The sequence below is a fragment of the Streptosporangium sp. NPDC000095 genome, assembly GCF_042899335.1.
Lineage (GTDB): Bacteria > Actinomycetota > Actinomycetes > Streptosporangiales > Streptosporangiaceae > Streptosporangium.
This window is the reverse complement of sequence record NZ_JBIAZS010000002.1, coordinates 1-207,935: the sequence shown is the minus strand read 5'-3', so window position 1 is coordinate 207,935 and position 207,935 is coordinate 1. Positions and strand designations below refer to the sequence as shown.

Sequence of the window (207,935 nt, the reverse complement as noted above, 5' to 3'; positions counted from 1 at the left end):
GTGGCGGGGGGTAGTGAGCAGGAGGTGCCGCAGAAGGTGGGGTTGATGATTGTTGTTCCGTCGGGTTTTTTGACGGAGACTTTGGCGTTGTAGAGGCTGCCGAAGGTGCCGTTGGTGAATCCGAAGGAGACGTGTTGGCCTTGGGTGCCGGTGAATTTCCAGGCGCCGTTTTGGCCGGGTGAGACGAGGGTGATCGTGGACTCCGGACCGCCCACCGTCACGTTCTTCGTCACGTCGCCGACATCCAGTTTCGCCGACAGGGAGCCGACCTTGCTCCCCTCCGGATTCAGCACGATCGTGTAGGTGCCGTCAACCGGAAGGCTCGCCGGAGCCAGCGAACACGAGGTGCCGCAGTACGCCGTGTTGACGAGTGTCGCCCCGTCGGGCTTCATGACCGAGACTCTGGCGTCGTACAGGCTGCCGAACGTGCCGCCGGTGAATCCGAACGAGACGCTCTGACCGGCGAGACCCGCGAAGGTCCACACTCCGTTCTGGCCCGGAACCGTTATCGCCAGCGGGACGGCGGGGCCGCCGACCGTCACTGTGGCGGAGGCGTCGGAGGGAATCTCCAGGACGCCTGCCGACAGTGAGCCGGTCAGGCCACCGGCAGGGTCGAAGACGATCGTGTACGTACCGCTGGCCGGGAGTTCCGTCACGTCGATGAAGCAGGAATCGTCGCAGTAGGTCGAATTGACGAGGTTCTTCCCGTCCGGTTTCCTGACCGAGACCTGGGCTTCGAGGATGCCGTCGAGGGTGCCTGCCGTGAACTTGAAAGACATGCGCTGTCCGGCGGTTCCGGCGAAGGTCCAGTTGCCGTTCTGTCCGGCGTCGACGGTGGTGAGCGGAACCGCGGTGCCGTTGGTCGGCACTTGCAGCGACACGTCGGCCGCAACCGTGGTGATCTTCGCGGTGAGCTTTCCGACGTAGGACCCGGTGGGGTTCAGGGCGACCGTGTACGTCCCGCTCACCGGCAGGGTGATCGTGTCGATGAAGCACTCGGCACCGCAGAACATCGAGCTCTTCAGCGTGGATCCGTCCGGCTTCTTGAGAGTGGCGTCCGCGTTGAGGCTGCCGAAGGTTCCGTCGGTGAAGGAGAGGAAGACGCGCTGTCCGGCCGTTCCGGTGAAGGTCCAGGCGCCGTTCTGTCCCGGTGCCGTCAGGTTGAGGTCGACCGGCGGGCCTCCGATGGTGATCGGAACGGACGGGTCGGCCGGGATGGTGGTGACGCCCACGGCGTAGGTGCCGCTCTCGTCACCCTGTGCCTGGATGTTCAACCGGTAGGTGCCAGCCGGCAGGTTGCGGACCTCCTTGTCGGAACAGTAGCCGTACGTGACCGCTGTGCCGCTCTGGTCGAGCAGTGTCCATTTGAAATCGCGGCATTCCCTGACGTCGATGTAGATCGCGCCGGGTTGGTCGAGGGTGAACCGGTACTGATCCGCCGACACGACCGTCTCCAGGTTGCCCGCACCCGCTGCGGGCACACCGTTGGAGACGGAGAACGGCACGGAGGTCTGGAACTCCTGAGGGGGCACCACCGGCATGGTCAACCGTACGTTGTCGATGCCGAACCCCTGGTTCGAGAGCCCCGCGACGCCGGTGGCGTCGACGGTGAACTCGGCCTGGCTCTCCTTGTGGTCGAAGGGGACGTTCAGCCGGTACTTGGCGAAGGGCAGGCCGCCGGCGAGTGTTCCGGTGGCCGTCGGAGTGAGCTGACTGGGAGTGAACGTGACCGGATTTTTCCGGTCTGTTCTGACGGTCACCGTCTCGATGTCGCTGTCGGAAGCCCAGTCACCGATGGTGAGAAGGTCGAGTTCCAGGGTTCCGTTGATATGTGAGGGAAGCTGCTGGACGTAGAAACGGTAGGACTCCGTGCCGCCGAACGGGCCGGCGAAGACGCTTGTCGCCGGGTCCTGCGACACCCTGGCCGGCTGGAGGTTCTTGGCCATGGTGCCCGACTGGAAGTCGACGGACAGGCCACCCTGGGCGTCGAGGGTCGCGGTGAGCGGGTCAATGACGGTGGTCACCTGTTCGGCGGCCATGTCGGCGAAGCTGGCGTCCGAGGTCAGCGCGATGTCGAGGACGCAGGCGTCGAACACCGGACCGGGAGGAACGTCCTTCCCCTGGCAGTAGGCGCTCGCCGCGGAGATCTGTTCCGGTGTCAGATCATGGATGGTGACGATCTCGGAGGGGAAGGTCAGGTCGGTGTAGGTCGCGGTGCTCTTTCCCTGCGCGTAGGTGAACAGCGACTCCTCGTTGGTGATCCGCCAGGAGTCGGCGTACTGACCGTGGATGACCGTCGCGGAGGCGTTCGCCGGTAGCTGGGTGCCGTCGCGGAGTTTCAGGTCGTTTTTGGGGTCGCCGTCGGCGTTGCCCAGCAGTCCGACGAGGTCGCTGGGAGGCTCGTGTCCGAAGGCCAGCCCGGCGTGACAGCAACTGCCGTCCCACTGGAACACGCCCCCGTCCATGCCGCCCCAGAAGACCATGTAGCTGTTCCCGTCGCGCAGGACGCCCGTGGTCTCGCCGAACTGCACCGCGTGGCCGCTCGCGAGTGTGCGTGGCTCGCCGTCGATGACAAGGTTGTCGCCGATCTCGACGACGTGGTCGTCGACCGCCACGGCCACCCGGTCGATGACCGACACGTTGTCGCGCCGCTCGGTGAACCGGGCGTGGATCCTGAGATCGTGGCTGTCGGACTCGGCCAGGACGAACTCACCGACGGACTGCATGTCGTACGCCAGCCGGTCCATGGTGATCAGGTGCGGCTCACCCCAGACCTTGGAGAACCTCAGGCCGCGAAGCCACTCCATGAAGTCGGTGTAGGTCTCCCATATCGTGTGCGCCTGGAGAATGGCCAGTGCGAACGCGGCCTGGGTGACGATGGTGATGACGCTGACGTCGTTGTCGGGCAGCGGGATCGGGTTCGGGACGGGCACCGGCCAGGGCTGCGGGACCGGGACGGGAAGCGGGTCGGGAACCGGGATGGGGAGAGGGTCGGGCAGGGGGTCGACCGGCTCGCCGGGCACCCTCTTCTTGCAGTTCTTCACTTCTTTCGCCAGCGTGATGAGCAGGAGGCCGTCGCGTGGGGAGGTGACCGTGTACGCCTGGATCCGGTAGCCGTACTCGGTCCGGCCGCACCCGAAGTTCACCCAGAACTGGTCGACGTAGTCGCGGAGGACGTTGCCGAGGCCGACGTTGGTCATGCCGCGGCTGGTCATCTCCCTGATCTGCTTCTTGACCTGGGTGTTCCAGTCGTTGGGCTTGTAGTTGGTCGCGACCTTCGCCTCGATGACCTGGACGAAAGGCTGCTGCTGGGGGGTGAGGGTGTGCTTGTAGTAGATGATGTCCGGCCTGGACTGCCCGAACGTCGTCTCCCACTGAAGGTCGGGGTGGATTCCTTCCCCCGAACCACCGGTGATCTTGGTGTTGAGGTAGGAGATGGCTCGCGCCTGACCGATGTACTCGATACCGGAATTCGTTTCCGGGCCGTTCTGGCCGCACTGGTTCTTCGAGTACATCTCCACCGGGCCGTTGAGCCTGCCGAGTAGACAGCCCGGACCCTTTGAAATTCGGGCCCTGGTGTTCGCGACCACTCCGTTCACGCAGCGTCTTTCACCCTGGGTATTCGGTACACTCCAATTCGTGTCGTTCGTGCACGCCGCCCCCGCGGCGTTTGCGGACTGTGCTTCCTTGAAAGGTCCCACGGGCACGAGCAGCCCGGCGACCAGCGATAACGCAACGACAATGACTTGTAAACCCTTGTGTCGCATGAGCTCCCCGTATGCGAGATGTGCGCAAGATGATCAGGCGCGATGCGATGTTAAGCTAAAAATGTCGTAAAAAAATAAGAAGTGTGATCCATGTCACATGGAATGCATTTCAAATTGGCGCACGAAGTTTGCGTGCGAAGAGTTTTCTGGTCACAGCGGAGAGTGATTTGGCGCGTTATCCTGCGGAATTCGCTCTCGATTCGCTGCCCGAGCGGCTTGTTCGCAGGGCGGCACTGCTCATCGAGACGGAGGGCGACCGGTCCGTAGTGCTCGACGCGGACCGGAACGAGTTCGCCCGCCTGCCGGAGTTGGCGGACGGAACGGTCGTCGGTTCCCTGTCGCACGACGGCACTCATCTGATACTGGTGGCGCGCTCCGGCAGCGGCGTGGGGGTGCGGGCTCTCGGCGGCGGCGAACCGCGATGGTTCGACGGCCCCGATCCCGAGTACGAGCACGACCGGCACGCGACGTCATCACCCGACGGCACGACCATCGCGGTTCTCAGCGGCGACGACGGAGACGAGCCGGGCACAGCGGTGGTGAGCCTGCTCGACCCCGCCTCCGGAGCGCGCCGCCGCCTCTGGTCGGCGGTCGGGGCGGCGAGTTGGGAGTGCGGGCTGTGCTGGTCACCGGACGGGCGGCTGCTCGCCGTGACCTACATGATCTGGGACGACGAACGCGACGACGACGCACTGTCGACCGTGGTCCTCGACCCCGCCACCGGACAGGTCCTGGCGTCCTACCCGATCGCCACGATCGCCGCAGCCACCTACGCCACCTGGGCGAATGACCACGAACTCCTTTACCGACACGAATACGACGACGTGAACCGCCGTTTCGTGGCGGACCCGCGCACCGGGACGGTGTGGACCACGCCTGAGCTCACCGGCAGGCTCTGGGGGGTCGTCGGCGGACGTCATCTTCATGAGGTCGCCGCCTACGAGGAGCCGACCGCGTCACACAGCGCGTTCTACACCACGAACCTCGACGGGACGGCCCGGCGTTCGTTTTTCGGTTACCACCCCAAGACGAACGTCGGCCGGGTTCACCTCGCTCCCGGGGCGTTTCCCGACCTCGCGACCCGCTGAATTCGGCCGGTGTCAAAATGGGGCCGCTCGATGGGAAGGTGTGGGGTGGTCTGAACGAGGGATGCGCTCAGCGGCCTTCGCGGGAGAACCAGTCGACGGTCCTGCGCAGCCCCTCCTCCAGGCCGACGGCGGGGCGCCAGCCGAGGATCTCGGCGGCGAGGGCCGGGTCGGCGATCCTGGCGCTGTCCAGCGCCCTGTCGGCGAGCACGCCGTAGCGGGGCCGGGTCCGGCCGCCGACGATCTCGGAGAGGAGTTCCACGGTGTCGCGGATGGAGGTGCCCGTCCCGGTGCCGATGTCGAAGGCGCGGCCCGCCGCCTCCGGGGTCTCGCCCGCGGCGAGGAAGGCGTCGACCACGTCGTCGACGTACACCCAGTCGAGGTGGCGCGTCCCGCTGCCGAGCTCGGGCTCTCGCCCGCGCAGCAGCGCGAGTGCCACGTAGGGGACCAGCTTGTGGGTGTCCTGGCGGCCGGGGCCGTAGACCATGCCGATCCGCAGGTTGCTGACCTGGACGCCCCACAGGTGGTGGAACATCCGCGCGTAGCCGTCGGCGGCCCACTTGGACACCGCGTACGGCGAGGACGGTGCCTTGTCGCCCTCCTCCGGCCGGAGCTCCTCCAGCGAGCCCGCGAGCACCACCCTGGTCTCGGGGACGGCGGCGACCGCCGTCAGCAGGTTGACCACGCCGGTGAGGTTGCTGTGCAGCATCGGCAGCACGAGCTTCGGATCCCTCGCCCCGGCGACCTCGCTGGCGAGGTGGAACACGACGGCGGGGCGGGTCGATTCGACGAGCCACTCGACCTCGCCCGCGTCGGCGACGTCCGCGACGTGCCACGTCTCGCCGTACGCGCTCTCCCGCAGACGGCGGCCGACCGCGTGCACCCGCGCGCCGAGCGTGCACAGGCGTCGCACCAGATGTGCCCCGATGAAGCCGGCGGCACCCGTCACCAGTACGGGCCTCGCCCGCCAGTATTCTTCCGCCACCGGGCCATCCATGCGTTTTTCTCCTGTTTTAGGGGGATTTGCCGCAGGTAAGCGGTAAGGCCCGCTCCGAAGAGCGGGCCTTACCGGGTGATGCCGTGTGTTCGTTTCGGATCAGCTGATGCGCCAGGTGTCCCCGCCGAGCAGCAGGTCGTTCAGGTCACCGGGACCCCGCTCGCCGACGGCCTCCTGGAGCTGCTCGGCCATGAGCTCGTCGTAGGAGGGGCGGTCGACGTTGCGGAAGACGCCGATCGGGACGTGCTCGAAGGCGGGCTCGTCCAGCCGGGAGAGCGCGAAGGCGAGCGAGGGGTCGGCGCGGTGGACGTCGTGCACGAGGATCTCCTCCTCGCTCACCGACGACCTCGGGACGACCTCGATGCCGCCGTCGGCCGCCCTGCGCACCGCCTTGGAGGCCGAGGCGATGGGCTGCCCGTGCTCCAGGCGCAGCGTGATGTCGTCGCGCTGCTCCGGGTCCTTCAGCTGCTCGAAGGCGTTGTCGTTGAAGATGTTGCAGTTCTGGTAGATCTCGACGAGCGAGGTGCCCCGGTGCTCGGCGGCCTCGCGCAGCACCGACTGGAGGTGCTTGCGGTCGGAGTCGATCGTCCTGGCGACGAAGGAGGCCTCGGCGCCGATGGCGAGCGAGATCGGGTTGAACGGCTTGTCCAGCGAACCCATCGGGGTCGACTTCGTGATCTTGCCGATCTCGGAGGTCGGGGAGTACTGGCCCTTGGTCAGACCGTAGATCCTGTTGTTGAACAGCAGGATGTTCAGGTTGACGTTGCGGCGCAGCGCGTGGATGAGGTGGTTGCCGCCGATGGACAGCGCGTCGCCGTCACCGGTGATCACCCACACCGACAGGTCGGGACGCGAGGCGGCCAGACCGGTCGCGATCGCCGGGGCGCGGCCGTGGATCGAGTGGAACCCGTAGGTGTCCATGTAGTAGGGGAACCGGGAGGAGCACCCGATGCCCGAGACGAACACCATGTTCTCGCGCTTGAGCCCGAGCTCGGGCACGAACGACTGGACCGCGGCGAGGATGGCGTAGTCACCGCATCCGGGGCACCAGCGGACCTCCTGGTCGGTCTTGAAGTCCTTCATGCCGAGTTTCACCTCGGACTTCGGGACGAGCGAGAGCGCACCGCCCCTCGAAGGGGTGGAGATCTCGGGCAACTCAGCACTACTCACTGTCGATCACGTCCTGGATCACGCCGGCGAGTTCCTCTGCCTTGAACGGAAGCCCGCGCACTCGGTTGTAGCTGATGATGTCGACCAGGAAGCGGGCGCGGAGCAGCAGCGCGAGCTGGCCGAGGTTGATCTCCGGAAGGAGGACCTTGTCGTACGCGCGCAGGATCTCGCCGGTGTTGGCGGGCAGCGGGTTGAGGTGCCGCAGGTGGGCCTGGGCGACCTTGCCCCCACCCCTCCTGATGCGCCGCACGGCCGCGGCGATCGGCCCGTACGTCGACCCCCAGCCGAGCACCAGCACGCGCGCGTCGCCTTCGGGGTCGTCCACGGTGAGCGGCGGGATGTCGTTCGCGATCCCGTCGATCTTGGCCTGGCGGACCCGGACCATCCGGTCGTGGTTGTCGGGGTCGTAGGAGATGTTGCCGGTGTTCTCGGCCTTCTCGATGCCGCCGATCCGGTGCTCAAGGCCCGCGGTGCCGGGGATCGCCCAGGGGCGGGCGAGGGTCTCGGCGTCGCGCTTGAACGGCAGGAAGGTGACGCCGTCCTCGGCGTTCGGCCCCGTGGCGAACTCGGTGGAGATGTCGGGAAGGTCGGCGGCGTCGGGCAGCTTCCACGGCTCGGAGCCGTTGGCGAGGTAGCCGTCGGAGAGCAGCATGACCGGGGTGCGGTACTTCACCGCGATCCGCACCGCCTCCACCGCCGCGTCGAAGCAGTCGGAGGGGGTCGAGGGCGCCACGATCGGCAGCGGCGACTCGCCGTTGCGGCCGTACATCGCCATCAGCAGGTCGGTCTGCTCGGTCTTGGTGGGCATGCCGGTGCTGGGACCCGCGCGCTGCACGTCGACCACGATGAGCGGCAGCTCGGTGGTCACCGCGAGGCCGACGGTCTCGGCCTTCAGCGCCACACCCGGCCCCGAGGTCGTCGTGACGCCGAGCGCCCCGCCGAAGGCGGCGCCGAGCGCCGCGCCGACGCCCGCGATCTCGTCCTCGGCCTGGAAGGTGCGGATGCCGAACCGCTTGTGCTTGGACAGCTCGTGCAGGATGTCGCTGGCCGGGGTGATCGGGTACGAGCCGAGGAACAACGGCAGCCTCGACTGCACCGAACCGGCGATCAGACCGTAGGCGAGCGCCTGGTTGCCGGAGATGTTGCGGTATACGCCGGGGGCGAGCTTGGCCGGCTTGACCTCGTACGAGACCGAGAAGGACTCGGTGGTCTCGCCGTAGTTCCAGCCCGCCTGGAAGGCGGCGATGTTCGCCTTGGCGATGTCGGGCTTCTTGGCGAACTTGGTCTCCAGGAACTGGATCGTCGCCTCGGTGGGCCGGTGGTAGAGCCAGCTCAGGAGCCCGAGGGCGAACATGTTCTTCGACCGCTCGGCGTCCTTCTTGGACAGCGCGAAACCTTCGAGCGCCTTGACCGTGAGCGAGGTGAGCGGCACCGAGTGGACCCGCCACTCCGAAAGCGAGTCGTCCTCCAGGGGACTGACCGCGTAGCCGACCTTCTGCAGGTTGCGCTTGGTGAACTCGTCGGTGTTGGCGATGATGTCGGCGCCGCGCGGCAGGTCGGAGAGGTTGGCCTTCAGCGCGGCGGGGTTCATCGCGACCAGGACGTTGGGGGCGTCACCCGGCGTGAGGATGTCGTGGTCGGCGAAGTGGAGCTGGAAGCTCGACACACCCGGCAGGGTGCCTGCGGGGGCGCGGATCTCGGCGGGGAAGTTGGGCAGTGTCGACAGGTCGTTGCCGAACTCCGCGGTCCCGGCTGTGAAGCGGTCACCGGTCAGCTGCATGCCGTCGCCGGAGTCGCCCGCGAACCGGATGATCACGCGGTCGAGTTGCTGAACCTGCTTGGTCACAGCTCAGTCCTCCTCGACGCGACAGGGCGCCGTTGCTCGTGGCACATTCTTTTTTCCATGCTAGATCCTCGGGGTCACGCGTAGTCTTTTCGCGTTCCACTCGGCGGAGGAAAGTGACCTTTGTCCCATATCCTTAGTGCCGCTGAGTCGAATCTGAGTCGAAGCCTGGGCACGGACGTCGGTGTCGCGGCCGTCGTACGGTCTGCGTCGTACGGTCTACGGAGAAGTCGCGATCACGGACGGCCGGCCTGACACAGCCCGGCCGCGAGCCGACACAGGTCAACGTGCAGGCGGCCGAAGAGGACAGTTGGGATCACGATGCCCAACTATATGTCCCGTCGCGGAGACGCTCTCATCGCCTCCGGCTATGGCCCCATAGCCACAGGTTATGGCATGGATTGATTTTTCAGCACGTCCGACACGGTCCCGGAGTCGTAGGTCCGGCCCGGTTCCATCGCGTGTTGGTCATACAGTTCCGGAACGGTGACAAAGGTATAACCCTTGGCGGCGATCTCGCGCAGGATCTCGGGGGTCGCGTCCACGGTCGCGTCGTGAACGTCGTGCATGAGGACGATCGATCCCGGCTTGATCCGGTCGACGGTCCGACGGGCGATCGCCCGGGGGTCGGGGTCGCGCCGGTCCTCGGCGTCCACGCTCCAGCGCACCACCGACATGCCCAGCCGGCGCGCGGTGGAGGTCACCCGCGCGTCGGCCGTGTCGTATGGCGGGCGCATCAGCGTGGGGACCTGGCCGATCGCCTGGGTGATCACGTACTGCGCGCGGGTGAGCTGGTCGGCGAGCAGCGCGGGGGGAAGCGCGGTGAGGTCGCGGTGGGACCAGCTGTGGTTGGCCACCAGATGGCCCTCGTCGCGCATCCGCCTGAGCAGCTCGGGACGCGCGGAGGCGTTGGAACCGAGGGCGAAGAAGGTCGCCCGCGCCCCGTGGGCGCCGAGGATGTTGAGCAGCCGCCCGGTCTCGGGGCCAGGCCCGTCCTCGTAGGTCAGCGCCACGCACCTGACCCGCGCGCAGTCCACCCCGCCCGCCTTGGAACTGTGCGCGGCGGGCCTGTCCCCGCGTGCCGCGAGCAGGTCCTCCTGTGAGGTGAGGGTCGCGGTCCCCACGGCCGCGTCCCGCGCCCGCAGCCCGGTCGCCGACAGCAGCGGCGCCGCGGTCGCGGACGGTACGGCGACCGCGACCCGGCCGGTCACGCCGAGGCTCACCTGCTCGTCGTCGAACTCCACGACGAGATCGCCGCGCGGGTTGAAACCGATCGAGTCGAACATCGCGGGGATCGGCTTGAGCGCGCTGGGATTCACCAGCGGACCCCGCAGCGCCAGCTCCTTCCTGACGAGCCCGGCGAGCGTCGCCAGTGTCGTGCCGTTCTTGAGCAGGTCGGGGGAGTCCAGGGCGCGCCTGCTCATCCGGTCGTACCAGACGGTGGTCCTGGACTCCCGCCAGCCGGAGCCCATGGACTGGCCGATGCGCAGCCGTACCCCCAGGACCTCGGGGGACGCGGCGGCGAGCTGCCAGTCCACGTTGAACTCGGGCCTGGGCAGGGCACCCCGGGAGACCTTGCGCCGGGTGAACCGGTCGAGGCTCTCGGCCACCGTCTCGCGGAGCTTCTCGGTGAGGAGGGGGGCATGGGAGATGGCGGGGTAGGTGGCGTGCACGCGCCGGCCCTTGCTCCCTTCCGGGGTCAGGCTTCTCGTGCTCAGGCCCTGGACCATGGAGGGGTCCACGTAATTGATCAGTGTCGGCTCTGAGGGGACGGGGGACTTCGCAGGGGGAGAGGCGGTGGCCACGCCGCAACCGGCCAGCATCGCGGCCATCCAAGCGATTCCTCCGATGAATCGCACTTTAGGCATGAAGCGACGTTATAGGGCCTAATGGGGTGTTTGCTGTTGCTTGATGTGAAGTGGACAGAGGCTTTAGCCGTCGCGCGGCCGGTGGTTCCGCCGCGTGACGGGGAGGGCGAATACTGCTATAGGTAAGCGAAGAACCTCCGTGCGGCGGTGGGTCCCCGACCGGGTTCGTACGATCGGTCTTGGACCGCTCTGTAGCGGTTCCGAGTGGTCGCGCGGCGGTTCCGAGGATTCGTGCGGCGATCCCGAGGAGGAGAGGACATGAGCGGATATTTCGGCTCATATGTGGTTGTCTTCGCCCTGTTCGCGATCGGTCTGCTGATCGTCGCCGGGGCCTTGCTCGTCAACCGAGGACTCCGGCCCAACCGCCCCACCCCGGAGAAACTGCTCACCTACGAGTGCGGCGTCGACCCGGTCGGCGACGGCTGGGCGCAGTCCCAGATCCGCTACTACGTGTTCACCTACCTGTACGTGGTCTTCGCGGTGGACGCGGTCTTCCTGTTCCCGTGGGCGACGATCTTCGCCAAGCCCGGCTTCGGGACGACCACCCTGGCCGAGATGTTCGTCTTCCTCGGCTTCATCGCGCTCGGCATCCTTTACGCCTGGCGCAAGCGCGTGCTCACCTGGACCTGAGGGCCCGTGAGACCGGGCGAGCGCGAGCACCGACTCTGAAGGAGAATGCGTGCCATGGCGGATCTCCCGATGCCCACCGTGGGGCCAGTCTCGCGTCTGGCCCCCAAGCCCATGCGCTTCATCCTCAACTGGGGGCGCCGTTACTCACTGTGGGCGTTCAACTTCGGTCTCGCCTGCTGCGCGATCGAGTTCATCGCGACCTCGATGAGCAGGCACGACTTCATCAGGTTCGGGGTCATCCCGTTCGCGAACGGTCCCCGGCAGGCGGATCTGATGATCGTCTCGGGCACGGTGACCGACAAGATGGCCCCCGCGGTCAAGCGGCTCTACGAGCAGATGCCCGACCCCAAGTACGTGATCTCCTTCGGAGCCTGTTCCAACTCCGGCGGCCCGTACTGGGACTCCTACTGCGTGACCAAGGGGGTCGACCAGATCATCCCGGTCGACGTCTACGTCCCCGGCTGCCCTCCCCGGCCCGAGGCGCTGCTCCACGGCATCATGATGCTCCAGGAGAAGATCGCCGCGGAGAACCTGAGTGATCGCTATGCCTGACCTCCCCGAGTCCCCGAACCCCGCCACCCCCGGCTCCGAGCCCGGTTCCGTGTCCGGCTCCGCGCCCGGTCCGGAGATCGGCTCCGCACCCGTCTCCGGTTCCGCACCGGCGTCCTCACCCGGCTCCGGGCCCGGTTCCAAACCCGCGCCCGGACCCACCCCCGGCTCCGCGCTCGGTTTCGCGTACGGCGAGGGCGCCCGGGTGTCGGAGTCCTTCGGCCAGATCACCGTCGACGTGGATCCCGACGGCTGGCTCGGCCTGCTGGAGTCCGCGAGGGCCGAGGGCTACGAGTTCTTCGACTGGCTCACCGCGGTGGACGAGCCGCCGGACGCCTTCGCGGTCGTCGCCCACCTCTTCGCCCCCGTCTCGCGCGCCCACCTGCTGCTGCGCACCCGGGTGCCGCGCGCCGACCCCCGGCTGCCCAGCGCGGTCGGCGTCTTCCGCGGAGCCGACTGGCACGAGCGCGAGACCTTCGAGATGTTCGGCGTCGTCTTCGAGGGCCACCCGAACCTGGTGCCGCTGCTGCTCCCCGAGGGGTTCGAGGGCTTCCCGCTGCGCAAGGACTTCGTACTGGCCGCCCGGGTCGCCAAGGCGTGGCCGGGTGCCAAGGAGCCGGGAGAGTCCGGCCACGGCTCGCCGAGCCGTCGCAAGACGCTCCCGCCGGGGGTGCCCGCCGACTGGGGGCGCGAGCGTGACGACTGAGACACTCCGCAGGCCGTCTCGCACCCGCGAGACACCGCGCGTGCCGCGCGACGGATCGGCCAGGCTGTTGTCATGCGACGGCCCTGCCCGGCCGTCTCGCGCTCCCGGGATACCGCGCATGCCGCGCGGAGGGTCGGCCGATCCGCTGTCGTGCGACGGGCCCGCCCGGCCGTCTCGCGCCCGCGCGACCCGCGTGATCCGTGGTGGCCGGGGAGTCTCCCCGAGGGACCGGAGGTGCCCGTGATCGCCGAGGTGCTCGACGTCGTGGTACGGCTCGTCGTGATCGTCGCGGTCTTCCTGGTGCTGCCGCTGGTCGCCGGGCAGATGGAGCACAAGGTGATGGCGCACATGCAGGCGCGCCTCGGTCCCATGTACGCCGGGGGCTTCCACGGCTGGGCCCAGCTGATCGCCGACGGGGTCAAGTTCATGCAGAAGGAGCAGGTGATCCCGGTCGCGGCCGACCGCCGGGTCTTCACCCTCGCCCCCGGCGTGGCACTGGTCCCCTATCTCCTCGCGATGGTCGTCATCCCGATCGGACCCGGGCTGGTCGGGGTCGACCTGGACGCCGGGCTGTTCTTCGTCCTCGCCGTCATGGGGGTCGGCGTGCTCGGTTCGATCATGGCGGGATGGTCCTCGGGCAACAAGTACTCCGCCCTGGGCGGGATGCGCTCGGCGGCCCAGCTCATGGCGTACGAGCTGCCGCTGGTCCTCGCGGCCTCCAGCGTCGCGATGGCGGCGGGCACGCTCTCCCTGCCGGGCATCGTGGAGGCCTGGCAGTGGTGGTGGCTGCCCTGGCAGGCGATCGGCGGCGTCGTCTTCTTCGTCGCCGGGCTCGCCGAGCTGCGCCGCCCGCCGTTCGACATGCCGATCGCCGACTCCGAGCTCATCATGGGCCCGATGACCGAGTACACCGGCATGAGGTTCGCCCTCTTCATGCTGTCCGAGTACGCCGGGATCATCGTGGTGTCCGCGCTCACCAGCGTGCTCTTCCTCGGCGGCTGGCACGGCCCCTTCCTGCCGGGGCCGGTGTGGATGCTCCTCAAGGTCTTCCTGCTGGTCTTCGTGATCATCTGGCTCCGGGTGAGCTATCCCCGCCTCCGTGAGGACCAGTTGCAGAAGCTCGCCTGGGTTGTCCTGGTGCCGCTGGCGCTCGTCCAGCTCGCACTGACGGGAATCGTCGCTATCGCCATAGGATGAACCTTTTCGTCCCATTCACCCGAGCTTTTCCGTGCCGTCCGGGGCGTTTTACCGGATGATCTGACGTTCGAAGTCTCCTCACAGGGCAGGGAGTTACACTCTGTGACACCACCTGCCAAGGACGGAATGCATGACCCTCGCGCTCGCCGTGGACAAGGATGAACTGGTCGTCGATGTGCCGGAACATTCGCCGGTGCGGCTGCCGCTCACCGGGGAGGGCCGGGCGAGCACACTGCTGATCTTCGGATATCCCGGCAGGGGCAGGACGAGATACGGCCTGGCGATACTCGACGAGTCCGGCCTGGTCATGCTGGAGGCCCCGGGCTCCCGGTCGAGGAGGGCGGTGGAGACGTTCGCCGCGGACAACGGGCTGGAGTTCGAACTCAGGGCGTTCGACACCCCGCAGCAGGCCAGGGTCGCGCTCGCCCGCCGGTCGCCGAGATGGCGCGCGGTGACCTGGCGCCGGGCGCCCGCGCCCCTGCCGCGCCTGCGCGTGCCCGGCGTGAGAAGCCTCAGACCGCCGCTGAGCTCGCCGAAGGTGTGGTGGCGCGAGCAACTGCTGTACGTGCTCATGTGGGCGGTGCTCGCCTACGGGGCGGTCTTCGTGACGCTCGTGCTCCTCAACCTGACCGAGACCCGGGCCGACGTCACCCGGGGGATGGGGCCGCTCGGGGTCGCCGCCCTCGTGCTGGCCGCGCTGACGGTCGTCGGGGCCGTCGTCGTGGTCGGGGTCGGCCGTCGCAGGTCCCGCAACCAGACCGCCCAGGGACGCGTGCTCAGGCGCGAGGGCCAGCCGCACTGCCGTCTGGTGGCCGTTCACGGCCGCCTGCTGCTGGAGACCGCGCGCAGGACCCGCGAGCTTGAGGCGTCCGAGCTCCTGCTGTACTCGGTGGAGACAGGGGAGACCGGCCTGCTGGTGGGCGGGGATCTGTTCCACCTGCCGGGACGCTGGGACGAGACGCAGGTCGAGCGCTTCGCCACGGGAAACGACCTGGAGCTCACGATCCGCAGGCTGACGCGCGAGGAGTATCTGGACCTGACGGCGCGGGCGAAGGACGCGGTTCCCTAGAACGCCGATCAGGTAAGGAACGGGCGATGTCCGGCCATCGGTGAACCGCTGGTCGCAACGGATCGGTCTGGCCGCATCCGATGTCGATCAATGCTCTGCGCGGTCATCTGACCGGCTCTCCGGAGCCGAGCTCGGCGGGGTTTCCCCGGCACGGTCTCCCGGGGACGGCCTTTCCGGTGGCCACCTCTCCGGCACGGTCCCCGAGAGGCGGCCTTCCCGGTGTCCCGGCACGGTCTCCGAGAGACGGTCGGTGCCCCGGCCCGGTCTTCCGGGGACGGTCCTCCCGGGCGCCACCTTCCCGGCACGACCCTCCGGGCGCGGTTCTCCGCGCCCGGCTCGGTGCGGGCCCCGGTGGTCGCGGTCCACTACTGCACGATCCGCAGCATGATGTCGGAGGCCGTGGGCCGGTTGCCCGGCTCCTTGTCCAGGCAGGCGGCGGCGAGCGGGCGCAGCGACTGGGGCAGGGCTGTCAGGTCCGGATGGTGGTTGATCACCCGGTTCAGGATGGCGGGGATGGTGTCCTCCCCGAAGGCGGCCTTTCCCGAGGCGGCGAAGATCATGGTCGCGGCCCAGCTGAACACGTCGGTCTCCGGGCCGATCGTCCGGCCCGCGAGCTGCTCGGGCGACATGTAGGCGGGGGTGCCCATGATGTTGCCCGACGTCGAGGTGACCTGGTCGAGGGCTCGGGCGATACCGAAGTCGATGACGCGGGGGCCGTCGGCGCCGATCAGCACGTTGGCCGGCTTGAAGTCCCGGTGCACCACGCCGGCCCGGTGGATCGCGGCGAGCGCGCCCGCGGTGGCGAGGGCGAGCCGGGTCAGGCCGTCCTCGTCGCGCGGACCCTTGTCGCGGACCAGCTGCTCCAGGGAGTCGCCCTCCACGTACTCGCTGACGACGTACGCCTGGTCCTCGTTGATGTTCACGTCGAGCACCCGCGCCGTGGAGAACGTCGCCACCCTGCGCGTCGCCTCCACCTCCCGCAGGAACCGCTCCCTCACCACCTGGTTGCCGGTGAAGTGCTCGTGCAGCACCTTGATCGCGACTTTCTGTCCCTGCGGGGTCAGCGCGAGGTGAACCGTTCCCTGGCCGCCCTTCCCCAGGTGGCCGATGAGCCGGTACGGCCCCAGCCAGCCCTGGGGGGTGGGGGTGTTCCGGCTCTGCGCGGGGTAGGTGGGCCCGGCCTGGGCGAAGGGGGTGTGCGGGTTCTGGGAGGTGTGGGTGGGCTGTCCCTGAGCGAAGGGGACGTGTGGGCTCTGGGAGGCGTGGGTGGACTGGCCCTGCGCGAAGCGGTCCCGGGGGGTGTGCGCGGGCCCGCCCTGCGCGAAGCGGTCCTGGGAGGTGTGGGTGGGCTGGCCGTGGACGAAGTGCCCCTGGGCGGGCTGGGGCGGCGCATACCGGGGCGGCCGGTCGTCGTGACGGGGTTGTGGCTGCGGTTGGTACCCGCCGTGGTGCTGCGGCGGCTCGGGAAGTCGCGGCTGCGGCCGTTGCGCGGGCGGGTGCAGCATCGAGACCTCGGTGGGGCCCGTCTGGTACGACGGCGGCCGGGGCGGTCGCTGGACGTGGCCGTACCCGGGAGACGACGGCCCCGGATGGAACGCGGGGGAGGTCCCCTGCGAAAAGACCGACCCCCTGAGGATCAGCGCGTGGCCCAGCCCACCGAGCCAGCTGCCGAAGAGACCGATCGTCGCGACGGTGTCCAGCGCGATCGGAATGTCGTCGGAACTCCCGTAGATGGCCGCGGCGGTCATGAAGATGCCGACGCCGAGGCCGTAGAGGACGGCGGCGAGGGCCAGCAACGGGCTCCGCAGCTTGCGCGCGGCGTGGCCGATGATGAAAGGTGTCCCGACGCCGCAGGTCAGCGCGGGTACCAGCGTCCACACGACGCTCCACGCCGTGTTGGATCGTGCCGGTGGTTGCGACTGCCAGGCCGGCCCGTACTGGTGGGACATGGGGCGAACAATACGATTTTTTCCGGATCTCTGCAGACGCTTCGGTGGCGAGTCGGCGATTGGAGGGCGGTTCTCGAACACACAGTCTGTGGATAACTTCTGTGGATAACCCGGTTCCCTCGCTGATTCCCCCGTCATTACGGTCTCGTGGTTCCACGCATTCCCGAGCGCCCCACTGTGCGTCATGATGTTGAGTTGTGGCACGGATACCAGGAGTGGGATTGGCGAAGGGGCTTTCCGTCACCCTTCGCCACATGCTGAGCAGGTCGGTGACCCAGCAGTACCCCGAAGTCCGGCCGGAGTTGCCCCCGAGGAGCAGGGGGGTGATCGCGCTGGTCGAGGAGAACTGCACGGTGTGCATGCTCTGTGCCCGCGAGTGCCCCGACTGGTGCATCTACATCGACTCCCACAAGGAGACCCTCCCGGCCCCGGAGGGCGGCCGCCCCCGGGCCCGCAACATGCTCGACCGCTTCGCGATCGACTTCTCCCTGTGCATGTACTGCGGGATCTGCATCGAGGTCTGCCCCTTCGACGCGCTGTTCTGGTCGCCGGAGTTCGAGTACGCCGACGGCGACATCCGTAACCTTCTCCATGAGAAGGACAAACTCGCGGCCTGGGCGCAGACCGTCCCGCCGCCCCCGGCGCACGAGCCCAACGCCGATCCGCCGAAGGAACTCGCGGCCGCCCCCCGTCCGGTTCGCCCCCGGCCCACCTCCTCCGGAGCCGCTTCTCCCAGACCCGCTTCGAGCGTCCGGGCGATCCGGCCGCCGGGGGCCCTGCCGAAGAAGAACGATCCGTCCACAGGCGGGTCGTCCGTCGAAAAGTTATCCACAGGCGGGGACGACGCGCCTCCGGCGACGGCCGCGCCGGGGCAGACTCCTCCCACGGATCCGAGTGGAGAGCCCGGGGAGGAGAGGTGACCGAGGTGCCGTCCTACCTGTCGCCGACCGGGCAGGAGATCGTCTTCCTTCTGCTGGGCGCGATGGCCGTCGGGTCGGCGCTGCTCGTCGTGACCACCAGGCAGCTCGTCCACGCGGCCCTGTGGCTGGTCGTCTGCTTCGGCGCGCTGGCCGGGTGTTATCTGGTTCTCACCGCCGAGTTCGTCGCCTGGGTCCAGGTGCTGATCTACGTCGGCGCGATCGTGGTCCTTCTCCTGTTCGGCATCATGCTCACCCGCGCCCCGATCGGCAGGAGCGCCGACCTCGACAGCCCGAACCGTCCGGCCGCGGCGATCGTGGCGATCGCCACCGCGGCCGTGCTGGTCACCGTGGTCGTCGACGGCTTCCGCATGGCGTACATCCAGCTTGAGCCCGGTGGCGGCTCGGCCGCCGAGCTCGGTTCCAGCATCTTCCGCAACTGGGTGCTTCCCTTCGAAGCGCTCTCCGTCCTGCTGCTCGCGGCCCTGATCGGCGCCATCGTCCTGTCACGCACCGACATCCGAGGGAGGGACTGACGTGCACGTCGTCTATCCCGCGGTCGTCTCGGCACTGCTGTTCTCCATCGGCGTGTACGGGGTGCTCGCCCGCCGCAACACGATCCTCGTGCTGATGTCCGTCGAGCTCATGCTCAACGCCGTCAACCTCAACCTGGTCGCCTTCGACGTGTGGTTGCGCGACCGGCTGCACAGCGGGCAGGTCCTCACCCTCTTCGTCATCGTGATCGCCGCCGCCGAGGTCGGCCTCGGCCTCGCGATCATCCTCGCGCTCTACCGCAACCGCCGGACCGTCGACCTGGATCGCCTCCGCTCCCTGTCCGACTCGCCCGACCCGGCCCTGTCCGACTCGCCCGACCCTGTCCTGTCCGGCTCCACCGATCCGGTCCCGGCCGGAAAGACCGCGCCTGTCCCGGCCGGAAAGACCGACTCGGCCCCGGCCGGAGAGCCGGACCCCGGGCAGGGTGACACGCCATGATCACCATCGCCTCGCTCGTGATCCTCCTGCCCTTCCTCGCGGCGGCCGTCGGGCTTCTCGGCTCCCGCTTCCCCCGGCGTCCTCGAAGCGTGACGCCCCCGGACACCGGCGACAGCGCCGCCCCCAAGCCCGCCACCTCCGAGGTCAACCCCGCCCCCGACACCGACGCCAACCGCAGGGCCGCCTGGATCGCCGTGGTGCCCACCGCGATCTCCGCGGCCCTGGCGATCTGGCTCGCCTACGCCACCTGGGCGGCAGGCAGGGGCGGGAGCGGGATCGAGTCGCCCGCACCGGCCGGGGCAGGGGCCCAGGGGGCGATCGACGGTGTCACCGCGACGTTCGCCGTCATCGAGACGGGTTCGGTGCCGATCTCGGTCGGCCTGCTGGTCGACGGCCTCGCCGCGTCGATCGCCGTGCTCGTCGGCGTGGTCGCGCTGGCCGTGCAGGTCTACTCCGTCGGCTACATGCGCGGTGACCGGCGCTACCCGTCCTACAGCTCCTTCATCAGCCTGTTCACCAGCGCCATGCTGCTCGTCGTCTACGCGGCCGACCTCCTGGTCCTCTACGTGGGCTGGGAGATCATGGGGCTGTGCTCCTACCTGCTGGTCGGGCACTGGTGGGAAGACCGGGCCAACTCGCGAGCGGCGATCAAGGCGTTCCTCGTCACCCGGATCGGCGACGTCGGATTCCTGTTCGGCATCTTCGTTCTCGGGACGGCGGCGGGCAGCTTCAGGATCGCCGACGTCATCGCGAAGGTCCCCGAGATGTCGTCGGGCACGCTCATCGCGGCCACCATGCTGCTGCTGGCCGGGGTCGCGGGAAAGAGCGCCCAGGTGCCGCTGCACGTCTGGCTCCCCGACGCGATGGCCGGACCGACACCGATCAGTGCCCTCATCCACGCGGCCACCATGGTCGCCGCGGGCATCTTCGTCGTCGCCCGCCTCTACCCGGCCTTCCTCGGCGCCCAACCCACCCTGGACATCCTCGCGGTCCTGGCCGCCGTCGGAATGCTCGGCGCGGCCCTCGCGGCCCTCGCCCAAGACGACCTCAAGCGCGTCCTCGCCTACTCCACGATCAGCCAGCTCGCCTACATGGCCGGCGCCCTGGCCGCCGGATCCCGGAGCGCCGCGGTCTTCCACCTGATCACCCACGGCGCCTTCAAGGCACTTCTCTTCCTCTGCGCCGGTGCTGTGATCCACGCGGTCGGCTCCAACCTGATGAGCACGATGGGAGGCCTGAGAAAGGATCTTCCCGTCACCTTCGCCGCGACGACGATCGGCTTCGCCGCCCTGGTGGGCCTCCCCCCGGCGAGCGGTTTCTTCAGCAAGGACGAGGTGCTGGTGGCGATCGAGCGTTCCCTGTCCTCGGGGACGCTGACCGGCAGCGCGGCCCTGCTGCTCTACGGCTGCGCGCTCACCACGGTCGCGGTGACCGGCGCCTACGCCACCCGGGCGTGGCTGCGCACCTTCTTCGGACAGCGCGCCCCCCAGCCCCATACCCTCCCCGAGCTCCAGCCCGCGCCGGGCACGCCTCACGCCGCCCATGCCGTTGTCCCCACCGCCGCCCACACTGCCGTTCACGAGGCTCCGGCCACCATGCGCGTGCCCATCCTCGTCCTGGCCGTCCCGGCGCTGCTCCTCGGCCTCGTTCGGGTCGGCGACGTCCACTGGGGCACCGCCGCCCTCGGTCTCGCGGTGGCGCTGCTGGGTGCGGGGGCGGTCTACGCGGCGTGGCGCTCCGACTCCATGCGCGACCCGGCCCGCCTGCTCGGCCCCTTCAGAGCCCCGTGCGAGCGCGCCTTCTACGTCGACTCCCTGTACGCCAGGCTTTTCGTCCGCCCCACGCTGCTCTTCGCGAGCCTCGTCGCCCGCACCGACAGCCGTGTGGTGGACGGTGCCGTGCGCGGCTCGGGCCAGGCGACCCTGGGCCTGGCGAGACTGGTCCGCCTGATGCAGAACGGCAACGCCCAGCTCTACATCACCGGCCTGCTGGCCGGAATCCTCCTGATCGCGGCGTGGGCGGTGATTTTCAGATGATCTCTCTGCTGTTCTGGGGCATCGTCGCTCTCGTGGTGCTGCTCCTCATCCGTCTGGCGGTGATGCGCCGGTGACCCCCTCCCCGCGACCGACCCCGACACCGGTCCCAAAGCCCGTCACGGCGACGGACCCGGTGCCCGGCCCCTGCGAGGTGGTCACGCCATGAGCTGGCTGCTGATCGCGCTCCTCGGCGTGCCGCTCGCCGGGGCCGCCGCGCTGCTCGCACTCCCCGGAGCGGACGTCGCGGCCAGGAGGCGGCTGCTCAGGGTGCACGGCCTGGTCGTCTCCGGGCTCACGTTCGCGCTGTCGGTGCTGCTCGCCGCCACGTTCGACTACGGAAACGCCGCCCGGCCGCAGTTCGTGACCGACCTGGCCTGGATCCCCGGCCTCGACCTCAGGTTCCACCTCGGCGTGGACGGGATCTCGCTGCCGCTGGTCGTGCTGACCACGCTGCTGACCTTCCTGTGCTTCGTCTACCTGTGCCGGGGCAGTGCCGAAGGACCCGGGCAGCTGCTGGCGCCGCGGCCGGGAGGCAACCGGCCACGGGCGCTGGTGTTCACGCTGCTCGTCCTCGAAGTGGGCATGATCGGCACGTTCCTCGCGCTCGACCTGCTGCTGTTCTTCGTCTTCTTCGAGGTCGTCCTCATCCCGATGTACTTCGTGATCGCCGTCTGGGGCGGGCGTGCCCGCCGCGCGGCGGCGATCAAGTTCATCCTCTACACCCTGCTCGGCTCGGTGGTCCTCCTGCTCGGCCTGCTGCTCATCTGGTCGCAGACCGGCACCCTGGACATGACCGCCCTCGCGCAGGCACGGGGGGCGGGCATGTCACCCTCGGTGCAGACCCTCGCCTTCCTCGCCGTCGGCATCGGTTTCGCGGTCAAGGCCCCGATGTGGCCGCTGCACACCTGGCTGCCCGACGCGCACACCGAGGCACCGACCGTCGGTTCGGTGCTCCTGGCGGGTGTGCTGCTCAAGATGGGCACGTACGGCATCGCCCGCGTCGCGATCCCGATCCTGCCCGACGGTGCCGTCGCGGTGGCGCCCTGGCTCGGGGCCTTCGCGGTGGTCGGCATCGTCTACGGCTCGCTGGCCTGTCTCGCCCAACGCGACCTCAAGAGGATGATCGCCTACTCCTCGGTCGGCCACATGGGGTTCGTGCTCCTGGGCTTCGCCACGCTCACCCCGGCCGGAGTCAACGGCGCCCTGTTCGGCAACATCGCCCACGGTCTGATCACCGCCCTGCTGTTCTTCGTCGCAGGAGCGATCAAGGAGCGCTACGGCACCTCCGACATGCCGGCTCTGGGCGGCGGCATGATGACACGCCTGCCCCGGCTCGCCTCCCTGCTCACCTTCGCCTGCGTCGCCTCGCTCGGGTTGCCGGGACTCGCGGGCTTCTGGGGCGAGATGCTCGCCCTCCTCGGTGCCTTCGAACCGGCCGCGGGCCTGTCCCGCCCCCTCTACCTGGTCTTCATGGCCCTCGGAGGTCTCGGTACCGTGCTGACCGCCGCCTACTTCCTGCTCATGCTCTCCCGCGTCACCCACGGCCGGAGCACCGAGACCGTCCACGTCCCGGTCCTGGCCGGAGTCACCACGGGCGGTCTCCCCTCCACGGGCCCGACCGGTGAGGAGACCGATCACAGAGAGAGTGACCGCGAAGAGGGCGCTCCCACCCCCGAGGCCGACGAGAAGGAGGGCATCCCCGTGGCGACAGGCGGTGGGAGAGACGCTTCCTCTCCGGGGGCGATCTCAGCGGCGACTTCGGAAACGGTTGCGGGGACGGTTTCAGAGACGGCCTCGGCGGTGACCTCGGGGACGACGAGCACGGCCAGATCACGCATGCCCGACGTCACGGGCTACGAACTGGCCGCCTGGGTGCCGCTGATCGCGCTGATCCTGCTGTTCGGCCTCTGGCCCAAGGCGCTCCTCCTGCTCACCGATCCGGTGGTCCGGACCCTGGTGGGCGCGCCATGATCCAGTCGATCGACTACTACGCGGTCGCACCGCCCCTCATCCTCGCCCTCACCGCCGGGCTCGTGCTGCTCCTGGACGCCTTCCTGCCCCGCAGGCCGTACGTCCGGACGGCACTCGGCGCGGTCACGCTGGCCGGGGTGATCGGCGCCCTCGCGGTGGTGATCTCGCAGGCCGTACGCGCCGGAGACCCGCTGCGGACCTTCTGCGTGCCCGAGGGCCTGCTCGGCTCCCCCCAGGCGGCGATCGGGGCCATCGTCCCCCCGGTCGCCGGGCCGACGGCGCCCACGGCCGCCGTGGCACCCTGCTCGTTCGTGGTCGACGACTTCACGCTGGTCTTCGCCGGGCTCGCACTGTTCGCCGGGATCGTCGTGGTGCTGCTGTCGGCGACCGAACTCTCCTCGGGAGACATCCCCGTCGGAGAGTGGTACTTCCTGCTGCTCTGCACGCTGGCGGGCGCCGTCGCCCTGCCCGCCTCCCGTGACCTGATCATGCTGGTGGTCGCTCTGGAGCTCGTCTCGCTGCCGGTGTTCGCGCTCACCGCGCTCAGGCGGTACGACGGCCGAAGCTCCGAGGCGGCGGTCAAGCTCTTCCTCGTCTCCGTGGTCTCCACGGCGGTGATGCTCTTCGGGGTCTCCCTGCTGTACGGGACGACCGGCACCGTCTACCTCGACCGCATCGCCCACGTCCTGCGGCAGGGCGTCTCCGCCGCCACCGGTCTCGGACCCGGCTCGGGAGGCGCCGGCACCGCCTACGAGTCCTCGCTGCGGATCGGCTACGACCTGCCCGCCGTGGTCACCGTGGCCGTGGTCCTGGTCATCGCCGGGTTCGCCTTCAAGATCGCGGCGGTGCCGTTCCACGCGTGGGCGGGCGACGTCTACCAGGGTGCCCCCATCCCCGTCGCGGCCCTGCTGTCCGTCGTCTCCAAGGCGACGGGGTTCGCCGGGCTGATCCTCGTCCTGGTCGTCGCCCTGGGCGGCCAGGGGGCCACCTGGGTCCCGCTGATCGCGATCCTCGCCGCGCTGACCATGACCGTGGGCAACCTCCTGGCCATGCGCCAACGCCACGCCGTACGACTGCTCGCCTGGTCCTCCGTCGCCCAGTCGGGCTACATCCTCGCCCCCCTCGGCATCAGGAACGACGAGGCGATGAACGCCTCGGTCGCCTATCTGGTCTTCTACGCGGCGATGAACCTCGGGGCGTTCGCCGTGGTCACGCTGGTGTCGAGGCGGTCGGGCGGGGGAGAGCTGGACGACTACCGGGGCCTGGCGCTCCAGAGGCCGGCCGCCGGGCTGGCGCTCGCCTTCTTCCTCATCTGCCTGGCGGGCCTGCCCCCCGGGTTGGCCGGGCTCTTCGCCAAGATCGTGGTGTTCCGGGAGCTCCTCGGCGGAGGCGGTGGCTGGCTCGCCGTCGTGATGGCGGTGAACACGGTCGTGGGCCTCTACTATTACGTCGCCTGGGTCGTACGGATCTTCACTCCGGTTCCGGTCCTCACTCCGGTTTCGGCGACCGGGAGCGCCATGACGGGAGGCGCCGCGACCGGAAGTGCCGCGACGGGGAGTGCCGCGACCGGGGGTGTCATGACAGGAAGCGCTGTGGCCGGAGATGTCGTGGTGGGTGGCGTGAGAACGGATGGCCGCGGTGCCGGATGGATACCCGCGACCGCGGCGATCGCGGTGGCGGCGATCGTCGCGATCGCGTTCTCGGTCGCCCCGCAGCTCGTCCTCGACCTCGTCCCCTCGGGCCTCATCGCCGTGGGCTGAACCGTCCGGGAACGTTCGACCTGGCCGGGGACGTTGTCACGGGTGAACCAGCATCATCCGAGAGGGGGGTGTAGTGCATCACAACGGTCTGCGTACCGCGGTCCTTCTCGGAGCATTGTCCGCGGTGATCATCGCGGCGGGGGCGTGGCTCGGAGGCAGCGCCGGCGTGCAGATCGCGGTCCTGATCGCGCTGGCGACCAACGGCGTCGCCTATTTCTTCTCCGACCGCATCGCGCTGTCCGCGATGCGTGCCCGGCCCGTGGGCGAGGTCGAGCAACCGGTCCTCTACCGGATCGTGCGCGAGCTCTCCACCGAGGCCCGCCAGCCCATGCCCCGGCTCTACGTCTCGCCGACCATGCAGCCCAACGCCTTCGCGACCGGGCGCAACCCACGCAACGCAGCGGTCTGCGTGACCTACGGGATCACCCAGCTGCTCGACGAGCGCGAGCTGCGCGGGGTCATCGGACACGAGCTCTCCCACGTCTACAACCGCGACATCCTGATCTCGTCGGTGGCCGGCGCGCTCGCCACCATGATCACCTACCTCGGTTACGTCGGGCTGTTCTTCGGCGGCGGTGACGACGACGAGGGGCCCGGGTTCATCGGCGCGCTCCTCATGATCGTGCTCGGCCCGGTCGCGGCCGGAATGATCCAGATGGCCATCTCCCGCTCCCGCGAATACCAGGCGGACGAGTCCGGCGCCCGGTTGACGGGTGATCCGCTCGCCCTCGCCTCGGCACTGAGAAAGATCGAGATGGGCACCCGTCAGCTGCCCCTCCCGGAAAACGGCCGGATCGCCTCCGCCTCCCACCTGATGATCGCCAACCCCTTCCGCTGCACCGGGATCGGCAGACTGTTCTCCACCCACCCGCCCACCGCCGAGCGCGTCGCCCGCCTGGAGCGCATGGCCGGCTACCGCCGCTGACCGCACGCTCGCGCTTGAGCCCCTGCCCACCCCCGTGAAACCTCCACGGTTCGGGGCGGCTCAGGGGGTCAGCCCGGTGACGATCGGATTGTGCACGGATCCGGGCACGACGAAGCCCCCCATTCGCTCCGTACCACCCGACTCCTGATCGACCCGATACCAGGCGTAGCGGGCACCTCCCCCCTTCCTGAGCCTGCGCGGGATCACCGTCTGCAGGTCGAGATTGCCCGCGCCGTTCCAGCGCATCCGGGTCGGGGTCCTGCCGACGGGCACGGCGACGGGGTCGCGCCTGGGGATACCGCCGGTGGACACGTCCCACAGGCGGATCCCCGCGTCACGCGCCGTGAAGTGAGCGACGACCTCGCCGCCCGGGCCGAGCGCCCCTCCCACCGGAACGCGCCCCCGCTCGGCGAAGGGCGAGAGCGAGTAGATCCCCGCCTGGAACATGTCATCCACCACGAGCACGAACCTCGCGTCAGGACTGAAACTCCACGGCCGCAGTCCGGGCGGCAACGGGACACCCTCCCCGCTGTAGGTGTCCAGGATCTGATACTCCCCGCCTATACCCAGCACCGCGTACCGCCCACCGGGGGAGAGCTCGACCCGTGCCGTGCGCATGCCGTTCGACCACATCACCCCCGGCACCACGCGCACCTCGCCGGTGGCCATCTCCCGCACCACCAGAGCCCCGTCCCCCAGCTGGAAGTACGCGACATACCTGCCGTTCGGCGACAGGGCGAGCGGTGCTCGTTGCCCGCGCACGGAGAACACCCGGGCGTCGCGGAGGGCGACCACCTTGCCGCCGCGTACCCAGAGTTTCCACGGCGCGCAGACACACCCGTCGAGCCCCGCGTACCGGACCGGCGGCCTCGCGCTCGCGGCCCCCGCCGGGCCACCCGCTCCCATGACCACGGCGACCGCACCGACGCAAACACTCAAGCGGCGGAACAACCCCACTGACGCCCTCCCGAGTCTTTCCGGACAGCGGGGGACGTCCGTCACGTACGGGCTCACTGTACGCCTCGAGGAAGGCCGGTCGGCGGTGCCGCCGCGAGTGTCATCCGACCTCGCCGCGAAGCGGACACCCTTTCCGATCGGTGGTGTCGCCGTACGGGGGAAGCAGACCGAGGCGTGGAGCGGACATCCCTTCCGGCCGGTGGTGCCGCCGTACGGGGGAAGCCGGCCAAGGCGTGAAGCGGAGACCCCTTCCGTTCGGTGGTGCCGCCGAAAGGGGCGTCCGCTTCCGGTCGGCGGTGCCACTGGAAGGGGCGTCTTCCGGCCGAGGCAGGAGCGGAAACCCCTTCCCGAGCGGGGTGAACGGACCGGCCCTGCGCGGGCCGGTCCCGGCCGGGACGGCCGTCTCAGGAGTGATGCGTGACCGGGTCGGTCTCCTCCGCGGAGAGACCGGGGATGCCGTCGATGCTCTCGCGGTTCTTCTGCGCTCGATGGGCGCGCCGCTGCTGGACGTCCCTGCGCCCCGCCCACTCGTCCAGCAGCGTCCGGTCCTCCTCGAAGGACATGAACGGCACCGAGAAGCCGCAGGAGTCGGAGATCCGGTCACAGTCGACGACGATGATCGACCGCACACCCGGATGCGGGCCGAAATTCTTGATCAGTGTTGCGAAGTCGGGGCTCTCCGGTACGACGACCCGGCCGGTGCCGTACAGGCGGAGGATGTTGGGAGGGCCGGAGAAGGCGCAGAACATGACCGTGATGCGGCCGTTCTGGCGGAGGTGCGCGATCGTCTCCACCCCGCTGCCGTCCAGGTCGAGGTAGGCGACGGTGGTGTCGTCGAGAACGGCGAAGGTGTCGGCGTACCCCTTGGGGGACATGTTGACATGACCCCCCTTCTCGGGAGCCGTGGCCACGAAGTAGACCGGCTGCGCTCCGATGAACTCACGCAGCCGGTCGTTGATCCTGTCGTGAATTTTCCCCATGAACAGGACGATAGTTCTTTGCCGTCCGCCGGTCGGCGTCGCGTCCAACAGCTGTATCCAACCGGTGAGCCCTCTCGCCCGCGGACACCCCTTCCCCCTCGGACTCTCCGCTCCCGGCTCTTCCCGCCTTCCCCGTCTCCTGGTCCCGTCTCCCGCCTTGCCCGCCCTCTCCCTCGCCGAGAGGCCGTACCTCCGCTCACGGACCGGGGAGGTGAAGCGGCCGGGGGCACACGCGAAGGCATGCGCGTGCGCCCCCGGCCGTGTGCCCGGATACGCCTTCTGCGGCGGGCTGGATCCCGGAGCCGGAGGCCGGGGTCGCGACCGCTCATCCGCTAGCGATAGTTCGAGAACTGAAGGGCGATCTCCAGGTCCTTCCCCTTGAGAAGGGCGATGACCTCCTGCAGATCGTCCCTCTTCTTCGAGCTCACCCGAAGCTCCTCGCCCTGGATCTGGGCCTTGACGCCCTTGGGCCCCTCATCGCGAATGATCTTCGAGATCTTCTTGGCGTGCTCCTGGTCGATGCCCTCCTTGAGGGTCACCACCAGGCGGTACTCCTTGCCGGACAGCTTGGGCTCGTCCGCGTCCAGGATCTTGAGAGAGAGCCCCCGCTTGATCAGCTTGTCCTTGAAGACGTCGAGCACCGCGTTGGCGCGCTCCTCGCTGTTGGCCTTGATCTCAACGGCCTTCTGACCGCCCGACCAGGCGATGGCCGCGCCGGTGCCCTTGAAGTCGAATCGGTGCCCGATCTCCTTGATCGTCTGGTTCAGCGCGTTGTCGGCCTCCTGGTGGTCGATCTTGCTAACGATGTCGAACGATGAATCCGCCAAAGCACAATCCCCTCTGACCTGCCAGAACTATGAATCACTCCCCGGCTCCCGCAGACCACGGACCGCGAATCACGGCGACGTCCGCGAGCCGGTTCGGTAGACGCGTACGTAACGGATCAGCCTAGCCAGCATCTCCCGCCGATGCCGAGGCGGCAGCGTGTCCTCACCCGTCCTTCACGGGTCCTTCCCACCTCGGCGCGTCTCATCTCCCCTCTCACCCCTCCCGCCCCTCACTCACCCTGCGCGTCTTCCCTCCTCAGTCCTTCGCGCCCCCTGCCCGTCCCCGGCCTCCACCCCCATCGGGCCACCTCACATCCCGGCACCGCGACGCCTCTCGCGTCACTCCTTCCCCAGAAGGCGCCAATCCGAGCAGCGGTATGGGCACAAAAGTCCTGATAGGAGCGGGTATCCGGAGGTGCCCTCCGTTGATGTCACGTCACCCCCGGAAGTCCGCTATTCTTCTTCCTGTCGCCGCCGCAAGCGGAAGACATGGCAGGTTGCCCGAGTGGTCAAAGGGAGCGGTCTGTAAAACCGTCGGCTCAGCCTACGCAGGTTCAAGTCCTGCACCTGCCACCAGCCAAACTGGCAGCTCAGAGGCCCTCCGGGGCCTCTTTTGCGTTTCCGGGACATGCAGTCGCAGGCAGCTGGAAGCAGCCGCATGTCACCACTCCACCAATACGCACGCAATGACCTTGATCGTGTTTTCCCAGGTCGCGCCGGGCTTTCCGGTGGCTCTGGAACGGGCATCGGCCTTTCGACGGTCTGCTGAGACGTGACAGGATGTGCCGCATGCTGACTCGAAGGAACCGTGCCGCGTAGGCCGCCCGGCACTCTGCGTTCAGGGTGCCCTCGATCATCCGGCCACACCCCGGCCAGGCAGATACCTGGAATCTCTCGTAAGACCCATGCCGCGATACGACGGCTGGAAGCCGAGCGTCTGTGGCTGGACGCCCTGGCCGACGCCTTGGACCAGTACGCAGGGTTTCTCCGGCACTCTGGCCGATACCTCTACCTCCGTCCGGACGGGTTGCCATGTTGCGACCCCTTAGAAGCCCGTGACCTCCTGGAAGAAGCCCTCCACGCCCTGCCTTCGTTCGCTCGATCTGAGCTCCGGCGAATCGTGGAGCCTCTGGACACGAAGTTCCGCGACCGGACCCTTCCCGATCCAAGGGCAGACGAAGGATGCTCGTCGATGTCAGGTACATGGTGGCGACATCGCCTGGCCGAATGGTGATCATGTAACGGCCTAGAGCAATGCTTGAGACCTGTGGATCTGTCGGGAAGGGATGTACCTTCCCGATGATCACGTATCACCTCAAGCATGACCGACGCGCCAACGTCGGTCGGGAAGGCACACCCGATGCTCACCGTAGTTCCTGACACGTCTGACCGCGAGCCGGCCGACGCCGCTGTCGCTGGTTCGGTGTCGTTGATCGATGAGATCGTGCGGGAGGGCGCCCGCCGGATGCTCGCCGAAGCGTTGCAGGCCGAGGTCGACGCCTATATCGCCCGGTTCGCCGACGAACGCGACGAGCGGGGCCGTCGCTTGGTGGTGCGGAACGGCTCCCATCGGCCGCGCGAGGTCCTGACCTCGGCCGGGGCGATCGAGGTGACGGCTCCGCGGGTCAACGACAAGCGGACCGATCCCGAGACGGACGAGCGGCAGCGGTTCTCCTCGGCGATCTTGCCGCCGTGGTGCCGGAAGACCCCGAAGATCAGCGAGGTGCTGCCGCTGCTCTACCTGCACGGCCTGTTGACGGGCGACTTCGTGCCCGCGCTCGGCCAGTTCCTGGGCAGCTCGGCGGGGCTTTCGGCGCCGGTCATCACCAAGCTGACCGAGCAGTGGAAGGGTGAGCAGAGGGCGTTCACCACCCGTGATCTGCGGGACGTCGACTTCGTCTACTTGTGGGCTGATGGCATCCACGTCAACATCCGGCTCGAGGAACACAAGCTCTGCCTGCTGGTCATGATCGGGGTCCGCGCGGACGGCCGTAAAGAGCTCATCGCGCTGACGGATGGCTATCGGGAGTCGACCGAGTCGTGGGCCGACCTGCTCCGCGACTGCAAACGCCGCGGGATGCGCGCGCCCGTCTTGGCGGTCGGGGACGGCGCGCTCGGCTTCTGGGGAGCGCTCGCGGAGGTGTTTCCGCAGGCCAAGACCCAGCGCTGCTGGTTTCACAAGATCGCTAACGTGCTCGGGGCCCCTACCGAAGTCGGCGCATCCCGGGGCGAAGAAGCAGCTCACGGAGATCTGGAACGCCGAAGACAAGACCCACGCGCTGCGGGCGGTGAAGGAGTTCGAGGCCACCTACGGCGTCAAGCACCCCAAAGCCATCGCCAAGATCCGCGACGACATCGACGAACTCTTGGCGTTCTACGACTTCCCGGCCGAACACTGGCAGCACCTGCGGACGACCAACCCGATTGAGTCGACATTCGCGACCGTCCGCCACCGCACCAAAGTCACCAAAGGCCCGGGTTCACGGGCGGCTGGCCTGGCCATGGCATTCAAGCTCATCGAGTCCGCCCAGGCCCGGTGGCGGGCGGTCAACGCACCCCACCTCGTCGCACTCGTCCGCGCCGGAGCCACCTTCAGCAACGGCAAGCTCGTCGAACGCCCCGACGACAAACCAGCAGCCGCCTGAGAGGACGTTCTGCCTGCTTGAGTGATAGTTCATGGATTGTGCCAGGTTATAGTGCTTTCGCCGGTTGCTCGTTTCGCGAGGTTCGCGATCATCGCGAGGCGGATCATGCTCTCGGAGTGTGCGGGCTTGGTCTCGTAATCTCGTGCCAGGCGACAGTGCATCATGATCCATCCGAAGCTCTGTCCAACACCTTCCGGATCTCCAGCACCGGCCCACAGTAGACGCCCTATTGCCCCCCGAGCGCTGTAACTGCGAGCCTTTTGCGATGATTGAGATCCTCGACAACCTGGATGTGCTGGCTCGCCCTGTGCTGGACCTGTCGGAGCTGAAGATGGGTGGCGTTGCCCTGGGGGCGGCAGCGACCAGCATCGCCCCGCAGTTCATCGTCGAGGTCCAGTCGTCGGTCGTCGCTCGCGTTCGGGACGTGTACGACCCCGACCAGGATGACATCGGCCGGGAGTACTACGACGCCGACGGACAGCGGTTGACTCTGGACGAGGTTATCGACCATACGGCCCGGTCAGACGGAGCCCTGTACCGCCTCGACGAGATCAGCTACAAGATCCGCGGCGGCACGGTGGTCGGCTTCGCCATCTACGGCCGGCACCTCGCTCACTTCAGGCACCTGACCTCATACGAGAAGTTCCTGACGGCCTTCGGCAGCCCGGACCAGACCCGAACGGACACGGAAGGCGGCGAATCCATGGGCTACACCGCCTACTACTGGGGCGCACGCAAGCAAGTGCAATGGGACGACCATGACCTTCGGATCATCCTGATCAATCTAGGCGACTTCGAGGGAAACACCGGCCCCTGAGCCAGCTCACACCAGAAGCCAGGTTCCGGACCCGGCGTCACCGTGCTGGCCGCCAGGATCTTAAGAAAATGATCCACAGGTCTTGACTATTGCTCACGGCCCAGTGTGCAGCACAAGCGAAAGGGTCCCGAATGACTTCCGGGACCCTCTTACGTTGAACATCTCAGCCGACCGGCGTGTCACCGATCCGCTGGTTCGCGAGATCCTTTCAGCGCCACAGGCGCAGACGAGTGCAAGGGGCCTGTTCTATGCTCACGGCCCTATGGGCCCCTTGCGCACGCTATCTGCCACGGAGATCCTTTCGGAGCGACTCCTGCTGCGCAGTGTGTTGCACGATGCCGACCGTGAAGGATTCATCGAGCTCTCGACCGACTCCGAGGTTCAGGCATACATCGGTGGTCCTCAGCCTCGGAATGACGTCGAGCAGCGCTTCGATGCAGCAATCGCCAACGCGACATCCAAGCCCGGCAATTACGTCATCGCGGACAACACGACGAACCGACTTATCGGGACGTTGATGCTCGCCCGCCGGTCGACCGATGGCCCCGGGCATGTCACCGAGGATGGCGAGGAACTGGAGCTGGGCTATGTACTGCGGCGCAGTGCATGGGGCGCGGGGTTCGCATTCGAGGCCGCAACCGCCGCGTTGCGCGCAGCGGCCGACGAACTCCCCGACCAGCCGGTCTTGCTCGTGACCCAGACCGCGAACAAGCGATCTCTGAAACTCGCCGCCCGCCTTGGCTTCGGCCCCATCAGCACGTTCGAGGAGTTCGGCGCCGAGCAGACCCTCTGCACGGCACCCTTGTCCATGTTCCGAATCTGATCACAGCATCCAACAGCGGGCCCTCAGGGCAGGAGGCCCAGGGTTTCAGGTACTTCCCAGGCCGTCAGAGGCAGGTCTGATGCGGGAGTGCCGTGCTTTGAACCAGTCGGTGGCGACATCGGTTCCCGTGAAGCGTCCGATCAGCGCCAAGGCCGAGCTGACGCTCTCCTCCCGGTCCACGCGATCCTCGAAGACGTCGTCAGCGCTGATCTGGAAGCGCAGGCCGTCCATTAGGTGATCGAGCGCGTACGGGTCGTCGCCGAAGCGTAACTCCGGTTGGGAGGGGCTGAAGGAGGTCACCAGGCGCCCGTCGCGAGCGTAATGGAGATGGTCCCTGTTGCTGACGTCCATGCTGAGGCCGAAGGCCTCGCGGCCGCCCGCGGTGATGGACAACAGGTGCTCGCGTTCAGCGGTCCCCGGCACGATGCTGATCCAGTCCCCGACCTCGGCGGTCCAGAGGGATCCGTCGTCGATGTTCTGGTCGAGGATCTCCTCCAGGTAGCACGGGGTGCGGGTAGAGAGGTCCAGCTGATAGATCGGGGCGAGGGCGTCCAGGTCCGCGCCCTTGATCCAGATGGCACTGAATCCCAGCGCCCACAGATCCATGTCGCCGTCGAGATCCTCGGTGAAGAGGGTCGAGGCCAGAAGGTCGTGCAGGTAGGTCGGTGACTGCATGGCCGCCTCTCGGAAGGAGTAGGCATCCAGCGGAATGCCCCCTCCTCAAAGGTGGGGCAGGGGTTGCCTTGCTCGATTCTTGCGAGGAAGACGTTGACGGGCCGATCCTGCAGGCCCCCATTAGCTCACCGGGTAGACGTCCTGGAGCTCGTGAAGGTCACCGGGGAGCGCCACACTCATCACCAGGAGCACCGCCCCGGCAGCGTCATGCATGGTGGCCAGCACCCCAAGGAGAGGGTTGGAAGAGCCGAGCAACTCCGCACCAGGTGCTTTTCGACGGCTTCGTCCTGGTCCAGGTCATCCGCTGCCGCTGGGAGTCCTGTTACCTGCCCTGCAAGGGACGCTGAGAAATCGTGATCGAGGAACACGTCGACGGTCCGGCGAACGAACTGATGCGCGAGCTGCGCCGCCCTCCAGGAAATCGATATTCGGCCAGAACCGCTTGCTGGACGCCAGCATGGTCGACTACTTCGTCAGCGCTTCTCGCCGGCTGATGTGCGCAGGCAACTCGCTCAGGTGCTGGAGGCAGGCGGCCGCCTCAGGCCCCGTCTGTCTTCACGCCATTCCCTGTCGTTCCATCTCGCGTAGGCTCCGCCCAGAGGGCCGAACACGATGCGAGGGTCATCGGACTGCACAAGGCAGAACATTCGGTGCCCCATCAACATCGCCGTCCACGAGTTACAGGCAATGATGTCCAGGACCATCTCGGCGACCTCGGAAAAACGCACTGCGAACCTGTCGTAACCGATCAGCACCAGAACCAGGCCGGTCGCCTCCGGCTTAACTCCGTAGTCACAAACCGCGACATCGCCAAGGCAGTCACCGAGCGCCACCAGGCTGCCTCCGTAGTGGGCCGGGAAACCAAGCGCCGAGGCGAAGTCCCGATGCAGATCACCTTCCTCCAGCCAGCCCGAGGCATCCAGGCGGACCACCTGATAGCCGTGAGCAACCAGCCAGTCGATCGCCTCGTTCAAAATCGCCTGATGCCAGAAGAGCGTCACCGGCGAGCCTGCCATCAGGCGGTAGTCCAAGTGATGAGTGGATCGGGCATCCTGGTCGAAGACTGCCATGATAGGTAAGGCTAGTCACCGCTGAAGCAGTACTGCCATCCAATGAAAGACCACGCCTGCGGCGGGGGTAATCCGGCTCTGGGATGATCATCAGAGGCAAGGGCCGGGTTCGGGCCCAGACACCCGACGACACCGGACCGGACGGGCCCGTCCTCATGGCCAGGTAGCCCATCCGATTCACTACGTAGTGCGGCGCCGCCGTCGTGACAGACGCCACATGGTCAGCCGCCCGTAGCGGTACCGCAGGGCCACCTGGTCGCCATCGGGGATCAGCAGCACCTTCCTGATCAGCGGACCGCCGTAATCGGGACGCAAACGCAGGCGCAGCAGCTTCACCCGCACGATCGGCCACAGACTCCCACGACCGTGAATCGCCTCCCACCCCTTCACCAGGATGGGCCGTACCTCCTCGAACTCCGGCAGGGGACGCACCTGGCACCATGTGCGGGGAAAGTCATCCCTCACCACCTGGAGCTCCGCGATCGGGCGGCGCCCTCTCAAGAGCACGAACACCGTCCCGTCGTCATGATCCATCAGCGCCGTCCAAGAAAAGGTGCCTCTCTCCTGGCCAAACGTCCTGTCGTCACTTGGAATGTAGCCCTGGTGGAGCGCTTCTACGAGCCACAACCTCAGGCCGCTGTAATGCAAACTGAGGTTGGGCGGCGGGGCGCCGATGGTCGGAGTGGGGTGGGTACGAGACGGGTGTGGTGTGGCTACGGCCTGGGGCGCCGTCGGTGGACCGGCTGGACTGCCGCCCGCGCCGCACGCTCGCCGGGGGCGGCGGAGGAACGGGTACGGCAGCACGGCGCGCCGCAGCGGTGGAATGCTCGGCGTGGCGGAACCCGGCAACACCAGGACCAGAAGGGGCGACCTCATGCCGATCCAGGGTGTGCTTTTCGACGTGGACGACACCCTGTTCGACTACTCGACCTCGGAAGAAGTCGGCGTGCTCACCCACCTGCGGGCCGAAGGACTGCTTGAGAGGTTCCCCGACTCCACCACGGCGCTCGCGCTCTGGCGGGATGTCATGGAGAGGCAGTACGCCCGCTTTCTGAACGGCGAGCTCACCTTCACCGAACAGCAGCTCGAACGCACCAGGGAATTCCTCTCCCACCTCGGGCAGATCACGCATGCCGGTCTGTCAGACCAGGAAGCCTCCGCGTGGTTCGCCGGATACCAGGCTCACCGCAGGGCCGCCTGGGCGGCGTTCCCCGACGCCGAGCCGGTCCTCAGGAAACTCGCACCCGACTACCGCCTCGGCGTCGTCTCCAACTCATCCGCCGATCACCAGCGTCACAAGCTCGACGTCCTTGGCCTTCTGCCCTACTTCGGCGACACGCTTGTGTGCTCCGAGCAGCACGGCGCGGCCAAGCCCGCGTCGAGCATCTTCGTCGCCGGCTGCGCTTCCCTCGGCCTCCAGCCGCACGAAGTGGCCTACGTCGGTGACAAGTACGCGTTGGACGCGGTGGGAGCCCACGAGGCAGGGCTGCACGCCTACTGGCTCGACCGGGCGAACGTCAGCGCCGGCACGGTCATCGGTAGCGGCATTCGAGTCATCCAGTCCCTCGCCGAACTCCCGGCCGCGCTCACCGGCTGAGCTCTGTCGGCACCATGCCACCCGTGGCGAAACCGGCACCATGCCGCCCATGGTGAAGCGTGGCTCGGCTGGCGGCAGCCGATGGCGATCGACGGGTTCGGGCCGGACCGGGCCCGTACTGGCTGCGTGACCTGGACGACGGGTCCTGGGCTCGAGGTCATCACCAACCCCGTGATCGGCCTGCGCGGATCACAGAAGGACCCGCTGCGCGAGAAGGTGCCGTGGCAGGGCGGGCGGCCCATCCGTGGCTGTGGCGCGGCGTGGCGATCACCGTGGTCTCGTCGGCCTCGGTTTCCCGCCGACTCGCCGGACCTGTTCGAGGATGTGCGGCAGGTGCCGGATCAGTGTCACGCCGACGCCGGAGAGAACCGTCATCGAGACCGAAAAAACGCAAGGGCCATATGGAAAGAAAATTATGAGAACGTAAAAAAGTCTTCCGGGAACGGCCGCGGGATCGAAAGGATATCGACCGCGTACGTTTAGCCGTAAAAATGTGCACGTGGCGATTGAGAAATAAGTTCAGTGCCTGCCTTGACGCCTCTCAGATAGGGGGGTTCATGATGGGAGGGTCAGAGGAACGCGAACCTTGGGAGGAAACGTGCTCAAGGAAGCCTGTGTTGTCGGCGCTCTCGTGGCTGCCGCCCTCGCCCCTTCGATTCCCTCGCAGGCGCAGTCCGGAAGCGTCGGCACCGTCGTCTCGTCCACCAATCACTCCGTCTCGCAGGCCCCGAAATGTAAATGGCTCGACGAGGGAGGGAGGAGGTGCTACTACTGCCGCGACAAGAAAGGCAGTGGATACAAGAAGCAGTACTGTGAGCGAAAGCACGACGAGTCCGAGACGTCGACCGAGGTCGAATGCGTGACCACCAAAGACCCGACCACGACCAGCCCGAACCGCACGTGCAAGACGTGTACGGACGCCAAGACCGGGAAGCGCATTTCCAAGGTGTGCGACAGCTAGCTTCATGAGGTGCTGCTGAATCTCGCCGCGCCCCACCCGCTGTGTGGCGGGTGAACCTGATGACCGTGTCCACCGTCACGAGGACACCGCCGGAGTTTGCCGCCCGTTGCCCATGGCTCCGGAGGAACAAGGAGGTCCCGCCCGATCGAGGTGATCGGACGGGATCTCGTCAACCCTTGAGCACTAAAATCCAGACGTCATCCAGAGGTCATTCTTCACCTGTCGTCGGGAACGGCCTGTAACGTCGTCGGCTCGGCCTGTGTTGATTCAAACCGCACCCGCCACGCAGGTAGAAAGAGCTCCCTCGCCGGCGGAAACGTGGTGAGGAGGCTCTTCTCGTATGTCCGGCCGTTAACGATGCTCTATGACTGATCTTTCCCAATGCGTTTCCATGGGCCTATGCTCCATGAGGGCGTAGGTTCATGGTCCACGGTGTGAACGGCAACGATCCCGACGTTTACCTGCCAGGTCGGTGACCACACGCCCTCCGCGAAGAAACGGATCACCGAAGGGGAATCATGGGGGCCGAGGGCTGGGAATCGATCGAGTCGGCGGACGAGTTGCGGGAGGTGCTTGGCGCACCCAAACCGGCCGCGCTCGCGAAGGAGCGGAGGACCCTGCACGAGCTGGACCGTGCCTGGCTGGCCGCCTCGCCGTTCTGCCTCGTCGCGACCTCGGACGCCGACGGTAACTGCGACGTCTCGCCCAAGGGTGACCCGCCGGGATTCACACTGGTCCTGGACGACTCCACGATTGCGATCCCGGAACGGCCGGGCAATCGCAGGGCGGACGGATTCCACAACATCCTGCGAAACCCGCACGTCGGCCTGATCTACTTCGTCCCCGGCCGCGGCGACACCCTGCGGGTCAACGGCCGGGCGCGCCTGGTGCGCGAGGCCCCCTTCTTCGACCGGATGGTGGTCAAGGGGCACCGGCCGTCGCTCGCGATCGTGGTCGAGATCGAGCAGATCTTCCACCACTGCTCCAAGGCTTTCCTCCGCTCGGAACTGTGGCGCCCGGAGAGCTGGAACCCGCAGGTCGTGCCCTCGCGGGCGCGTATCGCCCAGGCGCTGGAACGACAGGGGGAGCCGATCGAGGAACTGGAGCGTTACTACGGCCCCGCCTACGCGGAGGGGATATATCGCTGAGTGGGCGGGTGGGTCGCGTCCACGTGTACCGCTGAGGGGACGGGCGGGTCGCGTCCGCTGTCCGCAGAGGTGGTGTACGGGTTTCCCCAGGTCGTGCCGGGTGTTATGCGACCTGACCGGCGCGGTGGAAGCACCAGAGGCGGCGGCCGAGCGCGACCGCCCCGAGCACGCAGCAGGTGAGACAGAAGAGCGCCAGCAGTGGCAGCAGCCAGGCGGTGACGATCCAGTAGTGGATGCTGAACGCCCCCCAGATCAGCGTCGGCAGCACCGGGCCCAGCACCGTCACCAGGGCGAGGGGCACGAGCCGCGGGATCAGCCTCGGCCGGCGCGCCGCGCGGCGTCGCGAGGCCCAGCGGCGCGCTCGGACGATCGCGGTGACCAGCAGTGCGGTCATCCCCGCCGTGAGCCCGAGCAGGACCGTGTTCACGACGGTGAGCGGGTTGCTCATCGGCGTTGTCGGCGCCCCGATCCGTTCGGCGAGAAGGTTGGTCGAGAGCAGACCGGGATCGCCGCCGCTGTTGGTGAGGACGATGGCGGCCACACCGGTCTTGGGGGAGAAGACCATGTCTCCGGTCCACGTCGCCAGCGTTCCGCCGTGGCCGATCACCGACGGCGGGGCGTCCGCCGCGAGGGGGCGGGACTGCCAGCCGAGGGCGTAGGCGCCGGCCTTGGGCTGGACGGTGTGCAACTCGGCCAGGGAGCCGGCGCTCAGCAGGTCCGCCCCGAAGGTTCCCTGGTTGAACCGCAGCCACCGCACCATGTCGTCCAGGGTCGAGATCACCCCGCCGTTGCCGACGCAGAACCCCGGCATCTCCGGTGCCGCGACGGCGATCCCGAGAACGACCTCGTACCCGGACGGCAGGCCCTCGGCACGATCGGAACACCCCGAGGTCGAGCCGGTGCCGGTCATGCCCAGCGGCGTGAACAGCTCGCTGCGGAGAAAGGCGTCGAAGGACCTGCCCGACACCACTTCGACGATCCTCGCCGCGATCGAGTAGTTGGTGTTGTGGTACTCCGAGCGGGTGCCCGGATCGGCGGCGAGGGTCTTGTCGGCCAGCCTGGCCACGACCTCCCGCGCGCCGCGCGGAGGCGGGAACACGTACTCGTTGTTCGTGTCGTTCGAGAGCCCCGAGGTGTGGCTGAGGACCTGGCGCACGGTGATCCTGGTGAAGCGCGGATCGGCCATCTCGAAGTCGGGCAGCAGCTTGACGACCGGGTCGTCCAGGGAGACGCGGTCACGGTCGACGAGCAGCATGATCGCCGCAGCCGTCATCGACTTGCTCATCGACGCGATCCGGAAGCGGGTCCGCGCCGTCACCGCGTTGCCGTCCCCGTCCCGGCCGCGGACGATCGTCTCGACCGACGACCCGTCGATCACGGCCGCCGCGACCCCCGGCGCACCGTAGACGGAGCGGTAGTCGTCGACCAGCCGTTCGCCGACGGCATGGGCCGGTGCCGTCCAGCCGAGCAGCACGGCGACGAGCACACCGCCGAGGACGAGGAGGGCGGTCACCCGAGGAAAGAACAGATGGAGGAGATGCACGACGTCGAACGTAGGCCGGGCGTCACCGGCCGACATCACCCCAAGGGGTGAGACGGCACCACTCGGCAGGATGGAATCTCAGCCGGGCAGATCGCCGCGCCCCACAAGCCCGTTCTCGTACGCGTGGATCACCACGTGCACGCGGTCGCGCAGGTTCAGTTTCTGCAGGACGGCCCGGACGTGCGACTTCACCGTGTTCTCGCTCAGCACCAGTTCCGCGCGGATCTCGTTGTTGGACCTGCCGCGGGCGAGCAGGCCGAAGATCTCGACCTCGCGGGGGGTGAGGCCGTCCAGGGCCGTCGTCCTTCGCGTCGGTACCCGTCGTACGAGATCGAGGATCGTCGCGGCCACTCCCGGGGCCAGCGCCGCCGTCCCGGAGGCGACGTCGCACACGGCCTGGGCCAGGGCCGCGGGCCGGACGTCCTTGGTCAGGTAGCCGCTCGCGCCGGCCCGGATGGCGGCCACGACGAGTTCGTCGTCGTCGAACGTCGTCAGCATGAGCACCCGGGTCGCGGGCGCGATCCTGACGATCTCCGCCGTGGCGGCGACCCCGTCCATGCGCGGCATGCGGATGTCCATCAGCACCACGTCGAGACGGTGCCGCCGGACGACCTCGATCGCGTCGCCGCCGTTCGCGACGTCGTGGGTGACCTCGATGCGTTCGTCGGCCGACAGCACCGTACGGAGCGAGGCCCGCAGCAGCTCCTGGTCGTCGACGAGCATGACTCGGATCCCGGTCACCGGGGCACCGTCTTTCTCGTGGGCACCACTACGGTGCTCGGTGAAGGGACTCGGTGGCGGCCGGGTCATGCCCCTCCTTCGTGGGGAGCCGCGCCCGCAGCACCCAACCGTCGTCCCCGTCGTCGACCGACAGGGTGCCGCCCGCGGTGCGCACACGTTCCTCGATCCCCATCAATCCCGTCCCCTGACCGCCGCCGTCGCGAAGCGCCCTGCCGCCGTCGTCGCGTACCTCCACCATCACCTCGGCCGGGGTCCAGCGCAGGCGGACGGTCACCTCGACCGGCGGTTCGAGGTGGCGCAGCGCGTTGGTGATGCCCTCCTGCACGGTCCGGACCGCCGCGACCTCGGCGCTCAGGCTCAGCGGCCGTCGCTCGCCCACCTCCGCGAACGTCACCGCGTGGAGCGGGCTCGCCGCCGAGGCCACGAGGTCGGGGAGGGCGTCGAGCGAGATCGGGACCTCCCCGGGCCGGGAACCGGCGCGCGGCGCCGAGGTGGCCAGCATCGCCCGCAGACCTTGGTGGGCGTCCCGGCCGGCCTCGGCGATGTCGCCGAGTTCGTGGCGGGTCGCCGGATCCGCCGTCGTCACCGCCGCGGCCTCGATCCGCGCGACCATGACGGTGACCGTGTGGGCGATCACGTCGTGCAGGTCGCGGCGGATGCCGGCCCGTTCGTCCGCGACCGCCGCGGCCAGCCGTTCGCTCTCGGCCCGTTGCCGGGTCTCGTACCTGCGACGTACCAGCAGGGCCGCGAGCCACACGCCGCCGACCACGAGCATCAGCAGGCCACCCTCGACGAGGGGGGTCCACCCGGGGGTGTCAGGGGGCAGCCGGGCCCACGCCACCAGCTCGGTGAGCACGATCCCGAGCGCGGCGACGGCCAACGCGACCGCCGAGGACCTGACCGGGACCAGGCCGGTCAGCCGCCACAACATGAGGGGGAAGCACACGGCCGAGGGCAGCATGCTCGGTGACCAGCCCAGCTGGGGCATCGTCACCAGGACGAGCATCGCCAGCGCGCCGATCGCGTACCCCGCCCACGGCCGTCGATCGGCGACGACCACTCCCGCATGGAGCAGGCCGGCGGCACCCGCCGAGGCGAAGATCTGCCACAGGTCCGCGCCGAGGTGCCGGACGCCGACCAAGATGATCACCGTCAGGAGAGCGACGACCAGGTGCGCCGTCACCGCCACCGGCGTCGGCCACGTGCTCCGGCGCTGGGAGGCTGTCACGGTCGTCGCCTTCCGGTGGGCTCGTGGTGGGGGAGCCGTACCCGGCTCGACGCGCCACAGGATAGCCAGCGGCGGGCAGGACGACTCCGGCCCCCCGCCGCGAACCCACCGACGACGCCCGTTCGATGAGCCGCCTCGCCGAACGCCGAGCCGTCGAAGCGTCCGGCGTCCCGGAAGGCCGCGCGCGCGAGCAGAACACCATCCGGTCGTTGACGGTGCTCTGTTAGGAAATCACGAACCACATCCCCTCCTGCGTGGACGCGGAGGGGATGTACCGCTGAGCGGGTGGGCGAGTGGTCAGGGGCTGCCCAGTGCCCGGTATTCCCAGCCCGCCGCCCGCCAGGTGTCCGCGTCGAGCGCGTGCCTGCCGTCCACGATCCGGGGGTGCTTGACCACGCTCGCCAGTGCCGAGGGCTCGATCTCGCGGAACTCGGCCCACTCGGTGAGCAGGACGACCACGTCCGCGTCACGGGCCACGTCCAGCGCGCTCGTGCCGTACCTGAGTTCCGGATAGGTGCGGCGCGCGTTGTCCATCGCGGCCGGGTCGTACACCCGGACGTTGGCGCCCAGGCCGTGCATGGTCCTGGCCACGTCCAGCGCCGGGGCGTCCCTGATGTCGTCGGAGTTGGGTTTGAAGGCCGCGCCCAGGCAGGCGATCCTCTTGCCGTCGAGCCGGCCGTCGAGCAGTTCCCTGACCAGGTCGATGGTCCGGGAACGGCGGCGCCGGTTGATCGCGTCGACCTCGCGGAGGAAGGACACGGCCTGGCCGACGCCGATCTCCTCGGCCCGGTGCGCGAAGGCCCGAATGTCCTTGGGCAGGCAGCCGCCGCCGAAGCCGAGGCCGGGCTGGAGGAACCGGCCGCCGATCCGGTCGTCATAGGCGAGGGCCTTGGCCAGGTCGCGGACGTCGGCCCCGGTGGCCTCGCAGACCTCGGCCATCGCGTTGATGTAGGAGATCTTGGTGGCCAGGAACGAGTTGGCGGCCACCTTGACCAGCTCCGCGGTGGCCAGGTCGGTGACGACCACCGGGGTACCGAGGTCGAGGATCGGCTGGAACGCCGCGGTGAGGCGTTCGCGCGCCCATTCGGAGGTGACGCCGAACACGAGCCGATCGGGCTTGAGGGTGTCGTCGACGGCGAAGCCCTCCCGCAGGAACTCGGGGTTCCAGGCCAGCTCCACCTCCTCTCCCGCGGGGGCCAGCTCGCGCAGCATGCCGGCCAGGCGGGTGGCGGTGTTCACCGGGACGGTCGACTTGCCGACCACCAGGCAGCGCCGGGTCAGGTGGGCGGCCAGGTCGCGTACGGCGGCGTCGACGTAGGTCAGGTCGCAGGCGTCCGAGCCGGGCTGCTGGGGGGTGCCGACGCAAACGAAGTGGACGTCGCCGTGCTCGGCGGCCTCCGCGTAGGAGGTGGTGAACCGGAGACGGCCCGACTCCAGGGCCTTGCCCAGTAACTCGGGCAGGCCGGGCTCGAAGAAGGGTACTTCTCCGGCCTGTAGTTTTTCGATCTTCTTGCTGTCCACGTCGAGGCCGACCACGTCGTACCCCAGCGACGCCATGCAAACCGCGTGCGTCGCGCCGAGATAGCCGGTTCCGATCACGGTCAATCGGGGGAGCTCGGCTTCGCCCATATCCGTCGTCCTATCTACTACTTGTCTTCGGGCTCTTGTTCAGGAACAGTCGTCGGCCTTGGAAAGGGCTCCGCCGGTGACCTTGTTGTCGCAGGTGATCGTGTTTCCGCCGACCGTGTCGTTGATGCCGAAGCCGCCCGAACCACCAAGATCGATGGTGTTGGCCTGGAACACGTTTCCGGTGCCCCAGCCATTTACGATCTTGTGAGTCTGGAATCCGTCCCCGTTGCTCTGGCTACCGGTGTTACCGCGAATGAGATAGCCGTTGCCCTTGACGTCGACCCATGAATCGTTGTGCTTGGAGCCGCCGAGGCGGGAACCGTCGAAGACGTTGTCGAGGATGCGGCCGTCCGAGGTGCCCTCCTTGATGTCGATCGCCTCGGCGGTGGCCCGGATGACGTTGCCGCGCACGGTGTTGCGATCGCTGCGGTCCATCTGCCCGCCGGAGAAGGCCGCCCAGTTGCTCTCCGCGGTGCCGAGGTAGACGCCCTCGCCGAACTTCTCCCGGCGCAGGCCGGTCGCGTAGATCATGCAGTACTGGACGGTGTTGTCGCTGCTGAAGTTGCGCAGGTGGATCGCCTCGTCCCCGATGTGGTGGACGGTCAGCTGCTGGATGATCGTGTTGCCGGTGCGGTCGGCCATCACCCCCTTCTGGCTGTTGCGGACGGTGAAGCCGACCAGCCGCCAGTGATCGACCTCGTTGAGGTGGAAGGCGTAGCCCTTCTTGATCCCGCCGCCGTCGATGATCGCCTCGGGCGGGCCGCAGACGAAGATCGGTTCGGCCTCCGTCCCGGAGACCGCCGCCACGAACCGGCCGCTGTAGACACCGGGCTCCAGCCTGATCACCGCGCCCGGCTCGACCGCCTCAAGGGCCTCGGCGAGTTCGGTGGCGTCCGTGACGGTCACCGTGGCCTCGGGGCACTCGACCAGCCCTTTCCCGAGGGGTACGGCGATGTCAGGCGGCTCCTGCGACGCGACGAACTCCTCGGCGTCCCTGTCCTCGGCGTCCCTGTCCTCGTTCACGTCATCCTCCGCCCGCGCGGTGTCGTCCTCCTGCTGTGCGGCCGGCGCGTCCGCGCTTTTCGGCCGGATGTCCTCGATCGCGGTGCCCGGCTCCTCCGCACCGCCGAACAGCCCGCGCAGCAGCACTACGACGATCACCGTGATGACCGCCCCGGCGAGCATCCCCACCAGGGTCTTCCTGTCAATGTCCAGGCGCATCGCTCAACTTCTCTCGGCTGGAGTATGGGCGGCGGTCCGCAGGAGCTTGGCCGGTCGCTCTTCCAGCAGTGTCTGCTTCTCGTACGGATGGACGAACCGGCGACCGGCCCGCGGGCCGTCGCCGCGTAGTGCCCGGAGCGCCGAGAGCACGATCAGGGAGATGACTCCCAGCCAGATCAGGTTCATCGGCTTGGCGATCCGCTTGACCATCGTCCAGAAGCCGGCGGTGTCCTGCCAGCCGGTGGTGTTGTTCTGCGCGATGGTCGTGGCTCCCTTCGCCCGGCCGGTGTCGAGCGCGCTGCGGCCGGCACCGCCCAGGGTGTTCCCGGTGATCGTGGTGCCCTCGGCCTTGCCGAGCAGCGAGATCGCGTGCAGCGAGGCGGACTCGACCGTGTTGGCGGAGATGGTGGCCTCGGAGTCACGGAGGTAGATCGCGGTCTGGGTGTCCCGCACGATGTTGCCGCTGATCCGGGCCCCCTGAACCCCGCCGCGCAGCGCGATTCCCTGGCTGCGCTGGCCGGTGAGACGGTTGCCGGAGACCCGGACCCCGGTGGCGTCCTCGCTCACCACGATGCCCATCTCCCCGCCGATCACCTCGGTGGTCTGTACGACGAGCTTGACGCCGCCCTGGATCTCCACGCCGTAGCGGCCGTTGTCCCGCGCCGTGCTGCTCGTCACCGAGCTGCCGCCGAAGCTGCGCAGCGACTCCCCGGACGCCGACGGCCCCCGGGCGAGCGGCAGGCCGCTGATGGTGAAGCCGTTGCCGTTGTTGCGCTCGGCTCCCGAACCGGTGATCGTGACGTTCTGCGTGCCCCTGGACAGGACGAACCCGTCACCCCTGCTGCCGGTCACGGTGGTGTTCTCGATGGTGGCGTTGCGCGCGAACCGGTGCAGCAGGATCCCGTGGACCAGGCTCCCGGTGACCGAGACGTTGATGATCCGGGTCTCGTTGGAGGCCGTGATGAAGATCCCGTACGCGTTGCCGGTGACCTTGGTGTCGGTGATGTCGCCGGTGACCAGATTGGCCTCGGGCAGCCGGTAGGCGACCCTGCCCCGGCCGGCTCCGTTGGTGATCTCGACCTCGTTACCGCTGCCCCTGCTCGGCACGAGGAGGCCGTTGGGCAGGAGCGCCCGCTGCTGGGAGGAGGCTCGCTTCGGCCGGGAGGTGGGGTTCGGCGAGGAGGTGGGCGACGCCCCCGGCAGGGAGGCGGGGACGGTCACCAGATCGGCGTTCGTGGTCGGCCGGTCACTGCCGGTCAACGCGAGCCCGCCGGTCGGGCCGCTCCAGAATCCGAGATGCTCCACCGTCGCGTGGCTCATCTTGAGTTCCCCGCCGATCACGCGCAGGTAGGCGCGTCCGTCGGAGACCTTGGTGTCGGCCGTCCTGTCGTGCGCGTTCCAGCTGGTGATCCGCACCGGGTTTCGTGCCGAACCGTTGATTTTGATGTTCGCGCCGAAGCTCACGATCGACACGAAGGCACCCGGGTCGCTGCGCATCCGGATCACCAGGGGGCCGGTCGCGTTCTGGAGCACGACTTTGGCCCCCGGACCGGCGAACAGGTTGATGCCGAGCACGTAGGAGCCGTCCGACTGCTTCTGGAAGTGCTCCTGTCCGAGGCGTTCCAGGTCCGCGACCCGGTACGGCTCGCGGCGCTGCGGTAGCACGAGCGTCTGGCCGTTGGCCGAGCTGGAGATGTGCGGCACGCGGGATCTCGCGGCGGCGGGGCCGCCCCGCGCCATCGCCGAGGTCAGCGTCGCCCGGGTCTGCATGATCCGCAGATCCTCCTGGTCGACCAGGGCAGACTGCTGCTGTGCCTCCACCGCGGGCACCTCGTTCACGCCGGGAGGTGGCACGGGGCGATCGATGTAGGAGAGGTATGTCCAGGTACCGGCCGCGGACAGGCACAGGGCCAGGAAGATGAGGAGGGTACGGCTCCTCTTCCGGGGTGGCGGGCTCATCCCCTGCCTCCCACGGGAGCGCCGCCGACGGAGGGACCGCCGATTGAGGGGCCGCCGATTGAGGGGCCCGTCATGTGGACCGGGTCGAGGTGCGGCGAGGACGGCCGCCGGCGCCATGCAAGATGCCCGTCGGCGGGCACCGGGTGGTCCGGCGCGGGCACGGCGGCGTGGCGCAGCACCTGGAACCGCCCCTCGGCGAGCAGTCGCTGCTGCTCGTAGGGGTTGCGGATCTCCCTGCGGCGTTGCCTGCGTTCCACGACAGCGCGGGATCGGATCGCCGACACGATCACCAGGAGGATGACCGCGGCCCAGATCACGTTCATGGGCTTGACGAAGCGTTTGGCCTTGACCCAGAACGACGACGTGTCGTTCCACTGGTCCTCGTCGTTGTTGTGCTTGTTCACCGTGTCGGCGGCCCGTGCGACGCTGATCGCGCTCGTCCCCGAACCGATGACGGTGTTGCGGGTGATCTCGGAACCTGCCGCGTCGCCGACCACGGTGATCCCGTGGGCCTTGGGGTGCGACAGGGTTGTGATCTTGTTTCCGATGATCATGCCGGCGGAGTCGCGGAGATAGATCCCGGTGATGGTCCCGGCGATCGTGTTGCCGGCCACATGCGCGCCGGTCGCCCTGTCGCGCAGCGCGATCGCCTGTCGGCGCTGGCCGGTCAGCCTGTTGCCGGAGATCTGCACACCGCTGGCGCCCTCGCGCACCACGATTCCCATGTCACCGCCGATGATCTCGCTGGTCTGCACGGCCAGCCGGCTGCCGCCGAGCACCTCGACGCCGTACCTTCCGTTGTCGCGGGCGGTGCTGCCGCTGACCGAACTGTCACCGTAGACGGCGAGCGACTCGCCGCTCGCGGACGGACCGCTCGCGAGCGCCCGTCCGTTGAGCGTGAAGCCGTTGCGCCCGTTCCGCTCGGCCAGGCAGTCGACGACCTTCACCTTCTCGGTCGCTCGCGACAGCACGAAACCGTCGCCGCCGCTACCGATCACCTCGGTCCTCTCGATCGTCGCGTTCTTGGCGAACCGGTGCATGAACACGCCGTGCACCAGGCTGTCGACGATCCTGTTGTCGATGATCTGTGTCTGGTTCGAGCCGGAGACGAAGACGCCGTAGGCGTCGCCGGTGATGACGCTGTTCTTGATCGATCCGGAGACCAGCTCGTCGGCGAGCACGTGTGAGGCGGTGCCGGGGCCGATCGGAATGGTCTCCACGTCGCCGAAGTTGCTGCCGCCCCGCTCGCCCTGCTTGGTGTTCGCCAGCCGTTCCCGCTTGTCCTGGTGACGCTGGTCCTTCGTCCGGTGCCGGTAGACACTGGCCGGTCGCTCGGTGCCGGTGAGCGCGATGCCCCCGGTACGGCCGCTCCAGAATCCCAGCTGGGAGACCTGGGTGTGGGACATCTCGAACTCGCCGCCGACCGCCCGGATGTAGGCGCGGCCGTCGGTCGTGGTCGTGTCCGGCTTCTGGGTCCGCACGTCCCAGCTGGTGATCCGCACCGGCCTCTTGGCGGTGCCCTTGATCTCGATGCCGCCGCCGAACGTGATGATCGAGCTGAACGAACCCGGCAGGCTGCCCATCCGCAGCGTCAGCGGGCCGCGCAACTGCAGGCGCGCCCCGTCGGCCACGAAGACGTGGACGCCGAGCAGGTAGGAGCCGTCCTTCAGCCGCCGCAGGTACCGGCCCTTCTCGACGGCCGCCAGATCCTTGAGGGTGTACGCGGCCTCGGTGTTGCGCGCGGGCAGCACCAGCGTCCTGCCGTGCGCCGACACGAAGACCTGGGGCTGCTTGCGCTGGGCGGCCGCGATGCCACCGCTCTGCAGCATGGCCGTGAGCGCGGCGCGAGTCTGGATGATCCGCTGGTCCTCGACGTCCACCAGGATCGCCTGCGCCTCGGCGTCCTCCGCGGCGAGGGTGCCGGCCTCCAGGATCGCGTCGTCCGCCATGATCGCGTCTTCGACCAGAGCCGGGCTCTCCTCCAGGTCGGGGTCGTCCGTCGCGGAGGTCGGGGCCGGGCCGGAGGTCGGGGCGGGGCGGGTCGGCGAGGTGGGAGCGGACGTCGGCTCCGAGTCTTCTCCCGTGGCCGGGTCGGTTGTCCGGGTTGTGGTGGCCGTCGGCCTCGGTTTGGCGGTGGGGGTCCGGGTGGCCTTCGGGGGGGAGTCGTCCTCCGCGGAGGGCTTGGGCTCGGGCGACGGGTCGGCCAGGAACGGGTTGTCGTCCGAGGGCGCGCTGCCCGTCGGAGACGCGCTGGGCCCCGAGACCGCCTCGGAGTTCCCTCCGGGGGTGGGGGAGGAGAGGGCGACGGCCGGCCCGCCCCCCAGCCCGACCGTCAGCGTCGCCGCGCCGAGCAGCACGGAAATGGAGCGTTTCACCTCAGCTCATTCCCTGCAGGGTGGCGGCGCTCTGGCCCGCCCCGCCCACCTGGTCGGAGGTACGGGTGAGCCAGCCCTGCTTGTTCATCGTGAGGAACGCGTACAGCTTGATCGGCAGCGCGATCATGATGACCACCAGGCAGAGCAGCGGCAGTAGCAGGATCTCGCCGGGGTGACGGCGCAGGTGCGACCAGCCGCGGACGCCCCGGCCGAGGAGCAGCCAGCCGACGGCGAGCCCGATGCCCAGCGGGGTGAGCTCAAGCCTGCTGAAGAACAGGTAGGCGAGCGTGACGCCCATGGTCACCGGGGTGAGCAGAATCTGCAGCACGGTCACCTTGGTGACCAGCGGCGTCTTCCACAGCCATCCCTTCCACAGCGCGGTCAGGTAGCAGCGGTAGGAGTTGCGGCTCCAGCGGACGCGCTGCTTGACGAAGGCGCGGAAGGAGTCGGGGAACATCGAGATGGCGCGGGCCGAGGACTGGTGCACGGTCTTGTACCCGGAGGCGAGGACGAGCCAGGTGAGCCGGCCGTCGTCGCCGGCGATGCACCGGCGGCCGAGGAAGAACTCGTTCTCCAGGTGGGTGAGCACCGGGAGGATGGCCTTGCGCCGGTAGGCGGCGGTGCGGCCGGACAGGCAGGCCACCCCGCCCCTGCTGCCCATCGCGGGCACGTAGTCGTAGTAGCGCAGGTTGACCAGCCAGTCGGCGATGCGCCGCCAGACGCTGCTGGTCCGCTGGTACACGTTCTGCTGGGTGCCGACCCCGCCGACCGACGGGTCCTCGAACGGCATCTGTACGGCGTCCAGCAGGCCGGGCTGCCACCAGGTGTCGGAGTCGGCGAAGACCACGATCTCGCCCTGGGCCGCCCGGATGCCGACCCCGAGCGCGGAGCGCTTGCCCGAGTGCTCGTACACCAGGACACGCAGCCGGGGGTCTGTCACCTCGCGGAGCTTGGCATGGCAGTCGGTGTCCCCGACGTCCACGACGATGATCACTTCCTGGGGGTTCTGGGCCAGCCAGCTGTCCAGGCATCGCACCAGGATCTCGGCATCCTCCCGGTAGGACGGGACGACCACGGAGACCGTGGTCCGGTAGCCGTTCACGACCGGCTTGGCCAGCCGGGACAACACCACCCGATAAACCCACAGGCCCCAGACGAGCAGGCCCGCCAAGCCCAGCGGAATCAGATCCCGCCAGGTTCCGTTGGCACTGGATCGCACGATCCATTCGTAGGCAGCATCAAACCAATTCACGGCGGATTCCACTGATCCTTCTGGGCGTGTTCGCCCCAAGATGCTCGTGCGGCTGCGGGGAGGAAAGGTCCCTTACCTGATAGATCGGGACAGTACTAAAGCACCTTTCCGGCAGCGTATTGGAACGATGCAATTGTTACGGTATCGAGGAGATTTGCACAAGATGTACGTGGGGCTGGTGAAACAACGATTCGATCATCACGAGCCCGGGGTTTTCCGCGGCGTGCGCCTCATATGCGCATGTGCCGCCCTGGATCCCGCCGCATGGTCTCACCCCGTGGGTGAGGGGCGTCAGCGGTACGTCTGGCGGTGGCGGCGCGCCTTCTCGCGGTTTCCGCAGACGCTCATGCTGCACCAGCGGCGACGTCCGCCTCGCGAGGAGTCCAGGAACAACCAGCCGCATCGCCCGCACGTCCTGATCCGACCGGGCGGGAGGGTGAAAACCGCGTGAACGGTCAGCAACGACAGTGTCGTGGGGATGGCTCCGGGTGCCGTCCAGTCGGCGGTGTAGCCGTCGAGCGCGGCGTCGATCCGGACCTGCCCGGCTCGCGTTCCCTTACCCGCTCGTTGCAGGAGTGCGCCGAAGGGTTCGGTCGGCACGGTCTCGCCATCGGCGATCGCGCTGAACACGGCCCACGCCTGCTCGCGAACGGCCCGGACCTCACGTACGAGACCGCTCACGGAGTCCTCCGCCAAGGACGGCACCTCGTCGAACAGGCCGGCGGACGCGCACCAGGTGAGGACGTCCGAGGGGGTGTTCAGCAGTTCGACGTCCTCGGCCGGGAGCGTGCGGTCGAAGACGGTGTTCGTGAGGTCCAGGACCGGATGGCCGCCGACGAAATGGGTGTCCTGCCAGGGCGGCCGGGCCTGGGGGGTCAAAGTAACCATTGTACTGAGTGTATATGGTTTTCCGCCGGTGGCCGGTGGCCGGTGGTGGTGTCGGGGGGTGGGGTTGGTCTGCCGTGCGACTCGGGGCGGCGGGTGGGTCGTCGAGGTGGCGTGCGGCGGTCGTGTGGGAGCCGCGGTCACGCGGCCTACGTGATCTACGCGGCCTACGTGACCCGCACGGCATCTCCCTTGAAACGCCTCCTGAGAAGGACGGTCGTCACGATCGCCACGGCGGCGAACCCGACCGAGCACCAGAGGGACCAGCGCCAGCCCATGAGGACGGCTTCGGGGCCGGCGGATCCGGCGGCGAAGTGGGCGGCCACCGAGGTCACGACCCCCACCCCCACGGCGAGTCCCAGCTGCTGCGAGGCGTTGATCAGCGCGCCGGCCGTCGCCCGTCGCCCTTCCTCGGCGCCGTTCGTGCCGGCGATGCTCGTCGTGATCAGCGCGAGGATGTGACCGGAGGCGTTCACGGAGGTGCCGATCAGGATGAGGGTGAGTCCGTGGTCTTCCGGCAGGCCGACCATGACCACGATGCCGATCGTCTCGACGACGATTCCGTAGAGGAGGACACGGTACAGCCCGAAGCGTTCGACGAGCTTTCCCGCGTAGATTCCGGTGACGACCGCGATCACGCCCGAGAGGGCGAACGCCAGACCGGTCGCGAGCGCGCCCAGACCGAGATGTGTCTGCAGGTAGAGGGTGAGGATGAACAGCATTCCACCGTAGGAGCAGACCAGCAGGACGGTGACGAGGTTGGCCGCGCCGATGGCGGCCGTGCGGAAGATGGAGATCGGCACCAGCGCGTCGTCCTTTCTGGACTGAGTCCAGACGAAGAGGGCGATCGCCGGCACCGCGATCCCCGCGGAGAGCAGGATCGGAGCCGACGACCAGCCGTACTTCTCACCTTCGGTGAGGGCGAACACGAGGGCGACCATGCCCGTGGTCGCGAGGACGACGCCGATGACGTCGAGGTGGCGGGAGGCGCGCGTGTCCCGGCTCTCGTCGAGATGGACCCTCGCGAGGAGGCCGGCGACCACGACGACGGGTATGTTGATCAGGAAGACGGACCGCCATCCGGCGTACTCGGTGAGAACACCCCCGAGCACCATGCCGGAGACGAACCCCGCCGACAGCGCCGCACCGTAGACGCCGAGAGCGCGTTCGCGTTGCGGTCCTTCCGGAGTGGCCGCCTGGAGCAGCCCCAGACCCGCCGGGGCGATGAACGCGGCGGCGACGCCCTGCAGGGCACGGCCCGCGATGAGCGCGGACGGTGACCAGGCGAGGCCCGCGAGGAGCGAGGCGAGGCCGAAGCCGACAAGGCTCCAGATGAACACCCGCTTTCTTCCGAAAAGATCGGCGACCCTTCCGCCCAGGAGGAGGAAGCCACAGAAGGTGAGCGGGTAGGCGGAAAGCACCCAGGCGATGTCACCTCCGGAGCCGAAGTTCAGACCCTCGCGGATGCTCGGGGCGGCGACGTTGATGATCGAATAGTCGACGGCGACCAGGAACTGGGTGCCGCAGATGACGGTGAGCTGCCAGAACCGCCGGGACCCGAACGCGATCTCGGCGCTTCCTGTCGTGTGTGACGATGTCGTCTTCATCTCACCCGCCTTTCGTCTCTGCCGACCATCGGGCCGGAGATTCCAGGAGATGGGGTTGGGCCGGTCCCTGCGCGGTCGTGTCCCGGATCTCGCCCGTTCCCGCTGGAGCCTCGGCGCGGGCGTGCGGGGTTCCGCGTGCCGGTTGACCTGCGTGGGAGTAGGGGGCCGCGTGGGTGTCGCGGGGAGAACGACCCGGGTACGAGGAGAGGTCCGCGTGGGTGCCGCCGGGAGAACGACCCGCGTGGGAGTAGGGATCCGTGTGGGTGTCGGCGGAGAGGAACATCCGGTGAAGCCGTCTTACAGCGTTGAGCACCTCGTACTCGGCGCAGGTGATGGAGATCCGCCGGGTACGGACCGTCATGTCCCGCACCGTGACGCCGTGGGTCGCGAGCTCGCCCGGCAGGAGTCGCACCTGGGGGTGGCGGGCACAGAACCCGTGGCCGACCAGCGACACCTTCCCCACCGGCCCTGACCAGTGGCACTCGCCGAAGGCGCCCGCCGCGCGCAGGTCGGCGAGCACCCCGTCGACCTGGTCCTGGTCGGTGGCCTTCACGACGAACCGCAGGGAGTGACCGGAGCCGTCGGCGGCCAGGTGGTCGAGCATGTCCACGGACAGCGCGGGGTCGGCCAGCATGGCGGCGATCGTGGTGAGGGCGGTGGGGACGACCCCGTCGAGTCGGCAGCGGAGCTGACCCGTCCGGTGGGCGACGCCGACGGCGGTGAACCGCTCGCCGTCCGGCGGGGTGGTCGAGCGGGAGCCGGTCACCCAGGTGCCGGTGGTCTCGGTCGTGCTGGACCGGACGTGGAGGGGAACACGGTGGGTACCTGCGTACTGGACGCTGGAGTGGGCGAGCACCGTGGCGCCGCCCGCGGCCAGCTCGGCCATGTCCTCGTAGGAGAGGTGGCTCAGTTTGCGGGCTTCGGCGACGTATCGGGGATCGGCGGTGAACACGCCCTCGACGTCGGTGAATATCTCGCACACCTCGGCCCGTAGTGCGGCGGCGAGGGCGACGGCGGTGGTGTCGGAGCCGCCACGGCTCAGGGTGGTCAGCTCGCCGCTTTCCGCGGCGATGCCCTGGAAGCCGGTCACCACGGGGACATAGCCGGCCTGGATGCATTCGCGGATCAGTTCGGGGTGAACGTTGACGATGCGCGCGCAGCCGTGCACTCCGTCGGTGATGATGCCGCCGTCGCGGGCGTTGAACGAACGGGCGGGTACGCCCAGCTCGTGCAGCGCCATGGCGAGTGCGGCGGCGGAGGCCTGTTCACCGGTGCTGAGCAGTATGTCCAGTTCCCGGGCGTGCGGATTGTCGGTGAGGTCGCGTGCGAGTTCAAGCATGGCGTCGGTGGTGCCGCCCATCGCGGACACCACGACGGCCACGGATCCATCGGCGGCGGCTATGCGCTGCGCTGCGTGACTGATCTTGCTCACGTCACCCAGTGATGTTCCGCCGTACTTCTGTATCACCAGGCCCATCGTTCACTCCTGCGTCACGTGCTTCCTTGAGAACCATCCGGGCATGCTCGGCCGGGTTTCCGGCTCGACGGCCGGCGCGGCCGGTGCGGTCGAAGTGACCGGCCCCATCGGCGTGGCCGACACGGTCGGCCGGTCGACGCGCGAGGTGTCGTCGCGGCCGGGAGGCCGTTCCGCGGGTGCGGAACGGCCTCCCGGCCGCCGCGGCCTCCGTCATCGTGTTTCCCGGCTTTCGCGCCGCAGCCGGGACGGTGTGCCGAGCCGTACCGATTCGGCCGCCGCCCACCTGTAGTACAGCTGCGCGTCGTTGTCGGACCGCATGCCCGCGGCACCGTGGATCTGCATGGTCCGCGTCGTGACCGTACGGGCCAGGTCCGAGGCCGCCGCGAGGTTGGCCGCCGCGTGCGCGGCCGCGTCGCGGTCGTGCACCAGCAGGCGCGTCGCGTCGATGTGCATCGACAGCTCGCTGAGCCGGAAGGACAGGGCCTGGAACCTGCCGATCGGCCGGCCGAACTGGCGGCGTGTCCTGGCGTGGTCGACGGCGTGGTCGAGCGCCGCCTGGGCGAGGCCCACCAGATACGCCGCCTGGCGCACCCGCGCGTTGGCGAGCGCCGTCTCCCACGCGGCGGAGGAGTCGGCACGGGCCACCGCGGGCGTGCCCTCGAACTCGACCCGGTACGTCTCGCCCCGGCTCGTCTCCTCGTGGCGCCGCATCGTGATGGACGGATGGCCGGCACGCACGAGCGCGAGGCGCGGCCCGGTGGTGTCGGCGCCGCCCGCGTCGGCTCCGTTCATGTCGGCTCGGCCCGCGTCGGTTCCATCCGCGTCGGCTTGGCCGACGTCGGCTCCACCCACGCCGACCTCGCCCACGACGAAGTGGTCGACCTCCGCCGCGAACCCGACGAAGGCCCGTCGCGCGGAGATCGCACCGTCCTGGTCGGACCATGGCTCGGCCGCGACCGCGAGCGCCACCGGTTCTTCGCCGAGGTCGTCGGGGAACAGCTCCCGCGCGGTGAGCGTGTCGAGCAGCGGCCCCTGGTACAGCACCGACCCGAGCAGTTCGGCGAGCCGTACGGTGTCCGAGGTGTGCAGCGCACCGAGCCCGACCAGCCCCTCCCACACCATCGCGCGGGTTTCGCGGTTGTCGTCGTCGGTCTCCCCACCCGCCGGGCGAGGCCGATCGGTCATCCGCCGCACCAGCGGCGCCAGATCTCCGTCGAAGAAGTCGGCGAACGCCGTACTCTCCGCTCTGGTCTCCACTGTGGTCATGACGGCAACCCCAATTTCGATGTGGCGACGAAGAAGAGCATGATCTCCGAGGAGCCCTGGGCGAGCGTGAGTCCCGGAGCCTCGCGGAACGCGGCGTCGAAGACGCCCTCGGCGATGGCCTCGGGGTCGCGTGCGTCCAGCAGCGCCCGTGGTCCGAGCAGTTCGACCGCCGCCAGCGACACCTCCTTGGCCGTCTCCGACGTGTACCACTTGGCGGTCGCCGAGTGGACCTCGTCGGGCCGTCCCTCGTGCAGGTTGGTTATGCACCGCCAGGCCAGCAGGCGGGCCGCGCGCACCCGGGTTTCGAGCTGGACCAGCCGCTCCTCGCAGCCGGGCGGCGCGTGCTCGCGCAGCGCGGACAGGGTGCGCTCGGCCTTGGCCGAGTGGTCCAGCCCGGTGCGCTCCAGCGGGAGCACCTTGCCCAGCACCTGCCACCCGTCGTCGACGTCGCCGAGCACGTCCTCGGGCCCGAGCCGGATCCCGTCGAGCGTCACCAGGTCGAACCGCTCCTCGGACAGGTTCCACACCGGCTCGATGACCGTGCCCACGCTCTGCAGCGGTACCAGGAAGAGCGTGATCCCCGAGAAGTTCACCGGGCCGGTCGACGTACGGGCCGCGCACAGCGCGAACTCGCTGTGCTGCGCCTTCATGTTGTAGATCTTCCGCCCGTACAGGCGCCAGCCGTCGCCGTCCGGCTCGGCGCGCGTGGTCAGCGACGCGAGGTCGGAGCCGACGTCGGGCTCGCTGAACAGCACGTTGGCCGTGATCTCGCCGCGCGCCAGGCCAGGCAGGAACCGGTCCTTCTGCTCCGGCGTGCCGAACAGGTGGATGGCGTTCCCGACGATGTCGACGCCGAGCGAGTGCACGTTCTCGGGGACGCCGTGGCGGATCATCTCCTCGGTGAGGATCGCCTTCTCCACGATCGTGGCGCCCGATCCGCCGTACCGTTCCGGCCAGTTGATCGCGAGCCGGCCGAGCTTGCCCAGCCGCCGATGCACGTCGAGCAGGCCGCTCTCCTGCCCGTACGGCATCCGCCGGGACTGTGCGATCTCCGCGCTCACCGCGTCCTCGCACAACAGCCCGCAGACCTCTTGCCGGAAGCCGTCCTGCTCTGGCGTGAAGGCCGGCATCATCGGACACTCACCTCGCTTAATCTGTCACGCATCACGTCCGCCAGGGCTTCGACGTGTGCTGGTTGGAGCATGGTGTAGTGGTCGCCGCGCACCACCTGGATCTCGTCGGCGTAGGCACGCCAGCCGTCGAGCTTGTCCGGGTCGGCGTCCTCGGCGCACAGCAGCACCACCCGGCCGTCCACCCGGGTGGGACGGAACGTCAGGAGTCCGCGTACGTTCGCGGCGAACACCGGGAATCGTTCGGCCATCTCGGTGGTGTCCGGTTCCGCGCCCATCTCCGCGACGTCGGCGGCGAACCACGCCCGCAGCTCGTCGTCGCAGGGATGGGACGGTTCCTCGGGGAGGGCGGTGTCGAGCGCGAACGTCACCGCGACGTCGCCGTCCTGGCGCGCCATGTCGAGCGCCACCGCTCCGCCGACCGACCAGCCGCCCAGGTGCAGCGGCCCGTCGGGCCGGACCTCGCGGACCGCGGCGAGGTAGGTGGCCGCGAGGTCGGACAGCCGCCGCCCCTCGGTCACGCCGCCGTGCAGGCCCGGGTCCTCCAGCGCGTAGACGGGCCGGTCGTCGCCGAGCAGCGCGGCGAGGGTGACGTAGGGCGCCACCGATCCGCCCGCCGCGTGTACGAGGAACAGCGGTGGTTTCGTGCCCCCGTGACTGAGCGGCACCAGCGGAGACGCGGGCGGCCGCTCCTCCGCCGGGGCGGAGGGGGCCCTCCGCAGGGAGAGGGCCTCCTCCCGTTTGCGCCGGAGCCGGAGCCGGAGCAGCGCGTCTCGTTTCTCCTCCAGGGTGGAGGGACGCGAACCGCCCATCAGCTCGACTCTTTCAGCAGCCGGTCGAGTTCCTCCTCGGACAGATCGGCGACCTGAGCCTCCAGCTGTGCCACCTCGTCGTCGCCGAGCAGCGCGCGCTGCGCGTCGTCGACCTGGGCGGCGAACTGGCTGAGCAGCGGGTAGCTGAACAGCCGTCGCGGGTCGAGCGTCACCTGGAAGGCGTCGCGTACCCGCGAGATCATCTGGGTGACCTGCAGCGAGTTGCCGCCGAGGACGAAGAAGTTGTCCTGCGCGCCGACGCTCCCGGGGTCGAGGCTCAGCAGGCTCTGCCAGATGTCGGCGAGCCGGCGCTGCGTCTCGGTGGTCAGCTCGACCTGGCCCGCGTCACCCTCGGGGCGAGGGTCGGGCAGCTTCGTCTGGTCCACCTTGCCCGTGGAGGTGAGCGGGAGCCGGTCCAGCCGCACGTAGTCGGTGGGCACCATGTGCAGGGGCAGCCGCCCGGCCAGGTGTTCGCGCAGCGCGTCCGGCTCGAACTCGCCGACCACGTAGGCGGCGAGCCACGCCGACGTCGTGCCCGCGTCGCGTACGGTCACGACGCACTGCCGTACGCCGTCGAAGCTCTCGACGGCGTGCTCGATCTCGCCGAGCTCCACGCGCAGCCCGCGCAGTTTCACCTGACGGTCGACCCGGCCCAGGAACTCCAGGTTGCCTTCGCCGTTCCAGCGCGCCAGGTCACCGGTGGCGTACATGCGCTCGCCCGGTGTGGGGGCGAAGGGGTCGGGCAGGAACTTCTCGGCGGTCTGGTCCGGCCGGCCGAGGTAGCCGACGGCGAGACCGGCGCCCGCCATGTAGAGCTCCCCGGGGACGCCGACCGGCACGGGCCGCAACCTCTTGTCCAGGACGTAGGCGCGCTGGTTGTCCATCGCCCGGCCGATCGGCGGCGGCCCGTCCAGCGGCTCCGGCGGGCACAGGTAGTCCACGCACGTCACGGTGACCTCCGTCGGGCCGTATCCGTTGTGGAACTCGCGTCCCGGCTTGCGCCACCTGTTGACCAGGTCGGGGCCGAACGGCTCCATGCCGATGAAGCACACCCGCAGGTCGTCCAGGGCGGACGGATCGAGCAGCCCGAGCACGGCCGGGGGGATGTCGACCATCGTCACCCGCTCGCGGGCGAGCAGCACCTGCAGCGTCTCGGGGTCGAGCAGCTCCGAGCGCGGTGCGCCCACGATGGTCGCGCCGGCGGTGAGCGTCGAGAAGACGTCCGAGACGCTCACGTCGAAGGCGGGGTTGGAGAACTGCAGGATCCGGTCGTCCGGCGTCACCGAGAACATCCGCTGGAAGGTGGTGCAGAAGTTCGCGACCGCCCGGTGGGGGACCATCACTCCCTTGGGGGTGCCGGTCGAGCCCGAGGTGTAGATGACGTAGGCGGTGTCCTCCTGCGCCACGTGCACCGAGGGCGGCGAGGCCTCCCGGCCGTCGAGCGCGTCGGTGTCCAGCGGGATCCGCCCCACGTTCGGGGGCAGCAGGTCCACGAGGTCCGAGGTCGTGACGACCGCGGCCACGTCGGCGTCTTCGAGCTGGTAGGCGAGCCGCTCCGGCGGATACTGCGGGTCGAGCGGCAGCCACGCCCCGCCCGCCTTGAGCACGCCGAGTTCGGCGGCCGGCAGGTCGAAGCCGCGGTCGAGCAGCACCCCGACCACGCTCCCCGGCGCCACCTTGAACTCCTCGACGAGCGCGTGCGCCAGTCGGTTGGCGCGCTCGTCCAGCTGCGCGTAGGTGAGGTCCTCTCCGGCGAAACGCATCGCGACCGCGTCGGGCGCCTCGGCCACGCGCGCCGCGACCAGCTCGTGCAGCAGGCGTTCGTCGCGCTCGCCGGGCTCGGGGTTCCACTCGGTGAGCACGCGCAGGTACTCGCTGTTGGGCATGATGTCCAGCGAGTCGATCCGGGCGTCCGGCCTGGACAGCGCGTCGGTCATCACCGTCGTGAAGTGTTCCACCAGGCGCTCGACCCGCTCGTGGTCGAACAGCTCGGAGGAGTACTCGATCCACACGCCCAGTCCGCCGTCCGGCAGGTCGTTGATCTGGAACGTGAGGTCGAACCTGGTCGTCTCCGGCTGCGGGGTCAGCATCTCGACGTCCACGCCGGGCAGGCTCCAGCGCGCGATCATCGACTCGGGCAGCAGCGTGAACAGGTGCGCGACCAGCGGATTCCGTCCCGGAATCCGCTCCGGGCCGAGCTCCTCGATCATCCGGCCGAACGGCATGTCCTGGCGGGCCATCGCGTCCAGGACGGTGTCGTTGGTGGTGTGCACCAGATCGCGGAACACCGGATCGCCCCCGAGGTTCCCGCGGACCGCCACCGTGTTGGCGAAGAACCCCATCATGGGTTCGGTCTCCGAGCGGGTCCGTCCGGAGAAGACCGATCCGAGCGCGATGTCCTCCTGGCCGGTGTAGCGGTTGATCACGACCTGGTATCCGGCCATCGTGAGGGCGAGCAGGGAGACGTTCTCCGCCTGGGCCAGGTCGCGGATCCCTCGGGCGAGCTCGTCGGGCAGGCGGCCCTCGTAGATGCGGCCGGCCCCGGTGGGCGCCGACGGACGCTCCCGGTCGCCGCGCCACTCCAGCGGCTCCATCCCGTCCAGGGCGGAACGCCAGGAGTCGATCTGCTTGGCCGGCTCCTCGCTGAGCAGCCAGAGCCGCTGCCAGGCCGCGAAGTCGGCGGGCTGGAGGCTCAGCTCGGGGAACTGCGAGCCGCTCGGATCGGTGTAGCGGGCGGTCAGTTCCTCGGCGAACTGGCGCGAGGACCATCCGTCGATGACGATGTGATGCCACACGATGGACAGCACGTGGTCCTCGGGGCCCAGGCGCAGTACGGCGAACCGGTACGGCGGCCTGTTGCGCAGGTCGAACTCCTCGCGCACCTGGGCGTCGATCCATTCCTGGACGGACTCCTCGGTCCCGTCGACGACCGGCAGCTCCCACGTCTCCGGCGGCGGGTCGACCACCTGGAACGGCACGCCGTGCTCGTCGCCGAACCGGGTGCGCAGGCTCTCGTGCCGCGCGACGATTCCGCGCAGCGCCTCGGACAGGGCGTTCACGTCGAGCGGCCCGCGCAGGCGCATCGCGAACGGCACGTTGTAGACCGGTGCGCCCGCGACCATCTGGTGCAGGAACCACAGGAATCGCTGCTGCTCGGCGATCGCCATCTTGCCGGTGCGCGGGACGGCGACGATCCGTTCCCGTTCGGCCTTCTCCGCCACACGCTGGCGGACCTTTCTCTCCAGCAGGGCGCGTCTGATGTCGGCGACGTCACGCTCTTCGGGGTTTGCCATGATCTCCTTCTCCTCCTTCACCGTCGCACGCTCAGCGGTCGCAGATCGGTCCACACCCGCGCGATGTGTTCCAGGCACTCGCCCTTGTCGCCCTCGACCCCGGCCTCGCGCCAGCCGGGCGGGATCTCCCGGCCGGCGGGCCAGATCGAGTACTGCTCCTCGTGGTTGATCACCACGGCGAACTTCTCTTCCACAACGCCTACCTTTCTTGAGGTACGAAGGCGGAAATATCGGTTAGTTGACTGAGGTAGCGGTCGAGCGTCCCGAGCCCGTCCACCGTCGGCCGCGCGAGCGAGGCCGCGTGCCGGTCGAACCGCCGGGTGTCGAAGTGCCGGGAGCAGTCGGTGAACATCCGGTCGAACTCGACCGGCGCCGCGTCACGGCCGGCGGCCGCGGGCGGCAGCAGCAGGTGCAGCCCGGCGAGCCGCTCGTCGGGCTCGGCGATCGCCTCCAGGCGGTCGCGGAACCGCGCGTAGCCGACCCGGTCGAGCCCGCATCGGGCGGTGAGCACGTCGAACGCGTCGGCGAAGCGCAGCCTCGTCGGCCACAGCACGTGCATCGCGCCGTCGGGCACCTCGATGTCGCCGATCGCGGCGCCCGCCACGAACCGGCCGACCACGTCCACCGGCGTCACGTCGGCCTCGGCCTCCGTGGGGAACACGCATCCGGTGCGCGCGCACGCGTACAACAGGTTGTGCGCGAGTGAATCGGGGTTGGCCACGCCTGTCTTCCGGTGCGGCCAGACCTCACCGAGGCGGTACACCACCGAGCTGACGCCCTGGCGGTGCGCGTCGGCGAGCAGGTTCTCCGCGACGTACTTCGATCTGTTGTAGCCGTCCGCGGAGACCTGGTCCAGCACCGGGATCTGGTCCTCGGTGAAGCGGGAGGCGGCCTGCTCGCCGGGGGCGAAGATGCTCAGGGTGGACAGGGTGTGCAGGCGGGCACCACTCGACGCGAGTTTGATGAGCTCCTGCACGCCGAGCACGTTGGCCGGGCGGTGGTCCAGATAGCCGAACAGGAAGTTCACCGCGCCCGCGGCGTTGACGACACCGGAGACGGCCGACGCGATCGCGTCGAAGCGCCACTGCGGCAGGCCGAGCAGCTCGCTGCCCAGGTCGCCGGGAACGACCTCGACCCGTCCGGCCTTGATCGCCGCCGGTAGCTGCTGCCAGGCGGAGGTGAGCCCGTACCGGTCGAGGGCCTCGGTCAGCCGCCGGGCGCCTTCCGAGGGGTCGAGGCTCCGCACCAGGCAGATCAGCTCGACGTCGGAGCGGGTCAGCAACTCGGCGAAGATGTGCGCCCCGATGAACCCGGTCGCGCCGGTGAGCAGCAGCGTCCGAGGCGGGCGCCACGTCAGGTCGTGCTTGATGTAGGCGAGTTCGGCGCTGTCGTCGTCGACGCCCTCGGCCAGCCGCGCGGCCTGTGCGCGTACGGTCGACTCGACGAGCAGGTCCCTGGGCCGCACCGGCCTGCCCAGCCGCTCGCTGACGGCGGTGGTGAGCCGGTAGGCGCTCAGCGAGGTGCCCCCGTAGTCGGAGAAGGGGACGACCACCGAGACCTGTTCCCGCTCAAGCACCTCGCGCCACGCCGAACAGAGCAGTTCCTCCATCGGGTTGGCCGGCGGCTCGATGTGTTCGGCCGGACCTTCCTGCCGTGCCGTCTCGGCCACGATGAGCGCGGCCAGCGCCTTGCGGTCCGCCTTTCCGTTGCGGTTGAGCGGGAGCGCGTCGAGCACCACGATCCGGTGCGGGACCTGTTCGGCCGGTAGTTTCTCCGCCGCGTACGCGCGAAGTTCCTCCACGGAGGGTGTCTCGTCCGGTGAGCGGGGCGTGACGCAACCGACCAGGGTGGCCTCGGGCGCCTCGCCGAGCACGACCGCCATCGCGTCGCCGACGAGCGGATGGCCGGCGAGGGCGGAGGTGACATCGCCGAGTTCCACCCGTACCCCACCGATCTTGACCTGCTCGTCGAGCCGGCCGTTGAAGTGCAGCAGCCCGTCCTCGCCGACCCGCGCCAGGTCGCCCGTCCGGTACAGCCTCTCGCCGGGGATCTCCGGGAACGGGTTGGTCACGAGCACCCGCGCGGTGCGCTCGGGATCGTTGAGGTAGCCCGCTCCGACGCACTCGCCGCCGAGGTACAGCTCGCCGGGGGTGTTCTTCGGGAGGGGCCTGAGATCCTCGTCGAGGACGATCGCGGCGGTGTTGTCGATGGGGCGCCCGAGCGGGATCCGGTCGACGTCGGCGTCCGTGACGTCGTGGAACACCGACCCGATCGAACACTCCGTCGGCCCGAACGTGTTGGTGACCTCGAGGTCGGGCAGCAGCGCGCGCAGTCGGTGCACCACGGCGGGACCGGCCGTCTCCCCGCCGATCAGCATGCGGCGCAGACTCGACGTCGCGGTGCGCAGATCCTCGCGCGTCTCCAGCAGGGAGACGAACGCCGTGAGCACCGAAGGGACGAAGTCGGTCATCGTGACGCCGTAGCGGCCGATGGTCATCGCGGTCTCCTCAAGGTCGAGGATCCCGTCGCGGTCCGGCAGCACGACCTGCCCACCCGATGTCAGCGGCCACAGCACCTGCCACATCGAGGAGTCGAACGTGGACCGGCTGTTCTGCAGCGTCACGTGACCGGCCCCGTCACCGAACCGGCGCGACATCGCGGTCAACCTGTTGACCAGGCCGCGGTGGTGGTTGAGCGCGCACTTGGGCGTGCCCGTCGAACCGGAGGTGTAGAACCCGTAGATCAGGTCTTCCGGCCCGGGTGCACGGTCGGCGGGCGGCGGTTCCAGGTCGGCGGGATCACGCGGCGGTTTCGAGCAGTCGACGATCACCGTCGGAATGGACAATCGCAGTTCGGTGATTGTCTCCACCGTCGCCGGCGACGCCAGGACGGCGGGTGGCGACAGTTCGGCGACGATCGTCCTGAGCCGGTCGATCGGCCAGGAGGGATCCAGCGGAACGAACGCCGAGCCCGTCTTCATCACTCCGAGGAGCGCGGCCGGGAATTCGTGCCCTTCCGCTATCAGTACGGGTATCAAATGTCGTGTCAGTACGCCGTCGCCGATCAGTCGATTGGCCGTTGTATTGGCTGCGGCGTCGAGGGCGGCGTAGCTCATCGTCATGTCCCGATAGCGAATCGCGGGACGGTCCGGTGCGTTCTCCCGCTGTTCGTGGAACAGGTCGAGAACTGTGCTTTGCCGGGGGAACGCATGCTGCGGACCCAGTGATAAGTGAACGGCGGTTCGGGCATCGTCAATTAAGTGCGTCTGCTGATGGCTTGACATCGTGCTTCCATGGTCTCGGCTGGCAACAGGTCCTCTGTCAGGCAGATCGATCACTATTCAGCTAGGCGGGCTTCAGATAGCCGTGGCCGATTCTCGGCGAGCGTCACAAGGGTGGCGAAGGGGTGTTCACCGCGTTTTTCCGGCGCGCCTGGCGACTGCTCGGCTCTCGGTCGAATATGCGAAGTCGATAGGTATTCGTTCCATGACGGCTCGTGCGTGCGGTGACCACGCGTTTCCTCCCAACGCCAGTCGGTTTAGGTGCTGAACAAAATATTAAGTAACCGTCGTTAACTAATTTACGGGTTACTTCCATAGTGGGACACCTGCTCCGGGTTCGCAAGCTCGGGCGTCGCTGCGGTCGGCTGAAAGTAGCTGTGAACTGGTGAAATGGGCGCCAGGCTCGCATGGAGCGGCGACGGGCGTCCGGGCGACTCCTCGTCGTGGCGGCTTCGCGTCCCCATCCGAATCGGTGACAACACAAACGCTGATTCCGGATGTGCGGTCCGACCACCCGGAATGCGGAACAAAAGGCTCCGGTGCCGGTGCGACAGGACGTCGTCGTCCAGAGGGGGTGTGAAAGGCATGTCCGTCCGTACCCAACCCGATGCCCGCTAATCCACCGATCGCGTTTTTCTGTCAGATCCGCTCGAAAATGGACGATGACCAGCGGAGGACCAAAGAATGATCAATGCGACATCGCGGCCGATGAATTATCGGTGGGCAATCCGGGGCACCTCCCGGCGCTCTTGATCGACTTAACCGAATGGCCTGTAAGGGCGTCCGTAAAGATCGCTTCCGGCCGCCGGGATTCGATGCGGAGTTCGTCGGCCCGCAAGGAGTGAGGGATTGTCGTGCATGGGTAGTGTGGGTGAGTGTCGGCTTATTGATCATCGCGTCGCATCTCGCCCGGCGGGATATAGGAGGAGGCTGTGGAGCAGGTCAACGACAACACGCGGGTCGGATTATTCCAATCGGGAGGGCTCTCCTCCCTCGCCGTCGGAGTCTGGCTTCGCGAGACGTCCACTCCGGCGAGGCACTATCTCGCCGATATCGGTCAATCAGATATCGCGAATATGGACGCACTCGTTTCTTCTCTGCGAAGTTTCGGAGACGAGGTCGTCGTTATGGATTTACGATCGTCGATGGCCTCCATGGCGTCTGACCTGCTGCGGTACAGCGCCCGTCACGACGGCGGGTACTGGAACACGACCGGCGCGTCCCGCTTCGTGCTCGTCAACGAGGTCCTGCCGAGGATGCGGGCGGACGGATGCCGGACGTTCGTCCACGGCTGTGTCGGCGGGGGCAACGACCAGCGCCGGTTCGCGCGCTACGGCACCCAGGTCGCCCCGGAGATGTCCGTCGTCGAGCCGTGGACGAGCCCGCGGGCGCTGGAGAGGTTCCCCGATCGCGGCGCGATGCTCGCGGCGGTCACCGAGCACGGGCTGCACCTCGACCACGGCAGCGGCGCCGACCGGTCCACCGACGCCAACCTCGCGGGCATCTCGCACGAGTCGGCCGAGCTGGAAGACCTGGAAACGCCGGTCACCCGCCTTCGGCCGCGGTGGAGCCGATGGCCGGGGGATACCTCCGCCGAGCCCGAGACCGTCACCGTCGTCTTCCACGAAGGACGCGTCGCCGACGTCGACGGCAGCGGGCCGAACCCGGTCGAGTGGATGACGCGGGCCAACGAGATCGGGTCACGGCACGGCGTCTGGCTTCGTGACGTGGTCGAACGGCGCATCATCGGCACGGTCTGCCGGGGCGTCTACGAGGCGCCGGGGCTTGAGCTGCTCGAACGCGCGTGGACCCGCGTCCTGCAGGCCGGCCTCGACGCGGCCGGCCGCGAACTCTACGACCGGCTGGCAGGCGTTCTGGGCGCCGCGCTGTACGAGGCACGGTGGCTCGATCCCGCCGCGTACGCGGCACGGGACGCGATCGACCGGCTCGTCGGCGAGCTCGGCGGCAGCGTGACCCTCTCCGTCCACCGCGGCGTCGTCAGGGTCGAGCGGATGAAGGTGGCCGGTCACGTGGTGCAGCAGACACGGTTCGGCTCGGGCGGCAACCGCTGGAGCGAGGTGGTCGCCGTCTGAAAGGACCGTCCGAAAGAACCGTATGAACGAGCCATCTGAATGAGCTGTCTGAACGAGCCGTCTGGATGAAAGGAGGAGGCGATGCGTGAGCGTCGATTCGGCCGGCTGGGCTGGATGGTCGGCGACGTCGGCTACGGAATGTGGGGCATAGCCGGAGGCGAGGGCGGATGGACCGGCGCCGACGGCGAGACGGGCGACACCGCGTTGGACGAGGCCGTCCGGCTCGGGTGCGACTTCTTCGACACCGCCTGGATCTACGGCCGCGGGGAAAGCGAGAGGATGCTCGGCGAGTTGGTGCGGAGGCACCCGGAGCGTCGCCTGCGCATCGCGACCAAACCCCCGCCGAAGGATCGCGAGTGGCCGTCCACCCGAGACTCCAAGCTGTCCGACGTGTACCCGCCGGACTATCTCTGGGAGTGCCTGCACCGCAGCCTCGAAGGGCTGGGCACCCCGTCCGTCGACCTGTTCCAGTTTCACGTCTGGGAGGACGCCTGGGCACACGACGCGGCCTGGCAGGACGCCGTCATCGAGATGAGGGAACGCGGGCTGATCAAAGGCGTCGGCATCAGCGTCAACCGCTGGGAACCCTGGAACGTACTGGAGACTCTGAAGACCGGGCTGATCGACGCGGTACAGGTCATCTACAACATCTTCGACCAGGCCCCGGAAGACGAACTCTTCCCGGCATGCCGTGAGCTGGACGTGGCGGTGATCGCACGGGTGCCCTTCGACGAGGGCACGCTCACCGGCACCCTCACCCGCGACACCCGCTGGCCGGAAGGCGACTGGCGCAACACCTACTTCGTACCGGAGAACCTCGTCGCGAGCGTGGAGCGCGCCGAACGGCTGGCGCGGATCGTGCCCGAGGGCATGACCATGCCCGAGCTCGCCCTGCGCTTCATCCTGCGGAACCCCGACGTCACCACCGTCATCCCCGGCATGCGCAAGCCCGCCCACGTACGCGCCAACATCGCCGCCAGTGACGCCGAACCCCTGGGTGAGGAGCTGATGGCGCGGTTGCGCGAACACCGCTGGGACCGCCGGCCGACGGCGTGGTCGCAATGAGCGCCGCGTCGAAGCCCATCGTGCTGTGGGCCGTGCCCCGATCCCGGTCCACGGCGTTCCTGCGCATCATGCTCGAACGCGGCGACCTGGAGGTGGCCCACGAGCCGTTCTCGTACCTCCAGACGGACGGTCACTTCGAGTTCGCGGGCAGGCGCGCCACGTCGGCGATCGAGTTGCTCGATGCGATGCTCGAGGTGAACGCCGAAGGGCGGCGGGTGTTCGCCAAGGACACCTCCGACTACACCTACACCCCGCTGTTCGAGGACGAGCGCCTGTTCGGCGACGTGATCAACACCTTCATGATCCGGGAACCGCGGAGCGCGATCTCCTCGCACTACGCCGTCAACCCCGAGGCCACCCTGGAGGAGTACGGATTCGAATACCTGCACGCCATCTTCGACGCCGTGCGGTCGGCGACCGGCGAGATCCCCCTGGTGATCGACGGCGACGACCTGGTGGCCAGTCCGGAGGCGACGGTCCGGGCGTACTGCGAGCGGGTCGGGCTGGAGTTCATGCCCGAGGCGATGCGCTGGGACCCCGGCCAGCAGGCGAACTGGCAGCGTACGAACCGGTGGCACGCGGAGGTGGCCGAGAGCAGCGGGCTCGTCGCCAAGGCGCCCGAGCGGCGTGAGACGCCCGACACCAACGAGCACCTGCGCCGCGTCGCCGAGCATCACCAACCGTTCTACGACGAACTCGCGCGCCACCGCCTCACCTGCGGGTAGGGCCGGGGAGCGGTGACGTGCCGGTGTCGTGACGCGAGCGCGTGCCACCGTCCTACCGGCCGGTGGCAGAGGGCGGTGACGTGCCGGTACGTCGTGACGCGGGCGTGCGTCCCGCTCCGCCGGACGCACGAGAGGGATTCACCGGTCGACCGATCATGCGGGGCATCACCCCAGCTTCCGTCGCATGATCGGCCGATCGTCGCGGGGACGGGCCACCTCGGAGAATCCGGCGTCGAGGAAGGCGCTCGCTATTCCCGTCATCGCCGTGTCCGCACCCGCGCGTTTCCCTTCGCGAGGCTCGACCGGATAGCCCTCGGCGATCTCGTAGCCCGCGGAGGCCGCGTAGTCGCAGACGGCCTCCAGAACGGCCGGCAGCAGCCCGGAGCCGCGATGTCTCTTCTGGACGTAGACGCACGCGATCGCGCAGACCGGCTCGTCGTCGACGCTCGCGAGGAGCGGCGAGCGCTCCAGCCGGGGGAACGACGAACGCGGCCCGAGCGAGCACCATGCCACCGGCGTGTCGTTTTCGTAGACGACCACGCCGGGGGCCGGGTCACGCTGGGCGAGACGACTCATCGCCTTCTTGTTCCCCTCGCCCTTTCCTTCCGTCCACTCCGCGATGGACAGCCGCCAGTGCATGCACCAGCACCCGCGGGCACCTCCGTTGCTCCCGAGAACCGTCTCGAAATCGCTCCAGGTCTTCTTGGACAGCTCTTTGGCGGTGAGGGGGCCGGACGCTTTCCGATCGCTGCGGGTGGTCATCTCGAATCCTCCGACTGGGGTTGAAGGCTTGACGTACGTGAGCGGTTCCTGGCGCGCGCCTCCGAATGCGAATAACTGTTATAGCGTTTTTACAGGTTACTATAAGTGGGGCGTGGGCGTAGGGAGGAGGGCCGTCGGCGCCGACCTCGTGTCGCCCCGGAAATTCGTTCGCGGACGAACGGCCGTCGTCGTCATGATGTGTCGATGCCTCAGCAGACCGCGTACCACGACGCCCTCGGCGACTACTTCGCCGGCCACGCCGACATCAGCCCCTACAACGCCTACACCGATCGGCCCGCGATGCTGGAACTCGCGGGTGACGTCGCCGGTGCGAGGGTCCTCGACGTCGGCTGCGGAGGCGGGCACTACGCCGCCGACCTGCTGGCGCGGGGCGCCGAGGTGGTCGGTGTCGACGGCAGCGCCACGCTGCTGGAGCACGCGCGGGCACGGGTGGGCGAACGGGCCGAGTTGCGGCTGCACGACCTGGAGGAGCCGCTGGACTTCGCCGGCGACGCGTCGTTCGACGGTGCCGTGTGCGCGCTGGTGTTCCACCACCTCACTCGTCGCGCGCAACTGCTGGGCGAGTTGCGCCGCGTGCTGCGGCCCGGCGGGTGGCTGCTGGTCTCGACGACCCATCCGACGGCCGACTGGCGCCACTTTGGTGGCTCGTACTACGCCGACGACTGGGTCGATCTTCCCCTCAAGAGCGGCTCGTTCTCCATCCGCTACCAGCGCATGCCGCTGGAGACGTTCCTCGGTGAGCTGCTGACCGCCGGATTCGTCCTGGAACGGCTCGTCGAGCCGCGACCGGTACCCGGCCTGCGAGAGATCGACGAGGCCAGATACGACAAACTGCACCGGACGCCGTCCTTTCTCTCCGTCAGGCTGACTCGTCCCTGACGTGTGGACGACGGAGCCCCTGTCGAGGGCGCACAGGCGCGGCTTTTTCGGCATGGGGCGGTAAGGCGACGAGCGCCTGTCCGGAAGGTTCAGGGCCCCAGGCTGCCGTCGGCGCCGGAGTGGAAGGATGTCCGCCATGGCTGAATCGGACATGAAGTCGGACCTCCACCACTACCTGCGGACCGCCCGCGAAGCCCTGCTGTGGAAGCTGGACGGGCTCTCGGAGTACGACATCCGCCGCCCGCTGACGTCGACCGGTACGAACCTGCTGGGACTGGTCAAACATGTGGCCAGTGTCGAGCTGGGATACTTCGGCGAGACTTTCGGGCGGCCGTCCGCGGAGCCACTTCCCTGGTTTGAAGACGGAGCAGCACCCAATGCGGACATGTGGGCGACCGCCGATGAATCGCGCGAAGAGATCGTCGGGCTGTATCACCGCGTATGGACGCACTCGGACGCGACGATCGAGGCATTGGCGCTGGACGCGATCGGCCGGGTGCCGTGGTGGCCGGATGACCGGAGTCAGGTGACACTGCACCGGATCCTGATACACATGATCGCCGAGACGAACCGCCACGCCGGACACGCCGACATCGTCAGGGAGATCATCGACGGAGCCGTCGGACTGAGTAAGAACAGAGATGCCATGGCACTGGGTGACCAGGGATGGTGGGAGGGCTACCGAGACCGGTTGGAGCATGTCGCGCGAGAGGTCGGCGGGGAAGCCGAGCCTTCGGTGCGGCCCTAGGGACCCGGGCACCCGGCCACGTCATAGGTCCGCGGTTCGATACCGCCGTCCCCGTGGAGTGCGTTCCCCGATCCCGTGATCGCGACGGCAACGGGGATCCCCGTGAGGGCCGTAGCGCAGCAGCGAGACAGCGAGATCGGGGTGGGCGGCAGCCCAGACGTCCACCTCCGGGGCACCTCAGCCATTTCAGACCGCCATGACCACGGCGACACGCTCGGACGCACCCCGAAGCCACAATCGGGCGGGACCGAACCTTTCGACATGTCACCGGCGTCGGTAACGGTTGAGAGGAGTCGCCTTGGACCGCAATGACAGCTTCCGCAGGTTCGTCGCCGACCATCAGCAGGCGCTGATGCGCACCGCCTACCTGCTCACGGGAGACGCCCACCAGGCCGAGGACCTGCTGCAGAGCGTCCTGCTCAAGGTGCTCGGACGCTGGTCCAGGCTGTCGCGCGTCGAACGCCCCGACGCGTACGCGCGCAAGGCGCTGCTGAACCAGTACATCTCGTGGCGCCGGCGCCCGGTCAGGAGCGAGTTTCCGACCGCCGACCTACCTGACCGGCCCTACTCGGGCGAGGACTCCACCATCGTGCGACTCGTCATGCGTCAGGCTCTCATGCGGCTGCCACCCCGGCAGCGAGCGGTGATCGTACTGCGCTACTACGAGGACAGGACCGAACGTGAGACGGCCGAACTGCTGAACTGCTCGATCGGAACAGTGAAGAGTCAGGCCCACTACGCGCTGGCCCGCTTACGCGAACTCGCGCCCGATCTGGCGCCCAAGCTCGCCGACCTGGAAACCGAGGGGGCATACCGATGACCTGGCTGCGGGACGTGCTCGTCGACCTGGCCGACGAGTCTCCACAGGTGGACCTGGCGGAACGCACGATCGCGACGCGTGAGCGCAGGCGGCGTACGGTGATCTCGCTTCTCGCGGCGGCCATGGTCGTGGGCGTCGCCCTCGGTACGACGGCCACCATCCGGCTGTTGCCCGACGAACCGCAGGAGGTCGTCGCGTCCAAGGGGGACCTGCCCGCGCGCGGGGTGGGGCCGTTGAGTCACGCGTACAAGACCTTCTGCGGACCGGCCACCGGGAAGAAGCCGTCGGATTGCCGGGACGGAGGCTGGCGGGTGGTCACCCGGAGCGGCAGGACCTACCACGTGCCGGAGGCGCTGCCCAGCCTCGCCCCCGGCCGCACCGGCATAAGCGACAGCCCGCTGGCGATCAGCCGGGACGGTCGGAAGATCGCCTACTACAGCGCCGAGGAGGGCACCTTCCAGGTCCGCGACCTGGCCTCGGGCCAGAAGACGACGGCTGCGAGCAAGGTGCCGGCGGCCTGGCTGGGAAGCGTCTCGCGTTTGATGCTGTCGGATGACGGGCGCTTCGTGGCCTTCAGCAAGGTCCCGGACTTCAAGGATCCCGCGCTGCTCATCGATATGCGTGACGGGGTCGTCCGCGAGTTGCCGAACCGCTGGATCCCCATCGGCCTGTCACGGGACGGCGCGACCATCACGCTCGCGGAGTACTCGCCCAGATCACAGCTACGGACGATCTCGAACCTTTGGCCCAGCTCTTCCAAGGGCGACTCCACCTCGGTCATCCTGCCGGTGCACTACATCTTCAGCCCGCTCGCCCCCGACGGGAAGACCGTCGCGGTGATCGAGAACCGCAGCACCGCCGAGAAGCCATGCCGTCATGGCGACCTCACCCTGATGGACACGCTCACCGGCAAGAAGCGGAAGAAGACCGTCATCAGCGGCCTGCCCTCCGATATCACCCAGATCTCGCTGCGTACCTGGCTCAGCGCCGAGGAGGTCACGGTTCTGACCGGGACCGCGCGGTGCAGGCCGGCGTCCGAGGTGCCGGACGACGAGCCTGCGGTGATCGACCCGCCCTATAGGACCATGACCGCCTACGCGGTGAACATCAGGACCGGCAAGGCCAGAAAGCTCGCCACGTACAGAGCGCAGGACTTCTCCGAAATCGTCCTCCCAGGTCCTCCCGGGACGTGGTGACCCCGGATCTCACGTCATGGGCTGGTCCGGGACGGTGAGTCTGGCGGCGCGGGTGGTGAGGTAGTCGCGTTCCGGGGCGCTCGTGGTGCGGCTCGCCGCCGCGCGGTAGTCGGCGAGGGCCGCCCGCCGGTCACCGGCCATCTCCAGCAGGTGGGCACGTGCCGTGTAGAAGCGGTGGTGGTCGGCGAGGCGGTCGTCGGCGCCGAGTGTTCTGAGCATGTCGAGGCCGATTTCCGGACCGTGCGCCATGGCGGCGGCGACCGCGCGGTTGAGGGAGACCATGGGGTTGTCGGACATGCGTTCCAGCAGGCCGTACAGCGCCAGGATCTGCGGCCAGTCGGTCTCCTCGGCCGTCGCCGCCTCGTCGTGGACCGCGGCGATCGCCGCCTGGAGCTGGTAGGGGCCGACCGCGCCCCTGGACAGGGTGGCGGTGACGAGCGCGACGCCCTCGGCGACGGCGGCGCCGTTCCACAGGCTCCTGTCCTGCTCCGCGAGGGGGATCGGGGTGCCGCCGGGGTCGGTACGGGCGGGACGCCGGGCGTCGGTGAGCAGCATCAGCGCGAGGAGCCCGGCCACCTCGCAGTCGTCGGGGAGCAGGTCGTGGGCCATCCTGGTCAGCCGGATCGCCTCGCGGGACAGCTCCACCCGCTGCAGGTCGGGTCCGGCGCTGCTGGCGTAGCCCTCGTTGAAGACGAGGTAGAGGACGTGAAGCACCGAGCCGAGCCGTCGCGCCCTTTCCCGGGGAGCGGGCATGCGGAACGGGATCCCCGAGGCCTTGATGCGCTGCTTGGCCCGGCTGATCCGCTGCGCCATGGTCGGCTCGGGCACCATGAACGCCCTGGCGATCTCGGCCGTGGTCAGGCCGCCCACGGACCGCAGGGTGAGGGCGATCGCCGACGCCGGGGTGAGCGCCGGGTGGCAGCACAGGAACAGGGTGGTGAGCGTGTCGTCCCGGTCCGTCTCGTACGCGTCGTCCGCCGGTGGGGCGGTCCGCCGGTCGGAGGACTCCCGAGTGGCGACCAACTCCTCCCGGCGGCGCCGCGCCTGCTCGTTGCGTACCTGCTCGGTCATCCGGCGGTACGCAACCTGGATGAGCCATCCGCGCGGGTTGGCCGGGACGCCCTCGTCCGGCCACTGGGCCGCGGCGTCGATCAGTGCCTCCTGGACCGCGTCCTCGGCGGCGGCGAAGTCCCCGAACCGTCGGGTGAGCACGCCGACGACCTGCGGCACCAGCGGGCGCAGCAGGTCGTCGACGGCGTCGGCGGCAGGGCTATCCAACGGTCACAGCCCTTTGGGTGCCACGCCGGCCGGTGGTCGCGGTCCTCCGGGGACCGGGCCGTTCAGCGGTCACAGTTCCTCGGAGGGAGCGGCCGACATCACCTGGCGCAGCTCTATCGGCATGTTCAGCGGCCGGCCGCCGGGGCCGGGGGCCGCCGAGATGTGCGCGGCGAGGTCGATCGCCCGCTCGGGGCTCTCGCAGTCGACGATCCAGTAGCCGACCAGGAACTCCTTCGTCTCGGGGAAGGGGCCGTCCGTGACGACGGCCGCGCCGCCCTCCCCGGCCCGTACGATCTTGGCCTGGTCGGGGGCCGCGAGTCCCTGGGCGTCCACGAACTCCCCGGACTCGATGAGCTTGCCGTTCGTGTCGTGCATGAACTGGATGTGGGCCTGGAGGTCCCCGACGGGCCAGGTGTCGATCGGCGGCACCGCGTCCTTCATCTGCCCGCTGAACTGCATCAAAATCATGTACTTCATGCCATCGCTCCTCACGTTCGAGCGTCCTCCTCGACGCTCTCACCCACAGGTAGAAGCAGGCGACCGTGTTCTCGACATTCTGGCCGACATTCGGCGAAAAAAAGTTCCCGCCACGGCGCCGGAGGGTGAAGTGCCAGGTCAGGGGTGGGGTGGGGGGTGCCGGAATTCTCGCCCCGATGCCGTGGTTTCGTCTACTGCCCGTGCCGGTGAGAGCCTTGAGAGGCTGTTGAGAGGCGGTTGGGAAACCGTTGGGAAAGAGGGAGCATGGTCGCACCGCTTGAGTTCGCGATCGACACGTTCGGCGACGTCACCGCCGACGCGGACGGAAACCGGCTGCCGTACGCGCAGGTGATCCGCAACGTCGTCGAGGAGGCGGTGCTCGCCGACAGCGTGGGGATCGACGCCATCGGCGTCGGGGAGCACCACCGGGACGACTTCGCGATCTCGGCACCGGAGATCGTGCTGGCGACGATCGCCGGTCGCACCGAACGCATCCGCCTCGGCACCGCGGTGACCGTGCTCAGCTCGGACGACCCGGTACGGGTCTTCGAGAAGTTCGCGACCCTGGACGCGGTGTCCCAGGGCCGCGCGGAGATCATTCTCGGCCGCGGCTCGTTCACGGAGTCGTTTCCGCTGTTCGGTTTCGACCTGGCCCAGTACGAGGAGTTGTTCGAGGAGAAGCTCGACCTGCTCTCCCATCTCCTGGAGGAGGGCCCCGTCACGTGGCAGGGCCGGCTCCGTGCCGGGCTGAAGGACCAGCACGTGTATCCGAAGACGGAGTCCGGCCGGCTGCGCACCTGGATCGGCGTCGGCGGCAGCCCTCAGTCCGTGGTGCGCGCGGCGAGTTACCGGATGCCGCTCATGCTCGCGATCATCGGCGGTGCGCCGGCGCGTTTCGCGCCGTACGTCGACCTGTACCACCGCGCCCTCGCCCAGTTGGAGGTCGAGCGGTTGCCGGTCGGGGTGCACTCGCCGGGGCACATCGCCGAGACCGACCGGCAGGCCCGCGAAGAACTCTGGCCGCACTATCGGGCGTTGCACGACCGCATCGGCCGTGAGCGCGGCTGGGGTCCCACGTCCCGGGACGGTTTCGAGACGGAGGCCGACGAGGGTTCGCTCTACGTCGGATCACCCGAGACGGTGGCCGCGAAGATCGCGAAGACCGTGAGCACGCTCGGCGTCAACCGCTTCGAGCTCAAGTACAGCTCGGGGACGCTCGGGCACGAGAAGCTGATGAACTCGATCCGCCTCTACGGCGAGGAGGTCGTGCCGCGGGTGAGGGGGCTGCTGGCCAAGACCTCGGCGACGGCCCCGGCCGGGTGAGCCGAGGGGCGTGCGAGGGCTTTCCGGCCGGGATCCTGGTCAGGGTTCCGGCCGGGTGATCCGAGAGGTGTACGAGGGGCTTCCGGCCGGGAACCGGGCGACGGCCCCGGCCGGGTGAGTCGTGCGAGGGGCTTGCCGGCCGAAGACTCGGTCACGCTTCCGGGCGGGTGAGCCGGGTCACCGCGAGGGAACTCCTCCGCCGATCGCGGCCCACAGGGTGTCGAACTCCTGGGAGGTCAGGGCGTTCAGGCCGAAGTCGCCGGGATAGATCGGCCCTTCGGCCAGGAAACCGTGCTCGTCCTCGATGTGGCGCCATGAGTACGTGCGGGCGATGCCGTCCGAGCCGAGCTCGGCGTGTCTCACCGGCCAGTACTCCCCGCCGCTGTCGATGACGGTCTCGAACAGCCACACGTGGCCGTCGCCGTCCACCCCGTGCCAGTACAGGTGTGGCCGGTCGCTCTCGTCGAGCGCCCGGATCGTTTCCCTGCGGCGATCCTGCGACATCGTGCTCCCCGGTGTTCGTCAGAAGTTTGGGTGTTCGTCGAAGGCGAGGAAGGGCTCAGGGCTTGCCAGAAGCAGCCGAAGGGCGCATACCCTGCCTTTTGTTATGTTGCGTGTTCTTGGTCCGCTCCAGGCGGAGATCAACGGCCGTACGGTGGACCTCGGCACCTCCCGGCAGCGGGCCGTGGTGGCCAGGCTCGTCGCGGCGGGCGGGCACGTGGTCTCCACCGATCGTTTCATCGATGACCTGTGGCGCGGGCAACCGCCGCCGAAGGCGCTGGCCGCCCTCCAGGTCTACGTGTCCAACCTGCGGCGGGTGCTCGAACCCGGCCGGTTGCCGCGCACACCCGCCACGGTGCTGGTCAGCGCCGTACCCGGCTACCGTCTGCGGCTGGATCCCGATCAGGTGGACGCCTGGTCCTTCCCCCGGCTGGTCGAGGCCGCCGGGACCGCGCTCGCCGAGAGGGACGGGGCACGGGCACTGGAGACGGTGGACCGGGCACTCGGGTTGTGGCAGGGACCCGCGTACGGGGAGTTCGCCGACGACGAGTGGGCCGAGCCCGAGGCCGCGCGGCTCGAAGAGCTGCGGCTCGTCGCCGTGGAACACAGGGCGGAGGCACTGCTGGCGCTCGGCCGCAACGCGGAGGTCGAGCTTGAGCGGCACGTCCGCGCCCACCCGCTCAGGGAGAACGCGGTACGGCTGCTCGCCCTCGCCTACTACCGGGCAGGGCGGCAGGCCGACGCCCTGGGCGCGATCAGGAGGGCACGCGAGACCCTCGCCGACGAGCTGGGAATCGACCCGGGCCCCGCGCTGCGCGCGCTGGAGGCCGACATCCTGGCCCACGCCGACTCCCTGAACCGGGTGGAGGCGCCCATCCGGGTACGGACGCCGCTCTCGGACGCCGCGGGGAACGGGGGGAGGGCGCCGGATCAGGGAGGTCGGGGACGGCCGGGGCCGGACCGGGCGGGACGTGATCGCGGCCCGAACCACGACCGGGGTCGGGAGCTCGGCCGAGGTCGAAACGGGGACAAGGGCCAGGAGCACGACAGGGACCACGACAGGGACAGGGACACGGGCCGTGACAGGGGAGAAGGTCGTGCTCTCGACGACCCCGGTTCCGGTCTTGTGGGCCGTACCGAGGAACTGGCGGCGTTGGAAACGGTCGCGCGCCAGGGCGGTGTGCGCACGGTGTGGCTGGGCGGTGATCCGGGAGCGGGTAAGAGCACCCTGGCCACCGCGTTCGCCCGGCGGCTCGCGGAGCGCGGCTGGCTGACCGCGACCGGGCAGTGCCCGGAGACCGACGGCGGGGCGCCGCCCGCGTGGGCGTGGAGCGAGGTGCTGCGCGCCCTGGCCGTGGAACGGCCGCCGGAGGGTGATCTGGCGGTCCGGCTGGCACCGCTGCTGGACGACGACGCCCCGCCCGCGGGACCGTTCCTGCTGGCCCGCGCGGTGGGCGACTACCTCTCCCGGGTCGTCGGGCGCGGCACCCGGCTGCTGGTGGTCATGGAGGACGTGCACCGGGCCGACAGCGAGACGCTCCAGCTTCTGCGTCACCTCGCCACGGGGGGCGCGGAGGCGGACATCATGATCGTCGCGACCTACCGGCCCACCGAGGCCGTCGAGCACCTGGGGGCGACCTGGGCGGCCCTGGCCGGGCGTGACACCCACCGGATCGACCTGGGCGGGCTCGGCGACGAGGACGTGGCACTGCTGCTGCGTGAGCGCTCGGGGCGGGAGGTGGACGCGGTGACCGCCCGGACCGTGGCCGAGCGGACCGGCGGCAACCCGCTGTTCGTCTGCGAGACCGCGCGGCTGATCACCACGGACGGTACCTCGGCCGCCCGCGCGTTGCCGCCGGGCGTGCGCGACCTGATCCGTCGCAGGATCGCCAGACTGCCCGCGACGGCCCAGCGGATCCTGCGGGACGCGGCCGTCGTCGGGAGGGACGTCGACGTCGACGTGCTGCTCACCCTGGAGGGCGCCGAGGAGGACGCCGCCCTCGAAGCGCTGGAGGCGGGCGTGGTGACCGGGCTGCTCACCGAACCCGCCCCCGGACGGGTGCGCTTCGCCCATGTGCTCGTCAGGGAGACCCTGTACGAGGACACGCCGGTACTGCGCCGTACCCGGCTGCACGGCAGGGTCGTCGGCGCGCTGGAGCGGGTCAGGCCGGGGGAGGTCACCGCGCTGGGCCACCACGCGCTCGCCGCGGCCACCCCGGGCTCGGCGGGGCGGGCGGTGCCCTACGCCAGGGCGGCGGCCGAGCAGGCGAGGGGGATGCACTCCTATCGGGAGGCGGGGGCGTTCTACCGGGGAGCGCTGGAACACGTCGACGACGACGCGCTCCGGCTCGACCTGCTCTGCTCGCTGGTGGCCGTACAGGCGCACGAGGGCGACGTACTGGCCGCCAGGGAGAACCGCGAGCGGGCCGTCGCCCTCGCGCGGCGGCTGGGCAGCGGCCTGAACCGGGCGTTGACCGCGTACGACGCGCCGGTGACCTGGTCGATCCAGCCGGGCCGTTACGTGGACCGGCCGCTCGTCGACGCGCTGGTGGCGGCGCTGGACGGCGCCGACGACGAGACCCGCTGCCGGCTGCTGGCCACGCTCGTCTTCGAGCTGGAGGGGCACGACGACGAGCGCTGCCGGGCCTACAGCGCCGAGGCGGTCGAGATCGCCAGGCGCCTGGGGCGTACGGACCTCGTCTGCCTGGCGCTCAACGCCCGTTACTTCGTGCTGCTGACCCCCGGCCGCCGCGACGAGCTGGAGGTCGTGGCCCGTGAGCTGGTCGAGCTCGGCGACCGCGCGGGGCTGCCCGGGTACGCGATGCAGGGACACCATGCCCTGTTCATGGTCAGCCTGGGCCGCTGCGACCTCGCCGCCGCCAGGCACCACGCGGACCGCGCCCTGGAGCACTCCACCACCGGCCAGCTCGGTCTCGCGCTGGGCGTGTTGTCCATGCTCGACACGCTGATCCTGCTGATCAAGGGTGACTTCGAGGGCGCGGAGCGGTCCTACCTGGCCATCGCCGAACGCATGAGAGCCGCCGGAGGGGCGAACGCCCACGTCATAGGGCCCATCGGCCGGTTCGCGGCGCGGCTGGCGGGCGGCCTGCCGCAGGACATCCCCGAGCTGCTGGCGTTGCACGAGCTCGTCCCGGAAGGGCTCTCGGACATCCTGGTCAGGGCGCTGATCGCCGAGGGGCGCCTGGCCGAGGCGCGGACGTACTGGCAGGCCGATCAGGAGCCCCGCCTGGACTACTACTGGCTCCTCTGGCAGGGCCTGCGCGGGGAGAACGCGATCGCGCTGGGCGACCGGCGGGCGGCCGAGCACTGCTACGAGGTCCTGCTGCCCTGGGACGGCGAGCCGGCCGGCATGCACTCGGGATCGATCACCCTCGGGCCGGTCGCCCAGATCCTGGGCGACCTGGCCGTCCTCCTCGGCCGGGACGCGACCGCACACTACGAGCGGGCGGTGGCCGTCGCGGAGCGGATCGGATCACCGCACTGGGCGCGCAGGGCCGCCGAGGCGCTTGGGCGGTGAGAACCCGGATCGAGGGGACGCGCTGAAGGGCCGAAACGAGGAGACGCGGCGAGGATCCGTCCCGAGGAGACGCCGAGGAGACGCCGAGGACGCGGTGAGGATCCCGCTCAGGAGACGGCGAGGGGGCCGAAGATCAGCCGCTGCCGCCGCCGGTGGCCCCGCCGGAACAGGGAGAGCATCACCGTCAGCGGGGGACCGGCGAGCTTGCGCAGCCGGGCCATCTCGTCGGGCTCGGCGTACTGCTCCATCCTCGGCAGGTCGATCCTGACGTTCCCGCCCTTGCGGACCTCCGTCTCGACCCGGTGCCAGTCGGCGACGGACACGTACTTCCTGATGATCGGGAAGAGCAGCCGCTCCTCCTCCGTGATGTGCTCGTCGAGCATGTCGGCGAGCCGGGTGAGGGACTTGGCGAGCGCGGAGGCGTCGCCGGTCGAGGCGAACGCGGCGGCCTGGCCGTCGATCTCGGCCAGCAGCGGGTCGAGGTCGGCGTGGTCGTCGCTCAGGTCGCGCAGGTCCACCTCGGCTCCGGCGGACCGTTCGAGGACGGGCCAGAGCACCTTGTCCTCCATCGTGTGGTGGTGGTGGATGCCCCGGTTCAGCGTGGTGATGAAATCGGCGATGGCGCGGGCACGGGTCTGGTCGGCCGACTGCCGGCCCTCGGCCAGCTGGGTGGCGAGCGTGGCCAGGCGGCGGACGTCACCGCGCATCGCGCGGTGGGTGATCTGGAATCCCAGAAGTTCCGGGGTCATGTCGAGGGCTCCTCGGTCGGTGCGGGCTGCTTACCCGACCACGATGCGACGGTCCTCTTATGGGCTACTTGGTGGTCACTTGGTGGCGAACCACGGCCTTCCGGCATGCCCGTTTCCCCCGCGCACCCAGGCGGGATTCGAGGGGGCGGGCCGAAGATCGGGCGGGGTCCGTCGCGGGGAGCGTGTGGTGGTCCGGGCGGACCTCTATTGATTTCGCATCCCGCTGCGGAGCCGTGTATGGTTACACCTGTCCGCAAGCGAGAGCGACACGGACAGGCCCCTTTAGCTCAGTCGGCAGAGCGTCTCCATGGTAAGGAGAAGGTCTACGGTTCGATTCCGTAAAGGGGCTCAACAGCCTAAAGGCCCTAACCTCCCGGTTAGGGCTTTCGGCTTGGTTGGCCTTAAACAAGCAAAGGCGAGCCAGAAAATACTCAAGGTTCCTGACACGCGAGCGGGCATACTGGGGCAACCCAGAAGAGATCGCCCTGACCTGCACAAGTACGCAGGCACTCTGCGGGTCGGGTATCCTTGCGGGGTCGGTCGATTTCGTCGGCCTCAAGGCGGAGTAGCTCAGCCAGGCAGAGCAAACGGCTCATAATCGTTGTGTCGCCGGTTCAAGTCCGGCCTCCGCTACTACCCACAGGGGCTTCTCCCACCAGAGAAGTCCTGTCGTGGGTTGTCCACTGTCCAGAACGTAGAAAGGCACTCCCAAGTGGCTGCCACCGACGTTAGGCCGAAGATCACGCTGGCCTGCCAGGAGTGCAAGCACCGCAACTACATCACGCGGAAGAACCGGCGTAACGACCCGGATCGGCTTGAGCTGAAGAAGTACTGCCCCAACTGCAAGACGCACCAGGCGCACCGCGAGACTCGCTAGTCTGCGCGAAGCCTTCCGCCGTGGGCGGGAGATGAGTGCTTCATCGGCACGCACACACTCCACGAAAACCGGCGTCCTCCAACGAGGCGCCGGTTTGTCGTATCCGTACAGTTTTCTCGCGCGGGCGTTGACCGTGGAAGAGAACCTGCGGGAGGGCGAGCCGGGCTAGGTTTGCTGGTGGCACACTTCCAGATGGCCGGCCGAGGTCCAGGCGGGTCCGGGCGGGGGCCGGGGGCACGCTTTGGAATCTTGTTCTGTTAGTGTCTCGCTTCCACTCCGGTCTACGGACCGGTCTCGTCGCGTCGGTATCCGCAAAGGAGCACGATGGCCCTGAACCGTGACTTCGTCGGGCGGGCGTCCGCGCCCTCCTCGCCGTACGAGGTCAGTCGCGTGAAGATCAAAGAGTTCGCGACGGCGATCGGGGACGACAACCCGATCTACCGGGACAGGGAGGCGGCCCAGGCCGCCGGGCACCCCGACGTGATCGCGCCGCCGACCTTCCCCATCGTGTTCAGCCTGGTCGGAGGGACGATCCTGACCGACCCCGAGCTCGGCCTGAACCTCGCCATGGTGGTCCACGGCGAGCAGCGCTTCGAGTACCGGCGGCCGATCCACGCCGGAGACGAGCTGGTGAGCGTCTCCACCGTGACCGACATCCGCAGCGTCGGCCGCAACGAGCTGATCACCGTCAAGAGCGACGTCAGCACCGTCGACGGTGAGCCCGTGTGCACGACCTACAACACCATCGTCGAGCGTGGAGGGGCGGGCTGACATGGCCGCGACGGTCAAGTACGACGAGGTCGAGACGGGCCAGCAGATCCCGCCCGCCGAATACACGGTGCGCCGCGCCAGCCTGGTGATGTACGCCGGGGCCTCGGGCGACTTCAACCCCATCCACTGGAACGAGCGCTTCGCCAAGACCGTCGGGCTCCCCGACGTCATCGCGCACGGCATGTTCACCATGGCGCAGGGCGGCCGGTTCGTCACCGACTGGGTGGGCGACCCCGGCGCGGTCGTCGACTACGGGGTGCGCTTCTCCTCCATGGTGGTCGTCCCCGACGACGAGCAGGGTGCCGTCATCACGGTGAGCGGGCTCATCGAGGAGAAGCTCGAGGACAAGCGCGTGGTGGTCGCCCTGACCGCGAAGTCCAACGACTCCCGGGTCCTTTCCAAGGCCCGCGCGGTGGTCCAGCTGTCATAGCGCCCCGTCACGGGCGCGGTCCCGCCCTGCACGGCATGGCCAGGCCTGGCCTGGCCGGTCTCATACGGCGTGGCTCCGCCCGGGATTCACCGGATGCGGTCCGCGCCGGTTCGGGACGCGGCTCATCGGCTCGTGACGGTTCGGCTCGTGATCCACGAGCACGGATCGTGTTTCACCGGCAGGGTCCGTGTTTCACCGGCGGAGTCCGTGGTTCACGGGAACGGCCCGTGGTTCACGGCATGCTCCTGGGCAGGGGCCGAATCTTCTTCCTGTCTCGGGGTAGCTCCCCAGCATGAGCGAAGTACCTCCTAACGTGACCGGCCTCGCCGAGCGGCGGGCCAAGGCGCGAGCCGAGCGGGACCACGCCACCGCCGACGCGCTCCGTGACGAGATCAGAAGCGAGGGCTGGCTCGTCCGGGACACCGCTGACGGCTTCGAGCTCATCCCCTCTCCCTCCTTCGAGGTGTGGCCCACGGTGAGTGCCCTGCCCGAGGGGGCGGCGCGGAACGGTTCGGCAGGGAAGCCGGACGCCGCCACGACCGAGGGACGGGTCGACGCCGGGGATGGCGGGGACGCCGCGGGGCGGGAAGACTCCGCGGATCCGGGGCGGGTCGCCGAGGCCGCCGACCCCGGACGCGACCCCGGCCGACTCGGCGACCTGGACGCCGAGCGGGTCGCCGAGACCGAGGCGGCGCCCCAGCAGAGGCCCGAGGGCTCGGAGCTGGTCGGCCGGACCGACGATCTCGACGGCCACCCCGAGCGGATGGTCTCCTCCCAGCTGCTGTGGGACGCCAGCCTGTCGATCTCCCGGCTCGACGAGTCGATCGCTCCGCCGGCCGACGCCGAGGAGCCACCGGAGGCGCGGCCGACGGTGACCGTCGCGCTGCTCGTCGACGGCCACCCCGACGAGCTTCGCGAGTGCGTACGCGCCCTGGTCGCCCGTACGGAGGCGAGGATCCTCGCCCTCGACCTGGGAAACGTGGACGGCGCGGGAGAGGTCCTGGAGGAGCTGGCCGAAGAGTTTCCCCGCAGGGTGGAGTCCTGGCACGTGGCCGAGTCGCCGCACTGGAGGGGAGGCTCCGCGGGATGGGGTGAGAGCAGGGACAAGCTGTTGCGTCTCGACACCTCGGACGTGCACGTCGTGATGGACACCTCCGTGATCCTGGAGGGCGACGCCGTCACCCCGCTGGTCAAGGCGCTGGACGACGATGTGACCGCGGCCGGGTGGAAGGGCGTGAACCCCCGCGAGGACGACAAGGAATGGCTGGAGGCCGAGCCGGGCGAGGTCCGGGGGCTGCTCGGCCACCTGTTCGCGATCAGGCGTGACACCGCGCTCGCCGCCGGGGGGTTCCCCGCCGACGCCCGCTACTACCGCAACGCCGACCTGGAGTTCTCGCTCAGGCTGCCCGGCACGCTCGTCGCCCTGGGAAAGGATCTCCCGGTCCGTCAGGAGCGGCACCGCCGCGACGACGGCGCGGACCCCGAATATCGCGACAGGGAGTCCCGGCGGACCTATGACCGGGTGCTGAAGCTGCTGCGCTCCCCGTAGGCTGGTCGCGGATTTCGGCCGGGTGGCGGGTGGGGAAGCGCATGACGGAGCGGGTGGCGGGGGTACGGCTGGCGCCGTACACGACGCTGGGGCTGGGGGGACCGGCCGGGGCGTTCGTGGAGGCGGGGTCGTCCGAGGAGATCGTCGAGTTGGTGGCGGCGGCCGACCGGGCGGGCGAGCCGGTGCTCGTGCTGGGGGGCGGCAGCAATCTGGTCGTCTCCGACGCGGGCTTCGACGGCCTGGTCGTGCGCGTCGCCTCCCGGGGGGTCGAGATCGAGGGGGACCTGGTCACCGCGCAGGCGGGCGAGGACTGGGACGCCCTGGTCGAGCGCGCGGTGCGGGAGGACCGGTCGGGTGTGGAGTGCCTTTCCGGCATTCCCGGGCTGGTCGGGTCCACGCCGATCCAGAACGTCGGAGCCTACGGGCAGGACGTCTCCCAGACGATCACCGCCGTCCGCGTCTACGACCGCCGGGCCGGTGAGGTGCGGGACCTGACCGCGCGGGAGTGCGGGTTCGCCTATCGGCACAGCGCGTTCAAGGATGATCTGGGGCGATACGTCGTGCTCGCGGTCACCTACGAGCTGGCCGAAGACGCGCTGTCCGGCCCGGTCGCCTACCGGGAGCTGGCCTCCCGGCTCGGCGTCGCCCTGGGCGAGCGGGTGCCGCTCGCCCAGGCCCGTGCGGCGGTGCTGGAGCTGCGCGCGGGCAAGGGCATGGTCCTGGACGCCGCCGACCCCGACACCCGCAGCGCGGGGTCGTTCTTCACCAACCCGGTGCTCGCCGCGGCGCAGGCCGCCGAGCTTGAGTCGCGGGCGCCGGGGTTTCCCCGCTGGGACATGCCGGACGGGGCGGTCAAGGTCCCGGCGGCGTGGTTGATCGAGAACGCCGGGTTCCCGAAGGGCTACCGGCGCGGCCCGGCCCGCATCTCCACCAAGCACACCCTCGCCATGACGAATCCGGAGCTGACGGCCTCGACGGAGGAGCTCCTCGACCTCGCCCGGGAGGTGCGGGACGGCGTCCTGGAGAAGTTCGGCGTCACCCTGGTCAACGAGCCCGTGATGGTCGGCACCCGGCTCTGAGGTGGGAATGGGCATTCGATTTCTGCTGCTATGGTCTGATGGAAAGACCCGAAGGGGAGTAGTCCCAATCGCGTGATCGACATGCTGGCGCCTGAGGCGCCCGGTCGCGCGGGCCTCGGATCCGGCCGGTTCGGCCCGGCTTCGCGGCGGACGAGACCTTCGGCCTGGCAGGCATTAACTGGATGCCGCCGGGCCGAAGACGTGCCCGAAACTCCCCGGGTATCCCCTTCCGCCCGGCTGCGTACGCGGGAAGGGCACCTTCGTTGGAAGCGTTCTGGATCAGTCTTGCTGTGATCTTCGTGGCCGAACTCGGCGACAAGAGCCAGCTCATGGCGATGACCTTCGCCACCCGGTTCAAGCCGTGGCCGGTCCTCGCCGGAATCACCCTGGCCACCGCGGTGGTCCACCTGTTCAGCGTCGCCCTGGGCGGGCTGGTCGGCGACTTTCTCCCCACCACGGCGATCACGATCATCGCGGGCATCGCCTTCCTGGGCTTCGCGCTGTGGACGCTGCGCGGGGACGAGCTGACCGACGAGGAGTCGCAGAAGGCGCAGCGCACCACCCGGTCGGCGATCATCGCCGTGACCGTCGCCTTCTTCCTCGCCGAGTTGGGGGACAAGACGATGCTCGCGACCATCACCCTCGCCACCCAGTACGGCTGGTTCGGCACCTGGATCGGCTCGACGGTGGGCATGGTCGCCGCGGACGCCCTCGCCATCGTGGTCGGCCGGATGCTCGGCAAGCACCTGCCGGAAAAGATCATCCGGTACGGCGCCGCCGCGGCCTTCGCCGTCTTCGGTGTGATCCTGCTGCTCGAACCGCTGTTCGCCTGATCGGAGCCGGTACGACCGCGTGTGGTCGGCGGCGGTGGAGCAGGGGGATCAGGGCGAGGCGACGGGTGAAGCGTCAGCGGCGGCGGGTGAGGGGTCAGCCGATCAGGGCGAGGCGGTGGGCGGCCGCGGCCGCCTCGCCACGGGTGGAGACCCCCAGCTTGCCGAGGATGTTGGAGACGTGGACGCTCACGGTCTTCGCCGAGATGAACAGCTCGGTGGCGACCTCGCGGTTGGACCTGCCCTGGGCGACCAGCCGGAGCACCTCCAGCTCGCGCGGGGTGAGCGGCGGCTCGGAGCCTCTGGCCCGCCCGGTGTCTCCGGCCTGCTCGGTGAGGGAGATCCCGATCCGGTGGGCGAGCGCCTCGATCTCGGTGGCGAGCGGCCGGGTGGAGAGCGCGACGGCGATCGGATGGGCCACGCGCAGCCGGGACGCGGCACCGTCGCGGTCACCGGCGCCGGCCGTCGCCCGCCCGCCGAGGAGCAGCGACTTCGCCCGCAGGAAGGGACGTCCCAGCCGTTCCCAGGCGGCGGCCGCGGCGTCGTGGTCGCGGATGAGACCGAGCCGGTATGCCTCGGCGACGGGACTGTCCACGGTCATCGCCTCCCTCGCCTTCTCGACGTGGGCGTGCAGCGCCGCCACCCGTTCGGGCGCGAGCGCCTCGGCCGTCTCGCAGACCCCGCCGAGCAGACCGAGCACCCGCCAGCCCAGCATGGGCTTGCTGGTGATCTGCGCCTCTAGGGTGACGCGCTCGGCGACCTCCAGCGCGGCCAGCGGCTCCCCGCTGAGCAGGTGCAGGCCGATCATGAGCCGGGCGTTGGCCGTCAGCTCCTGCATGAACTCCTCGGGGGCGTTGCCGAAGGCGCCCACCTCGTCCAGGACGGCTCTGAGCACGTCCGTCTCGCCGCGGGCGATCGCCACGTCCCCGCGGATCCGCCGCAGGTGGTGGCGGGTGCGCAGGGTGGGGTCCGCGCCGAGGAGCTGCTCGACGAGCTGGGCGGCCTCGTCGAACCTGCCCAGCGCCTCCAGCGCCTCGGCCCGGTTGTTGGCGATGAACGTGCCCTGGTCACGGTGGCGGCCGTACTTCCTCGCGAGCCGCTCCCCTTCGAGCGCGAGCTCGATCGCCTCGGTGGAGCGGCCCATGTTGTTCAGCGCGTCCACGTTGTTGGCGATGGCGCGCAGGACGCTGCGGCCGGACTCGACGCGCTCGCCGATCGCCTTCGCGGTCTCGTTGAGTTCGATCGTGACGTCGAGGCGCCCCGCGATCGAGTGGCCCAGCGCGAGGTTGAGCAGCAGCTCCGCCTCCAGGGTCTCCTCGCCGTACTCGCGCGCGATCCGCAGCGCCTCCTCGGTGTGCGCCGTCCCCTCCTCCAGCTCGCCGCTGAATATGAGGTACGAGCCCAGCTTGGACAGCACCTCGGCGCGTTCCAGCCCCGGTTCCGGGACGAGGCGCTCGGCGTAGCGAAGATCGTCGAGCACCCCGGGGCGCCGCTTGGACTTCCTGAACTGCGATCTGCGGACGACCAGGTTCGCCACCCTTGCGGGTTCGGTCCGCTCGTCGAGCTCGTTCAGCGCGGCCTTGACGAACTTGCCGCCCCGCTCGACCTCTCCGCACGCGCTCGCGGCCTCGGCGGCCTGCTCCAGGACGGTGGTGTGGTCCACGCCGATGCGCTCGGCGGCGTCGGGAACCTTGCCCCACAGCGTCAGCACCCGCTCCAGCAGCTGCATCATCTCCTTGTAGGCGAAGGTGTTGGCGGCCTTGCCCGCCGCCTCCCAGGCGGAGATGAGGGCCCAGAGGTCGTCGCGGGCGGCGTGCCAGTGGTGGGCGATCTCGATGGCGGCCCGGCCGGGAGGGACCAGCGTGCGGTCCCTGCCGATCTCCTCGGCGAAGCGGGCGTGCAGCCGTACGTGCTCGCCGGGCAGGAGCTCGTCGTGTACGGCCTCGCGGATCAGCGCGTGCCGGAAGACGTAGGCGCGGCCGTCGGCGACCTGCAGCACGTTGGCCGCGATCGCGGTGCGCAGCGCGTCGTCGAGTTCGACGTCCGACAGCTCGCTGACCGCGACGAGCAGGGCGTGGCTCACCCGGATGCCGCCCGCGGCGGCGACGCGCAGCACCCGCTGGGTCTCCTCGGGGAGCCGCTCCACGGAGCCGATGATCAGGTCGTGCAGGGAGTCGGGGAAGGTGCAGTCGCCGCCGCACTCCATCAGCGCCTCGACGAACAGCGGGATGCCCTCGCTGCGCTGGAAGACCCGGTCGACCTGGGCGAACTCGGGGGCGCTGCCGAGGATGCCGGCCATCTGGGCGGCCACCTCCGACTGGGTGAGCCGGGGCAGGTCCAGCCGGAGGATCCCGTCCAGCCGGCTGAGTTCGGCGAGCACCGGCCTGAGCGGGTGCTGGCGGTGCAGCTCGTCGGAGCGGTAGGTGAGGACCATCAGCACGGGAGCGGTGCGCAGGTTCCGGCTGAGGAAGGCGATCAGGTCGCGGCTGGAGCTGTCGGCCCAGTGGACGTCCTCGATGAGGAGGATCACCGGGTGGCGCTCGGCGAGCCGTTCCAGCAGGGTGAGGATCTGTTCGAAGAGGCGCGCGCGGGCGGTGTCGCTCTCGGTGTCGCCGCTCGGCTCACCGAACTCGGGGAGCAACCTGGCCAGGTCGCGCGTCCCTCCCTCGGGAAGCAGGGCCGCGACCTTCTCGACGCCGCACTCGCGGACGAACTGGCGGATCGCCGCGGTGAACGGCGCGTAGGCGAGGCCCTCGGTCGACAGCTCCACGCAGCCCCCGTTGAGCACGTGGGCGCCGTCGGCCGTGGCCCGCTCCGCGAAACACCCGATCAGGCGTGACTTGCCGACACCCGCCTCGCCGCCGAGCAGCACGGTCACCGCCGCGCCCTTCCGGGCCTGCTCGAACGCCTCGGCCAGGTCCGCGAGTTCCCTCTCCCGCCCCACGAAGATGGGGCTTACCGCCCGACCCACCATGTCTGCCAGCATGTCATGCCTTAAAGGTGCGATCTCCTCATTTTTCGCTCGGTGAAATCGGGGAGTCAGGGAGGCAGGGAGGCCCGGCCGGGCGAGGGGGAGCGGCCGGGCTCTCGGGACGGGGTCATGCCGGAATGATTTTGCTGAAGAGGCCCCCGCGGCGCTTCTCCGAGGAGTGGGCCTTCCTGTCCTCCTCCGCCTCACGGGCGCGGCGGTAGTCGTCGGCCTCCTCGCGGAGCTCGGCGGTCCGGTGGGCGATCATCTCAAGGTGGAACTCGGGACCCATGAGGGTTCCTTTCTGATGGGGCGCCTCGCGGCACGCTTTCCTTACAGACTCAAGATTCGTCCTAAGGCCCCCGGTCCCACATCGGGAGGATGTCCTATCTCCCGGGCACTTCTCGCCGCGGCACTACCTAGGTGGGGCCCGGCCCGTGCCGGTACTACCTAGTGCTGTGATCGGAAGGGTTCAGTCCGTGACTCCAGGCCGGAGCGGCGGCAGCCGGAGTCAGTCTGTGACGTCACGCCCGAGCAGCGGCAGCCGGAGGACGAAGCGCGCGCCTCGCGGACTGTCCTCGATCTCCAGTGTCCCGTGGTGGTCTGCGACGATCGCGCGGGAGATGGCGAGGCCGAGCCCGCTGCCGGTGGGATCCCTGTGCCGCCCGTCGCTCAGTCGTACGAAGGGCTGGAAGACCCGTTCGCGGGCCTCCGGTGCGATGCCGTCCCCGTCGTCGCTCACCGTGACCACCGCCTGGTCGCCCCTGCGCTCGGCACTGACCTCGACGCCGGTTCTGGCATGTCGCTGGGCGTTGACGACCAGGTTGTTGAGAACCCCGCCGAGTTGGACGCGGTTGCCGAGGACCGTCACCTCGTTCCTCACCCGGGTGCGCACCGGCACGGGCCGCGTCGTGGTGATCAACTCCTCGTGCACCAACGTCCCGAGGTCGACCGGCTCGGGAGGGGCGGGAACGGCCGTGCGGATCCGGGCAAAGATCAGAATGTCGTCGATCAGTGCTCGGAGCCGTTCCGTCGTCGCCAGGCCCGCTTGGATCACCTCGCGCTGGTCGACGCGGTCCGGGTACAGCACGGCCTCTTCGAGCTGTATCCGAAGGCCGGCCACCGGGGTTTTGAGCTCATGGGAGACGATGGAGGCGAAGTGCCGCTGCTGTCCCACGGCCTTCTCCAGCCGGGCCAGGGTCTCGTTGACCGTGCGCGCCAGCCGGGCGATCTCGTCGTCGTAGGGCGGTTCCGGCACCCGCATGCTCAGGTCGCCGACGCCGATCTCCGACGTTCTCTCGCGGATCGCCTCCACCGGCCGTAGTGTCCGCCCGACCAGTGCCCAGACCATCCAGGTGGTGAAGGCGGTGGTGAGCAGGGCCGCGGTCAGCGTGCCGATCTCCAGGATGTGCGTGGAGAGGGCGGGAGGTTCGGCCATTCCCGCGTAGACGACGTGAGAGTCGCCGTTCCACACGAAGCGGGCCTCCTGTGGGGAGACCCGGGTGGCGGTGACCAGGACGCAGCCGGTGGGGGAGCACTCGGTGAGGTGCAGGATGCGGTCGTCGTGGGGCGGCCGGACGGTGCTGAGCGGCGGCCTCCCCGCGGCGGCGGGACTGGCCGACACCACCCGGCCACGTGAGTTGACGAGTTGCAGGAGATTGACCTTGGAGGTCGGCGCCGCGGCCGGAGGAAGGCCCGGCTTCATCGACGCGATCCAGTCGATCGCCACCCGCTGCGTCTCGCGGAATATGTCGTCGCGGATCGCATTGCGGATTATGAGGTCGAGACCTACCGCGATCACGGTGAAGACGATCAGGGACACCACCGCTGCAAGGACTGTGAAGCGCGCCCGGATCGAGCAATCGCCCCCAAAGGGCCACATAAACGAATCCCCCGATATGTTCGTCTGTTCACCTGCATACATGCACGAAGATGGAAGTCCAAGATCTATGTCATGACATGGGACGAATTTGGTTAAAGCCACCAGGAGTTCGCGGAACGAGGGGAGGCGGTGGTGCCCGCTCTCGTGCGGGTCTCGTGCGGGCCGGTCGGCGGAAGTTGACGAAAACCGACAAGGCCGCTGGGCAGGGTCCAGTTTGGAAGTAATCACACCAGTAGGCATGCTGGAGAGGTGTCAACTATGACGACCTCGCTCAACGACGTGGCCGCGTCCAACGTCACGCTGCGAAGCTTCCTGCACGGCCTGCCCGGCGTCGACCGCGTGGGTGCCGACCAGCGCGCCGCGATGCTCGGCACCCGATCCATCAAGACCACCGCCAAGGCCCAGGCCATCGACCTCGCCATCGGCATGGTGGACCTGACGACCCTGGAGGGGGCCGACACCCCGGGTAAGGTCCGCGCGATGTGCGCCAAGGCCGTCCACCCCGACCCGGCCGACCCCTCCGTGCCCAAGGTGGCCGCGGTGTGCGTCTACCCCGACATGGTCGCCGGGGCGGTGGCGGCGCTGAAGGGCTCCGGCGTCAAGGTGGCCAGCGTCGCGACCGCCTTCCCCAGCGGGCGTTCCTCGCTCGACGTCAAGATCGCCGACACCACCCTCGCGGTGGCGGCCGGCGCCGACGAGATCGACATGGTCATCGACCGGGGCGCGTTCCTCGCGGGCGACTACCTCAAGGTCTTCGAGGAGATCGTCGCGATCAAGGCCGCGTGCGGCACCGCCCACCTGAAGGTGATCCTGGAGACCGGCGAGCTGTCCACGTACGACAACGTGCGCCGCGCGTCCTGGCTGGCCATGCTGGCCGGTGGCGACTTCATCAAGACCTCCACGGGAAAGGTCCAGCCCGCCGCGACCCTCCCGGTGACGCTGATCATGCTGGAGGCGGTCCGCGACTTCCTCGCCGCGACCGGCCGCAAGGTCGGGGTGAAGCCCGCGGGCGGCATCAAGACCACCAAGGACGCGATCAAGATGCTCGTCCTGGTCAACGAGACCGTCGGCGACGGCTGGCTCAGCCCCGACTGGTTCCGGCTCGGCGCCTCCAGCGTCCTCAACGACCTGTTGATGCAGCGCCAGAAGATGACCACCGGCAGATACGCGGGTCCCGACTACTTCACCCTCGACTAAGGCGTTCACATGTTTGAGTACGCACCGGCGCCCGAGTCGCGTGGCGTCGTCGACATCAGGCCGTCCTACGGCCTGTTCATCGGCGGCGAGTGGGTCGACTCCCAGGGCGAGAACCGCAACAAGACCGTCAATCCCGCCTCCGAGGAGGTCCTCGCGGAGGTCGCCTGGGCCACGGAGGCCGATGTCGACCGGGCGGTCCAGGCCGCGCGCAAGGCGTTCGGCGTCTGGTCGGCGATGCCCGGCTCCGAGCGGGCCAAGTATCTGTTCAGGATCGCGCGGATCATCCAGGAGCGCTCGCGCGAGCTGGCCGTGCTGGAGTCGCTGGACAACGGCAAGCCGATCCGCGAGTCCCGCGACGTGGACCTGCCCCTCGTCGCCGCCCACTTCTTCTACTACGCGGGCTGGGCCGACAAGCTCGACTACGCCGGGTACGGCCCGGGCCCGCGCCCGCTCGGGGTGGCCGGCCAGGTCATCCCGTGGAACTTCCCGCTGCTCATGCTCGCGTGGAAGATCGCCCCCGCGCTCGCCTGCGGCAACACCGTCGTCCTCAAGCCCGCGGAGACCACCCCGCTGACCGCGCTGCTGTTCGCGGAGATCTGCGCGCAGGCCGACCTGCCGCCCGGCGTGGTCAACATCGTGACCGGCGCGGGCGAGACCGGCGCCGCCCTGGTGAACCACCCCGACGTCGACAAGGTGGCCTTCACCGGCTCCACCGAGGTCGGCCGCCAGATCGCGAGGTCGGTCGCGGGCACCGGCAAGAAGGTCACGCTGGAGCTCGGAGGCAAGGCCGCGAACATCGTGTTCGAGGACGCCGCGCTCGACCAGGCCGTCGAGGGCATCGTGAACGGGATCTTCTTCAACCAGGGCCACGTCTGCTGCGCGGGTTCCCGCCTGCTGGTGCAGGAGTCGATCGAGACGGAGCTGCTCGACGCGCTGAAGCGGCGGCTCGGCACCCTGCGGCTGGGCGACCCGCTCGACAAGAACACCGACATCGGCGCGATCAACTCCGCGGCCCAGCTCGCCAAGATCCGTGAGCTGTCCGACCTCGGGGAGGCGGAGGGCGCGGAACGCTGGTCCCCGGCCTGCTCGCTGCCCGACAAGGGCTTCTGGTTCCCGCCGACCATCTTCACCGGTGTCGCGCAGTCGCACCGGATCGCCCGCGAGGAGGTCTTCGGCCCCGTACTGTCCGTGCTGACCTTCCGTACCCCGGCGGAGGCGGTGGAGAAGGCGAACAACACCCCGTTCGGCCTGTCGGCGGGGGTGTGGACGGAGAAGGGGTCGCGCATCCTGTGGATGGCGAGCAGGCTGCGCGCCGGCGTCGTCTGGTCCAACACCTTCAACCGCTTCGACCCCACCTCGCCGTTCGGCGGCTACAAGGAGTCCGGGTACGGACGCGAGGGTGGCCGGCACGGGCTGGAGGCGTATCTCGATGTGTGAACATCACCGGGGCAGGCGTCGCCGCCGGCGTGTCCAGAGCACCAGAGGCCACGGCTTCGCCCGCGCGGGACGGCCGGAGCCGCGTGGCTGGTTCGCCCACCGGTGCGGGGTGAGCCGCTGCGGTCAGATCTTCGTGCCGGCCCGGCTGGCACAGCAGGAGAGCACGTGGAGAGGGCTGGGAAATGAGTAAGGCGGAGAGGCCGAGCCGGGCACGGGCCGGCAAGCGGGCGGGTGACGCCGCGGAAGAGCGCGCGGGTGACGCCACGGGAGAGCGCACGGCTTCCTCCCGTGCGGGCGAGGGGGGCGGGCCCGCACGGCTCGCCGTGCGCAAGACGTACAAGCTGTACATCGGCGGGGCGTTCCCGCGCTCCGAGAGCGGAAGGTCCTACGCCGTGGCCTCCTCAAGGGGCGACTTCCTCGCCAACGCGTCCAAGGCCTCGCGCAAGGACGCCCGCGACGCGGTGACGGCAGCGCGCAAGGCGTTCGGCGGCTGGTCGGGCGCGACGGCGTACAACCGGGGGCAGATCCTCTACCGCGTCGCCGAGATGCTGGAGGGCCGCCGGGCACAGTTCGTCGCGGAGCTGGCGGAGACCGGGACGAAGAAGGCCGGGGAGGTCGTGGACGCGGCCGTCGACCGGCTGGTCTGGTACGCGGGATGGTCCGACAAGATCGCTGCGATAGCCGGGTCCGCCAACCCGGTCGCCGGGCCCTACTTCAACCTCTCCTCGCCCGAGCCGACCGGCGTGGTCGCGGTGGTCGCCCCCGACGAGCCGCTGCTCGGGCTCGTCTCGGTGATCGCCCCGGTGATCGTCACGGGCAACACCTGCGTGGTGATCGCGAGCGAGCGTGCCCCGCTGCCCTCGATCACCCTGGCCGAGGTGCTGGCCACCTCGGACCTGCCCGGCGGGGTGGTGAACATCCTCACCGGCTCGGTCGCCGAGATCGCCCCCTGGCTGGCCGCGCACATGGACGTGAACGCCCTCGACCTCACCGGGGTCGCCGACGAGAGCCTCGCGGTCGCGTGCGAGGAGGCGGCGGCGGAGAACCTCAAGCGCGTCTTCCGCCCCGCCGCGACCGACTGGTCCGCCGACCCCGGCACCAGGCGCCTCACGGCCTTCCTGGAGACCAAGACGGTCTGGCACCCCACCGGAGTCTGATCGCCGTCGGCGAGCCGTCATCGGGCGAGGAGGCCGTCCGGAGGGCTCGCCGACGGACGAGCGGCCGTCAGAGGGGCTGCCGCCCGGCGAGGAGTTGTCAGGCGAGCCGCTGTCACGTGAAGGGGCATGAGGCGAGAGGTTCCAGGGCTCTCAGGTGAGTGGGGCGTGGCGGGTCCACGGCCGGGCGGCCTCGAGCTGCCCGGCCAGGGCGAGGAGTTGCGCCTCGCCACCGGGGGCCGCGACGAGCTGGACACCGATCGGCGTGCCGGTGGAGTGCCTGCCGTAAGGGACGCTCATGGCGGGCCAGCCGGCCATGTTCCACGCCGCCGTGGCGGGCGCGTACGTGAGGTTGACGCGGGCGTTGGCGAGGAGCCCTCGGCGGCCCCAGCGCTCGGCGGGCGGCGGTACGGCGGCGAGTGTCGGGGTGACGAGCACGTCGGCGTTGCCGAACCACTGGTCCGCCCCGTAGGCGCGCCAGCGGTCGCGGCCCGTCGCGCCGTCCGCCCCGACCTTGGAGAGCAGCCGGCCGGCCCTCGCCAGGGACCGGGTGCGCCGCTCCAGCCCGCGCGGGTCGAGCCCTTCGACGTCGCCGGCGGCGCACGCGAACCAGGTGGTCACGGCGGCGGCACCGAGCCGCAGGGACATCCGTTCGGTGTGTTCCACCACGGTGTGCCCCGCCGCGCCCAGGACCTCCGCCGCCCCGGTCACCGCCCGCTGGAACTCGGCGTCCACCGAGAAACCCGGCGGCAGCGGCATCGGCGCGACCGCGATCCGCAGCCGTGGCGGATCCGACAGGGTGAGCCCGCCCGGGTAGTCGTCGATGGCGCGGCCCACGCCGAGGGCCTCGCTCTCGTCGGGCGTCGCCAGCGACATGTCACCCGCCATGACGGCGAGGGCGAGGGCGAGGTCGGCGACGGTCGTGGCCATCGGCCCGTTCTCCGACATCCGGTACCAGTCGTGCTCGGGCGGTGGGACCACCCCCTGCCCGGGCTTGATCGAGACCAGGCCGCAGCAGGCGGCCGGGATGCGCAGCGAGCCCAGCCCGTCGGCGCCGTGGGCGAGCGGGACCATCCCCGCGGCCACGGCCGCCGCGCTGCCTCCCGAGGAGCCGCCGGGGGTGCGCCTCAGGTCCCACGGGTTGCGCGTGACGCCGTACACGCTGTCGGTGACCCCGGCCAGGCACAGCTCGGGCACGTTGGTGATGCCGACGACCAACGCGCCCGCCGCCCTGAGCCTGGCGACCACCGGATGATCCTCCTGCGCGGCCACGTCGGGCGTCGCCGCGGAACCGTTGCGCGACGTCTCACCCCCGACCGCGACGTTGTCCTTGACCGCGATCGGCACCCCGGCGAGCGGCAGCCCGGCGAGGTCCTCCCGCTCCTGCAGGACCCGTGCCTCGGCCAGCGCCCGTTCGGCGAGGACCACGCGGAACGCCCCGACGCGTCCGTCACGCTCGGCGATGGCGTCGAGGTGCTCGGCGACCACCACGGGTGCCGTGACCTTCCCCCGTCGCACGGCATCCGCGATCTCCACTGCGGAACTTCCCACCCACGACATGCACCGAGTGTGGTCCGGCGAGTCCGCCAGGGGAAGCGTCCTACATCTCAATCAGATGACTTGTCCGGCTCGTCGGTGTTATTCCGCTCACCCCGCCGAGGCTCGCGCCCCGCCGCCTTGAGCGCCAACCGGAGTGCGTACTCCAGTTGGGCGTTGACGCTTCGCAGGTCGTCGGCCGCCCATTTGGCGATCACCTCGTAGACGGCCGGGTCGAGCCTCAGCAGGATCTTCTTGCGCTCAGCCATAGAGGCTGCCGGCATTGACCACCGGCTGCGTCGCCTTGTCACCACAGAGGACGACCAGCAGGTTGGAGACCATCTGCGCCTTGCGCTCCTCGTCGAGTTCCACCACCTCATCCTCCCGTAGTTTGGTCAGTGCGAGCTGGACCATGCCGACCGCGCCGGCGACGATGTGGGTGCGCGCCGCGACCACCTGGGCGGCCTGCTGTCGGACCAGCATCGCCTGGGCGATCTCCGGAGCATAGGCGAGGTGGGTGATCCGCGCCTCCAGCACCTCCACCCCGGCGAGCTGTGTGCGGTCGCTCAGCTCGGTGGTGAGTTCGGCGGCCACCTCGGCGCCGTCACGCAGGCTGGTACGGCCCTCCTCGTGGGCGTCGTACGGGTGACTGGTGGCCAGGTGCCTGACGGCGGCCTCGGACTGGATCGCCACGTACTGCTCGTAGTCGTCCACGGAGAACGTCGCCTTGGCGGTGTCGGAGACCTTGTAGACGACGACGGCGGCGATCTCCACGGGGTTGCCGTCGGCGTCGTTCACCTTGAGCTTGGTCGTCTCGAAGTTGCGCACCCGGAGGGTGACACGTGCCTTGCTGGTGAACGGCAGCACCCACTGGAACCCGGCCTGGTTCACGGTCCCGACGTAGCGGCCGAAGAACTGCACGACCTTCGCCTCGTTCGGGTTGATCACCGTGAATCCGGTGGCCGCAACCATCGCGACGACCCCCCACCCGGTCGCCGCGGCGATCAGCCCCGTTTCCCCCGCCGCCCACCCGGCCCAGGCCAGGACGGCCCCGAGCGCCAGGAGCCCGATCAGGACGCCGAATCCGCTCGCCCGGAAAGCACGTCGTTCCATGTACGCCACCTTTGCTATCGAAGTGATATCACTACGATAGCTCACGAAAGACGTCCGCGCGGGTCGCCGGGCGAGGTTTCCGGCATTGCCGCCGGGAGCGCCGGGAGCGCCGGGAGCGATTGCCCGGCCGGTACGGGAGGTGAGGGGGCGTGTGCCGGGCGATCGTGCCTGCTGCTCCGGGCCGGCGCCGTGTCAGCGTCGCGGGTTGGTACGGCGGGTGGCGGTGGCCGACATGGGGTCGTCCGGCCAGGGATGCCGGGGATAACGGCCGCGGAGCTCGGCACGGACCGCGCGGTAGCCCTCGCGCCAGAACGAGGCGAGGTCGGCGGTGACGGCGGCCGGGCGGCCCGCGGGGGAGAGCAGGTGGATCACGAGCGGAACTCCCGCGACGCGCGGGGTCTCGGTCCAGCCGAACAACTCCTGCAGCTTGGCCGCGAGCACCGGCCGCTCTCCCGAGTAGTCGATCCTGATCCGCGACCCGCTCGGCACCTCGACCCGCTCGGGGGCCGTCTCCGCCAGCCGCGCGTTCCACGGGACCAGGCGGTGCAGGGCGGAGACCACGTCGAGACGCTCCAGGTCGGACCGGCGGCGGGCCCGCGACAGCTCGGGCTCCAGCCAGCGATCGGCCGCCTCGATCAGCGCGTCGTCGTCCGTCGCGGGCCAGGGATCGCCGAGCGTACGGCGGCAGAAGGCGAGCCGCTCGCGCAGGGCCACGGCCTCGGGAGTCCAGCGCAGTATCGACAGGCCCTCGGAGCGCAGGCCCTCCAGGACGGCGGGCCGCACGTCGGCGTCGCGGAGCGCGCCGCTGGACAGCTCGATCGCGCCCAGCCGTTCCACCCGGCGCGCCGACACGTCTCCGCGCCGCTCTCCCGGCGGCACATGCCAGGTGATCTCCTCGCCGGAGTCGTACAGGGAGGCCGCGGCGAGCCTGGCGATCTCCTCGTCGATCACCACCGCCTGCCTGATCCTCGCCGACGCCGCTCCGGCGGGCCGGTCCGCGACCGCGACCGCGAGCCACTCCGCCGTCCCCAGCCGTGACCCGCGCGGCAGTTCGGCGGCCGTTCCCGAGGCCATCAGGTACGACCCGCCGCGCCGCCGCGCCACCCGCTCCGGGTAGGCGAGCGCCACGACGATCCCGGCCACGGCGTCGTCGCCCCCGGCCGTCGGAGCACCCGTGAACGTGGTGCCCTTGGACGTGGCGCCTGTGAACGTGGTGCCCTTGGACCTGGCGCCGGTGGATGTGCTGCTTGTGGACGTGGCGCCGGTGGATGTGGCGCTGCCGGCGCGGGCCGCCTCGGCGCCGCCGCTTCTCGCGGGTCTTCCCGCGGCATCGCCTTTTCCCGGCCGGGCGGCACCGGCGTCGGCGGGTTTTCGCCCCCGGTGCCGGTCGGTGGCGGGCACGGCTCGGGCCAGGCGCCTCGCCTCCTGGCGCCACCGGGCGGAGAAGCCGTCACCGCCCTGGCGCGCGGAGCGCCAGATCGCCACCAGGTCGTCGGCCGCGTCCCTGGGCAGCTGCTCCGACAGCAGCGCCACGACCTCGGCGGCCCGTGGGCCGGCGTCGATACCGTCCGCGCCGGTGTCCGTCCCCGCGTCGATCAGGGCACGTGCCAGGCGCGGGTGGACCCCGACCCCGGCCATTCGTCGTCCCCGGTCGGTCACCCGGCCGGGAGGGGGGCCCGAAGAGCGCTCCGGCCCGCCCGGTGTCCGCGGGGTGGCGGGGGAGTCCAGCGCGCCCAGGGCGTACAGGGTGCGGCGGGCGGCGTCCATCGCGGCGGGCGGTGGCGGGTCGAGCAGGGCGAGGCCGGTGGCCGAGGGGTCGCCCCAGCAGGCGACCTGGAGGGCGAAGCCGGTCAGGTCGGCGAGTGCGATCTCGGGCCGCGCGTGCTCGGGCAGCCGGTCGTGCTCGGCCCGCGACCAGCAGCGGTAGACCACGCCGGGCGTCTCACGGCCCGCCCGCCCCGCCCGCTGGGTGGCCGAGGCCCTGGAGGCGCGGACGGTGGTGAGCGAACCGAGACCGCGGGCATGATCGGTGCGGGGCTCCCTCGCCAGGCCGGAGTCGACCACGATCCGCACGCCCGGCACGGTGAGGCTCGACTCGGCGACCGAGGTGGCGAGCACCACCCTTCTGCCCTCCCCCGGGGACAGGACCGCGTCCTGGACCCGGGCCGGGGCCTGACCGTGCACCTGGAGGACGTCGACGCCGGGGAGCATCGCGGCCACCCGGCCGATCTCGCCGACGCCCGGCAGGAAGCAGAGCACGTCACCCTCGTGCTCTGCCAGCGCACGCCGTACGACGGCCGCGACATGGGTGAGGAACGCCGGGTCCACCCGCATACCGTGGGGCGGTGCGACGGTCCCGGTGGGCGGCACCCAGACGGGCGTGACCGGATGCATGGTCCCGGAGGCGTGCACGATCGGCGCGGGATCGCCGGGACCGCCCAGGTCGCGGGAGGTGTCGGGATCGCCGGGACCGCTCAGGGCGCGGGAGGTGTCGGGGTCGTCAAGGTCGCCGGGGTCGCGGGAGGCGTCGGAGCCGGCGGGGTCGCCCGGGGTATCGGACAGGTGAGGGCCATCGGTGCCGCCGGACGGTGGGAGAGCGCCGGGGGAGCCGAGGAGGCGGGCCCAGGGGGCGGCGTCGGCGGTGGCGGAGGTGGCGACGATCCGCAGGTCGGGGCGGAGCGTGGCACGGACGTCGAGGAGGAACGCCAGCGCGGTGTCGGCGTCCAGGTGGCGCTCGTGGCACTCGTCCAGCAGGACCGTGTGCACGCCTTCGAGGTCGGGGTCGCGCTGGAGCCGCTGCAACAGCACTCCGGTGGTGACGACCTCGACGACCGTCCTCGGACCGGCTCTGCGCTCGCCGCGTATCGAGAACCCGACCTCCGCGCCCACCTCGGACTCCAGCAGCCACGCCATCCGCTTCGCCGCCGCCCGCACCGCCATCCGCCTCGGCTCGGCCACGATCACCCGCTTCGGTCCCGAGCCGTCGAGGAGCCCGGCGAGCGCGAGCGGGACGAGCGTGGTCTTGCCTGTGCCAGGGGGAGCGGTGAGCACGGCGACGCCCCGCCCGTCCAGCGCCGCGAGCAACTCGGGCAGGACGTGACGTACGGGCAGGCCGGACCAGTCGGAACGCACCCGTCCAGTGTCCCCGGTTCCGCCCGTGCGCGGGACGCGCGACCGGAACCGGGGACAGGAGCGGCACCATGATCCCGAGTCCGTTCGCGCGCGGGACGCGTGGCCGGATCCAGGGACCCGCACCGTGATCCCGAGTCCGCCCGCGCATGGTACGCGCCCTCGGGTGAACGGCGACCCGGGCTTCCCGGACCGGGCCTCGCCGGGCGCCGGTCCCGAGATCACCGCGACAGGTGGTCGAGGAGCAAGCCGATCATGATGCCATGGCGCCGTCGGCGTTCTCGGCGCCCTCGGGCCCTCGGTGGCGTTGGGGTTCCCGAGGTTCCCGAGGTTCCCGAGGTCTCCGAGGTCTCCGAGGTCCCCGAGGTCCCCGAGGTCCCCGAGGTCCTCAGCCTGACAGCGGCAGCGGTGGGTTGGCCGAGTCGAGGTGCTCGACGGTGGTGAAGACGAGGACCTCTTCGCCGACGTTCTCGATGTCGTGCAGGAGGAACCCTCCGGCGCCGAAGGCGAAGTGCCGGGTCTCACCGGCGACGTAGGACACCTCGCGGGTGGTGCCGTCGGCGGTGTGCTGGCGGCTGCGGCCCGCGTTGACGGCGGTCCAGAAGTAGTCGAGGACGTGCCGGTGCGCGTGCCACCGCTCGCCGGGTTCGAGGCGGATCTCCCACACCCGGACGCGGTCGTTCTCGCTGAGCAGCCGTGAGCCGACGTGCGGGTCGTAGGCGTGGGTCTCGAACTCCTCGCGAAGCGCGTCGGACCATCCCTCGAAGTCGGTGGCGACGACGGTGCCCGCCAAGGGGGCGTCGGTCAGGAATGCCGGTGTCGTGGTCATCGGGACCTCCTTTCTTATGGTGTCGTCACTGGCCTGGGCCGTAGAGGCCGAATCGCAGTTCGGGGTCGCCGGGCACCCAGGTGCAGTCGACCTGTGAGCGGGTGCCCATCTCCTTGACCCGGCGCAACAGGCGCTGGCCGAGTTCGAGCTGGCCCGGTTCCCACTTCGCCAGGGCGGCGGGGATGGCGCCCTCGGCCTCGCTCAGGGCGTCGTACAGGGCCCAGGCGTTCGCGGCGGCCTTCGCCGTACCGGCCGCCGCGTGCGGGCGCGCGGCGCTGGCCGCGTCGCCGATCAGCGCCACCCGGCCGGCGGTCATGCGCTCGACGCCGACGTCGTAGACCGCCTGAAGGTAGGGCTGCTCGGTGCGTCGCACCACCTCGGCCGCGGCGGGCGCCAGAACCGTGCCGGCCACCTCGCGCATCTCCTCGACGAACCGGTCCTGCACCTGGCCCGGGTGCACCGACACCTTGCCGAGGAAGCCGCGTTTGTCGGTCATCATCTCCTCGAGGTCGGCACCCTCGGTGACGTTGCGGTACCAGACGTAGTTGAGCAGCCGGTTCCCCGCCGTCAGCCCGCCCTCGTCCGAGGGGATCGGGTAGATGTTGATGTGGGTGTACGGCGCCACGCTGAAGCTGATCGAGTCGTGCAGGAGCTCGAAGGTCTCCGGCGAGACCTCGGACTCCCGCACGGTGCCGCGCCAGCCGACGTAGCCGGAGTACTCCGGGACGCTGCCGGGTGAGATCCGGCTGCGGCTCGCGGAGCCGATCCCGTCCGCGAACACCACGAGATCAGCTCGCTCACGGCGCCCGGAGACGAAACGGACCTCGACGCCGTCGCCGTCCTGGTCGAAGCCCGCGGCGTACTCCCCGAGGTGATACCGCTCGGTGCCGAAGTCGGCGAGCAGGGCCCGGTAGAACGTGCCCCAGGACGTGTAGCGCCACGGCGTGGGGTCGCGGTGCAGGACCTCGTTGCCGGCGCCGAGATACTGGACGTACCGGGTCGCGGTGCTGACCTGCTCGGGGTGCTGCTCGCTGCACTCGGCGAACCAGCGCAGCGTGTCGGGCTGCAGCACGATGCCCCCGCCCCGGCCGTCCAGGCTGGTCGGCGTACGCTCGAAGACGGACACGTCGAAGCCCAGGCGACGCAGCAGCAGCGCGGAGGTGAGGCCGCCGATCGAGCCGCCGACGACCAGCGCCCGCCGGCCGGAGTAGGGGGAGTGGCCGTTCGTCTCATGCATCGTTGTCGCTCCCGGGTTCTGGCAGGTCGAGGAAGCGGCGGGCGGCGGCCTCCATGGCCCCGGCCCCGATGCCTTCCGAGACCGGCAGGTCCTGTGGGCGGTCCACGCCCATGTCGAAGGGGTAGTCGCTGCCGCACAACAGCCGGCCGGGATCCGCCTTGGAGCGCAGCAGACGCAGCGCGGGGCCGTCGTGGGTGAGCGTGTCGAACCACAGGTCGCGGAAGCCCTCGTGCGGTGTTCGGCCGGTGCCGGCCCCGGCGTCCGCGCGCCGCTCCCAGCCGTGTCGCCATCGGCCCAGGAGCGCGGGCGCGCATCCTCCGCCGTGGACGAAGCAGATGCGCAGCGAAGGAAGTGCCTCCGTGACCCCGCCGAGCACACAGGAGGCGACGGCCGTCGCCGTCTCCGTGGGGTTCCCGATCAGATTGGCGAGGTAGTACGACCGCCACTCCGGCCGAGGCAGCTGCATGGGGTGTACCAGGACGGCGAGGTCCAGCTCGGCGGCGATGCGGGCGATCTCGTGGAGCGGACCCTCGTCGAAGGAGGTGGCGTCGACCAGCGGGGGGACCGCGACACCGCGGACGACCGCCGACCCGGCGATCGCCTTCATCTCGGCACGGGCCGCGGCAGGGTCGTGCAGGGAGACCAGGCCCAGGCCCAGCAACCGGCCGTGGCTGTCGTGGCACAGGCGGGTGAGGGCCTCGTTGAAGTGGCCGACGTATTCGCCCACGCCGGGGTCGGCGACCACGGGGAACGCGAACGGCGGAGCGGACAGCACCCGGGCGCCCAGCCCGGCGCGGTCGGTCTCGGCGAGCACCCGGCCGGGATCGCTCATCGCCGACGCCGCGATGGACAGGGGGGTGTCGCCGAGGTACAGCTCCTCGTCTCGCGCGTTCAGCGGCGGGACCGGCGAGCCCGGCGGGAGGTCGAACAGCTCCCGGGGCAGCCAGTGGGCGTGGACGTCGATGACGCCCCGCCTCACCGCCGGGGGATCGAGGGCCGTCACGCCGCCGCCTCCAGTGCCTCGAAGCGGGCGAGCACCTCGGCCTGCAGCATGGCGACGGCCGGGTCGGAGGCGCGGCGTGGACGAGGGAGGTCCACCTCGATGGTCTCGTGGATCCGGCCGCCCGGCGCCAGGACGACGATCCGGTCGGAGAGCTGGACCGCTTCGGTGACGTCGTGGGTGACGAACATGACCGTGCGCTGTGACTCGAGCCAGATGCGCTCCAGGTGTTCGCGCAGGGAGCGTGAGGTCATCGCGTCGAGGTGGCTGAACGGCTCGTCCATGAGCAGGATGTCCGGCTCGACGGAGAAGGCTCGGGCGATGCCGATGCGTTGCTGCTGACCGCCGGAGAGCTGGGCCGGGTAGCGGTCGCCGAGGTGGCCGAGGCCGACCAGGTCGAGGTAGTGCTGAGCGCGCCGCTCCCAGCCCGAACGGTCGCGCTGGACGAACTTGAGGTTCTGCGTGACGGTGCGCCAGGGCAGCAGCCGTGGGTCCTGGAACACATAGCCGATCTTGGCGTCGCGGTCACCGGCGCGTAGGCGGACCGAGCCGCGGCTGAGGCTCTCGATTCCGGAGACGATGTTGAGCAGGGTCGTCTTGCCGCTGCCGGAGGGGCCGACGACCGAGACGAAGGTCTCGCCGCTGATGGTGAGGTCGATCCCGTCGAGCACGCGCGTCTGCCTGCCCTGACGGTTCTGGTATTCCTTCACCAGGCCGTCGATTTCGATGGAGGCCATGGGTTTCCTTTCGAGAAGGGACGTGCTGCTCAGGCGGTGCGCCAGCGGGTGACGAAGCGCTCGATCGGGCCGAGGAGGATCTGGTCGGCGAGGACCAGGAAGACGATGAAGACGACGACCCAGGCGAGGAAGCCGTCGAGCTGGTTGGCGTCGTACCAGTAGCGGGAGCGCCAGCCGACGCCGGAGGTCGAGCCGAACCACTCCGCGAGGAGCAGGCCGTTCCAGGCACTCATGATCGCGAAGCGCACCGCCGCGACCGTCGAGCCCGCGACCGCCGGAGCCACGATGTGACGAAGGACGTGGGGGCGGCCGACACCGAACGAGCGGGCCATGAGCACGAGGTCGGCGGGCACCGCCCTGACCGCCTTGGCGATGTTCACGACCACGAAGGGCAGGGCCGAGAGGAAGACCGTCGTGACCGGGGTGAGCCAGCCGAAACCGAACCACATCGTGGTCAAAAGTGCCCAGATCACCGCCGGGGCGGCGAGCGCGGCCATGGTCAGGTCGGACAGGGCGTGATCGGCGAACCTGGACAGTCCCATCAGCACGCCCAGGGCCGTTCCGACGACGAGCGCCACGACGAGACCCAGGGTGAAGCGGTTCATGCTCACGGCCAGGTTGGCCCACAGGTGACCGCCGGCCGCCTCGCCGCCCAGCCGGCCGAACGTCTCGCCGATCGAGGGCACGCGGTGTCCGTACTCGGCCGCGAGTTGCCAGACGGCGAGCATGGAGAGCAGCGAGGTGACGAGCGCGATCACGGAGGACGACGTCGAGCGTCCGTGTCGCGACCACAGGGATGCCGTACCGCCGGCGGGCAGGGGACGAGGTGTCGCCTCGGGCGCGGTTGCGGTGCTCATCAGAGTTCCTTCCTCCAGGCGAACACCCTGGTCTCGATCCGGGCGAGGCCGCGCTCGATCAGCACCATCGCGATGACGAACAACATGGTCCAGGCGAGCATGTCGGCGACCTTGAACTCCTGGTAGGCGCGCCGGATCATGAAGCCGACCCCGTTGTCGGCGCCGAAGACCTCCGTGAGGGCCTCGACCTTCCAGGCCATGGCGAAGGCGTAGCGGACGCCCACGAACACGAAGGCCGTGACGGCGGGCAGGTAGACGTGGCGCACCACGTCGACGGGCCGCCGATCGAAGGCCCGGCACATGCGGAGCAGCCCGCCGTCGACGGAACGGACGCCCTCGGCGACGTTGATCGCGATGAACGGGACGGCCACCAGGGCCGACACCACGATCGGCCCGGTGGAGCCCACGCCGAAGATGACCAACCCGAAGACGGCGTAGGCGAGGCCCGGAACGTTCCCGAGCACGAACAGCGGCATCGAGAAGTAGGTCGTCATGAACCGGCTGCGGCCCATCACGAACCCGATCGGCAGGCCGACGGCGAGCGCCAGCGCGAAGCCGATCCCGATCTTCACGATGCTCGCGGCGAAGTTGCCGAACGCCTCACCGGAGGCGACGAGGTCGGCGACGCGTCCGAAGACCTTGAACGGGGCGGGCAGGATGTTGTCATCGATGATCCACGCGACCAGGGCCCAGGTGGCGAGTGCCCCCAGCAGCGCGACCGCCGAGACGAGCCACCGTGAGGAGCCCCGGGCGCCTTCGGGGCCGTTGAGTTTGTTGAATCCTGACCGCCGGCCGCGGACTCGCGCGTTCGGCGAACTCTGGCCGGGCTGGGTGACGGGTGGTTCGGTGGTGGTCGGCGAAGTCACCGGCGATCTCCTGCCGTGGGGAGGAATTTCGGGTTTTTCACGTCGTCCTCGATGACGCCGGTCTCGCGCATGAGGTCGAAGATCTTGCTTTCGTCGTCGGCCCACCGCCTGTCGAAACGGATGTCCTGGACCACCCAGTCGTGTTCGGCCACGTAGCTCTTCATGAACTCCACGTAACGGGGGGACTCGACGGCGAAGTGCTGCGGGTAGCGCTCGATGATCTCGTCGCGGTGCTCGCGCCACTCCTTGAGGCCGCGCGACCACAGGTCCAGGAAGGCCTCGACCTCCCGGGGGTGCTCCGCGGCCCAGTCCTCGCGGGCGACGAACACGTTGCCCATGGGACCGTCGTGGCCGGGTGCCTCCAGGTCGGCGAACAGGTCCGCGGACGACTTGCCGTCGTACAGGGCGCGGACGCTGCCCTCGCGCAGTTCGCGCGCGGACAGGTCGGGATAGCAGATGCAGGCGTCGATCTCGCCGCGGGCGAGCAGGTTGGAGAGGTTCTGGATGTCGGCGACGACGATCTTGAAGTCGGATTTCTCTCCGGCGATGGCGAGTCCGTGCATCTTCTCCACCAGGGCGTGCCACACCAGGGTTCCGGAGACCGAGGTGAACACGCCGAGCCGCTTGCCCTTGAGGTCGGCGAAGGACTTCGCCGGGTCGTCGGCGCGCACCATCAGCCGGCTCCGCTCGGAGTTGTAGCGTCCAATGATCACCGTGGCCCGCTCGGTCTCCGCCTCGAGTCCCGGCACCTCGAAGGACGCCGAGGAGATGATGTCGGCGTGGCCGCCGGCGAAGAGCCCGAACTCGTCCCAGGTCGCCGAGGTCTCGATGGAGATCCCCGTCTCCTTCTCGAAGTCCTCGATGATCCCCTCGTCGTGCATGTAGTCCCAGATCGGGTCGGGGGCGAAGGTGAACCGGATGACACCGTCGCGTGCCGCCCGGGAGGAGGCGGGACCGCCCAGACCCGCTCCGCAGGCCGTCGAGACGAACATGGCGCCGACCGTGAGCAGAGCCGCCAGCGCCCGGGATCTGTATTTGTTCAACCGCACGGCTTCCCTACCCTGCTTTCGTGGCACCGTGTGACGGAGGTCACCGGCCAGAACAACGATGCTCCAGCGGTAGCCACCTCCTCAATGTCTCAGCGCTCACACCTGCGGGCTTTATAGTGTGATTTCGAACATGAGGGGGGCGCCGCGATCGTGGAACCGCATCATGACGAACTGCGGCGCTGGCTGGCCGGGATCGCCGACATCGGCGCCGCCGTCAGCCGCCAGGAGCCGCTCGGCGATCTCCTGAACCGGGTGGCCGAGACCGCGTGCTCACTCATGGGATACGACTTCTGCGGCGTCTTCCTGCCCAACCCCGAGGGCACCGCGCTCGTCATCCGCGGCTACCACGGGCTCTCCCCCGAGTACGTCGACCTGGTCAACGCCGAACGCCCGATCCTGCTCGGCGTCGGGCGGGAGGGTGAGGCACCCACCAGCCGGGCGTTCCGCACCGGCGACATCGTCGCCCTGGAGGACATCGGTCTCGAACCACGGTTCGGCCCGTGGGGCGGCGTCGCCCAGGAGCAGGGCTACCGGGCCCTGGTGTCCGTGCCACTGCGCAGCGCCGGCACGGTCGTCGGCACCCTGAACTGCTACCGTCAGCGGCCCCACCACTTCGACGACGCCGAACGCGAGCTCGTCGGCACCCTCGCGACCCAGGTCGCGATCGCGCTGGTCACCGCCCAGCTGCAGGTCAGGGAGCGGGCGACCATCGGCGAACTGCGCGAGCTCAACCGCTCCCTCTCCAGGCAGCACGCCCTGCTTCGCCGCGCGGAGGAGATCCACGTCGAGCTCACCGCGATCGCCCTGCGCGGCGAGGGGATCGGCGGTGTCGTCACCGCGCTCGCGGACCTGCTCGGCTCCGACGTTCTCGCCGACGACGCCCACGGGTCGGTGCTGGCACGTAGCGACGGCCGGTCGCTGGGGACCGACGCGCCGCCCTCGACGGCTCCCGATCTCACCGAGGGGTCGTTGGTGGAAACGATGCTTGAGGGCGAGACCTTCGTCGTATCGGCGGTCCTGCTCGACGGCGAGGTCGTGGGAAGGATCTGGGTCCGTCGGCCCCTCGCCTCCTTCACCGGGCTCGACATCCGCGCCACCGAGCACGCCTCGGTCGTCGCGGCCCTCGAACTGCTCAGGGAACGCACCGCCGCGGACGTCGAGGGGCGCCTGCGCGGCTCCCTCGTCGCCGACCTGCTCTCCGACGAGTCCCTCGACGTCGCCGCCGTGGTCGAACGGGCACGTCGCATGGGCCACGACCTCACCGGCACGCACACCCTCAGCGCGATCGCGGTACGCGAGACCGACGGCGCCGCCGGACTCCCCGCCGCCGAACGCGCGCTCGCGACCATCACCCGGCTCCTCGCGGGAATGAACCCGCCTCCGCTCGCCGCCGCGCACCGGGGCCTGGTCGTCGTGCTCTGGCCCGACCGGACCGTGTGGCGAGACGGTACGACGGACACACCGCGCGAGGCGACCGAGCGGCTGGCCGAGGTGCTCGGTAAAGCCCGCTCGGTGAGACAGGTGACCGCCGCCGTGGCGGCTCCGACACCGACCCTGCCGGGACTTCGGACGGCCTTCCGGACGGCGAGAGGGGCACTGGAGTTGGCCGCCGAGTCGCCGGAACCGGTCGTCCTCCATCTCGCCGAGCCGACCGTCGACAACCTGCTGCTTCAGGTCGGCGACACCGACGGGCTGCGCCGGTTCGCCCGGCGGGTGCTCGGACCGGTGCTCGACTACGATCGCGAGCGCTCGACCGACCTGGTGACCACCCTGCGTGTTCTCGTGGAGAACGACATGGACAGGAGGGCGGCGGCGAGGGAGTTGCACATTCACCCCAACACCGTGCTTCAGCGTATGCGCCGGATCGAGGACCTGACCGCTCTGAAACTCTCGCGTCCGCGCGACCTTCTTGAGATCACGACCTCGCTGGCGGTCGCCAGAATCGCCGGCCTGCGAGATCCGCGTCCTGGCGGGTCCGGGAAGTGACCTGGCCGGGTCTCTAGGCCGACGGGTCGAGGATTCCGAAGCTCACCAGGGCGATGATGATGATCCCGAGGGCGATCCGGTAGATCACGAAGCCGGTGAAGCGGTGGGTGCTGATGTACTTCAGGAACCACGAGACCGCCAGATAGCCCACGACGAACGAGATCACGGTGGCCAGGATCGTGGGCCCCCAGTCGGGGGCGCTGCCGTCGCCGATCTTGAACAGCTCCAGGAAGCCCGAGCCCAGCACGGCCGGGATGGCCAGCAGGAAGGAGTACTTCGCGGCCTCCTCCCTGCGGTAGTCCAGCAGCAGCCCGGCGCTGATCGTGCCGCCGGAGCGGGACACCCCGGGGATGAGAGCGAGCGACTGGGCGAAGCCGTAGATCATGGCGTGGGTGAAGCTGAGGTTCCGCTCCAGGGTGAGCTTGTTGCGGGCGGTGTGGTCGGCGAACCACAGGACCAGGCCGAAGACGATCAGCGTCGTGCCGATCAGCCGCAGGTCGCGGAAGGCACCCTCGATGGAGTCCTTGAAGAGCAGGCCGAGCACCACGATCGGGATGGTGCCCACGATGACGTACCAGCCCATCCGGGCGGAGTGGTGGCCGCGCAGGCCGGGGGTCCACAGGGAGCGCGTCCAGGTGGAGATGATCTCCCAGATCTCCTTGCGGAAGTAGATCAGCACCGCGGCCTCGGTGCCGAGCTGGATGACCGCGGTGAACGCGGCCCCCGGGTCCGGCCAGCCGAAGAACGCCGACGCGACCCTGATGTGGGCACTGGAGGAGATCGGCAGAAACTCCGTCAATCCCTGAATCAGCCCGAGGACCACCGCTTCGAACCAGCTGATCACTTGAAGCACCTTCCGTGCCTGCGCGTGGATAACCTACGCGAGGCTAGCGGAGCAGCGGGGCCGGTGTGACACGGGTCGTTCAGGGCACTGCCGAGTGGGGGCCAACGAAGATCAGATGGCGAGTCGAGTTGGCTCCTGAGCGCCGTTCGGCGAGGGTGGCACAGTACTCGGGCGTCGTCCGAGGACGACGATCGGAGGGCTGGGAATGACGATCAGGACGATCGCGGACTTCTGGTTCGACCCCTCCTGCCCGTACACCTGGATCACCTCCCGGTGGCTGGTGGAGGTGGAGAGGGTGCGGCCGGTCGAGGTGCGCTGGCACGTGATGAGCCTGGCGGTGCTCAACGAGGGCCGCGACGAGGATCCCGAGGGCGACACGGAGGGATACCTCTGGGTTCCCGTGCGCGTCTGCGAGGCCGTACGACAGGAGTACGGGCAGGAGGCGCTCGGGAGGCTGTACACCGCGATGTGGACCGTCGGCCGCGCTCGTGGGCAGGACTGGGCCGGTGCCCTGCACGACTCCCTCGCCGCCGCGGGCCTGCCGCCGGAACCGGCCAAGGCCGGGATGTCGACGGCCTACGACGAGGCGGTGCGCGCCTCGCACGCGGAGGGCATCGGCCTGATCGGCGAGCACGTCGGCACCCCGGTGGTCGCCGCCACCGGTCCCGCCACCGGTGGCGGGCGCGTCGTGTTCTTCGGCCCCGTGATCTCCCGGATTCCCGTCGGCGAGCAGGCGGGCCGCCTGTGGGACGGGACGCTGCTCGTGGCGGGAACCCCGGGCTTCCACGAGCTCAAGGGCACCGCGCACGAGAAACCCCGGCTCGACGATTCGGACTGACGGGGGTTCGCCCCGGAACGCGGGTTTCCCGCCCGCGGACGCCGGGTCGTTCGAGGGCGGTTCGTTCGAGGTTCGTCGGAAGGCGATTCGTTCGAGGGCGGTTCGTTCGAAAGGGGCCGCGAGAGGTCGTCCACGAGACCCGGGAGGGGTGCGACCCGCGTGGCGGGCCGTCCGGAGGCGATCCGGACGGCCCGTGGAGGGGGAAGGCGCGGGCCGCACCCGGTCTCGTCTACTGCCGCCGGGTCACCGCCCCGCTCACTGGCGGGTCACCTTGACGTCGTCCACCCCGGCCTCCACCAGGGAGGCGCCCGAGGCGTCGGCGGCCTCGACCAGGATCCGGACGCTCTGCCCCGCGAAGGCGGAGATGTCGACGTCCGCCGTACCCCAGGCGCCGTTGCGGTTGGAGGCCGCGCCGAGCTGCTGGAACACCTGGGTGGTGGTGGAGCCGACGACCTTCACGCGCAGGTAGTCGGCGCTTGAGGAGTTGGAGCCGTGCGCGAGATACCAGGAGAAGGCGAGCTTGAGCGTCCCGGTCGACGGCAGGGCGACGGCCGGGGAGCGGACGCTGGTGATGCCTCCGTCGATGTCGTAGTCGCCGGCCGCGGAACCCGCGAGCCTGCCGGTGACCAGGTCGTTGGTGCCGCTCACGGTGGTGCCGAGCTGCTTGGCGCCACTGGAGTTGGTGGCCTGCGGGACGCCGCGCTCCCACTGGCCCGAGGTGGCGGTGTCGGTCCCCGACGGGTTGGTCGTCCAGCCGGTCGCCGTCTCGAAGGTGTCCTGCCAGACGACCGTCGGAGGTACGGCGGTCGCGGTCGTCCACACCGCGTAGGCGATGGCGTCGGCGTTGCGGTTCAGCGCGGTGTCACTGATGTTGGACGTCGTGTCGCACGCCCGGTGGTAGCAGGGGTCGAACGCCTGCCCCGCCGTACCGCCCCAGAGGGTGGCCTGGGCGCTGGACTTGACGCCCTCAGCGCCGGTGAAGGTGCCGCCCGCGGGGATGCCGACGGCGATGAAGGGCCCGTAGTCGGAGCGTCCGTCGAAGTCGGTGCCCCGGGTGGCGACGCCGATCGAGGTGAAGTACGCCTGGAGCGTCGCCTCCAGCTGCGCGGAACCCGCCGGGCCGGGGCCCGAGCCGACGCCGTCGGAGTTGTCGCCGTCGTAGATGAAGTAACCGGCGTTGGGCGAGCCGACCATGTCGAAGTTGTAGTAGCCCTTGATCTTGGCGCGCTCGGTGGCCGAGAGGTTGTTCACGTAGTACTGGGAGCCGCGCAGGCCCAGCTCTTCCGCGCCCCACCAGGCGAAGCGGAGGTGCTTGGTGGGTGCCAGCGACTGGCGGGAGACCTCGAGGGCGGTCTCCAGGATGGCGGCGCTGCCGGAGCCGTTGTCGTTGATGCCCGGTCCCGCGGTCACGCTGTCGAGGTGGGCGCCGACCATGAGGATGTCGTTCGGGTCGCCACCGGGCCAGTCGGCGATGACGTTGTAGCCGGTCGCGCCGTTGTAGGTGAACGACTGCAGGGAGGTGGTGAATCCCGCGCCGTCCAGCAGGCCCTTGACGTAGTTCGCCGAGGCGAGGTAGCCGGGGCGGCCGTGGGCGCGGTTGCCGCCGTTGGCGGTGGCGATGGACTGGAGCTGTGTGAGGTGTGCCTTCACGGCGGTCAGCGAGATGTCCGGTGGGACGGCGGCCGACGCCGATGGTGCGGTGAACGCCAACGGGATGGCCAGGATCGCCGCCATGCCCATGGTCCACAGACTGCGCATCATGCTCCTCGGGTTTGAGGGGTGTGGGGGGTCCCCGAGCGGCGCGCACCCGTGGCGGGTGCGCGCCGTACAGCGTGGTGGTGCGCTTGCGGAGCGAATCCCTAGCGGGCGGCCTCACCGTGGTGGTGGTCCGCCGCGGCCGGCGCCGCGGACCTGGAGAGTGCCTTGGTCGCGGCGTTGCGGTCGGGAATGCCCTTCAGGTCGTAGGCGAAGTACGCGGTGGCGTAGCCGACGGCCTTGGAGTTGCGGTCGAGCGCGGCGGCGCTGATGTTGTTGATGCCGTCGCAGGCGGCGTGGTAGCAGGGGTCGTAGGCGACGCCCGCGGTTCCGCCGAACCTGGCGGCCTGCTCGGGGGTCTTGATGCCTTCGGCGCCGGTGAAGATACCGCCGGCCGGGATGCCGTTGGCGATGAACGCGCCGTAGTCGGAGCGGCCGTCGAAGTCGGTGCCCTCGAACGGCAGCTTGCGCTTGTTGTAGAACGACTCAAGGCGCTTCTCGACCTGGGCGGAACCGGCAGGACCCGCCGGGGCGCCCTCGGCGTCGGAGTCGTCACCGTCGTACAGGAAGGTGACGTCGTTGGGCGAGGCGATCATGTCGAAGTTCAGGTAGAGCCTGATCTTGTCCTTCTCCGCCTGGGACAGGCCCGCGACGTACTGGTCGGAGCCGAGCAGGCCGAGCTCTTCCGCGCCCCACCAGGCGAAGCGCACCTTGTACTTGGTCGGCACGTAGGCCAGCTTCAGCGCGGTCTCGAGGATGGCGGCGCTGCCGGAGCCGTTGTCGTTGATGCCCGCGCCCTCGGGCACGCTGTCGAGGTGGGCGCCGACCGCGACGATCTCGCCGGACTTGCCCCAGCGGGAGTCGGCGATCAGGTTCTTGGTACGGCCGACCTCGGTCTCGGCGTCGACCTTGAGACGGACGGTGGTGTTCGGGGCGGCGGCCAGCTCAAGGCCGACGGCCGTGCTCGTCATCACGATGGGGAAGCCGAAGCGCCACTCGCGGATGTCGAAGACGAGCGGGTCGGTCCTGCCGGGCTGGCCCTCGTTGAAGAAGATCACACCGGCCGCGCCGGCCGCCTTGGCGTTGGTGGCCTTGTCGATGAACGGGCAGGTGCCGCGCTGGAGCAGCGCGATCCGGCCGGGGACGAACCCGGCGAAGTCCGAGGCCTCACAACCCGCCGTCGAGGTGTTCGCGACCGGGGGCGGCGGGAGGACCGCGTCGACGACCTGCACCTGCGCGGTGACGTCTCCTCGGCTGGAGGAGATGACGGTGACGAAGTCGGCGGGGTTGGCGTAGGTCTTCGCCACGGGAGCGGTCTGCTGCAGGACGGAGGGGCTCGCCTCCTCCCAGTCCAGCGGGAACTCGACGTCGGTCGTGGAGGTCTTGTATCCGGCCTTGCGCAGCTTGTCCTGCACGTAGGCGAGGGAGGCGTCGTAACCGGGAGAGCCGGCGGCGCGGTTGCCGCCGTTGGCGGTCGCGATCTGCTGGAACTTGTCAAGGTGCTTCTTGACGTTGCCGCCCTTGATCTGCGTCGCGAACACGTTCGCGAGGACGTCGGTGACGTCCGTGGACGTGGTCGCGCTCGCCGGTGCGGTGAGGGCGAGAGGGAGGGCGAGGGCCGTGACCAGGGCGGCGGTCTGGACCAGGCTGCGTCGTAACCTCAGGCGCATAGCGCTCCTCGGGGTGGAACGGAGGGGAATCCCCTATTAGGTACATGGCGGAACGTACCGTGATCAACCGGTTTCGCCTAGATGTGCCGACGTTCGGGTGCGAAAAAAGTTATCAAGCCGACCCTGACAGGGTTTTCTCAGGGGTGTCTCGGGAACGGATGGGTTCCGGTCGTTCGTTTGAAAGGACGAAGAACATCGATTCGAGAGAGGCAACGTGTACCGTTCGAGAAATCACAAGATAATCGCCGGAGTCTGCGGCGGGATCGCGGACAGTCTCAACATGCCGCCCACCCTTGTCCGGGTGTTCTGGCTGTTGCTCTCGCTCATTCCAGGGCCCCTGTGGGTCGCCTACGTGCTGATGTGGATCTTCGTCCCCAAGGCGCCCGCGGCCCGCTACTAGGACGAGGGCCGGTGTTCCGGCCCCCGGGTCGCGACGCGTCCCGGTGAAATTAAGCTGGGGGCATGAGGCGACGCCCACTGTCCCTGGTCCAGGACGACCTGGTCGACTACGAGAAGGCGATGGAGCGGATGACCGACATGGTCGGTCAGCGGCAGCGCGACGAGCGCTCCGACACGCTCTGGTTGCTCAGCCACCCGCAGGTGTACACCGTGGGCAGGCGAACCCCTGAGCAGCACCTGCCCGACCCCGCTCACGGCATCCCGGTCGTGAGCACGGGTCGTGGCGGGCAGCTCACCTACCACGGCCCCGGCCAGCTGGTCGGATACCTGATCGTCAAGCTCGGCGAGGGCGAGGGGATCGTCGACTACGTCCGCGAGGTCGAGCTGAGGCTCGTCGGCGCGCTCGGCGCGCTGGGTGTCCCGGCCGAGCGCCGCGACACCCCGCCGGGCTCGGAACTGCTCACCGGCGTGTGGACGGCAGAGACGGGACGCAAGATCGTCTCGATCGGCATGCGGCAGAGCCGCGGTGTCACCAGTCACGGGTTCGCCCTCAACGTCGACGGCGACCTGACCCCGTGGAACTGGGCCGTGGCCTGCGGCATGCCGGATGTGGACATGACGTCCGTGGGACGGGAGGCCCCGGCCGCCGGGGGGACGACGTTCACGATGTTCGGCGGGGCCCCCGCCGCCACGGCGATGGATCGGGTCCGTGCGGCGGTGGCGGAGGCCTTCGAGGCGAGCTGACCGGCCCTCTCCAGGGCCGGTCGGCTCGTTTCCCGGTCCTCTCCGGGAACGTCGGCGGCGCGGCCTCGCGGCGCGGGGCTCGTTTCCCGGTCTTCTCAGGGAACGGTCGGCGGGGAGGTCCCGCGGGGCGGTCAGCCGGTCGGTTCCCCGCCCGCCGTGCCGGCCGGGTCGAACGCCTCGTTCATGTCGATCGTGCGGCGCGGGCCGGTGAACCAGTGCCTCGCCGACAGCACCCACCACAGGCCCACGGCCAGCACCATCACGCCGACCACGATCGGCGCGTAGTTGACCGCGGTCCAGGTGAAGTCGTCGCTGAACGGCACGGCGGCCGGGACGAGCGGCATGATGAAGTAGATCGAGACGATGACGATCTCGACGATCGCGATCCAGCACATGACCTTGTACTTCGACCCCAGCGTCCAGGGGCCGGGCTCGAACCGGTCACCCATCCGCAGCCGCAGCCAGATCGGGATCGCGAAGGCGATGTAGAGGCCGATGACCGCCACCGACACGACCGCGTAGAAGGCGAGCGGCAGACCGCCGGGGGCCTCGTACAACGCGGGCAGGGTGAGGACGAGCGCGGCCGCGCAGCCGAAGACGATCGCGTTGACGGGGGTCCGGTTGGCGTCCACCTTCGACCACAGGCGCCAGCCGGGGATGGCGCCGTCGCGGGAGAAGGCGTAGGTCATCCGGGACATCGAGGTCACGCAGCTCATCCCGCAGAAGAACTGGCCGATGGTGGAGATCGTGAAGATCGCGGTGGCCAGGTTGCCGGGGAGCGCGCTGTCGAAGATGGCGCCGACGAAGCCGCCCGCCTCGTTCACCGCGTCCACGTCGGTCGCCGCGAACAGGAAGGCGAGCAGCAGGATCCAGCCGCCGATCGCCGAGTAGAAGATCGACTGCCACAGCCCTCGGGCGGCGGCGGTGGAGGCGCCCTGGGTCTCCTCCGACACGTGGGCGCACGCGTCGAACCCGGTGATCGTGTACTGGGTGAGCAGGAAGCCGAGCGGCAGCACGTAGAACCAGTACGACGAGTCGGAGAAGCCGGAGTTGTTGATCGTCTCGGTGAAGACGAACGACATCGACTGGTGCGAGTCGGGGCCGAAGATCAGGATCAGTACGACGACCGCCGCGCCGAAGACGTGCCACCACACCGAGACGTTCTGCAGCGTCGAGATCAGCCGGTGACTAAAGATGTTGATCAGGCCGTGCAGGGTGAGGATGACCGCGAACAGGATGAACGCGTTGGTCAGGCTGGGGTCCCAGGCGGGGAAGAACCGGTTGAGGGTGATGTTCAGGAAGGTCGCGCAGCCGTAGTCGACCGAGGCCGTCACGGCGATCAGGCCGACGAGGTTGAACCACCCGGTGAACCAGCCGTGGATCGGCCTGCCCATCTTGGCGGCCCACCAGTAGATGCCACCGGCGGTCGGATAGGCCGAGACCAGTTCCGACATGCACAGCCCGATGATCAGGATGAAGATCGAGATCAGCGGCCACCCCCACGAGATGGCGATGGGTCCACCGTTGTTCCACGCCTGGCCGAACGTGGTGAAGCAGCCGGCCAGGATGGAGATGATCGAGAAGGAGATGGCGAAGTTGGAGAAGCCGCTCCAGGTCCTGGAGAGCTCCTGCTTGTAACCGAGTTCGGCGAGACGCTTCGCGTCCTCGTCGACCGACGTTGGCTTGGTCACTCAAGCCTCCTTGGGGGGTTATGCGGGGGGTGGAAATCCGGAGCTCGCGCCCCGGACGTCGTCGACGAGCCGTCCGAACCCCGGGTCGTCCAGGTCCCGCACGGCTTGCGAGAACTTGTCGGCGGCCTCGGCCTCGTAGTCGAAGTCGGCGTCGGCGGCCTGCTCCTTGAGCAGCCCGTGGTGTACGGAGAACCAGAGCGTCCAGGTCAGGTTGGACATGATCAGGTTGAGCCGGACCCTGGAGGTGAGCCGCCGGTCGTCGGTGCCGAAGTAGGCGCGGGCGAGCCGGGCGGTCAGGTCCGGGTCGTAGTCCGCCTCGGCGGCGATGTCGCCCAGTTCGAAGGCCGGGTCGTTGTTCCCCGAGAGCTGGTAGTCGACGATCCGCACCTCACCGCCGCAGCGGATGAAGTTCTCCGGCAGCAGGTCGTTGTGACACGGCACCGTGGGCAGCGGATCGGCGGCGAGCGCCCTTTCGATCTCCGCCGCCGCGGGAAGGCGGTCCCGGTAGCCGTCGGGTGTGCTCAGTTCGTGGGTACGGCAGAGGGCGAGAAACTCGTCGAGCTTGCGGAAGATGGAGAAGTCGTTGACGAACCGAGGTCCGGCGTGCAGCCGGCGACAGGCCGCGGCGATGGGGCCGGGAATCGTCCGTACGGCGTGGGCGTCCAGAGTGACGCCGTCGAGATACTCCAGCACCAGCGCGTCCGGCAGCCGGTGCAGCACCCTGGGGCCGACCCCGGCGTCCGCCGCGTGGACCGTGTTGGCGATCTCCTGGTCGAGAGGTATGCCCAGGCCGGCCTCCGACACCCGGGGATCCAGCACGCGCAGCAACCAGCGCTGCCCGTCGGCCGTGGTGAGCCGCGAGATCCGGTGGCTGAGGCCACCCTTGATCGGGGTCTCGGTTATGGGCTGACCAGCCCATTTTCGGACGTCCGCTCGAGGATCTGGCATGCCGCCCTCCTTTGGCCTACCTTCATACCATTGATCCGATTCTGTGGACTAGTTGTTACAGAGGGGTTCCCTGCCGTGAAACTTCCCGGATCCGCGCGAGCCGTCGTGATCGGCGGTGGAGTGGCCGGTTGCAGCGTGGCCTACCACCTCGCGAGGCTCGGCTGGAGCGAGGTGATCCTCGTCGAGCGGCACGAGCTCACCGAGGGCACCACCTGGCACTCGGCCGGTTTCGTGGGCCAGCTCCGCTCGACCGTCACGCAGACCAAGATGATCATGTACTCGGCCGGTCTCTACCCCGAACTGGCCGAGCTCACCGGGCTGGACCCGGGATGGCACGGGGTCGGCGGCCTCCGCCTGGCGACCACGCCCGAGCGGGTGGAGGAGTCGCTGCGGCTCGCCGGGGCCGGAGAGACCTACGGGCTCGGCCTGGAGATGATCTCCGGTGCCGAGGCGAAGGAGATGCTCCCGCTGCTGCGCGCCGACGACGTGCGGGCCGCGCTCTGGCTGCCGGGGGACGGCTGGCTGGACCCGGCGCTGCTGGCCAGGGCACTGGCGGCGGGGGCGCGGAAGCTGGGCGTGCGGATATACACCGGCACCCGGGTGACGGGAATCGACGTGAAGAACGGCACGGTCGCCGGGGTGCGGCTCGCGTCGGGGGCCGAGGGCTCCGGCGACGCCGAGGAGTGGTCGGTCCAGGCGGAGACCGTGGTCGTCGCGGCGGGCGCGGCGAGCGGGCGGGTCGGGCGGATGGCCGGGGTGGACATTCCGGTTGTGCCGATAAAACATCAATATGTAGTCACCGAACCATTCGGGGTTCCTTCGTCCATGCCTACGGTGCGGGATCCGGACAACATTGTCTATTTCCGGGAGGAGAATGCCGGCATTTTGGTAGGCGGATATATCAGGAACCCCGAGATATGGGACACGGCTGCTCCACTGGAGGAGCCTCGGGCTCTCTTTCCCCCCGATATGCCGAAATTTCAAGAATCGTGGGAATCGGCGGTGCGGAGGGTTCCCGACCTGGCCAATGCCGAGATCACAAAGGTCGTCCACGGCCCCGAGGCGTTCACCCCCGACGGGGAGTTCCTGCTCGGTGAGACCCCGGTCCGCGGGTTGTGGGCGGCGGCCGGATTCTGTGTGCACGGCCTGGCGGCCGCCGGCGGCGTGGGCAAGGTGATGGCCGAATGGATCGTGGATGGTTCGCCGGAGTACGACATGTTTGGTATGGATCTGAGGCGTTTCGGATCCCATGCCCGTTCCGCATCGTGGACCCGCGCCAAGGCCCTGGACTCGTACTCGAAGTACTACGACATCGTCTACCCCGGCGAGGAGCGTACCGCCGCCCGCCCGCTCCGCCGCTCTCCCGCCTGGGTGCGGCATGTGGAGCTGGGGGCGGCGTTCGGCGAGAAGTCCGGCTGGGAACGGGTCAACTGGTACGAACCCGGCGGGCGCCCGGCCGGGGCGAGTGAGACTCCTCCCGTGGACGCCCCGGTCACCCGGGATCCGGAACCGGGCGTCCGCGAGGTCTTCCCGGACGTTCGCGAGGCCCATGAGGTCGCTCCGGCCGGCCACGGTGTCTCCCCGGACGTCCGTGACGTCCCCCCGGACGGCCGTAGCCCTCGCCCGCACGGTTGGGCGGGCCGGATCTGGTCGCCCGCCGTACGCGAGGAGTGCCTGGCCACCCGCGACGCCGCGGGCCTGTTCGACCAGACCTCGTTCTCCAAGCTGGAGGTCTCGGGGCCCGGAGCCCTGGAGGGGTTGCAGCGGGCCTGCGCCGGGCAGATCGACAGGCCCCTGGGCTCGATCGTCTACACCCAGCTCCTCAACGGGCGCGGCGGCATCGAGGCCGACCTGACCGTCACCCGCCTGGCGGACGACCGTTTCCGTCTGGTCACCGGCACCGCCTTCGGCGTTCACGACGCCGCCTGGCTCCGGGGCCGGGGTCTCGACGTCCGAGACGTCACCTCGGCCCACGCCTGCTACTGCCTGTGGGGGCCGCGGGCGCTCGACATCCTCGGTTCCGTGTCCGGCGACGACCTCACCTTCGGCTACATGAAGGCGAGGGAGATCAGCGTGGGGAACGTCCCGGTGCTGGCCCAGCGGGTGACGTTCGTGGGCGAGTTCGGCTGGGAGCTGTACTGCCCGTCGGAGTACGGGCTGACGCTGTGGGACACGCTCATGGAGGCCGGAGCGCCGTACGGCATGCGTCCTGCCGGGTACCGCGCGATCGACTCGATGCGCCTGGAGAAGGGCTACCGCGTCTGGGGCATGGACATCACCCCGGAGACCACCCCCTACGAGGCCGGTCTGGGGTTCGCGGCCGCCCGCGACAAGGACTTCGTCGGTCGCGCGGCCCTGGAATCCGCCCGCCGCCCGGCCGGCGACCGATCGGCCGGCGCTCGTCCCGTGCGGCGTCTGTTCTGCCTGGTCCTGGACGACCCCCGCCAGGTCTGCCTCGGCGGGGAACCGGTCCGCGTCGGTGGGCTGCCCGCCTCGCGGGTGACGAGTGGCGGGTACGGCCACCGCGTCGACCGCTCGATCGCCTACGCCTACCTGCCCGAGGGCACCGCCCCCGGCGACCGGGTCGAGGTCGGCGTCACCGGGACCTGGGTGGGCGCCGCCGTCACCGCTGAACCTCTCTACGACCCGTCCTCGGAGCGTGTCCGGCGTCTGCCGTTCTCAGAATTCCGGTAAGTCTCTTCATCCTCCTGCGCATCGGTCATCCTGTGACCTGGAGGCCGGCGTCAGACATACCCCCCAGGGGTTGCTGAAAAGGGTGGTGGTGTGGCACTGTAGGCGAGCGAAAGGATACCCCCCACGGGTATTCGAGAGGGGTGATCGCGATGAACGGCGCGCTCAAGGTGGGTGCGTACGCGCTGGTGCTGACCATGGTGTTCGGCGGCGCCCTGGGGGCGGGCCGGATGGCCGGTCCGATCGGAGACGCGGAGGCCCAGAGCTCTCAGGGCGCCGGCGCGGAGCAGGGCGAGGGTGGGGGCGCGGATCATGGAGCCCACCAGGACACGACGGCCGCGAAGGCGCCGACCGTTCCCGCGGGGCTCCAGGTCTCCCAGGACGGATACATGCTCATGCCGGAGACCGACGAGGTCAAGGTGGACAAGCGGACCGACTTCCGCTTCACGGTGATCGGTCCCGACGGCTCTCCCGTCACCGGGTTCACCACGCAGCACGACAAGAAGCTGCACCTCATCGTGGTGCGCCGCGACCTGACGGGCTTCCAGCACCTGCATCCCACCCTGCTGGGAGGCGGGGTGTGGTCGGTCCCGCTCAAGCTTCCCGCCGCGGGGGAGTACCGCGCGTTCGCCGACTTCGCCCCCGAGGGGGCGGAGCCGCTGACGCTCGGCATGGATCTGTCGGTGGCGGGCGACTACCGGCCCGAGCCGCTCGCGGTCCCGGCCGAGACCGCCACCGTGGGTGACTATACCGTCACCCTGAAGGGCGATCTCATCCCCGGCCGGACGAGCATGCTCACGCTCTCGGTCGCCAAGGACGGCGAGCCGGTCACCGACCTGGAGCCCTACCTGGCCGCGTACGGGCACCTGGTCGCGCTGCGCGACGGCGACCTGGCCTATCTGCACGTGCACCCCGACGGCGAGCCCGGTGACGGGCGCACCACGCCCGGCCCGAACATCACCTTCTACGCCGAGGTGCCGAGCGCGGGGACCTACGGCCTCTACCTGGACTTCAAGCACGGCGGGACCGTGCGCACCGCCGCGTTCACCGCCGCCACCAGCCCGGACCCCGAGGGTGGCGGAGCCTCCTCGGGTGACGGCCACGGGCACAGCCACCAACCGTGAAATACCCCATAGGGGTTACGTGTTCTCATAACGAGGAGAGACATATGTCTGGGCACACCCATCACGTGCCGGGACGGTGGACGGGCCCGCTCCCGGAGGGCGCGCTCCCGGACGGTGAGGTTTCCGCCCCGGCGGGCCGTCCGGTGACGACCCCGGACCACGCACGACGACCGGGACACGAGGCAAGGGACGAGGAGAGGTCGTGATGTCCATGACCACCGGCGAAGCATCCGCCCGCGGCGAGATCGAGCTCGCCATCGGCGGCATGACCTGCGCCTCCTGCGCGGCCCGCATCGAGCGCAAGCTCAACAAGCTGGACGGCGTGACCGCGACCGTCAACTACGCCACCGAGAAGGCGAAGGTCACCTACCCCGTGGCCATCACCCCCGACGACCTCGTCGCGGAGGTGGAGAAGGCCGGATACACCGCCGAGCCGCCCGCGCCGCCGGCGTCGGGGGAGTCCGGGGAGACGGAAGGGGCGGCCGGTGAGGAGGGGGAGCGTGACGTGCTCACCCCGCTCAGGCAGCGCCTGATCACCTCCGTCGTGCTCTCGGTGCCGGTCATCGCGATGGCGATGATCCCGGTGCTTCAGTTCGACAACTGGCAGTGGCTCTCCCTCGCCCTGGCCGGTCCCGTCGTGGTCTACGGAGGGTGGCCCTTCCACCGGGCGGCCTGGACCAACCTGCGGCACGGCGCCGCGACCATGGACACGCTGGTCTCGATGGGGACGATCGCCGCCTTCTCCTGGTCCCTCTGGGCCCTGTTCTTCGGCACGGCGGGCATGCCGGGCATGCGACACGGCTTCGAGTTCACCCTGTCCAGGGGCGACGGCTCGGGAAACATCTACTTCGAGGCCGCCGCCGGGGTGACCACCTTCATCCTCGCGGGCCGCTACTTCGAGGCGCGTTCCAAGCGCCAAGCCGGTGCCGCGCTTCGCGCGCTGATGTCGATGGGCGCCAAGGAGGTCACGCTCGCCTCGGGGGAACTCGTTCCCGTCGGTGCGCTCAAGGCGGGCGACCTCTTCGTCGTACGGCCGGGGGAGAAGGTCGCGACGGACGGCGTGGTCGAGGAGGGCTCCTCGGCCGTGGACACGTCCATGCTGACCGGCGAGTCGGTCCCCGTCGAGGTACGGCCGGGTGACGCGGTGGTCGGCGCCACCGTGAACGCCGGGGGGCGGCTCGTGGTCAGGGCCACCAGGGTCGGCTCGGACACCCAGCTCGCCCAGATGGCCAGGCTGGTGGAGGACGCGCAGAACGGCAAGGCCGCCGTGCAGCGGCTGGCCGACCGGATCTCCGCGGTGTTCGTGCCGATCGTGATCGCGCTGTCCGTGGCCACCCTGGGCTTCTGGGTCGGGACCGGTTCGGGCGCCGCCGCGGCCTTCACCGCCGCCGTGGCGGTGCTGATCATCGCCTGCCCCTGCGCTCTGGGCCTCGCCACACCGACCGCGCTGATGGTCGGCACCGGCCGGGGCGCCCAGCTGGGAATCCTGATCAAGGGTCCGGAGGCGCTGGAGTCGACCCACGGCATCGACACCGTGGTCCTGGACAAGACCGGCACCGTGACGTCGGGCACGATGACCCTCAAGGACGTCTTCCCCGCCGCCGGTGAGGAGCGCGAGGAGGTGCTCCGGCTGGCCGGAGCCCTGGAGGGCGCCTCCGAGCACCCCGTGGCCCGCGCCGTCGCCCGCGCGGCGGACTCCACCGCCGAGGTCGAGGACTTCGCGAACATCGAGGGCCTCGGCGTCCAGGGCGTCGTCGACGGGCACGCCGTCCTCGTCGGGCGTCCCCAGCTGCTCGCCGACTGGTCGCAGCACCTGCCGCCGGAGCTGGAGGAGAAACTTGAGGGGGCGCGGGCGCGCGGGGAGACGGCCGTCGCGGTCGGCTGGGACGGGAAGGCCCGCGCGGTGCTCACCGTCGCCGACGCGATCAAGCCCAGCTCGGCCGAGGCGGTCGCCGCGTTGCGCGCGCTCGGCCTGCGTCCGATCCTGCTCACCGGAGACAACGAGACGGTGGCCCGTACGGTCGCCGAGGCCGTCGGCGTCGAGGACGTGATCGCCGACGTGCTGCCCGCCGACAAGGTGGAGGTCGTCAAGCGGCTTCAGTCCGAGGGCCGCACCGTGGCCATGATCGGCGACGGGGTGAACGACGCCGCCGCGCTCGCCCAGGCCGATCTCGGCATGGCGATGGGCACCGGCACCGACGTCGCGATCGAGGCATCCGACCTCACCCTGGTCAGGGGCGACCTGCGGGTGGCCGCCGACGCGATCAGACTGTCCCGCCGCACGCTGCGCACGATCAGGGGCAACCTGTTCTGGGCCTTCGCCTACAACGTCGCCGCCATCCCGCTGGCCGCGTTCGGTCTGCTCACCCCGATGATCGCCGGGGGTGCGATGGCGCTCTCCTCGGTGTTCGTGGTGAGCAACAGCCTGCGACTGCGCCGCTTCAGGTGAGATGAAGAGAATCACGAGCGTGTCCCGGCAGGCGGCCGGGACACGCTCGTGGGGCGATCAGGGAACGGGGCAGATCCGATGATCGGGGCCCGGTGCTCTCTCGCCGGGCCCGTCACCCTCCGAGAGCCGGAGGATCTCCCCGACCGTCGCCTCGTCCGCGGCGTAGATGTGCGGCACGTCGACGAAGACCCGCATCGATCCGCAGCCCACGGTGAGGCCGTCCGCGACCTCGCGCTGGATGCCGCGCAGCGGTACGTAGTTCAGATAGGACGTGTAGACGTTCTGCGACCGGAAGGCGGCGGTCATGACCAGCCGCCCGGCACGGAGCCTGAAGGCGAGGCTGGTCAGGCAGGGCACCGCGTCGGGAGACTCGCCGGGGGCGGTGAGCGAGATCCAGCCGCTCTTGGTGTACGGCTTGGTGCGCAGCACGTCGGTGATCCAGCCGAGCTGGTCGACGCCGAGAAACTGGCGGAGTCGCCCTCCGTAACTGTATTTGAACGGCGGGACGATCGAGCGTTCGCTGAACTTGCTGGAGTACAGCGGGATCTTTCCGGCCTCGCCGTAGCTTTTCAGGACGGGATCGTCCCAGGCCAGGCTGGTGACCTCGAAGAGCACCGCCGGAGCCTCGATGATCGGGCCGCGGTCGTCCAGGGCGGGCCCGCCGTTGTGTGTCACGTGTCGCATCAGCCAGATCCACGTCTCCCCACAAGACGCGAATCTGAGGAGGTCGGGCATTCAGGTCTCCACGTTGGGGAAATGGAAGGGATTGTGTGGGAGCCGGCGTTGCCGGGAAACATTGGCGCGGACGTAGTAGACGAAATAGTGGACCAGCGCGAGCAGTCCGATGACCACCAGGAGCAGGGCGACGGCCGGTGCGGCCCCGATCATCCCGAGCACGCCGACCGCGATGTAGGAACTGTTGACCAGGGCGAGCATCATCACGTTGATCCCCGGCCAGGCGAGCGGCGCGTACGTCTCCGGATAGCGGGGATCCACCGGCAGGTTGGGAGTCCAGCCGAGGGCGGCGAACTGGTCCTTGAGGTGGACCGTGTAGAGCAGGCGGAAGTTGTTGAGCGCCCGCGCGGTCCTCATGTGCGCGTTGACCGCCTCGATCAGCCGGAGGAAGGGCAGCACGCTGAGCAGCCCGAACGCGGCGGTCATCGCGAACAGGTACCAGGGCACGCTGTGCCAGGTGGTGAGCATCGCCGGGCTGACCACCTTCGCGCCGGCCAGGGCGACCGCGGCGGCGAACGGGGCGGCGAGCAGGCTCATGGACAGCCGGGTCATCTTGATCCGCTCGTCCTTGGCCGCCAGGTAGACCTGGTAGGTCCCGGTGAAGTCCACGGACACGAGGGCGAGGAATTCCCCGGGTTTGACGGGGAGCCCGTCCATGGTCTCGGGCAGTGCTTCCGCGGTCATCCGCGGTGACATCCTCCGCATCGGGACCCCACTTTCGAGGGATAGTGGATTTTCCCGTATGAAGATGTTGACTTATTTGTCAGGCGAATGAGCGCTTTTTAACGATATACGTCTCAGACTTCTGACGTCCGTGGAGGCCCCTCCCGGGGCGTGCCTTTTGTGGGGGTGGCTGCGGGGCGGCCCGGAGCCACCCCCAACGTCAGGATCCTTCCGCCGCCCCGAGTTCCTCTCCCGCGAGGGCCGTCTCCACGGAGGTGGCCAGCGTGAAGTGGGCGAGGAGCCCGGTGACGGCCATCATGTGACGCAGTGTCCGGCTCGCTCCGGCCAGCACCAGGCGGGTCCGCGTCTCCTGGCTCTTGCGCATGACCCACAGCAGCTCCGCGAGCCCAGTGGAGTCACAGAAGGTGAGCCCTTCCAGATCGAGGATGAGCCAGGGCTCGACCTCGGCTCCCGCCGCCGGGGACGTCTCAGGGGAGGGGGAGGCCGGTGGCGGGGAGAAAGGCGAGGTCATCGTGGGGGCCGATGACGGCCCGTCCGCCGGTGGCGTGTCCGGGGGGAGGGGAGAGGGCTCCTCGGGGAAGATCGGTGGCGGGCTTCCCGGGGCGGGGGGAGGCGGGCTCCCGGGGAAGAACGGTGAGGGAGGTTCGGGCGACAGCGGTGGAGGCGGGCCCGAGGGGTGCGGATCCTTCGGGGTGAGCGGGCCTTCCGAGAGGAGTGATGTCTCCGGGAGGAGAGGGGACTCCAAAAAGAGCGGTTTCTCCGGAAAGAAGGGGGTTTCCGGGAGGAGCGGTGTCTCGGGGAGGAAAGGCGAGCCCGAGAGGAGTGACGCCTCGGGGGGAAGCGGTGTCTCGGGGAGAAGTGGTGCCGGAGGCGCCGGCAACCCGGACGGTGCGTCGAGTGACGGGGGCGCCGCGAGTTCGGAGGGCGTGCCGAGTGACGGGGGCGCCGCGAGTTCGGAGGGCGTGCCGAGTGACGGGGGCGCCGCGAGTTCGGAAGGTGTGCCGGGTGCCGAGGGGGCCGGCAACCCCGGTGGTGTGTCGAGTAATGAGGGGGCCGCGAGGTCGGACGACGCGTCGGGGGTCTGGGACGCTGGAAGCTCCGATGGTGTGCCGGGTGCCGCAGGCGGTGTAAGCCTGGATGACAGGTTGCCGGTTCCCAGGCTCCAGGCCTGGGTGAGTTCCCTCCGCAAGATCGGCGCGTAGTCGTAGTCAAGCTCGCCGATCAGACGGACCACGATGGCGTTTCCGCGTACGTCGGCCGAGATCGAGAGCGTGTTCACACCTTCGGGTGACATGGAAAGACTCCTTAGACCCGCAGTTCACAGGGCGGGCGTTCCCTCCGTCTTACCAGGTATGCGACCGGGGCGGTCCCGGTCGGGGAATTACACTATAGTTGCACGCTTTCGTCCCATCTGGCGGATGTGGGATGAGTGCCCGACGCCCTGGCCGGTCGGGCCCTCGCTCGGACGGGCGCCTTTCCTCGCGAACTTGACCGGCCCGGATGCGGGTGAGCAGGGGAGGCTGGAAACCGGGTGAGCGGACCGGGGCAGGCTGGAAGAGGCCCTGAAGAGGCTTGAAAAACCGGCAGGCCGGTCCCTCGTTCGAGGGACCGGCCTGCCGGCTCGGACAGGGGGACGGCCCGATCAGAGGCCGAGGGGTGTGCCCGATGCGGTCTGGGCCATCGTCGCGGGCTGAGCCGGGCGGGCGGAGGCGTGAGGTTCCGTACGGGATCGTGCCGCTTCTCCGGGAACCTCCTCCACCTCGGGTGTCCTCGGTGCCGGGCGGCGGCGCATGCCGCGCTCCGACATCGGTCGCGGCCCGATCTCCTTGCCGAAGCCCAGCTGGTGGAGGAGCCATCCCAGCGCACCGCCCAGGATCACAACCCCCGCGCCGATCCAGAAGAAGAGGACGCCGCCGGCCGTCATCGCCACCCCGGAGATCGCGAATCCGATGATGCAGACGATCGAGCCGGTCCAGCCCGCCACAGTGTGTCCCATGTCGTGCTCTTCGTGGATCGCGGCCAATTCCGCGAGGTCTTTCCTGATCCCCACGTCTCCTCCATCGAAAAGCACCGTCCCCGGGGGTCGCGGCGGATCGCGGGGGCGGCGGGCGCTAGGTTGGGTCGGCTCGTATAATTTAACTCACGAGCTAAGCTTCTTAGATAGTAAGGGGATTTTGTGGTGGAAGGCAAATCCGAAGCCGTCGTCTCGCCGCCGGAGGTCCTCGCCCGGATGGACCAATTGATCGCGTTGAGCCTCGTGGGGCAGCACACGATCGCCGAGCGCCTCGGGGTCAACGTCACAGATCTGACGTGTCTCGGCTTCATCCTCGGTGCGGGAGAGGAGGCGCTCACCGCGGGACGCCTCGCCGAGCTGGCCGGCCTCACCACCGGGGCCGTCACCGGGGTGGTCAACCGTCTGGAGAGCGCGGGCTACGCCCGGCGCGTCGCCGACCCCCGTGACCGCCGCCGCGTCCGGATCGTCCCGGAAGAGAGCTCGGCCGCCCGTGTCGCGACGGCGTACGAGCCCACCTATCGGCGGCTCACCGAGCTTTTCGAGAGCTATGGCCCGGACGAACTGGCCGCCATCTCCGACTGGTTCACGCGTGCCGCCGACGCCATGAGGATCTCTCTGGCCGAGATTCGCGAATCCCCGGCGTCCTGAGGGGAGCGGGTCTCATCCGGCTGCCGACGGGGCGGCCCCGAGTGCCGCCAGCGCGGCGGCCACCGCCGGAGGGCCGAGTGTCGCGGCCGGCACGTCGGCGAACTCCACGGTGCAGTCCGAGAGTCCGCCGATGGCCACGACCGCGCGGGCGCGAGCGGCCAGGTCGGGGTCCGGGCCGAGCAGCAGGGCGATGAGCCGCCGACGCCAGTGGCCCATGCGAGACCCCAGATCGAGGTGGGCCAGGGTGGACAGATCGCGTACCACCATCACGGTCACCTCCCGGTGTCTGAAGGTGATGTCGAAGTAGCCCTGGAGAAGGTCGCGAGGGCTCTGCGGGGCGTTCGCCTCGATGTCGGCCAGGAAGTCGTCCACATCGTCGACCAGCGGCTGGACGATACTGCGGAGCAGGTCCTCCCGCGAGGTGAAGTGGTAGTAGAGCGCGGGTTTGGTGATCCCGAGCCGGTGGGCGATGTCCCGCAGGCTCGTCTGTTGCACGCCCTTCTCGGCGAACAGTTCTCGTGCGACCGCCTGGATGCGCGCCTTGGTGTCGGACGGCCTCGCCACCTGTTGTTCTCTCCTGTCCTCGCGCCGGGTCTCCCGTACGCGCGGGCGTCCTTGGGCTCGGGCCAAGGGTATCGGCACGGGGAGAGCGGCCGGTTCGACGACAGGTGGAGACTTGTGCGGGCCTCCGACGGGTCACCTTCCGCCAGGCCCGCTCCCGGCGATCAAGAACTACTCGCGCGGGCGACGGGCAGGGCGCGAGCGGGTGCGTCGATCGGGTGATGCTCAGACCTCGTACTCGTCGTGCAGGCGCCACCACGTGTAGGGCGAGGTCTGCGGCCGGCCTTTCGGGGAGTCCTCCCAGGTCTCCTGCCGGCCGAACGGTGTCAGGTCGAGGAAGGTCCAGCCGCTGCCGAGCCGCTCGACTCCCCGCCCCGTGGTGAGGTAGGTGCGGTAGACGGTGTCGCCGTCGCGCAGGAAGACGTTCAGCGCGAACCCGTCACCGGCTCCCATGTCGTCGTTGAAGTCGTTGCCCAGCGAGGAGAACCACGGGATCGTCCAGCCCATGCGCTCCTTGAACGGTGTGATCTCGGCCATCGGGCCACGGGAGACCAGCGCCACCGTGGTGTCGCGGGCGTGGAGGTGGCTCAGGTGCCCGATGTTGTCGGTGAACATCGAACACCCCGAACAGAAGGTGTCGGCCCCAAGCCACATGAAGCTGTAGACGATGAGCTGGCGCCGTCCCTCGAACAGGTCGAGCAGGCTCGCCTGCCCGTCCGGACCCTCGAACACGTACCCCCCGCCGGCCCCGCCCCCGCCGTTCTCGCCCCCGATCCGGACCATCGGCATCCTGCGTCTTTCGGCGGCGAGCGCGTCCTGCGCGCGGGTGAGCTCCTTCTCCTTCGCCAGCAGCGCTTCCCGCGCGGCCTGCCAATCCTGGGCCGAGACGACCTGAGGACGGTCCATGATGCTCCCCCTCCATTGGGTTCCCTCAAGGAACTAGCGAGGGAACGTTAGCAGGAGACCGTTTCTTCAGGGAACCCTCTCGCCTAGACTGCCCCCATGCAGCGAACCCGATTCGGTGATATGGCCTGCTCGATCGCCCGCACGCTGGACGTCATCGGTGAGCCGTGGTCACCGCTGATCCTGCGGAACGTCTACGTGGGCATCAACCGCTTCGACCAGATCCAGCAGAGCCTGGACATCTCCCGCAAGGTGCTCGCCGAGCGGCTCAGGTGGCTGGTCGAGAACGGTGTGCTGGAGCGGCGCGAGTATTCGAGCCGACCGCCTCGCCACGAGTACGCGCTCACGACCAAGGGCATGGAGCTGTGCGACCTGCTCCTGGTGATGGTGCGCTGGGGCGACCGGTGGACGGCGGGCGAGGCCGGCCCGCCGGTTCTCTACCGCCACCACGCCTGCGGTGAGATCGGCCACGTCGAACTGCGCTGCGCGGTGTGCGACCGGCCGATGAACGCCGCGGATGTCGACGTGCTCCCCGGTCCGGGAGCGGAGCCTCCGGCCACCTCCCCCGACCGGGTGCGCGCGGAACGGTACGGGCACTGAAACGTGCGAGGGCACCGCGAACGGCGTCGCCGTCAGTCGTTCTTGAAGGGGTCGTGCTCGGCCAGCAGCTTGTCCAGCCTGGCCTGGTCGACGCGGCTGACGACGGCGGCCTCCTCGTTCCGGTCCCGGACGCACTTGGCGAGCGTGAAGGTCGAGGTCACCACATAGAGCAGCCCGAGTCCCATGAAGGACCGGACCCAGGTGTTCACCGGCAGGTAGGCGATGCCGATCCCCAGGGCCGCCACCGACAGTCCGAAGGAGATGACGGCCTGCGCGTAGAAAGCGGACGTCGTCGTGTTTTTCACCGGTCGTGTCATGCACATCATCTTCGGGACGATCGGTTCCCGGGTCGTGAGCGCCGCTACTTAGTTACTGGTGAGTACGACAGCTGGAACTCTCGACAGGAGGACTCCGGTTCACGGTGCCGGGCATTTCCCGCAGCCCGCGCCCTCAGCCGCCCGCGAGGCCAAGCGGGCGCGGAATCGGTGGCCGGCGCTCGTCACATCGCGTGGGGTGCGGAATCTGCGGTCAGTGCTCGGCGGTCGCGCGGGCGAGGAAGAGGGTCCGTTCGCGCTCGTTTCCGGTGAGTGCGGCGGCCCGCTCGAACTCCGCGCGCGCCTCGTCGAGGCGGCCCAGCTTCGCGAGCAGGTCACCCCGTACCGCCGCCAGCAGCGGATAGTTCCTGAGCGCGCGCTCCGCCACCAGCCCGTCCACGATCTCCAGACCGCGTTCGGGGCCGTACGCCATGTCCACCGCGACCGCGCGGTTCAGCTCCACCACGGGCGAGGGGGCGACGTGGGCGAGCACCCGGTAGAGGGCGGCCATCCGCTCCCAGTCCGTGTCGCCGGCGGACAGCGCGCGGGCGTGGCAGGCGGCGATCGCGGCCTGCAGACCGTACGGGCCGAGTGTGCCGAGCGCCTCGGCTCGGGCGAGCGAGTCCAGCCCGCGGCGGATGAGCAGCCGGTCCCACCGGCCCCGGTCCTGGTCGAGGAGGAGGACCGGCTCGCCGCCGGGGCCCGTCCTGGCGCGCGTGCGGGACGCCTGGATCTCCATCAGGGCGACGAGGCCGTGCACCTCGGACTCCTCGGGCATGAGACCCGCCAGGATCCGGCCCAGGCGCAGCGCCTCCTCGCAGAGCGAAGGGCGCATCCAGTCGTCACCGGCGGTTGCCGAGTATCCCTCGTTGAAGACGAGGTAGACGACCTCCAGGACCGACGAGAGCCGGTCGCCCAGCTCGGCCGGGGTGGGCATCTCGATCCGTACCCGCCTGTCGGCGAGGACGCGCTTGGCCCGGAAGATCCTCTGCCCGACGGTCGGCTCGGGCACCAGGAAGGCGCGGGCGATCTCCTCCGTCGTCAGGCCGCCGAGCAGGCGGAGGGTGAGCGCCACTCGCCCTTCCGTGGACAGTACGGGATGGCAGGCCGTGAAGAGGAGACGCAGCACGTCGTCGCCGATGTGGTCGTCGAGGGCGTCGTCCAGCTCGGCCTCCGCCGACTCCTGTCGGATCTCCATGTCCCGGCCGACCTCTTCGAGCTTGCGCTCGTACCGGTTCCTGCGGCGCAGCAGGTCGATCGCCCGGTGCTTGGCGGTGAGCATGAGCCAGGCACCGGGATTGTCGGGCACACCGGCCGTGGGCCACTGCTCCAGCGCGATGACCAGGGCGTCCTGTGCGAGCTCCTCCGCCAGGCCGACATCGTGCACCATCCGGGCGAGTCCCGCGATCACCCTCGCGGATTCGATCCGCCAGACCGCCTCGATGACCCGGTGGGGATCTCCAACCGTCATGCCCCCGATCCAACCACCTCGTCCGACGCCCGGTGAGAGTCCTCTCGTGGAAACTCTCACCGGGGCGTCGGACGAGGACGGTCTCACGCGGGGGCGGCGAAGTCCTCGGGGCCGAAGACGCGGTGGATGTCGGCCTCGCCCTCCCAGCCCTCCCAGTGGTCGCGGTGGAGCTTCATGAAGCGGGAGGCCCACTCGACGGCCTCCTCCTTCGACCGGACCTGGTAGAGGGCGTAACTGATCAGTTCCTTCGCCTCGGCGAACGGACCGTCCGTGACGCTTATCCTGCCTTCGGTGAGCTCGACCCGCGCCCCCTCGACGCTCGGAGCCAGCCCGCCGTTGTCGAGCAACGCGCCCGCTCCGGTGGCCTCCTCGCCGAGCTTCATGATCGCCTCCATCAGCTCGGCGGGCGGCGGGGTGTCGGGCCGGTGGGTGACCTTGAGGGTGATCATGTATCGCATCGTGTCTCTCCTTGATCTTGTTTTCGAACGGTCCGGCCGAGGGCGGGCGAGGTCAGGCGACGACGCCGCAGACCAGGAGCGACCTGGTGACGCTCGTTCGCGGGTCGCGGGCCACGGTGTTCGCGGTTCCCGTCGTCTGTCTCGTCATCTGCCGGGTCATGGCACTCTCCTCACGCGTCCTGACCGGTTCTCGTGTTCCTCCGGCCTTCGACCACGCTTCGAACGAGCACGGACCGATTCGACACGGCGGCCGGATTTTCTTTCAAGATTTTTTCTGACCCCGGGCCGCCTGCGGATCTCGGACATGGCGAGGGGGGATCATCCGGTGGGTCTCGAACTTCGCACCGCCGGGGTGGCGTGGGATGATTTCCCCATCATGCCCGCGACGTTGCCCTTCCGCCTCGCCCGCGCGGCCGCCTTCGCCGCGGTCTGCCTGGGGCTGAGCGTGCTGGCGCACGTCCTGGCGGGAGGCTCGGTCTCCGTGCCGAGCGCGGCCGCCGCGCTGGCTCTCGCCTTCCTCGCGGCCTTCGCGGTCTCAGGGCGCGAACGGACACTCGCGGTGATCCTGCCGCTGCTGGCGGGCGTGCAGGCGGGGGTGCACGTGATGTTCTCCCTCGCGCACGCCGCGTCCCCCGCCGAGATGGCCCAGATGATCGGGCACGTCCACTCGGGGCTGCTGCCCGGCCTGGGCATGCTGGTGGCGCACGGCTGGGCCGTCGGGCTCACCGCTCTGTGGCTGGCGCGCGGCGAGGCGGTGCTCTGGGAGTTGCTGCGACGGCTCGGTGTCCGGCTGTGCCGGGTGCTCGTCGCGGTCGTGACCCCGGCGTACACGTCCTTCCTCACCGCGGGCGCGATCGAGCCGGGAGCCCTGCGCTCCGCCGTGCTGCGCCACGTCGTCAGCCGGCGCGGCCCACCCCGGATCGTCACCGCCACCTTCGGCTGACCGGCTGACCGCTCTGGGTCATCCGGGCACCTGACCCGTTCCCAACCGCCGTACGCACCGTACGCGCGGTCCTGCGCCGACGCGGCATTTCCGGCTGCTCGGCGGACCTGTACCAGCGTGACAATCCCGGCCGCGTGTCCGGCATGGCCCTATCGAGGCGGCGTTCGGCCGCGGCCTGCCGATCCGGCCAGAAGAAAGGCGTCAACGTGCCTGCTCGTCGTATCACCCGTGCCGGAATCACTGGATTCCCCCGTAACGGAGTTCGCCGGACCACCCCCGCGGGTCTCCTGGTCGCGGTCGCGATGGTCCTGGGCGGATGTGGTTCCCAGGGCGCCCAGGAACCGGCCGCCGCCCCCGGCACCGCCGCGCCCGCCGCCGCCCCCTCCGCGACCCCTTCCGCGGCCGCCTCCGTGCTGACGGTCACCGATCCGTGGGTGAAGACCACGAAGAAGGGGATGAGTGCCGCGTTCGGCACCCTGGTCAACAACACCGACGCCGAGGTGACGATCGTCTCCGGCGTCTCGCCGATCTCACCGGTGATCGAGTTGCACGAGGTCGTCGACTCCAAGGGAAAGATGATCATGCGTCCCAAGGAGGGCGGGATCGTGATCCCTCCGAAGGGCACCCACCAGCTCCAGCCCGGTGGTGACCACATCATGCTGATGGGCGTCACCGAAGCGGTGAGGCCCGGCGCGCAGATCCCCTTCACCCTCACCCTCAAGGACGGCCGGACCGTGGAGTTCACCGCGGTCGGCAAGGACTTCGCCGGAGGCAAGGAGGACTACCAGCCCGGCATGGACATGGGAGGAGACAAGGCCGACAAGGGCGACGGCGACATGCACATGGGCGAGAGCGACGGCTGAGCGGGAAACGGAGAAGAGCCCATGCCAGAACCCCGACTCAGCCGCAGGGGACTGCTCGCGGGAGGCGCCGCCACCGCGGTCGGCGCCCTCGCCGCGTGCGCCCCCGACCAGGCTGTCCCCCCGGTCGCCCCCCAGCCCGCCCCGGCGTCCGGAGGTCCCGAAAGCCCCGAAAGCTCAGCGGGTGCCGCGACGGAGCCCTTCGACGGCCTCCATCAGGCCGGGATCGCGACGGCGCCCCAGACGTACGGGGTGTTCGTCGGACTGGACCTACGGCCGGAGGTCGACCGTGAGGCGCTCGCACGGATGATGCGGCTGCTCACCGACGACGCCCGGCGGCTCACCCAGGGCAGGCCCGCCCTGGCCGACACCGAACCTGAGCTGGCCGTACTGCCCGCGCGGCTCACCGTGACCTTCGGGTTCGGCCCCGGCTTCCTCACGGCGGCCGGGCTGACCGGCCGCGCTCCGGAGGCGGCGGCACCGCTGCCCGCCTTCGCGATCGACAAGCTCAGGAAGGAGTGGAGCGGCGGGGACCTGCTGCTGCAGATCTGCGCCGACGACGCCCTCACCCTGGCCCACGCCCTGCGCATGGTCGTCAAGGACGCCCGTTCCTTCGCGAAGGTCCGCTGGATCCAGCGGGGTTTCCGGCGCGGCGCCTACACCCAGCCCGCCGGGCTGACCCAGCGCAACGTGATGGGCCAGCTGGACGGGACCGTCAACCCCGTACCCGGCACTGCCGAGTTCGACCGGGCGGTGTGGGTGAGCGACGGCCCGGAGTGGCTGCGCGGCGGCACCACGCTGGTGCTGCGGCGCATCCGGGCGGAGATGGAGACCTGGGACGCCGTCGACCGGGTCGGCAAGGAGTTCACCGTGGGCCGCCGCCTGGACAACGGCGCCCCGCTCACCGGGCGCGACGAGCACGACGAGGCCGACTTCGAGAAGCTCAACGCGATCGGCTTCCCCGTCATCTCCGAGCAGGCCCATATCCGCCGGGCCCATGTCGCCGACCCGAACCTGCGGATCTTCCGCAGGGTCTACAACTACGACGAAGGGCTCACCTCGCAAGGGCACGCCGACTCCGGGCTGCTGTTCGCCTCCTACCAGGCCGACGTCTCCCGGCAGTTCCTGCCGATCCAGCGCAGGCTGGCCGAGGCCGACCTGCTCAACGAGTGGACGACCCCGATCGGCTCGGCCGTCTTCGCCGTCCCGCCGGGCTGCTCACCGAACGGCTGGATCGGGGACGGTCTCCTCACCTGACAGGGGGCGCGGTACGTCCGTGACGGGCGAAGGGCGTCGCTCTCGGGGAGTCGCGGTACGTCCGTGACGAGCGGGTGTCCACGGCTCTCCGGGAGAGCCCTCCTTCGGCGAGCCGCCGTACGTCCTCGCGGGCGTACGGCGGCCTGGTGGGATCACGCTTCCGGCCGGGCGGAGAACCACGCCACCCACCGTCGTTGCCAGGGGGTTTCGACCGCGCGGCGGTGATAGTGCGCGCGAGTCCACTCGACGGCCTCCCGAGGGGGCAGGCCGGTGAGGGTCGCGAGGCAGGCCATGACGGTGCCGGTCCTGCCGACCCCGCCGTCGCAGGCGACCTCGACGGCGAGTCCCGATCGCGCCTGGTCGCGCAGGTGGACGATGGAGCGGGCGGCCGCGTGCCGGTCCACGGGCAGCAGGAAGTCCGGCCAGCGGATCCATTCGTGCGGCCATGACAGATCGCTCTGGTGGCGCTGCCGGAGGCGCGCGGAGCCGAGGTAGAGCGCGAAGTCGGGGGCCGGGCCGGTGGGGGCGGCGTTCCGCAGCCCTCGGCCGCGCACCCAGGTTCCGTCGGGGAGTTGGACCGCGCCGGTCAGTGGTGCCGTCATGAGGCGATTGTGGCTCACCGCCACACGCTCGCTCACTTGGTTCAGCTATCGGCGATCATCCGTGACGACGAGGGCCGGCCTCTCCCGGCAGGGATCGCCGGAAGCGAGGGCCACCGGAAACGGGCCGCCCGGCCGAAGAACCGGCCCTACCGGACCGATCTCGTACAGGTGGTTGTCGTCGGCCCGCCGTGGTCGGCCACGAGGGCGAGGAACTCCCCGGCACCAATCGCTCTTACTTCACGCCGTAAAAGCTGTAAAGAGCCGCCGTTAACGAATATCGGCGCAGATCTTCACGGAGATCTGTCTCGGCGTCACAGGATATTTCGCCTCATTGTTAGGCCGTGGCGGCGTCCCGCCGCGAGAGGTATCCCCCGGACAAAGGCAGAGTCCATGGTCAAGCGCGCCCTCGCAACCGTCTCCCTCTCCTTCGCCGTACTACTCGGATTAACCCTGCCCGCCTACGCGGTGACGTTGCAGCAAAAACTCGCCGCACTTTCCAATTTCAGTCAGCCTACGGCGGCGAGCGCCGCGAGCTGGGTTTCCGCCTGGCAGAACCAGGGAAGCTGGGCGGACTACAACTTCGACTGGTCGACCGACCTGTGTTCGGCCAGCCCCGACCAGCCGCTCGGCTTCGACTTCAGAATGTCGTGCCGACGCCACGACTTCGGCTACCGCAACTACAAGGCGGTGAGCCAGTTCCCGGCGAACAAGGCGCGCATCGACGACGCGTTCTACTTCGACATGAGGCAGGTCTGCGCGGGATATTCCACCATTCCCAGGGGCACCTGCAACAGCCTCGCCTGGACCTACTACCAGGCGGTCAAGGAATTCGGCACCCTCAACGTCACCCAGGCGCAGATCGAGCGGATCCGGCAGAGTGCGGAAAGGGCCACCCCGACGGGGGAGCAGGCCGCCCCGACCGGCGAGCAGGCCGCTCCGACCGCGGAGATGTGAACCATCCCGCTCCCCCGCGGCGGCGGAATCGCCGCTACCCGCTGAAAACCCACTGAAGAAGAGAAGAGCGGCGGGCCGATGGGAGACCGGCCCGCCGCTCTGCTTCAGCTCCGCTCCCCGTTGGCGGTGGTGATCGTTCCCCCGGGGTTCCCGGCGAGCGCGCGGCCGATGACCAGGCGCTGGATCTGGTTGGTGCCCTCGAAGATCTGCATGACCTTCGCCTCGCGCATGTAGCGCTCGACCGGGAAGTCACGGGTGTAGCCGTAGCCGCCGAGGACCTGAACGGCGTCGGTGGTGACCTTCATGGCGTTGTCGGTGGCGACCATCTTGGCGATGGAGGCCTCCCGGCTGAACGGGAGCCCTCGGTCCTTCAGACGCGCGGCGTGCAGCGTCGTCGCGCGGGCGCTCTGGACGGCCGCCTCCATGTCGGCGAGCAGGAACGCGAGGCCCTGGTGCTCGATGATCGGCTTGCCGAAGGTCTGCCGCTCCTTCGCGTACGCCACGGCCTGGTCGAGCGCCCCCTGGGCCAGCCCGGTGGCGACCGCCGCGATGCCCAGCCGGCCGGAGTCGAGGCCGGCCAGTGCGATCTTGAGGCCGTCGCCCTCCGCGCCGATCCTGCGCCCGGCGGGAACGCGGACGTGGTCCAGGCGTATGGTCGCGGTCGCCGATCCGGTCAGGCCCATCTTGCGCTCGGGCGGGTCGGCGCTCAGGCCCTCGGCGTCGGCGGGGACGAGGAAGCAGGAGATGCCCTTGCGGTCGTCGGAGGTCCGCGCCATCACCTGGTAGAAGTCGGCGTGCCCGCCGTGGGTCGTCCACGCCTTCGCGCCGTCGAGCACGTAGTCGTCGCCGTCCCGTACGGCGCGGGTGCTCATCGCGGCGGGATCGGAGCCCGCGTGTGCCTCGCTCAGGCTGTACGCGCCGAGCAGGTCGCCGCCGAGCATGTCCGGCAGCCACTCTCGCCGCTGTTCCTCGGTGCCGAACCTGACGAGCCCGAAGCACGACAGGGCGTGCACGCTGACGCCGACACCGACGCTCGACCAGACCGCCGCGATCTCCTCGAGCACCTGCAGGTACACCTCGTACGGCTGACCCGCGCCACCGTACTCCTCGGGGTAGGGGAGACCGAGGAGGCCGACGGCGCCGAGGGTCCTGAAGACCTCGCGAGGGAACTCCTCGTCGGCCTCGGCCTGGGCGGCCCTGGGCAGGAGTTCCTTGGCGGCGAGGTCTCGGACGAGGGTGATCAGGTCGGCGCTCTCGCTGGTGGGCATGACACGTGACGCGGGCATGTGATCCTCCAGAAACCGATATGAGTACCACGGTATCAGTTTCGGTACTCTGCCGTAGAGTCGGCCTCATGCCGATTCCGGGGAAGGCTCGCATGCGCCGCGAGGAGACGCTGGTCCAGCTTCGAGAGCTGTTCCTGAGTGAGGGATTCTCCTCGTTCGGCATCGGGGACCTGGCGGAACGGCTGAGGTGTTCGAGAACCACCCTGTACGCCGTGGCGCCGAGCAAGGAGCAGATCGTCGTCGCGGCCGTGCGCTCGTTCTTCAAGCACACGGCGGAACGCATCGAGGCCCGGGTCGCGGCCTCCGACGACCCGGCGCGACGACTGGTGATCTATCTGGAGGCCGTCGCCTCGGAGCTCCAACCTGCCTCGGCCAGGTTCTTCGCCGACGTGGCCGACTTCGGCCCGGCCAACGACGTGTATCAGGAGAACACCCGGTACGCGGCCAGGCGGGTACAGGCCCTGGTGACCGAGGGAGTGCGGGCGGGTGCGCTGCGACCGGTGCACGCGTCGTTCGTGGGGGCCGTCGCGGCCGAGATCATGGGCGCGATCCAGCGCGGGACCATCCAGTCGAGCACCGGCCTCGACGCCGCCGAGGCGTACCGGCAGCTCGCCGACCTGGTCATGACCGGCCTGACCGATCCGAAGGAGCGAACCGGGAGCTGACCGCCGACGGTCGGCTCCCGGTTCGCTCCCCACACGGAGAAGCAGAGTTCGTCAGTCGCGTTTGCGGGCGGTGAGCAGGAGATACTCCCATTCCATCACCGTTTTCTCCTCCCCCTGGAGATGGCCGCGTGCCAGTTCGGTGAGAGCCTGGTCCAGGGCGGCGACCCGGTCGGGATCCCCGGCCAGCCCTCGGTAGACGGCGATGGTCGGGCCGTAGTTGGCCTTGAAGTAGTCGACGAACGCGCCGGGGTGAGCGAACCGGTCGATCGTGACCGTCCGCCGGCGCGTGACGACGTCGGTGACCGCGTCGCCGAGCAGCGCGCGGACGTGATCCTCGTCGCCCCACAGCGGAGGGGGCTGCGCGCCGGGCGGGGGCGGGGGTGCGTACGGCTTCATCGCCGCGAACATCTGACCGATGAACCCCTGCGGCGTCCAGTTGAGCAGGCCGATCGTGCCGCCCGGGCGGCAGACCCGGATCAGCTCGCCCGCACTGGCCCGGTGGTCGGGAGAGAACATGACCCCGACACAGGACATGACCGTGTCGAACTCGTCGTCGGCGTACGGCAGGGCCTCCGCGTCGGCCTGCCGCCACTCGACCGTCGCGCCGCGCCGCGTCGCCAGGGCGCGTCCGGCCTCCAGGAGTTCCGGGGTGAGGTCGCCGGCCACCACGCTCGCCCCGGCGAGCGCGGCGGGAATGGCGGCGTTCCCCGATCCGGCGGCCACGTCCAGCACACGGTCGCCGCGTCCCACCCCGCAGGCCTCGACCAGGATCGCGCCCAGATCGGGGATGATCTCGGCGGCGACCGCGGGATAGTCACCCAGCGCCCACATGTCGCGGTGCCTGGCCTTCAGGGCACGGTCGGCCTCTAGTGGGTCGTTCTGTGGCGTCATCGCGCTGCTCCCTCGTCGTGATCCGCGGTGGACTGGAATCGACGGTAGGGAGTGCTGGATTCGCCATCCAGTACACGATCTGTACCGCCGTCCGGTGCTGTCCCCGCCGCCCTCCGTCGTCGCCCCCTGGCGTTTGTGGCGGCTGAATCTAGACTCCGAGGTATGGGCTCCTCGTATCACCAGTTCTGCCCGGTCGCCAAGGCCGTCGAACTGCTCGACGAACGATGGACGCTGCTCGTCATCCGGGAACTGGTGTGCGGGACCGAGCGTTTCAACGAACTGCGTCGCGGCCTGCCGCGCATGTCCCCCACGCTGCTTTCCCGACGGCTGCACCAGCTCACCCGCGCCGGCATCGTGGAGAGGCACGTCAAGAACAACGACGTGCGCTACGTTCTCACCCCGGCCGGCCACGAGCTGCGACCGGTGGTCGAGGCGCTCGCCGCATGGGGCATCCGCTGGATCGGTGAGCTGGGCGACGAGGACCTCGACCCGAAGCTGCTGCTGTGGGACATGCACCGCAACGTCGACCGGAGCGTCGTTCCCGACGGGCGGACGGTCATCGAGTTCCGCTTCCCGGACGTTCCGCCCAAAAGTCGGCGCTGGTGGATTGTGATCACAAGTGACGAGGTGGACGTCTGCGACACGGACCCCGGCCACGCCGTGACCGTGACGGTGACCGCCGGTGTGCGCAGCATGGTCGAGGTCTGGCGCGGCGAGCTGAGCTGGCCGGACGCGCTGCGCCTGCACGAGGTCGAGGTGCAGGGGCCGGAGGCGCTGCGCCGCGCCGTGCCCCGGTGGTTCACCCTTCCCGCGTGGGCCTCCGTGCCCCGGCCCGTCTAGCGTCCGCTCGTCGAGGCCGTGCCGCGGCCCTTCGTATCCACCTAGGATCGTCGGCGCAGGTGGGACGCCGGGAAGAAGCCCCGATCGAGGCGAGAGGTCGTGCGATGAGCGGCAGAGTGACCGGGGGCGCGAGAACGGCCCCGACGGACGGGGCGCCCCGGACCTCCGAGGCGGACCGCCCCCAGCTCAGCGACGCGGCCGCCTCCTACATCCGCAGCATGATCATGTCGGGCCGGTGGCGTCCTGGCGACTCGGTCCGGCCGGAGGCGGTGGGCCAGGCGCTGGGCATCTCCGCGACGCCGGCCCGCGAGGCGCTGCACGTGCTCCGGGTGGAGGGCTTCCTGCAGTTGCTGCCCCGGCGCGGCTTCCAGGTCGCGCCGCTCACCGGTCAGGACGTCCGCGACCTGTTCGAGGCGCACGCGCTGATCTCGGGCGAGCTCGCGGCCCGCGCCGCGGTACGGGCGACGCCGGAGGATCTGGCCGAGTTGGAAGCGCTGCACCACGAACTGCTGGCCGCGGCGCACCGCAAGGACCTGACTCTGCTTGAGGAGAGGAACCACGCCTTTCACCGGCACATCAACCTGGTGGCGGGCGCCAGAAAGATCACCTGGGTGCTCGGCCTGACCGGCCGCTACATTCCCACCCGCTTCTACTCCGCGATCGAGGGCTGGCCCGAGGCGACCCTGCACGACCACGCCGGGATCCTGGCGGGGCTGCGGGCCGGGGACGCGGAGGCCGCGCGCAGGGCGATGCACGATCACATCGTGAACTCTGGCGACCTGCTGGCCAGGCAGTTCGATCGGCAGGCCGCAGACGATGAGACCCCGTCAGGGACCTCATAGGATATTTTCTCTCCGTTCACGCCCTCGGTCATGAATCGGCTGATCAGAAGGCATACCCGAGTAAAGCCTGATCACCCTGATGCCCTAGAGTAAAACTCTATATTTTATATTGATCAACCGAGGGGGAGCCGTGCTGCCGCTGACCGGGATCACCGTCGTGACGTTGGAACACGCGGTCGCCGCGCCGTTCGCGACCCGCCAGCTCGCCGACCTCGGCGCCCGCGTGATCAAGATCGAGCGACCGGGCTCCGGCGACTTCGCCCGTCGCTACGACGAGTCGGTGCACGGCCAGTCCAGCTACTTCGTCTGGCTGAACCGCTCGAAGGAGTCGGTCACCCTGGACGTGAAGTCCCCGCACGGCAGGGAGATCCTGCACGAGCTGGTGGACCGGGCCGACGTGCTCGTCCAGAACCTCGGCCCCGGCGCCGCCGACCGGCTCGGGCTCGCCGCCGCCGCCGTCAGGGAGCGGGACCCACGCAAGATCGTGCTCGGCATCACCGGGTGGGGCGGTGACGGACCGTGGGCCGGGCGCAAGGCGTACGACCTGCTGGTCCAGTGCGAGGCCGGTCTGGTCTCGCTGACCGGGTCGGCGGACGAGCCCGCCAGGGTCGGCGTCTCGGTGGCCGACATCGCCGCCGGGATGTACGGCTTCGGCGCGGTGCTGACGGCCCTGTACCAGCGGCAGGTCACCGGGCGGGGGGCCACGCTGGAGGTGTCGCTGTTCGAGGCGCTCGCCGAGTGGATGGGGCAGCCCGCCAACTACACCGCGGGCAGCGGGCGCCAGCAGCCGCGTGCCGGTGCCCGGCACGCCACCATCGCCCCGTACGGACCGTTCACCGCCCGCGACGGGCGGACCGTGCTGCTCTCCATCCAGAACGAGGCCGAGTGGATCCGGTTCTGCGCGGTGTTCCTCAAGGATCCCGAGCTCGCGACCGACCCGCGTTTCGCCACCAACACGCTGCGGGTGGCCGACCGGGACGCGCTGGAGGCCATCGTCGACGCGCGCTTCGCCGAGCTGGACGGCGCCGACGCCGCCGAACTGCTCGACCAGGCCGGGGTCGCGAACGCCGGGGTGAACACGGTGGCCGACTTCCTGGACCACCCGGTGCTGCGCGAGCGTGACCGATGGCGGGACGTCGGCACACCCGGTGGCCCCATCCGGGCACTGTTGCCGCCGATCTCCCTGGACGGGGCCGAGCCGCGGATGGACCCGGTGCCCGAGCTGGGGCGGCACACGGCCGACGTACTGGCCGAGCTGGGCCGCTCGCCGGAGGAGATCGCCGACCTCGCCGCGCGGTCCGTCATCTGACCCTCGCCCGGCCGGGCGAGGACGAGGGCGTGACGCGGTCGACGACGCGCACGCGCGAGGGCGCGGGACGTTCGAGCAGCCGATCCGGCCGTACGGGGACAGGGGCGGGGTAACGCCGCCCGATCCGGTGGCGCACGGCCGGTTAACGTTCCGTCCGTACGGTCGGCGGCATGGCTGAAGCATTCATCATCGACGCCGTCCGCACTCCGGTGAGCAGGCGCGGCGGGCCGCTGAGCACGATCCATCCGGCAGACCTGGGAGCGCACGCCATCCGCGCGTTGATCGAGCGAGCAGGGGTGGACCCTGGGCTCGTCGACGACGTGGTGTTCGGCAACGTGGACTCGGTCGGCCCGCAGTCCTTCGACATCGCCCGCACCTGCTGGCTGGCGGCGGGCTTCCCGGCCCACGTGCCGGGGGTCACCGTCGACCGGCAGTGCGGTTCGGCGCAGCAGGCCGTGCACTTCGCCGCCCAGGCCGTGATGAGCGGCACGATGGACCTGGTCGTGGCCGGCGGCGTGCAGAACATGAGCATGGTGCCGCTGATGTCGGCGGCCGACTCCGGTAGGGCACTCGGGGTCGAGGACCCGTTCTCCACCTCCGAGGGGTGGACGAGCCGGTTCGGGAAGGGGGAGGTGAGCCAGTTCCGGGGCGCCGAGATGATGGCGACACACTGGGACATCTCGCGCGACGAAATGGAGCGGTTCGCGGTCGAGTCGCACACCCGTGCGCTGCGCGCGAACGCCGAGAGGCTGTTCGAGCCGGAGATCGCGCCGCTGGGCGGCCTGTCCGCCGACAACGGCCCGCGCGAGCCCGACTGGGAGAAGATCAGGTCGCTGCCCACCCTGCTGCCCGACGGCCGGATCACCGCCGCCTGCGCCAGCCAGATCAGCGACGGCTCGGCCGCCCTGCTGATCGCCGGGGAGCGCGCGGTGAGGCATCTGGGGCTGACGCCGCGGGCGCGCGTTCACCACATGACGGTGATGGGCGACGACCCGCTGATGATGCTCTCGGCGCCGATCCCGGCGACCAGGCGGGCACTGGAGCGGACCGGGCTCACCCCTGACGACATCGACACCGTGGAGATCAACGAGGCGTTCGCGCCGGTGGTGCTCGCCTGGCTGAAGGAGACCGGGTTCGACCCGGCGAAGGTGAACCCGGACGGTGGGGCGATCGCGCTCGGCCACCCGCTCGGGGCGACCGGCGCGCGGCTGATGACGACGATGCTCAACCGGCTGGAGCGTACGGGCGGCAGGTACGGGCTGCAGACGATGTGCGAGGGCGGCGGCCAGGCGAACGTCACGATCATCGAACGCCTGTAGAGAGAGCCCCGGTGGTCCGGGCCGGGGGAGGCCGGACCACCGGGACGTCGGAAAGACGGGAAAGCCTCAGGCCAGGTAGGTCTCCAGCAGGCTGTTCTCGTCCATGTCCTCGCTGCGCCCGGACGCCACGATGTCCCCGACCACCATCACGTACGCCCGGTCGGCCACCTCCAGCGCGAGGCCCACGTTCTGTTCCGCCACCAGCACCGCGGTGCCGGTGGCGACCACCCGGTGCAGCGCGTCCAGCACGTCGCCCACGATGCGCGGGGCGAGCCCCATCGACGGCTCGTCGATCATGAGCAACCGCGGGCGGGCCATCAGCCCGCGCGCGATCGCGAGCATCTGCTGCTCGCCGCCGGACAGCACGCCGCCGAGGGAGTCGATCCGCCGTCCCAGCACCGGGAACAGTTCGATCATCTCGTCCATCCGCTCGCCGGCCTCGGAACCGGGCAGCCGGCTGCCGCCCATGAGCAGGTTGTCCTTCACGGTGAGGGGGGACAGGATCGCCCGGCCCTCGGGCACGTGGCTGACGCCCAGCCGGGCGACCCGGTAGGCGGCGCGGCGCCCGGTCGCCCTGCCGTCGATCGTCACGGTCCCGGCCGTCGGCCGTACCAGACCGGAGATCGTGCGCAGCAGGGTCGTCTTGCCCGCGCCGTTCGGCCCGACCAGGGCCACGGCCTCGCCCGCACCGACCTCCAGGCTCACCCCGTGCAGCGCTTCGACGGCGCCGTAACGGGTGACCAGGGAATCAACGACCAGCATCCGGTGCCTCCACGGTGTCCGCTGTGCGACGTTCCTTGACGCCGAGGTAGGCCGTCTTGACCCGCTCGTCCTGCCACACCTCGTGCGGGCCGGCCTCGGTGAGCACGCTGCCCCAGTCCAGGACGACGACCCGGTGGCAGACCTCGGTGACCAGTCGCACGTTGTGGTCGACGAGCAGCACGGTCACGCCCTCGTCATTGATCATCTGGATGAGCCGTCCGATGTCGTCGGACTCGGCCCGGTTCATTCCGGCGGTCGGCTCGTCGAGCAGCAGCAGCCGAGGCTCGGTGGCCATCGCCCTGGCGATCTCGACCCGTCGCCGCATGCCGTAGGAGAGCTCGGCCACGTCCACGTCGATCACCGAGGTGAGGCCGACCCGGTCGATCAGCCGCCGCGCCACCTCGTGCTGCTCGGCCTCCTCACGCCTGCGCACCCGGCCGAGCTGCCAGCGGCGGCCCTTGAAGGACAGATGCCGGCCGATCAGCACGTTCTCCAGGACGGTGCTCTCGTCGAAGAGCTTCAGGTTCTGGTAGGTGCGGGCGATGCCCGCGGCGGCGAGCCGGTGCGGGCGCAGGTCGGCGAGATCGGACCCGGCGAGGGTGATCCGCCCGGCGGTGGGCTTCAGGTAGCCGCTGATCAGGTTGACCACCGTGGTCTTACCCGCGCCGTTGGGGCCGATCAGGCCGTAGATGGCGCCCTCTCCCACGGAGAACGAGACGTCGTTCACGGCCTTCATACCGCCGAAATGCTTGCTGACTCCGGACAACTCCAGCAGCGCGGTCATCGGCTCGCCACCTTCTCGGCAGGGTCTTGGACGGTGGGCGCGGGCTGGTCCCGTCTGCCGCGCCAGCGGCGCCGCAGGCCCCGGTAGAGCGAGCGGTCGGACAGGCCGTTCGGCGCGACCAGCAGGATCACGACGAGCAGCACGCCGTAGATGACGTCCTCCCAGTTGGAACCCGCGAAGTGCAGCGAGTCGCGCAGGATCGTGAGCCCCCAGGTGACCAGGATCGGCCCCGCCCAGTGCCCGTTGCCGCCCACCAGCACGTAGGTGAACACGATGACCAGCGTGGCGAAGCCGTACTGGTCGGGGCTGATCACCGTGGTGCGGTGCGCCTCCAGGGCACCCGCGCACCCGGCGACGGCGGCGGCCGCGGTGAAGCTCACGAACCGGACGCGGAACACGTTCACCCCCATGCCCTCCGCGGTGCGCTCGTCCAGCCGTACCGCCTTGGCGGCCCGGCCGAAGTAGGAGCGGTGGCTGAGCTCAAGCAGTACGAACGCCACCAGCAGCGCGACAACCAGGTGCTCGGTCCTGACCTCGACCGGGATGCCGGCGATGCCGTTCGGACCGTTGGTGTAGTCGTTGATCCGGATCAGCACCACGATGGCCTGGGCGAGGGCCAGGCTGCCCAGGGCCATGTAGATGCCGCGCAACCGCAGCACCGGCGGGGCGAACAGCGCGCCGATCATGCCCGCCAGCACCGTGGCGGCGAGCAGGCCGATCGCGAACGGCAGCTCGGACTTGGTCGCGATGAGGGCCGCGGTGTAGCCGCCGACCGCGGCGAACCCCATCGGGGCGAGCGACATGATGCCGACCCGGAACGTGATGTGCACGCTGATCACGAGCAGGGTGAGGATGAGCGCGGTGTCCAGCCGGAACAGCTGGAGCGGTTCGAGCCACTCAAACACGGGCGGCCTCCTTCTTGCCGAAGAACCCGGACGGCCGCGCGACCAGCATCGCGAGGATGACGGCGAACGCGATGATCTCCCTGAACGAGCTGGAGACGTAGGTGGTGGCGTAGACCTCGACCACGCCGAGGACGAGACCGCCGATGATCGCGCCCTTCACCGAGCCCATGCCGCCGAGGATGATCACCGCGAAGGCGATGAGCAGCAGCCCGTCGCCGGACGAGTACGACACCTGCGCCGCCGACGCGGCGACGAAGATGCCCGCCACCGCGGCGAGCGCGCCGGCGACGAAGAAACAGATCGAGAAGACGAGCTGGCTGTTCACACCGAGCAGCTCGGCGGTCTCCCGGTCGTGGGCCACCGCGCGGACGGACCGGCCGGACTTGGTCCGGTTCAGCCAGTACGCGAGGCCCACCATCGCCACCACCGCGATCACGAACATGACCACCTGGAGCCGGGGCACGTTCTGGCCGGCGAACTCGAAGGCGCCGACCGGGAAACCCTGCCGGGGGAACGCCTCGGTCTGCGCGTCGGTGTAGGTGCGCAGCACCGTGGTGAGCACCAGCGAGACGCCGATCGTCGCGACCACGAAGGAGAACTCCGGTGCCTTGCGACCGCGCAGCGGTGCGAGGACGACCAGGTCGATCAGCACCGACAGCACACCGGCCGCCACCATGCCCACCAGGATCGCGACCGGTACGGGGACGCCCAGGCGCAGCGAGGCCAGGGCGGCGAAGGTGCCCCAGGTCAGGATCTGCGCATGGGCGAAGTTGAGGAGGTTGAGAACACCCCAGACCAGGGTGACGCCCACGCCCAACAGGGCGTAGGTACTCCCCAAGGCCAAGCCGTTAATGGTCTGTTGCACACCGTCCTCCGTTCCCTCTCGTGGCCCCGGCCCTGGCTGTCCGCGGTGTGACGAGATCGGGGCCAGCGTTGCGTTTCCTCGTTAACACCGGCGTTACGTGAGCGGGAGAGCCCGGCGGGGGTATGGTCGCGGCCGTTATCGGTGTCCCGCGCGGGGCGGCGGCGCCGGTCATCCGCGCCCGCTCCCGGCCGGGGGTGCGGAGGGGCCGGAGAACTCCATCAGGTTCAGCAGCGTCCCGTCGGGGTCGAGGATGGTGACCACGCGCCGCTCGCGGCCCGGCATGGGGACGAGCGTGACCGGCCCGCCGACCACGGGGATGCCGTGCTCGGTGATCCAGGCCATCGTGGTGTCCATGTCCTCGACCCGCAGCCCCAGGCGGGCGAGCCCCGCGTCCTTGGCCGTGCGCGGCGCCGGTGCGCCGCCGTCGTCGGTGAAGTGCAGCAGGTCCAGATAGGTGTCGGTGTCCCGGGAGCTCCAGCTGAGCAGGGCCGCCTTGCAGCGGACCGGCCCGGTGACGTCCAGGATCGTACGGAAGTCGTCTCCGGCGTCGAACTCGAACGGCTGCCCGAGGACCCGGGCGCCGAGCAGGCGGGTGTAGAAGTCGAGCGACCGGTCGAAGTCGCTGCAGACCACGTTGGCGTGGACGAGGTGGTCGATTTTGAAGGTCATCGCGAGGTTTCCTCCGGGATGGGCGGCAGGGGCGATGGGCGGCGGGGGTGACGGGTGGTGGGGGCACCCGCCGACGACGACGCCCCGGCACACCGTGGTGCGGCGTGCCGGGGCGGCGGGTCGGTCTGGGCGGTCGGGTCGGTCTGGGCGTCAGGGCGGGTGGCGCGGGTCAGGCCTTGCAGCCGGGGGACTTCTGCTCGTCGAACAGGGTGATCTTGCTGTCCACGATCTGGAGCTTGGTGCCCTTGACGTCGGCGGCCCGGTTCTGGGTGAAGCCGATCTTGCCGAACGGGGTGTCGAGGTCGCTCAGGGCCGCCAGCGCGTCCCGGACGGCCTTCTTGTCGTTGCTGCCGGCGTTCTTGAAGGCGTGCGCCATCGACCACAGCGACGCGTAACCGGCCGCCTCGAAGACGGTGGCGGAGCGCTGCGCGCCGTTCTGCTTCCAGTAATCCAGGAAGTGGCTGTTGTTGCCCTCACTGCTCTGGCCGTTCCAGGCCGTCACGTACACGAAGCACTGCATGGCCTCGCCGGCCTGCTCCATGGTGGCGTCGCTGACGTCCGGCGCCATGAACACCTGCTTGTCGAAGCCGATCTCGTCGAGCTGCAGGTAGATCGTGCTCATCATGCCGGGCAGCGGCATGGTGACCAGCACGTCGGGGTTCAGCTGCTTGAGCTTGGTCAGCTGGGCGCGCACGTCGGTGTCGGTGCCGACGAAGGTCTCGGTGCCCAAGGTCTGGAGACCGGCCTGCTCCAGTGCCTCCTGGCGCTTGCCGATGACGTTCTTGGCCGCCTCGGAGTCGCTCTGGTACAGGTACGCCGCGGTCTTGAGGTCGCCGAACGCGGCGGCGAACTCCTTGTCGGCCGGGGGCATCACGTTGGCCATGTCGGGATAGAGACGGAACATGTAGTCGCCGATCTCGGTGACGCCGCCCGAGGAGAGGCCGACCGCCATGGTCGGGATGCCGTTCTGCTGCAGTTGCGGTCCCGCGGCGAGGAACGACGGGGTGAGGGTGAAGCCGACGACCGCGTCGACCTGGTCGGAGGCGAGCTTGAGCACCGCCTGCACGGCCTCCTGCTTGTCCGCCTTCGTGTCGATCTCCACCAGCTCGATCTTCGAGCTGCCCAGGAAACCGGTGTCGTTGATCTCCTTGGTCGCGAGTCGTACGCCGTCGCGCTCGCTGGTCCCCACACCGGCGATGCCCGCGGCGCCGCTGACGTCCAGCGGAACACCGATCTTGATGGTGGCGGGCAGGCCGCCCGACTGCGCGGTGCTTCCCTCGTCACCGCCGGAGCCGCACGCCGTCGCCAGCATGGCTATCCCGAGAACAGCTATTCCGAGTTTGCTCTTTCGCATGTGAACCTCTCATATCGCCGGCTCCGCTGCGGGGAGCCACCTGGGACGTGACGGCGAAGCGCCGGCAGGACCAGATACTGCGGAGGTCTCGTTAACGTGCGCGTTACGTTGGGCGGGCGGAGTCACGGGGTCACAGACGGCAACGGTCGAATCAGGACAGACCTGGCCGATTCGCGGACGGCGACGGCCGATTTACGGCGAACTCGGGGACGGCAACCGGCGATTCAGGACGGACCTGGCCGATTCGCGAACGGTTCAGGACGGACCTGGCCGATTCGCGAACGGCAACGGTCGATTAGGGACGGACCTGGCCGATTCGCGGACGGCAGTGGTCGAATCAGGGCGGATCGGCCGATTCACCGACCCAGCAGGTTCTCGGTGGGCCGGTCGGCGGCCGACAGGATCTCCGCCACCCGGGCGAGCACCTCCTCGTCGAGCTCCACCGCGAGGCCGCTCAGCCCGTCCGCCACCTCGGACGCGTTGCGGCAGCCGAACAGCGCGATGTCCGAGTACGGCTCCCGCACGGTCAGGGCGAGGGTGAACGCGGCCAGCGAGAGGCCCAGCGACCCGGCCAGCTCCCGCAGCCGCCCGGCGATCGCGACGTTGGCGGCGAAGGCGTCCCCGGCGAAGAACACGTTGCCCGACGTCCCCGAGCGGCCCTCGCGTCGGCTGCGGCCGCGCCAGTCCTCCGGCTCGAACTCGTGGTCGGGGCGGAAGTTCTCCGACAGCAGACCGTGCACGTACGAGCCGTAGGTGACGCGCAGCCCGCCGCGCGCCCCGGCGTCCGACAGCTCGGTCAGGTAGCGGTGGTCGAGCAGGCTGAAGCTGTACTCGACCGCGGACGGGATGCCGGTGGCGAGGGCCCGCCGGCTCGCCTCGGCGCCGAAGTTGCAGAAGCCGACGTCGCGGACGAGGCCCTCGTCCTTGAGCCGCTGCAGGTTCTCCATCTGCTGCTCGGGGGTGAGCGCCGGGTCGAACTGGTGCAGCAGGTACACATCGACCTGGTCGGTGCGCAGCCGGGTCAGCGACTCGTCCATGAACCGGCGCAGCGCGTCGTAGGAGGAGTCGCAGACCAGGGTGAGCAGGTTCGTCGGGTCGCTGTAGCGCACGCCTCCCTTGGTGCACAGCCGGACCTCCTCGCGCCGGCCCTCCAGCATCTCGCCGACGATCGCCTCCGACCGGCCGGAACCGTAGAAGTGCGCGGTGTCGAAGAACCGCACCCCGGCCGTGTACGCGGCGTCGACGGCGCCCCGGGCGGACTCCTCGTCCACCGCGCCGTACCCCTGCGCGATCATCGTGCCGCTTCCGAAGCCGACGCGGCCGATCAGTTCGTTCCCATCAGGCATGACGTTTCCTCTCCTTCGTCGGCGCGCGGTGCGGCGGCCGTCACTTGTCCTCGGAGCCGGCGCCACCGGCGGATGTGCGTACCACGGCGGTGCCCGTCATCACGACCGCGCCGTGCTGGTCGGTCACGGCAAGCGTGACCGTGGCCGTTCCCGCCGAGCCGTCCACCGACTCGACCTCGGCCCGCGCGGTCAGTGTCGCGCCGGGGAAGACCGGGGTGCGGAACCGTGCCTCGTACCGGAGCGGCGACTCGGGACCGAACCACTCGGTGATCACCCGGCCGGCCATCCCCATCGTGAGCATGCCGTGCGCGAACACCGACGGGTAACCGGCGGCCTCCACCGCGAACCGCTCGTCGGTGTGCACCGGGTTGAAGTCGCCGGACGCGCCCGCGTACTGGACGATCCTGGTCCGGGTGAGGTCCCTGACCAGCGTCAGCTCCCTGGTCTGGCCCACCGCGACGTCCAGCGTGAGGTCCACCGCGCTGTTCGCGGCGGCGGGGGGGACGGCGCTCATTCGCCCGCTCCGACCGGACGGGCGGTCCGCACCGTCACCAGGGTCGAGGTGACGACCGGTTCGCCGTTCTGGTCGCGGTACTCGGTGACCCGCTCGGCGAAGGTGAGCGCACCGCCGCGCCGGCCCTCCTTGGTCCAGGTACGGCCGGGGCGGTCCACCGCGCTCAGCACGTCGCCCTCGCGCACAGGCCGGTGATACTCGAACCGCTGCTCGGCGTGCAGGCCGAGGTCGGCCGACTCGGGGCCGCCGGTCCCCGACGGCGTGCTCCCCGACCCGACCCACGGCTCGCCCGGCTTCGGGCGGACCGCGCTGTCGGGGTCGTAGTGGTCGGCCGCCCAGACGAAGGTCGGCGGGGCGATCGCGGGAGTACCGGTCATCGCGCCGTGGTAGGCGGGGTCGAGGTCGCCTATGGCCCGCGCGAACATCATGATGTGGCCCCCCTCGACCGGGAACCGTTCGACTGCCATGCTTGTCCCTCCTGCTCGGTGATTGTGATCTTTGTCTGCCGCCGTTCACCCCGAAGTTACGGACGCGGTTCGTAACGTCGGGGGTAACGTGCGCCCGGACACGCTGGCCGCCACCGTTTCGCGACGGCGAGACGCCGTCGCCGAGGAGGCACGAGTGTCCGCCGTTGCACGACCGCGGATCGGGCTCAACCTGCCGCTGCGCTTCGCCGCCGGCACCGCCCCCAAGGAGATCGCGACCTGGCTGCGCGAGGCCGACGCCTCGCCGGTCGACGCGCTGTGGACCCTGGACCAGCTCGCGGGCCGGACGCCGACGCCGGAGCCGGTCGGCATGCTCGGCTTCGCCGCGGCGCACACCTCACGGGTGCGGCTGGGGGTCGCGGTGCTGGTCGCCCCGGGGCGCAACCCGATCACCGCGGCCAAGGAACTGGCGAGCCTCGACCGGCTCGGCGGTGACGGCCGGTTGGTCGTCGGGGTCGGCAGCGGCGACCGCCGGCTGTTCCCCTCGCTGCGACTGGACGACTGGGGGCCGGGGGCGGTGCTGGACGAGTTCCTCGTCGCGGTGCGCCGGCTCTGGACCGAGGACGAGGTCGACCACGAAGGCCCGATCTGGCCCTTCACCGGGGTCGGGATCAGCCCGCGCCCGGTCGCGCCGCCCCCGCTCTGGGTCGGCGGCGGGTCGGTCCCCGCGCTGCGCCGGGCGGCGCGGCTCGGATCGGGCTGGGTCGCGGCCGGACGGCAGCCCACCGCGCGGTTCGCCGAGCTGGCCGTCCGGCTGGACGAGGTCCTCGCCGAGGAGGGGCGGGCCAGGGAGACCCTGGCCGTGGCCAAGCGGGTGTACCTGCTCGTCGAACCGCGGCGCTCCCGGGCCGAGCAGACGGTCGACGCCTGGTTCTCCGCCTTCTACGGAAGCCCCGAGCACGGCAGGGAGGCCACCGTCTACGGGGACGTCGAGTCCTGTGCCGAGCAACTGGCCGAACTGGCCGGGCTGGGTGTCACCGACCTGATCCTGCACCCGCTTGACGAGTCGGACCGGCACGGGGCCGCCGTACTCGGCGAGTTGCTGCCCGCCCTCGCGACGGCCCCGGCCCCGAGGGGCTGAGTGGCTTCGCGGTCGGGCGACCTCGGCCGCCCGAGCGGCCCTGGGGTGGGAGCGGCCCTGCGGCAGGGCGTCCCCGGTCGGCCGAGCGGTCCAGGCCGGCCGAGTGGCGCACTGGTCGCCGGGTGGCCCGCGACCGAGCGTTCCCGGTTGGCCGACCAGCCCTGAGCAGCACTGAACCGCGCTCAGCCGTCCTGAGCCGCCCTGCCGGACAGGGCCGCGGCGGGTCCTAGCGGCGCTTTGCCGTTCGGGCGAAGTCCCAGCTCGACCAGTGCTCGGGGCGGACCACGATGCCGACCCGCAGGCCCGACAGCGCCATCTTCCGGTAGTCGGGCCTGCCGGGCTCGGGGTAGTTGCGCGAGATGATCGCCTCGCCGATGCGCAGCATGGACTCGTCGTCCTCGACGAGGTCCACCCGGCCCGACACGGTCAGGCCCTTCAGCTCGGAGTAGTCGTCGCCGGACTCCACCAGGCAGGTGATCCGGGGGTCGTTCCGCAGGTTGCGCGCCTTCACCGAGCTCCGCTGGGTCCACATCACGATGTCATGGTCGATCAGGCCGAACCACATCGTGGCCAGGTGCGGCGAGCCGTCGGGGTTCAGCGTGGCCAGGTGCAGGCTCTTGCGCGTCAGCAGGTAGTCGTACAGTTCGTCCGCCTCGATCGGCAGCGGTCCCTTGCCCATGCCGGGCTCCTTTCTCCCGCCCTCACTACACCCGGTCGAGAGCACCCGGTCGCACCCGCGCACGGCGTAACGCGGCGGGTAATGGGGGGTCGCGTTACGTGGCGCCGAGTACCGGAACCATCCGAACGGGGGTCCTGCCACGTGATCGTGTCGGCAGACGACGGCATCCAGCTCAACCTCTCCGGCGGCCCCGAGGTCGACGCCGAGATCGTCCACTTCCAGAGCGACGGCCTGCGGTTGCGCGGCGTCCTGGTGACGCCGAGGGAGCGGGCCGGGGTGGTACCGGCCCTCGTCGCGAGCCACGGCTGGAGCGGCGCGGTGAACTTCCGCGTGCTGCCGCTCGCCGGGCGGCTCGCCCAGCGCGGGTACGCCGTCCTCGCCATCGACCACCGCGGTTTCGGCGACAGCGAGGGTGTCCGGCTGCGCTGCGACCCGGCCGAGCAGGTACGCGACGTCTCCGCCGCCGCGACCTACCTGGCCGGACGGCCGGAGATCGACGGCTCGGCGCTGGGCGTGATGGGCGCCAGCTTCGGCGGGGCGATCGCGGTCGCCGCCGCGGCCGCCGACGAGCGGCTGAAGGCGTGCCTCTCGCTGGTCCCGCTCGCCGACGGGCGGCGCTGGCTGGAGGAGCTGCACGGGGCGGACCTGCCCGCGCTGCTGGCGCGGCTGGATCGCGACGACGCGGAGCGGGCGCGCAACGGGTCCGGAGGGGACGGCGCGGAGGGTGCGCGTACCGGGTCCGGGGAGGGTGGCGCGGAGGGTGCGCGTACCGGGGTGGGGGAGCGGGTGCCGCTGTCGGTGCTGATGCCGCTGCCGCCGAGCCCGGCCCTCGACGCCGAGGCCGCGTTCATCCAGTCGGTCTACCCCGAGGGATACCCGCTGGAGAACGTCCGGCTGGCGCTGGACTTCTCGCCGGAGAGCCTCGCACCCGCCATCGCGCCGCGCGCGCTGTGCCTGATCACCCCGGTCGACGACACGGTGATCTCCGCCGACCACTCCCGGGCCGTGTACGCACGGGCCGGGGAGCCGAAGGAGCTGCACCTGCCGCCGGAGGGCGGCCACGGCGGGCCGATGGGACCGCTGACGGACACCACCGCCGAGATCGCCGGGGCCTTCCTGGACAAGCACCTGCGCCCGTCGGGCGGTGCGTCGTGACCGGCCCCATGGCAGACTCCGCGACCGGCCCTGTGACCGGCCCTGTGACCGGCCCTGTGACCGGCACCGCGACCGGCACCGCGACCGGCACCGCGACCGGCCCAGCGACCGGCCCTGTGACCGGCGCCGTGAGCGGGCGGCTGGACGGTCGTACGGCCGTGGTCACCGGCGGCGGCTCGGGCATCGGGCGCGCCACGGTCGAGCGCTTCTTCGCCGAGGGCGCCTCGGTGGTGCTCGCCGACCTCGCCGAGTCTGCCGCCGCCGTCGCCGCCGAGATCGACCCCTCGGGAGAGCGGGTGGTGTTCCAGCGCGCCGACGTCGGCAGCGCCGAGCAGGTGGAGGCCGTCTTCACGGCGGCCGTGGACCGTTTCGGCCGGTGCGACATCGCGGTGAACAACGCCGGCGTCATCGCCGGCGGTCCGATCGACGCCGACGGCGCGGACGAGGACTTCGAGCGCCTGTGGCGGATCTGCGTGGCCGGGGTCTGGTACGGCTGCCGCGCGGCCCTTGCGACCATGCGGCCACGCGGCGGTGGCGTCATCCTGAACACGGCCTCGGCGGCGGCGCTGTGGCCCACCCCCGGCGCCCCGGCGTACGGGCTGGCCAAGGCGGCCGTGGTGCACCTGACCCGTTCGCTCGCCCTCGCGTACGGCCCCGACGGGGTGCGGGTCAACGCGGTCGTGCCGGGTCCGGCGAAGACCGCGATCTTCGCGGCGGCGGGCGCGGCGGACGACGGCCTGGAGGCGAGGTACGCGGCCAGGACGGCGCTCGGCCGGATGATCGATCCGCAGGAGGTCGCGGCGGCCTTCGCCTACCTGGCCTCGGACGACGCCCGCTCGGTCACCGGTGCCGCGCTCCAGGTCGACGCCGGATACCGCCCGAGCACCGCGTGACGCACCCTCTCCCCGCACTTCCTCAATCCCTTGAAAGTCAGGAGTAATCACGATGACCTATCTGGTCACCGGCGCGACCGGGTTCATCGGCTCGTACGTCGTCGACCGGCTGCTGCGCGACGGCCACCGGGTCGTCGCGCTCGACCGGCGGCCCGAGTGGGCGGCCGAGCCGTCCGGCGCCCCGGACGCGCTCACCTTCGTCGAGGGGGACGTCACCGACTTCGCGCTCGTCGCCGACCTGGTCAGCACGCACCGGGCGGACCGGATCATCCACCTCGCCGCCGAGTTGCACGACCGGTCGGCGGCGCAGCGCGGGCAGTGCATCCAGTCGAACATCGTCGGCACCTACAACGTGCTGGAGGCGGCCAGGCTGCTCGGCGTGGAGCGCACGGTGCTGGCGAGCAGCGCCGCCCTGTTCGACCCGGCCGAGTACGGCGCGGGGGAGCCGATCACCGAGGACGCCAGGATCCACGCCGGCGACGTGTACGAGGGCAGCAAGGTCTTCGGCGAGACGATGGGCGAGTACTACCGGAGCTCGCTGGGCGTGATGAACACCTCGATCAGGATCGGCCTGGCCTACGGCGCCGCCTGCCTGATCGGCACCGCCCGCCGACTGATCGACGAGCTGGTCACCAAGCCGCTGGCCGGTGAGACGGGCCGGCCCGCGTTCCACTCCGGGTCGATGATGAACATGGTGTACATCCACGACACGGCCGACGCGTTCGTCCGGGCGAGCCAGGGGCCCGAGCCTCTGCACAACGCCTACCACGTGCGCGGCGACTACCGCAGCGTCGGGGAGATGGCGGAGATCGCGCGCGGGTTGATCCCCGGCGCCAGGATCGAGCCCGCCGACGCCGACCACCGCTGGCCGATGAACTTCGACGACACGTACTTCCGGCGGGACTACGGCTACGAGACGCGCTGGCCGCTGGAGGAGGCCCTCGCCGAGATCGTGGCGGAGAAGCGCGCCCTCCTCGCCCCGGCCGGCTGACCGGCCGTGACCATGGCGCCCCGGCTGACCGGCCGGGGCGCCTTCCGGCATGACGGGCGACCGCGGGTCGCGAACGGTGCACCCGTGACCGGTCGGGGCGTTTCCGCACGCGCGACGTCGACGGCAGCGTCGTCGACGGAGTACTCGTGATCGGCCGGGCGCCTCGGCGCGATGAGCCGGATGAGCCGGATGGATCACCGCAACGCCGACGGCGCCCCCGCGAGTCGCGGGGGTGCCGTCGGCGTGCGTGGGTCAGGTGGTGCTCGCCTGCCGTGGCAGTGAGGCGAGCGGCTCCGGGCTCTCCAGCGCGGTCACGTCGCCCGGGTCGGCCCCGATGTAGACCGCCCGCGCCACCCGCCGCATCACCTTCCCGTTGCGCGTCTTCGGCAGCGCGGGCACCGCGTGCACTGCCTTGGGCCGGGTCGCCTTGCCCTCCCTCGCCACCACCGACGCCTCCAGCCTGGGCAGCACCAGGGCCGGGTCGGCGCCTTCTGCGAGTACGACGAAGCAGACCAGCGCCTCGCCCTTCAGCTCGTCGGGGACGCCGACCGCCGCCGCCTCGACCACCTCGGGGTCGTCGACGAGCAGCGACTCGATCTCGGCGGGGCCGACCCGCTTGCCCGCCAGCATGATGGTGTCGTCGGAGCGGCCCAGCAGGAACCAGTGCCCGTCGGCGTCGACGTAGGCGAAGTCGCCCTGCTGCCAGGTGCCCGGGTAGCGGCTCCAGTACGTCCGCAGATACCGCTCGGGGCCGTCCCACAAGCCCTTGGTGATGCCCGGCCACGGGCCACGCACGACCAGTTCGCCCACCTCGCCCCGGACCGAGCGCCCGTCGGGGTCGAACACGTCGGCCGCCATGCCCAGGGTGGGGCCGGAGAACCCGGCGGGTTTGATCGGCCGGTGCACCGAGCCGCTCACGATGGACGCGCCGCACTCGGTGCCGCCGCTCATGTTGACGATCGGCGTCCGCCCCTTGCCCACGTGGCGGAAGCACCACCACCACGGCTCCAGGTTCCACGGCTCGCCGGTGCTGCAGATCGCCCGCAGGTCGGGCAGGTCGTGCGCGTCCGGCCACCGGTCGCCCAGGCCGGCCAGGATCCTGACCAGGGTGGGGGAGACGCCCAGCACCGTCACCCGGTGCCGCTCGACCAGCGACCAGAGCCGGTCGGGCGTGGGGTGGTCGGCGGTGCCCTCGTACAGCACGGCGGTGGCGCCGTTGGTGAGGGCGGCGGTGATCGTGTAGACGCCCATCACCCAGCCCATGTCGGTGAGCCACAGCAGCCGGTCGCCCCTGTCCATGCCGTACCCGTGTCTCGCCTCCTGCGCGAACTTGAACGGCAGGCCGGAGTGGGTGTGCAGGCAGCCCTTGGGCCGGCCGGTGCTGCCCGAGGAGTACAGCAGGATGCACGGGGTCTCGGCGTCCAGGACCGGGGTCTCCGCGACGGGCTCGGCCGCGGCGAGCGCCTCGTCCCACCATTCGTCGCGGCCCGCGGTCATCGGGGCGTCCCGGCCCAGCCGGCGCACCACCAGCACGGTACGCAGCTCCGACAGGCCCTCGGCGGCCTCGTCGAAGGTCTCCTTCATCGGGACGAGCCTGCCCCGGCGCTCGAAGCCGTCCGCGGTGACCATCAGCTTGGCGCCGGAGTCCAGCAGCCGTTCGCGCACCGGGGTGGGGCCGAAGCCGCTGAAGAACGGTGCCACGACGGCGCCGATCTTGGCGGCGGCGAGCACGACCACCACGGCCTCGGGCACCATCGGCAGGTACAGCGCGACCACGTCGCCCACGCCGACGCCGCGCGCGGTGAACGCGCCCGCGGCCCGGTCGATGCGCTCCTTCAGTTCGCGGTAGGTGACGGTGCGGACCGAGCCGTCGTCACCCTCCCAGACGATCGCCTCGTCGTCGCCGCGGTTCTCCTCGACCCACCGGTCCACCGCGTAGTCGGCCCAGTTGAGCCCGCCGCCCTTGAAGAAGTGCGGGAACTGCGGGCCGTCCGACAGGTCGAGCACCGTGTCGTACGGTCGCCGCCAGCGCAGCACGTCGTCGGCGGCGGCGCCCCAGAACCACTCGGGGTCGGCGGCGGCGCGGGCCGCCACCTCCTCGAAGGTGGCGATTCCGTGCCTGGCCGCCATCCGTCCCAGCGGGGTGGCGGGGAAGTCGGCGGGGTCGGGCTCCCAGGCGACCGGGAGCCGGTCGAGTTCGTCGATGTTCATTTGATCGCCATCGGGTTGAGCGGCGAGCCGACCGCCTTGGTGAACGGGAGCGGCCCCGCGGCGAACATGAACTCGTACACGCCGTCGCCCGCGCAGTCCTCGGCGAGCTTCTCCAGGTCGAAGATCTCGCCGATCAGCAGTCCCGCGTTGACCAGCAGCACGATGTGCACCGGCTGGAAGATCTCCTCCAGCTCGTTCGGCCGCACCTCCATGCCCCAGGTGTCGGTCGCGACCCCGGCGATCTCGTTCCCGCAGATCCAGTGCGCCGAGTCCAGGGTGAGGCCGGGGGCGTCGCCCGCGGCGTATCCGCCCCAGGCGCCCTGTTCCCGGCACATCGCCATGTGACCGGTCCTGACCAGCACGAAGTCACCGCGACCGACGGCGACCCCCTGGGACTCGGCGCACGCGGCCAGTTCGGCGCTGTCGATCCCCTGCCCCGGCTCCAGCCAGGGCACGCCGCGGTGGCGGGGGATGTCCAGCAGCACGCCGCGCCCGACGACCTTCTCGGTCATCAGGTGGATCGCGTTCTTCTCCGCCCCGGTGCTGGAGACGTGCTCCTGCCCGTAGCCGTTGTACATCTTGCCGTCGTAGAACACGTGCGACAGCGCGTCCCACTGGGTGCCCGACTGCAGGGGCATGTAGATCGCGTCGTCGGCGTACCTCAGCCGGGCCATGTGGTCCTGGGCGCCGATGGCCGCGTCGCCGCCGTCCTGCAGCATGAAGTGCAGCGGGTTGACCCGTCCGCCCCAGCCGTTCTGGGGGCCGTTGCCGTCGTAGGGCAGCGCACAGGAGATGATCTTGCCTTGCCGGACCAGTCCCGCCGCGGCGACGACCATCTCCGGCTCGATGTGGTTGAGTGTGCCGAGCTGGTCGTCCGGGCCCCACCTGCCCCAGTTCCGGTACCGGTCGCACAGCGCGTGCACGTCGTCGAGCGTCACCTTGCGTGCGGACCCGCCGCCGGTGTCAGTGCTCATCCCGATGTCTCCTCATTCTCACGAAACCCTCACGAAACCCTCGTGAACCCGTGGACGGCGGCGGGTCAGTCCTGCGCGGGCAGGGTGCCGAAGCGCTGTCCGAACCAGTCGGCGATCAGCTGGCGGGCCGGGTCGGGCTCGTCGGTCTGGCAGTGCTCGGCGCCGCCCTCGGCGACCGTGAAGATCCGCAGCGTCTTGTCCGTGGAACCGGCCGCCGCGTAGGCCTTGTGCGCGTCCTCGACCGCGACCTGGCGGTCGTTCTCGCCGTGCACGATGAGCAGCGGTTGGGTGATCTTGGGGAGTACGTCCACCAGCGTCCACTGCCTGACGCGTTCCAGGCCGGCCTCCATGGTGTCGGTACCCATCACCCAGGGCAGTTGGAACCACGGCACGGACACGGTCTTGGACCGGGTCGCCCAGCGCTTCTCCCAGGTGGCGCCCCAGTCCCAGATGCCGCCCCAGGCGGCGCACGCCTTGATCCTGGGTTCGAACGCGGTCGACCGCGGCGCGTAGTAGCCGCCGAGGCTGATCCCCATCACGCCGATCCGGCTCGCGTCCACGTCGGAGCGGGTCTCCAGGTAGTCGATCACGGCAGCGGTCGGCACCTCGTAGTCGGGGCGCGAGGGTACGTCGCGCAGCCGCAGCGGCTCGCCCACGCCGGGGCTGTCCATCACCAGGCAGCTGATGCCCCGGGGGACGAACTCCTCCTCGATAAAGCCGTAGAGGAACTCCTTGGTGACGTCGAAGCCGCCGTAGAAGATCACGACCGGGGCGGGTTCGGCGGTCCTGGCCGGGATGAGGTAGCCGGGCAGTACGCCGTCGGGCGAGTCCACCTCGATCCGCTCCACGTTCAGCGGCACCAGCTCGATCGCCTTCTCGAAGGCGTCCAGCGATGCCTGGTAGCTCGCGCTCTTCTCGGGGCCCGGGGGGATCTGCCGCTCGCCGCTGGCGTGGTAGACCGAGGCGCGCAGGTAGCGGAGGCCGGCGCTGCGGCGCAGCCCGGCGGAGAGGTCCTCCGCGGCCTGCGTCTCCTGCTGCTCGGCCATCCCCGCCCACGCCTTGCCCCAGGCCTCGTTGTCGGGCTCGCCCTCGCGCAGCGGCGACAGCCACCGGTTCATCTCGCCGAGTGAGCCGCCCGCCATCAGGGCGAGGTTGAAGGCCGAGGACCACATGTAGTTGTCCGGGAAGTAGTAGAACACCGAAGGGCTCCGTTCGCGTACGGGAAGGGTGGCGCTACGGTCACCTCACCCCACCCGGCGTTACCACCGCCGTTATGGGCCCGGGGCCGGATCGGGGGTCGTCACGGGGGTGGCCCGGGTGATGGCCGAGGTGACGCCCGGCGGCGCAGCATCGACAGGCGGGGACCGCTGGAAGCCGGCGGCGATCCTCACTATCCGTTACTTAGATCGCAGTGATCAATAAAGCCCATAATGTGTCGAAAAGGGTATTAAAAACGGCAACACTCTTGACATAAGTATTGCCATAGCACTTGATTGAAGTGCGGCTTCACTCGACGGGGGTTTCGGTGAAGTTGCCGCGAAGCTACGTTCTGGTGAACTGAGGCTGGCATGATCTTGAGTCACAAGGTCCAACCCCCTGGACTGCCGCGTGGGACGATCACCAGGGACCGGCTGGACGAACAGTTCGCCGCCTTCCTGGTGTCTCACGAGACAATTGTGATCTTCGCTGCGGCCGGCTCGGGCAAGACCGTGCAGACCCGGATGTTCGCCACGCGACTCGGCTGGCCGCTGGCCTGGCTCACCCTCGACGCCGGCGACCGCAGCCCGTCCCGGCTGATGGTCTACCTGGCCGAGGCGCTGTCCGGCCTGAATCCCGAGGCGCCCAGGACGGTGGAGTCCGCCCTGGCGGAGGGCTTCCCGACGACCGAGGTGGCCGCGATGCTCGCCGAGAGCGTCGCCGACACCTCCCTGCTGCTCGTCCTGGACGACTGCGAGTGGCTGGTGGACGCGGACGAGGCGCTCGCCGTGCTCGGTATCTTCCTCGACTACCTGCCGCCGGGTGTCCGTACGGTCATCCTGAGCCGCGAGGACCTGAGCGGCCCGATCGGCCGGATGATGATGCAGGGCAGGATCGCCAGGATGAGCGGCGAGGACCTCGCCCTCGACATGGACGAGGCCCGCACGCTGCTCGCCGCGCACGGTCAGGACGGGCGGGACCCGGCGCCGCTGATGGAGGCCACCAAGGGCTGGATCGCCGCCGTCGCCTTCGACATCGTCCCCGGCCTCAAGTCCGAGAACGGGCCGGACGCGCTGGCCGGCTTCGTCTCCAGGGAGATCCTGGCCCGCCTCCCGCAGGAGGAGCAGGACTTCCTGCTCCGCACCTCGATCCCGGCCATCGTCACCGCGCGGGCCGCGGTCGCCCTCTGCGGCGAGGACGGCTACCGGCTGTGGCAGTCACTCGGCTCGCGGCACCTGCCGGCGACCAAGGCCGACCGCGCGCTCGTCTACCACCCCCGGTTCCGCCAGTACCTGCGCGAGCAGCTGCAGGCGCGGCTGCCCGGCGAGCTGCCCGGCCTGCAGAGCCGCTACGCCCGGCTCCTGGAGGAGACCGGGATGCACGAGGACGCGGTCGAGACCTACCTGGAGGCCGGGGAGGTGGAGAAGGCCGCGGACGTGGCCGAGAGCGCCGTCGCCGCGCTGTCCGCCCGCGCCGACTGGCGGGTCCTGCTGCGCTGGCTGGAGACGTTCGGCATCCAGGTGGTCGAGTCCCGGCCGGTCCTGCTCGGCGCCCTGCTGCGCGCGCTGTACGGGGTGCGGCGCATCCCCGAGGCGCAGGCGCTGATCGGCAGGCTGCACCAGGAGGGCATGCTCGGCGACGTGGCCAAGTCCGACCCCGGCGCGGTCGCGTTCGTCGGATACGCCATGCAGTGGCGCCCGGCCCAGGCGCTTGAGCTGATCCGCAACTACGAGGGCGACTTCAGGGCCGAGGCGGTCCGTTACGAACTGGAGGCGGTGGCGGGCCGCGAGCCGGTCGCCTCCCCGCCCGGCAGGGACTGGGTGGACAGCGAGCGCGTGTACTCCTGGGGGCTGCTGGTGCAGGGGCGGCTGGACCAGCTGCTGCGGATGCTGCCCGAGGAGGGCGACTGGCCGCCGCGCTCGTTCTTCCGCACCCCGCACCCGCTGCTCGCCCTGGTCTGGCGCGGCGAGCTGGCGCTCGCCCGCGAGCTGCTGGACGAGGTTCCCGAGACGATCAAGTTCGGCGCGCACACCGACCTGTGGTTCTTCCACGAGGCGTGGCTGCTGTGGGCCGAGGGGCAGACGGAGAAGGCGCTGTGGGCCGCCGAGTCGGCGGTCGAGCACAGCCGCAGGACCCGGTTCGGCTGGGAGCCCTGCTTCGAGGTCGTGGTCGGCGTCCTGCAGCTCACCCTGGGCAGGGTGGACGACGCCCGGATGACCCTGGCCGACGCGATCAGCCGCTCGGCCGCGAGCGGCAACCGCTGCTACGCCGAGTGGGGCCAGACCTTCCAGGGCCTGGCCTACCTGCGGATCGACCGGCCGGAGGACGCCGCGCGGGTGCTGCGCAGCGCCACCGAGGCGATGCGGGCGGCGGGCCGCACCCTGATGCTGCCCTTCGCCGCCACCTACCTGGCCGAGGCCGAGGCCCGGCTGGGCAACGCCGAGGCGGCGTCGGCCTCGGTCGAGCTCGCCTACGAGACCGCGAACGCGATCGGCTGCCTGTTCGTCCTGAAGAACGCGCTGAACGACGTGCCGGGGGTGCTGCGCCGCCAGATCGAGAACGACGCCGGCGGCACCCGCTGGCGTCAGCTGGTCGGCCACCAGCCGCCGGAGGCGCGCAAGCGCCAGCCGGTCGCGGCCTCCGAGCGGGTGATCGTCGTCGACGTGCACACGCACGGCCCGGTGCTCGACCTGATCGTGGACGGCGTGCCGCGCTGCTCGCGCCGGACCAAGGTGCTGGAGCTGGCCGCCTACCTCACGCTGCATCCCGAGGGCGTGGAGCGGCACCGGTTGCAGGAACGGCTCTTCCCCGACGCCGACCCGCGCCGAGGCGGCAACTACTTCCGCCAGGTGGTGCACAAGCTGCGCCAGGCGACCGGGGTGAACCTCGCCAGGACCTCGCAGAGCCATGTCCGCTGGGCCGACGGCCTGTACGTGGACAGCACCGACCTGCGCTTCGAACGGATGATCAAGGACGCGTACGGGCTGCGCGGCGCGGAGCGGCTGGAGCGGATCGAGTCGACGCTGGAACTGGTCGAGGGGCCCTACCTGCCGGAGAGCGAGCTGGAGTGGGCCGAGGAACGCCGGCACGAGCTGGAGGTGATGATCGTCAACGCGGCGGTCGACGCCGCCGAGGTGGCGCTGTCGCTCGGCTACCTGGAGCGTGCCAGGCGGGCGGCCTCGTTCGCGATCAACCGGGATCCGTTCTGCGAGTCCGCCTACTGCGTACGGATGCAGGTGGAGGGGGCGCTGGGCGCGCCGCACGCGGTACTGGCCGAGTTCCAGCGGCTCACCAAGGCCCTGGCCGAGCTCGGAGTGGGACCGACACCGACGACCCGGCAGCTCGTCAGCGAGCTGCGCGGGAGCTGACCCCGCGGCCTTCCGAGCCCGTCGCCCGGGCCGTGGACGCGGGCCGGGGAAGCGGTCCGGCGGCGGTCGTCACGACCGCCGCCGGATCCGGACGCGCCCGTCGGACCTCGACGGGCCGGGAGCCCGTCGGACATCGAGAGCCGTCGAGGGCCGGAGACCGTCAGGCATTGACGGAGCGAGGAGCGTCGTCAGGGCCTGACGAGCAGGGCATTGACGGGCGAGGAGCGTCGTCAGGGCCTGACGAACAGGGGCACCGCCAGGCCCTGACGGCCCGGGGCACCACCGTCAGGCCTTGACGAGCCTCGGCAGCGAGAGGCCGAACAGGTCGATCGCGTTGTCGTGGGTGATCGCGGAGACCACCGACTCGTCAATGCCCTGGAAGTCGTGCGCGACCTGCTCCTGCGAGTAGGGGAAGTTGCCCTCGGTGTGCGGATAGTCCCCGGCCCACATCAGCCGCTTCTCGTCCAGCATGGGCAGGGTGAGGATGCCCGGCCGGTCGTCCTCGAAGGTGGCCCAGAAGTTGCGGTTGAAGTAGTCGCTGGGCTTCATCGCCAGCTCGGGGATCGTCCAGCGGTGATGGTCGTTGAACAGGTGGTCCATGGTGTTGAGCTGGAAGGCGATCCAGCCGATGCCGCCCTCGACCAGGATGAACCGCAGGTTCGGGTGGCGCTCGGGGACCGCGCCGTAGACCAGCTGCATGAACACCCAGCCCAGGCTGATCTTGTTGCCGACGGCGGTGGTCCAGAACACGCCGGGGGTGGTCTTGTCGTTGAACATGGCCACCTGACCGGCGGCCTGGTGGAACCCGACGGGCAGCCCGATCTCCTCCAGGACCGACCACAGCGGCTCCCAGTGGTCGTCGCCCCAGGCCATGCCGGGGACCGCCTGCGGGAGCAGGAAGGTCTTGGCGCCGCGCTCGGCCCAGCGCCTGGCCTCCTCGATCGCGGGCTCGACGGAGCCGGGGCCGACGGGGAGCGCGACCGCGCCGATCAGCCGGTCGGGGTTGTGTGAGCAGAACTCCTCGAACAGCCAGTCGTTGTACGCGCGCACGCAGGCGACCTTGAGCTCGAAGTCGGGGATGCTGTGCACGATCAGCCAGCCCGGGTAGACGATCTCGGCGAGGATGCCCTGGCTGTCCTGGTCCTCCAGCCGGGCGACCGGGTCGTACGCGCCGGGCCGCTGGTCCTCGAAGCGGTAGCCGGTGGGCTTGGTGATCACACTGTTGATCTTTGTGTTGATCATTGCGCCCTCGGTGCCGACCGGCTTGGGCGACATCCCGGTGTTGGGCACGATGAAGAAGTCGCCCTTGTCGGTGGACTGGACCTGGGGTGCCTGGTGCTGGAAGCGCTGCGGCAGCCGCTTGAGCCAGAGGTCCTTCGGCTCCACGACGTGGGAGTCGACCGAGATGAGCGGGCGGGGCTTACCAGTGGTCATCGAAATCTCCAGATGGGTCGTGCCGGGCACGGCGGTCGTGGTGAATCGTGGGTGGAGCGACCGCTCTCCGACAGGAGCACGCTAGGCAGCCCGCCGTTAAGCCGGTCGTTATCCGAACCTGCGCCTTCGCAGGGCCGTTATCCGGCGGAGGCGCCGAGCCGGTCGGCGAGCCAGCCGTTGATCTCGGGCACCGCGATCGACAGGTTGTCCATGTGGCAGTGCTGCGCGGCCCCCTCCTCGTTGGTGAAGATCCGCAATGTCTTGTCCGCGGAGCCGCAGGCGTCGTACAGCAGGTGGGCGTCCGACACCGGCACCTGCTGGTCGTCCTCGCCGTGCGCGAGCAGGAACGGGCACGTCATCCGGGGCACCACGTCGGCCAGCCGGAAGTCCTCCAGCAGCCGCAGCGCCTCGGTGTTGGAGGAGGTCCCGGTGGACCAGACCAGGTGTTCGCCGGGGACCGGCAGCTGCTTGGCGTACGCCGCCTCGATCCGCTCGCGCCAGATCCGGTGGTAGTCCCAGATCGCGCCCCAGGCGACGCAGGCCTTGAACCGGGGCTCCATGCTGGCGCAACGCGAGGCGTAGTAGCCGCCCAGGCTGAGCGCCATCACGCCGATCCGGTCGGCGTCCACGTCCGAGCGGCCCTCCAGCCAGTCGATCGCCGCGCCGCCGGCCACCTCGTAGTCGTGCCGCAGCGGAATGCCGCGGAAGCGGACGGCCTCGCCGACGCCGGGACTGTCCAGCGACAGTACCGAGACGCCACGGGCGATCAAATCCTCGGCGCCGAGGAACCAGTTGTGCTCCTTGTTGCCGTCGAACCCGCTCATGAACAGCACCGCGGGCCGCCGGTCGCCGGGCGAGGAGGCTGCGGAGATGAAGATCGCGGGCAGCGCGGTGTCCTCGTACGGGATCTCCACATGCTCGATCGTGTACCGGTCGTCCAGCTCGGCGGCGCGCCGGAAGCAGTCCGTCATCGCCCGGTAGGAGGTCAGTGCCTCCTCGTCCTTGGGGAAACGGAACCGTTCGGCGGCGAAGTAGTAGCTGGTGGCCCGGCGGTAGTGCGCGACGGCCGCACGGCGGTCGCCCCGCGCCTCGGCCTTCTCCGCGAGGCCCCGGACGTGGTCGCCCATCGCGCCCCACTCGCGGAACCAGCGCTCGTCGTCGCCCACGTGACCGGCGAGCCGCCGGCAGACCCGGTCGATCTCACCGACCTCGGCACCGCCGGTCGGCACCACGGCGAACACCAGCATCACGTTGTACGACCACCGGTAGTCCTCGGGGAACCAGGCGCACCACTCGGCATTGCGGATCGCGGCAACCACTTGTCACTCCTTCGTCGAGTCCATCGGGATCGTGGTCAGAACAGCCGGTAGGCGCTGCGGTAGAAGAGCAGCGGCGCGGCCTCGTCGTCGGCGGCGAGCTCCAGCACCCGGCCGAGCACCAGGGTGTGGTCGCCGGCCTCGTAGGTTTCGACGATCGTGCACTCCACGTGCGCGTGCACGTCCCTCAGCACGGGGGCGCCGGTCCTGCCCGGGCTGTGCGGCACGCCCGCGAACCGGTCGCCGCGGCGGGCGAACTGCCTGGCCAGCCCTTCCTGGTCGGCCGTGAGCACGTTGGCGCAGAAGTGCCCGGCGGCCTGGATCGCCGGCCAGGTGGTCGAGGTGCGCGCCGCGCAGAACAACACCAGCGGCGGGTCCAGCGACACCGAGACGAACGAGTTCACCGCCATCCCCACCGGGCCGTCCGTCCCCGAGGCGGTCACCACGACCACCCCGGTGGCGAAGCAGGCCATCACGCCGCGCAGGTCGTCGCCCGCGATGACCGGCTGCGCGCTCACAGTCCCACCCCGTCGGCGTACCTGGCCCGGTGATGGTCGGGGTCGCCGAAGAGCAGCGCCGAGGACGCCGCCCGCTTGAAGTACAGGTGTGCCGGGTGCTCCCAGGTGAACCCGATGCCCCCGTGCACGTGGATGTTCTCGCCCGCCACCATGGTGTAGGCCTCCGAGCAGTAGGACTTGGCCAGGGCGGCGACCACCGGGAGCTCCGGCAGGTCCTCCCCGGCCGCGTACATCGCGTAGTGCGCCGCCGACCGGGCCGACTCGACCGCCGTCAGCATGTCCGCGCACCGGTGCTTGATCGCCTGGAAGGAGCCGATCAGCCGGCCGAACTGGGTGCGCACCTTGGCGTACTCGACCGACATCTCCAGGCACCGCTGGGCGCCGCCGACCTGCTCGGCGGCGAGGCCGACCGCGGCCAGGTCCAGCAGGCGCTCCAGCACGGGACCCGCGCCGCCCTCCTCGCCGATCAGCCGGGCCGGGGTCCGGTCGAACTCCAGCACCGCCTGCCGGCGCGTCCTGTCCATCGTCGGCAGCTGCGTCCTGGTCAGCCGGGACGCCTCCCCGAAGACGGCGAACAGCGAGAGCCCGGCGTCGCTTCTGGCGAAGACCAGCAGCAGATCGGCCGTGTGCCCGTCCAGTACGAACGACTTGGTTCCCGACAGCCGCCAGACGTCGTCCTCGTGCGACGCCCGCAGCGCGATGTCGCCGGGCGACCAGGACCCGGACGACTCGGTGATCGCCACCGAGGCGATCGTGTCACCGGCGGCGATCCCCGGCAGGAAGTCCTGCTGCGCCCGCTCGTCGCCGGACAGGAGCAGGGCGTTGGCGGCGAGCACCACAGTGGCGAAGAACGGCCCGCCCAGCAGGGCACGGCCCGTCTCCTTGAGCACCACGCCCAGTTCGAGGAAGGAGGCCCCCGAGCCGCCGAAGCGCTCGGGGATCGCGATTCCCTGCAGGCCGAGCTGCTCGGCCATCTGCCGCCACACCCGCGGGTCGTAACCCGGCTCGGTGTCCATCAGGCGGCGTACCTGTGATTCCGGGGAGACCTGCTCCACGAACGACCGCACGCTGTCCCGGAACTCCTCGTGCTCCTCGGCGAGGCCGGTGAACGCCGCGGTCGCGTCGGCCAGTTGTTGAAGTCCGCTCATGGCCAGGACGTTAGGAGGGGGATGTGCACTCGGCATGAGCGGCGAGAGCCGTAACGCCCACAGTAACTCCCCATGGGCGATCGTTCCTACCGATGCCGAGCCGACACCGGTATGGGGCCACAGCCAGAGGAGGAAGTCACCGTGGATCTTAGCTTCGACGGCCGGGTCGCCGTGGTCACGGGAGCGGGCGGAGGGCTCGGCCGGGCCCACGCTCTCGAACTGGGGCGCCGCGGCGCGAGGGTCGTCGTCAACGACATGGGAACGTCCCTGTCGGGAGACGGCGTCGAGAGCGGCCGGGCGGCGATCGTGGTGAAGGAGATCGAGGCGCTCGGCGGCACCGCGGTGGCCGACGTCAACTCCGTCGCCACCACCGAGGGCGGCGAGGCCCTGATCCAGACCGCGCTCTCCGCGTTCGGGCAGGTGGACGTCGTGGTGAACAACGCCGGCATCCTGCGCGACAAGACATTCCACAACACCGGCCCCGACGACGTGGACCCGGTGCTGGACGTGCACCTGAAGGGCGCCTTCAACGTCACCCGCCCGGCCTGGCGGGTCTTCCGCGAGCAGGGCTTCGGACGCGTCGTGGTGACCTCGTCCTCGGCCGGCTTCTACGGCAATTTCGGCCAGGCGTCGTACGCCTCGGCCAAGATGGGCCTGATCGGGCTGATCAAGGTCCTCGCGATCGAGGGCCGCAAGTACGACATCAAGGCGAACGCGATCGGCCCGGTGGCGCTCACCCGGATGACCGAGGGCTTCGAGAACCCGATCGCCGACAAGATGGACCCCGCACTGGTCTCGTCCGTGGTCGCCTACCTGTGCCACGACTCGTGCGAGCTGTCCGGCGAGGTGCTCAGCGCGGGCGCCGGACGGGTGGCCAGGGTGTTCGTCGGCATGACCCGCGGCTATGTCAACGACTCCCTCAGCGCCGAGGACGTCCGCGACCACCTGACCGAGATCTTCGACGACACCGGCTACCAGGTGCCGGGCAACAGCATGGCCGAGATGGAGCTCCTCGCCGAGATGCTGGGGAAGTGAGATGACCGAGCAGCGCACCCGCCCGGTCCCGCTGACCGGGCAGCGCCTGTCGGGGATCCGGATCGGGGAGTGGATCGACATGGCCGCGCGGCGCTCCCCGAACCGGGAGTGCTTCGTCACCGCGGAAGGCTCACGCACCTTCGCCGAGGTCCGCGACCGGGTGCACCGGCTCGCCCGCGGCATGCAGGAGACGGGCCTGCGGCAGGGTGAGCGGGTCGCGATCCTGGACACCGACTCGCCGGAGTACGTGGAGATCCTCCTCGCCCTGTTCAAGCTCGGCGCGGTGGCGGTGCCGCTGAACTACCGGCTGTCGCCCGCCGAGATCACCACCCTGCTGCGCACCGCCGAGGCGTCCTGGATCTTCGTCGGCGAACGGTACGCGCCCGACGTGCTGCGGTCCCGGCCGGAGCTGCCGCAGCTGGCGCACGTGATCGGCCGCGGCACGGCGATCGAGGGGACCGTCCCGCTGGAGGAGATCCTGGAGCTCGGCGCGGCCGGAGACCCGACACCGGCCGTGGTCGAGGACGAGGACGTGGTCGCGCTCGCCTTCACCAGCGGCACGACCGGCCTGCCCAAGGGCGTGATGCAGTCGCACCGCATGTGGAAGACGATGGTCTCCAACGCGGTCCTGGAGTACCGCTTCCTGCGGGACGAGTTCCGCTACTCGGCCTCCCCGCTGTACCACGTCGCCGGGCTCGGCCTGGTGCTCAACGCGATCCAGCGAAGCTCGACGTCACTGATCGTTCCGCAGTGGGACCCTGCGGAGCTGCTGAGGTGGTGCCGCAAGGGCCTCACCGACGTGTTCCTGGTACCGACCATGATCAGCGCGCTGCTGCGGGAGCCGGACGTCGCCCCGGCCGACTTCGCCGCGCTGCGGTCGGTTTTCTACGGTGCCGCGCCGATGTCGCCCGACCTGCTGGTGCGGGCGATGGCGGTGATGGACTGCGACTTCTACAACGGCTTCGGCGCCGGCACCGAGGCGGGCATGCAGAGCGTGCTCACCCCCGAGGACCACCTGCGCGCGCTGAACGGGCACCCGCACCTGCTGAATTCGGTGGGGCGCCCCGGCTACAACATCGACCTGCGGATCTGGGACGCCGAGGACCGGGAGGTGCCGACCGGCGAGGTCGGCCAGATCGTCACCCGCAGCGACATGGTGATGAGCGGCTACCACGGCCGCCCGGAGAAGACCGCCCAGGTGGTGGTGAACGGCTGGTTCAAGGGCGGCGACCTCGGCTACCTCGACGAGGAGGGCTACCTGTACCTGGCGGGCCGCAAGGACGACATGATCATCCGTGGTGGTGAGAACGTCTACCCGATCGAGATCGAGACGGTCCTGTCCGCCTACCCCGGCGTGGTCGAGTGCGCCGTCGTCGGCGTGCCCGACCCGCACTGGGGCCAGACCGTGCGAGCCCACGTCGTCCTCACCGAGACGGCCGCGGCCGAGGCCACGCCCGAGGGCATCCAGGGCTTCTGCAGGGACCGTCTCGCGAAGTACAAGGTGCCCGACGAGATCCGAATCCACACCGGCACCCTGCCCAAGAACGCGAGCGGCAAGGTGCTCCACCGTCTGCTGCGGGAGCAAGCGTGAGCGACCAGACAGAAAATCCACCCACCGGCGAGGCCGCGTTCCAGGACGCCGTCCGGGCGTTCCTCGACGCGCACGCCAAGCCGCTCCCCGAGGCGCAGGAGGGCTGGGGCGTCGGCTCCGACGAGCTGAGCTCCGGCGCAGAACCGACCCGCGAGGAGGAACTGCGGATGGTGGAGGCCGCCACGGCCTTCCGCCGCGAGCTCTTCGACGCCGGTTTCGGCTGGCTCACCGGCCCTGCCGAGTACGGCGGCGGCGGCCGGGAGGCGCGCTTCCAGGAGCTGTTCGACGAGGTGGCCGCCGACTACGAGCTGCCCTCCGAGGCCTGCTTCGTCGTCGGCCACCACATCGTCGCGCCGACCCTGCTCGCCTGGGGCACCCCGGAGGTGAAGGAAAGATACCTCCGCGCGCTGTACCGGGCCGACCTGCTCGCCTGCCAGCTCTTCTCCGAGCCCGAGGCCGGCTCCGACCTGGCCGGGGTCCGCAGCCGAGGGGTCCGCGACGGCGACGGCTGGCGGGTGAGCGGGCAGAAGGTGTGGACCTCCGGCGCCCACTACAGCGACATCGGCGAGATGCTGGTCCGCACCGACCCCGAGGCTTCCAAGCACGGCGGCCTCACCATGCTGATGATCGACATGCACGACCCCGGCGTGGAGGTCCGCCCGCTGCGCCAGATGACCGGCGGCGAGGCGTTCAACGAGGTGTTCGTGGACGACGTGTTCGTCCCCGACAGCCACGTGCTCGGCAAGCCCGGCGACGGCTGGAAGGTGGCGATGACCACGCTCGGCAACGAGCGGGCGTCCATGGGCTACCGGACCTCCCCGCCCGCCTCCGACCCGGTCGAGCGGCTGCTCGGCCTGATCCGGCACTTCGGCCTCGAAGGCGACACCGGCATCCGGTCGGAGTTCGCGCGGATCGCGATCCGGCGCGACATCATCCGGTGGACCGCCGCGCGCGCCGCCGCCCGCGCCGCGGGGGGCGAACCCGGCGCCGAGGCCTCGATCATCAAGCTGATGGACTCGGAGAACGTACGCGCCATCGGCGCGCTCGCCGGCCGCGTCCTCGGAGCCCGCATGACCGCCGACACCGGCGAGTGGGGCACCTACGTCTGGGCCGAGCTCATGCTGAGCGCGCCGTCCCTGCGCCTCGCCGGAGGCACCGACGAGATCATGCGCAACATCATGGCCGAGCGCATCCTCGGCCTCCCGCGCGAGCCGGCTCCCAACCGCTGACCACCCTCACGAGGAGAGACCACACCCATGGTTGACCGCACGCCAGTCATCGCCGGGATCGGCCTGAGCGACTACCCCAAGGCCCCGCATCTCGACGCGGTCGGACACCACGTGCTCGCCACGCAGCGGGCACTCGCCGACTGCGGCCTCGCCAAGAGCGAGATCGACGGGTTCATGTGCGCCCAGGGGGACTTCGCGCAGCCCGACAACGCCGGCACCATGGCCGAGATCCTGGGCATCAACCCGCGCTACTTCGACGGCACCGCCGTCGGCGGCTCCAGCTTCGAGCTGCACGTCCAGCACGCGGCCGCCGCGATCCGGGCCGGCCTGTGCGACAACGTGCTCATCGTCTACGGCTCCGACCTGTACACCAAGTCGGGCACCAACCCCGGCTTCGGCGCCAAGAAGCCCGGCGAGGCGGTCCCCGGCGTCCTGCAGTTCGAGTCGCCCTGGGGCAACTCGCTGATCGGCGCCTACGCGATGGCCGCGCAGCGGCACATGCACGAGTACGGCACCACCTCCGAGCAGCTGGCCGCGATCGCGGTGGCCTGCCGCACGCACGCCGCGCTCAACCCGAACGCGCAGTACCGCAAGCCGATGACGGTCGAGGACGTGGTCAACTCCCGCATGATCGCCGACCCGCTGCACCTGCTGGACTGCTGCGTGGTCTCCGACGGCGGCGGCGCGGTGATCGTGACCACCGCCGAGCGGGCCCGCGACCTGCGCCAGCCGCCGGTGTACGTGCTGGGCGCCGCGTCCGCGCAGACGCACTGGAACATCAGCCAGATGCCCGACTACACCCGCACCGCCGCGGAGCGCAGCGGGAAGGAGGCCTTCGCCCAGGCGGGCCTCACCCCCGACGACGTCGACACGGTGCAGCTCTACGACAGCTTCACCATCACCGCACTGCTCATGCTGGAGGACCTCGGGTTCTGCAAGAAGGGCGAGGGAGGCCCGTTCGCGGCCTCCGGCGCGCTGCAGCTCGGCGGCGCCCTGCCGCTGAACACCGACGGCGGCGCGCTCAGCTCCTGCCACCCCGGCATGCGCGGCATCTTCCTGCTCATCGAGGCCACCAGGCAGCTGCGCGGGCAGGGGGGCGAGGCGCAGGTCGAGGGCGCCGAGGTCGCCCTGGCGTGCGGCTCGGGCGGCTGGCTGTCGGCGATGGGCACCGTGATCCTCGGAAAGGACAAGGCATGACGAACGCCACCACCCCCGCTGACGCGCCCCCGATGGAGGGCCGCCCGGTACCGCTGCTCGACGCCTCCACCCGACCGTACTGGGAGGCCACGCTGCGCGGCGAGCTGCTGGTGCAGGAGTGCCCCGAATGCTCCCACCGGCAGTTCTACCCCCGGCAGATCTGCGTCGAGTGCGGCGCCGTGCCCGGCTGGCTGACCACCGCGGGCAGGGGCGTCGTGCACACCTTCTCCGTGGTGCGGCAGAACGGGGCGTTCCCCTTCAACCAGTGGACCCCGTACGCGGTCGCCGTGGTCGAACTCGACGAGGGGCCGCGGATCATGGGCAACGTGATCGGCTGCGAGGTGGACGAGGTCCGGATCGGGATGCGGGTCGAGGTCGACTTCGTCCCGCTGAACGATGAGGCGTCCCTGCCGTTCTGGCGCCCCGCGGACTGACACGAACTGACACGACCGACGCGGACTCCGCTCACGCGACACACCCGGCCGGGGGGCGTACCCCGGCCGGAGCGGGGCCGACCCACGGACCGACGGGCGAAGACCTGGTCGGCGCGGGCCGGCGGCGCGAACCCCACAGGTACAGACCTCGGTCGGCGTGTGTCCGACCGGTGAGGACCCGGCCGACGCAGACCCGGCCGGACAGACGGAGAAGCGCCCCGAGGTGGCGGGGCGCTTCTCCGTCGGTGTTTCCTGTGCCTGGGATCAGAGGCCGGGGCACAGAGCCGGGAGTCAGACCGCCTGCGGCGAGGGCGCCCGCAGGTTCGTCCCCCCGGGCAGGTCGCCCGCCTCCGGCGGCAGGCTCGCCTCCGCCGGTATCCGCAGCGACAGCCACTCGGCGATCAGCCGCAGGGTCGGGTCCGGGTCGTCGGTCTGCATGTGCTCGGCGCCGCTCTCCCCGGAGGCGAACACGCGCAGCGTCTTGTCCTCCGACCCGGCCGCCTCGAAGGCGCGGCGCGCGTCGGCGACCGGGATCTCCCGGTCGTCCTCCCCGTGCACGATGAGCAGGGGCTGGGTCACCCGCGGCCACACGGTCGCGAGCGTCCACTCCTCCAACCGTTCCAGGGCCCGCTCCACGCTCGGTGTGCCGAGCACCCAGGGCAGGAACCACGACGCCGGCTCGTACCCGGAGCGGTCGTCCCAGCGTCGTCTCCACACCGCGCCGCAGTCCCAGTTGCCGGCCCACGAGACGCAGGCCGAGACCCGCGGCTCGAACGCCGCCGCGCGGGCCGCGTAGTACCCGCCGAAGCTGATGCCGAGCACGGCCACGCGCCGGGCGTCCACGTCACGCCGGGTCTCCAGGTAGTCGATGATCGCCGCGGTGGGCACCTCGTAGTCCGGGCGCGAGGGTACGCCGCGCAGCCGGACCATCTCCCCGGTGCCGGGGGTGTCGACGACCAGGCAGGTGACGCCCCGGCGGGCGAACGCGGTGCCCATCACGGCGTACATCAGTTCCTTGGTCAGGTCCAGGCCGCCGTAGACGATCACCACCGGCCGCGGGTCGCCGGCGTCCGGCGCGATCAGGTAGCCGGGCATCATGCCGTCGGGGGAGTCGATGTGGACACGCTCGAGCGGCAGGGCCGCGCACTCCATCGCGTTCCCGAACGCCTGCAGGGCCGCGGCGTAGCTCTCCGACTTCGCGGGCCCCAGCGGGATCTCCCGCTGCCCGCTCGCGTGGTACACCGAGGCGCGCAGGTAGCGCGCCCCCGCCGTCGCCGGGTACCCGGCCTTCAGGTCCCGGGCGGCGAGTTCCTCCTGCCGGTGCGCCATCCCCGCCCAGGCGGCGGCCCAGGCATCCAACCTCGTCAGGGGCGGGTCCGCCGCCGAGGGGTCCGCCGCCGGAAGGTCGCGGAGCGGGCCCAGCCAGCACTCCATGTCGCCGAGTGAACCGCCGGCCATCAGGGCCAGGTTCACCGTTGACGACCAGGCGTGGTCGCCTGGGAAGAACTCGAACACGACGACTCCTCGCGAAACGGCGAGACGGGCGGCGGACGCGCACGCGTGCGGGTGTGCCCTCGTCCGCTGACATCTGAGAATGGTGGTTGAGGTTCATATTGATAGCGCCACCGCATTACGGGTGGCGTTACCCGGTGCGCCCGCCGTCACCGGACGGCGGGCGCACCGTGCCGCCGCCCCGGGTCGAGGGCGGCGGTCGTACGCGGACGCCGGGTCAGGTCGTGGCCCACTGCGCCAGCGGACGCTCCTCCGGACCGGCCATGCCGCCGATCTCCGGGTAGACCTTGGTGGCCATCAGTTCCATCTCGCGGATCACGTCGTCGGCGGGCTGCTGCGCCCAGTGCCAGATCAGCACCGAGTACTCGTAGGGGACCCGCTCCCACTCCGCGGAGAACTGGGCCCGCGCTTGGTCGACGGTGCCGCCCAGGAACAGGCCGGAGTCCTTGACGGCCTGCACCACGTCGTCGCCCATCGCCATCTTCTTCTTGAAGAACTTCGCGTAGAAGTGCTCGAAGATGTCGGCGTCGTAGTCCAGCAGGGCCTTGTCGAACGCCGCGGGGGAGTCGGTGATGTGCGGCCACCGCACCGGGGCCTGGTTGGCGCCCAACGGCAGCGGGTGGCCGACCGCGGCCGCCTCCTCCGCGTACACGCGGGCGAACTCCTCGGTGCGGGAGGAGGGGGAGAAACTGCACACCACGAAGCCGTTGCGCGCGCAGTACCGGATCGACTCCTCCGAACTGGAGGACGCCACGAACACCGGCGGGTGCGGACGCTGGTACGGCGCCGGGGTGACGGAGATCTTCCGGATCACCCCGTCCCCGTCGATCTCGTCCACCGCGCCCATCAGCGACGCGGTGTCGGCGGCCGGGTAGCCGGCGATACCGGTGTCGTAGGGGAACGGCACCTGGACCCGGGAGCCGTTGAAGTCGAAGGAGTCCTGGGTCCAGGCCTTGAGCATCAGGTCGACCTGCTCCTCGAAGATCCCCCGGTTCGCCTTGTCGGCCGCGCCACCGTCCGACAGCGTGGCCTGGGTGCCCAGGTGCTGGCCGAGCACGTCGGTCCAGCGCGACTGGTAGCCGCGGCTCACCCCGGTCCAGAAGCGGCCTTCGAGCATGTGGTCGAGCATGGCGCACTCCTCGGCCACCCGGATGGCGTCCTGGGTGCCCAGCACGTAGCCGTTGGTGCCGATGTTGATCCGGCTGGTGTGCGCGCCCAGCCAGGCGTTGACCACTCCGGGGGACGGGGAGATCTCGTACCCCTCGGAGTGGAAATGGTGCTCGATGCCGGCGATGCCCCAGTACCCCAGGTCCTCCGCGGCCTTGGCGATTCTCGCCCAGTCCCGCATGACCTTCTGGAACTCGTCGCGGTCGCGCCCCAGCGGTCGCCGGGCCGCGCGACCGGAGGCCCCGCCCTCGACCGGGATGACCGGATACAGCTGAACGATCGCCTTGACGCCCACAGTCCCACTCCTCAGCAGTCACAGACCGAATCCACTGCCGATATCGAACGGGACGGCCAGTTACCTGGCTGTTCTCCGTGATCCGTAACGACGGATTAACGGCTCCCGCAATAAACCGCACTTCACAACGGAACGGCCATTCGGTCGCGATCGACGGAGGGTTCCCATGAGGATTTGCCGCTTCACACCGCATGGCTGGCCGGACGCCGAGGTACGCGCGGGAGCAGCGGTCGGAGCACTCGACGCCCCGATCGTGGTCGACCTCGCCGCGCTCCTCGCCTCGGAGATCCTCGCCGACGGCGGAGAGGCCGGCCGCGCCTCCGAGCTCGCCCGCGCGACCTTTCCCGGAAGCACCGTCGCCCTGCTGGGGTCGGGCGGGCGCGCCGAGGACGAGGCGCGGCGGCTGCTCGACGCGCTGGGCGACGCCGAGGCCGCGCTGGGACGGTCGGGCCCGCTCGGCGCGCACGCCTACCGGCGCGACGCGGTCCGCCTGCTCGCCCCCGTCGACCGGCCGCCGACCGTGCGCGACTTCTTCGCCTTCGAGGACCACATGGTCAACGCGCTGCGTAACCTCGGCCGCGAGGTCCCGCAGGAGTGGTACGAGGCCCCGTCGCACTACGTGACGCGCAGCGCCTCGGTGTTCGGCCCCGACGAGCCCGGCCAGTGGCCCGCCTACACCGAGAAGCTCGACTACGAGCTGGAGTTCGCGATCGTGATCGGCCGCCGCGGCCGGGACATCCCGCCGGAGCGGGCCTGGGAGCACATCGCCGGGCTCACCATCTTCAACGACCTGTCCTGCCGCGACGTGCAGGGCCGCGAGATGGGCACCCGGGTCGGACCGGCCAAGACCAAGGGCTTCGACCGGGGCTGCGCCACCGGCCCCTACCTCGTCACCGCCGACGAGATCCCCCGCCCTTTCGGCGCGGGGATGCGGGCCTTCGTCAACGGCGAGCTGTGGTCGGAGGGCTCCGCCGCGACGATCCACTGGTCGATCGAGCAGATCGTCGCGCACGCGTCGGCGGGGGAGACCCTGCTGCCGGGCGACCTGCTCGGCTCCGGCACGGTCGGCACCGGCGCGGGAATCGAGATCGACCGCTGGATCAGGCCGGACGACGTGGTCCGGCTGGAGATCGACGGGCTCGGCGCGCTGGAGACCCGCGTGGTGCGGGCCGTCGTGGGCGAGGACTGATGCGGCCCCCGGTCCTGCGCGAGCGGGACGTACGGATCCCGCTGCCCGACGGGGTGATGCTGCGCGCCGACGTCTACCGCGACCCGGCTTTCGGCCCGCGGCCGGTGCTGCTCCAGTACACCGCCTACGACAAGTCGAACTGGGCCTCGGTCTACGGTGTGATCAACCCCGAGCGCGCGGTGGACGAGGGGTTCGCCGTCGTGGTGGTGGACGCGCGCGGCCGGTTCCGCTCCGGCGGCGACGAGCCGTTCCGCCCGTTCGAGGACTCGGGCGCGGACGCCGCCGCCTGCGTGGAGTGGGCCGCCGCGCAACCGTGGTCCAACGGCAGGGTCGGCATGTACGGGGCGTCGAACAACGGCGTCCCGCAGTGGCAGGCGCTCCGGCGCCGGCCGCCCGGGCTGCGGACGATCGTGCCGCACTTCACCGCGTCCGAGTTCGACGGCGGCTGGGTCTGGCGCGGCGGCGCGTTCCAGCTCGGTTTCAACCTCTGGTGGAGCCTCGCCAACCTCGCACCCGACCAGCTCCGCCGCGCCGTCGTCCGTGACGGCGCGGACGCCCACCGGACGGCCTCCGGCGCCCTGGCGCGCGCCCTGCGCGACCCGGACGCCGCCTTCCGCGCCCTCCCGCTCTCCGACGTGCCCGCCCTGGACGGCGTCGCCCCGCACTACGGGGAGTGGCTCGCCCACCCGCCGGGCGACCCGTACTGGGACCGGCTCAGCGCCCGCGAGGCGCTGGCGGAGACCGACCTCCCCGTGCTGCACGTGGCCGGCTGGTACAACGTGCACCTGGACGGCAACCTCGCCGCCTACCAGGCGATCAAGGACGCGGGCGGCCCGGCCGCCGAGGCGCAGCGCCTCGTCATCGGCCCGTGGACCCAGTGGGCGCCCGCGCTGTTCGGCGACTCCTGCGGCCCTGAGCGGCGCTTCCCCGTCGGGATGGACCTGGAGGGGATCCAGCTCGCCTGGTTCGGGCGGCACCTCGCCGACGGCCCGGGCCCCGACCTGCCGCCGGTGCGCGTGTTCGTGATGGGCGCCGACGAGTGGCGCGACGAGCAGGAGTGGCCGCTCGCCCGCGCCCGCCCCACCGAGTGGTACCTGCGCGGCGGCGGGACGGCCAACTCCCGGCACGGGGACGGCCGGCTGAGCACCGAGCCGCCGCGCGGCGACGAGCCGCACGACGCCTTCCTGTACGACCCGCGCCACCCGGTACCCACCCGAGGCGGCGCCGTCTACCTGCCCAACCCGGCCGCCAACTCCGGCCCGATGGACCAGAGCGCGGTCGAGGACCGCGACGACGTCCTGGTCTACAGCGGAGACCCGCTGAGCGAGCCGGTCGAGGTGATCGGCCCGGTGCACGCCGTGCTGTACCTGCGCACCACCGCCCCGGCCACCGACGTGACCGCCAAACTGGTGGACGTCCCCCCCGACGGCCGGGCGTACCTGCTCTGCGACGGCATCCGGCGGATCACCGCGGCGGAGGTCACGGCGGCGGGGGACGGCCCGATCCGGGTCGAGGTGGACCTGATCGCCACGGGGAACGTCTTCCTGCCGGGACACCGGATCCGGCTGGAGGTCTCCAGCAGCTCGTTCCCCAAGTACGACCGGCATCCCAACACCGCCGACGGCACGGCGTCCTCGCACCGGGACCTGCGGGTCGCGATGCAGACGGTCCTGCACGACGCCGAGCACCCTTCGGCGCTCGTCCTGCCCGTCACCCCCACCTGGTAACGGCGGGGATAACGGCACCCGGGGTGAGGTCGGGGCACCGCGACATCCCGGATTCGGAATTCCGGATTCGGAATTCCGGATTCCGGCGAGGAGATCAGAAAGGGGCGGCCATGCCGACCGACGAACCCCAGGGGCTCATTCCGATGCTCCCCGTGGAGGAGGCCGCGCGGATCGCGGTCGAGGTGGGGATGCGCGAGGAGATGTCGCGGATCCACTTCTACCGCCTGCTGATGAACTCCCCGCAGTCCGCCCGGGTGGAGAACGAGATCAACGACCGGATCCTGTGGGAGGGGCGGCTCACCGTCCGCCCGGAGGCCACCCGGCTGCGCGAACTCGCGATCATGCGGGTGGCCTGGGCCACCGGCTCCGAGTACCTGTGGGCACACCACTACTCCCCGACGGTCGACGTCGACCTGCCGGGCAAGCGCCCCTCCGACGTGCTCGGCGTCCGCGAGGGCGCGGACCACCCGGAGTTCGGGTCCGTCGAGCGCGCCGTGATGCGCGCGGTGGACGAGATGGTGCGCGACGACCGGATCTCCCCGGAGACCCTGGGCGACCTGAGCTCGGGGCTGGCGAACGACGGCGAGGTCGTCGAGATCTGCTACGTGATCGCGATCTGGCGCGCCCTCACCACCCTGATGGCCACCTTCCAGGTGCCGCTGGAGCCGGGCTACCGGCCCTGGGCACCCGACGGCCGCCGCCCTGAGGGGCGCGAGGCGGGGGTGCCGGGCCGGTGAGCAGGTTCGAGGAGTACCGCGACCGGTTCGCCGACGTCGCGATGGAACGGCACGACGGCATCCTGCAGGTCTCGCTGCACACCGACGGCGGATCGCTGAAGTGGAGCGAGCGGGCACACCGCGAACTGCCGGAGGCGTTCCGGCAGATCGCCACGGACCCGGAAAACCGGGTGGTCATCCTGACCGGCACCGGCCCCGACTTCCTGACCGAGATGGCCTTCGAGCGGCGCAACACCACCCCGCTGGGCTGGGACAGGATCGCGCACGAGGGGCGGCACATGCTCTTCGACCTGCTCGACATCGAGGTCCCGGTGATCGCCGCGGTGAACGGCCCCGCCACCGAGCACGCCGAGCTCGCGCTGCTCTCCGACATCGTGCTCGCCTCAGAGACGGCCGCCTTCGCCGACCACCAGCACGTGGTCGCCGGGGTGGTGCCGGGCGACGGCGTGCACATCGTCTGGCCCTGGCTGCTCGGGATGAACAGGGCGAGGCACTTTCTGCTCACCGGCCGGACCATCGGTGCCCACGAGGCGCTGGAACTCGGCCTGGTCGCCGAGGTGCTGCCGCGGGAGCGGCTGCTGGAGCGCGCCTGGGAGCTCGCCCGGCAGCTCGCCGGCAACACCACCCTCACCCTGCGCTACACCCGTGCCTGCCTGACGATGCTGATCCGGCGCGAGCTGCAGTTCGGCCTGGCGCACGGGCTCGCCCTGGAGTCGCTCGCCGCGGTCGACGCCCGTTCCTTCCCGCCGCCGCCGGCCTCCGGGCAGCCGTGACCGGCGGGAAGACCTCATGCCCCGGTATCCGCTCGGCCGAGCCCTTCGCCGGACCCCGTGCCCCGGCGCCCGCTCAGCCGAGCCCTTCGCCGGTCCCCTCGGTGAACAGGGCGCCGATCGGAGCGGGCACGTACCGGGTCTCGTCCCCCGCGAACAGCCCGTCGCGGAACCGCGCGGCGGACTCCGCCGACCAGTCGGCCGGTTGCGGGACCGTGCGCACCGGCGACCAGGTTCGCATCCGCCGCACCGTGTTCCCGGCGACGACGAAGACCTGTCCCGTCACGTCCTCGCTCTCGGGACCGGCGAGCCAGGCCACCACGGTCGCGATTCGTTCGGCGGGCAGCGCGCCGTCGGGCAGGCCGCCGAACGCCGCCTCGCTCATCGGGGTCCGCGCCCGAGGCGCGATCGCGTTGACGCACACCCCGTACCGGCCCAGCTCGGCCGCCATGGTCAGGGTGAGCGAGGCCAGCCCGGCCTTGGCCGCCGCGTAGTTGCCCTGCCCCGCGTTGCCGTACAGGCCCGACTCGCTGCTCGTGTTCACGATCCGGCGCCCGTCCCCCGGGTTCGCCCGCCAGTGTCGGGCGAGCGCCCGGCACAGCCGGAAGGGTGCGGTCAGGTTGACCGCGAGCACCGCCTCCCAGTCGTCGTCGTCCAGATTGAAGACCATCCGGTCCCTGACGATCCCGGCGTTGTTCACCAGCACCGACACCGGCACCCCGAACCCCTCCGCCGCCTCCAGCACGTCCTCGGCCGCGCCCTTCTCCGCGAGGTCCCCCCGCCAGGCCACGGCGGTGCCGCCCGCGTCTCGGATCTCCTCGGCCAGCGGCCCGCTGTCCGCGAGGTCCGCGCACAGCACCGCCGCCCCGCGCCGCGCCAGCAGCCGGGCCTCGGCCGCCCCGATGCCCCGCGCGGCTCCGGTGACGATGCAGGCCCGCCCGCTCAGGTCGAGCCCGCCGCGGGTGCCGGATGAAGCCGTCATGCCACTCTCCATGCCTTGGAAATCGAACTCCGCCGGGACCTCACGGAAAACTCCGCCAGGACGAACGGAAGGACTTTCCTTATTGTAAATAAAGTCGAGTTCCCACATCAATGCATATCGGACATTATCTGCCGGTCGGCGAAATATGCCCGCCGTGCCATTGTCATATTCTTTTTTGAATTCAGGTGTGTGGGAAGTGGGTGCGATTTGCCGTGAAGGCTTTTCCCTTGTCGCGCTGTCCGGCGACATCGCTCGTCCTCCCACGGGAGGACGAGCGATGTCGGGGACGGGGTCGCGAAGGGCCTGCCGCCGGGTGTGCCGAGGAGCGTTTCCGGCGGGTGCGCCATGAGCCGTTTTCGGCCACAGGCGACGCAGCACCCGCATGGCGTCCTTCTCGATGCCTGTCGGCTTGGGAAGGGTGTCAACCGCATGGTGCCCGTGCACGCGTTTTTAGGAGTACACTTTTAAGTACTGTACTCCTAAAAGGAGGAGGTCAAGATGTCGCTGCCGCGGCCGTCGGACATGTTCGACCGCGAGTGGGAGTGGGAGCAGCTCTCGCGGTTCGTCGCCAACGACTCCCGGGGGGCCACACTCGGGGTGGTCTCCGGACGACGCCGGCAGGGCAAGACGTTCCTGCTGGAAGCCGTCTGTGAGGCGACCGGTGGTTTCTACTACGCCGCCACCGAGGCCGTGCCCAGGGCGGAGGCGCTGCGCCAGCTCGGGGAGGCCGTCTCCGCGTTCACCGGGACACCGGGACGGGTCAGGTTCGAAAACTGGGAGGAGGGGATCGACGGCCTGCTCTCCTTGGGGGATGAACGGACCGTTCCCGTCGTTCTCGACGAGTTCCCCTACCTGGTGCGTGATGCCAAGGACCTGCCGTCGGTCATCCAGAAGGCTCTGTCGCCGCGCCGCAAGCAGCGGGGGGCGTCACGGTCGCGTCTGCTGCTGTGCGGGTCGTCGATCTCCTTCATGGGCGGCCTGCTCTCCGGGCAGGCGCCACTGCGCGGGCGGGCCGGGTTGGAACTGGTGGTGCCCACCTTCAACTTCCGGCTGGCCGCCGAGTTCTGGGGGCTGACGGCCGAGCCTCGACTGGCGGCCCTGGTCTACTTCGTCGTCGGCGGCACCCCCGCCTACCGCACCGAATATCTGGCCGGGATCGCCCCGGCGGGTCTGGCCGACTTCGACCGCTGGGTCGTGGAGTACGTTCTCAACCCGGCCAGCCCTCTTTTCCGCGAGGTGCGTTTCCTGCTGGCCGAGGACCCGGCGCTGCGCGACACCGGCCTTTATCACACGGTTCTGGCCGCGGTCGCCGAGGGCAACGCGACCCGCAGTGGTATCGCGAGCAGAATCGAGCGCAAAGCCGTCGACATTTCTCATCACCTGACCGTTCTGGAGGACGCCGGCCTCCTCGTGGCCGACCCGGACGCCTTCCGCCGGAACCGCTCCGAGTATCGGATCACCGAGCCGCTCGTCCGCTTCTATCACGCGATCATGCGCCCCTACTGGGCGCAGCTGGAAAGGGCGCGGGAGGGGCGTACCGAGCGGATTTGGCGTGCCGCTCAGCCTCGCTTTCGCAGTAACGTCGCGGGGCCGGTGTACGAGCGAATGTGTCGGGTGTGGTGTGAAGACTTCGCGTCCGAGGAGACGCTGGGTGATATGGCGGGAAGTGTCCAGTCGGGGGTTGTTCACGATGTCACCAGCCGTACAGGCCATGAGGTGGACGTCGCTGTCCACAGCCCTGACGGCGCACTACTGGCCATTGGGGAGGCCAAGTGGGGGGACGTTGTAGGGCTTGGGCACCTGGAGAGGCTTGAGCGGGTGGCGACGCTCCTCGCGGCCAAGGGCGAGGCGCCGGGGCGGCTGCTGCTGTTCAGCGGGATGGGGTTCATGCCTGCGTTGCAGGACGCGGCGGCGCGCAGCGGTGGACGGGTGCAGTTGGTGGGGCTGGAGCGGTTGTACACAGGTTCGTGATCGCGATCGGACCGGTCCGAGCTTTTTCAGTAGTCCGGACACCGCGGCATGCATCCTACGAGCAGGCCGATGAGCTCCGTAGACCCTCAACGTGCCGGGGCCCTGCCAGGTATGCCGAGGACCGTCTCCCGCGGGTGCGCCATGAGCCGTTTTCGGCTACAGCCGACGCAGGACCCGCATGGCGTCCTTCTCGATGCGTGAAAGATCGTGGAGGATGACGCCGGCCTGCCTGAGGTGTTCCACGTCGCCGCTCTCTCCGGCCTTCGTGATCAAGGTTGCCACGTCCGTCCACAGGACGGCGGCCTCGGCGTACAGCCGGTGACCGGTGCGGAGGTCGTCGTTGTCGATCAGCCGGGTGCATTCGTCGAGGAAGTCCCGATAAAGGGCACGAAACAGGGCGCCGCCGGTGCCGCCCTTTTCCATGAGAAGGGCGGCCTGCGGCAGATCCTGCTTCGGCTCCCCGGCCCGTAGCAGCCATCCGGGCACCTTTTTGCCGGCCTTCTCGATACCGCGATGCCCCACGTTCGAGATGGGGGCGGAGAGAAAGGCGTCGGCGCAGTCCCTGACGGCGGGGATGATCTGCTCCTGCCAGGAGAGCGGATGAGCCGGGGCAGTGACGGTGAAGGATCGATTCCTGGCGGTCATCGGGCCGCGTTCGGCACGCGCCCTGGCGAGGCCGGCCCGGCTGTTGCGCACCGCTCCTCCCTGCTGGTCGGTGTCCACGAGATAGGCGTCGTGCTCGTCGTAGCCGTACATCGCGACGACATGACCGCCGAAGTGCACCCTGGACCGGAAATAGTCCAGGTGGTAGCAGTCGAGCTGGAGGCCGACCGGCCGACCGGCGTCGATGGGGGTGGCCACGTTCTCCCACGCCTTGCGCGCCGAGGTGGTCTCCTCGACCGTCAATGTCAGCCCCAGCCTGGCGGCCAGGTTCCTGGTGAGTTCGAAAGGCTTGACACGGCCTCCGAGGAAGGGGAACGCCATGGCCTTGCTGTCCCAGTAGATGAAGGACAGGCCGGAGCCCAGCCCGAACAACATCGACTCGGAAAGATCGAGTCCCTCGTGCCGCAGCAGCACTCCCAGCGCCGTCGTCTCACAGTGCTGCGTGCCGCGGGCCTCGACGTCCCTCACGACGGTCATGTTCCGCCCTCCTCGTGCCGGTGCGGCGAACGGTGACACCGCCCCCGTTCTCGACATCTTCATGATCGATCGATCGGGGGCGCCGAGAGTAGCACGCGGCCTCCCGGGGTGGGCGGTGGGGAAGGGGCGCCCGTTCGGGGTTGCATCCTGTACCGGGGTACAGGCTTACCGTCGGATCGGTAGGGATCGCTCCCGATACGTGGAGGGCTCATGGAATGGGCACCGGCCGAATGCACGCTTCCGACCGAGGAACGACCGCTGAGGGTGGCGGAGTTCGACGAACTGTTCGCCTCCGCACTGCGAGGACTGGAACGGGTGGGGCCGACTCACCTACGGCTCACGCTCGATGCCGGAGCACGGGTGGAGGAGACCGCGCGTGACCTGACGGCCCGGGAGACGGGTTGCTGCGCCTTCTTCACCTTCACCCTCACTCCCGGCCGTGAGGGACTGGCCGTGGACGTCGAGGTCCCCGAGGTCCACATGAAGGTGCTCGACGGCCTGGCGGTCCGGGCGACCGAGATGTCTCCCCGGACGGTCACGTCGTGAACGGGGAATGGCTCCGCACCGGAGAGGTCGCGGAAGCGGCCGGGGTCAACACCCAGACGCTGCGCTACTACCACCGGCGGGGCCTGCTGCGCGAGCCGCGGCGCAGCAACGGAGGGCACCGGCTCTATCCACCGGAGACCGTGACCGTCCTGCGCGTGATCAAGGTGGCGCAACGGCTGGGCTTCACCCTGGAGGAGGTGGCCGACCTGGTCGAGGCGACCGCCCACCGTCACCGCAGACCGGACGGCGGTCTGCGGGCACGGGCGACGGCCAAGCTCGCCGAGGTGGAACAGAAGATCGCAGACCTTGGGACGATCCGCGAGACGCTGATCCAGGCGATGGACGCCGGATGCGACGACCTGGTGGCGTGCGCGGAAAGTTCGCGCTGCCCGCTGCCGTTCTCCGACCCGGACGGGGGGCGACATGCCGCCTCCCGCCAGGGCGAAGGGGGGCGCCGAGGAGCCGAAGGCGATCCTCTACATTCGCAGTCGTGACTGTCGCACGTTCTCTTCTCCTGTTCGTGGTGGCCGCGCTCGCCGAGATCGGCGGGGCCTGGTTGGTCTGGCAGGGCGTGCGAGAACAACGTGGGTTGTTGTGGATCGGCGCCGGATTCATCGCCCTGGGCCTGTACGGGCTCGTGGCCACCTTCCAGCCGGATGCCAACTTCGGCCGCATCCTCGCCGCCTACGGCGGCGTGTTCGTCGCGGGCTCGCTGGGATGGGGCATGGTGGTGGACAGGTTCCAGCCCGATCGCTGGGACGTCATCGGGGCCGCCATATGCATACTCGGCGTGCTGGTCATCATGTACGCCCCGCGCGGTTAGCCGAAGTCGCCCCTGGGCCCCCGAGCCTGTCGAGGACGAGCCGATACGTACGCCACGAACCCGGCATGAGCCATCGACCGTGTGGGACAGTCGGGGCACTGTTGTCCACCCGGTGGTCTACCCGGTTTCGAAGTGGGAGTTATGGCGGCGGAGTTTCAGGTCGGCGATCACATCCTGGTGCAGGACGGCAGGACCCTCGAAATCTTTCACCGGGGCCTGTCCGAGAGCAGCCGCTACCACGTGGCGTTTCTCGGGGTGGACGTCCAGCCGCACGGCGACGGGTTCAAGGTTCGGCTCGGCGCCAGGCGGGACGACGGCCAGGTGGTGGGCGGGGTGAGGCTGAAGATGGATCAGGCGGAGTTCGCGCGCTTCCGCGATTTCATCGCCCTGGCCATCGCGGCCCGCGACCAGACGAGCCCTCCGAACGAGCCCACCTCGCCCTGAATCACGACCGCTTCCACGAAGGCACGATCAACGGCGCCGCTCTGGAATCGTTTCGTCTCAGCGGATCCGTCGACGGCTGTTCGGCAGGATGAACACATGACCGTGAAGAGCCGCAGGCGATGGAACCACAACATCCATTACCACCCCCGCATCCTGCGCGCGATCCCTGACGGTGCCCGGCGTGCCCTCGACGTCGGTTGCGGCGAGGGTATGCTCGCCCGCGAACTGCGGCGGACCGTGCCGCGCGTCACCGCGATCGACCTCCACGCGGCCGGCCTCGACCAGGCCCGCGAGCACCCCGACGACGTCGACTACATCCTCGGTGACTTCCTCACCCACCCCTTCGAGCCCGCCTCTTTCGATGTCATCGCGTCCGTGGCCACCCTGCACCACATGGACGCCGCCGTCGGGTTGGCCCGCATGCGCGAGCTGCTGCGCCCCGGCGGTGTCCTGGCCGTCGTCGGCCTCGCCCGTAGCGTCATGCCCAACGACCTGCCGCGCGACCTGGCCGGTGTCGCCGTCGGTGCCTTCCACCGCGCCGTGAAGGGGCACTGGGAACATCCGTCCCCCATAGTGTGGCCACCGCCGGTGACATACCCGCAGATGCGCGCCTTGGCCGCCGATATCCTGCCCGGTTCCCGGTATCGCCGTCACCTTCTGTTCCGCTACAGCATCGTCTGGCGCAAACCGCGGGACTGAGCAAGCTCGGCCGATGGCCTTGGAAATGAGCGGGAGCAGCTCTCGCGGTTCGTCGCCGACGACTCCCGGGGGCCACACTCGGGGTGGTCTCCGGACGATGGGGCATGCGTCTGCTCGTAAAGCACGCGCGAATACATGAATGCCGCGTCTGATTTCCGCCGGAATTGCTCGTCCGAATTACGCCATCCCTCGTCACATGACCACTCGTAACGTGTTCGGCGACGAGAACCATCCGCTTTGTCGGATGGAAACCAAAACGAGGGAAGACGATATGGATCTCCAGCTTTCCGATCGGGTCGCGGTCGTCACCGGTGCTTCCAAGGGCATCGGCCTGGCCGTCACTCGCACCCTCCTCGCCGAAGGCGTGCGCGTGGTGGCGGCTTCGCGGAAGAGCACCCCCGAGTTGGAGGCGCTCGGCGGTGACCTGATCCATGTTCAGGCGGACCTGATGGACCCTGAGGCTCCCGCGAGGATCGTGGAACAGGCCGTGTCGGAGTTCGGCGGGCTCGACATCCTGGTGAACAACGCCGGCGGACCGCCGCCCGGCGTGGCCCTGCCGCGCTTCTCGTTCCTGACCCCCACCGACGAAGACTGGCGGGTGATGTTCGAGTTCAACCTGTTCTCGGTCGTGCGTACCATTCGGGCGGCCATCCCGCCGATGCTCGCCCGAGGCGGAGGCTCGATCGTCAACGTCTCCTCGGGCAGCGCCCGCCTGCCCGCTCCCATGAACGTCGACTACAGCGCGGCCAAGGCGGGTCTCAACAACCTGACCAAGGCTCTCTCCGAGGAGTTCGCACCCCAGGGCATCCGGGTGAACACCATCTCCCCGGGGCCGGTGCGCACGGCATGGTGGACGGAGAGCGGCGGAGCGGCCGACATCCTCGCCGCCCAGGTCGGAACGGACCGCGACAGCGTCATCGACCAGGTGGCACCGGAAATGATGAAGCTGTCGACCGGCCGTCTGGTCGAACCCCAGGAGATCGCCGACGTGATCGCCCTGCTCGCCTCACCTCGCTCGGCCAGCACGACCGGCGCGGACTTCGCCGTGGACGGCGGGTTCCTGAAGCAGACCTGACCATCGATCTCGATGCCCCCGGCCCCGTCACGGTTCTCACCTCCGCCCCGGAGGACGTCACTGCCCTGTGCGGCGGACGCGTCACCGTCGTCAAGCTCTGAGCCGCCCGGGGCGCGGGGGAAGGGCTCTCTCCCGGAAAGGATCACCTCACGAAACCCGAGCGCATGAGGGCGGCGGCGAGTTCCACCGGATCGTGGATCACCACTGCCTGCCCGCCGACGGATGGAACGTCGAGCTGACAGGGGTGGGGAGAACGGCGGCGTGTAACGGTATCGATGGCAGGTGAAATCCGGCTTTTACCACCGCTATCTCACCTCGAAAAGCATCGTGTCCGAGTCCTCGAACTGCTTGACGATGGTGAATCCTTCGTCGGTGTACAGCATGGCCGCATGGTTCGCCCGCTCGACGCTGAGAGATATCCGGCTGATTCCACGCTTGCCTGCCACCCGGATGAGCTCGCGCAGTAGAGCCCGCCCGATCCCGCGACCGCGCCACCCCGCGAGCACACCGACTGTCAGCTCGGGAACGTCGTCCGCCACATAGCCGTAGCCCGGGTCCTCGGCGGTGAATCGTCGCAACCATGCCGCGCCAAGCGGTTGTTTGTCCGCACCGACCGCGATCACACCAAGGTCATCGGGTCGTGGCCAGCCGACCACATAATGTGCGAGTTCGGGATCGGAGAGGATCCGCTCCCGAGAGAGGTTTCTTTCCGGGAGCCAGTTGACCGCCTCCACCAACATGTTTTCGAGAAAGTCCAGGTCATCGGCTTCGGCGGCTCGGAAAGCGCACGGGATGGTCATGGGAGTCACCGTATAGTGGATCAAGGGGAAGGCTTCCCTGCCGAACAGGGCCGGCGCCCTCCCGGCCGAGCCAAGGCACCCTCATCAGGGACGAAGTACCGGCTCGTCGATCGCCTCGATTACTCGATGACGAATGAGACCAACCGAAGTCGGGAGAGCGCGGGGACGATACTTGGGCGGTGCTGCGGTCCCAGCGCGGCGGGGTGGTTGGGTGCGGTGCTCGGCTCCGAATCCGCCGTTCGGGACCGTCCCAGGCTGCATGCCCGGATGGCGGGCGCGCCGCGGTATCGCCTTGGTAACTCAGGAGAACGGTTCGGCAAGCTGTGCTCATGGGATGATCCCTTCCAGATGACAGAGGAGTTGACCTGAATGAGTCTTGCGGTACTTCAGGGATTCGTACTGACACTGGGATTTTTCAACCTCGCGATAGGTGTCTACGCGCTGACGGCCAATCGGCTTCCTCCCTTGCTTCCTGTTTACCGGCGTGATCGTTACGAGCCTCGTCGCTACGGGTGGGGGGTGTTACTGAGGGCGGCCTTCGTATTTCTCCTGGTGTTAGGCCAGAAGGTGATGGGCTGGTCGCCTGATCTAGGCGCGATGTTTGTGATTCCCATGATGGGGTGCCTTATCGCAGCATGGTGGCTACTGATTCCGAAGAACCCTTCTCCGGAGACTGGTAAGACCTCAGGGAGCTGTTAGTCGGGTAGCCCGGAGCGATGTGTCGTAAAGGCTCTGCGGGCTGTGATGCATCGCGTGTGGAATTCCTCGGCCAGGGCTTCGCGGCGATAGTGCCATCGGATGACGCGGTCGAGGTCCAAGGGTCGCTTGACAAGGTCGGTGAGGGAGCGGTGGTCGATGTCGAACGCGGCCATGCCCTCGAACGTCCATCGATGACGGGTGAAATCTCGCTTGCCGGAGTCTTTGAGGAAGGAGACACTGCGGCATGCATCCCTACGAGCAGGCCGATGAGCTCCGCCAGGCCGTCGACGAGTTGGGCGTCCGCATCTACACGGCGTTGCGTGACGGTGGTCTCGACGCCGCCCCCCTCATCGAGCTGGCCTGCCTGATGGAGGACTGGGGTGTGTCCACTCCTGTCACGCGGGAGCTCCTCGAACGTCTCGCTACCGAGTTGACGGCCGCCGACCTTGCCCGGCTGGGTGAGGCTCTTCTCAGCGGGATCGGCTTCATGCCGAGCTTCGCTCTGGAGCCGAGTCTGTTGATGTCGTTGGAGGAGGCACTGAAGGACGTGGAGCGGGACGTCCGCGCTTCGGGGATCACCGGAACTCTTCGGATGATCGTCCCTGACTGGGACAGCATGGGCATGGCATGGGTGGAATTCGAGGGCATCTGCCAGGGCAACGGCATCAGTCCCAGGGCTGAGCCGCTCGGGGCCGTGGCCGACGCCACCCAGGAAGTGGTCATGGAGGTGCTCTGGAGGGCGTGGCCCGTCTGTCCGGTGCACGACCGGGGCTTGCGCGCCGAACCGGAAGACGGGATCACCATGTGGCGCTGTACAGGCAGCGGGACGCACACCGTTGCACCGGTGGGTGAACTACCGCCCGAACGGCGTTGGAGGTCTGCTTGATCCGCCGATTTCTCTCAGCTTTGAAAGATTTCGGTATACGGCTCCCTGAACTGCTGCGATGCGGGTGAGAGAACGGTCTTCCCGTGTCCGGTGAGTCCCCGTGATTCTCCCCTGTTCACCGGTTGTATCGGCACACGAGTGGCACGTCACCTACGACTCTTGATCGCTGCCTCGATACGTAGCCCGATTCCGACGGTCGCGAAGATGAGCGTTCCAAGGAGAGCGTTGGTGGTGAGCTCTTCTTCGATGATGAAGCCAAGGATGGGAACCGCTGCACTCAGGGCAAGCACCGCGTTGCCCCACCCGTCCACCGGTTGGGTGCCGTCAGTCGTCTTCCCCTGACGTGCTGCAGGATCTTTTTGTTCACTCATGGGATGAGCATCCCATCGATGCGGAGGACAAAGGGATAGACCATGTGTACGTACGTCCCCTGATGGGAACGAAGTGCCGGATCGTCGCTCGCCCCCAGCCCTTTGCAAGGATTAGCCGCCATCAGCGACCATCCTGTTTTGGACTTCAATCTGCGGCCCTATGGCTAGCCCGTAAACCGCTCACTCAAATTGCATACCATTTCCTATGGATATCCGCCAAAGCTATGACTACCATCAAGAGGCAAACATCGACCCGAAAGAGATGACTAATGAGCCGTATCAAGAAGTTCGGTGTTTCGGTGGCTGCGGTGGCCGCGATCGCCGCCGCGACAACTCTAATGTCACCGACCGCCTCAGCCCAGGCCGCGACCTGCAGCACCAGCGCGCAGATTGGCATTGTCGGCGGCACTGGCTGGGCGCTGTGCAGCGGTACCGGAGTGACTCAGACGCAGGTCGTGCTCTTCTGTCAGAACAGTGGCGGTAGCTACACCACGGTTTACGGCCCTTGGGTCGCCAATTCGGTTAAATCAAATGCCAAATGCAGCAGCACCTCGTGGCCGATATCGGTCGGATATCAAACAATCTGAGCCGACCACAAGCTCATTCGGTCGCGACAGGGCATGCAGGAACAGCTCGAAGAACCAGCCAGGCGACTGAATGAAAGCAAGGCTAAAAGACTCTTCGTCTCAACGATGTGACGGGTGCGGCCAAGGTTCTGGCCGACTACGCCGGTCGATAGGCGGGCGCGACGGGGCGGTGCCCTCCAGTCGGAGGATGCTGGAGAGCATCACCCGGTCAACCGTGGCCGCGGCACTGCGCGTGCTACGCGAACAGGGCTGGATCGACTCCCAGCAGGGCAAGGGGCGCTTCGTACGTAGCCGTCCGGGATGGACCTCGACGGAACAGCCTCGCCCAGGACAGGCGTACCTGGCCGGTCCCGAGAGTGCCTCCGATGGCGAGGTGCTGGAAGCGGCGGTGCCGGCCGTGCCCAACCGGGTCGCCGTCCTGCTGGGCATCACCCCGAAGAGCAAGACGTTCCTGCGACGTCGCCTGGTCAGCCGGGCCGGTGAACCGAAGGATGTCGGCGATCTCCTCGCCGGGGTGGCGGCTGTCGAGAAGGTCGCGGATGCCCTCCCGCGTGAACACCTTCTCCTCCTTGCTGCCTGGATCACCACACGCCGAACCTCTACACGCCACGGCCGATCCTGCGGAACGGGGTACGCGGGCTGGTACAAATACGGCATGAGCGAACTCGCCGGCTATCCCCCACAGCCGAACGTGCGGCCGACCCGGCGGGCCTACAGCCGGAGGTACCGTGTGTGGGCCCACGTGCTCCTGTGGACGCCGATCGCGATCACGGTGGTCGGTGTCATCCTCGGCCTGGGGCTGTTCGCAGCCGCTGATGCCGACCCGACACACAGTTCGTCCGCGCTCGGCTATTTCGGCATCGTCGTGTGGGGCGGCCTCGCGGTCCTGTCGCCGGTCCTGCTCGGGTCGTTCATTGCCGGGCTGGTCATGCTGATCCGCGCGCGCAGCTGAGGTCGCGGCGGGACGCGGCCCGCCTCGACATGCTCCAGGCCGGCCGCCTGGACAATGTCGTGGCCACGCCGGGGGTCACCGTCTCGGCGGAAACACCGAACCGATACTTCACCAGCTCGAAGAGCCGATCGGTGAAGGCGGGCAGGTCATCCTGACCTGAGCTCCGGCCGTGGCCGGCCGTTGTGACGCAGCCGGAGCCGACGCCGGGGGTGCGAGCGCAGCACCGGGTGGAGGTTCCAGCCCTGCTCCGAGGCGACGCGCAGGGTGTAACCGGCGCCGGCGCCCCGGAAGTAGTGTGCGCCGAGTTCCAGGTCGCGGTGGTACTCGCGACGGTACTGGGAGGTCTCCACGCGTCGGGTCTGCTTCTCGATGCGCCGGTCCACGCGCGCCTGGTAGTACGCCGTGTCGCCCTCCCGCACCAGCGCCACCGGGGTCACGCACCAGAGCGGGACGAACGGTATCTGGCCCAATGTGGCGTCCAGCATTCGTATCGCGCCGTTCTCGGCACGCGGCACCATGTCGACGATCAGCTGGGCCACCGGCGCTACGCAGTGGAAGCAGATCGCGAGGACGACCCACACCACCCACCACAGCGGCAGGAACACCAGGGTCAGGGGGAGAAGCAACAGCCAGCGCAGTGCCGCCGGGCGGACGGGAAGCGGCCCCCAGGTCGGGCCGTCGTAGTCATGCACGGACGGTGTCTTCCTCTCGGGGTCGCCATCGCTCGACGGTGCGCCCGTGAGCCTACTCCGAGGGCCGACCGCCCCACACGAAGCGGCGGGCCGTGCCGGCCGCGGCCTGGAACAGTGCCTCGAAGGTCGCCGGGTCCTCGCGAGGCCAAGGCTGACAGCGGTCGCACACTATGACGCACCGGGGGGCTTGTGGCAAGACCCGGGTCGTGCTGCAGAATCTCCGACCGAAGCAAGAACCCGCGGAAATGAGGAGAGTCATGATCTCGACTGAGGAACGATATCGGAAGCGTCGTATTGAGATCGACGGGCTTGAAATGGCATACGTCGAGGAGGGGGAAGGTGATCCGATCGTCTTTCTTCATGGCAACCCGACTTCGTCGTACGTGTGGCGGAATGTAATCCCGTATCTGGCGGACAAAGGGCGCTGCATCGCCCCGGACCTGATCGGGATGGGCGATTCCGCGAAACTTCCGGTCAGCGGGCCGGGCTCATACCGCTTCGTCGAGCATCGCCGCTATCTCGATGCGTTCCTTCAGGCTCTCGGCGTACGTGAGCGGGTGGTCATGGTGCTGCAGGACTGGGGTTCGGCCCTGGGTTTCGATTGGGCGTACCGTCAGCCTTCCGCACTCCGGGGTATCGCCTATATGGAGGCGTTCGTGGCTCCGATCCCCTCGTGGAGCGACTGGCCGGAGCCTGCGATTGCGCTCTTCCAGGCGATCCGCTCCACTGCGGGTGAAGAGATGGTCCTCGATCAAAACTTCTTCGTCGATGATGTCTTGCCTGCAGAGGTGCTGCGAGGGCTGTCGGAGGCGGAGATGGCCGTCTACCGTCGTCCCTACACGGAACCCGGCGAGTCACGCAGACCGACGCTGACCTGGCCGCGCGAGGTTCCCGTTGCGGGCGAACCACGCGATGTTCACGATGTCGTCACGCGTTATGCGGAATGGCTCGCTAAGTCTTCGGTTCCCAAGCTGTTCATCGAGGCGGTTCCAGGAACGATGTTTGAAACACACCGGGCCATCGCCCGGTCGTGGCCGAATCAGACACACATCACGATCACGGGTGGCCACATGGTTCAAGAAGACGCTCCCGATCAAATCGGGGCGGCCATCGCCTCCTGGCTGCGAGATCTCTCCTGAAAGGGGCGGCGGCGCCCGGGCTCCGGGGCGACCTGGTGCTGGTGGAGGGCGACCCGCTCACGGACATCGCCGCTCCCCGGTAATCGTGGAGATATGGCGGGGCGGAGTCCGCCGGAGCCGCGCCTACTGAACCTGATGACACACCGCCGGTGTCCGAGCTAAGGGGGAACCTCAACCGGTGTTCCCCGCCTGTTCTGGCACGGATCTGGCACGTGATCAACGTTGCGTGGGAAGCCGGACGACTGCCCTTGGGGCGGAGTGTGCTGGGGATCGTCCCGGTGCGGACCTTTCTCGACAGGAAGAACAGGAGTGTTTCCAGGACGTGATACTTGCCGTCGCTATAACGTCCGTGTTATGAATTGGGGAGAGGTGGAGCTGGAGTCAGAGGTCGATGAGTGGTTCGACACGCTTGATCAAGAGGGGCAGGAGACGGCGGCGTTCTATGTCGACCTGCTGGCCGAGCGTGGTGTCCTGCTGGATGAGCCTTACACTCGTCAGCTCCGCGGCAAGTTACGTGAGCTGCGTTTCCACCTCGACCGGGAGGCGGTACGGATCACCTACTGGATCGCACCGGGTCGGCGGATCATCATGCTGACGGTGTTCCGCAAGCAGCGGATGCGCGAGTCCGCTGAGATCGAGCGGGCGTGGCGGGCCATGCAGCGGTGTATCGCCGAGGCTCACACGGTGGATGAGGAGTGAGCGGTATGGGTGAGCGCAAGAGCTGGGGTGCCAAGCGGGCTGAGATCATGAGCCGTCCGGGGGCCGGAGCGGCGTACGAGGCCGCCAGGATCCGGTTCGAGCTGGGTGAAGCGGTACGGCTGCGCCGTGAGCAGCTCGGTCTGACCCAGAGTGAGCTGGCCGAGCGCGCTGGGTTGAAGCAGCCTGCGGTGGCGCGGTTCGAGGCAGGCGGGACGATGCCGACGATTCCGATGCTGGAGCGGCTCGCGGAGGCTCTGGAGATGCGGCTGAGCGTTCAGTTCCAACCCCTGCGTGAGGCGAGCTGATCTTCTGGGGTATTTCCGGAGCCGTAGATCACCGAAGTGGGAGCAGTCGAGCCGAACGACGCTGAAAACAGGGCCCAGATCGGGAATCATCTCTGAGCTGGGCCTTTGAGTGTGGAGCGGGTGACGGGAATCGAACCCGCGCTGTCAGCTTGGGAATCGGCTACCGATCTTGCCGCTCTGAGCTGGGAAAGCAGGTGTGCGGGTAGACGAGGTGTGGTTCCCCGTGAGTCCCTGTGGATGACCGGTGTTCCCCGCCTGTTCTGGCACGTGATCCACGCCGCCCAAGAGACCTGGACGAGTAACCAAGATCGAGAAGTGGATGCGAGACGGACCTGGTGCTCATTCCCGCCAGGAGCATAGAAGGTAGGATAGAGAGCATGAGTGAGCCTACCGGCAAGTATTCGATCACCATGCCGCGTGACATCGCGGAGGCCGCACGGTCCCGGAGCGGACCTTCCGGTCTGTCTGCCTACGTCGCCGCCGCCGTCGCCCGCCAGATCGAGCGCGACAACCTCAGTGAACTCATCCAGGTCGCCGAGGCCGAGCATGGCCCCATTGCCGACGATGAAGTCCAGGCACTGCGCGACCAACTCAACCAGGCCCGGCAGGGACAGGTCCGCGGTGGGGCGGACGTTGCATGACCCGTTCTCCCGCCACCCCTGGTGGCACGCTGGTCCTCGACAGCGAGGGACTGGCCAAAGTCGTCCTGCGTGACCGCACGGTCACCACATGGCTCGCCCTCGCCCGCGCCGACGACCTCCGCGTTATCACCTCCGCCGCCACCCTCGTCGAAGTGGTCCACCCCCGCATCAAACGGCCGGCTCTGGAGTGGTCGCTGTCCCGCCTTGTCGTTGAACCGGTCACCGAACCGATCGCTCGCCACGCCGCCACACTTCTGGCTGACGCCGGCCTGCACGGGCACAAGTACGCCATCGATGCGATGCTCAGCGCAACCGCCCTCGCTGCCCCCGGCCCCGTCACGGTTCTCACCTCCGACCCGGAGGACATCGCCGCCCTGTGCGGCGGACGCGTCATCGTCGTCAAGGTCTGAGCTGCGTGCGATGACGAGCATGACGGAGCGGTGGGAGCAACGAGAGCCAACGGCCCGAGAAGATCGAACAGTCCTGGAAACGACTAAGGCCCGGGTCGGGAATCCATCTCTGACCTGGGCCTTCGCTCTTGGAGCGGGTGACGGGAATCGAACCCGCGCTGTCAGCTTGGGAATCATCTACTGATCTTGTCGCTCTGAGCTGGGAAAACAGGGGTGCAGGTCAAGGCGGTCGAGTGACCGTGAGTCCTCGTGAGTGACCTCGGTTCCCCGCCTGTTCTGGTACGGATCTGGCACGAAGTCTTGATGTCAAGACACCGTTGATGCGGCGGTTGGGCTGGGGTGAGCACAGACGCTTACGTAGACTCAGAGGTATGACTGCCGGGCACGCGCACGAGGAGCTCCACCATCTGGTCGATCGCCTTTCTCCGGACCAGGCGCGTCGTCTGCTGCGTCTGGTGAAGACGGATCCGGAGTTGGCTGAGACCGTGGACGAAGAGACCGACGAGCCGGTTCGGCGTCGGCGGTTGTCGATCGCGGGGATCGGTGCCTCCGGTGAGGGGGATCTGTCGGAACGGGTCGAAGATCTGCTGGCGGAGCGGTTCAATCGGTCAACGTGACTTTCACGCTCCTGGACACTGGCCCCTTGATCGCTGTTGTCGATCGAGATGACAAGCACCATGCCTCATGCGTGCGTCTTCTCGAAGAGTTGGAGGGGCCGCTCCTGCTGCTTTCGACCATCCTGATCGAGGCGGGGTGGACCATTAACAGGCATATGGGGTCTCGCGTGCATGCGCGGTTTCTTGATCTGGCGGTTGAAGAGTTCGAACTGGTCGATCTGGTGCCAGCCGATGTGCGACGAATGGCAGAGCTCGTCCGTACTTACCGAGATGCCCGACTCGACCCGGCTGACGTGTCCGTGGTCGCCATCGCAGAGCGCCTGAACGTTACTCAGATCGCGACGCTGGACCGACGTGACTTCACTTTGATCCGACCTCAGCATGTGCCGGCGTTCACGCTTCTACCAAAAGTGCTTGGCTGACCTGGCCTAACAAGTGTGGAGCGGGTGACGGGAATCGAACTCGCGCTGTCAGCTTGGGAAGCTCACATCTGGAACGTTGATCATGGCTGCTTGGTACGGGGGAGGCGTCTTTTGTGTTGCTCCGCCAGGGGCAGGTATGTCACAAGCCCTGATCTTGACGCACGAACCGGCTGTACGGGATGGTCATCGACGTGTCCCTGTCGAACGACGAACCAGCAGTTGAAGTGATCCCTCGTGTAGGTGTATCCGAGCCGCGTTTACGGATGCGGACAGTCGTAGTGGCCATGGCCGTGCTTCTCACCATCGGTGGAGCAGGTGCTGTCTGGTTCTCCGGGATGCGCTCGCAAAGTGTCCTTCCCCCACCGGACGGCCCCTGGCCTGAGCAGCGTGGGTTCATGGTTCTGCAGTGCTCGGCGGAAGGGCTAACGCCGGAGACCCAGCCAGTTGTCGAGAAGTTCCTTCGCGCCTTGCCGGAGATCGAGAACCTCAAGGCCTACAGCAAGGTGCAGATGGAGGGAGAGCCGCTGATGACGCGCAATGTCTGCGGCGTCCAGGCGCATTTTGTGGGAACCGCTCGTGATGTGAGTGACATTCCGAAGATCGCGAAGGAGGTGGCGAAGTCGCCGGTTTCCGTGGGTCTGGTGCGGTTGCCCGTTAATTTCTGGGCGGGCAAGGCGGACGTGCGGGTCATGTTGACTGGCCTGAGTTCCCCCGTTCTCCAGCTTGGAAGGGAAGGAGCTCGTGCGGCGGGGAAGAAGGATATAGAGGTTATTGTCGAGAAAATTCGGCAGGCAGTGGATGTCGACAAGATCTATCACGAGGATAGTGCCTTCGCGACGAAGATCAGCGCCTCCTACTGCCCTGACCGTCTGTGCGGTTTCATTTCAGGTCCGGTCGATCAGGAGGCCCTCTATGTCAAGACTGATGCTCCCAGCGCAGCCGAGACGCTGAAAAGTGCTCTTGATGACATGCCGGGCGTGGACTACGTCTTTCCAGTCACCCCTGACGTGCTGTGACCGGCCTTAGTGATGGATCGGGTGACGGGAATCGAACCCGCGCTGTCAGCTTGGGAATCGTATGGAGCACGCCTTGTTGTGCGGCTGACCTAGGCTTCGGGCCGGTCGTGAGTGACCGCGGTTGATCCCTCGTTGCCCCTCTTAACGGCACGCTAATGGCACGACGATCAACAGATGAGGTGTTGCGGATGGCGTTTACCTACGCCGATGTTGCCTGGCTGGCCGAAGACGACGAGCTGGGTGATCTGTGGTGCCTGACCTTCGTGCGTGGAGTCAGCGAGGTACAGGCACTTCGCCGACTGGGTGCCGACCAGGAGAGCATCCGGCCACTCACCTATGACGAGTTGATAGACGATGCCCTCTTTCCTGAGACGGTGCTTGCGGGAAGAGCGGGCGACTGGACTGTGCTCATCGAGGAGAGCGGGTGGACGTGCACGGAAGCCGACAAGGCACAGGCCCTCTCGGCCGGGACCGTGGCGGTGCTGCGGCACGACTACGCATCCGACGACTTCGTCTACGCGGTGGACGGGGAGTTGGTCACGTACTTCAATCCCAAGATTCCCCAATGGCGGCACGGAAGTGATCCCGATCGACTCAACGACTTGATGAGGCAGGCGGGCCTTGATCCCGACGACGTACCCGGAACAGGTGCTGAGGCACCGTCGTCCGCGTCTGGAGCACTTCTCCTCGCAGCACGATTGACCGGCGTGGTGCTGACTCCGGAGATCGTCAAAGGGCCGCTCATGAGTGGCGTCGTTGGCTGATCCGTCCACGATGTCATATCCGAATTCCGCTGCCCGGAATCTGCCCGCGCTGCAGCACGGCTCGAACTCAAAACCTGCGGATTAAAAGTGGAAGGCGTTCTATGAGTCGTGTGGTGTAGTGACCTGGGCTCTTTCGGCCCGCCGGTCAAGGCCGGCCGAGACCATTCCGTGCATGTTCCGGATCTTCGTAAGGTGCGGTTTCCTCACCGATAAGGAGCGAGGTGATCAGTTGATCCGACTAGAGCGAGACCGGCGTACCGGGCACGGGATAGGTGGACACCGGTGGCTCGTTCGGCAAGGGCGAGAGCGCTGGAGACGGGGTTGCCGGCGAATTGCGGCTTCTCGTCGTCGACAGGCAGGCCGAGGTCGCCGACGTCGACCTGGAGCCGGTCAGGGTCACCACCATCCCGGAAACAGTAGCCGTACAGGCCAAAAGCAGTGATCAGCTGGCCGTCGACGCAGTAGGCGAAACCATCGCTATTGAGGGTCGCGCATACCGCAGCTGCTGCTGTTCCTGCAGATAGCAGTCCAACCTTGTGGAAGATGATCCCCGCCCAGCCGTGTTCGATCAGGACGGTTCCACCGCGGGCGGCATAGGCCGCGACGCCGAATCCGGATTCGCACGGAGTACCTGGGGTGACGTTGATCCGTTGCAGGGCTTCTTCGGGAGACATGCTCTGCACGAAGCCCGCATAGAGCCAAGTGCTGTCTTCATCGTCGGTGAACTCCCGGTAGAGCCATTCGTAGGTCGCCGCCGTCGCACCGCTCATCTGTCCATGTGCCTTCCGCGAGGGCCATATCGCGGTGATCATGACAGGGAGGTCCGACAACTTCGTTCCTACAGTTCATGCGCTATCGGCTTGGGAAGTCTCTATCACGCCTGGCCGCTGAACTGGGAGGACGCTGACCTGCGGGGGAGCGCTCCGAGTACCCATGATTCCCTGTGAGTCCCTCTTAGTCACCCTTCTGGCGGGCACGCAACGGGCACGGAGAACGTCTAGTTTCATTGCTCCGGAACTTGAAGCCGGTCCCCCTCGTTGATCACATAAAAATTTCCCCCTGAGATTCGAGGGCATTTGTTCCCCACTCTTCTTCGGCCGCTGCTAGTGATCCTCACCATTGCTCTGCTCGCTGGCTGCATGTCCGATCGCTCAACGTCCTCGTTTCCGGAGGAGACGGTTGCGGAGCCGGAGGACGTCACGGATGCGGAGGATCTCGGGGACCTCGAAGAGGATTTTTCTGCCATTCTGATCTGCGTCAAGAAGCGCACGCGGATCCGCGTCGCCTACCGCCCATGCGATGATGCTGAACTCGGTTTTGCCTGGTATTTCTTGTCATGGGAAACGAAAATTCCCGCCACCGGTAGGAAAGCCAAAGGGGGGACGTTTGAAGATCCGGGCTACAGCGTGACCTCTCTCGCGCGTAATCGCGGAGGCGTTGGCCCAGAGGTCGCCCTCTCCGACGAGGCCCGGTTCGAGGTGTGCGTGAAAGCAGAGACGCGGATCCGTGCCTCTGACAGCAGATGTGATGACGAGGACGACGGCTTCACCTGGTACCACATCCCTTATGATGATCATGTCCCTGCGGTGGGTAAGAAGGCTGTCGGCGGATCCTTCTATCGCGCTGGCTCGGACCGCTACAGGGCACAGGTAAAAGGCGGAATGGGTGACGAGGCCGTTATTGAGCCTGACCGGCCGAACAACACTCCCACCCAGCGATCGCCGCGCTGTACACGCACGGTCAATGGCAAGTGCGACGATGCGACCAGCAGCTGCACCTACATCGTCAATGGACGCTGCCGGGACAATGGCGGCTTACCTGGTCGCGCTCCGGGAAGGTTGTGATCCCTCTTCCATATGTATGCCTTGGGTTGAGCGCGTCTGCTGTCACGATGATCGGTGGACCGGGGAACGCGCCCGCACCGTCATTAGGAACGAAGCACTGGCTCGGCGATCGGCCCCAACCCCGTGCGAGACCAGCCACAGCATGGCGATCGTCGTGCCGCAGAGGTCGGCGAGTGCGTGGGGTACGGCGGCGCGGAGCGCCGCCCTTGACCACGCGGGCCGCGCTGATCTATCTGCACACCGAGAACGGGCGGGATCAGATGATTGCCGAGACCGCAACGCCGAAGCGCAGCACGAACAGGTAAGAAACGGGCATGCCTCGACAAGTGGATCATGACGAGCGGCGGCGCAAGTTGACCGAGCAACGACGGATCGAGGTCGGGGACTACCCGCCGGGTTCGATGCTGCTCAGCGAGAACCAGCTGATCAACGAGTTCGGTGTCTCCCGGCCCACCGTGGTGGCGGCGCTTCGGGTGCTGCGGGAACAAGGCTGGGTGGAATCACAGCAGGGCAAGGGCCGCTTCGTGCGGCGTCGCCGGGGCCGAACAACCCCGCCCCGGACAGGCCTACCTGACCGCCCCGGAAACCGCCTCTCCCGATGAAGTGGTGCACGCCGGAGCCGTGGCGGTACCCAACCGGATCGCCGCCCTGCTCGACCTGTCGCCCGGGAGTAAAGCGTTCCTGCGGCGCCGGGTGATCGGCAAAGGCGGTGAGCCGACCGAGGTCGTGTCGACCTGGGTGCCGCTGGACATTGCCGAAGGCACCGCGCTGACCCAAGAACAACCACTAGAGCAGGGTCTTCGCGAGCATCTGCAGTCCCGTAAGGGGGTGCGGTTCGATCACGTGGTGGAGCAGATCACCGCGCGCATGCCGGCGGCCGAGGAAGCCAAACAGCTCGGCATGCCTAAGAGTGCGCCGCTGCTCGTGGTGTACGGGGCGGTACGGGACGCTGCGGGGAAGGCGTTGGCGGCGGTGGAGGTGCTGTTGCCGGCGGATCGGCATGAGCTGCAGGACGTCTATCCGTTTACCTGACCCGCGTGTGATTCGGTCGCGGTTATCCGCCGGGGCAGTCGTTGTCTCCGCCGCTGCGCTCGATGCAGTGGTAGGAGGGCAAAGGGTCGCGGGGCTGGGCGGGGGGATTCGCGTGGTTCCCGATGGTCATGACAGCCGAGACGAGTACCCCGCAGAGCAACGCGGCGATGGTGAAGAACCAGGTCGCGGTCCTTCGTCGGGTGGCCCATGCGATGAATGCCGCGATCGCGGGTGCGCCGACCATGACGATGCCCGTGGCCGTCAAGAACCACGCAGCGCGCTTGCTGTCGGAAGGGCTGCCAAAGGAGGCTGACAGTCCATCAGGAACAGGTACGGAGTCCCAAGCAGCCATATCAACGTAAGAGCAAGGAGGACGACCTTGCTCCAAGAACTCACGCCCGGTAAACGAGGATCAGCCCGAAACCTTCGCCGGCCGAAACCGATCACCCCGTGAGTCATAAAGGTCAGCGCAGGATCGTCGCGACCCGGTGATCGGTGTGGATTGTTCCGGTCACCGGGTCTTCATGCGACATCGATCTATGGGGATGGGGCCGACCGGTACGCGACCGGCCCCGGTTCAGTAGCGGGAATGCGCCGCGGCCGGTCGGGTTAGGCGCAGTTGATGGCGGTGTAGGAGGGGTTGTAGGTCGAGGTGACCTGCCGGCCATCGATCGTCGCGGTCGCCGTCACGGTCGCACTGCCCGTGGCGATCTGCCCGGCCCTGGTGCTGAAGGACTGGTAGGCCTGCTTGCCTGGGGCGACGTCGGCCACGGCCTTCGAACCGTAGGGGGTGGTCAGCGTCACGTTCGCCGGTACGGCGGCGTCGTTGACCGCGGTCACGGCCACGTACGCCGTGGTGCCCACGCAGCGGGCGGTGGCGGTCACGGTCAGCGCGAGCTCCGGAGCGTCCGGCACCGTGAACGACGCCGCAGCTTCCGACGCCTTCAGATAGTCGAAGCCGAGGTACTCGGCCTTGACCGTCCGGGTACCCGCAGGCAGACCCTCCGGCAGCGTGACCGTGGCCGCGCCGTCCTTCAGGTGGGCGAGCTCCGACCACGAGCCGACGCTGAACCGCACCTGACCGCCGGTCTCGAACCCGTCAGCGGCCTCGACGGTGGCGGTGGCCGTGGTCGTCTGGGCCCCGCTCGCGTACGGCTCGACGGCCACCTTGGTGGTGGTCGTGACGTCGCTGTTCGGGATCTCGCGGATGTCGTTCCACTCACGGACGGTGAGCGGGATCACGGTGCCGTGACGCGGACGGACGACGCCCGCGTTGGTCATCGTGAGCGGCTTGGCGTTCCAGGTCGGAGCCTCGATGTTCTCGTGGCACGCGGCCTGGTACCCACCACCGTTGGTGTACCGGTCACCCCAGAGGTAGAACTGGCCGGGGCAGGAGGTGTCACCGGGGTTGGCCTTGAAGATGACCGGCCCCTCGTACCCCTGGTTGGCGACCCACGTCGTGCGCCCCAGAGCCGGAGCGAGCAACGTCCAGTTGTTGATGTTGCTGTCCAGGAAGTCGGTGTGCTTCTCCGAGAAGATGTCCGAACCCTGGTTGCCGGCCTCGTTCTTGGTCACACGGTAGTAGTGGTCACCGACCCGGATCGCGGTCGTGTCGATCCGCGACAGCGGGGCCGGGTCCTGCCAGACCTTGGGAGCGGAGAACGTCTGGAAGTCGCGCGTCGTGGCGTACCACATCTGCGCGTTCCCCTGACCGGTGCGGTTCACGGGGTCGTTCCACAGCGACTGCGCCCAGAACACGGCGTAGGCGCCGATCTCCTCGACCCACAGCGACTCGGGTGCGAAGGCGTTGCCCGCGTTGTCGGGCGCGACCTTCACGTGCCGCTGAGGAGTCCAGTTCACCAGGTCGTGCGACTCGAACACCTCGATGTACTGGGTGTCGTTGATCGCGTATCCGCCCTGGTCGTACCAGTTCAGGTCGGTGGCGATCATGTAGAACGTGTCGCCGTCGGGCGAGCGGACGATGTGCGGGTCACGAAGCCCCTGGTCGCCCAGCTGGGAGACGAGCGACGGCCAGCCCCCGGTCAGACCGGTCCAGTCCAGAGCGGTGTTTCCGTTGGACGTCGCGAACATGATCTGCTCGCCGTCGGCGATCCCCTCGCCCTTGAAGTACCCCATGAAGTACCGCTCGTGCTTCTCGGAACGGGGCTTCGCGGTGATGGTCACCGGGAACGACTTCGTCTTCGAGGCCGAACCCTTGGTGATGGTCGCCGTCAGGGTGGCGGTGACATCCGCACGGCCGAAGGCCGGGCGGGTCACCTTACCCGTCGGGGTGACGAGGTCGGTGGTCGACTTCCAGGTGATCGTGGATCCGAACTCGCCGCCGGCCGGAAGGTTGATGTTTCCGCGCACGTCGTCGGTGGCGTACAGGGCCAGGTCGAACGCGTCACGGTCGACCGCCTGCGCGTCGTCGAACTTGGCCTTCACCACAATGGGGATCTCCCGTGTGGTGACCTCTTGGGCGCCCTTGCGGACGGTCGCCGTGAGCGTGGCCGTCGCGTCGGGCTGCCCCTGCGCGGGTCGGGTGATCTTGCCGGTCACCGCGACCTTGCGTGCGCTGGGGACGGCCGGCGGGGTGTAGACCTCGACGACCGACGGGTCCGAACTCGTCCACGTGATGGCCGAGCCCGCCACGGAGCCCACTTTGGGCAGAACGATGTCGCGTACGATCGCACTGGTCAGGCCGAGGTCGATGGCGGCGGCGTCGGCGCTAACGCCATTGGAGACGGTCTTTTTCGCCAGGGCGAGTGTCTCTTCGGGGCTCACTGCCCTGTCGTAGACCCGGAAGTCCCGGAGCGTTCCGCGGAATGAGTAGTGGCCCGACGTCTGCGAGCGAGCGAGGAAGTTACAGTTGGTCCCCGCGGCGTTCACCGACGGCGGCGTGGTCAGGCTCGTTGACGTCGCGTGCTGCACGCCGTCGAGGTAAAGCGTGCCGGTCCAGCTCGTGCCGTTCGCGTTCAGGGACTGGGTGTAGGTGACGTGCGTCCAGGCTCCCTCGGTCATGCGGACCCGGTTCTGCTGGAGGTTCGCCGAGCCCACCGCGACGCGGAACCGCTGGGTGTTCGACGCGAAGATGGAGCCCTGGGCGCCGGTGTCGACGTCGCACGAGCCGGACTTCCTGCCGAAGCCCCACATCTGGTGCTCGCCGACGTTCGCCGGGTCGATCCACACGTCATAGTCGACCGTGAGGTTCGACATGCCGGCGGTGATGTCCTTCGGCAGCGCCACGTACGCACCGTCGAGGGCGCTCGCGTAGGAGTCGGGGTTGAACCTGACTCCGTTGCCGGTCAAGGTCGCCTTCTCCGGATTGACGAGCGTGGCGTTCGCCGCCGAGCCCGCGCTACCCGAGTTGACCAGCGTCGTCCCACTGGTCTCGTCGAGGGCGAAGTGGTGCACCAGCCCCTCGTTGAGCTGCTCGTCGGCAGCATGCGAGGGTGTCGCTGCCAACGAGACGGAGAGAAGCGCGCCCAGGGCCAGGCCCGCGACACCTCTCCCCTTCCGGATCAGCCGGTGGCGCGACCTTTGCTGTCGCAATCTCACTTGATCCTCCTTACTCCGGTCGCTGTGGACGCGTGGGGCACGGCCCCGTTCGGGGCGGGGGCGACCGCACTCGCGGGAGAGGCGAAGCCCGAATGGATGGTCAGCGCGCCGGCGAGGCCCAGCGTGATCAGGCCTGGTTGAGCGCTTCGACGAGACGAGGGCAGCACAGACAAAGGTTCACCTCGCTGTGAGATGTGGGGGGATGGTGTGAACTGGGAGGGACGGGGCTATATATCACAAATGTCCGGCTCTCGAATGCAGACACTAACCGCCACTCCTGGCGAAAGATAGCCTCAACTGCACCCCAACTTTTGCGTGATTTGCGTGAACCGACGAAAGTTATGCGAGCCCTGGATGAAAGTCTCGTCCCTGTCGGCACTCCGCAAGCATCAAAGCGACCATAGGGACGGGAATTACCAGGTCACGTGGGGTTCTTACCGCCGGTGCCGGCCGCCTGCTGCCCGCCGCATCACCCGCCCAGGGCGACCCAGACGGGCGGAGCGGCGTCGGACGACCACGGCAAGCAGGGACCGCCGGCACATCGAGGAATGCGACCTCCACCGCGACGACGTGCCGTTTCACGTCAAGTACGCCCGCACGTGGTTCGATAGCTGCTCTGTTACTTGACTGCCGGCGCCCGGTCGGGGTGCTGAGCGTGGTAGATGGCTTCGTCCTCGCTGAAGGAAATGTTTCGATCGCGCTATGAAGCCGCTGGTTGTTGAACCAGTCGACCCATTGCGCTGTGGAAGTTGGGCATGGACGGCCGGGCCGACTGCACGCAGGATCGACGGTTCCGCGCCCTGGTGCTCCTCGCCACCTTCGCCAGCCTGCGATGGGGAGAGGTGAGCGCACTTCGTCGTACGGATGTCGAGCTCGACGCCGGGACGGTTCGCATCCGGGCGACCTTCATCGAGCGTTCGACGGGCGGGCTCGTTCTGGGTCCTCCCAAGTCCAAGGCCGGCCGTCGCACTGTGGGCATCCCTAAGGCGATCGTTCCGGCGCTGCGCGATCATCTGAAGATCTACGTCAAGGACGGACCCGACGCGTTGATGTTCCCGGGAGCGAAAGGCGGCCCGCTGCGCCGTAGCGGTTTCAACACCCGTACCCGTCGGGTTGATGTGGTCAAGGAGATGTTGATGTGGTCAAGGAGATGGGGCTGCCTGGCCTGCACTTCCACGACCTTCGCCACACGGGCGACATGCTCGCCGCGGAGTCTGGCGTGGGGCTCAAGGATCTGATGGCCCGGATGGGGCACGACAACGTCCGAGCGGCCATGATCTACCAGCACGCCGTACGCGGGGCCGACAAGGCGATCACGGACGCGATCGACAGGCGGCTCGGAGAGCGAGAGGACGAGGAGGGGGACGGTATGGCCGGGGCAATGGTCCCCGCGGGCTGATCACGAGCTGATGGCCCGTGGATGGCCCGAGAAGATCGGAACGACCTACAAAACAATCAAGGCCCGGGTCGAGAACTATCCTCTGACCTGGGCCTTCAGTCTTGGAGCGGGTGACGGGAATCGAACCCGCGCTGTCAGCTTGGGAAGTCCCTAACGCATCTGGTCGCTGAGCTGGGAGGATGCTGACCTGCGGGGGGAGCGCTTCGAGTACCCGTGATTCCCCCTTGATCCCCCTCCTGACGGGCACGCAACGGGCACGGGGT

183 protein-coding genes, 3 tRNA genes and 3 pseudogenes are annotated in these 207,935 nt (G+C 69.3%); 96 read left to right on the top strand and 93 right to left on the bottom strand.

Annotation, left to right across the window (positions count from 1 at the left end; translation table 11 throughout):
- Window positions 1–3,599 (bottom strand): VWD domain-containing protein (locus ACFY3V_RS06250; RefSeq protein ID WP_389770587.1); only part of this gene is annotated, 3,599 nt, incomplete at its 3' end.
- Between the two features lie 335 nt (window positions 3,600–3,934).
- Between ACFY3V_RS06250 and ACFY3V_RS06245 the strand changes: the two genes are divergently transcribed.
- Window positions 3,935–4,855, top strand: coding sequence for a TolB family protein (locus ACFY3V_RS06245; RefSeq protein ID WP_389770584.1), 921 nt, complete (start codon window positions 3,935–3,937; stop codon window positions 4,853–4,855).
- A gap of 67 nt (window positions 4,856–4,922) precedes the next feature.
- On the opposite strand, the gene ACFY3V_RS06240 is transcribed toward ACFY3V_RS06245, so the two are convergent.
- From ACFY3V_RS06240 to ACFY3V_RS06220, 5 genes are all read right to left on the bottom strand, one after another.
- Window positions 4,923–5,849: an NAD-dependent epimerase/dehydratase family protein gene (locus ACFY3V_RS06240; RefSeq protein ID WP_389770581.1), complete on the bottom strand. Its 927-nt coding sequence runs from the start codon at window positions 5,847–5,849 to the stop codon at window positions 4,923–4,925.
- A 99-nt stretch (window positions 5,850–5,948) separates the two neighbouring features.
- On the bottom strand, window positions 5,949–7,019 hold the full coding sequence (locus ACFY3V_RS06235; protein WP_362896730.1) for a 2-oxoacid:ferredoxin oxidoreductase subunit beta: 1,071 nt from the start codon (window positions 7,017–7,019) through the stop codon (window positions 5,949–5,951).
- Window positions 7,012–8,865, bottom strand: a complete 1,854-nt coding sequence (locus ACFY3V_RS06230; protein WP_389770578.1) for a 2-oxoacid:acceptor oxidoreductase subunit alpha — start codon at window positions 8,863–8,865, stop codon at window positions 7,012–7,014. Before ACFY3V_RS06230 ends, ACFY3V_RS06235 begins: the two co-directional genes overlap by 8 nt.
- Window positions 8,866–9,098: 233 nt before the next feature.
- Window positions 9,099–9,182 carry a putative leader peptide gene (locus ACFY3V_RS06225; protein WP_350943552.1) on the bottom strand — a complete coding sequence of 28 codons (84 nt, stop codon included), beginning with the start codon at window positions 9,180–9,182 and terminating at the stop codon, window positions 9,099–9,101.
- Between the two features lie 69 nt (window positions 9,183–9,251).
- Entirely contained in the window at window positions 9,252–10,694 is a 1,443-nt protein-coding gene (locus ACFY3V_RS06220; protein ID WP_362896728.1) for a polysaccharide deacetylase family protein, read from the bottom strand.
- A 294-nt stretch (window positions 10,695–10,988) separates the two neighbouring features.
- Here ACFY3V_RS06220 and ACFY3V_RS06215 point away from each other — a divergent pair, with 294 nt between their 5' ends.
- The 5 genes from ACFY3V_RS06215 to ACFY3V_RS06195 all read left to right on the top strand — a co-directional run bounded on the left by ACFY3V_RS06215 (window position 10,989) and on the right by ACFY3V_RS06195 (window position 14,881).
- Entirely contained in the window at window positions 10,989–11,360 is a 372-nt protein-coding gene (locus tag ACFY3V_RS06215; protein WP_389770575.1) for an NADH-quinone oxidoreductase subunit A, read from the top strand.
- A 69-nt stretch (window positions 11,361–11,429) separates the two neighbouring features.
- The gene (locus ACFY3V_RS06210) at window positions 11,430–11,912 is read left to right on the top strand and encodes an NADH-quinone oxidoreductase subunit B (RefSeq protein ID WP_386200574.1); all 483 of its coding nucleotides are present in this window, start codon (window positions 11,430–11,432) and stop codon (window positions 11,910–11,912) included.
- A complete protein-coding gene (locus ACFY3V_RS06205; protein WP_389771265.1) occupies window positions 11,905–12,615 on the top strand; it encodes an NADH-quinone oxidoreductase subunit C in 711 nt (236 codons plus the stop codon). The genes ACFY3V_RS06210 and ACFY3V_RS06205 overlap by 8 nt, the downstream gene beginning before the upstream one ends.
- Window positions 12,616–12,858: 243 nt before the next feature.
- Window positions 12,859–13,812 carry an NADH-quinone oxidoreductase subunit NuoH gene (gene nuoH, locus ACFY3V_RS06200; RefSeq protein ID WP_350943557.1) on the top strand — a complete coding sequence of 318 codons (954 nt, stop codon included), beginning with the start codon at window positions 12,859–12,861 and terminating at the stop codon, window positions 13,810–13,812.
- Between the two features lie 130 nt (window positions 13,813–13,942).
- The gene (locus ACFY3V_RS06195; RefSeq protein WP_362896724.1) at window positions 13,943–14,881 is read left to right on the top strand and encodes a hypothetical protein; all 939 of its coding nucleotides are present in this window, start codon (window positions 13,943–13,945) and stop codon (window positions 14,879–14,881) included.
- Between the two features lie 365 nt (window positions 14,882–15,246).
- On the opposite strand, the gene ACFY3V_RS06190 is transcribed toward ACFY3V_RS06195, so the two are convergent.
- Window positions 15,247–16,830 carry a protein kinase gene (locus ACFY3V_RS06190; protein WP_362896722.1) on the bottom strand — a complete coding sequence of 528 codons (1,584 nt, stop codon included), beginning with the start codon at window positions 16,828–16,830 and terminating at the stop codon, window positions 15,247–15,249.
- Between the two features lie 254 nt (window positions 16,831–17,084).
- On the opposite strand from ACFY3V_RS06190, the gene ACFY3V_RS06185 reads away from it, so the two are divergent.
- The 7 genes and pseudogenes from ACFY3V_RS06185 to htpX all read left to right on the top strand — a co-directional run bounded on the left by ACFY3V_RS06185 (window position 17,085) and on the right by htpX (window position 25,432).
- On the top strand, window positions 17,085–17,750 hold the full coding sequence (locus ACFY3V_RS06185; RefSeq protein ID WP_362896720.1) for a 4Fe-4S binding protein: 666 nt from the start codon (window positions 17,085–17,087) through the stop codon (window positions 17,748–17,750).
- On the top strand, window positions 17,747–18,283 hold the full coding sequence (locus ACFY3V_RS06180) for an NADH-quinone oxidoreductase subunit J (protein WP_362924014.1): 537 nt from the start codon (window positions 17,747–17,749) through the stop codon (window positions 18,281–18,283). Before ACFY3V_RS06185 ends, ACFY3V_RS06180 begins: the two co-directional genes overlap by 4 nt.
- Before the next feature lies 1 nt (window position 18,284).
- A pseudogene (gene nuoK, locus ACFY3V_RS06175) lies at window positions 18,285–18,581 on the top strand (NADH-quinone oxidoreductase subunit NuoK); the annotation flags it as partial.
- Between the two features lie 155 nt (window positions 18,582–18,736).
- On the top strand, window positions 18,737–20,776 hold the full coding sequence (locus tag ACFY3V_RS06170) for an NADH-quinone oxidoreductase subunit L (protein ID WP_389770569.1): 2,040 nt from the start codon (window positions 18,737–18,739) through the stop codon (window positions 20,774–20,776).
- Between the two features lie 162 nt (window positions 20,777–20,938).
- Window positions 20,939–22,747 carry a NuoM family protein gene (locus tag ACFY3V_RS06165; RefSeq protein WP_389770566.1) on the top strand — a complete coding sequence of 603 codons (1,809 nt, stop codon included), beginning with the start codon at window positions 20,939–20,941 and terminating at the stop codon, window positions 22,745–22,747.
- The gene (locus tag ACFY3V_RS06160) at window positions 22,744–24,507 is read left to right on the top strand and encodes an NADH-quinone oxidoreductase subunit N (RefSeq protein WP_389770563.1); all 1,764 of its coding nucleotides are present in this window, start codon (window positions 22,744–22,746) and stop codon (window positions 24,505–24,507) included. The genes ACFY3V_RS06165 and ACFY3V_RS06160 overlap by 4 nt, the downstream gene beginning before the upstream one ends.
- Before the next feature lie 73 nt (window positions 24,508–24,580).
- Entirely contained in the window at window positions 24,581–25,432 is an 852-nt protein-coding gene (gene htpX, locus ACFY3V_RS06155) for a zinc metalloprotease HtpX (protein WP_389770560.1), read from the top strand.
- Between the two features lie 60 nt (window positions 25,433–25,492).
- Here the strand turns inward: htpX and ACFY3V_RS06150 are convergent, their stop codons facing one another.
- From ACFY3V_RS06150 to ACFY3V_RS06140, 3 genes are all read right to left on the bottom strand, one after another.
- The gene (locus ACFY3V_RS06150; protein ID WP_362896710.1) at window positions 25,493–26,371 is read right to left on the bottom strand and encodes a hypothetical protein; all 879 of its coding nucleotides are present in this window, start codon (window positions 26,369–26,371) and stop codon (window positions 25,493–25,495) included.
- Between the two features lie 422 nt (window positions 26,372–26,793).
- Complete coding sequence (locus tag ACFY3V_RS06145) at window positions 26,794–27,369, bottom strand: pyridoxamine 5'-phosphate oxidase family protein (protein WP_350942823.1); 576 nt, start codon at window positions 27,367–27,369, stop codon at window positions 26,794–26,796.
- Window positions 27,370–27,701: 332 nt separating this feature from the next.
- Entirely contained in the window at window positions 27,702–28,196 is a 495-nt protein-coding gene (locus ACFY3V_RS06140) for a YajQ family cyclic di-GMP-binding protein (RefSeq protein ID WP_350942824.1), read from the bottom strand.
- 491 nt (window positions 28,197–28,687) lie between these two features.
- Here ACFY3V_RS06140 and ACFY3V_RS06135 point away from each other — a divergent pair.
- Window positions 28,688–28,772 (top strand) — tRNA-Tyr (locus ACFY3V_RS06135).
- A gap of 784 nt (window positions 28,773–29,556) precedes the next feature.
- Window positions 29,557–30,841: pseudogene (locus ACFY3V_RS06130) on the top strand (IS256 family transposase).
- A gap of 29 nt (window positions 30,842–30,870) precedes the next feature.
- Here the strand turns inward: ACFY3V_RS06130 and ACFY3V_RS06125 are convergent.
- Window positions 30,871–31,029, bottom strand: a pseudogene (locus ACFY3V_RS06125) (IS5/IS1182 family transposase); the annotation flags it as partial.
- Window positions 31,030–31,106: 77 nt separating this feature from the next.
- On the opposite strand from ACFY3V_RS06125, the gene ACFY3V_RS06120 reads away from it, so the two are divergent.
- Together ACFY3V_RS06120 and ACFY3V_RS06115 are read left to right on the top strand one after the other, a co-directional pair.
- On the top strand, window positions 31,107–31,658 hold the full coding sequence (locus ACFY3V_RS06120; RefSeq protein WP_389770554.1) for a hypothetical protein: 552 nt from the start codon (window positions 31,107–31,109) through the stop codon (window positions 31,656–31,658).
- A gap of 154 nt (window positions 31,659–31,812) precedes the next feature.
- Window positions 31,813–32,481 carry a GNAT family N-acetyltransferase gene (locus tag ACFY3V_RS06115; protein WP_389770550.1) on the top strand — a complete coding sequence of 223 codons (669 nt, stop codon included), beginning with the start codon at window positions 31,813–31,815 and terminating at the stop codon, window positions 32,479–32,481.
- Window positions 32,482–32,526: 45 nt separating this feature from the next.
- Here ACFY3V_RS06115 and ACFY3V_RS06110 read toward each other — a convergent pair whose 3' ends face one another.
- The 3 genes from ACFY3V_RS06110 to ACFY3V_RS06100 all read right to left on the bottom strand — a co-directional run bounded on the left by ACFY3V_RS06110 (window position 32,527) and on the right by ACFY3V_RS06100 (window position 34,760).
- Window positions 32,527–33,156 carry a DUF6461 domain-containing protein gene (locus tag ACFY3V_RS06110; RefSeq protein WP_389770547.1) on the bottom strand — a complete coding sequence of 210 codons (630 nt, stop codon included), beginning with the start codon at window positions 33,154–33,156 and terminating at the stop codon, window positions 32,527–32,529.
- 512 nt (window positions 33,157–33,668) lie between these two features.
- Window positions 33,669–34,226, bottom strand: a complete 558-nt coding sequence (locus ACFY3V_RS06105; protein WP_389770544.1) for a barstar family protein — start codon at window positions 34,224–34,226, stop codon at window positions 33,669–33,671.
- A gap of 180 nt (window positions 34,227–34,406) precedes the next feature.
- Window positions 34,407–34,760 carry a hypothetical protein gene (locus ACFY3V_RS06100; RefSeq protein ID WP_389770540.1) on the bottom strand — a complete coding sequence of 118 codons (354 nt, stop codon included), beginning with the start codon at window positions 34,758–34,760 and terminating at the stop codon, window positions 34,407–34,409.
- Between the two features lie 175 nt (window positions 34,761–34,935).
- Between ACFY3V_RS06100 and ACFY3V_RS06095 the strand changes: the two genes are divergently transcribed.
- The 3 genes from ACFY3V_RS06095 to ACFY3V_RS06085 all read left to right on the top strand — a co-directional run bounded on the left by ACFY3V_RS06095 (window position 34,936) and on the right by ACFY3V_RS06085 (window position 37,932).
- The gene (locus ACFY3V_RS06095; protein ID WP_389770537.1) at window positions 34,936–35,823 is read left to right on the top strand and encodes an HAD family hydrolase; all 888 of its coding nucleotides are present in this window, start codon (window positions 34,936–34,938) and stop codon (window positions 35,821–35,823) included.
- Between the two features lie 598 nt (window positions 35,824–36,421).
- On the top strand, window positions 36,422–36,784 hold the full coding sequence (locus tag ACFY3V_RS06090) for a hypothetical protein (RefSeq protein WP_362896664.1): 363 nt from the start codon (window positions 36,422–36,424) through the stop codon (window positions 36,782–36,784).
- Window positions 36,785–37,302: 518 nt separating this feature from the next.
- Window positions 37,303–37,932 carry a pyridoxamine 5'-phosphate oxidase family protein gene (locus ACFY3V_RS06085; RefSeq protein WP_362896662.1) on the top strand — a complete coding sequence of 210 codons (630 nt, stop codon included), beginning with the start codon at window positions 37,303–37,305 and terminating at the stop codon, window positions 37,930–37,932.
- Window positions 37,933–38,035: 103 nt separating this feature from the next.
- Here ACFY3V_RS06085 and ACFY3V_RS06080 read toward each other — a convergent pair whose 3' ends face one another.
- From ACFY3V_RS06080 to ACFY3V_RS06000, 17 genes are all read right to left on the bottom strand, one after another.
- Window positions 38,036–39,475, bottom strand: coding sequence for a serine hydrolase domain-containing protein (locus tag ACFY3V_RS06080; RefSeq protein WP_389770532.1), 1,440 nt, complete (start codon window positions 39,473–39,475; stop codon window positions 38,036–38,038).
- 78 nt (window positions 39,476–39,553) lie between these two features.
- The gene (locus ACFY3V_RS06075) at window positions 39,554–40,216 is read right to left on the bottom strand and encodes a response regulator transcription factor (RefSeq protein ID WP_350942834.1); all 663 of its coding nucleotides are present in this window, start codon (window positions 40,214–40,216) and stop codon (window positions 39,554–39,556) included.
- 28 nt (window positions 40,217–40,244) lie between these two features.
- Window positions 40,245–41,444: a sensor histidine kinase gene (locus tag ACFY3V_RS06070; RefSeq protein WP_389770526.1), complete on the bottom strand. Its 1,200-nt coding sequence runs from the start codon at window positions 41,442–41,444 to the stop codon at window positions 40,245–40,247.
- A 297-nt stretch (window positions 41,445–41,741) separates the two neighbouring features.
- The gene (locus tag ACFY3V_RS06065) at window positions 41,742–43,073 is read right to left on the bottom strand and encodes a UDP-glucose/GDP-mannose dehydrogenase family protein (protein WP_362896656.1); all 1,332 of its coding nucleotides are present in this window, start codon (window positions 43,071–43,073) and stop codon (window positions 41,742–41,744) included.
- A gap of 39 nt (window positions 43,074–43,112) precedes the next feature.
- On the bottom strand, window positions 43,113–44,294 hold the full coding sequence (locus tag ACFY3V_RS06060) for a right-handed parallel beta-helix repeat-containing protein (protein WP_389770522.1): 1,182 nt from the start codon (window positions 44,292–44,294) through the stop codon (window positions 43,113–43,115).
- A 3-nt stretch (window positions 44,295–44,297) separates the two neighbouring features.
- The gene (locus ACFY3V_RS06055; protein WP_389770519.1) at window positions 44,298–46,253 is read right to left on the bottom strand and encodes a right-handed parallel beta-helix repeat-containing protein; all 1,956 of its coding nucleotides are present in this window, start codon (window positions 46,251–46,253) and stop codon (window positions 44,298–44,300) included.
- A complete protein-coding gene (locus ACFY3V_RS06050; RefSeq protein ID WP_389770516.1) occupies window positions 46,250–48,628 on the bottom strand; it encodes a right-handed parallel beta-helix repeat-containing protein in 2,379 nt (792 codons plus the stop codon). The genes ACFY3V_RS06055 and ACFY3V_RS06050 overlap by 4 nt, the downstream gene beginning before the upstream one ends.
- 1 nt (window position 48,629) lies before the next feature.
- On the bottom strand, window positions 48,630–49,847 hold the full coding sequence (locus tag ACFY3V_RS06045) for a glycosyltransferase family 2 protein (protein WP_362896648.1): 1,218 nt from the start codon (window positions 49,845–49,847) through the stop codon (window positions 48,630–48,632).
- A 324-nt stretch (window positions 49,848–50,171) separates the two neighbouring features.
- Window positions 50,172–50,768, bottom strand: coding sequence for a CGNR zinc finger domain-containing protein (locus ACFY3V_RS06040; protein WP_389770512.1), 597 nt, complete (start codon window positions 50,766–50,768; stop codon window positions 50,172–50,174).
- A 164-nt stretch (window positions 50,769–50,932) separates the two neighbouring features.
- Window positions 50,933–52,372, bottom strand: coding sequence for an MFS transporter (locus ACFY3V_RS06035; protein WP_389770509.1), 1,440 nt, complete (start codon window positions 52,370–52,372; stop codon window positions 50,933–50,935).
- 1 nt (window position 52,373) lies between these two features.
- Window positions 52,374–53,849: an aspartate kinase gene (locus tag ACFY3V_RS06030; protein WP_389770506.1), complete on the bottom strand. Its 1,476-nt coding sequence runs from the start codon at window positions 53,847–53,849 to the stop codon at window positions 52,374–52,376.
- A gap of 210 nt (window positions 53,850–54,059) precedes the next feature.
- Window positions 54,060–55,115 carry an acyl-CoA dehydrogenase family protein gene (locus ACFY3V_RS06025; RefSeq protein ID WP_389770502.1) on the bottom strand — a complete coding sequence of 352 codons (1,056 nt, stop codon included), beginning with the start codon at window positions 55,113–55,115 and terminating at the stop codon, window positions 54,060–54,062.
- On the bottom strand, window positions 55,112–56,248 hold the full coding sequence (locus ACFY3V_RS06020; RefSeq protein WP_350942853.1) for an acyl-CoA dehydrogenase family protein: 1,137 nt from the start codon (window positions 56,246–56,248) through the stop codon (window positions 55,112–55,114). Before ACFY3V_RS06020 ends, ACFY3V_RS06025 begins: the two co-directional genes overlap by 4 nt.
- Window positions 56,245–57,057 (bottom strand): alpha/beta fold hydrolase, encoded by an 813-nt coding sequence (locus ACFY3V_RS06015; protein WP_389770497.1) that lies wholly within the window; start codon window positions 57,055–57,057, stop codon window positions 56,245–56,247. The genes ACFY3V_RS06020 and ACFY3V_RS06015 overlap by 4 nt, the downstream gene beginning before the upstream one ends.
- Window positions 57,057–60,350, bottom strand: a complete 3,294-nt coding sequence (locus ACFY3V_RS06010; protein WP_362896636.1) for an amino acid adenylation domain-containing protein — start codon at window positions 60,348–60,350, stop codon at window positions 57,057–57,059. Before ACFY3V_RS06010 ends, ACFY3V_RS06015 begins: the two co-directional genes overlap by 1 nt.
- Before the next feature lie 17 nt (window positions 60,351–60,367).
- On the bottom strand, window positions 60,368–60,544 hold the full coding sequence (locus ACFY3V_RS06005) for an MbtH family protein (RefSeq protein WP_350942859.1): 177 nt from the start codon (window positions 60,542–60,544) through the stop codon (window positions 60,368–60,370).
- Window positions 60,545–60,549: 5 nt separating this feature from the next.
- Complete coding sequence (locus tag ACFY3V_RS06000; RefSeq protein ID WP_389770492.1) at window positions 60,550–63,633, bottom strand: amino acid adenylation domain-containing protein; 3,084 nt, start codon at window positions 63,631–63,633, stop codon at window positions 60,550–60,552.
- Between the two features lie 929 nt (window positions 63,634–64,562).
- On the opposite strand from ACFY3V_RS06000, the gene ACFY3V_RS05995 reads away from it, so the two are divergent.
- The 3 genes from ACFY3V_RS05995 (at window position 64,563) to ACFY3V_RS05985 (ending at window position 67,513) form a co-directional block, all read left to right on the top strand.
- Window positions 64,563–65,723: an argininosuccinate synthase domain-containing protein gene (locus ACFY3V_RS05995; protein WP_362896632.1), complete on the top strand. Its 1,161-nt coding sequence runs from the start codon at window positions 64,563–64,565 to the stop codon at window positions 65,721–65,723.
- 81 nt (window positions 65,724–65,804) lie between these two features.
- Window positions 65,805–66,788 (top strand): aldo/keto reductase, encoded by a 984-nt coding sequence (locus tag ACFY3V_RS05990; RefSeq protein WP_362896630.1) that lies wholly within the window; start codon window positions 65,805–65,807, stop codon window positions 66,786–66,788.
- On the top strand, window positions 66,785–67,513 hold the full coding sequence (locus ACFY3V_RS05985) for a sulfotransferase family protein (protein ID WP_350942864.1): 729 nt from the start codon (window positions 66,785–66,787) through the stop codon (window positions 67,511–67,513). The genes ACFY3V_RS05990 and ACFY3V_RS05985 overlap by 4 nt, the downstream gene beginning before the upstream one ends.
- A 165-nt stretch (window positions 67,514–67,678) precedes the next feature.
- Here ACFY3V_RS05985 and ACFY3V_RS05980 read toward each other — a convergent pair whose 3' ends face one another.
- Window positions 67,679–68,275, bottom strand: coding sequence for a GNAT family N-acetyltransferase (locus tag ACFY3V_RS05980; RefSeq protein ID WP_362896628.1), 597 nt, complete (start codon window positions 68,273–68,275; stop codon window positions 67,679–67,681).
- A 204-nt stretch (window positions 68,276–68,479) separates the two neighbouring features.
- On the opposite strand from ACFY3V_RS05980, the gene ACFY3V_RS05975 reads away from it, so the two are divergent.
- The 4 genes from ACFY3V_RS05975 to ACFY3V_RS05960 all read left to right on the top strand — a co-directional run bounded on the left by ACFY3V_RS05975 (window position 68,480) and on the right by ACFY3V_RS05960 (window position 71,939).
- On the top strand, window positions 68,480–69,175 hold the full coding sequence (locus tag ACFY3V_RS05975) for a class I SAM-dependent methyltransferase (protein ID WP_362896626.1): 696 nt from the start codon (window positions 68,480–68,482) through the stop codon (window positions 69,173–69,175).
- 136 nt (window positions 69,176–69,311) lie between these two features.
- Window positions 69,312–69,923, top strand: coding sequence for a DinB family protein (locus tag ACFY3V_RS05970; RefSeq protein WP_362896624.1), 612 nt, complete (start codon window positions 69,312–69,314; stop codon window positions 69,921–69,923).
- A 298-nt stretch (window positions 69,924–70,221) separates the two neighbouring features.
- On the top strand, window positions 70,222–70,743 hold the full coding sequence (locus tag ACFY3V_RS05965) for a SigE family RNA polymerase sigma factor (protein ID WP_389770485.1): 522 nt from the start codon (window positions 70,222–70,224) through the stop codon (window positions 70,741–70,743).
- Window positions 70,740–71,939: a hypothetical protein gene (locus ACFY3V_RS05960; RefSeq protein WP_389770482.1), complete on the top strand. Its 1,200-nt coding sequence runs from the start codon at window positions 70,740–70,742 to the stop codon at window positions 71,937–71,939. Before ACFY3V_RS05965 ends, ACFY3V_RS05960 begins: the two co-directional genes overlap by 4 nt.
- A 9-nt stretch (window positions 71,940–71,948) precedes the next feature.
- Here the strand turns inward: ACFY3V_RS05960 and ACFY3V_RS05955 are convergent, their stop codons facing one another.
- Together ACFY3V_RS05955 and ACFY3V_RS05950 are read right to left on the bottom strand one after the other, a co-directional pair.
- Window positions 71,949–73,217, bottom strand: coding sequence for an RNA polymerase sigma factor (locus ACFY3V_RS05955; RefSeq protein WP_389770479.1), 1,269 nt, complete (start codon window positions 73,215–73,217; stop codon window positions 71,949–71,951).
- A gap of 69 nt (window positions 73,218–73,286) precedes the next feature.
- Window positions 73,287–73,694: a YciI family protein gene (locus tag ACFY3V_RS05950; RefSeq protein WP_389770476.1), complete on the bottom strand. Its 408-nt coding sequence runs from the start codon at window positions 73,692–73,694 to the stop codon at window positions 73,287–73,289.
- Window positions 73,695–73,958: 264 nt separating this feature from the next.
- Between ACFY3V_RS05950 and ACFY3V_RS05945 the strand changes: the two genes are divergently transcribed.
- Complete coding sequence (locus ACFY3V_RS05945; RefSeq protein WP_350942872.1) at window positions 73,959–75,017, top strand: LLM class flavin-dependent oxidoreductase; 1,059 nt, start codon at window positions 73,959–73,961, stop codon at window positions 75,015–75,017.
- 177 nt (window positions 75,018–75,194) lie between these two features.
- Here ACFY3V_RS05945 and ACFY3V_RS05940 read toward each other — a convergent pair whose 3' ends face one another.
- Complete coding sequence (locus ACFY3V_RS05940; protein WP_389770473.1) at window positions 75,195–75,521, bottom strand: hypothetical protein; 327 nt, start codon at window positions 75,519–75,521, stop codon at window positions 75,195–75,197.
- Window positions 75,522–75,624: 103 nt separating this feature from the next.
- Between ACFY3V_RS05940 and ACFY3V_RS05935 the strand changes: the two genes are divergently transcribed.
- Entirely contained in the window at window positions 75,625–79,056 is a 3,432-nt protein-coding gene (locus ACFY3V_RS05935; protein ID WP_389770470.1) for a BTAD domain-containing putative transcriptional regulator, read from the top strand.
- A gap of 107 nt (window positions 79,057–79,163) precedes the next feature.
- On the opposite strand, the gene ACFY3V_RS05930 is transcribed toward ACFY3V_RS05935, so the two are convergent.
- Window positions 79,164–79,805, bottom strand: coding sequence for a hemerythrin domain-containing protein (locus ACFY3V_RS05930; RefSeq protein ID WP_362896615.1), 642 nt, complete (start codon window positions 79,803–79,805; stop codon window positions 79,164–79,166).
- Between the two features lie 276 nt (window positions 79,806–80,081).
- On the opposite strand from ACFY3V_RS05930, the gene ACFY3V_RS05925 reads away from it, so the two are divergent.
- The 8 genes from ACFY3V_RS05925 (at window position 80,082) to ACFY3V_RS05890 (ending at window position 85,344) form a co-directional block, all read left to right on the top strand.
- A tRNA-Thr gene (locus ACFY3V_RS05925) sits at window positions 80,082–80,154 on the top strand.
- 210 nt (window positions 80,155–80,364) lie between these two features.
- Window positions 80,365–80,438: transfer RNA gene (locus tag ACFY3V_RS05920), tRNA-Met, on the top strand.
- 79 nt (window positions 80,439–80,517) lie between these two features.
- Window positions 80,518–80,682 (top strand): 50S ribosomal protein L33, encoded by a 165-nt coding sequence (gene rpmG / locus ACFY3V_RS05915; protein ID WP_030921771.1) that lies wholly within the window; start codon window positions 80,518–80,520, stop codon window positions 80,680–80,682.
- Window positions 80,683–81,006: 324 nt separating this feature from the next.
- The gene (locus ACFY3V_RS05910; RefSeq protein WP_350942876.1) at window positions 81,007–81,453 is read left to right on the top strand and encodes a MaoC family dehydratase N-terminal domain-containing protein; all 447 of its coding nucleotides are present in this window, start codon (window positions 81,007–81,009) and stop codon (window positions 81,451–81,453) included.
- 1 nt (window position 81,454) lies between these two features.
- Window positions 81,455–81,883: a MaoC family dehydratase gene (locus tag ACFY3V_RS05905; RefSeq protein WP_362896613.1), complete on the top strand. Its 429-nt coding sequence runs from the start codon at window positions 81,455–81,457 to the stop codon at window positions 81,881–81,883.
- Window positions 81,884–82,175: 292 nt separating this feature from the next.
- On the top strand, window positions 82,176–83,432 hold the full coding sequence (locus ACFY3V_RS05900) for a hypothetical protein (protein WP_389770465.1): 1,257 nt from the start codon (window positions 82,176–82,178) through the stop codon (window positions 83,430–83,432).
- 41 nt (window positions 83,433–83,473) lie between these two features.
- Window positions 83,474–84,511, top strand: coding sequence for a UDP-N-acetylmuramate dehydrogenase (locus ACFY3V_RS05895; protein ID WP_362896609.1), 1,038 nt, complete (start codon window positions 83,474–83,476; stop codon window positions 84,509–84,511).
- Between the two features lie 263 nt (window positions 84,512–84,774).
- A complete protein-coding gene (locus ACFY3V_RS05890; protein ID WP_350942880.1) occupies window positions 84,775–85,344 on the top strand; it encodes a TMEM165/GDT1 family protein in 570 nt (189 codons plus the stop codon).
- A 94-nt stretch (window positions 85,345–85,438) separates the two neighbouring features.
- Here the strand turns inward: ACFY3V_RS05890 and ACFY3V_RS05885 are convergent, their stop codons facing one another.
- From ACFY3V_RS05885 to ACFY3V_RS05875, 3 genes are all read right to left on the bottom strand, one after another.
- Complete coding sequence (locus tag ACFY3V_RS05885; RefSeq protein ID WP_389770460.1) at window positions 85,439–88,315, bottom strand: AAA family ATPase; 2,877 nt, start codon at window positions 88,313–88,315, stop codon at window positions 85,439–85,441.
- Window positions 88,316–88,439: 124 nt separating this feature from the next.
- The gene (locus ACFY3V_RS05880) at window positions 88,440–88,601 is read right to left on the bottom strand and encodes a hypothetical protein (RefSeq protein ID WP_350942882.1); all 162 of its coding nucleotides are present in this window, start codon (window positions 88,599–88,601) and stop codon (window positions 88,440–88,442) included.
- A 219-nt stretch (window positions 88,602–88,820) separates the two neighbouring features.
- Window positions 88,821–90,134 carry a sensor histidine kinase gene (locus ACFY3V_RS05875; protein WP_389770456.1) on the bottom strand — a complete coding sequence of 438 codons (1,314 nt, stop codon included), beginning with the start codon at window positions 90,132–90,134 and terminating at the stop codon, window positions 88,821–88,823.
- 315 nt (window positions 90,135–90,449) lie between these two features.
- Here ACFY3V_RS05875 and deoC point away from each other — a divergent pair, with 315 nt between their 5' ends.
- The 3 genes from deoC (at window position 90,450) to ACFY3V_RS05860 (ending at window position 93,982) form a co-directional block, all read left to right on the top strand.
- Window positions 90,450–91,388 (top strand): deoxyribose-phosphate aldolase, encoded by a 939-nt coding sequence (deoC, locus tag ACFY3V_RS05870; protein WP_350942884.1) that lies wholly within the window; start codon window positions 90,450–90,452, stop codon window positions 91,386–91,388.
- Window positions 91,389–91,397: 9 nt separating this feature from the next.
- A complete protein-coding gene (locus ACFY3V_RS05865; RefSeq protein ID WP_350942885.1) occupies window positions 91,398–92,825 on the top strand; it encodes an aldehyde dehydrogenase family protein in 1,428 nt (475 codons plus the stop codon).
- Window positions 92,826–93,007: 182 nt separating this feature from the next.
- Window positions 93,008–93,982, top strand: a complete 975-nt coding sequence (locus ACFY3V_RS05860) for an aldehyde dehydrogenase family protein (protein ID WP_350942886.1) — start codon at window positions 93,008–93,010, stop codon at window positions 93,980–93,982.
- A 150-nt stretch (window positions 93,983–94,132) separates the two neighbouring features.
- On the opposite strand, the gene ACFY3V_RS05855 is transcribed toward ACFY3V_RS05860, so the two are convergent.
- From ACFY3V_RS05855 to ACFY3V_RS05805, 11 genes are all read right to left on the bottom strand, one after another.
- A complete protein-coding gene (locus ACFY3V_RS05855) occupies window positions 94,133–95,539 on the bottom strand; it encodes an amidase (protein WP_362896602.1) in 1,407 nt (468 codons plus the stop codon).
- A 47-nt stretch (window positions 95,540–95,586) separates the two neighbouring features.
- Window positions 95,587–95,784: a hypothetical protein gene (locus ACFY3V_RS05850; RefSeq protein ID WP_326635151.1), complete on the bottom strand. Its 198-nt coding sequence runs from the start codon at window positions 95,782–95,784 to the stop codon at window positions 95,587–95,589.
- Window positions 95,777–96,628 (bottom strand): SPFH domain-containing protein, encoded by an 852-nt coding sequence (locus ACFY3V_RS05845; protein ID WP_362896600.1) that lies wholly within the window; start codon window positions 96,626–96,628, stop codon window positions 95,777–95,779. The genes ACFY3V_RS05850 and ACFY3V_RS05845 overlap by 8 nt, the downstream gene beginning before the upstream one ends.
- A gap of 192 nt (window positions 96,629–96,820) precedes the next feature.
- Window positions 96,821–99,760, bottom strand: a complete 2,940-nt coding sequence (locus tag ACFY3V_RS05840; protein ID WP_389770449.1) for an ATP-dependent helicase C-terminal domain-containing protein — start codon at window positions 99,758–99,760, stop codon at window positions 96,821–96,823.
- 385 nt (window positions 99,761–100,145) lie between these two features.
- A complete protein-coding gene (locus ACFY3V_RS05835) occupies window positions 100,146–100,586 on the bottom strand; it encodes a hypothetical protein (protein WP_362896596.1) in 441 nt (146 codons plus the stop codon).
- 25 nt (window positions 100,587–100,611) lie between these two features.
- Window positions 100,612–101,823 carry an FAD binding domain-containing protein gene (locus ACFY3V_RS05830; protein WP_389770444.1) on the bottom strand — a complete coding sequence of 404 codons (1,212 nt, stop codon included), beginning with the start codon at window positions 101,821–101,823 and terminating at the stop codon, window positions 100,612–100,614.
- Complete coding sequence (locus ACFY3V_RS05825) at window positions 101,816–102,826, bottom strand: amidohydrolase family protein (RefSeq protein ID WP_362896592.1); 1,011 nt, start codon at window positions 102,824–102,826, stop codon at window positions 101,816–101,818. Before ACFY3V_RS05825 ends, ACFY3V_RS05830 begins: the two co-directional genes overlap by 8 nt.
- Window positions 102,823–103,560 (bottom strand): ABC transporter ATP-binding protein, encoded by a 738-nt coding sequence (locus tag ACFY3V_RS05820; RefSeq protein WP_362896590.1) that lies wholly within the window; start codon window positions 103,558–103,560, stop codon window positions 102,823–102,825. The genes ACFY3V_RS05825 and ACFY3V_RS05820 overlap by 4 nt, the downstream gene beginning before the upstream one ends.
- 29 nt (window positions 103,561–103,589) lie before the next feature.
- Window positions 103,590–104,417, bottom strand: coding sequence for an ABC transporter permease subunit (locus ACFY3V_RS05815; protein WP_362896588.1), 828 nt, complete (start codon window positions 104,415–104,417; stop codon window positions 103,590–103,592).
- Entirely contained in the window at window positions 104,417–105,283 is an 867-nt protein-coding gene (locus ACFY3V_RS05810; RefSeq protein ID WP_362896586.1) for an ABC transporter permease, read from the bottom strand. The genes ACFY3V_RS05815 and ACFY3V_RS05810 overlap by 1 nt, the downstream gene beginning before the upstream one ends.
- Window positions 105,280–106,326, bottom strand: a complete 1,047-nt coding sequence (locus tag ACFY3V_RS05805) for an ABC transporter substrate-binding protein (RefSeq protein ID WP_389770437.1) — start codon at window positions 106,324–106,326, stop codon at window positions 105,280–105,282. Before ACFY3V_RS05805 ends, ACFY3V_RS05810 begins: the two co-directional genes overlap by 4 nt.
- Before the next feature lie 156 nt (window positions 106,327–106,482).
- Here ACFY3V_RS05805 and ACFY3V_RS05800 point away from each other — a divergent pair, with 156 nt between their 5' ends.
- Window positions 106,483–108,318 carry a GAF domain-containing protein gene (locus ACFY3V_RS05800; protein ID WP_362896582.1) on the top strand — a complete coding sequence of 612 codons (1,836 nt, stop codon included), beginning with the start codon at window positions 106,483–106,485 and terminating at the stop codon, window positions 108,316–108,318.
- 13 nt (window positions 108,319–108,331) lie between these two features.
- Here the strand turns inward: ACFY3V_RS05800 and ACFY3V_RS05795 are convergent, their stop codons facing one another.
- Window positions 108,332–109,162 carry an undecaprenyl-diphosphate phosphatase gene (locus ACFY3V_RS05795; protein ID WP_350942890.1) on the bottom strand — a complete coding sequence of 277 codons (831 nt, stop codon included), beginning with the start codon at window positions 109,160–109,162 and terminating at the stop codon, window positions 108,332–108,334.
- 205 nt (window positions 109,163–109,367) lie between these two features.
- Between ACFY3V_RS05795 and ACFY3V_RS05790 the strand changes: the two genes are divergently transcribed.
- Entirely contained in the window at window positions 109,368–110,000 is a 633-nt protein-coding gene (locus ACFY3V_RS05790) for a disulfide bond formation protein DsbA (RefSeq protein WP_389770432.1), read from the top strand.
- Between the two features lie 255 nt (window positions 110,001–110,255).
- Here the strand turns inward: ACFY3V_RS05790 and ACFY3V_RS05785 are convergent, their stop codons facing one another.
- Together ACFY3V_RS05785 and ACFY3V_RS05780 are read right to left on the bottom strand one after the other, a co-directional pair.
- A complete protein-coding gene (locus ACFY3V_RS05785; protein ID WP_389770429.1) occupies window positions 110,256–111,761 on the bottom strand; it encodes a M28 family metallopeptidase in 1,506 nt (501 codons plus the stop codon).
- Between the two features lie 98 nt (window positions 111,762–111,859).
- Window positions 111,860–113,425, bottom strand: coding sequence for a M28 family metallopeptidase (locus tag ACFY3V_RS05780; protein WP_389770426.1), 1,566 nt, complete (start codon window positions 113,423–113,425; stop codon window positions 111,860–111,862).
- A gap of 214 nt (window positions 113,426–113,639) precedes the next feature.
- Here ACFY3V_RS05780 and ACFY3V_RS05775 point away from each other — a divergent pair, with 214 nt between their 5' ends.
- The gene (locus ACFY3V_RS05775) at window positions 113,640–113,825 is read left to right on the top strand and encodes a PspC domain-containing protein (protein WP_350942895.1); all 186 of its coding nucleotides are present in this window, start codon (window positions 113,640–113,642) and stop codon (window positions 113,823–113,825) included.
- Between the two features lie 62 nt (window positions 113,826–113,887).
- Entirely contained in the window at window positions 113,888–114,568 is a 681-nt protein-coding gene (gene lipB / locus ACFY3V_RS05770) for a lipoyl(octanoyl) transferase LipB (protein ID WP_350942897.1), read from the top strand.
- A 131-nt stretch (window positions 114,569–114,699) separates the two neighbouring features.
- Here the strand turns inward: lipB and ACFY3V_RS05765 are convergent, their stop codons facing one another.
- Window positions 114,700–116,259, bottom strand: a complete 1,560-nt coding sequence (locus ACFY3V_RS05765; protein ID WP_389770421.1) for an amino acid permease — start codon at window positions 116,257–116,259, stop codon at window positions 114,700–114,702.
- An 18-nt stretch (window positions 116,260–116,277) separates the two neighbouring features.
- Window positions 116,278–117,207: a phosphotransferase gene (locus ACFY3V_RS05760; protein WP_362896572.1), complete on the bottom strand. Its 930-nt coding sequence runs from the start codon at window positions 117,205–117,207 to the stop codon at window positions 116,278–116,280.
- 75 nt (window positions 117,208–117,282) lie between these two features.
- Between ACFY3V_RS05760 and ACFY3V_RS05755 the strand changes: the two genes are divergently transcribed.
- The 3 genes from ACFY3V_RS05755 (at window position 117,283) to ACFY3V_RS05745 (ending at window position 123,471) form a co-directional block, all read left to right on the top strand.
- A complete protein-coding gene (locus ACFY3V_RS05755; RefSeq protein WP_389770417.1) occupies window positions 117,283–119,901 on the top strand; it encodes an FAD-dependent oxidoreductase in 2,619 nt (872 codons plus the stop codon).
- Window positions 119,902–120,050: 149 nt separating this feature from the next.
- The gene (locus ACFY3V_RS05750; RefSeq protein WP_389770414.1) at window positions 120,051–121,022 is read left to right on the top strand and encodes a hypothetical protein; all 972 of its coding nucleotides are present in this window, start codon (window positions 120,051–120,053) and stop codon (window positions 121,020–121,022) included.
- A gap of 211 nt (window positions 121,023–121,233) precedes the next feature.
- A complete protein-coding gene (locus ACFY3V_RS05745; protein WP_389771260.1) occupies window positions 121,234–123,471 on the top strand; it encodes a heavy metal translocating P-type ATPase in 2,238 nt (745 codons plus the stop codon).
- 57 nt (window positions 123,472–123,528) lie between these two features.
- Here the strand turns inward: ACFY3V_RS05745 and ACFY3V_RS05740 are convergent, their stop codons facing one another.
- The 4 genes from ACFY3V_RS05740 to ACFY3V_RS05725 all read right to left on the bottom strand — a co-directional run bounded on the left by ACFY3V_RS05740 (window position 123,529) and on the right by ACFY3V_RS05725 (window position 126,940).
- A complete protein-coding gene (locus ACFY3V_RS05740) occupies window positions 123,529–124,155 on the bottom strand; it encodes a hypothetical protein (protein ID WP_389770411.1) in 627 nt (208 codons plus the stop codon).
- 51 nt (window positions 124,156–124,206) lie between these two features.
- Entirely contained in the window at window positions 124,207–124,890 is a 684-nt protein-coding gene (locus ACFY3V_RS05735) for a hypothetical protein (RefSeq protein WP_350942902.1), read from the bottom strand.
- Between the two features lie 199 nt (window positions 124,891–125,089).
- Window positions 125,090–125,401, bottom strand: a complete 312-nt coding sequence (locus tag ACFY3V_RS05730) for an STAS domain-containing protein (RefSeq protein WP_362896564.1) — start codon at window positions 125,399–125,401, stop codon at window positions 125,090–125,092.
- A 1,131-nt stretch (window positions 125,402–126,532) separates the two neighbouring features.
- Complete coding sequence (locus ACFY3V_RS05725; protein WP_389770407.1) at window positions 126,533–126,940, bottom strand: HGxxPAAW family protein; 408 nt, start codon at window positions 126,938–126,940, stop codon at window positions 126,533–126,535.
- 129 nt (window positions 126,941–127,069) lie between these two features.
- Between ACFY3V_RS05725 and ACFY3V_RS05720 the strand changes: the two genes are divergently transcribed.
- Window positions 127,070–127,552, top strand: a complete 483-nt coding sequence (locus tag ACFY3V_RS05720; protein WP_350942907.1) for a MarR family transcriptional regulator — start codon at window positions 127,070–127,072, stop codon at window positions 127,550–127,552.
- A gap of 12 nt (window positions 127,553–127,564) precedes the next feature.
- On the opposite strand, the gene ACFY3V_RS05715 is transcribed toward ACFY3V_RS05720, so the two are convergent.
- Both ACFY3V_RS05715 and ACFY3V_RS05710 read right to left on the bottom strand, forming a co-directional pair.
- Window positions 127,565–128,116 (bottom strand): TetR/AcrR family transcriptional regulator, encoded by a 552-nt coding sequence (locus tag ACFY3V_RS05715; protein WP_362896560.1) that lies wholly within the window; start codon window positions 128,114–128,116, stop codon window positions 127,565–127,567.
- A 222-nt stretch (window positions 128,117–128,338) separates the two neighbouring features.
- A complete protein-coding gene (locus tag ACFY3V_RS05710) occupies window positions 128,339–129,019 on the bottom strand; it encodes a DUF899 domain-containing protein (RefSeq protein WP_389770402.1) in 681 nt (226 codons plus the stop codon).
- A 96-nt stretch (window positions 129,020–129,115) separates the two neighbouring features.
- Here ACFY3V_RS05710 and ACFY3V_RS05705 point away from each other — a divergent pair, with 96 nt between their 5' ends.
- A complete protein-coding gene (locus tag ACFY3V_RS05705) occupies window positions 129,116–129,616 on the top strand; it encodes a helix-turn-helix domain-containing protein (protein ID WP_362896556.1) in 501 nt (166 codons plus the stop codon).
- Between the two features lie 32 nt (window positions 129,617–129,648).
- Here ACFY3V_RS05705 and ACFY3V_RS05700 read toward each other — a convergent pair whose 3' ends face one another.
- The 3 genes from ACFY3V_RS05700 to ACFY3V_RS05690 form a co-directional block, all read right to left on the bottom strand.
- Complete coding sequence (locus ACFY3V_RS05700) at window positions 129,649–129,933, bottom strand: YiaA/YiaB family inner membrane protein (RefSeq protein ID WP_350942913.1); 285 nt, start codon at window positions 129,931–129,933, stop codon at window positions 129,649–129,651.
- Window positions 129,934–130,144: 211 nt separating this feature from the next.
- Window positions 130,145–131,401, bottom strand: a complete 1,257-nt coding sequence (locus tag ACFY3V_RS05695; protein WP_362896554.1) for an RNA polymerase sigma factor — start codon at window positions 131,399–131,401, stop codon at window positions 130,145–130,147.
- Between the two features lie 83 nt (window positions 131,402–131,484).
- Complete coding sequence (locus tag ACFY3V_RS05690) at window positions 131,485–131,859, bottom strand: YciI family protein (protein ID WP_362896552.1); 375 nt, start codon at window positions 131,857–131,859, stop codon at window positions 131,485–131,487.
- A gap of 325 nt (window positions 131,860–132,184) precedes the next feature.
- Between ACFY3V_RS05690 and ACFY3V_RS05685 the strand changes: the two genes are divergently transcribed.
- The 3 genes from ACFY3V_RS05685 to ACFY3V_RS05675 all read left to right on the top strand — a co-directional run bounded on the left by ACFY3V_RS05685 (window position 132,185) and on the right by ACFY3V_RS05675 (window position 134,919).
- On the top strand, window positions 132,185–132,802 hold the full coding sequence (locus ACFY3V_RS05685; RefSeq protein ID WP_350942917.1) for an MFS transporter: 618 nt from the start codon (window positions 132,185–132,187) through the stop codon (window positions 132,800–132,802).
- Window positions 132,803–133,008: 206 nt separating this feature from the next.
- The gene (locus tag ACFY3V_RS05680) at window positions 133,009–133,665 is read left to right on the top strand and encodes a copper chaperone PCu(A)C (RefSeq protein ID WP_389770396.1); all 657 of its coding nucleotides are present in this window, start codon (window positions 133,009–133,011) and stop codon (window positions 133,663–133,665) included.
- A 21-nt stretch (window positions 133,666–133,686) separates the two neighbouring features.
- Complete coding sequence (locus ACFY3V_RS05675) at window positions 133,687–134,919, top strand: Dyp-type peroxidase (protein ID WP_362896548.1); 1,233 nt, start codon at window positions 133,687–133,689, stop codon at window positions 134,917–134,919.
- 152 nt (window positions 134,920–135,071) lie between these two features.
- Here the strand turns inward: ACFY3V_RS05675 and ACFY3V_RS05670 are convergent, their stop codons facing one another.
- A complete protein-coding gene (locus tag ACFY3V_RS05670; RefSeq protein ID WP_350942920.1) occupies window positions 135,072–135,521 on the bottom strand; it encodes a protein-tyrosine phosphatase family protein in 450 nt (149 codons plus the stop codon).
- 390 nt (window positions 135,522–135,911) lie between these two features.
- Here ACFY3V_RS05670 and ACFY3V_RS05665 point away from each other — a divergent pair, with 390 nt between their 5' ends.
- Window positions 135,912–136,475 (top strand): phospholipase, encoded by a 564-nt coding sequence (locus ACFY3V_RS05665; RefSeq protein ID WP_389770392.1) that lies wholly within the window; start codon window positions 135,912–135,914, stop codon window positions 136,473–136,475.
- Window positions 136,476–136,579: 104 nt separating this feature from the next.
- Here ACFY3V_RS05665 and ACFY3V_RS05660 read toward each other — a convergent pair whose 3' ends face one another.
- Window positions 136,580–137,761: an acyl-CoA dehydrogenase family protein gene (locus ACFY3V_RS05660; RefSeq protein WP_389770389.1), complete on the bottom strand. Its 1,182-nt coding sequence runs from the start codon at window positions 137,759–137,761 to the stop codon at window positions 136,580–136,582.
- A gap of 68 nt (window positions 137,762–137,829) precedes the next feature.
- Here ACFY3V_RS05660 and ACFY3V_RS05655 point away from each other — a divergent pair, with 68 nt between their 5' ends.
- Window positions 137,830–138,426: a TetR/AcrR family transcriptional regulator gene (locus ACFY3V_RS05655; protein WP_389770386.1), complete on the top strand. Its 597-nt coding sequence runs from the start codon at window positions 137,830–137,832 to the stop codon at window positions 138,424–138,426.
- Window positions 138,427–138,477: 51 nt separating this feature from the next.
- Here the strand turns inward: ACFY3V_RS05655 and ACFY3V_RS05650 are convergent, their stop codons facing one another.
- On the bottom strand, window positions 138,478–139,317 hold the full coding sequence (locus ACFY3V_RS05650) for a class I SAM-dependent methyltransferase (protein ID WP_389770383.1): 840 nt from the start codon (window positions 139,315–139,317) through the stop codon (window positions 138,478–138,480).
- Window positions 139,318–139,479: 162 nt separating this feature from the next.
- Between ACFY3V_RS05650 and ACFY3V_RS05645 the strand changes: the two genes are divergently transcribed.
- The 4 genes from ACFY3V_RS05645 (at window position 139,480) to ACFY3V_RS05630 (ending at window position 143,627) form a co-directional block, all read left to right on the top strand.
- Window positions 139,480–140,157: a helix-turn-helix domain-containing protein gene (locus ACFY3V_RS05645; RefSeq protein WP_350942925.1), complete on the top strand. Its 678-nt coding sequence runs from the start codon at window positions 139,480–139,482 to the stop codon at window positions 140,155–140,157.
- 104 nt (window positions 140,158–140,261) lie between these two features.
- Window positions 140,262–140,999, top strand: a complete 738-nt coding sequence (locus ACFY3V_RS05640) for a GntR family transcriptional regulator (RefSeq protein WP_362896537.1) — start codon at window positions 140,262–140,264, stop codon at window positions 140,997–140,999.
- 130 nt (window positions 141,000–141,129) lie between these two features.
- Complete coding sequence (locus tag ACFY3V_RS05635) at window positions 141,130–142,308, top strand: CaiB/BaiF CoA-transferase family protein (RefSeq protein ID WP_350942927.1); 1,179 nt, start codon at window positions 141,130–141,132, stop codon at window positions 142,306–142,308.
- A gap of 170 nt (window positions 142,309–142,478) precedes the next feature.
- Window positions 142,479–143,627, top strand: a complete 1,149-nt coding sequence (locus ACFY3V_RS05630) for an acetyl-CoA C-acetyltransferase (protein WP_389770378.1) — start codon at window positions 142,479–142,481, stop codon at window positions 143,625–143,627.
- Window positions 143,628–143,693: 66 nt separating this feature from the next.
- Here ACFY3V_RS05630 and ACFY3V_RS05625 read toward each other — a convergent pair whose 3' ends face one another.
- The 9 genes from ACFY3V_RS05625 to ACFY3V_RS05585 all read right to left on the bottom strand — a co-directional run bounded on the left by ACFY3V_RS05625 (window position 143,694) and on the right by ACFY3V_RS05585 (window position 151,293).
- On the bottom strand, window positions 143,694–144,389 hold the full coding sequence (locus ACFY3V_RS05625) for an ABC transporter ATP-binding protein (protein WP_350942931.1): 696 nt from the start codon (window positions 144,387–144,389) through the stop codon (window positions 143,694–143,696).
- Window positions 144,376–145,173 carry an ABC transporter ATP-binding protein gene (locus tag ACFY3V_RS05620; protein ID WP_350942932.1) on the bottom strand — a complete coding sequence of 266 codons (798 nt, stop codon included), beginning with the start codon at window positions 145,171–145,173 and terminating at the stop codon, window positions 144,376–144,378. The genes ACFY3V_RS05625 and ACFY3V_RS05620 overlap by 14 nt, the downstream gene beginning before the upstream one ends.
- A complete protein-coding gene (locus ACFY3V_RS05615) occupies window positions 145,170–146,078 on the bottom strand; it encodes a branched-chain amino acid ABC transporter permease (RefSeq protein ID WP_350942933.1) in 909 nt (302 codons plus the stop codon). Before ACFY3V_RS05615 ends, ACFY3V_RS05620 begins: the two co-directional genes overlap by 4 nt.
- Window positions 146,071–146,922, bottom strand: a complete 852-nt coding sequence (locus tag ACFY3V_RS05610) for a branched-chain amino acid ABC transporter permease (protein WP_350942934.1) — start codon at window positions 146,920–146,922, stop codon at window positions 146,071–146,073. The genes ACFY3V_RS05615 and ACFY3V_RS05610 overlap by 8 nt, the downstream gene beginning before the upstream one ends.
- Before the next feature lie 189 nt (window positions 146,923–147,111).
- The gene (locus tag ACFY3V_RS05605) at window positions 147,112–147,612 is read right to left on the bottom strand and encodes a VOC family protein (protein ID WP_362896530.1); all 501 of its coding nucleotides are present in this window, start codon (window positions 147,610–147,612) and stop codon (window positions 147,112–147,114) included.
- A gap of 169 nt (window positions 147,613–147,781) precedes the next feature.
- Complete coding sequence (locus ACFY3V_RS05600; protein ID WP_350942937.1) at window positions 147,782–148,966, bottom strand: ABC transporter substrate-binding protein; 1,185 nt, start codon at window positions 148,964–148,966, stop codon at window positions 147,782–147,784.
- Window positions 148,967–149,322: 356 nt separating this feature from the next.
- Window positions 149,323–150,312, bottom strand: a complete 990-nt coding sequence (locus ACFY3V_RS05595) for an aldo/keto reductase (protein ID WP_389770371.1) — start codon at window positions 150,310–150,312, stop codon at window positions 149,323–149,325.
- 40 nt (window positions 150,313–150,352) lie between these two features.
- Window positions 150,353–150,826 carry a MaoC/PaaZ C-terminal domain-containing protein gene (locus tag ACFY3V_RS05590; RefSeq protein WP_362896527.1) on the bottom strand — a complete coding sequence of 158 codons (474 nt, stop codon included), beginning with the start codon at window positions 150,824–150,826 and terminating at the stop codon, window positions 150,353–150,355.
- Entirely contained in the window at window positions 150,823–151,293 is a 471-nt protein-coding gene (locus ACFY3V_RS05585; RefSeq protein ID WP_350942942.1) for a MaoC family dehydratase N-terminal domain-containing protein, read from the bottom strand. Before ACFY3V_RS05585 ends, ACFY3V_RS05590 begins: the two co-directional genes overlap by 4 nt.
- 154 nt (window positions 151,294–151,447) lie before the next feature.
- On the opposite strand from ACFY3V_RS05585, the gene ACFY3V_RS05580 reads away from it, so the two are divergent.
- A complete protein-coding gene (locus ACFY3V_RS05580) occupies window positions 151,448–152,392 on the top strand; it encodes an LLM class flavin-dependent oxidoreductase (protein ID WP_389770366.1) in 945 nt (314 codons plus the stop codon).
- Between the two features lie 226 nt (window positions 152,393–152,618).
- Here the strand turns inward: ACFY3V_RS05580 and ACFY3V_RS05575 are convergent, their stop codons facing one another.
- Window positions 152,619–153,071 carry a TIGR03618 family F420-dependent PPOX class oxidoreductase gene (locus ACFY3V_RS05575; protein ID WP_362896521.1) on the bottom strand — a complete coding sequence of 151 codons (453 nt, stop codon included), beginning with the start codon at window positions 153,069–153,071 and terminating at the stop codon, window positions 152,619–152,621.
- 141 nt (window positions 153,072–153,212) lie between these two features.
- Between ACFY3V_RS05575 and ACFY3V_RS05570 the strand changes: the two genes are divergently transcribed.
- Genes ACFY3V_RS05570 through ACFY3V_RS05560 form a run of 3 tightly spaced genes read left to right on the top strand, consistent with a single transcriptional unit; the run spans window position 153,213 to window position 156,110 of the window.
- Complete coding sequence (locus ACFY3V_RS05570; protein ID WP_389770361.1) at window positions 153,213–154,226, top strand: alpha/beta hydrolase; 1,014 nt, start codon at window positions 153,213–153,215, stop codon at window positions 154,224–154,226.
- A 44-nt stretch (window positions 154,227–154,270) separates the two neighbouring features.
- A complete protein-coding gene (locus ACFY3V_RS05565; RefSeq protein ID WP_389770359.1) occupies window positions 154,271–155,119 on the top strand; it encodes an SDR family NAD(P)-dependent oxidoreductase in 849 nt (282 codons plus the stop codon).
- Between the two features lie 52 nt (window positions 155,120–155,171).
- Window positions 155,172–156,110, top strand: a complete 939-nt coding sequence (locus tag ACFY3V_RS05560; RefSeq protein WP_350942950.1) for an NAD(P)-dependent oxidoreductase — start codon at window positions 155,172–155,174, stop codon at window positions 156,108–156,110.
- Window positions 156,111–156,362: 252 nt separating this feature from the next.
- Here ACFY3V_RS05560 and ACFY3V_RS05555 read toward each other — a convergent pair whose 3' ends face one another.
- The 3 genes from ACFY3V_RS05555 to ACFY3V_RS05545 all read right to left on the bottom strand — a co-directional run bounded on the left by ACFY3V_RS05555 (window position 156,363) and on the right by ACFY3V_RS05545 (window position 160,494).
- Window positions 156,363–158,321: an AMP-binding protein gene (locus ACFY3V_RS05555; protein WP_362896514.1), complete on the bottom strand. Its 1,959-nt coding sequence runs from the start codon at window positions 158,319–158,321 to the stop codon at window positions 156,363–156,365.
- Window positions 158,318–159,295: a cyclase family protein gene (locus ACFY3V_RS05550; protein WP_389770353.1), complete on the bottom strand. Its 978-nt coding sequence runs from the start codon at window positions 159,293–159,295 to the stop codon at window positions 158,318–158,320. Before ACFY3V_RS05550 ends, ACFY3V_RS05555 begins: the two co-directional genes overlap by 4 nt.
- A 65-nt stretch (window positions 159,296–159,360) precedes the next feature.
- Window positions 159,361–160,494, bottom strand: coding sequence for an alpha/beta fold hydrolase (locus tag ACFY3V_RS05545; protein WP_362896510.1), 1,134 nt, complete (start codon window positions 160,492–160,494; stop codon window positions 159,361–159,363).
- A gap of 369 nt (window positions 160,495–160,863) precedes the next feature.
- On the opposite strand from ACFY3V_RS05545, the gene ACFY3V_RS05540 reads away from it, so the two are divergent.
- Window positions 160,864–163,860 (top strand): BTAD domain-containing putative transcriptional regulator, encoded by a 2,997-nt coding sequence (locus ACFY3V_RS05540; protein WP_362896508.1) that lies wholly within the window; start codon window positions 160,864–160,866, stop codon window positions 163,858–163,860.
- Between the two features lie 285 nt (window positions 163,861–164,145).
- Here the strand turns inward: ACFY3V_RS05540 and ACFY3V_RS05535 are convergent, their stop codons facing one another.
- From ACFY3V_RS05535 to ACFY3V_RS05520, 4 genes are all read right to left on the bottom strand, one after another.
- Window positions 164,146–165,294, bottom strand: a complete 1,149-nt coding sequence (locus ACFY3V_RS05535; protein ID WP_362896506.1) for an amidohydrolase family protein — start codon at window positions 165,292–165,294, stop codon at window positions 164,146–164,148.
- 137 nt (window positions 165,295–165,431) lie between these two features.
- Complete coding sequence (locus tag ACFY3V_RS05530; protein ID WP_362896504.1) at window positions 165,432–166,613, bottom strand: alpha/beta hydrolase; 1,182 nt, start codon at window positions 166,611–166,613, stop codon at window positions 165,432–165,434.
- A 35-nt stretch (window positions 166,614–166,648) separates the two neighbouring features.
- Window positions 166,649–167,128, bottom strand: coding sequence for a flavin reductase family protein (locus ACFY3V_RS05525; RefSeq protein WP_350942961.1), 480 nt, complete (start codon window positions 167,126–167,128; stop codon window positions 166,649–166,651).
- Window positions 167,125–168,276 (bottom strand): acyl-CoA dehydrogenase family protein, encoded by a 1,152-nt coding sequence (locus ACFY3V_RS05520; RefSeq protein WP_389770346.1) that lies wholly within the window; start codon window positions 168,274–168,276, stop codon window positions 167,125–167,127. The genes ACFY3V_RS05525 and ACFY3V_RS05520 overlap by 4 nt, the downstream gene beginning before the upstream one ends.
- A gap of 141 nt (window positions 168,277–168,417) precedes the next feature.
- On the opposite strand from ACFY3V_RS05520, the gene ACFY3V_RS05515 reads away from it, so the two are divergent.
- Genes ACFY3V_RS05515 through ACFY3V_RS05495 form a run of 5 tightly spaced genes read left to right on the top strand, consistent with a single transcriptional unit; the run spans window position 168,418 to window position 173,762 of the window.
- Entirely contained in the window at window positions 168,418–169,311 is an 894-nt protein-coding gene (locus ACFY3V_RS05515) for an SDR family NAD(P)-dependent oxidoreductase (protein WP_362896498.1), read from the top strand.
- 1 nt (window position 169,312) lies between these two features.
- Window positions 169,313–170,902, top strand: a complete 1,590-nt coding sequence (locus ACFY3V_RS05510) for a class I adenylate-forming enzyme family protein (protein WP_389770343.1) — start codon at window positions 169,313–169,315, stop codon at window positions 170,900–170,902.
- Window positions 170,899–172,131, top strand: coding sequence for an acyl-CoA dehydrogenase family protein (locus tag ACFY3V_RS05505; RefSeq protein ID WP_362896494.1), 1,233 nt, complete (start codon window positions 170,899–170,901; stop codon window positions 172,129–172,131). Before ACFY3V_RS05510 ends, ACFY3V_RS05505 begins: the two co-directional genes overlap by 4 nt.
- Window positions 172,132–172,158: 27 nt before the next feature.
- Window positions 172,159–173,328: an acetyl-CoA acetyltransferase gene (locus tag ACFY3V_RS05500; RefSeq protein ID WP_362896492.1), complete on the top strand. Its 1,170-nt coding sequence runs from the start codon at window positions 172,159–172,161 to the stop codon at window positions 173,326–173,328.
- Entirely contained in the window at window positions 173,325–173,762 is a 438-nt protein-coding gene (locus tag ACFY3V_RS05495) for a Zn-ribbon domain-containing OB-fold protein (protein WP_350942968.1), read from the top strand. The genes ACFY3V_RS05500 and ACFY3V_RS05495 overlap by 4 nt, the downstream gene beginning before the upstream one ends.
- Before the next feature lie 291 nt (window positions 173,763–174,053).
- On the opposite strand, the gene ACFY3V_RS05490 is transcribed toward ACFY3V_RS05495, so the two are convergent.
- Window positions 174,054–175,277: an alpha/beta fold hydrolase gene (locus ACFY3V_RS05490; RefSeq protein WP_362896490.1), complete on the bottom strand. Its 1,224-nt coding sequence runs from the start codon at window positions 175,275–175,277 to the stop codon at window positions 174,054–174,056.
- 214 nt (window positions 175,278–175,491) lie between these two features.
- Window positions 175,492–176,736: an LLM class flavin-dependent oxidoreductase gene (locus tag ACFY3V_RS05485; RefSeq protein ID WP_362896488.1), complete on the bottom strand. Its 1,245-nt coding sequence runs from the start codon at window positions 176,734–176,736 to the stop codon at window positions 175,492–175,494.
- A gap of 166 nt (window positions 176,737–176,902) precedes the next feature.
- Between ACFY3V_RS05485 and ACFY3V_RS05480 the strand changes: the two genes are divergently transcribed.
- The 4 genes from ACFY3V_RS05480 (at window position 176,903) to ACFY3V_RS05465 (ending at window position 181,162) form a co-directional block, all read left to right on the top strand.
- Window positions 176,903–177,925 carry a fumarylacetoacetate hydrolase family protein gene (locus tag ACFY3V_RS05480; RefSeq protein ID WP_350942972.1) on the top strand — a complete coding sequence of 341 codons (1,023 nt, stop codon included), beginning with the start codon at window positions 176,903–176,905 and terminating at the stop codon, window positions 177,923–177,925.
- Window positions 177,925–179,652: a CocE/NonD family hydrolase gene (locus ACFY3V_RS05475; protein WP_389770336.1), complete on the top strand. Its 1,728-nt coding sequence runs from the start codon at window positions 177,925–177,927 to the stop codon at window positions 179,650–179,652. Before ACFY3V_RS05480 ends, ACFY3V_RS05475 begins: the two co-directional genes overlap by 1 nt.
- 110 nt (window positions 179,653–179,762) lie before the next feature.
- Window positions 179,763–180,389, top strand: coding sequence for a carboxymuconolactone decarboxylase family protein (locus ACFY3V_RS05470; RefSeq protein ID WP_389770333.1), 627 nt, complete (start codon window positions 179,763–179,765; stop codon window positions 180,387–180,389).
- On the top strand, window positions 180,386–181,162 hold the full coding sequence (locus ACFY3V_RS05465) for an enoyl-CoA hydratase/isomerase family protein (RefSeq protein ID WP_362896482.1): 777 nt from the start codon (window positions 180,386–180,388) through the stop codon (window positions 181,160–181,162). Before ACFY3V_RS05470 ends, ACFY3V_RS05465 begins: the two co-directional genes overlap by 4 nt.
- Window positions 181,163–181,235: 73 nt before the next feature.
- Here the strand turns inward: ACFY3V_RS05465 and ACFY3V_RS05460 are convergent, their stop codons facing one another.
- Window positions 181,236–182,141 (bottom strand): SDR family NAD(P)-dependent oxidoreductase, encoded by a 906-nt coding sequence (locus tag ACFY3V_RS05460; protein ID WP_362896480.1) that lies wholly within the window; start codon window positions 182,139–182,141, stop codon window positions 181,236–181,238.
- A 498-nt stretch (window positions 182,142–182,639) separates the two neighbouring features.
- Here ACFY3V_RS05460 and ACFY3V_RS05455 point away from each other — a divergent pair, with 498 nt between their 5' ends.
- Window positions 182,640–184,112 (top strand): ATP-binding protein, encoded by a 1,473-nt coding sequence (locus tag ACFY3V_RS05455; RefSeq protein WP_362896478.1) that lies wholly within the window; start codon window positions 182,640–182,642, stop codon window positions 184,110–184,112.
- Between the two features lie 156 nt (window positions 184,113–184,268).
- Here the strand turns inward: ACFY3V_RS05455 and ACFY3V_RS05450 are convergent, their stop codons facing one another.
- Window positions 184,269–185,252 (bottom strand): BtrH N-terminal domain-containing protein, encoded by a 984-nt coding sequence (locus ACFY3V_RS05450; RefSeq protein WP_362896476.1) that lies wholly within the window; start codon window positions 185,250–185,252, stop codon window positions 184,269–184,271.
- A 210-nt stretch (window positions 185,253–185,462) separates the two neighbouring features.
- On the opposite strand from ACFY3V_RS05450, the gene ACFY3V_RS05445 reads away from it, so the two are divergent.
- The 6 genes from ACFY3V_RS05445 to ACFY3V_RS05420 all read left to right on the top strand — a co-directional run bounded on the left by ACFY3V_RS05445 (window position 185,463) and on the right by ACFY3V_RS05420 (window position 188,839).
- The gene (locus ACFY3V_RS05445; RefSeq protein WP_362896474.1) at window positions 185,463–185,798 is read left to right on the top strand and encodes a hypothetical protein; all 336 of its coding nucleotides are present in this window, start codon (window positions 185,463–185,465) and stop codon (window positions 185,796–185,798) included.
- Window positions 185,795–186,292 (top strand): MerR family transcriptional regulator, encoded by a 498-nt coding sequence (locus ACFY3V_RS05440; protein WP_350942988.1) that lies wholly within the window; start codon window positions 185,795–185,797, stop codon window positions 186,290–186,292. Before ACFY3V_RS05445 ends, ACFY3V_RS05440 begins: the two co-directional genes overlap by 4 nt.
- On the top strand, window positions 186,289–186,621 hold the full coding sequence (locus tag ACFY3V_RS05435) for a YnfA family protein (protein WP_350942990.1): 333 nt from the start codon (window positions 186,289–186,291) through the stop codon (window positions 186,619–186,621). The genes ACFY3V_RS05440 and ACFY3V_RS05435 overlap by 4 nt, the downstream gene beginning before the upstream one ends.
- Window positions 186,622–186,762: 141 nt before the next feature.
- Window positions 186,763–187,065, top strand: a complete 303-nt coding sequence (locus tag ACFY3V_RS05430) for a hypothetical protein (RefSeq protein WP_362896472.1) — start codon at window positions 186,763–186,765, stop codon at window positions 187,063–187,065.
- 96 nt (window positions 187,066–187,161) lie between these two features.
- Complete coding sequence (locus ACFY3V_RS05425; RefSeq protein WP_389770324.1) at window positions 187,162–187,764, top strand: class I SAM-dependent methyltransferase; 603 nt, start codon at window positions 187,162–187,164, stop codon at window positions 187,762–187,764.
- 271 nt (window positions 187,765–188,035) lie between these two features.
- The gene (locus tag ACFY3V_RS05420) at window positions 188,036–188,839 is read left to right on the top strand and encodes an SDR family oxidoreductase (RefSeq protein ID WP_362896468.1); all 804 of its coding nucleotides are present in this window, start codon (window positions 188,036–188,038) and stop codon (window positions 188,837–188,839) included.
- A gap of 305 nt (window positions 188,840–189,144) precedes the next feature.
- Here ACFY3V_RS05420 and ACFY3V_RS05415 read toward each other — a convergent pair whose 3' ends face one another.
- Window positions 189,145–189,639 (bottom strand): GNAT family N-acetyltransferase, encoded by a 495-nt coding sequence (locus ACFY3V_RS05415; RefSeq protein WP_362896466.1) that lies wholly within the window; start codon window positions 189,637–189,639, stop codon window positions 189,145–189,147.
- A gap of 943 nt (window positions 189,640–190,582) precedes the next feature.
- Between ACFY3V_RS05415 and ACFY3V_RS05410 the strand changes: the two genes are divergently transcribed.
- A complete protein-coding gene (locus ACFY3V_RS05410; protein WP_389770319.1) occupies window positions 190,583–191,224 on the top strand; it encodes a hypothetical protein in 642 nt (213 codons plus the stop codon).
- 146 nt (window positions 191,225–191,370) lie between these two features.
- Here ACFY3V_RS05410 and ACFY3V_RS05405 read toward each other — a convergent pair whose 3' ends face one another.
- The gene (locus tag ACFY3V_RS05405) at window positions 191,371–191,595 is read right to left on the bottom strand and encodes a hypothetical protein (RefSeq protein ID WP_362896462.1); all 225 of its coding nucleotides are present in this window, start codon (window positions 191,593–191,595) and stop codon (window positions 191,371–191,373) included.
- A 269-nt stretch (window positions 191,596–191,864) separates the two neighbouring features.
- Between ACFY3V_RS05405 and ACFY3V_RS05400 the strand changes: the two genes are divergently transcribed.
- Together ACFY3V_RS05400 and ACFY3V_RS05395 are read left to right on the top strand one after the other, a co-directional pair.
- A complete protein-coding gene (locus ACFY3V_RS05400) occupies window positions 191,865–192,182 on the top strand; it encodes a hypothetical protein (protein ID WP_350943007.1) in 318 nt (105 codons plus the stop codon).
- Between the two features lie 187 nt (window positions 192,183–192,369).
- A complete protein-coding gene (locus ACFY3V_RS05395) occupies window positions 192,370–193,134 on the top strand; it encodes a hypothetical protein (protein ID WP_389770314.1) in 765 nt (254 codons plus the stop codon).
- Between the two features lie 146 nt (window positions 193,135–193,280).
- Here the strand turns inward: ACFY3V_RS05395 and ACFY3V_RS05390 are convergent, their stop codons facing one another.
- Window positions 193,281–193,826 carry a hypothetical protein gene (locus tag ACFY3V_RS05390; RefSeq protein WP_362896458.1) on the bottom strand — a complete coding sequence of 182 codons (546 nt, stop codon included), beginning with the start codon at window positions 193,824–193,826 and terminating at the stop codon, window positions 193,281–193,283.
- 257 nt (window positions 193,827–194,083) lie between these two features.
- Here ACFY3V_RS05390 and ACFY3V_RS05385 point away from each other — a divergent pair, with 257 nt between their 5' ends.
- The 9 genes from ACFY3V_RS05385 (at window position 194,084) to ACFY3V_RS05345 (ending at window position 199,839) form a co-directional block, all read left to right on the top strand.
- Entirely contained in the window at window positions 194,084–194,965 is an 882-nt protein-coding gene (locus ACFY3V_RS05385; protein ID WP_389770310.1) for a haloalkane dehalogenase, read from the top strand.
- A gap of 369 nt (window positions 194,966–195,334) precedes the next feature.
- Window positions 195,335–195,664 carry a type II toxin-antitoxin system RelE/ParE family toxin gene (locus ACFY3V_RS05380; RefSeq protein WP_389770307.1) on the top strand — a complete coding sequence of 110 codons (330 nt, stop codon included), beginning with the start codon at window positions 195,335–195,337 and terminating at the stop codon, window positions 195,662–195,664.
- Between the two features lie 5 nt (window positions 195,665–195,669).
- Window positions 195,670–195,969: a helix-turn-helix transcriptional regulator gene (locus tag ACFY3V_RS05375; protein WP_343976147.1), complete on the top strand. Its 300-nt coding sequence runs from the start codon at window positions 195,670–195,672 to the stop codon at window positions 195,967–195,969.
- 377 nt (window positions 195,970–196,346) lie between these two features.
- Entirely contained in the window at window positions 196,347–196,610 is a 264-nt protein-coding gene (locus ACFY3V_RS05370; protein ID WP_362896452.1) for a CopG family transcriptional regulator, read from the top strand.
- A complete protein-coding gene (locus ACFY3V_RS05365) occupies window positions 196,607–197,020 on the top strand; it encodes a type II toxin-antitoxin system VapC family toxin (RefSeq protein WP_389770302.1) in 414 nt (137 codons plus the stop codon). Before ACFY3V_RS05370 ends, ACFY3V_RS05365 begins: the two co-directional genes overlap by 4 nt.
- A gap of 371 nt (window positions 197,021–197,391) precedes the next feature.
- Window positions 197,392–197,637 (top strand): hypothetical protein, encoded by a 246-nt coding sequence (locus ACFY3V_RS05360; RefSeq protein WP_089211966.1) that lies wholly within the window; start codon window positions 197,392–197,394, stop codon window positions 197,635–197,637.
- Window positions 197,634–198,059, top strand: a complete 426-nt coding sequence (locus ACFY3V_RS05355) for a type II toxin-antitoxin system VapC family toxin (RefSeq protein WP_389770299.1) — start codon at window positions 197,634–197,636, stop codon at window positions 198,057–198,059. Before ACFY3V_RS05360 ends, ACFY3V_RS05355 begins: the two co-directional genes overlap by 4 nt.
- A 179-nt stretch (window positions 198,060–198,238) precedes the next feature.
- Window positions 198,239–199,075 carry a hypothetical protein gene (locus tag ACFY3V_RS05350; RefSeq protein WP_389770295.1) on the top strand — a complete coding sequence of 279 codons (837 nt, stop codon included), beginning with the start codon at window positions 198,239–198,241 and terminating at the stop codon, window positions 199,073–199,075.
- 188 nt (window positions 199,076–199,263) lie between these two features.
- Complete coding sequence (locus ACFY3V_RS05345; RefSeq protein WP_389770292.1) at window positions 199,264–199,839, top strand: DUF6461 domain-containing protein; 576 nt, start codon at window positions 199,264–199,266, stop codon at window positions 199,837–199,839.
- A 203-nt stretch (window positions 199,840–200,042) separates the two neighbouring features.
- On the opposite strand, the gene ACFY3V_RS05340 is transcribed toward ACFY3V_RS05345, so the two are convergent.
- The gene (locus ACFY3V_RS05340; RefSeq protein ID WP_389770289.1) at window positions 200,043–200,609 is read right to left on the bottom strand and encodes a DUF6461 domain-containing protein; all 567 of its coding nucleotides are present in this window, start codon (window positions 200,607–200,609) and stop codon (window positions 200,043–200,045) included.
- A gap of 336 nt (window positions 200,610–200,945) precedes the next feature.
- On the opposite strand from ACFY3V_RS05340, the gene ACFY3V_RS05335 reads away from it, so the two are divergent.
- The 3 genes from ACFY3V_RS05335 (at window position 200,946) to ACFY3V_RS05325 (ending at window position 202,715) form a co-directional block, all read left to right on the top strand.
- Window positions 200,946–201,683, top strand: coding sequence for a hypothetical protein (locus ACFY3V_RS05335; protein WP_389770286.1), 738 nt, complete (start codon window positions 200,946–200,948; stop codon window positions 201,681–201,683).
- Between the two features lie 314 nt (window positions 201,684–201,997).
- On the top strand, window positions 201,998–202,285 hold the full coding sequence (locus ACFY3V_RS05330; protein ID WP_389770283.1) for a winged helix-turn-helix domain-containing protein: 288 nt from the start codon (window positions 201,998–202,000) through the stop codon (window positions 202,283–202,285).
- 1 nt (window position 202,286) lies between these two features.
- Complete coding sequence (locus tag ACFY3V_RS05325) at window positions 202,287–202,715, top strand: GntR family transcriptional regulator (RefSeq protein WP_389770280.1); 429 nt, start codon at window positions 202,287–202,289, stop codon at window positions 202,713–202,715.
- 609 nt (window positions 202,716–203,324) lie between these two features.
- Here ACFY3V_RS05325 and ACFY3V_RS05320 read toward each other — a convergent pair.
- Window positions 203,325–206,273: an immunoglobulin-like domain-containing protein gene (locus ACFY3V_RS05320; RefSeq protein ID WP_389770276.1), complete on the bottom strand. Its 2,949-nt coding sequence runs from the start codon at window positions 206,271–206,273 to the stop codon at window positions 203,325–203,327.
- A 755-nt stretch (window positions 206,274–207,028) separates the two neighbouring features.
- Here ACFY3V_RS05320 and ACFY3V_RS05315 point away from each other — a divergent pair.
- Entirely contained in the window at window positions 207,029–207,511 is a 483-nt protein-coding gene (locus tag ACFY3V_RS05315) for a hypothetical protein (RefSeq protein WP_389771289.1), read from the top strand.
- On the top strand, window positions 207,424–207,672 hold the full coding sequence (locus ACFY3V_RS05310) for a tyrosine-type recombinase/integrase (RefSeq protein ID WP_389771257.1): 249 nt from the start codon (window positions 207,424–207,426) through the stop codon (window positions 207,670–207,672). The genes ACFY3V_RS05315 and ACFY3V_RS05310 overlap by 88 nt, the downstream gene beginning before the upstream one ends.
- Window positions 207,673–207,935: the final 263 nt, after the last annotated feature.

Excerpts from the sequence above, each read along its gene's own strand:
- ACFY3V_RS05700 (WP_350942913.1), bottom strand. The coding sequence starts at position 129,933 with ATGACACGACCGGTGAAAAACACGACGACGTCCGCTTTCTACGCGCAG.
- ACFY3V_RS06010 (WP_362896636.1), bottom strand. The coding sequence starts at position 60,350 with ATGGCAAACCCCGAAGAGCGTGACGTCGCCGACATCAGACGCGCCCTG.
- ACFY3V_RS05895 (WP_362896609.1), top strand. The coding sequence starts at position 83,474 with ATGACGGAGCGGGTGGCGGGGGTACGGCTGGCGCCGTACACGACGCTG.
- ACFY3V_RS05475 (WP_389770336.1), top strand. The coding sequence starts at position 177,925 with ATGCGGCCCCCGGTCCTGCGCGAGCGGGACGTACGGATCCCGCTGCCC.
- ACFY3V_RS05835 (WP_362896596.1), bottom strand. The coding sequence starts at position 100,586 with ATGACCACGACACCGGCATTCCTGACCGACGCCCCCTTGGCGGGCACC.
- ACFY3V_RS06215 (WP_389770575.1), top strand. The coding sequence starts at position 10,989 with ATGAGCGGATATTTCGGCTCATATGTGGTTGTCTTCGCCCTGTTCGCG.
- ACFY3V_RS05970 (WP_362896624.1), top strand. The coding sequence starts at position 69,312 with ATGGCTGAATCGGACATGAAGTCGGACCTCCACCACTACCTGCGGACC.
- deoC (WP_350942884.1), top strand. The coding sequence starts at position 90,450 with ATGACGACCTCGCTCAACGACGTGGCCGCGTCCAACGTCACGCTGCGA.
- ACFY3V_RS05930 (WP_362896615.1), bottom strand. The coding sequence starts at position 79,805 with ATGACCCCGGAACTTCTGGGATTCCAGATCACCCACCGCGCGATGCGC.
- ACFY3V_RS05365 (WP_389770302.1), top strand. The coding sequence starts at position 196,607 with ATGACCCGTTCTCCCGCCACCCCTGGTGGCACGCTGGTCCTCGACAGC.
- ACFY3V_RS05710 (WP_389770402.1), bottom strand. The coding sequence starts at position 129,019 with ATGGACCGTCCTCAGGTCGTCTCGGCCCAGGATTGGCAGGCCGCGCGG.
- ACFY3V_RS06170 (WP_389770569.1), top strand. The coding sequence starts at position 18,737 with ATGATCACCATCGCCTCGCTCGTGATCCTCCTGCCCTTCCTCGCGGCG.
- ACFY3V_RS05405 (WP_362896462.1), bottom strand. The coding sequence starts at position 191,595 with ATGAGTGAACAAAAAGATCCTGCAGCACGTCAGGGGAAGACGACTGAC.
- ACFY3V_RS05560 (WP_350942950.1), top strand. The coding sequence starts at position 155,172 with ATGACCTATCTGGTCACCGGCGCGACCGGGTTCATCGGCTCGTACGTC.
- ACFY3V_RS05310 (WP_389771257.1), top strand. The coding sequence starts at position 207,424 with ATGGGGCTGCCTGGCCTGCACTTCCACGACCTTCGCCACACGGGCGAC.
- ACFY3V_RS05600 (WP_350942937.1), bottom strand. The coding sequence starts at position 148,966 with ATGCGAAAGAGCAAACTCGGAATAGCTGTTCTCGGGATAGCCATGCTG.
- ACFY3V_RS05385 (WP_389770310.1), top strand. The coding sequence starts at position 194,084 with ATGATCTCGACTGAGGAACGATATCGGAAGCGTCGTATTGAGATCGAC.
- ACFY3V_RS05650 (WP_389770383.1), bottom strand. The coding sequence starts at position 139,317 with ATGACGCCACAGAACGACCCACTAGAGGCCGACCGTGCCCTGAAGGCC.
- ACFY3V_RS05500 (WP_362896492.1), top strand. The coding sequence starts at position 172,159 with ATGGTTGACCGCACGCCAGTCATCGCCGGGATCGGCCTGAGCGACTAC.
- ACFY3V_RS06085 (WP_362896662.1), top strand. The coding sequence starts at position 37,303 with ATGGGGGCCGAGGGCTGGGAATCGATCGAGTCGGCGGACGAGTTGCGG.
- ACFY3V_RS06030 (WP_389770506.1), bottom strand. The coding sequence starts at position 53,849 with ATGGGCCTGGTGATACAGAAGTACGGCGGAACATCACTGGGTGACGTG.
- ACFY3V_RS05510 (WP_389770343.1), top strand. The coding sequence starts at position 169,313 with ATGACCGAGCAGCGCACCCGCCCGGTCCCGCTGACCGGGCAGCGCCTG.
- ACFY3V_RS06055 (WP_389770519.1), bottom strand. The coding sequence starts at position 46,253 with ATGAGCCCGCCACCCCGGAAGAGGAGCCGTACCCTCCTCATCTTCCTG.
- ACFY3V_RS05880 (WP_350942882.1), bottom strand. The coding sequence starts at position 88,601 with ATGGGTCCCGAGTTCCACCTTGAGATGATCGCCCACCGGACCGCCGAG.
- ACFY3V_RS05340 (WP_389770289.1), bottom strand. The coding sequence starts at position 200,609 with ATGAGCGGTGCGACGGCGGCGACCTACGAATGGCTCTACCGGGAGTTC.
- ACFY3V_RS06015 (WP_389770497.1), bottom strand. The coding sequence starts at position 57,057 with ATGGGCGGTTCGCGTCCCTCCACCCTGGAGGAGAAACGAGACGCGCTG.
- ACFY3V_RS05625 (WP_350942931.1), bottom strand. The coding sequence starts at position 144,389 with ATGCTGGTCGTTGATTCCCTGGTCACCCGTTACGGCGCCGTCGAAGCG.
- ACFY3V_RS05645 (WP_350942925.1), top strand. The coding sequence starts at position 139,480 with ATGGGCTCCTCGTATCACCAGTTCTGCCCGGTCGCCAAGGCCGTCGAA.
- ACFY3V_RS05760 (WP_362896572.1), bottom strand. The coding sequence starts at position 117,207 with ATGCCAGATCCTCGAGCGGACGTCCGAAAATGGGCTGGTCAGCCCATA.
- ACFY3V_RS06160 (WP_389770563.1), top strand. The coding sequence starts at position 22,744 with ATGATCCAGTCGATCGACTACTACGCGGTCGCACCGCCCCTCATCCTC.
- ACFY3V_RS05695 (WP_362896554.1), bottom strand. The coding sequence starts at position 131,401 with ATGACGGTTGGAGATCCCCACCGGGTCATCGAGGCGGTCTGGCGGATC.
- ACFY3V_RS06000 (WP_389770492.1), bottom strand. The coding sequence starts at position 63,633 with ATGTCAAGCCATCAGCAGACGCACTTAATTGACGATGCCCGAACCGCC.
- ACFY3V_RS06195 (WP_362896724.1), top strand. The coding sequence starts at position 13,943 with ATGACCCTCGCGCTCGCCGTGGACAAGGATGAACTGGTCGTCGATGTG.
- ACFY3V_RS05735 (WP_350942902.1), bottom strand. The coding sequence starts at position 124,890 with ATGACCGCGGAAGCACTGCCCGAGACCATGGACGGGCTCCCCGTCAAA.
- ACFY3V_RS05375 (WP_343976147.1), top strand. The coding sequence starts at position 195,670 with ATGGGTGAGCGCAAGAGCTGGGGTGCCAAGCGGGCTGAGATCATGAGC.
- ACFY3V_RS05940 (WP_389770473.1), bottom strand. The coding sequence starts at position 75,521 with ATGTCGCAGGATCGCCGCAGGGAAACGATCCGGGCGCTCGACGAGAGC.
- ACFY3V_RS05675 (WP_362896548.1), top strand. The coding sequence starts at position 133,687 with ATGCCAGAACCCCGACTCAGCCGCAGGGGACTGCTCGCGGGAGGCGCC.
- ACFY3V_RS05345 (WP_389770292.1), top strand. The coding sequence starts at position 199,264 with ATGGCGTTTACCTACGCCGATGTTGCCTGGCTGGCCGAAGACGACGAG.
- ACFY3V_RS05445 (WP_362896474.1), top strand. The coding sequence starts at position 185,463 with ATGGAATGGGCACCGGCCGAATGCACGCTTCCGACCGAGGAACGACCG.
- ACFY3V_RS05830 (WP_389770444.1), bottom strand. The coding sequence starts at position 101,823 with ATGCATGAGACGAACGGCCACTCCCCCTACTCCGGCCGGCGGGCGCTG.
- ACFY3V_RS05910 (WP_350942876.1), top strand. The coding sequence starts at position 81,007 with ATGGCCCTGAACCGTGACTTCGTCGGGCGGGCGTCCGCGCCCTCCTCG.
- ACFY3V_RS05640 (WP_362896537.1), top strand. The coding sequence starts at position 140,262 with ATGAGCGGCAGAGTGACCGGGGGCGCGAGAACGGCCCCGACGGACGGG.
- ACFY3V_RS05855 (WP_362896602.1), bottom strand. The coding sequence starts at position 95,539 with ATGTCGTGGGTGGGAAGTTCCGCAGTGGAGATCGCGGATGCCGTGCGA.
- ACFY3V_RS05885 (WP_389770460.1), bottom strand. The coding sequence starts at position 88,315 with ATGGTGGGTCGGGCGGTAAGCCCCATCTTCGTGGGGCGGGAGAGGGAA.
- ACFY3V_RS05865 (WP_350942885.1), top strand. The coding sequence starts at position 91,398 with ATGTTTGAGTACGCACCGGCGCCCGAGTCGCGTGGCGTCGTCGACATC.
- ACFY3V_RS05945 (WP_350942872.1), top strand. The coding sequence starts at position 73,959 with ATGGTCGCACCGCTTGAGTTCGCGATCGACACGTTCGGCGACGTCACC.
- ACFY3V_RS06120 (WP_389770554.1), top strand. The coding sequence starts at position 31,107 with ATGATTGAGATCCTCGACAACCTGGATGTGCTGGCTCGCCCTGTGCTG.
- ACFY3V_RS05425 (WP_389770324.1), top strand. The coding sequence starts at position 187,162 with ATGACCGTGAAGAGCCGCAGGCGATGGAACCACAACATCCATTACCAC.
- ACFY3V_RS05850 (WP_326635151.1), bottom strand. The coding sequence starts at position 95,784 with ATGGCTGAGCGCAAGAAGATCCTGCTGAGGCTCGACCCGGCCGTCTAC.
- ACFY3V_RS06110 (WP_389770547.1), bottom strand. The coding sequence starts at position 33,156 with ATGCAGTCACCGACCTACCTGCACGACCTTCTGGCCTCGACCCTCTTC.
- ACFY3V_RS05905 (WP_362896613.1), top strand. The coding sequence starts at position 81,455 with ATGGCCGCGACGGTCAAGTACGACGAGGTCGAGACGGGCCAGCAGATC.
- ACFY3V_RS05845 (WP_362896600.1), bottom strand. The coding sequence starts at position 96,628 with ATGGAACGACGTGCTTTCCGGGCGAGCGGATTCGGCGTCCTGATCGGG.
- ACFY3V_RS06210 (WP_386200574.1), top strand. The coding sequence starts at position 11,430 with ATGCCCACCGTGGGGCCAGTCTCGCGTCTGGCCCCCAAGCCCATGCGC.
- ACFY3V_RS05460 (WP_362896480.1), bottom strand. The coding sequence starts at position 182,141 with ATGACGGCTTCATCCGGCACCCGCGGCGGGCTCGACCTGAGCGGGCGG.
- ACFY3V_RS05590 (WP_362896527.1), bottom strand. The coding sequence starts at position 150,826 with ATGAGCGCCGTCCCCCCCGCCGCCGCGAACAGCGCGGTGGACCTCACG.
- ACFY3V_RS05860 (WP_350942886.1), top strand. The coding sequence starts at position 93,008 with ATGAGTAAGGCGGAGAGGCCGAGCCGGGCACGGGCCGGCAAGCGGGCG.
- ACFY3V_RS05740 (WP_389770411.1), bottom strand. The coding sequence starts at position 124,155 with ATGCGACACGTGACACACAACGGCGGGCCCGCCCTGGACGACCGCGGC.
- ACFY3V_RS05360 (WP_089211966.1), top strand. The coding sequence starts at position 197,392 with ATGACTGCCGGGCACGCGCACGAGGAGCTCCACCATCTGGTCGATCGC.
- ACFY3V_RS05665 (WP_389770392.1), top strand. The coding sequence starts at position 135,912 with ATGGTCAAGCGCGCCCTCGCAACCGTCTCCCTCTCCTTCGCCGTACTA.
- ACFY3V_RS06100 (WP_389770540.1), bottom strand. The coding sequence starts at position 34,760 with ATGGATCATGACGACGGGACGGTGTTCGTGCTCTTGAGAGGGCGCCGC.
- ACFY3V_RS05975 (WP_362896626.1), top strand. The coding sequence starts at position 68,480 with ATGCCTCAGCAGACCGCGTACCACGACGCCCTCGGCGACTACTTCGCC.
- ACFY3V_RS05415 (WP_362896466.1), bottom strand. The coding sequence starts at position 189,639 with ATGACCATCCCGTGCGCTTTCCGAGCCGCCGAAGCCGATGACCTGGAC.
- ACFY3V_RS05935 (WP_389770470.1), top strand. The coding sequence starts at position 75,625 with ATGTTGCGTGTTCTTGGTCCGCTCCAGGCGGAGATCAACGGCCGTACG.
- ACFY3V_RS05450 (WP_362896476.1), bottom strand. The coding sequence starts at position 185,252 with ATGACCGTCGTGAGGGACGTCGAGGCCCGCGGCACGCAGCACTGTGAG.
- ACFY3V_RS05730 (WP_362896564.1), bottom strand. The coding sequence starts at position 125,401 with ATGACCTCGCCTTTCTCCCCGCCACCGGCCTCCCCCTCCCCTGAGACG.
- ACFY3V_RS05950 (WP_389770476.1), bottom strand. The coding sequence starts at position 73,694 with ATGAAGTACATGATTTTGATGCAGTTCAGCGGGCAGATGAAGGACGCG.
- lipB (WP_350942897.1), top strand. The coding sequence starts at position 113,888 with ATGAGGCGACGCCCACTGTCCCTGGTCCAGGACGACCTGGTCGACTAC.
- ACFY3V_RS05455 (WP_362896478.1), top strand. The coding sequence starts at position 182,640 with ATGTCGCTGCCGCGGCCGTCGGACATGTTCGACCGCGAGTGGGAGTGG.
- ACFY3V_RS05980 (WP_362896628.1), bottom strand. The coding sequence starts at position 68,275 with ATGACCACCCGCAGCGATCGGAAAGCGTCCGGCCCCCTCACCGCCAAA.
- ACFY3V_RS05550 (WP_389770353.1), bottom strand. The coding sequence starts at position 159,295 with ATGAGCACTGACACCGGCGGCGGGTCCGCACGCAAGGTGACGCTCGAC.
- ACFY3V_RS05820 (WP_362896590.1), bottom strand. The coding sequence starts at position 103,560 with ATGGCCTCCATCGAAATCGACGGCCTGGTGAAGGAATACCAGAACCGT.
- ACFY3V_RS05750 (WP_389770414.1), top strand. The coding sequence starts at position 120,051 with ATGAACGGCGCGCTCAAGGTGGGTGCGTACGCGCTGGTGCTGACCATG.
- ACFY3V_RS05605 (WP_362896530.1), bottom strand. The coding sequence starts at position 147,612 with ATGACCTTCAAAATCGACCACCTCGTCCACGCCAACGTGGTCTGCAGC.
- ACFY3V_RS05630 (WP_389770378.1), top strand. The coding sequence starts at position 142,479 with ATGGCTGAAGCATTCATCATCGACGCCGTCCGCACTCCGGTGAGCAGG.
- ACFY3V_RS05585 (WP_350942942.1), bottom strand. The coding sequence starts at position 151,293 with ATGGCAGTCGAACGGTTCCCGGTCGAGGGGGGCCACATCATGATGTTC.
- ACFY3V_RS06165 (WP_389770566.1), top strand. The coding sequence starts at position 20,939 with ATGAGCTGGCTGCTGATCGCGCTCCTCGGCGTGCCGCTCGCCGGGGCC.
- ACFY3V_RS06190 (WP_362896722.1), bottom strand. The coding sequence starts at position 16,830 with ATGTCCCACCAGTACGGGCCGGCCTGGCAGTCGCAACCACCGGCACGA.
- ACFY3V_RS05595 (WP_389770371.1), bottom strand. The coding sequence starts at position 150,312 with ATGCCTGATGGGAACGAACTGATCGGCCGCGTCGGCTTCGGAAGCGGC.
- ACFY3V_RS05495 (WP_350942968.1), top strand. The coding sequence starts at position 173,325 with ATGACGAACGCCACCACCCCCGCTGACGCGCCCCCGATGGAGGGCCGC.
- ACFY3V_RS06205 (WP_389771265.1), top strand. The coding sequence starts at position 11,905 with ATGCCTGACCTCCCCGAGTCCCCGAACCCCGCCACCCCCGGCTCCGAG.
- ACFY3V_RS05555 (WP_362896514.1), bottom strand. The coding sequence starts at position 158,321 with ATGAACATCGACGAACTCGACCGGCTCCCGGTCGCCTGGGAGCCCGAC.
- ACFY3V_RS05330 (WP_389770283.1), top strand. The coding sequence starts at position 201,998 with ATGCCTCGACAAGTGGATCATGACGAGCGGCGGCGCAAGTTGACCGAG.
- ACFY3V_RS05420 (WP_362896468.1), top strand. The coding sequence starts at position 188,036 with ATGGATCTCCAGCTTTCCGATCGGGTCGCGGTCGTCACCGGTGCTTCC.
- ACFY3V_RS05900 (WP_389770465.1), top strand. The coding sequence starts at position 82,176 with ATGAGCGAAGTACCTCCTAACGTGACCGGCCTCGCCGAGCGGCGGGCC.
- ACFY3V_RS06020 (WP_350942853.1), bottom strand. The coding sequence starts at position 56,248 with ATGATGCCGGCCTTCACGCCAGAGCAGGACGGCTTCCGGCAAGAGGTC.
- ACFY3V_RS05350 (WP_389770295.1), top strand. The coding sequence starts at position 198,239 with ATGGTCATCGACGTGTCCCTGTCGAACGACGAACCAGCAGTTGAAGTG.
- ACFY3V_RS05785 (WP_389770429.1), bottom strand. The coding sequence starts at position 111,761 with ATGATGCGCAGTCTGTGGACCATGGGCATGGCGGCGATCCTGGCCATC.
- ACFY3V_RS05410 (WP_389770319.1), top strand. The coding sequence starts at position 190,583 with ATGCATCCCTACGAGCAGGCCGATGAGCTCCGCCAGGCCGTCGACGAG.
- ACFY3V_RS05480 (WP_350942972.1), top strand. The coding sequence starts at position 176,903 with ATGAGGATTTGCCGCTTCACACCGCATGGCTGGCCGGACGCCGAGGTA.
- ACFY3V_RS06065 (WP_362896656.1), bottom strand. The coding sequence starts at position 43,073 with ATGGGCGAAGCCGAGCTCCCCCGATTGACCGTGATCGGAACCGGCTAT.
- ACFY3V_RS06240 (WP_389770581.1), bottom strand. The coding sequence starts at position 5,849 with ATGGATGGCCCGGTGGCGGAAGAATACTGGCGGGCGAGGCCCGTACTG.
- ACFY3V_RS05470 (WP_389770333.1), top strand. The coding sequence starts at position 179,763 with ATGCCGACCGACGAACCCCAGGGGCTCATTCCGATGCTCCCCGTGGAG.
- ACFY3V_RS05990 (WP_362896630.1), top strand. The coding sequence starts at position 65,805 with ATGCGTGAGCGTCGATTCGGCCGGCTGGGCTGGATGGTCGGCGACGTC.
- ACFY3V_RS05520 (WP_389770346.1), bottom strand. The coding sequence starts at position 168,276 with ATGAGCGGACTTCAACAACTGGCCGACGCGACCGCGGCGTTCACCGGC.
- ACFY3V_RS06035 (WP_389770509.1), bottom strand. The coding sequence starts at position 52,372 with ATGAAGACGACATCGTCACACACGACAGGAAGCGCCGAGATCGCGTTC.
- ACFY3V_RS05790 (WP_389770432.1), top strand. The coding sequence starts at position 109,368 with ATGACGATCAGGACGATCGCGGACTTCTGGTTCGACCCCTCCTGCCCG.
- ACFY3V_RS05400 (WP_350943007.1), top strand. The coding sequence starts at position 191,865 with ATGAGCCGTATCAAGAAGTTCGGTGTTTCGGTGGCTGCGGTGGCCGCG.
- ACFY3V_RS05620 (WP_350942932.1), bottom strand. The coding sequence starts at position 145,173 with ATGACCGCGCTGCTGGAGTTGTCCGGAGTCAGCAAGCATTTCGGCGGT.
- ACFY3V_RS05745 (WP_389771260.1), top strand. The coding sequence starts at position 121,234 with ATGACCACCGGCGAAGCATCCGCCCGCGGCGAGATCGAGCTCGCCATC.
- ACFY3V_RS05780 (WP_389770426.1), bottom strand. The coding sequence starts at position 113,425 with ATGCGCCTGAGGTTACGACGCAGCCTGGTCCAGACCGCCGCCCTGGTC.
- ACFY3V_RS05370 (WP_362896452.1), top strand. The coding sequence starts at position 196,347 with ATGAGTGAGCCTACCGGCAAGTATTCGATCACCATGCCGCGTGACATC.
- ACFY3V_RS05430 (WP_362896472.1), top strand. The coding sequence starts at position 186,763 with ATGGCGGCGGAGTTTCAGGTCGGCGATCACATCCTGGTGCAGGACGGC.
- ACFY3V_RS05655 (WP_389770386.1), top strand. The coding sequence starts at position 137,830 with ATGCCGATTCCGGGGAAGGCTCGCATGCGCCGCGAGGAGACGCTGGTC.
- ACFY3V_RS05660 (WP_389770389.1), bottom strand. The coding sequence starts at position 137,761 with ATGCCCGCGTCACGTGTCATGCCCACCAGCGAGAGCGCCGACCTGATC.
- ACFY3V_RS05815 (WP_362896588.1), bottom strand. The coding sequence starts at position 104,417 with ATGAGCACCGCAACCGCGCCCGAGGCGACACCTCGTCCCCTGCCCGCC.
- ACFY3V_RS05315 (WP_389771289.1), top strand. The coding sequence starts at position 207,029 with ATGGACGGCCGGGCCGACTGCACGCAGGATCGACGGTTCCGCGCCCTG.
- ACFY3V_RS05535 (WP_362896506.1), bottom strand. The coding sequence starts at position 165,294 with ATGACCACTGGTAAGCCCCGCCCGCTCATCTCGGTCGACTCCCACGTC.
- ACFY3V_RS05395 (WP_389770314.1), top strand. The coding sequence starts at position 192,370 with ATGCTGGAGAGCATCACCCGGTCAACCGTGGCCGCGGCACTGCGCGTG.
- ACFY3V_RS06060 (WP_389770522.1), bottom strand. The coding sequence starts at position 44,294 with ATGCGCCTGGACATTGACAGGAAGACCCTGGTGGGGATGCTCGCCGGG.
- ACFY3V_RS05540 (WP_362896508.1), top strand. The coding sequence starts at position 160,864 with ATGATCTTGAGTCACAAGGTCCAACCCCCTGGACTGCCGCGTGGGACG.
- ACFY3V_RS05960 (WP_389770482.1), top strand. The coding sequence starts at position 70,740 with ATGACCTGGCTGCGGGACGTGCTCGTCGACCTGGCCGACGAGTCTCCA.
- ACFY3V_RS05670 (WP_350942920.1), bottom strand. The coding sequence starts at position 135,521 with ATGACGGCACCACTGACCGGCGCGGTCCAACTCCCCGACGGAACCTGG.
- ACFY3V_RS05575 (WP_362896521.1), bottom strand. The coding sequence starts at position 153,071 with ATGGGCAAGGGACCGCTGCCGATCGAGGCGGACGAACTGTACGACTAC.
- ACFY3V_RS05705 (WP_362896556.1), top strand. The coding sequence starts at position 129,116 with ATGCAGCGAACCCGATTCGGTGATATGGCCTGCTCGATCGCCCGCACG.
- ACFY3V_RS06185 (WP_362896720.1), top strand. The coding sequence starts at position 17,085 with ATGCTGAGCAGGTCGGTGACCCAGCAGTACCCCGAAGTCCGGCCGGAG.
- ACFY3V_RS06145 (WP_350942823.1), bottom strand. The coding sequence starts at position 27,369 with ATGGGGAAAATTCACGACAGGATCAACGACCGGCTGCGTGAGTTCATC.
- ACFY3V_RS06220 (WP_362896728.1), bottom strand. The coding sequence starts at position 10,694 with ATGGCCGCGATGCTGGCCGGTTGCGGCGTGGCCACCGCCTCTCCCCCT.
- ACFY3V_RS06040 (WP_389770512.1), bottom strand. The coding sequence starts at position 50,768 with ATGGTTACTTTGACCCCCCAGGCCCGGCCGCCCTGGCAGGACACCCAT.
- ACFY3V_RS06025 (WP_389770502.1), bottom strand. The coding sequence starts at position 55,115 with ATGACCACAGTGGAGACCAGAGCGGAGAGTACGGCGTTCGCCGACTTC.
- ACFY3V_RS06105 (WP_389770544.1), bottom strand. The coding sequence starts at position 34,226 with ATGGCAGTCTTCGACCAGGATGCCCGATCCACTCATCACTTGGACTAC.
- ACFY3V_RS05690 (WP_362896552.1), bottom strand. The coding sequence starts at position 131,859 with ATGCGATACATGATCACCCTCAAGGTCACCCACCGGCCCGACACCCCG.
- ACFY3V_RS05985 (WP_350942864.1), top strand. The coding sequence starts at position 66,785 with ATGAGCGCCGCGTCGAAGCCCATCGTGCTGTGGGCCGTGCCCCGATCC.